178 protein-coding genes, 12 tRNA genes, 1 other RNA gene and 3 pseudogenes are annotated in these 210,882 nt (G+C 52.5%); 108 read left to right on the plus strand and 86 right to left on the minus strand.

All coding sequences use genetic code 11. From position 1 onward, the window contains the following. Positions 1–487: 487 nt before the first annotated feature. Together NXS13_RS09355 and NXS13_RS09360 are read left to right on the plus strand one after the other, a co-directional pair. Positions 488–1,052 (plus strand): annotated as a pseudogene (locus NXS13_RS09355) (NYN domain-containing protein); the annotation flags it as partial. A 362-nt stretch (positions 1,053–1,414) separates the two neighbouring features. Then, a pseudogene (locus NXS13_RS09360) lies at positions 1,415–1,774 on the plus strand (NYN domain-containing protein); the annotation flags it as partial. A gap of 26 nt (positions 1,775–1,800) precedes the next feature. Here NXS13_RS09360 and NXS13_RS06900 read toward each other — a convergent pair. Together NXS13_RS06900 and trxA (NXS13_RS06905) are read right to left on the minus strand one after the other, a co-directional pair. Continuing rightward, positions 1,801–2,490 (minus strand): hypothetical protein, encoded by a 690-nt coding sequence (locus NXS13_RS06900; protein WP_259289532.1) that lies wholly within the window; start codon positions 2,488–2,490, stop codon positions 1,801–1,803. 124 nt (positions 2,491–2,614) lie between these two features. Then, on the minus strand, positions 2,615–2,983 hold the full coding sequence (trxA, locus tag NXS13_RS06905) for a thioredoxin (protein ID WP_259079622.1): 369 nt from the start codon (positions 2,981–2,983) through the stop codon (positions 2,615–2,617). 157 nt (positions 2,984–3,140) lie between these two features. Here trxA (NXS13_RS06905) and NXS13_RS06910 point away from each other — a divergent pair, with 157 nt between their 5' ends. Together NXS13_RS06910 and NXS13_RS06915 are read left to right on the plus strand one after the other, a co-directional pair. Then, positions 3,141–3,344: a heavy-metal-associated domain-containing protein gene (locus NXS13_RS06910; RefSeq protein WP_259079616.1), complete on the plus strand. Its 204-nt coding sequence runs from the start codon at positions 3,141–3,143 to the stop codon at positions 3,342–3,344. Between the two features lie 157 nt (positions 3,345–3,501). After that, positions 3,502–5,715, plus strand: a complete 2,214-nt coding sequence (locus tag NXS13_RS06915; protein ID WP_259289582.1) for a cation-translocating P-type ATPase — start codon at positions 3,502–3,504, stop codon at positions 5,713–5,715. Here NXS13_RS06915 and dnaB read toward each other — a convergent pair whose 3' ends face one another. The 8 genes from dnaB to NXS13_RS06955 form a co-directional block, all read right to left on the minus strand. Beyond that, a complete protein-coding gene (gene dnaB, locus NXS13_RS06920) occupies positions 5,716–7,179 on the minus strand; it encodes a replicative DNA helicase (RefSeq protein WP_259079614.1) in 1,464 nt (487 codons plus the stop codon). 70 nt (positions 7,180–7,249) lie between these two features. Further along, complete coding sequence (locus NXS13_RS06925) at positions 7,250–8,998, minus strand: glycoside hydrolase family 15 protein (RefSeq protein ID WP_259289533.1); 1,749 nt, start codon at positions 8,996–8,998, stop codon at positions 7,250–7,252. Positions 8,999–9,523: 525 nt separating this feature from the next. Continuing rightward, positions 9,524–9,976, minus strand: a complete 453-nt coding sequence (gene rplI / locus NXS13_RS06930) for a 50S ribosomal protein L9 (protein WP_259079606.1) — start codon at positions 9,974–9,976, stop codon at positions 9,524–9,526. 107 nt (positions 9,977–10,083) lie between these two features. Then, the gene (locus tag NXS13_RS06935) at positions 10,084–10,653 is read right to left on the minus strand and encodes a single-stranded DNA-binding protein (protein ID WP_259079601.1); all 570 of its coding nucleotides are present in this window, start codon (positions 10,651–10,653) and stop codon (positions 10,084–10,086) included. Positions 10,654–10,820: 167 nt separating this feature from the next. Further along, a complete protein-coding gene (gene rpsF, locus NXS13_RS06940) occupies positions 10,821–11,108 on the minus strand; it encodes a 30S ribosomal protein S6 (RefSeq protein ID WP_259079599.1) in 288 nt (95 codons plus the stop codon). A 150-nt stretch (positions 11,109–11,258) separates the two neighbouring features. Next, positions 11,259–11,438, minus strand: a complete 180-nt coding sequence (locus NXS13_RS06945; RefSeq protein ID WP_259079668.1) for a hypothetical protein — start codon at positions 11,436–11,438, stop codon at positions 11,259–11,261. Positions 11,439–11,522: 84 nt separating this feature from the next. Further along, entirely contained in the window at positions 11,523–13,538 is a 2,016-nt protein-coding gene (locus NXS13_RS06950) for a transglycosylase domain-containing protein (RefSeq protein ID WP_259079664.1), read from the minus strand. Positions 13,539–13,769: 231 nt separating this feature from the next. Beyond that, positions 13,770–14,129, minus strand: coding sequence for a DUF5318 domain-containing protein (locus NXS13_RS06955; protein ID WP_259079592.1), 360 nt, complete (start codon positions 14,127–14,129; stop codon positions 13,770–13,772). Between the two features lie 218 nt (positions 14,130–14,347). Between NXS13_RS06955 and NXS13_RS06960 the strand changes: the two genes are divergently transcribed. From NXS13_RS06960 to NXS13_RS06970, 3 genes are all read left to right on the plus strand, one after another. Further along, positions 14,348–14,812: a MarR family winged helix-turn-helix transcriptional regulator gene (locus NXS13_RS06960; RefSeq protein WP_259079590.1), complete on the plus strand. Its 465-nt coding sequence runs from the start codon at positions 14,348–14,350 to the stop codon at positions 14,810–14,812. An 86-nt stretch (positions 14,813–14,898) separates the two neighbouring features. After that, positions 14,899–15,567: an SDR family oxidoreductase gene (locus NXS13_RS06965; protein WP_259079583.1), complete on the plus strand. Its 669-nt coding sequence runs from the start codon at positions 14,899–14,901 to the stop codon at positions 15,565–15,567. 3 nt (positions 15,568–15,570) lie between these two features. Then, complete coding sequence (locus tag NXS13_RS06970; protein WP_259079581.1) at positions 15,571–16,032, plus strand: hypothetical protein; 462 nt, start codon at positions 15,571–15,573, stop codon at positions 16,030–16,032. A gap of 71 nt (positions 16,033–16,103) precedes the next feature. On the opposite strand, the gene NXS13_RS06975 is transcribed toward NXS13_RS06970, so the two are convergent. After that, positions 16,104–17,036 carry a rhodanese-related sulfurtransferase gene (locus tag NXS13_RS06975; protein ID WP_259158622.1) on the minus strand — a complete coding sequence of 311 codons (933 nt, stop codon included), beginning with the start codon at positions 17,034–17,036 and terminating at the stop codon, positions 16,104–16,106. 77 nt (positions 17,037–17,113) lie between these two features. Here NXS13_RS06975 and NXS13_RS06980 point away from each other — a divergent pair, with 77 nt between their 5' ends. Next, on the plus strand, positions 17,114–18,571 hold the full coding sequence (locus tag NXS13_RS06980) for a bifunctional ADP-dependent NAD(P)H-hydrate dehydratase/NAD(P)H-hydrate epimerase (RefSeq protein ID WP_259289534.1): 1,458 nt from the start codon (positions 17,114–17,116) through the stop codon (positions 18,569–18,571). Beyond that, complete coding sequence (locus tag NXS13_RS06985; protein ID WP_259079576.1) at positions 18,568–18,768, plus strand: hypothetical protein; 201 nt, start codon at positions 18,568–18,570, stop codon at positions 18,766–18,768. The genes NXS13_RS06980 and NXS13_RS06985 overlap by 4 nt, the downstream gene beginning before the upstream one ends. 1 nt (position 18,769) lies before the next feature. Here the strand turns inward: NXS13_RS06985 and NXS13_RS06990 are convergent, their stop codons facing one another. From NXS13_RS06990 to NXS13_RS07000, 3 genes are all read right to left on the minus strand, one after another. Then, the gene (locus tag NXS13_RS06990; protein WP_259158618.1) at positions 18,770–19,165 is read right to left on the minus strand and encodes a DUF2752 domain-containing protein; all 396 of its coding nucleotides are present in this window, start codon (positions 19,163–19,165) and stop codon (positions 18,770–18,772) included. A 3-nt stretch (positions 19,166–19,168) separates the two neighbouring features. Further along, entirely contained in the window at positions 19,169–22,021 is a 2,853-nt protein-coding gene (gene leuS, locus NXS13_RS06995) for a leucine--tRNA ligase (RefSeq protein WP_259289535.1), read from the minus strand. 606 nt (positions 22,022–22,627) lie between these two features. Continuing rightward, complete coding sequence (locus NXS13_RS07000) at positions 22,628–23,647, minus strand: HtaA protein (protein ID WP_259079561.1); 1,020 nt, start codon at positions 23,645–23,647, stop codon at positions 22,628–22,630. Between the two features lie 447 nt (positions 23,648–24,094). Here NXS13_RS07000 and NXS13_RS07005 point away from each other — a divergent pair, with 447 nt between their 5' ends. The 6 genes from NXS13_RS07005 to trpA are packed head-to-tail and all read left to right on the plus strand — an operon-like array spanning position 24,095 to position 30,810. After that, positions 24,095–25,660, plus strand: coding sequence for an anthranilate synthase component 1 (locus tag NXS13_RS07005; RefSeq protein WP_259158614.1), 1,566 nt, complete (start codon positions 24,095–24,097; stop codon positions 25,658–25,660). Beyond that, positions 25,657–26,283, plus strand: coding sequence for a glutamine amidotransferase-related protein (locus NXS13_RS07010; protein ID WP_259289536.1), 627 nt, complete (start codon positions 25,657–25,659; stop codon positions 26,281–26,283). Before NXS13_RS07005 ends, NXS13_RS07010 begins: the two co-directional genes overlap by 4 nt. A gap of 16 nt (positions 26,284–26,299) precedes the next feature. Then, the gene (gene trpD / locus NXS13_RS07015) at positions 26,300–27,322 is read left to right on the plus strand and encodes an anthranilate phosphoribosyltransferase (RefSeq protein ID WP_259289537.1); all 1,023 of its coding nucleotides are present in this window, start codon (positions 26,300–26,302) and stop codon (positions 27,320–27,322) included. Next, on the plus strand, positions 27,312–28,739 hold the full coding sequence (gene trpCF / locus NXS13_RS07020; protein ID WP_259289538.1) for a bifunctional indole-3-glycerol-phosphate synthase TrpC/phosphoribosylanthranilate isomerase TrpF: 1,428 nt from the start codon (positions 27,312–27,314) through the stop codon (positions 28,737–28,739). Before trpD ends, trpCF begins: the two co-directional genes overlap by 11 nt. 29 nt (positions 28,740–28,768) lie before the next feature. Beyond that, a complete protein-coding gene (trpB, locus tag NXS13_RS07025) occupies positions 28,769–30,007 on the plus strand; it encodes a tryptophan synthase subunit beta (protein WP_259079533.1) in 1,239 nt (412 codons plus the stop codon). Beyond that, positions 30,004–30,810, plus strand: a complete 807-nt coding sequence (gene trpA, locus NXS13_RS07030; RefSeq protein ID WP_259289539.1) for a tryptophan synthase subunit alpha — start codon at positions 30,004–30,006, stop codon at positions 30,808–30,810. Before trpB ends, trpA begins: the two co-directional genes overlap by 4 nt. A 65-nt stretch (positions 30,811–30,875) precedes the next feature. On the opposite strand, the gene NXS13_RS07035 is transcribed toward trpA, so the two are convergent. Both NXS13_RS07035 and NXS13_RS07040 read right to left on the minus strand, forming a co-directional pair. Continuing rightward, a complete protein-coding gene (locus NXS13_RS07035) occupies positions 30,876–32,369 on the minus strand; it encodes a DUF1846 domain-containing protein (protein WP_259079518.1) in 1,494 nt (497 codons plus the stop codon). Positions 32,370–32,512: 143 nt separating this feature from the next. Further along, entirely contained in the window at positions 32,513–33,760 is a 1,248-nt protein-coding gene (locus NXS13_RS07040; protein ID WP_259158607.1) for a dicarboxylate/amino acid:cation symporter, read from the minus strand. 284 nt (positions 33,761–34,044) lie between these two features. Between NXS13_RS07040 and NXS13_RS07045 the strand changes: the two genes are divergently transcribed. The 4 genes from NXS13_RS07045 to NXS13_RS07060 all read left to right on the plus strand — a co-directional run bounded on the left by NXS13_RS07045 (position 34,045) and on the right by NXS13_RS07060 (position 36,467). Further along, entirely contained in the window at positions 34,045–34,482 is a 438-nt protein-coding gene (locus tag NXS13_RS07045; protein ID WP_259079508.1) for an SdpI family protein, read from the plus strand. Between the two features lie 304 nt (positions 34,483–34,786). Continuing rightward, on the plus strand, positions 34,787–35,131 hold the full coding sequence (locus tag NXS13_RS07050) for a Rieske (2Fe-2S) protein (protein ID WP_396124771.1): 345 nt from the start codon (positions 34,787–34,789) through the stop codon (positions 35,129–35,131). 5 nt (positions 35,132–35,136) lie between these two features. Then, entirely contained in the window at positions 35,137–36,099 is a 963-nt protein-coding gene (locus NXS13_RS07055) for a bile acid:sodium symporter family protein (protein WP_259079505.1), read from the plus strand. 47 nt (positions 36,100–36,146) lie between these two features. After that, a complete protein-coding gene (locus NXS13_RS07060; protein WP_259079504.1) occupies positions 36,147–36,467 on the plus strand; it encodes a hypothetical protein in 321 nt (106 codons plus the stop codon). Positions 36,468–36,518: 51 nt separating this feature from the next. Here NXS13_RS07060 and NXS13_RS07065 read toward each other — a convergent pair whose 3' ends face one another. Continuing rightward, positions 36,519–37,115 carry a YqgE/AlgH family protein gene (locus NXS13_RS07065; protein ID WP_259158640.1) on the minus strand — a complete coding sequence of 199 codons (597 nt, stop codon included), beginning with the start codon at positions 37,113–37,115 and terminating at the stop codon, positions 36,519–36,521. A gap of 79 nt (positions 37,116–37,194) precedes the next feature. Next, positions 37,195–38,607: a CCA tRNA nucleotidyltransferase gene (locus NXS13_RS07070; protein ID WP_259079660.1), complete on the minus strand. Its 1,413-nt coding sequence runs from the start codon at positions 38,605–38,607 to the stop codon at positions 37,195–37,197. Between the two features lie 234 nt (positions 38,608–38,841). Here NXS13_RS07070 and NXS13_RS07075 point away from each other — a divergent pair, with 234 nt between their 5' ends. The 7 genes from NXS13_RS07075 (at position 38,842) to NXS13_RS07105 (ending at position 49,257) form a co-directional block, all read left to right on the plus strand. Beyond that, positions 38,842–39,633 (plus strand): NUDIX hydrolase, encoded by a 792-nt coding sequence (locus tag NXS13_RS07075; RefSeq protein WP_259079502.1) that lies wholly within the window; start codon positions 38,842–38,844, stop codon positions 39,631–39,633. Beyond that, positions 39,630–42,116 (plus strand): DUF6049 family protein, encoded by a 2,487-nt coding sequence (locus NXS13_RS07080; protein ID WP_259079500.1) that lies wholly within the window; start codon positions 39,630–39,632, stop codon positions 42,114–42,116. The genes NXS13_RS07075 and NXS13_RS07080 overlap by 4 nt, the downstream gene beginning before the upstream one ends. Before the next feature lie 259 nt (positions 42,117–42,375). Then, positions 42,376–45,546: a murein biosynthesis integral membrane protein MurJ gene (locus NXS13_RS07085; protein ID WP_396125076.1), complete on the plus strand. Its 3,171-nt coding sequence runs from the start codon at positions 42,376–42,378 to the stop codon at positions 45,544–45,546. 414 nt (positions 45,547–45,960) lie between these two features. After that, positions 45,961–46,587 carry a sigma-70 family RNA polymerase sigma factor gene (locus NXS13_RS07090; protein ID WP_259079499.1) on the plus strand — a complete coding sequence of 209 codons (627 nt, stop codon included), beginning with the start codon at positions 45,961–45,963 and terminating at the stop codon, positions 46,585–46,587. A gap of 118 nt (positions 46,588–46,705) precedes the next feature. Beyond that, a complete protein-coding gene (trxB, locus tag NXS13_RS07095; RefSeq protein WP_259079493.1) occupies positions 46,706–47,635 on the plus strand; it encodes a thioredoxin-disulfide reductase in 930 nt (309 codons plus the stop codon). 36 nt (positions 47,636–47,671) lie between these two features. Beyond that, a complete protein-coding gene (trxA, locus tag NXS13_RS07100) occupies positions 47,672–47,995 on the plus strand; it encodes a thioredoxin (RefSeq protein WP_259079491.1) in 324 nt (107 codons plus the stop codon). Positions 47,996–48,075: 80 nt separating this feature from the next. Continuing rightward, the gene (locus NXS13_RS07105) at positions 48,076–49,257 is read left to right on the plus strand and encodes an N-acetylmuramoyl-L-alanine amidase (RefSeq protein ID WP_259079485.1); all 1,182 of its coding nucleotides are present in this window, start codon (positions 48,076–48,078) and stop codon (positions 49,255–49,257) included. Here NXS13_RS07105 and NXS13_RS07110 read toward each other — a convergent pair. The 8 genes from NXS13_RS07110 to rpmH all read right to left on the minus strand — a co-directional run bounded on the left by NXS13_RS07110 (position 49,254) and on the right by rpmH (position 54,917). After that, positions 49,254–49,898, minus strand: coding sequence for a hypothetical protein (locus tag NXS13_RS07110; protein ID WP_259079484.1), 645 nt, complete (start codon positions 49,896–49,898; stop codon positions 49,254–49,256). The two genes, NXS13_RS07105 and NXS13_RS07110, sit on opposite strands and share 4 nt — an antisense overlap. A 3-nt stretch (positions 49,899–49,901) precedes the next feature. After that, positions 49,902–50,930 carry a ParB/RepB/Spo0J family partition protein gene (locus tag NXS13_RS07115; protein WP_259289540.1) on the minus strand — a complete coding sequence of 343 codons (1,029 nt, stop codon included), beginning with the start codon at positions 50,928–50,930 and terminating at the stop codon, positions 49,902–49,904. Between the two features lie 61 nt (positions 50,931–50,991). Beyond that, a complete protein-coding gene (locus NXS13_RS07120; protein WP_259079475.1) occupies positions 50,992–51,915 on the minus strand; it encodes a ParA family protein in 924 nt (307 codons plus the stop codon). 121 nt (positions 51,916–52,036) lie between these two features. Beyond that, positions 52,037–52,627, minus strand: a complete 591-nt coding sequence (gene rsmG, locus NXS13_RS07125; RefSeq protein WP_259079651.1) for a 16S rRNA (guanine(527)-N(7))-methyltransferase RsmG — start codon at positions 52,625–52,627, stop codon at positions 52,037–52,039. 202 nt (positions 52,628–52,829) lie between these two features. Beyond that, on the minus strand, positions 52,830–53,789 hold the full coding sequence (yidC, locus tag NXS13_RS07130; protein ID WP_259079473.1) for a membrane protein insertase YidC: 960 nt from the start codon (positions 53,787–53,789) through the stop codon (positions 52,830–52,832). A gap of 309 nt (positions 53,790–54,098) precedes the next feature. Continuing rightward, the gene (yidD, locus tag NXS13_RS07135; protein WP_259289541.1) at positions 54,099–54,323 is read right to left on the minus strand and encodes a membrane protein insertion efficiency factor YidD; all 225 of its coding nucleotides are present in this window, start codon (positions 54,321–54,323) and stop codon (positions 54,099–54,101) included. A gap of 5 nt (positions 54,324–54,328) precedes the next feature. Next, a complete protein-coding gene (gene rnpA / locus NXS13_RS07140; protein ID WP_259289542.1) occupies positions 54,329–54,739 on the minus strand; it encodes a ribonuclease P protein component in 411 nt (136 codons plus the stop codon). 34 nt (positions 54,740–54,773) lie between these two features. Next, positions 54,774–54,917 (minus strand): 50S ribosomal protein L34, encoded by a 144-nt coding sequence (gene rpmH / locus NXS13_RS07145; RefSeq protein ID WP_083987655.1) that lies wholly within the window; start codon positions 54,915–54,917, stop codon positions 54,774–54,776. Positions 54,918–56,013: 1,096 nt separating this feature from the next. Between rpmH and dnaA the strand changes: the two genes are divergently transcribed. From dnaA to gyrB, 5 genes are all read left to right on the plus strand, one after another. Continuing rightward, positions 56,014–57,651: a chromosomal replication initiator protein DnaA gene (gene dnaA / locus NXS13_RS07150; RefSeq protein ID WP_259079446.1), complete on the plus strand. Its 1,638-nt coding sequence runs from the start codon at positions 56,014–56,016 to the stop codon at positions 57,649–57,651. A 688-nt stretch (positions 57,652–58,339) separates the two neighbouring features. Continuing rightward, a complete protein-coding gene (dnaN, locus tag NXS13_RS07155) occupies positions 58,340–59,527 on the plus strand; it encodes a DNA polymerase III subunit beta (protein WP_259079437.1) in 1,188 nt (395 codons plus the stop codon). A gap of 35 nt (positions 59,528–59,562) precedes the next feature. After that, positions 59,563–60,777 carry a DNA replication/repair protein RecF gene (recF, locus tag NXS13_RS07160; RefSeq protein WP_259289543.1) on the plus strand — a complete coding sequence of 405 codons (1,215 nt, stop codon included), beginning with the start codon at positions 59,563–59,565 and terminating at the stop codon, positions 60,775–60,777. Next, the gene (locus NXS13_RS07165) at positions 60,777–61,346 is read left to right on the plus strand and encodes a DciA family protein (RefSeq protein ID WP_259079422.1); all 570 of its coding nucleotides are present in this window, start codon (positions 60,777–60,779) and stop codon (positions 61,344–61,346) included. Before recF ends, NXS13_RS07165 begins: the two co-directional genes overlap by 1 nt. A 129-nt stretch (positions 61,347–61,475) precedes the next feature. After that, positions 61,476–63,512 (plus strand): DNA topoisomerase (ATP-hydrolyzing) subunit B, encoded by a 2,037-nt coding sequence (gyrB, locus tag NXS13_RS07170; RefSeq protein ID WP_259079415.1) that lies wholly within the window; start codon positions 61,476–61,478, stop codon positions 63,510–63,512. Between the two features lie 462 nt (positions 63,513–63,974). Here the strand turns inward: gyrB and NXS13_RS07175 are convergent, their stop codons facing one another. From NXS13_RS07175 to NXS13_RS07200, 6 genes are all read right to left on the minus strand, one after another. Further along, positions 63,975–64,991 (minus strand): hypothetical protein, encoded by a 1,017-nt coding sequence (locus NXS13_RS07175; RefSeq protein ID WP_259289544.1) that lies wholly within the window; start codon positions 64,989–64,991, stop codon positions 63,975–63,977. Between the two features lie 156 nt (positions 64,992–65,147). Next, positions 65,148–65,588 (minus strand): DUF6918 family protein, encoded by a 441-nt coding sequence (locus NXS13_RS07180; RefSeq protein ID WP_259158590.1) that lies wholly within the window; start codon positions 65,586–65,588, stop codon positions 65,148–65,150. Between the two features lie 901 nt (positions 65,589–66,489). After that, a complete protein-coding gene (locus NXS13_RS07185) occupies positions 66,490–68,115 on the minus strand; it encodes a hypothetical protein (protein WP_259289545.1) in 1,626 nt (541 codons plus the stop codon). Beyond that, positions 68,064–68,918 carry an ABC transporter ATP-binding protein gene (locus tag NXS13_RS07190; protein WP_259289546.1) on the minus strand — a complete coding sequence of 285 codons (855 nt, stop codon included), beginning with the start codon at positions 68,916–68,918 and terminating at the stop codon, positions 68,064–68,066. Before NXS13_RS07190 ends, NXS13_RS07185 begins: the two co-directional genes overlap by 52 nt. A 253-nt stretch (positions 68,919–69,171) precedes the next feature. Continuing rightward, on the minus strand, positions 69,172–69,498 hold the full coding sequence (locus NXS13_RS07195) for a TetR family transcriptional regulator (protein WP_259158585.1): 327 nt from the start codon (positions 69,496–69,498) through the stop codon (positions 69,172–69,174). Next, positions 69,485–69,703, minus strand: coding sequence for a CopG family transcriptional regulator (locus NXS13_RS07200; RefSeq protein WP_259079399.1), 219 nt, complete (start codon positions 69,701–69,703; stop codon positions 69,485–69,487). The genes NXS13_RS07195 and NXS13_RS07200 overlap by 14 nt, the downstream gene beginning before the upstream one ends. A gap of 132 nt (positions 69,704–69,835) precedes the next feature. Here NXS13_RS07200 and gyrA point away from each other — a divergent pair, with 132 nt between their 5' ends. From gyrA to NXS13_RS07265, 13 genes are all read left to right on the plus strand, one after another. Further along, on the plus strand, positions 69,836–72,403 hold the full coding sequence (gene gyrA / locus NXS13_RS07205; RefSeq protein ID WP_259079397.1) for a DNA gyrase subunit A: 2,568 nt from the start codon (positions 69,836–69,838) through the stop codon (positions 72,401–72,403). Continuing rightward, positions 72,403–72,744, plus strand: a complete 342-nt coding sequence (locus NXS13_RS07210) for a DUF3566 domain-containing protein (protein ID WP_259079390.1) — start codon at positions 72,403–72,405, stop codon at positions 72,742–72,744. The genes gyrA and NXS13_RS07210 overlap by 1 nt, the downstream gene beginning before the upstream one ends. A 217-nt stretch (positions 72,745–72,961) precedes the next feature. Then, positions 72,962–73,038, plus strand: a tRNA-Ile gene (locus NXS13_RS07215). Positions 73,039–73,046: 8 nt separating this feature from the next. Then, a tRNA-Ala gene (locus tag NXS13_RS07220) sits at positions 73,047–73,119 on the plus strand. Positions 73,120–73,508: 389 nt separating this feature from the next. Further along, positions 73,509–73,952 (plus strand): hypothetical protein, encoded by a 444-nt coding sequence (locus NXS13_RS07225; RefSeq protein ID WP_259158584.1) that lies wholly within the window; start codon positions 73,509–73,511, stop codon positions 73,950–73,952. Positions 73,953–74,367: 415 nt separating this feature from the next. After that, positions 74,368–75,912 (plus strand): type I restriction-modification system subunit M, encoded by a 1,545-nt coding sequence (locus tag NXS13_RS07230; RefSeq protein ID WP_259158583.1) that lies wholly within the window; start codon positions 74,368–74,370, stop codon positions 75,910–75,912. Then, positions 75,912–77,072, plus strand: a complete 1,161-nt coding sequence (locus NXS13_RS07235; protein WP_259079379.1) for a restriction endonuclease subunit S — start codon at positions 75,912–75,914, stop codon at positions 77,070–77,072. The genes NXS13_RS07230 and NXS13_RS07235 overlap by 1 nt, the downstream gene beginning before the upstream one ends. Continuing rightward, on the plus strand, positions 77,072–80,248 hold the full coding sequence (locus NXS13_RS07240) for a type I restriction endonuclease subunit R (RefSeq protein WP_259158636.1): 3,177 nt from the start codon (positions 77,072–77,074) through the stop codon (positions 80,246–80,248). The genes NXS13_RS07235 and NXS13_RS07240 overlap by 1 nt, the downstream gene beginning before the upstream one ends. A gap of 865 nt (positions 80,249–81,113) precedes the next feature. Further along, positions 81,114–82,328, plus strand: a complete 1,215-nt coding sequence (locus NXS13_RS07245) for a dicarboxylate/amino acid:cation symporter (RefSeq protein ID WP_259079371.1) — start codon at positions 81,114–81,116, stop codon at positions 82,326–82,328. A 383-nt stretch (positions 82,329–82,711) separates the two neighbouring features. After that, a complete protein-coding gene (locus NXS13_RS07250) occupies positions 82,712–84,385 on the plus strand; it encodes an ABC transporter ATP-binding protein/permease (protein WP_259289547.1) in 1,674 nt (557 codons plus the stop codon). Next, positions 84,382–86,073 (plus strand): amino acid ABC transporter ATP-binding/permease protein, encoded by a 1,692-nt coding sequence (locus NXS13_RS07255; RefSeq protein WP_259289548.1) that lies wholly within the window; start codon positions 84,382–84,384, stop codon positions 86,071–86,073. Before NXS13_RS07250 ends, NXS13_RS07255 begins: the two co-directional genes overlap by 4 nt. Positions 86,074–86,155: 82 nt before the next feature. After that, positions 86,156–86,232, plus strand: a tRNA-Ile gene (locus NXS13_RS07260). 8 nt (positions 86,233–86,240) lie between these two features. Next, a tRNA-Ala gene (locus tag NXS13_RS07265) sits at positions 86,241–86,313 on the plus strand. 71 nt (positions 86,314–86,384) lie between these two features. Here the strand turns inward: NXS13_RS07265 and NXS13_RS07270 are convergent. After that, on the minus strand, positions 86,385–86,819 hold the full coding sequence (locus tag NXS13_RS07270; RefSeq protein ID WP_259289549.1) for a hypothetical protein: 435 nt from the start codon (positions 86,817–86,819) through the stop codon (positions 86,385–86,387). Positions 86,820–87,149: 330 nt separating this feature from the next. Between NXS13_RS07270 and NXS13_RS07275 the strand changes: the two genes are divergently transcribed. The 6 genes from NXS13_RS07275 (at position 87,150) to NXS13_RS07295 (ending at position 93,227) form a co-directional block, all read left to right on the plus strand. Beyond that, a complete protein-coding gene (locus NXS13_RS07275; RefSeq protein WP_259289550.1) occupies positions 87,150–88,085 on the plus strand; it encodes an ABC-three component system protein in 936 nt (311 codons plus the stop codon). Between the two features lie 8 nt (positions 88,086–88,093). Further along, on the plus strand, positions 88,094–88,348 hold the full coding sequence (locus NXS13_RS09365; RefSeq protein WP_396125075.1) for an ABC-three component system middle component 6: 255 nt from the start codon (positions 88,094–88,096) through the stop codon (positions 88,346–88,348). Further along, positions 88,335–90,035 (plus strand): ABC-three component system protein, encoded by a 1,701-nt coding sequence (locus tag NXS13_RS07280; RefSeq protein ID WP_259289551.1) that lies wholly within the window; start codon positions 88,335–88,337, stop codon positions 90,033–90,035. The genes NXS13_RS09365 and NXS13_RS07280 overlap by 14 nt, the downstream gene beginning before the upstream one ends. A 413-nt stretch (positions 90,036–90,448) precedes the next feature. After that, positions 90,449–91,450: a substrate-binding domain-containing protein gene (locus NXS13_RS07285; protein ID WP_259289584.1), complete on the plus strand. Its 1,002-nt coding sequence runs from the start codon at positions 90,449–90,451 to the stop codon at positions 91,448–91,450. Positions 91,451–91,461: 11 nt separating this feature from the next. Continuing rightward, complete coding sequence (locus NXS13_RS07290; protein ID WP_259079357.1) at positions 91,462–92,463, plus strand: ABC transporter permease; 1,002 nt, start codon at positions 91,462–91,464, stop codon at positions 92,461–92,463. Positions 92,464–92,471: 8 nt separating this feature from the next. After that, positions 92,472–93,227 carry an ATP-binding cassette domain-containing protein gene (locus tag NXS13_RS07295; protein ID WP_259158577.1) on the plus strand — a complete coding sequence of 252 codons (756 nt, stop codon included), beginning with the start codon at positions 92,472–92,474 and terminating at the stop codon, positions 93,225–93,227. Between the two features lie 48 nt (positions 93,228–93,275). Here NXS13_RS07295 and NXS13_RS07300 read toward each other — a convergent pair whose 3' ends face one another. Beyond that, entirely contained in the window at positions 93,276–94,478 is a 1,203-nt protein-coding gene (locus NXS13_RS07300) for a hypothetical protein (protein ID WP_259289552.1), read from the minus strand. 79 nt (positions 94,479–94,557) lie between these two features. On the opposite strand from NXS13_RS07300, the gene NXS13_RS07305 reads away from it, so the two are divergent. From NXS13_RS07305 to NXS13_RS07315, 3 genes are all read left to right on the plus strand, one after another. Further along, positions 94,558–95,082: a peptidylprolyl isomerase gene (locus tag NXS13_RS07305; protein WP_259079344.1), complete on the plus strand. Its 525-nt coding sequence runs from the start codon at positions 94,558–94,560 to the stop codon at positions 95,080–95,082. 61 nt (positions 95,083–95,143) lie between these two features. Continuing rightward, positions 95,144–95,788 (plus strand): rhomboid family intramembrane serine protease, encoded by a 645-nt coding sequence (locus NXS13_RS07310; protein WP_259289553.1) that lies wholly within the window; start codon positions 95,144–95,146, stop codon positions 95,786–95,788. A 302-nt stretch (positions 95,789–96,090) separates the two neighbouring features. Further along, entirely contained in the window at positions 96,091–97,509 is a 1,419-nt protein-coding gene (locus tag NXS13_RS07315) for an NAD-dependent succinate-semialdehyde dehydrogenase (protein WP_396124959.1), read from the plus strand. A 53-nt stretch (positions 97,510–97,562) separates the two neighbouring features. Here NXS13_RS07315 and crgA read toward each other — a convergent pair whose 3' ends face one another. Genes crgA through NXS13_RS07355 form a run of 8 tightly spaced genes read right to left on the minus strand, consistent with a single transcriptional unit; the run spans position 97,563 to position 106,573 of the window. Next, positions 97,563–97,832: a cell division protein CrgA gene (gene crgA / locus NXS13_RS07320; RefSeq protein ID WP_259158573.1), complete on the minus strand. Its 270-nt coding sequence runs from the start codon at positions 97,830–97,832 to the stop codon at positions 97,563–97,565. Between the two features lie 39 nt (positions 97,833–97,871). Continuing rightward, on the minus strand, positions 97,872–99,806 hold the full coding sequence (gene pknB, locus NXS13_RS07325) for a Stk1 family PASTA domain-containing Ser/Thr kinase (protein ID WP_259158572.1): 1,935 nt from the start codon (positions 99,804–99,806) through the stop codon (positions 97,872–97,874). Continuing rightward, positions 99,803–101,143, minus strand: a complete 1,341-nt coding sequence (locus tag NXS13_RS09370) for a protein kinase domain-containing protein (RefSeq protein WP_259289554.1) — start codon at positions 101,141–101,143, stop codon at positions 99,803–99,805. Before NXS13_RS09370 ends, pknB begins: the two co-directional genes overlap by 4 nt. Further along, positions 101,143–102,582, minus strand: coding sequence for a penicillin-binding transpeptidase domain-containing protein (locus tag NXS13_RS07335; protein WP_259079322.1), 1,440 nt, complete (start codon positions 102,580–102,582; stop codon positions 101,143–101,145). Before NXS13_RS07335 ends, NXS13_RS09370 begins: the two co-directional genes overlap by 1 nt. After that, on the minus strand, positions 102,579–103,892 hold the full coding sequence (locus NXS13_RS07340) for an FtsW/RodA/SpoVE family cell cycle protein (RefSeq protein ID WP_259079320.1): 1,314 nt from the start codon (positions 103,890–103,892) through the stop codon (positions 102,579–102,581). The genes NXS13_RS07335 and NXS13_RS07340 overlap by 4 nt, the downstream gene beginning before the upstream one ends. Continuing rightward, positions 103,889–105,394, minus strand: coding sequence for a PP2C family serine/threonine-protein phosphatase (locus NXS13_RS07345; RefSeq protein ID WP_259289555.1), 1,506 nt, complete (start codon positions 105,392–105,394; stop codon positions 103,889–103,891). The genes NXS13_RS07340 and NXS13_RS07345 overlap by 4 nt, the downstream gene beginning before the upstream one ends. Next, entirely contained in the window at positions 105,395–105,829 is a 435-nt protein-coding gene (locus tag NXS13_RS07350; RefSeq protein ID WP_259289556.1) for an FHA domain-containing protein, read from the minus strand. It lies immediately after the preceding gene. Positions 105,830–105,844: 15 nt separating this feature from the next. Then, positions 105,845–106,573, minus strand: coding sequence for a DUF3662 and FHA domain-containing protein (locus NXS13_RS07355; RefSeq protein ID WP_259079306.1), 729 nt, complete (start codon positions 106,571–106,573; stop codon positions 105,845–105,847). Between the two features lie 203 nt (positions 106,574–106,776). Here NXS13_RS07355 and NXS13_RS07360 point away from each other — a divergent pair. From NXS13_RS07360 to NXS13_RS07370, 3 genes are all read left to right on the plus strand, one after another. After that, positions 106,777–106,859 (plus strand) — tRNA-Leu (locus NXS13_RS07360). A 276-nt stretch (positions 106,860–107,135) separates the two neighbouring features. Then, entirely contained in the window at positions 107,136–108,128 is a 993-nt protein-coding gene (gene bioB, locus NXS13_RS07365) for a biotin synthase BioB (RefSeq protein ID WP_259079299.1), read from the plus strand. Beyond that, on the plus strand, positions 108,128–108,385 hold the full coding sequence (locus NXS13_RS07370; RefSeq protein WP_259079293.1) for a hypothetical protein: 258 nt from the start codon (positions 108,128–108,130) through the stop codon (positions 108,383–108,385). The genes bioB and NXS13_RS07370 overlap by 1 nt, the downstream gene beginning before the upstream one ends. A gap of 176 nt (positions 108,386–108,561) precedes the next feature. On the opposite strand, the gene NXS13_RS07375 is transcribed toward NXS13_RS07370, so the two are convergent. Both NXS13_RS07375 and NXS13_RS07380 read right to left on the minus strand, forming a co-directional pair. Then, on the minus strand, positions 108,562–109,020 hold the full coding sequence (locus NXS13_RS07375; protein ID WP_259079291.1) for a hypothetical protein: 459 nt from the start codon (positions 109,018–109,020) through the stop codon (positions 108,562–108,564). Next, a complete protein-coding gene (locus NXS13_RS07380; RefSeq protein ID WP_259158567.1) occupies positions 109,017–109,694 on the minus strand; it encodes a hypothetical protein in 678 nt (225 codons plus the stop codon). The genes NXS13_RS07375 and NXS13_RS07380 overlap by 4 nt, the downstream gene beginning before the upstream one ends. A 171-nt stretch (positions 109,695–109,865) precedes the next feature. Between NXS13_RS07380 and NXS13_RS07385 the strand changes: the two genes are divergently transcribed. Both NXS13_RS07385 and amn read left to right on the plus strand, forming a co-directional pair. Beyond that, positions 109,866–110,240 carry a hypothetical protein gene (locus tag NXS13_RS07385; protein ID WP_259079288.1) on the plus strand — a complete coding sequence of 125 codons (375 nt, stop codon included), beginning with the start codon at positions 109,866–109,868 and terminating at the stop codon, positions 110,238–110,240. 457 nt (positions 110,241–110,697) lie between these two features. Continuing rightward, positions 110,698–112,098 carry an AMP nucleosidase gene (amn, locus tag NXS13_RS07390; protein WP_259289557.1) on the plus strand — a complete coding sequence of 467 codons (1,401 nt, stop codon included), beginning with the start codon at positions 110,698–110,700 and terminating at the stop codon, positions 112,096–112,098. Between the two features lie 771 nt (positions 112,099–112,869). Here the strand turns inward: amn and NXS13_RS07395 are convergent. The 3 genes from NXS13_RS07395 to NXS13_RS07405 are packed head-to-tail and all read right to left on the minus strand — an operon-like array spanning position 112,870 to position 116,513. Beyond that, on the minus strand, positions 112,870–114,213 hold the full coding sequence (locus NXS13_RS07395; protein ID WP_259079280.1) for a Y4yA family PLP-dependent enzyme: 1,344 nt from the start codon (positions 114,211–114,213) through the stop codon (positions 112,870–112,872). Further along, a complete protein-coding gene (locus NXS13_RS07400) occupies positions 114,210–115,502 on the minus strand; it encodes an FAD/NAD(P)-binding protein (RefSeq protein WP_259079278.1) in 1,293 nt (430 codons plus the stop codon). The genes NXS13_RS07395 and NXS13_RS07400 overlap by 4 nt, the downstream gene beginning before the upstream one ends. A gap of 3 nt (positions 115,503–115,505) precedes the next feature. Next, positions 115,506–116,513 (minus strand): pyridoxal-phosphate dependent enzyme, encoded by a 1,008-nt coding sequence (locus NXS13_RS07405; RefSeq protein WP_259079276.1) that lies wholly within the window; start codon positions 116,511–116,513, stop codon positions 115,506–115,508. A gap of 368 nt (positions 116,514–116,881) precedes the next feature. On the opposite strand from NXS13_RS07405, the gene NXS13_RS07410 reads away from it, so the two are divergent. Further along, a complete protein-coding gene (locus NXS13_RS07410) occupies positions 116,882–117,061 on the plus strand; it encodes a hypothetical protein (RefSeq protein WP_259158564.1) in 180 nt (59 codons plus the stop codon). A 356-nt stretch (positions 117,062–117,417) separates the two neighbouring features. Here NXS13_RS07410 and NXS13_RS07415 read toward each other — a convergent pair whose 3' ends face one another. Continuing rightward, positions 117,418–118,776 (minus strand): dicarboxylate/amino acid:cation symporter, encoded by a 1,359-nt coding sequence (locus NXS13_RS07415; RefSeq protein WP_259158562.1) that lies wholly within the window; start codon positions 118,774–118,776, stop codon positions 117,418–117,420. 192 nt (positions 118,777–118,968) lie between these two features. Next, the gene (locus NXS13_RS07420; RefSeq protein WP_259289558.1) at positions 118,969–119,835 is read right to left on the minus strand and encodes a triacylglycerol lipase; all 867 of its coding nucleotides are present in this window, start codon (positions 119,833–119,835) and stop codon (positions 118,969–118,971) included. Between the two features lie 95 nt (positions 119,836–119,930). On the opposite strand from NXS13_RS07420, the gene NXS13_RS07425 reads away from it, so the two are divergent. The 4 genes from NXS13_RS07425 (at position 119,931) to NXS13_RS07440 (ending at position 123,455) form a co-directional block, all read left to right on the plus strand. Beyond that, positions 119,931–120,515: a nitroreductase family protein gene (locus tag NXS13_RS07425; RefSeq protein ID WP_259289559.1), complete on the plus strand. Its 585-nt coding sequence runs from the start codon at positions 119,931–119,933 to the stop codon at positions 120,513–120,515. Between the two features lie 88 nt (positions 120,516–120,603). After that, complete coding sequence (locus NXS13_RS07430) at positions 120,604–121,203, plus strand: nitroreductase family protein (RefSeq protein ID WP_259289560.1); 600 nt, start codon at positions 120,604–120,606, stop codon at positions 121,201–121,203. A 227-nt stretch (positions 121,204–121,430) separates the two neighbouring features. Further along, the gene (gene uhpT, locus NXS13_RS07435; RefSeq protein ID WP_259079258.1) at positions 121,431–122,837 is read left to right on the plus strand and encodes a hexose-6-phosphate:phosphate antiporter; all 1,407 of its coding nucleotides are present in this window, start codon (positions 121,431–121,433) and stop codon (positions 122,835–122,837) included. A 60-nt stretch (positions 122,838–122,897) separates the two neighbouring features. Next, positions 122,898–123,455, plus strand: coding sequence for a gamma carbonic anhydrase family protein (locus tag NXS13_RS07440; protein ID WP_259158557.1), 558 nt, complete (start codon positions 122,898–122,900; stop codon positions 123,453–123,455). Here NXS13_RS07440 and NXS13_RS07445 read toward each other — a convergent pair. Together NXS13_RS07445 and NXS13_RS07450 are read right to left on the minus strand one after the other, a co-directional pair. Beyond that, on the minus strand, positions 123,452–124,462 hold the full coding sequence (locus tag NXS13_RS07445) for an ROK family protein (protein ID WP_259158556.1): 1,011 nt from the start codon (positions 124,460–124,462) through the stop codon (positions 123,452–123,454). The two genes, NXS13_RS07440 and NXS13_RS07445, sit on opposite strands and share 4 nt — an antisense overlap. 154 nt (positions 124,463–124,616) lie before the next feature. Then, positions 124,617–124,760 (minus strand): hypothetical protein, encoded by a 144-nt coding sequence (locus NXS13_RS07450; protein WP_259158555.1) that lies wholly within the window; start codon positions 124,758–124,760, stop codon positions 124,617–124,619. Between NXS13_RS07450 and NXS13_RS07455 the strand changes: the two genes are divergently transcribed. Together NXS13_RS07455 and NXS13_RS07460 are read left to right on the plus strand one after the other, a co-directional pair. After that, positions 124,759–125,856 (plus strand): TIGR00730 family Rossman fold protein, encoded by a 1,098-nt coding sequence (locus tag NXS13_RS07455; RefSeq protein ID WP_259158554.1) that lies wholly within the window; start codon positions 124,759–124,761, stop codon positions 125,854–125,856. The genes NXS13_RS07450 and NXS13_RS07455 overlap by 2 nt on opposite strands. Positions 125,857–125,889: 33 nt before the next feature. Then, the gene (locus NXS13_RS07460) at positions 125,890–126,306 is read left to right on the plus strand and encodes a MarR family winged helix-turn-helix transcriptional regulator (protein ID WP_259079241.1); all 417 of its coding nucleotides are present in this window, start codon (positions 125,890–125,892) and stop codon (positions 126,304–126,306) included. A gap of 45 nt (positions 126,307–126,351) precedes the next feature. Here the strand turns inward: NXS13_RS07460 and hrpB are convergent, their stop codons facing one another. Next, positions 126,352–128,718 (minus strand): ATP-dependent helicase HrpB, encoded by a 2,367-nt coding sequence (gene hrpB / locus NXS13_RS07465; protein ID WP_259289561.1) that lies wholly within the window; start codon positions 128,716–128,718, stop codon positions 126,352–126,354. Between the two features lie 56 nt (positions 128,719–128,774). On the opposite strand from hrpB, the gene NXS13_RS07470 reads away from it, so the two are divergent. The 5 genes from NXS13_RS07470 to NXS13_RS07490 all read left to right on the plus strand — a co-directional run bounded on the left by NXS13_RS07470 (position 128,775) and on the right by NXS13_RS07490 (position 133,022). Next, complete coding sequence (locus NXS13_RS07470; protein ID WP_310593319.1) at positions 128,775–129,389, plus strand: DNA-3-methyladenine glycosylase I; 615 nt, start codon at positions 128,775–128,777, stop codon at positions 129,387–129,389. 14 nt (positions 129,390–129,403) lie between these two features. Next, positions 129,404–130,117 (plus strand): SDR family oxidoreductase, encoded by a 714-nt coding sequence (locus NXS13_RS07475; RefSeq protein ID WP_259079237.1) that lies wholly within the window; start codon positions 129,404–129,406, stop codon positions 130,115–130,117. Between the two features lie 31 nt (positions 130,118–130,148). After that, positions 130,149–130,451: an RNA-binding S4 domain-containing protein gene (locus NXS13_RS07480; RefSeq protein WP_259079235.1), complete on the plus strand. Its 303-nt coding sequence runs from the start codon at positions 130,149–130,151 to the stop codon at positions 130,449–130,451. A gap of 59 nt (positions 130,452–130,510) precedes the next feature. Next, positions 130,511–131,320: a VOC family protein gene (locus NXS13_RS07485; protein ID WP_259158551.1), complete on the plus strand. Its 810-nt coding sequence runs from the start codon at positions 130,511–130,513 to the stop codon at positions 131,318–131,320. A gap of 799 nt (positions 131,321–132,119) precedes the next feature. Continuing rightward, complete coding sequence (locus NXS13_RS07490) at positions 132,120–133,022, plus strand: CAP domain-containing protein (protein ID WP_259158550.1); 903 nt, start codon at positions 132,120–132,122, stop codon at positions 133,020–133,022. A 771-nt stretch (positions 133,023–133,793) separates the two neighbouring features. Here NXS13_RS07490 and NXS13_RS09375 read toward each other — a convergent pair. From NXS13_RS09375 to NXS13_RS07505, 4 genes are all read right to left on the minus strand, one after another. Continuing rightward, entirely contained in the window at positions 133,794–134,321 is a 528-nt protein-coding gene (locus tag NXS13_RS09375) for a hypothetical protein (RefSeq protein ID WP_396124768.1), read from the minus strand. 1,104 nt (positions 134,322–135,425) lie between these two features. After that, positions 135,426–136,298, minus strand: a complete 873-nt coding sequence (locus NXS13_RS07495) for a GIY-YIG nuclease family protein (RefSeq protein ID WP_259079229.1) — start codon at positions 136,296–136,298, stop codon at positions 135,426–135,428. A 569-nt stretch (positions 136,299–136,867) separates the two neighbouring features. After that, entirely contained in the window at positions 136,868–137,767 is a 900-nt protein-coding gene (locus tag NXS13_RS07500; protein ID WP_259079223.1) for an alpha/beta hydrolase, read from the minus strand. Positions 137,768–138,152: 385 nt separating this feature from the next. Then, the gene (locus tag NXS13_RS07505) at positions 138,153–140,093 is read right to left on the minus strand and encodes a M13 family metallopeptidase (protein ID WP_259289562.1); all 1,941 of its coding nucleotides are present in this window, start codon (positions 140,091–140,093) and stop codon (positions 138,153–138,155) included. 90 nt (positions 140,094–140,183) lie between these two features. Here NXS13_RS07505 and NXS13_RS07510 point away from each other — a divergent pair, with 90 nt between their 5' ends. Together NXS13_RS07510 and NXS13_RS07515 are read left to right on the plus strand one after the other, a co-directional pair. Continuing rightward, positions 140,184–140,741: a hypothetical protein gene (locus NXS13_RS07510; RefSeq protein WP_259079219.1), complete on the plus strand. Its 558-nt coding sequence runs from the start codon at positions 140,184–140,186 to the stop codon at positions 140,739–140,741. Then, the gene (locus NXS13_RS07515) at positions 140,738–141,700 is read left to right on the plus strand and encodes a PrsW family intramembrane metalloprotease (RefSeq protein WP_259289563.1); all 963 of its coding nucleotides are present in this window, start codon (positions 140,738–140,740) and stop codon (positions 141,698–141,700) included. Before NXS13_RS07510 ends, NXS13_RS07515 begins: the two co-directional genes overlap by 4 nt. 64 nt (positions 141,701–141,764) lie before the next feature. Here NXS13_RS07515 and NXS13_RS07520 read toward each other — a convergent pair whose 3' ends face one another. From NXS13_RS07520 to NXS13_RS07540, 5 genes are all read right to left on the minus strand, one after another. Further along, positions 141,765–145,052, minus strand: coding sequence for an arabinosyltransferase domain-containing protein (locus tag NXS13_RS07520; protein ID WP_310593320.1), 3,288 nt, complete (start codon positions 145,050–145,052; stop codon positions 141,765–141,767). 113 nt (positions 145,053–145,165) lie between these two features. After that, positions 145,166–147,205, minus strand: coding sequence for a galactan 5-O-arabinofuranosyltransferase (locus NXS13_RS07525; RefSeq protein WP_259289565.1), 2,040 nt, complete (start codon positions 147,203–147,205; stop codon positions 145,166–145,168). Positions 147,206–147,355: 150 nt separating this feature from the next. After that, positions 147,356–148,117 carry a decaprenylphospho-beta-D-erythro-pentofuranosid-2-ulose 2-reductase gene (locus NXS13_RS07530; RefSeq protein ID WP_259158546.1) on the minus strand — a complete coding sequence of 254 codons (762 nt, stop codon included), beginning with the start codon at positions 148,115–148,117 and terminating at the stop codon, positions 147,356–147,358. A 45-nt stretch (positions 148,118–148,162) separates the two neighbouring features. Further along, positions 148,163–149,590 (minus strand): FAD-binding oxidoreductase, encoded by a 1,428-nt coding sequence (locus NXS13_RS07535; RefSeq protein ID WP_259079196.1) that lies wholly within the window; start codon positions 149,588–149,590, stop codon positions 148,163–148,165. Between the two features lie 170 nt (positions 149,591–149,760). Then, positions 149,761–149,988 carry a hypothetical protein gene (locus NXS13_RS07540; RefSeq protein ID WP_259289586.1) on the minus strand — a complete coding sequence of 76 codons (228 nt, stop codon included), beginning with the start codon at positions 149,986–149,988 and terminating at the stop codon, positions 149,761–149,763. 135 nt (positions 149,989–150,123) lie between these two features. Between NXS13_RS07540 and NXS13_RS07545 the strand changes: the two genes are divergently transcribed. Both NXS13_RS07545 and NXS13_RS07550 read left to right on the plus strand, forming a co-directional pair. Then, positions 150,124–151,017 carry a hypothetical protein gene (locus tag NXS13_RS07545; RefSeq protein WP_259289566.1) on the plus strand — a complete coding sequence of 298 codons (894 nt, stop codon included), beginning with the start codon at positions 150,124–150,126 and terminating at the stop codon, positions 151,015–151,017. A 47-nt stretch (positions 151,018–151,064) separates the two neighbouring features. Continuing rightward, the gene (locus NXS13_RS07550; protein WP_259079192.1) at positions 151,065–151,490 is read left to right on the plus strand and encodes a GtrA family protein; all 426 of its coding nucleotides are present in this window, start codon (positions 151,065–151,067) and stop codon (positions 151,488–151,490) included. Here the strand turns inward: NXS13_RS07550 and NXS13_RS07555 are convergent. After that, positions 151,471–152,403 (minus strand): glycosyltransferase, encoded by a 933-nt coding sequence (locus NXS13_RS07555; protein WP_259289567.1) that lies wholly within the window; start codon positions 152,401–152,403, stop codon positions 151,471–151,473. The genes NXS13_RS07550 and NXS13_RS07555 overlap by 20 nt on opposite strands. A gap of 148 nt (positions 152,404–152,551) precedes the next feature. Here NXS13_RS07555 and NXS13_RS07560 point away from each other — a divergent pair, with 148 nt between their 5' ends. Next, positions 152,552–152,791: a hypothetical protein gene (locus NXS13_RS07560; protein WP_259289568.1), complete on the plus strand. Its 240-nt coding sequence runs from the start codon at positions 152,552–152,554 to the stop codon at positions 152,789–152,791. Here NXS13_RS07560 and NXS13_RS07565 read toward each other — a convergent pair. The 3 genes from NXS13_RS07565 to NXS13_RS07575 are packed head-to-tail and all read right to left on the minus strand — an operon-like array spanning position 152,788 to position 155,239. Beyond that, positions 152,788–153,525: a cyclase family protein gene (locus NXS13_RS07565; RefSeq protein WP_259158542.1), complete on the minus strand. Its 738-nt coding sequence runs from the start codon at positions 153,523–153,525 to the stop codon at positions 152,788–152,790. The genes NXS13_RS07560 and NXS13_RS07565 overlap by 4 nt on opposite strands. 1 nt (position 153,526) lies before the next feature. Continuing rightward, positions 153,527–154,309 (minus strand): ABC transporter ATP-binding protein, encoded by a 783-nt coding sequence (locus NXS13_RS07570; protein WP_259079185.1) that lies wholly within the window; start codon positions 154,307–154,309, stop codon positions 153,527–153,529. Positions 154,310–154,366: 57 nt separating this feature from the next. Further along, positions 154,367–155,239, minus strand: coding sequence for an ABC transporter permease (locus tag NXS13_RS07575; RefSeq protein ID WP_396124767.1), 873 nt, complete (start codon positions 155,237–155,239; stop codon positions 154,367–154,369). 229 nt (positions 155,240–155,468) lie between these two features. Here NXS13_RS07575 and NXS13_RS07580 point away from each other — a divergent pair, with 229 nt between their 5' ends. Both NXS13_RS07580 and NXS13_RS07585 read left to right on the plus strand, forming a co-directional pair. Beyond that, positions 155,469–156,608, plus strand: a complete 1,140-nt coding sequence (locus tag NXS13_RS07580; RefSeq protein WP_259289569.1) for an aminotransferase class V-fold PLP-dependent enzyme — start codon at positions 155,469–155,471, stop codon at positions 156,606–156,608. A 141-nt stretch (positions 156,609–156,749) separates the two neighbouring features. Then, on the plus strand, positions 156,750–157,106 hold the full coding sequence (locus NXS13_RS07585; protein ID WP_259289570.1) for a hypothetical protein: 357 nt from the start codon (positions 156,750–156,752) through the stop codon (positions 157,104–157,106). 127 nt (positions 157,107–157,233) lie between these two features. Here the strand turns inward: NXS13_RS07585 and NXS13_RS07590 are convergent, their stop codons facing one another. Beyond that, positions 157,234–158,184: an NAD(P)H-quinone oxidoreductase gene (locus NXS13_RS07590; RefSeq protein WP_259289571.1), complete on the minus strand. Its 951-nt coding sequence runs from the start codon at positions 158,182–158,184 to the stop codon at positions 157,234–157,236. Positions 158,185–158,258: 74 nt separating this feature from the next. On the opposite strand from NXS13_RS07590, the gene NXS13_RS07595 reads away from it, so the two are divergent. After that, a tRNA-Ser gene (locus tag NXS13_RS07595) sits at positions 158,259–158,343 on the plus strand. 852 nt (positions 158,344–159,195) lie between these two features. Then, positions 159,196–159,693, plus strand: coding sequence for a DUF2127 domain-containing protein (locus tag NXS13_RS07600; protein WP_259289572.1), 498 nt, complete (start codon positions 159,196–159,198; stop codon positions 159,691–159,693). On the opposite strand, the gene hisC is transcribed toward NXS13_RS07600, so the two are convergent. Then, positions 159,690–160,718, minus strand: coding sequence for a histidinol-phosphate transaminase (gene hisC, locus NXS13_RS07605; RefSeq protein WP_259079171.1), 1,029 nt, complete (start codon positions 160,716–160,718; stop codon positions 159,690–159,692). The two genes, NXS13_RS07600 and hisC, sit on opposite strands and share 4 nt — an antisense overlap. A 140-nt stretch (positions 160,719–160,858) precedes the next feature. On the opposite strand from hisC, the gene NXS13_RS07610 reads away from it, so the two are divergent. From NXS13_RS07610 to NXS13_RS07625, 4 genes are all read left to right on the plus strand, one after another. Further along, positions 160,859–160,950: transfer RNA gene (locus NXS13_RS07610), tRNA-Ser, on the plus strand. Between the two features lies 1 nt (position 160,951). Beyond that, positions 160,952–161,027 (plus strand) — tRNA-Arg (locus tag NXS13_RS07615). A 453-nt stretch (positions 161,028–161,480) separates the two neighbouring features. Further along, on the plus strand, positions 161,481–163,058 hold the full coding sequence (locus NXS13_RS07620) for a DASS family sodium-coupled anion symporter (protein ID WP_259158536.1): 1,578 nt from the start codon (positions 161,481–161,483) through the stop codon (positions 163,056–163,058). Positions 163,059–163,149: 91 nt separating this feature from the next. Further along, positions 163,150–163,225: transfer RNA gene (locus NXS13_RS07625), tRNA-Arg, on the plus strand. A gap of 111 nt (positions 163,226–163,336) precedes the next feature. Here the strand turns inward: NXS13_RS07625 and NXS13_RS07630 are convergent. Next, on the minus strand, positions 163,337–164,356 hold the full coding sequence (locus NXS13_RS07630; protein WP_259079156.1) for a prephenate dehydrogenase: 1,020 nt from the start codon (positions 164,354–164,356) through the stop codon (positions 163,337–163,339). A gap of 38 nt (positions 164,357–164,394) precedes the next feature. On the opposite strand from NXS13_RS07630, the gene NXS13_RS07635 reads away from it, so the two are divergent. The 6 genes from NXS13_RS07635 (at position 164,395) to tgt (ending at position 169,874) form a co-directional block, all read left to right on the plus strand. Then, positions 164,395–164,883 (plus strand): tRNA adenosine deaminase-associated protein, encoded by a 489-nt coding sequence (locus tag NXS13_RS07635; protein WP_259079147.1) that lies wholly within the window; start codon positions 164,395–164,397, stop codon positions 164,881–164,883. Between the two features lie 104 nt (positions 164,884–164,987). After that, a complete protein-coding gene (locus NXS13_RS07640) occupies positions 164,988–165,419 on the plus strand; it encodes a nucleoside deaminase (RefSeq protein ID WP_259289587.1) in 432 nt (143 codons plus the stop codon). 179 nt (positions 165,420–165,598) lie between these two features. Beyond that, positions 165,599–165,808 carry a CsbD family protein gene (locus NXS13_RS07645; protein WP_259079146.1) on the plus strand — a complete coding sequence of 70 codons (210 nt, stop codon included), beginning with the start codon at positions 165,599–165,601 and terminating at the stop codon, positions 165,806–165,808. Positions 165,809–165,905: 97 nt separating this feature from the next. After that, positions 165,906–165,996: transfer RNA gene (locus tag NXS13_RS07650), tRNA-Ser, on the plus strand. A 195-nt stretch (positions 165,997–166,191) separates the two neighbouring features. Next, positions 166,192–168,585 (plus strand): MMPL family transporter, encoded by a 2,394-nt coding sequence (locus NXS13_RS07655; RefSeq protein ID WP_259158534.1) that lies wholly within the window; start codon positions 166,192–166,194, stop codon positions 168,583–168,585. A 26-nt stretch (positions 168,586–168,611) separates the two neighbouring features. Then, a complete protein-coding gene (gene tgt, locus NXS13_RS07660; protein WP_259158533.1) occupies positions 168,612–169,874 on the plus strand; it encodes a tRNA guanosine(34) transglycosylase Tgt in 1,263 nt (420 codons plus the stop codon). Here tgt and NXS13_RS07665 read toward each other — a convergent pair. Beyond that, complete coding sequence (locus tag NXS13_RS07665) at positions 169,846–170,829, minus strand: hypothetical protein (protein WP_259289573.1); 984 nt, start codon at positions 170,827–170,829, stop codon at positions 169,846–169,848. The genes tgt and NXS13_RS07665 overlap by 29 nt on opposite strands. 230 nt (positions 170,830–171,059) lie before the next feature. Between NXS13_RS07665 and NXS13_RS07670 the strand changes: the two genes are divergently transcribed. The 3 genes from NXS13_RS07670 to NXS13_RS07680 all read left to right on the plus strand — a co-directional run bounded on the left by NXS13_RS07670 (position 171,060) and on the right by NXS13_RS07680 (position 174,596). Continuing rightward, positions 171,060–172,346 (plus strand): threonine/serine exporter ThrE family protein, encoded by a 1,287-nt coding sequence (locus tag NXS13_RS07670; RefSeq protein ID WP_259079138.1) that lies wholly within the window; start codon positions 171,060–171,062, stop codon positions 172,344–172,346. Positions 172,347–172,484: 138 nt separating this feature from the next. Continuing rightward, entirely contained in the window at positions 172,485–173,201 is a 717-nt protein-coding gene (gene deoD / locus NXS13_RS07675; RefSeq protein WP_259289574.1) for a purine-nucleoside phosphorylase, read from the plus strand. A gap of 42 nt (positions 173,202–173,243) precedes the next feature. Next, positions 173,244–174,596 (plus strand): MFS transporter, encoded by a 1,353-nt coding sequence (locus NXS13_RS07680; protein WP_259079135.1) that lies wholly within the window; start codon positions 173,244–173,246, stop codon positions 174,594–174,596. Between the two features lie 32 nt (positions 174,597–174,628). Here the strand turns inward: NXS13_RS07680 and NXS13_RS07685 are convergent, their stop codons facing one another. After that, entirely contained in the window at positions 174,629–175,279 is a 651-nt protein-coding gene (locus tag NXS13_RS07685; protein ID WP_259289575.1) for a queuosine precursor transporter, read from the minus strand. Positions 175,280–175,302: 23 nt separating this feature from the next. Between NXS13_RS07685 and gluQRS the strand changes: the two genes are divergently transcribed. Further along, on the plus strand, positions 175,303–176,187 hold the full coding sequence (gene gluQRS / locus NXS13_RS07690) for a tRNA glutamyl-Q(34) synthetase GluQRS (protein ID WP_259289576.1): 885 nt from the start codon (positions 175,303–175,305) through the stop codon (positions 176,185–176,187). A gap of 115 nt (positions 176,188–176,302) precedes the next feature. Continuing rightward, complete coding sequence (locus NXS13_RS07695) at positions 176,303–176,848, plus strand: hypothetical protein (RefSeq protein WP_259289577.1); 546 nt, start codon at positions 176,303–176,305, stop codon at positions 176,846–176,848. 290 nt (positions 176,849–177,138) lie between these two features. On the opposite strand, the gene NXS13_RS07700 is transcribed toward NXS13_RS07695, so the two are convergent. Continuing rightward, a tRNA-Ser gene (locus NXS13_RS07700) sits at positions 177,139–177,227 on the minus strand. A 145-nt stretch (positions 177,228–177,372) separates the two neighbouring features. Between NXS13_RS07700 and ffs the strand changes: the two genes are divergently transcribed. From ffs to recR, 6 genes are all read left to right on the plus strand, one after another. After that, an RNA gene (gene ffs, locus NXS13_RS07705) (signal recognition particle sRNA small type) lies at positions 177,373–177,469 on the plus strand. 66 nt (positions 177,470–177,535) lie between these two features. Then, positions 177,536–178,819, plus strand: coding sequence for an aminotransferase (locus NXS13_RS07710; protein ID WP_259079116.1), 1,284 nt, complete (start codon positions 177,536–177,538; stop codon positions 178,817–178,819). Continuing rightward, positions 178,812–179,348, plus strand: a complete 537-nt coding sequence (locus NXS13_RS07715; protein ID WP_259079114.1) for a suppressor of fused domain protein — start codon at positions 178,812–178,814, stop codon at positions 179,346–179,348. The genes NXS13_RS07710 and NXS13_RS07715 overlap by 8 nt, the downstream gene beginning before the upstream one ends. Positions 179,349–179,366: 18 nt before the next feature. Continuing rightward, positions 179,367–181,478: a DNA polymerase III subunit gamma and tau gene (locus tag NXS13_RS07720; RefSeq protein WP_259289578.1), complete on the plus strand. Its 2,112-nt coding sequence runs from the start codon at positions 179,367–179,369 to the stop codon at positions 181,476–181,478. A 48-nt stretch (positions 181,479–181,526) separates the two neighbouring features. Then, positions 181,527–181,847, plus strand: a complete 321-nt coding sequence (locus tag NXS13_RS07725) for a YbaB/EbfC family nucleoid-associated protein (protein WP_259079102.1) — start codon at positions 181,527–181,529, stop codon at positions 181,845–181,847. 61 nt (positions 181,848–181,908) lie between these two features. Further along, positions 181,909–182,541, plus strand: a complete 633-nt coding sequence (recR, locus tag NXS13_RS07730; RefSeq protein WP_259079095.1) for a recombination mediator RecR — start codon at positions 181,909–181,911, stop codon at positions 182,539–182,541. Between the two features lie 3 nt (positions 182,542–182,544). On the opposite strand, the gene NXS13_RS07735 is transcribed toward recR, so the two are convergent. From NXS13_RS07735 to NXS13_RS07745, 3 genes are read right to left on the minus strand one after another with little or no spacing between them, the layout of a single operon-like run. Then, complete coding sequence (locus NXS13_RS07735; RefSeq protein WP_259079087.1) at positions 182,545–183,237, minus strand: type 1 glutamine amidotransferase; 693 nt, start codon at positions 183,235–183,237, stop codon at positions 182,545–182,547. Next, positions 183,230–184,489, minus strand: a complete 1,260-nt coding sequence (locus NXS13_RS07740; protein WP_259079085.1) for a MurT ligase domain-containing protein — start codon at positions 184,487–184,489, stop codon at positions 183,230–183,232. Before NXS13_RS07740 ends, NXS13_RS07735 begins: the two co-directional genes overlap by 8 nt. A gap of 11 nt (positions 184,490–184,500) precedes the next feature. Then, positions 184,501–185,481 carry an exonuclease domain-containing protein gene (locus tag NXS13_RS07745; RefSeq protein ID WP_396124766.1) on the minus strand — a complete coding sequence of 327 codons (981 nt, stop codon included), beginning with the start codon at positions 185,479–185,481 and terminating at the stop codon, positions 184,501–184,503. A 461-nt stretch (positions 185,482–185,942) separates the two neighbouring features. Here NXS13_RS07745 and NXS13_RS07750 point away from each other — a divergent pair, with 461 nt between their 5' ends. After that, the gene (locus NXS13_RS07750) at positions 185,943–187,109 is read left to right on the plus strand and encodes a hypothetical protein (RefSeq protein WP_259158526.1); all 1,167 of its coding nucleotides are present in this window, start codon (positions 185,943–185,945) and stop codon (positions 187,107–187,109) included. Between the two features lie 66 nt (positions 187,110–187,175). Here the strand turns inward: NXS13_RS07750 and NXS13_RS07755 are convergent, their stop codons facing one another. Then, on the minus strand, positions 187,176–188,027 hold the full coding sequence (locus NXS13_RS07755) for a DMT family transporter (RefSeq protein ID WP_259158525.1): 852 nt from the start codon (positions 188,025–188,027) through the stop codon (positions 187,176–187,178). A gap of 249 nt (positions 188,028–188,276) precedes the next feature. Here NXS13_RS07755 and NXS13_RS07760 point away from each other — a divergent pair, with 249 nt between their 5' ends. From NXS13_RS07760 to NXS13_RS07770, 3 genes are all read left to right on the plus strand, one after another. After that, a complete protein-coding gene (locus NXS13_RS07760) occupies positions 188,277–189,542 on the plus strand; it encodes an aspartate kinase (RefSeq protein ID WP_259079072.1) in 1,266 nt (421 codons plus the stop codon). Positions 189,543–189,639: 97 nt separating this feature from the next. Continuing rightward, positions 189,640–190,674, plus strand: a complete 1,035-nt coding sequence (locus NXS13_RS07765; protein ID WP_259158627.1) for an aspartate-semialdehyde dehydrogenase — start codon at positions 189,640–189,642, stop codon at positions 190,672–190,674. Between the two features lie 210 nt (positions 190,675–190,884). Further along, complete coding sequence (locus NXS13_RS07770; protein WP_259079062.1) at positions 190,885–192,417, plus strand: catalase; 1,533 nt, start codon at positions 190,885–190,887, stop codon at positions 192,415–192,417. A 75-nt stretch (positions 192,418–192,492) separates the two neighbouring features. Here the strand turns inward: NXS13_RS07770 and NXS13_RS07775 are convergent, their stop codons facing one another. The 7 genes from NXS13_RS07775 to NXS13_RS07805 all read right to left on the minus strand — a co-directional run bounded on the left by NXS13_RS07775 (position 192,493) and on the right by NXS13_RS07805 (position 199,932). After that, complete coding sequence (locus NXS13_RS07775; RefSeq protein WP_259079057.1) at positions 192,493–193,050, minus strand: RNA polymerase sigma factor; 558 nt, start codon at positions 193,048–193,050, stop codon at positions 192,493–192,495. Positions 193,051–193,944: 894 nt separating this feature from the next. Continuing rightward, positions 193,945–194,253, minus strand: coding sequence for a Na+/H+ antiporter subunit G (locus NXS13_RS07780; protein WP_259158523.1), 309 nt, complete (start codon positions 194,251–194,253; stop codon positions 193,945–193,947). 3 nt (positions 194,254–194,256) lie between these two features. Further along, positions 194,257–194,523 carry a cation:proton antiporter gene (locus tag NXS13_RS07785; RefSeq protein ID WP_259079053.1) on the minus strand — a complete coding sequence of 89 codons (267 nt, stop codon included), beginning with the start codon at positions 194,521–194,523 and terminating at the stop codon, positions 194,257–194,259. A 7-nt stretch (positions 194,524–194,530) separates the two neighbouring features. Next, positions 194,531–194,929, minus strand: coding sequence for a monovalent cation/H+ antiporter subunit E (locus tag NXS13_RS07790; protein ID WP_259079050.1), 399 nt, complete (start codon positions 194,927–194,929; stop codon positions 194,531–194,533). A gap of 4 nt (positions 194,930–194,933) precedes the next feature. Next, positions 194,934–196,478, minus strand: a complete 1,545-nt coding sequence (locus NXS13_RS07795) for a monovalent cation/H+ antiporter subunit D family protein (protein WP_259289579.1) — start codon at positions 196,476–196,478, stop codon at positions 194,934–194,936. Further along, on the minus strand, positions 196,478–196,924 hold the full coding sequence (locus NXS13_RS07800; protein ID WP_259079046.1) for a cation:proton antiporter subunit C: 447 nt from the start codon (positions 196,922–196,924) through the stop codon (positions 196,478–196,480). Before NXS13_RS07800 ends, NXS13_RS07795 begins: the two co-directional genes overlap by 1 nt. Beyond that, positions 196,924–199,932: a DUF4040 family protein gene (locus tag NXS13_RS07805; protein WP_259079044.1), complete on the minus strand. Its 3,009-nt coding sequence runs from the start codon at positions 199,930–199,932 to the stop codon at positions 196,924–196,926. The genes NXS13_RS07800 and NXS13_RS07805 overlap by 1 nt, the downstream gene beginning before the upstream one ends. Positions 199,933–200,384: 452 nt before the next feature. Here NXS13_RS07805 and NXS13_RS07810 point away from each other — a divergent pair, with 452 nt between their 5' ends. Beyond that, positions 200,385–201,791 (plus strand): hypothetical protein, encoded by a 1,407-nt coding sequence (locus tag NXS13_RS07810; protein WP_259289580.1) that lies wholly within the window; start codon positions 200,385–200,387, stop codon positions 201,789–201,791. 51 nt (positions 201,792–201,842) lie between these two features. Here NXS13_RS07810 and NXS13_RS07815 read toward each other — a convergent pair whose 3' ends face one another. Beyond that, positions 201,843–203,813 (minus strand): OPT family oligopeptide transporter, encoded by a 1,971-nt coding sequence (locus NXS13_RS07815; protein ID WP_259079040.1) that lies wholly within the window; start codon positions 203,811–203,813, stop codon positions 201,843–201,845. Between the two features lie 415 nt (positions 203,814–204,228). Continuing rightward, on the minus strand, positions 204,229–205,752 hold the full coding sequence (locus tag NXS13_RS07820) for an adenylate/guanylate cyclase domain-containing protein (protein ID WP_259079038.1): 1,524 nt from the start codon (positions 205,750–205,752) through the stop codon (positions 204,229–204,231). Positions 205,753–205,823: 71 nt separating this feature from the next. Here NXS13_RS07820 and NXS13_RS07825 point away from each other — a divergent pair, with 71 nt between their 5' ends. The 3 genes from NXS13_RS07825 to NXS13_RS07835 all read left to right on the plus strand — a co-directional run bounded on the left by NXS13_RS07825 (position 205,824) and on the right by NXS13_RS07835 (position 209,257). Further along, positions 205,824–207,020, plus strand: coding sequence for a DNA polymerase III subunit delta' (locus tag NXS13_RS07825; protein ID WP_259158519.1), 1,197 nt, complete (start codon positions 205,824–205,826; stop codon positions 207,018–207,020). A gap of 89 nt (positions 207,021–207,109) precedes the next feature. Further along, positions 207,110–207,185 (plus strand) — tRNA-Thr (locus NXS13_RS07830). A gap of 1,667 nt (positions 207,186–208,852) precedes the next feature. Further along, complete coding sequence (locus NXS13_RS07835) at positions 208,853–209,257, plus strand: hypothetical protein (protein ID WP_259289581.1); 405 nt, start codon at positions 208,853–208,855, stop codon at positions 209,255–209,257. A gap of 618 nt (positions 209,258–209,875) precedes the next feature. Here NXS13_RS07835 and NXS13_RS07840 read toward each other — a convergent pair. Next, a complete protein-coding gene (locus NXS13_RS07840; protein ID WP_259079006.1) occupies positions 209,876–210,130 on the minus strand; it encodes a hypothetical protein in 255 nt (84 codons plus the stop codon). A 504-nt stretch (positions 210,131–210,634) separates the two neighbouring features. After that, a pseudogene (locus NXS13_RS07845) lies at positions 210,635–210,882 on the minus strand (hypothetical protein); the annotation flags it as partial.

Raw genomic sequence — 210,882 nt, forward strand, 5'->3', positions numbered from 1 at the left:
GGTCAAAAACCAAGCAAGCCACACTCACCGGCCACCAAAAACACCACACCATTCACCAACACAACCCAACTGCAATCAAAAAAACAAAAAAACAATTGGCACACTATTGAGTTCTCAAACAACACACACCACACACAAACCACATGCGCAGCAACCACAAACCATACAACCTAACACCACACAGCGTCAAATCGCACCAAGCTCATGCACCACCACGACCAACCCTGGCCGCAACGACCCACATAAAACTACACACCCCACACCAAACACACAAATCCCCAGCACACAAGCTATAAATAAGAATTTTGAGCTCACTAGACGTGGGTTCAACAGAAAGCAGGGTTGAATAGGCCCGGTCCCACTGGCGTGGAGTAGGGTCGTAAAGGAGCAAATCTACGGCTCAGCTCGATACGCCTTATACTGTGAGATACGGGTCGAGTAAGGGCCTATATAAAAAGTTACTTAGAGAAAGAATATTAGAATTATCATGCTTGAACGCACTCAAATTTATGTAGATACCTCGTATCTACTAGCCAGTTTTTACAATGCTTGGGAAACGGGCGCCCGCTCACAATTAGAGATTGATCTTCCTGAGGTAGTTAGAGTCCTAAGCAGTATGGTCGAGCAAAGTTTAGGTCAACCCGTTCATCGCCAACTGTGGTACGACGGTATTCCCGATACCGGCCCTCACCGTTATCAACGATCGTTGCGGACCTGTGCAGGTGTGCAGCTACGTGCCGGATCGTTGATTGAGTGGGGTGAGCGCCGTACTCAGAAAGCAGTCGACACCCGTCTGGTTGCCGATATGGTGCTCGCCGGAGTACGTCGCGAAGTAACTGATATGGTGCTCGTCTCCGGGGATGCCGATATGATTCCAGGTGTACAGGAAGCTGTGGATAACGGCATCCGTGTACACCTTTATGGTTTCGGCTGGGAGTCGATGTCCTCTGCACTGCGCTTCTCCTGCGATACCACCACAATTTTAGATCCTCGCATGGACTTTGAGGACTGTATGCAATTGCAGGTTCTCGAGGGGCCTCTGCCTCCGCGTATCCAGCAGGAAGAATCAAAAGACAGTGCTGACCATCCTGAGTACAAAGAGAATTTCGATCCTGATGCAGCGGATAATTTCCAACAGCCTTATGAATATCAAAGCGCTGAGAACTCGGAAGAACTCCAAGAAGATCATCAGCCCGAGAAGCAGAACGAGGTTATAGTCGAGAATGAGGCGGAGATCGTCGCGCAAGTCCCCGATACCGAAGTTCCGCCGCCACATCACGTGGCTGTCGAATCGATCAAAGTAGAACGCAACTCCGTCGAGGAGATTAAAGACGGCGTACGATCGGTATCGATAGAAGAAAACGTAGAATACTCAGCTGCGGTCAATACTGGAGACTCCAGTCCTTCTCCCACCGATGCACCGGCGAAACGCCCTGTGCCGAGTCCCTCCATGATGGCTCCACGGCGCAAGCTCCGGTCGCGGTATGTGCCCCTCCCTAATGAGGTGTGGACATCAAGTGGCTCTTGTAGCCCCTTTGATGTGGGTCAACAGTACGCAATTTGGTGGTATGAGAAGGCCGCCAGCCCCGAGCAACTTGATGATGCCCATACCCTAACTGGAGGTGGGCTTCCGCCCGAGATCGATCGGCCGCTTTTGCAATTTGCCTGCGAAACCCTCCATGAGTACACTCTCACCGAATCTCAGCGGGTCAATCTCCGCGACGGATTTCACTCTGGAATGCGCGGAATACTATTGGGTAACCGCCCCGACTAGGCTAGGCCTTTAAATAGGTCAGGCTTTCAAGGGTTGAACCGCAGCTCTTTCTCAAGCGCCGCAATACGTTGAGCCACTCGACTTTCAGGGTGCGGTTCCTCAATAGTTTTCATCCGTTGGCGCGCGTCATCGTCAAGCAAGGTATGCATAGTAAGCGCTTGATCATGGCGCGCGTGCAATGAAGCTCTGATTTCACTGAACGCGGTATCAATGGGAATAATATCTAAGTCTGAGACGTCTGGACCTGACGATATGACCCCGTTCCCTGGTTCAGTCAGGTGTGCTAACTGATCTGATAGATCCGCGGCGACCCTTGCCAGCTGCTTAGCTGCTTGTTCTTTCTGTTGTTGCGCTTCGCTGGCGAGGGCGTCCATCTGTTCTATGGCATCGTCGAGGCCGATGAGCTGTTCAGCATAAATATAAACTTCTTGCATGGTCGCATGTGCATTTCTCGGGAGCTCATAGCGGCGGTAATGGTTTGCTAATATCAGCAATTCTCGAATTTTTGCAGCCAGTAATTCACTTCGTTGAGCGGCTCGAGCTCGACGTTCGCTCAGTTGCTTTAGCTGAGCCTCCGCAGCACTTGCTTGAGACCAAATGCGCTGATACTCATCCTCGGTGGCGGAGAATTTCTTCTTAAGGCGCTGCAGCTCTGGGTTAGAGCTCGATAAAGCAGCCCGAAGACGCTTGATACCCCTCGCCATAAAGTGAGCCATATATGCGCGCTGCCTTTCTCAATTTCCTTGTTTCAGACCATTATAAGACCGACGCGCGACCTCTTCAGCCCAAAAGAAGAAACCCAGTATTCACGCACGCGAATACTGGGATAAATGTAGGCGCCTAAGCGTTATCTTGCTGCTCAGCTACTTGCCGACGTACCTCATCCATATCAAGCGCACGCACCTGGCTAATGAGATCATCCAAAGCTGCCGCTGGCAGGGCTCCTGCTTCACGGTAGACCATGATGCCATCCCGGAAAGCCATCAACGTAGGGATGGACATGATTTGCAAAGCAGCAGCCAATCCCTGATTTTCCTCAGTATTGAGCTTAGCGAAAGTAATATCCTCGTGCTTATCGGCAGCCTTGGTATAAACCGGCAGGAACTGTCGACACGGTCCGCACCACTCGGCCCAGCAGTCAACGAGAACAATACCGTCTGCGGTGACCGTTGATTCAAAAGTGTCTTCAGTTACATTAACGAGTGCCATTGTCTATTTATCTCCTACTATTGAGAATGATTGTTTCTTAATTGAGGGCGGGGTACTCCCACCGCCCCAGTGTATTCATGGTCAAACAATCGTGCACGAAACGCTTTCAGCAGGCGTATTCAAGAGAAGAAAATACCTAGTGAAAGGGATATTTACCGTGGTGAAAAACTACTATGTTTCCGGCATGACGTGTTCGCATTGCGTCGCCTCAGTCACCGAGGAAATCGATGAGATTCCCGGCACCGAGGGTGTCGAGGTAGATCTCGAGACCGGACGCGTCTGCGTTACTGGCCAAGGATTTAGCGACGAGGAAGTCGCCGCTGCTATTACCGAGGCTGGCTACACCCTCAAAGAGTCATAGCAACCCCATCACCTGGTGGGGTGAGTTCTCATTAAACTAGGGCTCGTACCAGCATCCTACGACGGTGGTATGAGCCTTTAATATTTTCAACCCAAGGAGAAGTGTGAGTAGCGCCCCCGCTTTATCATCTAGCCATATCGAGCTCGGGATTACCGGCATGACCTGCACATCATGTTCGACTCGGGTGCAACGCAAACTAAATAAGGTCGATGGGGTTCAGGCCGCTGTTAATTACGCCACTGAGACCGCCTCTGTGGACTACGATCCCACGAGTACGAATCCAGAACATTTAGCCGAGGTTATCAGGGCTGCCGGTTACGACTCATTCATTCTCAATGATCCACCAAAGAGCCCGCAGGAACCGGGTTCAGAGGAAGAAACTGAGATCTCACCAATCGATAGAGCCCGCGACATGCATGCTCAGCAACTGCGCAACCGGTTGGCAATTTCAAGTATTTTGGCGCTACCCGTCTTTGTGCTCTCCATGTTTAGCGCCACCCAATTCGATAACTGGCAGTGGCTCTGTTTCGCTCTCACTGGTCCAGTATATTTTTATGGGGGCTGGCCTTTCCATCAGGCTACGGTTCGCAATCTTCGTCACGGTTCCTTCACTATGGACACCTTGATTTCTTTGGGCACAACCGCCGCCTTCGCGTGGAGTATCTATGCGCTCTTCCTCGGAGATGCCGGAGAGAACACAATGCGCATGGCCATGAGCTTCTCATCGCATAGTGACCACAGCGGAGATCATATTTACCTTGAATCCGTCGCGGTAGTGATCGTCTTTATTCTTCTCGGCCGATGGTTCGAAACCCGGGCAAAAGGGAGGAGTTCCCAAGCCCTGCAAGAAATTCTCAACCTCGGGGTAAAAACGGCAACCATTCTAGAAAACGGTTCGGAACATCGCCGCCGCACCGAATTAGTCGATGTGGGCTCGATCCTCGTCGTGCGGCCGGGGGAGAAGATTCCCACCGATGGGATCATCACCGCGGGGCACTCAGGGGTCGATGAATCCATGCTGACTGGCGAATCAGTACCCGTTGACAAAGCCGTGGGCGATAAGGTCTTCGGTGGAACTCTCAACACCTCCGGACGGCTTTTGGTCGAGGCCACCAAGGTAGGTAAAGATACCGCTTTAGCGCAACTTGCGGAATTGATGACCCAAGCCCAAGCAAAAAAAGCACCCGTGCAAAAGCTTGCGGACGCAATTTCCCAGGTATTCGTACCCATTGTGGTCGTCATTGCGGTTCTTACCGTCTTGGTGCACTTCTTCCTTTTGAATGCTAGCTCGTCAGACGCCTTTGCTACCGGAGTCGCCGTCCTTATCATCGCCTGTCCGTGCGCTCTCGGACTCGCTACTCCCACTGCGCTACTCGTGGGCGCGGGTCGTGGTGCACAACTCGGTCTTGTCATTAAAGGCCCAGAGATTTTGGAAAATACTCGTCGGATTACGGCGGTCGTGCTCGATAAGACAGGCACTATCACCAAGGGTGAAATGACAGTGGACACGGTATCACTGCTTCCGGAGAGCGAGCTAAACCGCGACGAAGCCCTCAGATATGCTGCTGCCGTGGAACAGGGCTCAGAGCACCCCCTTGCTCGCGCCTTGCTGCACACACAGGCTCGTCCTCTGCCAGAGATTACGGATTTTTATTCGACCCCAGGCCGCGGAGTCGCAGCAACGGTAGCAGGGAAAAAAGTCGTTGTAGAAAAGCCGCACACGTCTGTTGATGCCAAGGTGGCGTCAGACATTCGGGACCTTGAAGCCAGTGGTGCCACAGTGCTATTACTCGGCATCGATGGTGTTTATCACGCCCTCATTGCGGTGCGCGATCAACTCAAAGACGGGGCTCCTGGGGCAGTTGATGAACTACGTTCTTTAGGGCTTGTACCCTATATGCTCACCGGCGATAATCGAGGCGCTGCCCAGTTCATGGCGCGTCAAGTAGGCATTGATGATAGTCATATCTTTGCCTCCGTCATGCCGGAACAAAAGGTAGAACGCGTGCAGGAATTGCAGCGTCGTGGTGAAACGGTGGCGATGGTCGGCGATGGCATTAATGATGCAGCCGCCCTTGCTCAGGCCGATCTCGGCTTGGCAATGGGCGCGGGCACCGATATTGCAATCGAAGCAAGCGATATCACGATCATGAATAACGATCCACAACATATACCGCTAGCCATTAAGCTGTCGCGGGCAACGCTTAGAACGATCAAATTAAATCTGTTCTGGGCTTTCGCCTATAACGTCATCTTGATCCCGGTAGCAGCCGTCGGCCTGTTAAATCCCATGTTTGCGGGTGCCGCAATGGCCTTAAGTTCAGTATTTGTAGTGAGCAATTCACTGCGCTTGAAGGCTTTCGGACGCTAATTAATGCGGCATATTGGCAAAGCGAGAAAAGTGTAGCTGGTGGGCCACGCGTACCGTGTCAATAGGCCCACCGCGGTGCTTTGCCAAAATAATATCGGCCTCGCCCGCGCGGCTATCTTCTTTGTCCTGTGAATCGGGGCGGTAGAGCAACATCACCATATCGGCGTCCTGCTCCAGAGATCCAGATTCACGCAGATCAGCCAATTGCGGGCGCTTATCCGTGCGCGATTCAGGGCCACGGTTGAGCTGGGAGATGGCCACCACCGGCACTTCCAGCTCCTTTGCCAAAAGCTTTAAGGAACGGGAAAATTCGGAAACTTCCTGCTGGCGTGATTCGGTTTTCTTGCCACTGCTCATGAGCTGTAAATAGTCGACGACGATTAGTTGCAGATCGTGCTTCTGCTTTAATTTACGTGCTTTTGAGCGGATTTCCATCATAGTGAGGTTCGCGGAATCATCGATAAAGATGGGGGCATCCTTAAGCTCGTCGGTGCGGCTGACGATTACCCGCCAGTCCTGGTCCGTCATGGTACCGCTGCGCATATCGGTTAACTTGATTTCTGTTTCCGCCGAGAGCAAGCGCATGACGATCTCGGATTTGCTCATCTCGAGAGAGAAGATTGCGGCTGCTTTATTGTTTTTAATGGCACATGAGCGGACAAAGTCGAGCGCTATCGTTGACTTTCCAACGCCCGGACGCGCCGCCACAATGATCATCTGACCTGCGTGTAAACCATTGGTAAGCCGGTCAAGATCCACAAAACCAGTAGGGACCCCTTGAGCTAGGCCGCCGCCGTCGGAAATGCTATCGAGTTCAGCGAGGGTTTCTTCCAAAATATCGCCTATCACCATATAGTCCTCGGTGGCGTTAGTGCGGGTAATGGAAAAGACTTCCTGTTGAGCTCGGTCAATAACGGCATCAACCTCGGCACCCTCGGTGCCCTCGTAACCTAATTGCACTACCCGAGTTCCAGCCTCGACGAGGCGCCTCAGAAGCGCCTTCTCCGCCACGATTTCAGCGTAATACTTAGCGTTAGCGGAGGTAGGAACCGAAGAGATAAGTTGCACGAGATAGGGGGCGCCGCCGATACGCTCTAAATCATTCGAGCGATCGAGGCGTCCACCCACGATCACCGGATCGATTTCGCGCGACTCAGAGAACAGTTCGATCATCGCGTTAAAAATAAGTTGATGGGCAACGCGATAAAAATCCTCTGCTCTGAGGATATCGATCATATCGATCACGGCGGAGCCGCTCAGCAGCATCGCTCCCAACACGCCTTGCTCGGCCGCTAGGTCAAAGGGAGGTTGCCGGTAATCGTCCACCGATGGGGCGGTCTCGCGTTGCTGATAGGAGCGAAACTGTCGGGGTTCAGCTACTGGGATATCCTCTTTCGGCACTGCCTGCGAGTAAATTGGGGCCTGCGCGTCGTCATCGAAATTGGTATCTGGAAAATTTGTCATATCGAGCGCTTTTCTCCATCTAGTTATATCCAGCGGCTCTCTGCCACCGTGGTCTGTCTACCATTATCGCCTACGCCTGAGCGACGCTAAAAACGGTGCGCTTCTTAGATATCGGATCTAACAGTGCACCGGCTGCACCGATCGCTCCCACATGCGAGAATCCCTGCGGGAAATTCCCCCATAGTCTGTGGTTGTGCGCATCGTATTCCTCCGCTAGCAACCCCACATCATTGGCTGCCTGAAGAAGCGATGAGAACAATTTGTGTGCTTGCGACATCTCACCGGTACGCGCATAGTATTCCACCAGCCAAAAATTACAGATGAGAAAGGGAAATTCCCCTCCCTCCACGCCGTCGATCCCGGATTCGGTAGCGTAGCGGTAGATCAAGCCAGAGGGGCTGGCTAGCGTCTCCGTGATGCGCTCAACGGTGCGCGCCAATAACGGATCGGCCCAGGAGATTAATCCCGAGTAGGGGAGTTGCAGAAGGGCTGCGTCAACATGTGGGGAATCATAGGTTTGGCAAAAATATTGACCCTCAGGCTCGATTCCGTTCTGAAAAATCTCTTGTCGAATATCCATCGCGGTGTGGTGCCAGAGTGAGCGCGTCTGGGTATCTACTTTATGGCTGTGTGCTTGGTGGAGCATCGCTCGCAGGCCTCCGTAGATCATGGCCCTCGAATGCGTGAAATGGTGAAGATCTCCGCGCATTTCCCAGATTCCGCGATCTTTGTCCGCTATCCGCTCAATCATGGCATCCGTAATGATCAGCTGTGCCTGCCATGATTCGTAAGTATCGGGGTAGCCTCGATCCCGCAATTCCTGGCAAGCGATAAGCACTTCACCGGCCACGTCGGCCTGGAATTGCTCGCTAGCACCGTTGCCGATGCGCACCGGCAGAGAGGATCGATACCCCGGTAGATGGGGCAATTCCTGTTCCAGCAGATCAGTGCTACCATCAGCGCGGTACATGATTTTATAATCGTGTACAACTAATGCAACCCATTGTCTCCACCGATCAATATATGAGATCGGATTGGGGCTGACACCCAAACTATATGCTCGCGCTAGAGCTTGGATGCTAAAGGCGCTATCGCGCAACCAAGCATAGCGATAATCCCAGTTTCTGCTCCCGCCTGGCCTCTCAGGTAAAGAGGTTGTGGGTGCAGCAATAATGGCTCCTGATGGATGGCACAATTGTCGTAGTACTTGAGCACTGCGCGAGGCCGCTCGCAGTATTTCATTCGATTCTTCTAGCGAATGCGTTTGTAGGGCATAGGCTGGGTGGGCGAGGACGTAGGGCCACGTCAAACGCACCCGAAAGATATCACCCTGCCTAATAGTTGGTGGAATGTCCGGACTATCGATACTGAGATCAACTCCATGGCACTGGTGAGTACTGATGCTTGGAGAATTATATTCAACCGCTGAGCGTCCATATTCGACTCCGATAATTAGCTCGTGATTGATATCGGCTTGACCGCGTATCCCTCGAATTTCACGATCAAAGATAACAGTTCCGTGTTCAATATTAAGGGTATCTGTGCGGCTAAACTCCGCTACAGCGGTACTGTAGACGCTCGTGAGTTGTCTTCCGTCGTAATGATATTCGCGGTGACAGTGCCAATCCTTGGGATTGTGTGGCCCCAAAAACCACCGACCATGGCGCTCATCGCCAAGTACGGCGGCGAAAATTGATGGAGAATCAACCTGAGGTAAGCATAACCAGTCCACACTGCCATGGCGTGATATGAGAGCGAGTTGACCGTTAGCGCCGAGCAGAGCGTACTCAGAGATGGCGGGCGGGAGGTAATGAGGCATGAGACCCCTTCGGCATTCCGTGATTGTGTGATTCTGTGATTCCGTGAATCCCGGCTCGGAGGTAGTTGGTATATCCCTTAAAACAGTAGCTAAAAGGGGGTGGCAGGGAGATGGATTTAGCCAGCGAATATAGCGGACCTGCATACCGGAGATCAATAGTTATCCACAGGGGGTGTTGATAAGTTGACCGGAGTTGTGGATAGCGCCTCGAAGACGCAGGTGCGAGTGTGGATAAGCGTGTGCGGATGCCCGTTTTGCCTTCTCCATACAAGCAAAAGTCCAGTTCGGAGGCATTTTGAGGGTACCACTAGGCGCCCTACCCCTTTCAAGGGGAAGCATTTGACATCACGAACTTCTTGACAGCACCACAAGGCTTATGGGTTTGAGCTGGACGAAGTTATCCACACCTTGTACACAGGATAAAAATCATTCGAGGCATCCCCCGCTAAAGGGATGCCTCGAATGTGCTGTTGTCATTGGGAGAGCTTTTAAAAATTCAAGCCCACCGTCGCGGTTGCCTATTCTCTAGGCAGCTGCGACCTGAAAGTTCACGGTAGCTACAATCGTGGAGTGTAGCTTCACGTCTACCTGGTACGAACCAGTGGTCTTAACAAGACCTTTTGGCAGTACAATTGCACGCTTGTCCAGGTTAGGTCCGCCGGCTGCCTTCACAGCTGCGGCAATATCTTCAGCGCTAACAGAGCCGAAGATTTTACCCTTCTCAGAAGTGCGCACAGAAACGGTGACGCCTTCAAGCGCCTCCAGCTCAGCCTTCACTTCGCGAGCATGGTCGAAGTCGCGAATCTCGCGAGCTTGTTGGGCACGTTTGATGCCCTCAATCTGCTTCTCTGCGCCGCGGGTGGCAACAATGGCCAGGCCGCGGGGAAGCAGCAAATTACGTCCGTAGCCGTCTTTAACCTCGACGATGTCGCCTGCGACACCGAGGTTCTCGACAGCGGCGGTGAGGATCAGTCTCATGATCCCTGCCTTTCGTGGTTTTCATATCTTCCCAGTTGAAGGGGAAGAAAAGGGTGATATCTGTGATGTGCTTACGGGTTCTGCGTTCTCTGCTGATCCGGCTAGGATCAGAAGGGAGGCTCTTCGTCGCCACCAAATCCGCCAGCTGCGGGGGCCGAACCCCAGGGGTCATTGCTCGGGGCCTCAGAACGGCCGCCGAAACTGCCTGATCCGCTATCGCTATAGCCACCGGATCGTCCTTGCGGAGCCGATCCCGTCTGGGGGCGGGAACCGTAGTTACCGCCGCCACCATAATTGCCGCCACCTTCACGAGGGTTGCGGACAATATCGGCAGTAGCATAGCGCAAAGATGGGCCTACTTCATCTACTTCGAGCTCCATAACGGTGCGTTTCTCACCCTCGCGGGTTTCGTAGGAACGCTGCCTGAGCCGACCGGTTACGATAACCCGCATACCCTTCTTGAGGGATTCTGCGACGTTTTCAGCGGCTTGGCGCCAGATATTGCAAGACAAAAACAGTGCCTCGCCGTCTACCCACTGGCCCGATTGGGAATCGTACCGGCGCGGGGTGGAGGCAACCCTAAAGGTTGCTACCGCTGCGCCCTGCTGGGTAAAACGGAGTTCGGGGTCGGCGACAATATTGCCGACAATCGTCATAGTGACGTCACCTTGTGCCATGATCGTGCCTCTCTTATCTGCGTAATGTAGATCGAATAGATGCTGCTAGGGATAAATGAGTAGATGGGAGCGAGAAGAATCGCTGTCCTAGTATTCCACCATTGCGGGGCCTTGAGCGCGAGGGCTCGTATAAGGATTGCCCGAATACTGTGGATTTTAGTAGGGACTTATTTATCTCCGCGCAGGACCTTGGTACGCAGAATGCTATCGCTCAGATTCAGCCTACGGTCAAGCTCTTGGACGGTAGCAGATTCGCAGTGAAGATTGACGACGGCATAAATGCCTTCCTCATTCTTCTCAATTGGGTAGGCCAAGCGGCGCTTACCCCAGATGTCAACCTTTTCCACGGTGCCGTTTTCCTTGCGGACAACCTCAAGGAATTTGTCTAGGGACGGGGCAACGGTGCGTTCATCCTGGGATGGTTCCAGAATGATCATAATTTCGTAGTGACGCACGGACCTCATCACCTCCTATGGTCTTAATAGTATTTTGAGTCGGCCGCACCCTGGGTGGGTGTGGCAGGAGGGTCTTGTTGCGTCAGCAACCTTTCTAAAATATCGCATTCCGTGCCGAAAGTCGATTCTTTTCCTAGTTGGGCCTGCCGGTTAGAGCGAGACCGCCACTCCTATGATGACAGGAATTACTGTGATAAATACCAGTGCGATGCTAAAGAGACTCCAGGTGAGCTGAGGTTTTTTGTCATAGTAGTGAGAGAGAAAAGAGCCGGTGAAAAGTGCAAAGCCCACCATCACGCTTATAATCGCCACCAAAGTATGTGCTGCCACCGCGGTCCTTTCTGTTCGTGTCCCTAATGTACCTTGCAACATAAAGAAAATCACCACCGCTCGTATAGGCGGTGGTGATGGTTGCTACTGGCCAAATAATTCGGCCGGGAGGTTGATACCCGGGAAAACCTCAACATACTCAGGTTCCGCTGGAGCAGGAGCGGGAGCAGGAGGGGCTACGGGTGGTGCTTCCTCCACAGCCTCAGGGGTTTGAGCGGCAGGCGCCTGCGGACTCTGATAGTAGAACTGTCCACTACTATTGGTCCCCATATCTCCGACAAAGTCGGTACGTCTTATTTGCCCGAGCGGCTCAGCAGCGGGGAATTCTTCAACGGCGCGCCCGGCTAGTGCACCATCAAGAACTCCCTTCCAGATAGTCGTGGGCAGGTTGGCGCCATAGATGGAGCCGCCTCCGGCATTGAGGATAGCCGAGGAATCATCCGTGCCCACCCATACGGCAGTGGCCAGCTGTGGGGTGGCACCGACCATCCACGCGTCCTTATTGAGCCCGGTATCACCGAGCTGCTGGGTGCCAGTCTTGGCAGCAGACTGGCGGCCATCGTTGAGGACATTGTAGTTCGACCAAGCTGCGATCGGGAGCATAGCATCGATGGTATTGGAGGCTACGTTGCGTGCTACTCGGCGCTCTCCTTCACCTACTTCGTGCTGGTAGAGAACTTCACCGTCGCCCGTCTCCACGCGCTCGACGAAGTACACCTCGTGCCAAATGCCCATATTGGCCAAGGTTGCTACGGCGTGCGCCATATCGAGAGGTCGGGAGCTATATTGTCCCAAAATTACGCCCTCATAGGGCTGTCCACCATTTTCAGTTAGTGTTTCCTCTGTTCCGGTAAACGATCGCGCAACTCCAAGAGCGTGCGCCATATCCGCCACATCTTGGGTGTTATTATCGAGCGATTTTTGCACCCGAAGGAAGGGAGTGTTCAAAGACTGCTTCAACGCCTCTTTCATGGTGCAGGCGCCACCACACCCTCCGCCTTGAACTTGGGCGTTATTGCCCAGGGTGAAGGGGGCGGTGGAGTAGAGGCGGTTCGGGGAGACACCCTGTTGGAGGGCCGCGGCATAGCCGAAGATCTTAAAGGTCGAGCCGGTCTGATAGCCGGCATTGGCATAGTCCCAACCATTGGGATCCTCGCCGCCATAATAGGCTCGCACTGCACCGGTAGCTGGTTCCACCGATACGGCAGCGGTTCTTAAATTCTCTGGCTGGCCCTCCAGGTTAGAGCGCACAGTGTTGACGGTAGCCTGCTGAGCCTGGGTATCAATGGTGGTGATGATGCGCAGACCTCGGGTTTCCACATCCTCCTGGCTGATACCGTGGGCAGCTAATTCTGCCATGGCCTGGTTTTTGATGTGGCCGTTCGTGCCTTCCGCCTCGGTATAGGCCTGATTGAAGGCCGGATCGATGGTCTCTGGATAGACCGCCGCTGCACGCTCATCGGGGTTGAGCCATCCCTCGTCCACCATGCCATCGAGCACATAATTCCAGCGGGTTTCCGCCTCTGCGCGGTTCTTCCATGGGTCTAATTCGGATGGGCGCTGGATAGACGCGGCAAGAACCGCGGCCTGTTCCGCACTCAGATCCCCAGCAGTGGTACCAAAATAGGCATGGGCGGCCGCTTCGATTCCATAGGCATTACGGCCGAAATAAATGGTGTTGAGATACGCTTCGAGCACTTGATTCTTGTCCCACTCATTGGCCATCTTGACCGAGTACACCAATTCCCGCGCTTTGCGCTTATAGGAGTAGTCATTGCCTACCACCATATTTTTTACATATTGCTGGGTAATGGTGGAGCCGCCGCCGGCGGAGCTGTTTCCGGTGAGCTGGCCTATAGCGGCGCGCGCAAAACCAGTAAAGGAAAAACCGTTATTTTCGTAGAAATCACGATCCTCCGCCGCCAGGACGGCATCTCGCACTTGCGGAGGAATACGATCGAGACTTATCTCCTCGCGATTTCCTTCCGCTGGAACAATGCGGGCTAGTTCCGTCTTGCTATCGGCGGCATAAATGCGAGAGACCTGTTTGGTTACTAGTTCCCCAGGTTGCGGTACCTCGATGGAGATATAGGCCACCATAAAGATTAGAAAGGGCACCGCAATAAGCGTGGTGAGCGCAACCGCGAGGCCGGAGAAGATCCAATTCGATTTCTTTCCTGCATTTTTCTTCGGTTTCGCCGCATCAGCGCGACCTTTTTTCTTATCAACCACGTGAAAAGCTCTCTCTCAAGTTTTTCCGTCCCAGATCTTTTCTTTTATCTTGGTCTATCTTTGTCTATCTATGTCTGGGATGCCCAATCGGATGAGTTCTTAGGGCCCAATATGTGCCGCTGCGAGTAGATGATTCCACTGGCAGTTGGGACATACCTCTACTTTATGAATAGTAAACTCTCGTCCTTGCTGTGTAAATTGCTCAATCTCCGCTAACGATCTGGCACTTCCAGAGGCTCGGCCTAATTGTTCGCCGTAGACCCACAGCACTTCGCGGAGGTCATCCTCCGAACAGATTGGACACGGATAAGGAGCGGGGGTCCCGTGATAGCGGGCAGCTGCCACAAGAAGAAAATCAGCCTCACAGACCATCGCCCGACTTACCTGCCCGGCGCGCCACTTATTGAGGAGGCGGCGACGAGCCAACCGGTGCGTGACTTGTCCTACAAATTCCACCATGCTCCCAGTTTAGCTATTTATGTTCGCTCTTAGGATTTTCTTAAGACAGCGACTTCTAACGATTTACCTGCCCACAGAAAGGCTGGAACTAGACTTATTGAGTAATCCGTCTTCCAGCGCGAAAGGTCTTTTTACAGATATAAATGTGATCAATTAATCAACGTTCATGCAGCTTAAACTCGAACTCAGGATGGGAAAATAGCTACAATTAGAAGATTATGAATGCTGAAACCGCCAGAGAACTAGCAATCCGCGTGCGCCCTGCACTGACGAAACTTTATGTGCTCTATTTCCGTAAGGCGCAGTCCTCCGACCTCACTGGTCCGCAGCTGACTATCTTGGCGCGACTAGCCGAAGAAGGTGCCTGCCGTATTAGCCATATTGCGAAGGCCGAGGGTATTCGGATGCCGACCGCCTCTAATGCCCTGCACCAATTGGAGGACCGGGGAATGGTTGAGCGGCTCCGCGAGGAAGCAGACAGGCGCGGGGTCAGGGTTCAGCTCACCGATTTCGGCCGCCGTGAGCTGACGAGGGTGGGGGAGGAGCGTATCGGTCACCTCACGGATATGTTCACCTCTCTTCCGGAGGAAGATTATGACGACGCCGTGCGCCTCGCCTCTTTAATACAAGACCTCGCTGATTCCTACGGCGATATTGTAGAGAATGCCCGCGAGGTTGAGTGACCCTGTTCTGATACCCCCTATACCATCGACCACGTTGCCGGGTACGCTGGGATCTATATTCTGTCGATCCCAAGGAGCCTTGGTCTATGTCTCAGCAGTCCTTAGCAACCGCGCTTATAACGGGGGCGAGCCGCTCCGTAGGAAAGCGGCTTACTGAGCTATTGCTAGAGTCGGGCTACTATGTCTACGCCCAGCACCATCGCAGTATGATCCCCTTCGAGCATGAAAACCTCGAATGGTTCCAGTTAGATCTAGCCCACGGGGATATGGCAAAACTACCTGTCGTCGATCGACTTGACGCCCTTGTCCACTGCGCCGGCATCGCCACTCTCGGGCCCACAGCCACCCAGCCGCGCAGCGAATGGGAAGCCCATATGGACGTCAATCTTCTAGGCCCCTATGAATTAACTCAGCACTATCTACCGGCACTTGAACGCAGCAGTGGCCAGATGATCTATGTGAATTCTGGTGCGGGACTTAATACTCATGCACACTGGGGCGCTTATTCGGCTAGCAAATTCGCCGCCCGTGCATGGTGTGAGGCACTTAGACAAGAGCATAAGTCGATACGCATCAGTAGTGTTTACCCGGGCCGCATCGCCACCGATATGCAACGAGCTATCCGAGAGCAGGAGGGTGGACCGTATACTGAGAGTGAGTACTTATCGGTGGACACCGTTGCAGACACCCTGCTGAATATCCTCACCCTGCCTGCCGACGCCCACATTCCTGATCTCTCAATCCGTCCGAGGTAGGCCATGGACCATCCCGAAAATGACTTAAGTTCCGATGCCGATTACGCCAACCGCTTTAGACCCGGCGCGCACTCATTCGATGAATTAGCCGATGCCACTGATCCTTTAGCGGAAGCTCTACGTAACCGCACCTCAACCAGGCAGGCGATCTACTTTGCCCTACTCACTCCGCTTCTGACCGCACTCGTGGCATATATTTTGGCTTGGGTTGCGCGGTGGAGGGGCGGGCCGCTCTGTGATGGCGGCGAGGTTGTATGGATTTGTTCAAGGAACGCGGAGTTATGGTGGCCTGCACTGACGAGTGTCATACCAATAGTGGCGACTTTAGGGTGCGCGGTCATAATGTATCGGAAATATTTAGGGTATACCCGATGGCGCCCCTGGATGGGCACCTTCTGGTTTTTGGTACCGTTCTCAATGATCTGGATGGTCACCGTATTCCAGATGTCCATCGTGGGCCATTAGCTCCTTGACATCCATATACAGAAATCTCAAGCCCCCGCGCAGGTGAATGCTCGGGGGCTGGAGTGGTTTTTTTAGTGGGTACTCAGACTAGCGTGCCGAGCCACTTCAGCGCATTCGGGGCGCCCGCAGTGACGGGTTTCGAGGTTCTCGTAACAGTCTGGGCACATGAGAACGAGATCTCGACAATTGTCTTCGTTGATGCAGTGCTCAAATTTATTCGTGGGTGCACCGCACTTGCAGTGGCCAAGTTGGACAAAGCCGGGGTCTTTTACTCCGGCGCCAAATTCTAGGTGCATGCGCTGGTCAAAGACATAGAGAGAGCCTTCCCACAGTCCAGAGTTGCCGAACTGCTCTCCATAGCGCACGATACCGCCGTCAATTTGATAGACCTCCTTAAATCCTCGGTTCTTCATGAGCGAGGAGAGGATTTCGCAACGGATTCCGCCAGTGCAATACGACACTACAGGTTTATCTTTCATCCAGTCGTATTTGCCAGATTCAAGCTCGCGGATGAAATCATGAGTGGTACGCACATCGGGGACAACGGCGTTTTTAAATTTGCCAATCTCGGCTTCCATGGCATTGCGGCCATCAAAGAAGACGACCTCCTCACCGCGCTCTTCCACCAGCTTATTGACATCCTCGGGTTTCAAGTGAATTCCACCGCCGACGACACCACGCTCATCGACTTTAAGTTCACCCGGTGCACCGAAGGCGACGATCTCATCGCGAACTTTAACGCTTAGCTTAGGGAAGTCATCGGCCCCTCCGTCGGACCATTTAAATTCAGTGCCCTTAAAGCCTGGGTACTCACGGAATTTTCGGACGTACCGTTTGCAAGCGGCCATATCGCCGCCGACAGTACCGTTGATGCCGTGTTCGGAGATGAGAATTCGACCTTTAAGGCCGAGCAATTCACACAGTTCACGCTGCCATAACATAACCGCCTTAGGGTCTTTAATGGGAGTGAACTTGTAGTACAGGAGAATTTTGCCAACGCTCATAATATAGTCAAGCCTAGTCGGCGATCTTGGTTCACACCTAACCCAATGAGGGTGATATATCCCGTACGCTTGAGGGTATGTTCACCGCTTATGTGGCCACAACGATTCGCGAGGCTGAGAAGCCCCTTATTCATCCCGACGATCGGCTTATGCGTACTGCCGCTCACGCTGTGGCCGATCACATTGCTGCATGTGTTCGCGCCGACGCCACTATACTGATCTTGGCTGGCACAGGAGGCAACGGTGGTGATGGTCTCTATGCAGGGGTGGATCTCATTAAGCGTGGCTATGACAGAATTTGTGCATATATGCCAGATGAGGCCTACCCTCCGGCACTCACAGCCTTCACCGAGGCTGGGGGATCTATAATCGGCGATCTTGATAAGATCACTCCTGATCTTATTGTCGATGCCCTCGTGGGCCTCGGCTGCCATAGCGGAATTGATCCAAAGATAGACAATTTTATTGCGCACAATCAAAATGCGGTCATCGTGAGTGTGGATATTCCCAGTGGAATTGATGCCGATACGGGTGTCGCCTTCAGCCCACATATACGCGCAGATCATACGATCAGTTTTGGAGCGGCTCGGGGTGCCCATCTCATCAGTCCTCATTGTGGCACTATTTCCATTGCACCCATTGGAATTGAAGATCATCTCCACACTCCCTTGGGGTACCTGAGCCATAGCATCACCGCTGATGGGAAAATCGGAGTTCGAGGGGCAGACTTCGACGCCCACCGCGTCATCCCTGGACCACTCGATCACAAATACAGTGGGGGAGTAGTGGGGATTATTGCTGGTAGCCCCACCTATCCAGGTGCAGCGGTGCTGGCGACTACCGCCGGTGTGCAAGCCACCAGCTCCATGGTGCGCTATCTCGGACCATGCGCGAACGAAGTCATTGCTCTTAATCCTGAGGTAGTATGCCAAGACGGAGCGGTCGATGCCTGGGTGATCGGTCCAGGCGGAGCAGGAGCGGCCGATATCGAGAATATTCTTGGCTCTCCTTGCCCCGTCATCCTTGACGCTGGAGCATTGACCACGCTAGCGCAATCGGAGCTTTTGCGTAGTCAGCTGATCGCGCGCACAGATCCCACTGTTCTTACGCCACACCACGGAGAATTTGAGACTCTGGCGCGAAATTTCTGCACGGAATCACTAGCCACGGGCGGCTTAGGGGCCATTCAAGAGCTTGCGGATCATATGGGCCATACTCTTGTGGTGAAGGGGAGAAAAACAGTGATATGCACAGGCAGTAGGGACGCAGTGATAGCAATAGATTCGGGTCACTCGTGGCTAGCAACCCCGGGAACCGGTGACCTCTTGGCAGGGATGATGGGAGCGTGGGTAGCCCACCACCAGGCCCGTCAGCTCAATATCAATCTCGCTATACCACTCAGTGTCCATATCTTAAATATCGCAGGGTTCCTAGCGGCACAAACGACCTATGGGGCGGCACCAACGTCAGCGAGTGCGGTAGCACGAAAAATTCCTGAGGCTACAGCCGCGATCCTCTACACTAAAAAACTATGAGATTTGGAATGCGAAAACCCTCCCTCAAGAAATCCATCAAAGCGCGCACCACCGGCCGCGCTAAACGCGCTGTCAAGCGCACTCTTATCCCCGGTTATGGCCAACGCGGTATGGGCTTGGTCAAAGACCCCAAAAGGGCTGTGAAAAACGCTATCTATAAGCGCACCACATTCAGCCTCTGGGACCTTTTCCGCTGATTTATACCTGCAACTCAGGCACTACTAGGCGCAGTATAAACCACACCACAAAGCCACCGGCTAAAAGCCACCATACCCAGCGCTGTGAGGTCCATGTCGGTATTCTGAGCGCGAAGGTCTTCGCTAGCCAATAAAGCCAGGCCCACGCCGCGAGAACAAGCACCACAAGGCCATAAGCATTCATTGCTAGGGCCTTGGCGATATCGAGGTGGAGTACATAGTAGAGCATCCGGGTGCTACCGCAGATTGGACAATTAAATCCAAATAACGCCTTCGACGGGCACAGGGGGGCACGCGGTGCGGTGGGATCGATGAGTACGAGCGCGATACATCCCATCACGCCTGCCCCCAGAACGAGGAGCGGACCTAGGGGGCGCTCCTCGAGGGGTAGAGACATGAGTTATTTCACCACAAGATTGACCATGCGACCGGGCACGACGATTTCCTTGATAATGTCCTTTCCAGCTATATGCTGGGCGATCGTCTCGTGGTTACGTGCGGCTGTAATGACAGCGTCCTGATCGGCGTCAGCCGCGACCATGATGCGGGCGCGTACCTTGCCGTTAATTTGCACCGGCAGTTCCACCTCGTCATCGCTGAGCCATTTCTCGTCATAGGATGGGAATGGTTCGAAGGCGATCGTAGAGTCGTGGCCGAGTCGCTGCCACAATTCTTCAGCGATATGCGGGGCTAATGGGGCAATCATAATAATCAAGGGCTCCACGGCCTGGCGGGGCACCGCTCCCTTATAATTCTTGGTGAGGAAGTTGACGTACTCGATCGACTTCGCCACCACCGTATTCAGGTGCAGGGCCTGATAGTCCTCAGTAATACCTGCGATCGTACGATGCAGAGTTTTGGTGGCTTCATCGGAAAGCGCCTCGGCGGTCACCGCGAGCTCGCCGGTATCCTCATGAACAACCAGGCGCCACAGGCGCTGCAAGAACCGCTGCGACCCCACAACATCCTTTGTTGCCCACGGACGGGAGGTATCCAGGGGGCCCATCGCCATCTCATACACACGGAGAGTATCCGCGCCAAAATCATCGCAGATTTCATCAGGAGATACCGCATTCTTCAGCGATTTGCCCATTTTTCCGTATTCCTGATGAACCTTTTCTCCCTGGTAGAAGAATTCACCATCGCGCTCGATGACATCGGCAGCAGGCACGTAGACGCCGCGCGAATCGGTATAAGCAAATGCCTGAATATACCCTTGGTTGAAGAGACGACGATAGGGCTCAAAGGAACTGACATACCCTAAGTCAAAGAGAACTTTGTGCCAAAAGCGAGCATAAAGCAAATGGAGGACCGCGTGCTCCACGCCGCCTACATAAAGGTCAACGCCGCCACAATCGCCCTCCCACTGCGGGCCGGTCCAGTATTTCTCATTCTCAGGATCGCAGAATGCCTGATCATTCTTAGGATCGATATAGCGCAATTGGTACCACGAGGAACCTGCCCATTGCGGCATCACATTGGTATCACGGCGATAAGTTTGAAGGCCATCGCCTAGATCGAGCTCCACATTCACCCAGTCCTCTGCCTTCGCGAGCGGTGGCTGAGGGGCAGAATCGGCATCGCTCGGGTCAAAGGTCGCGGGCTTATAATCCTGAACCTCGGGCAAGACTACCGGTAGCTGGGATTCTTCTAAGCCGTGGGGGATACCGTCAGAGTCATAGACAATGGGAAAAGGCTCGCCCCAGTAGCGCTGCCTGGCAAAGAGCCAATCTCGCAGCTTATACTGCACCTTAACCTCGCCGATGCCCTCAGCCATCAACCAATCAGTGGCTTTTTTAATAGCCGCATCCTTGCCCAGGCCATTGAGATCCAAGCCGCGTTGATTAGCCGAATTGATATGTGGGGCATCGGAGGTAAAAGCCTCGGTGGAAATATCGCCGTCGAGCACAGGCACGATATCAAGACCGAAAGCGCGGGCGAATTCATAATCCCTTATATCGTGCGCAGGAACTGCCATAATCGCACCCGTACCGTAGCCGGTGAGTACATAGTCAGCGATGAAGACGGGGATATCGGCGCCGTTGACCGGGTTAGTGGCATAGACACCGAGGAAAACGCCCGTTTTCTCCTTATTTTCTTGGCGCTCTACATCCGATTTTGCGGCAATATCAGCGCGATACGCAGCGACGGCTGCAGCGGGATCATCAGTTCCATAGGTCCAGCGCTCATCAACGCCTTCATAGCTTGGGTTCCCAGTTGCGAGCAACGTGTCAACGAGCTCGTGCTCGGGAGCAAGAACCATATAGGTAGCACCAAAAAGGGTGTCGGGGCGGGTGGTGAATACGCGAATCTTATGATTATGGCTTGTAAAATCGAGCTCTGCCCCGCGAGAACGTCCGATCCAATTGCGCTGCATGCTCTTGACCTTCTCAGGCCAATCAAGCAGCTCTAAATCATCGATAAGGCGATCAGAATAGGCGGTGATACGCATCATCCACTGCACCAATTTCTTGCGGAAAACTGGGAAGTTACCGCGTTCGGATTTGCCCTCCGCGGTGACTTCCTCATTTGCCAAAACAGTGCCCAGCCCGGGGCACCAGTTGACCATCGAATGTGACTGATAAACGAGGCGGTATTCGTCGATGACGTCGGCCTGTTGGATTCGGTCGAGTGCTGTGTAATCGTGGGTGTGAAATTCCTCAGCCAAATGCGCTGGAATCTCTCGTTGGCCGGATTCTAGTAGGGGGATCAGTTCCGCTATGCGGCGAGCTTTATTTTCGTGGGGATCAAACCACGCATTGTAGATTTGGAGGAAGATCCACTGGGTCCACCGGTAGAAATCTTCATCGGTGGTGGCAATCGAGCGGCGCTTATCGTGACCTAATCCCAGTCGATCAAGCTGACGTTGCATATTTGCAATCGACTCTTGGGTTTTTATTGCTGGGTGAGTTCCCGTTTGGATTGCATACTGTTCTGCCGGTAGACCGAAGGCATCATAACCGAGAGTATGGAGAACATTTTTGCCTTGCATCCGGTTAAAGCGGGCATAGACATCTGTTGCGATATATCCGAGAGGGTGGCCTACATGTAGGCCCACACCTGAAGGGAAGGGGAACATATCTTGAACGAAAAGCTTATCGGCTTTAAGTTCGCCCTCACCAGCCAAGGCACCCACGGGGTTCGCTGCGTTGAAGGTTCCATTCTCGCGCCAGTATTCTTGCCACTTCTTTTCAATGAGGCCAGCTAGTGCGGGGGAGTAGCGGTGTGCGGGAATCTCACTCGGATTAGTCATGTGTCATAGTCTAATACGGCAAGAGAATTCGGTGTTAGTACGTGTTAGTACTAATTCTCAGGCTTTTTCACCCGAATGGCAGTGGAGAAAGGCAGCGACTACTTCCCCGCATCGCGGGGATATCAGCAAATTTGGAACCTCACCGAGAGCTCACGCCTGTAGAGAGTGATAACTCCGTTTTACGGCGATCGACGCTGTGCATCTCACTCATCCACTCTGGCGGCTGAGGCCTCGACCACCTCATTTCTCCATCTCATGCCCGAAATCTATGCGCATATCATGATCAATCTGGGGCCTTTAGTTCAAGACCCCAGATTCGACCGGCAGAAGGGTGAGGTAGTCATAATATCTCTGGTACGAGTGCAATAACGCGTCCTTTGTCTACCATAAAGTTGAGATTTGAATTGAGTACAATCTAAATGGAGCTGATGCCTCAAAGCAAACCATGTTCATTTTAGCTAGATTTATCCTCACTGAATGCCACTGATATAACAGATGAGACAGCGCGAGGTCCCATATCCGCGGGCTAATGCTACCTCCTGCACTGACTCTCCACCGCACACGTGAAAAAACCGCTCAGTATCACTGTAGTAGAGCCCAAGCTCGCTAGGAAGCAAAAGTGAGGGTAGCTAAATCAATGATGCCGTGATGCAGTGTTTGCGTTCCGCTAGCTGCGTCGACATGTCCGATAACCGTCCGCTGCATGCTATCAGTGCCCAGATTGAGACCACGCGAAATCTCAGCACTCACGCTATATCCACCCTCGCGACGAGGATGTAGCCACGGATTGGCCACGGCTACTTCTAAAGTTGAGAATTTAGCCTTCAAGAGCACCACGCCCTTATAGCGAATAACCCCATCGGGCTGATCGGCCTCCTTTGTGTAGCTAACCTCATCGTCGGTGCGATCAGCGCCCTCGCGCGTACCGATTCCACCCCGAAGTGCGGAGGTGACTGCTTCCATGCCAGAGGCATCAACGAGCAAATCACGGGTCGGAATAGACGTGCGCGGCCCAGGGCTTGGATCGAATGGGATGGGGATAAAAAGTTCTTCGTCTGGATTTATACTTGCAGCAGCAGCATAGGTATAGACTCCGTACTGATCGCCGGCGGTAGTCGCTGGTGGGTCGACGACAATACGGGCAACAAAGCTGCCGTCATCGTGCATAGGCTGTGCCACTCGAGCAAGTACCCTGCGCATATCTACAGGGAAGTCCGGCACGGCCGCGAGACTAGATTCGGTGAGCATCCACGCCATACGATCATGGGGGTGCTGGCGCGCCGAACTTGGGGCTTTCTCGGACGGTTTCCAGTCGTTGGCCAATCCCGAATAAAGAACATAGACACCGTTAGGAACCCCAGGAGGAATGGGGAAAATAAAACCGCCGCGGTTGGCACCAGGGTCAAACCCGCTCCCATGAACATAAAGGATATCGCCGCGATGTACTGGCTTAGTGATGGGATTACCGTTCTCATCGGTCACTGAGATCGAAGGATGGGCCTGAATATCTGAGTGCGGAAAGACGTTGAGATCATCTGGAACCACAGGAAGAGCTGTGGCCGGTGCAGCTGTGTTGAGTGCTACCGAGAGGACACCCACGAGGGCATAAGTAATTAAACGTCGCATGAGCTCGAGGATAATCTATTGAGCTGTTAAATCCTAGAGATTTCAGTCACCGCGTGAGATGTCACTAGCTGTCACGGATCAGGCTCGTTACGTCAGTGTGACGAAAAAGGTTAAGGGTAAACTATAGGTCGTGGCATTATTCGAGTGGCTTCTCGCCAAACTTTTCAACCAATAAAACCACCCCTATTAAGGAAAAAGAATTGCCAAGAGCCCGGGGAGACATGTAGATTACGTGTTAATGAATACGATGAAGAATTTCTGGTGGCGCCCGTAGTCCGCGGGCTCTTCGTTGATTCTTTATTAAAAATATCGGCCCTCGGAACCAGCCATAGTGTTGTTGGTGGGGGTCTTTTTTGTACTCACTGCTAGCAGCATTACAGCGATTCCTATGAGTTCAAGAAAGTACCCCATGCACACTTATCTCAATCCCAAAAGCAGGTGCTCTGAATGATCAGCACCCACGTAGAGAAAGTCGAATACCGAGACGATGCCGCTGGACTCTTTCAGTTTCTGGGAGCCACCGTACGCGATGATTCCGTCCTCCTTGAAGGCGCAGATATCGCCTCGAAGAAGAAAACGACGTGTCTGGCCATCATCAGAGGAGCTGCTCGCGTCACATGTTCTGGCCCTCGGGTGAGTATCGAGGCGTTATCCGATATAGGGTGCCATATTATTGACGATCTCGCTGTGCAATTATCAGACTATCGCTGTGAGCACTCATCGGATCTGCTAGTAGTAGAATTCCCCCCAAGCAATGAGATTGATGAGCGAGCTCGTCTTCTCGCCATCAATAATACCCACGTACTCAGACTGTTGGCCCTTCACGCCTCCTACTCGGGTCAGATCCTTCCATTTTTGGCTGGGGGATTTGCCTTCGATCTTTTAGAAACTTTTGAAGAGCTGCCACCGGTTGCTATGGGTCATAATAGCTACCCCGATTATCAATTCCTCGTAGCTGAAGAGATATTACGAATTAATCATCGCGAGCGCACCGCTGATATTGAGGTCCTTGGCTTAAGTGCGGAGGCCGCCACACAGCGTGCTTTGCAGCTGAAGGAACAGATTAGCCACGCACCGCAGCATTTTCCCTCGGATGTTCCCCCCGTCGGCGAAGAAGAACCGTTGCAAGCACGAGCTGATCTTAGTGACAGTGTCTTTTGTGCTCATATCGCACGGTTAAAGGAGGCAATTTATTCTGGGGATATTTATCAGGTTGTCCCGGCCCGCACATTTACTCTCGAATGCCCGGATGCTTTTGCAGCCTATAAAGTACTGCGGGAAACGAATCCGTCACCCTATATGTTTTATGTGCGCGGAAAAGAAAGTGCCGCGGGGGAGAGCTTTGAACTCTTTGGAGCGTCACCGGAATCTAATCTCACTTTCGATCACAGGAGCCGAGAGGTTCAGCTTTATCCCATCGCGGGCACGAGACCCCGAGGTCTCAATAGCGATGGCAGCATTAACGAGGAGCTAGATATACGCCAAGAATTAGTCATGCGCACCGACGCAAAAGAAATAGCTGAGCATATAATGCTCGTGGATCTCGCCCGCAATGACCTCGCCCGTGTGTCCATCCCCGCCACCCGCAGGGTAGACGAACTCTTGCACGTCGATCGGTATTCGCGAGTAATGCATTTGGTATCGCGAGTGACTGCAACGCTTCATCCTGAGGTCGATGCTTTAGATGCCTACCGAGCATGTATGAATATGGGAACACTCACAGGAGCGCCGAAACTGCGTGCGGTGTCCCTCTTGCGCGAAGTTGAGCAGCAGCGCCGTGGCTCCTATGGAGGTGCATTAGGGTATGTGCGCGGTGACGGCAGCTTGGATAGTTGTATTATTATTCGATCGGCTTTTGTCAAAGATGGCCAGGCGGCGGTACAGGCGGGTGCTGGGGTGGTTCGAGATTCCTCGCCTCAAGCCGAGGCTGACGAGACGGTGCACAAAGCATATGCGGTGCTGGATGCTATCGCACAAGCCGCAGGACGAAAGCTAGAGGTGGAACGTTCATGACCATCCGGATTGTTCTCATCGATAATCACGATTCTTTTGTCTATAACTTGGTCGACGCTCTCAGTGATTATGGATGCATCGTCTTTCGCAATACGGTGCCGATTGAACAGGTCCTGCAAGCCCAACCCGATCTCATCTGTCTATCTCCAGGGCCTGGTTACCCAGCGCAGGCAGGCAAAATGATGGAGCTCATTGACAACTGTATCGGTCGCATTCCGATTCTTGGTATCTGCTTAGGATTCCAAGCGCTCGTGGAGCACTGTGGTGGCCGAATAGAACCCTGCGGTCCCGTCCATGGCACCACAGATCTGATGGAATTAAGCCCAGCAGGTGAAAAGAGCCCCCTCTTTCACGGTCTGGGCCTCGAGAGGATACCGGGAGTTCGCGGCGACAAAGTCACGGTTCCGGTAGCGCGCTATCACTCTCTCGGAGCGGTAACCGTACCCACAGGAATGGTATCTCTTGCTACTGCACCCTCGGATATTGGCCCTGTGGTCATGGCCGCTATCACTGAGGATCAGCGAGCTATCGGGGTGCAATTCCATCCCGAATCTATTCTCACTCCGCAAGGGCCTGAGATCATTGATCGCATGATCTCGCTCTTATGCCGATCATCGTCTTAACGAAGGATCTCAACTCATGACAACTATGCACGAAAGATTTGTCGCTTTTTTAGATAACCCAACCCCCTCTGTCCAGGAAGTGGCCGAGGTATTCGCCCCGTTAACGGTCGGGGAGTACGACGATATCCATATCGCAGCACTTCTTGCTACTATTCGGACGCGGGGTGAAACCTATGCGGATATCGCTGGAGTAGCTCGGGCCTTTTTAAAGGCAGCTCGCCCGATTCCTATTTCTGGCGAGGGTGTGCTGGATACCGCTGGTACTGGAGGCGACGGTCTCCATACCATCAATATCTCAACTGGAGCCTCATTGATCGCCGCCGCGGGTGGTGCGAAAGTGATTAAATGTGGGAATCGCTCCGTCAGCTCACAATCTGGATCGGCGGATGTCCTCGAAGCATTAGGTATCCCCCTCGATCTCGATCCTGAACGGGCCATACGTCAATTCGAATCCTCGGGCTTCACCTTCCTTTTTGCTCCCGCCTATCATCCAGCGGTGGCCCACGTTGTACCTGTACGCACCTCATTAAAAATTCCCACTATTTTCAATACCATTGGTCCGATTCTTTCTCCGGTACAACCCGAGTTTCAGCTCATGGGGATCGCTAATCCGGCTCTAGGGGGTATGATCGCCCGAGTATTTCGAGATCTAGGTCGCAAGAGAGCTATGGTTGTCCACGGTGGGGGAATGGACGAAATTGCCCTACACGCGCCGACTACAATATGGGAGTTACTACCCGATGGCACAATCGACCATTATGAACTCTCACCAGAAGACCTGGGATTAACTCGCCGCCCCATTTCTGCGTTACGTGGGGGCGATGCCACTGCGAATGCTGCCTTCCTGCGCCAGGTATTCGCCGGACGCGGTAGCGCAGCACACCGAGATGCCCTGTGTGCATCAGCTGGTGCCATATTCTATCTCCACGGTCAGGCCCAAACTTTTAAGGAAGGCGTTCAGCGGGCTCAGGCGCTTCTCGATGATCAGGTCGTCGATCGCTGGTTGGACCTTCATGAGAGGGCAGATTATGGACGCTAAAATGCCCACTATCCTGGAAAATATTGTGCGTTCACGGCGCCATCAACTGGCTGATATTGCCTCCCGCATCCCAGGGATAGAAAATTCTTCACTGCCGCGTTCGCAGCGGAGTCTAGAGCTGAGTCTGAGCCAACCCGGCGCGCAGTTCATACTAGAGTGCAAGTCTTCTTCCCCTTCCTTGGGTCTTATTCGTTCTGAATATCGTCCGGGGGAGATCGCACGGGTTTACTCCCGGTATGCGGCTGCGATCTCGGTCTTATGCGAGCCGAGCTTCTTTGGCGGAGATTATGATCATCTCGCAACTGTCAGCGCGAGCACCCATCTTCCGGTCCTGTGTAAAGATTTTATTATCGACGAAATCCAGATAACAGCTGCGCGTTATTTCGGTGCGGATGCCGTCCTCTTAATGCTGAGCGTTCTAAGCGATGCCGAGTACCGCTTACTTGCTCGCCGAGCCACTGAGTTAGGAATGGATATTCTCACGGAGGTCGTCAACGCCGATGAGGCTAGGCGAGCCCTTCACCTAGGGGCTCGGATCATAGGGGTGAATCACCGCAACCTCCACGATCTTAGTATCGATCTCACCCGCTCAGCCCGCCTACGTGAAATCATTGGCGATCGCGCGGTGGTGGTTGCTGAGTCCGGAATTCGCGATCATCGAACAGTTCGCTCCCTCGCCGCCCACTCCGACGCTTTTCTCGTGGGCTCTCAGCTGACCTCCCAAGAAGATATTGACCGAGCCTGCCGCTCCTTGATCTACGGCGACCATAAGGTATGCGGTCTGCGTTCACCTCAGGTAGCTGAGGTCGCCCGCGCCGCCGGGGCGAGGTACGGAGGTCTCATTGTTGCCCCCTCGAGTCCACGCAATGTTTCACGTGAAACATCGCAAAAAGTCATAACAAATGAACCTGGCCTTGACTATATCGCGGTCACGACCGATACCGAGAACTGGCCAGCCTTTGATAATGAGGGGTTTTACGCAATCCAACTTCACGCTCCCTATCAGGGTTCGCTGGAAAAAGAGGAGTCACTCGTTCAACGGGCCCGAGATCGCTATGGGGACGGGCTCTTTGTTTGGCGCGCCGTCTCTATGACCTCACCACAGGGACCACAGCTAGCTCGCAATTTAGCGCCGCTCGTCGATCTTCTGGTCCTCGATGCGCATCACGGTGGCAGTGGCCTTAGCTTCGACTGGGCGCGAGTCCCCAACGATATAGCGCATCACTGTCTCTTGGCAGGCGGTATCTCTGCTGACCACCTCGATGATGCCCTCGCTGTGGGAACACGAGGTTTAGATTTCAATTCCGGACTCGAATACCCGCGCGGGAGCGCGTACCAGCACCATAAGAACGCTGCACTCATCAAGGATATCTTCACCTCTATCCGCCGCTATGCCAATCCCCTCAACCCTTTTTAAAAACCCAAAACCTACCCGAATGGACATCCATGACTATCCAAGCCTCACAGCTCCCAGCCTATTTCGGCGAATTTGGAGGACAGTTTGTCGCAGAATCCCTCATACCTGCCCTTGATCAGTTGGAGCAGGCTTTTATCCACGCCCAATCGGACCCCGATTTTCTCGCTGAATTTCAGCGCTATCTCAAAGACTATCTCGGTCGCCCCACTCCGTTGACCGAGTGCTCGAATCTTCCATTGACGGGGAAACAGTATGTCAGGATCTTCCTCAAAAGAGAGGATCTTCTCCATGGGGGAGCTCATAAAACAAATCAGGTAATCGGCCAGGCTCTCCTCGCAAAGCGCATGGGGAAAACGAGGATTATCGCCGAGACGGGTGCTGGCCAACACGGGACCGCAACGGCGCTCGCGTGTTCTCTGCTAGGTCTGGACTGCGTGATCTATATGGGTGCCCATGATATCGCCAGACAACAACCGAATGTTTACCGAATGGAGCTGATGGGGGCTCAAGTTATTCCGGTTCATTCTGGCTCTGGCACCCTCAAGGATGCCGTCAATGAAGCACTGCGAGATTGGACCGCTCACTTTTCCACTTCTCACTATCTTCTCGGTACAGCGGCCGGTCCACATCCTTTCCCGACTATTGTCAAGGAGTTCCACCGAGTGATTTCGCGCGAGGCCAAGGCTCAGATTATCGAGCGCATAGGAACGCTGCCAGATATGGTTGTTGCCTGCGTGGGTGGGGGATCGAATGCCATAGGCATCTTTGCTGATTTTATCGATGAGCCCTCCGTGGCTCTAGTCGGCGCCGAACCAGGGGGTAAAGGAATCGAGTCAGGACTTCATGGAGCCACCATCACCCACGGCTCTGAGGGAATTTTGCATGGAACGCATAGTTATTTGATGCGCGATGCTCATGGGCAGGTTTTAGAATCGTATTCCATCTCCGCTGGGCTTGATTACCCTGGTGTCGGTCCCGAACACGCCCATCTGGCCAAAACGGGGCGGGCCCAGTATATCCCTGTCACCGATGCTGAAGCTTTAGAAGCTTTCCAGTTACTCAGTCGCTATGAGGGGATCCTCCCGGCCTTGGAATCCAGCCATGCCATGGCTTATGCCCTGAAGGCTGCCGTGGAAGCGGAGAAGGAAAGGAAGTCGCTAACGATCGTGGTATGCCTATCTGGTCGCGGCGATAAAGATATTGATCATGTGCGCCGTATCCTCTCCGAGCATCCCGAATTATCGATCACAAAGGAGAAAATGTCATGAATCGCTACGAGGCCCTCTTTGAGCGATTGGGTTCCGAAGGTGCCTTCGTCCCTTTCTTTATGCTAGGCGACCCTGACCTTGAAACCTCACTCGATATTATCCGCACCGCTATTCGCCACGGTGCCGACGCTCTCGAACTCGGGGTACCTTTCTCTGATCCTGTCGCCGATGGTCCTACCATCGCCGCCGCACATCTGAGAGGCCTGAACGCCGGCGGCACCATTGAGGTATGTCTGAGCTTAATTCGCCGTATTCGCGAGGAGTTCCCCGATATCCCTATAGGAATGCTCGTCTATAGCAATGTGGCATTTAGCCGTGGTATTGACGCGTTCTATCAAGAATTTTCAGATGCTGGCGCTGATAGTATCCTTATGCCAGACCTTCCTGTTAGAGAATCTTTGCCCTTTGTGCGCGCAGCCCACGCAGCACATATCGCCCCCATCTTCATTGCTCCCGCTCAGGCCTCAGCGGCAACCCTTGCCGAGGTCGCTCAACTATCTCAAAGCTATATCTATGCCATCTCCCGTGATGGAGTCACGGGTACCGAGCGTACCGCCCAGATGACGGGCCTGAAGGAAGTTGTGGAAAATATCGCCCGTTTCAATGGCCCACCCGTACTCCTAGGATTTGGCATTTCAAAGCCGGAGCATGTGACGAATGCTCTGGCAGCTGGAGCTAGGGGAGCGATAACTGGTTCTGCCTTAAGTTCCATTATTGCTACCTATCAGGGTGATCAATCACGTGAGGATCTCCTTGCACAGTTAGGTAGCTATATCGCGAAGATGAAAGCTGCGACGATCTGACACTAAATGTTTCACGTGAAACATTGAAAACCCCATGGCCCTTCGGTGCGGGCCATGGGGTCCCATTAACGCTTTTGATATAAACTCTTGCGTTGAAATTGCGGATCGGAGGTTACCAAGATCCCTAAATTGCGGAAGATGCTCTCGTCAACGGAACCGAGAATCGTAGTGGTATGGACATCACATCCCTCTAAATGCTTGAGTTGATCGAGAGCGGCTTTCGCTTGCGTATCACTGCCAGCAGAAACAGATAGCGCGATCAGCACCTCATCTGTATGCAATCGAGGGTTGAGCGATCCTAAATGATCCGTTTTAAGAGACTGAATAGGCTCAATGGACTGCGGCGACAAAAGGTGCACCTCATCGTCGATCCCCGCCAAATACTTCAAGGCATTGAGAAGCATGGCAGCAGAGCAGCCCAACAGGGGAGACGTGGCCCCTGTAATAATGGTGCCATCGGCTAATTCGATCGCAGAACCTGGCTGACCGGTTGCGGCTGCTTTATCGCGCGCTGGTTGAACTACACGTCGATCCTCGACGCTGATACCCGCTTTAGCCATCACCACGGCGGCACGATCCGATTGGGTAGAATCCAGACCACCTCGGGCTTCGTCGACAAGCGTTTTGAAATAACGGCGGATAATCTCCTGATGAGAAGCCTCACGACACACCTCGTCGTCGGTAATACACAGACCGGCCATATTCACACCCATATCAGTTGGCGACTGATAAGGTTCGGCTCCTGTGAGACGTTTCAGGAGGGTTTTCAGCAATGGAAAAGCCTCGACATCGCGATTATAGTTCACGGTGTATTCCCCGTGGGCGGAAAGGTGGAAGTGATCGATGACATTCGCGTCATTGAGGTCTACCGTTGCAGCTTCATAGGCAAGGTTGACGGGGTGCTCGAGAGGGAGATTCCAGATAGGGAAGGTTTCAAATTTTGCGTAGCCGGCATTAATACCCAGGCGATGCTCGTGGTAAATCTGGGACAGGCAGGTAGCGAGCTTCCCGGAACCCGGTCCTGGCGCCGTCACAACAACGAGGTTTCTTGTCGTGGCGGCATATTCATTGCGGCCGAGCCCCTTCTCGGAGACGATAAGATCCATATCGGTGGGGTAGCCTGGAATGACACGGTGCTTGGCTACCTTGAGTCCCAAGCGCTCGAGGCGCTCTAAGAAAGAATGTGCAAGACGATTATCGTCTTCGAGTTGAGTCAGCACCACGTGCTCGACGAGGAAACCTCGATCCCGAAAGACATCCACGAGGCGGAGCACGTCGTCTTCATAAGTAATGCCAAGGTCGGCGCGAATCTTATGGCGCTCTAGATCCTTGGCATTGATACAAATAAGTATTTCGACGTCATCGCGAATCTCTTCAAGCATTGCGATCTTGTTATCGGGAGTGAATCCAGGGAGGACGCGTGAGGCGTGCATATCGTCGAAGAGCTTCCCGCCCATTTCGAGATAGAGTTTTCCGCCGATTTCTTCGCGACGAGCCTGAATATGTCGCGACTGCATTTCAATATATGCGCCACGGTCAAAACCAGTGTTTTTTGCCATGGACCTTTATTTAATCAGATTTACCCCATTTCTGTAAAGCAATAGAAAAATTGTTGAGGCCGCCTAACCCCACCTGAGAGTTGATGGCCAACAAAAAACACCCCAAGAGATCAGGGTGATCTCTTGGGGTGGGATGGTATCAGCTAGGACTTTGTATGCTCTTCGCCCGAAATAGCGAGCGCAAGGCCGAGATCGTCGCCCTCATCAAGCTCGCTGCGAACGATGGTGCCCTTGGCAAATTTATCAATCACCATGGCGATGGCACCGTCGCCGGTCACATTGCAGGCCGTACCGAAGGAGTCAATGGCAATATAGGCGGCAATCATTAGCGCCACCTGCTCATCGGTGAAGCCTAAATTGGACGATAGGAGCCCCACTGCCGCCATAATAGCTCCACCAGGAACACCCGGTGCGGCTACCATGGTCACACCCAGCATGAGGATGAAACCGAGGGCGAGCGGCAAAGGCAATGCCATACCATCGAGGAACATGATAGCGAAGGCGAAGAGCGAGATCTTCATCATGGAACCAGAGAGGTGAATGGTGGCGCAGAGCGGAACTACGAAGCCCGCAACAGAGCGGGAAACACCATTTTTCAGGGCTGATTCATAGGTAACCGGGATGGTAGCGGCGGAGGAGGAGGTGCCAAGCGCGGTGAAATAAGCCGGCATCATATTCTTCAGAGCGGTCAAAGGGTTGCGGCCGGTAATCGCACCCGCAAGCAGATACTGGATTGCCAGCAGTACAAAAGAGAAAACGATGGCCAAGAGCAGCACCTTGGTAAACGCCGAGAGAATATCTATTAAGTTGCCATTCATACCGAGGGAGAGGAAGAGGCCGAAAATATAGATAGGCAGTAGCGGGATAATAAAGCTAGCGATAACCTTCATCACAACACGCCGCAGATCAGCGACGGCCCCGTAAAGAGTATCCGACTTTACAGTGGTCATAGACACGCCGAGAACGAAAGCAAGGATGAGAGCAGTCATCACAGGCATAGGGGCGGGCATTTCGATCGAGATATACGCCGTGAGAGCGCCCTCATCGATATCAGAGACGCGAACTTCATCCTGATTGGCGAGCAGCCATGGGTAGATCAGCGTTGCGATACCCCAAGACATCAGACCCGAAATGACAGCCGAACCATAGGCTATACCGGTGGTGATTCCTAACCATTTACCGGCGCCGCGTCCCAGACCTGCGATAGAAGGGGTGATAAGGGCGAAGATAAGCACGGGAACAAAGAATCCGAGGAAACTACCGAAGAGCCCGTTGAAGGTGACGAAGACACGGGCTAGAGTCTCCGGGAAGAAGAGACTACAGATAATGCCCAATATGATGGCGACAATGATCTTGAAGAGCAGCGAGGATGAAATCCTGCGTAAGTCCATTGATATATTCCTATCTTTTATATACAAATGATTGTGGTACTGGAGGAGGATGGTGTTTTTCCATCCCGGAACCTGATCTAACTCAGCTTGGTGCCCGAGCGCACAAGTCCACCCTTAGGTTTTCAATCTAGCGCTCAATAGGTATTTTTCCTAGTCACGCTGGCTGCACACGTCAGCATAGGCTCCTCGCTTGCCCTAACTACCCCCAACGTACCCCCTTAATGCCTAGGTTGTGATCCGCCCCTCGCCGATTCTCCGACAGGTCTGAGTGATATAATTCCTCTATGTTTTTTCTCGGTCTTCTTGCGAGCGCCTGTGCTCTTATCGTGATCATGAGTGGCGTTCTGGCATGGACGAAAAATCTCCCCGGTAACCGATTTATTGGAATCAAGGTGCCAGAGGTACGTGCATCCAAAGACATCTGGGATCACGCTCACTCTCTGGCAGGTCCACTGTGGGTAGCTGCAGGAGTACTTATCGCAATTGGCTCCGCGCCGATCTATGGCGGACTGAGCTGGTTGCTCACCATCACCGCAGTTAGCTTTATTGGTGCTCTATATATGATTGGTTTGGGTAATTCTCTAGCAGCTCGTGCCGCTGGGATCCTCAGAAGCAATAAGGAGTCATCGTCTGGATGTTCGGGTGATTGTTGTGGGGGAGGAGCAAGTACCGCCATCGATCTCGAGGCTGTCCGCCAGGCGGCCAAAAGGTCTGATCAGTAACTGAAAAATATGTGAACCCACCGCGGGGTGGGTCTTTTTTTCTGTTCACAATTCAGCGACCTGGGGGTAGCGCACTGTGGCCTTATTTAGTCACTGTGACTAAATATAAAGGAGTCATAACCGCTGACCTTAGACCATCTTGATAATTGTGCGTCCAGATAACTGTCGCTTGACCATAGACGCGGCAGGGAAGGGAGTGGAGTATCGTGAGGACGCCCAAAAAAAGCATATAGGCGAAAAAAGTGAGATACTAGCAGTCATGACTACACCGAAATCTTCACCTGAATCAACCTGTTCGCGGCGCATCTTTCTCCTCGCCACCGCATCGACTTTTTCCGGTTTGGTCTTAACTGCCTGCGCTGGGAAGGCGCAAGAGATGGATATCAGCGACGTCCCTGTCGGCAGTGCGATCATACGAGATGGCATCATCCTCGCCCAACCTGAACCTGGGGTATACAAAGCCTATTCCGCCGACTGCCCACACCAGCACTCTCAGATCACCGAAGTAGACGGCGATCTTGTGCGGTGTCCAACTCACCATTCAGAATTCTCTATCGTCGATGGGGCAGTACTAACAGGGCCTGCTCGCGACCCCTTGAAGGATTTCGAGATCAGCACTGTGGGTACCACGGCCACTATTAGCGGTTAAAAGCTATGCCCAAAATTGATCCCCTTATCGTCTTAATTCTCCTAGCGGTGCTCGGCGCAGTGGTTTTCCCCATAAGCGGTACCGCCGCCGAGTACTTTTCCGCGGCCACTGCTCTGGCCATTGCACTTCTTTTCTTCCTCTACGGAGCTAGACTGTCCACTGCTGAAGCCCTCGAGGGGATCAAGCACTGGAGATTGCATCTGGTTATCGTTGTGTTTACCTTTGTCTTCTTTCCACTGATTGGCTTAGCTCTCAAACCCGTGGAAGCCATTATTGGAAGCCAGTTATATATCGGCCTCCTTTACCTCACGCTCGTTCCCTCCACGGTGCAGTCCTCGGTGGCATTTACCTCCATCGCGAAAGGTAATGTCGCTGGCGCCATCGTCAGCGCCTCTTTGAGCAATCTCTTGGGAGTGGTTCTAACTCCCGTCTTGGTGATGCTCACCATGACAACAACCACTACTCTGCGTATCGACGCCAGCGTTTTCTTCAATATCGCACTACAGCTACTCCTGCCCTTTATCCTAGGCCAGCTATCAAGGCCACTTGTAGCAGAGGTGGCAAAGAATAAGGCCACGAAGGTGGTTGACCGTCTTTCTATCGCGATGGTGGTTTACTCTGCCTTCTCAGCCGGCATGGTAACGGGATTGTGGGCGAGTATTAGTTATCGCGATATCATCCTTCTGATTGTCATCTCCATTGCAATAGTGAGTCTTACGCTTGCTCTCACGTACAAGGTGGGGCAAAGCTTAGGTTTTACCATGAGTGATACCCGCGCTATCCAATTTTGCGGTTCTAAGAAATCGCTCGCTACCGGCCTACCCATGGCGGCTATCATCTTCGGCGCCGCCAATATCGGAGTGCTCATCACCCCCCTGATGATCTTCCACCAGATTCAGCTCATGATGTGCTCGTGGTTGGCAGCACGATATGGCGCGCAGCTCGAACCCGATCACCACGTAAACTAGGGGTGTGGAACTTACCGCCATAAAGTCACAGAAGAAAAGGACCGTAGATGGATCAGCACTTGCTTTATATCCGACTGGACCTCACTATTGAGGGAGCTGGATCGGTTAGTCATATCGCCGAGTTAAAACCCTTAGACCCCACACAGTGTGAGCTGCAGCGGATCATCGAACTCGACCCCCAGGGTGTCATCCAGGGCGCTGGTTCTCCCGACTACGCTGCAGGGCTTGCTAGCACACCTAATAAACGTGTGCCTCATCCCGATACGTTTGACACATTTCCTGATATTGAGGCTTTTGACGTAACGGCCGACGAATTCTTAAGGTTATGGGAGGATGCCGTAACCAAATTCCCGGAACTCGAGAACTAACACACGTTTAAAGCCGCAATGTTTCACGTGAAACATTGCGGCTTTGTCATGTTAGTTCTCGTCTACGTCTAAACCTGGGTGCGTTGCAAGAAGGGGGAGCGGCATGGGTTGACGCCGCATAATATCACCCCACAAATCTACTGCACCTGGCGCGATGACATCGCTCGGCAAGCAGGGAGCAACATACCATTCTCCTTCAGCTATCTCAGCTTCGAGTTCACCTGGGGCGAAAAAATACGTACCTACAAAGATGCGCACCGCCTCGATATACTCAGCAATGCTTTCGGGCGCTAGGCCTAGATCCGCCAAGGCTATACGGTTAGTGATGCGCATCAGGCTAGAGATCTGAGAATTATCCACCTCGGGCTTTGTTACCGCCACTGCGATAGCCATCTCGGGATTCGTCGAACCCCCGTGGTACAGCGTCTGAGGCTTCGCTACCCACGGCTGCCAATCAGGACGCACCTCAGCAACGGCCATATCAGTGCGATGGTTCAGCAATACCCCGAGGGTCCCTTCAGTATCATGGCTAATAATTAGGATGACACCTCGATTCGCCTCATCGGAATCGGTATCGGGCGCTGCTACTAATACCTGCCCCGGATAAACCTCATTACGTTCAAGATTTGCAAAAATACGCTCTCGCATTGCTTCCGCCACAATCACACACCCTTAGTTATCAGTTGAGCCCCATATATGAGTCTCTTTTTCTTACCATTCTATGAGACTAGGAGGCAGACTGCCGTTCCTCCCACCACGCCAGCAAATACTTGCTAGCCAACTCTGGCTCCAGAGGGCCCAATTCCAACCGTAATTCCTTCAGATAGGCCCATGCTCGACCAACGTCGGGGCCCGGCTGTAAATCAAGCAAGTCCATAATGGCGTTGCCGTCAAGATCGGGGCGAACTCGGGCAAGATCTTCTTTTTCGGCAATCTCAGCGATACGCTCTTCTAGATGATCATAAATGCGTTGTAAACGCTGCGCCTTTTTCTTATTGCGCGTTGTGCAATCCGCTCGAACCAGTTTGTGCAGCCGGGGCAGGAGATCGCCAGCGTCATTGACATACCGACGCACTGCTGAATCAGTCCACTTACCTTCATTAAAGCCGTGGAAGCGCATATGCAGGAAGACCAATTGGCTGACCTGTTTGATCATCGCCTTCGAGTATTTCAGTGCCCGCATCCGGCGACGCACCAAGCGCGCACCCGCAACCTCATGTTGGTGAAAACTAACTCTCCCATTTTGGTCATAGGCCCTAGTCTCGGGTTTACCAATATCATGAACTAAAGCAGCCCAACGTAATACCAAGTCGGGGACTTCTTCTTGATCAATAGCTTGTCGTAACACCTGAAGCGAGTGCGCATAAACATCTTTATGCTGCTGGTGCTCATCTTGAGTCATGCGTAATTCTAATAACTCGGGATAGCAGTACTGGGCGAGACCAGTATCCACCATGACATCGACGCCTTCCCAAGGTATGCGACCGAGCATTAATTTATCTAGCTCCACCTGGATCCGCTCCGCGGTTATCCGCTCCAATTGGGAGGCCATCTGGGTTAAGGCATGACGCACTCGGGGAGCGAGTTCGAATTCCAACTGCGAGACAAAGCGAGCCGCACGCAACATCCGTAAGGGATCATCATGGAAGCTCTCCTCTGGGCTGGCTGGAGTATCGATCCTCCTTTGACTAAGGTCCTTAAGCCCACCCATGGGGTCATGAAAAATTAGAGAACCTTCCGCAGTAATTTCAACCGCCATCGCATTGCACCGAAAATCGCGGCGGATCAGATCCCCTTCCAGAGTCGATCCGAAGTGCACCACTGGATTTCGCGAGTGCCCATCGTAGAGATCAGCGCGAAAGGTGGTAATTTCAATTTGCTGTCCAGCCTTTTCGGCCGAGACGGTTCCGAAGTCAATACCGGTATCCCAAACCACATCAGCGTAGTCCTGTAAAATCTCAGAAACGATCTCGGGATGGGCATCAGTAGTGAAGTCCAAATCATTGCCCAACCGATTCATGAGCGCATCGCGCACCGATCCGCCCACGAGGTATAAGGTATATCCCCTTTGGTGAAATTTTTCGGCTAAGGGCACTATATCTGCAAAGAGCGGCTGCAGGGCTTTATTAAGTTGGCTAATTGCCGCCTCTGTGGTGAAGGGTAGTTCGAGGGTTTTCTGCTGATTAGGGGGGATAGTCACGCTGGGTAAGTCTACCGTGTTCGTGGTCTATGCTAAAGACAGATAAAATAATGCTCGACATTAAAAATACCAACGATGATATCTACAACCCTTGCACCGAAGGGCTGGAGGATCTGACATAAACCACATTGTCATTAATAGTGACCGCACCGTCAAGGAATGGAGTCTGAAGAGATGTCTTCTCTATCATCACCTCAGGGTTCTCCTTCACAGAGTGGACAATCCCAAATTCATGCGCGCACTGCGGATACTATCCTCCCAAGACTGAGTAGTGAAGAAATACTCACCCCCAACTCTCTAGCACACCGGGCGCGGTTGACTAAGAAGGATAAGCCCAAGGAGAAGCCAAAACCTAAGCGCACCCAAAAAGCGACAATACGGAAGCGAGGGGAGGGGCGCCGCCGCCAGGGTGGGCGCAGTACCAACCGTCGTGGGCCAAAGCGACCACCCGAAGCTCACCGGATGATGAAACGAATGGAGACCTCCGCTGGGGGGCTCGTCATCTCCGGGCTTGCAGAGGCTGTCGATCACCGTGGGCGAGTAGATCTGTCAAAGATCTATGTGGCTCTCATCGGGCGCAAGGATCGGCGCGGGCGCCTTTTATGGTCCATGCCTAAAGGCCATGTGGAAGAGCACGAAGATATCGAAGCAACAGCGGCACGGGAAGTGTGGGAAGAAACCGGCATTCTCGGCGAGGTCTTTGCCACTCTCGGACAAATTAGCTACTGGTTCGTTTCGGATAATACGCGTATTCATAAGACTGTTTACCACTACCTGCTGCGTTATCAAGATGGAGTTCTTAACGACGAAGATCCTGAGGTTACCGAGGTCGCGTGGATACCAGCCTCAGCACTCCTTGAGTATTTTGCGTATGCCGATGAGCGTAAGCTGGCCAAGATCGCGCTTCGGATGCTCCCCGATTTAGCCCGCACGGAGGCGCAGGAAGGACGGATGACGCCCCGATGAAACCATCCTCTCCTCACTCGTGTCGCCTGGCTCTCGGTATTGCGCTGACCCTTAGTATGCTCGCCCCCACAAGTGCGCTGGCCAACCCGCTGCCTCATTCTCCAAACAACCCGGCGGCACTAGGAACCTGGGTGGGCCAAAGCCCGCGGGTTGATAAGCGAGAGCCAGATCTAGCAATAAGTCTCGATCGAGCACCAGCTCAGATCTCCTTTGGGCAAGTCCTCCAGGTCTCTCTATCGGTGCGCAATAATACGGATAGCGAGATGGACAATATCATTATTGTTCCAAAACGGGCAGCGGAACCCAGAAGCGTTAACCAGGCTCTTGAACTTCCAGCTCTGAGCCAAGAAGCTTATCCATTCTTTGCTAATACTATTGATATTGACGGTCCGATTGTGCCGGGAGAGACGCGCCATATCGATATTGAAATCCCCACCGCAGCGCAGGCGATTGGTGGATTCGATATTATTCGCCCAGGTATCTATCCTTTATTATTTGGAGTACAAAATACTACCTCAGGGCAACGATATTCATCCCAGCGCTTTCTCCTCAACGTCGCGGCAGATCCGAGTACTCCTCGTACTCCTCAGGATGCAAAGGAAGAGGAAACTGACAATCCCGAGCGAGCACCCGGACTTACCCTGATCTATCCCATTACTGCCGTAGTTGATATTCTCGGCGGGGAAACTGGGGAAGCTGGGAAAGAACGCGCGCCGCTTATTATGCGCAGCGAAAATCTCGCTCGTCAGCTTGCCCCCGATGGGCGGCTGAGCACAATAGTCAAAGACTTCCGCACGGTCACAGACAGAGAGCCAGCTTTGAAAGAAGCTAGTTGTATCGCCCTTGATCCACAGCTTATAGATACCGTATCGAGGATGACTCAGGGCTATCGCATTGCCACAGAACGCCCGAGTTCAGTCTCACAGAATCTACGCCTGCGCGATTCATGGTTTTTTGCCGACCAAGATATCGATTCCATCCCTGGTAGCGCCTCAGACGACGCCGCACGCTGGCTTGCAGAACTCAAAGCACTTCTAAGTACCACCTCTTGTGTGGTGGCACTACCGTGGGCTAATACCGATATCAACGGACTAGCAAAGCTAGGGGATAGCTGGCTCATGCGCGAAGCGCTGGATCAGGGTGCTCTGATCCTCAGGCGCGAACTGGGCGTAAATCCGGCACCAGATATTGTTATTCCCGCAAGCGGTTATCTTGAACCCACAACCATTAGTTCCCTCGGCTGGGCTGATTATTCCACCCCTACCAATAACAATCAGATGCCTACTGATCTCGCAACGGCGTGGAATGCACGGGAACCGAAGGATACTGATACTACTACTGCACCCCTTCCACAGCGTCCCATCACAGTACTGCTAGCCGATAACTCTTTCCCGCAAACTAGTGGACGATTTGCCCCCTTAGCACCAGGAATTCGAGCCGCCGGATTCGATAGTTTAGTAGCCTCAAGTTTTGCACATAGCGCACCAGATCCACTCACCATGAGTTATACCCCTGATTCGCACCGCTATGATTTCCGCCAGGATTCACTAGTAGCTCGCAGTAATACAGCATCAAATATACTTCGTTTAAGTATCTCCCAGCGCACAGAAGAAGATTCCCAACCATTGGTGGTGCCGTTGCCGAGCAATATAGATAGTGGGCAACCGTGGTTGGATACTGCTGCTGAATTACTCAGAGATCGAGCTGCCCAACCGCGCAACTTACTGAACGTGATCACCCCGCTCCCTCAAGAGCAAGAAGCTTTGGATCAAGCGGAAGAGTTCGTAGCTGTTTCCTCTCCTTTTCCCGATCCCGCTCAAATAGCTGACACCGAGCTATTAGCGGCTAAAGGTTTAGTATCGTCTATAGATAACCTCACGCGCTTGATGATTAGCGATTCCGCTATCTCCTTGAGCCCTTATGAGTTTACTGAGCCCTTACGCCGAGATGTGATCCGCTCTTTTACCCTAGAGGGGCGCCAATCTATAGCGCGTTTCGATGAGCATAGTGAGGATATTAGGAACCTCATTGCCGCCACCCGGGAGACTCTGGCACAACTGAGGAATTCGGTGAGCCTTATTCCACCAGGAAATGTTTTCACAAGAACCTCGGATTCATCACCGCTTCTTGTTGTGGCTCAAAATGGTTTACCGCTACCTGTCGATGCCAGGCTTGCCTATAGTGGGCCCAACGAGGCGAAGATTGGAATTCCGCGGGAGATTCTTATCCCCGCAAAGGGCTCGATTACGATCTCGATGAATGCAAATCTGGAGGCTGTGGAGTCTCGACGAGCAGATCTTCGTATGTGGTTGACCACAAATACCAATGACGCCATATCTGAGTCCGTGACCATGGGTGTACAAACCCGATCGGGATTATCTGGTACTTCAGGCTTCGCCGGTTATGTGCTACTAGCTCTCGTTATCGTTCTTATCGGGCGAATTTTCCCCAGCCTTCTGGCGGAATTTAGACGTGACAAATGATCTAGTTCAAGGTTCTTCGGATTAGCTAGTGGGGGCAACGGTTAACCCCGCTACGATTTCCATTTTTCTAGAACTACGGAGGAAGATGGTCTCTTTGAGACTTTTCCCTAGTTTCTCCACGGTGAGGGGCGACGGGATCTTTCCACCTTCTTCAGCTAAGGAGAATGGCGTGAGCAATCACCTCAATAAGCTTGATGGGCACCAGGACGATCGGCCGCTAAGAAGCTTAACTGCCGCGAACGAGCCCGGCACCCCTCTAATGCCACCACGTGGAGGTGAGGAGAAGGCTCCTCATCACACACAGGAGCCGCGCTCAACCTCACTGCTCGAGGCCGAAAGAAAAGCTGAATATAAAGCCGATGACGCCGAGGTGGTACGCTCCTCAGGGTCGATGGCTATAGCCACGCTCTTTAGCCGGATTACTGGCTTTTTGCGCAATGTGATCATCACCGCCACCTTAGGTGGGGCGATCGCTTCGGCTTTTAATACCGCCAATACATTGCCCAATTTGATCACTGAGATCGTTCTGGGCGCGGTGCTGACCTCCCTTGTGGTCCCCGTATTGGTGCGCGCCGAAAAAGAAGATCCCGATCGGGGAGAGGCTTTTATCAGGCGCCTGTTTACTCTTGCGGTAACGTTATTAGGGTCGATTACCCTGATTGCCGTTATTGCCGCCCCCTATCTTGTGCAAATGGCATTGCGTAGCGACGGTAAGGTCAATATCGTCCAATCCACCGGCTTTGCCTACTGGCTCTTGCCACAGATTTTCTTCTACGGCATTTTTGCACTCTTAATGGCTATTCTCAATACCAAGGGGATCTTCAAGCCAGGCGCCTGGGCGCCGGTGGTGAATAATCTCATTGTGCTTGCCGTCATGGGCGCCTATTGGTTTGTTCCTGGGGAATTAACTCCCGAGCAACCAGCCGGAGCTCTTGACATACATGTGATGCTCTTGGGTATTGGCACCACAGTCGGTGTGGTTGTGCAGGCTCTCATACTATTTCCGTATATTCGCCGCACTAATATTTCCCTCAAACCGCTGTGGGGCATTGACGCTCGCTTGAAGCAATTCGGGGGCATGGCCGCGGCGATTATTTTCTATGTCGCCATCAGTCAGTTGGGCTATATCGTCACTACCCGTATCGCCTCTGTGGCGGATGCGGCGGCGCCAAATATTTACCAGCAGGCGTGGCTATTATTGCAAGTTCCCTATGGCATTATTGGTGTTACCCTGCTCACTGCCATTATGCCGCGGCTTTCGCGCAATGCTGCTGATGGAGACGATAAGGCGGTCACCCAAGATCTCATCATAGGTTCCAAGCTCACCTATATTGCGCTGATTCCGATCATTGTTTTCTTTACTATCTTTGGAACCTGGATTGCCCGTGGCCTTTTCGCCTATGGGCAATTCGCCGGCCCTGAGGCGACCATCTTGGGCTGGACTTTGAGCTTCTCGGCCTTCACTCTTTTACCCTATGCCACTGTTCTTCTGCACCTGCGGGTCTTTTATGCGCGCGAGGAAGCGTGGACCCCAACCTTTATTATCGCTGGTATAACGGGGACGAAAATTGCGCTTTCGCTGCTGGCTCCCATTGTTGCCACGTCACCGTCGCGGGTAGTGATCCTCCTCGGTGCTGCCAATGGTTTTGGCTTTGTTGCTGGCGCTGTGATTGGAGCCTTTTTACTCAGGCGGAAATTGGGCCATCTAGGCACCAGAGATATTATTCGCACCTGTGCGTGGGCGCTCGCAGCTAGTTCCTTAGGTGGGTTGATCGCTTTTGCCCTCAGCCAAGCTATCGATCTGGCGGCTGGTCAGCTCTTTGACGCCTTGGGGTCGGTTGGTTATCTTGTCCAATTAACCATTGCGGGGATTGTTTTCCTCGCAATGACGGGCTTAGTTCTCTCGCGTTCCCAGTTGCCCGAAGTAAAGAAATTGGCTCAGCTACTGGCCCGAATTCCGGGAGTGAACCGAATTATCCAGCCGAGCGAGCCGGCTAAGATTTCCCATCTGAGTGCCCAGGAGTTGAAAGTGGAACAACCGAATTATATTGACGATACTTTCAACGCCACCCCTGTACCGCCGCCAATGTCTGCGGGTATCGTTCGGGGTCCGCGACTGGTTCCAGGCGCTGAAGTCAGCGATGGCAGTTTCCGGCTCCTGGTCGATCACGGATCCGCCCCGGGAGTTCGCTTCTGGCGGGCTATGGAGAAGCGGACGGGACGCGAGGTATCCCTGACCTTCGTTGATACCTCTGGGCTCACCCCAATGGCGCCGCTGAGTCCTGCAGCGGCCGCTGATGCTGCCGATCGAGTCAAAGTGAGAACCCTCGCACTTGCCGGCTTAAAGAGCGACAGTATCGCAAAAAATATTGAGGTTCGCTCTTACCGTAATGGGTGTTTGATCATCGCCGATTGGGTGCACGGAACTCCGCTCGCTAAGCTCGCTAGCGATCCCGATCAGCAGGATCCCCAGGCGGTGGTATTCGCACTGGCGCCGTTGGTGGCTGCTGCTGGCAAGAAGACCTTGGGCCTGGATAATAGGGCTCGAATTCGGGTGAATACCGATGGGGTAGCGGTGCTCGCTTTCCCAGCCGTTCTGGCCGACGCTACCCACGAGCAAGATTTGAAATCTCTGCGCACCGCCTTAGGCATCTTGATCAACGACGAGGCCCCATCAGATATTAGAGAGCTCTTAGAGGGCGACCTCGAGGAGATGCCCGGAGCCTATGAGAAGTACCTAAAGAAGCTCTCTGAGCCAACTGAGCCAGGTGATACCCAAACCCTCCAGGTGACCGCTCAAAAGGCCCCCCGAGAGATTAAGTCGCCTGTGGGTGGATTCGGCCGTAAAGGGTATGGGCGCGGTGCTACCACAGCCGTCCTTGTCGGTGCTACCTCAATGGTGGTGCTGGCCGCGATCATTACCGCGTATATTACCTCCGTACTCAATAGTGGCAACGAGCAGGCCCCCATTAAGGCTGAGGAGCTTGCACCTATAAGCTCTGAGATAGCCAAACCTTCGCTGATCTTGGCCGTGGAGTCGGCCTATCCGTGGAGAGATAGCAATGCCACTGCATCCTTTGCTGCCGATGGTAATCCAGAGACTATATGGAAGGCCCAGGCAGATGAGGCGGTTATTATTAATCTGGCAGCAGCCAGTGAGATCAACCGACTCGTGGTCAATAGCCCTACTCCGGGCTTTAGGCTGCAGGTCTTTGGGGTGCGCGACAATAATCCCATCGGGGCTCAAACTAACCTCAACGATCTCTTGGCAAGAAATATCTTAGCTGAGCTCAGTGTGGATAAAACGCGGGCGAGTGTCGATATTGATTCCTCTACACACATCAAACAGCTACTCGTCCTGGTCAGCTCTATTAAAGGCGAAGCCGAGGGTGTAGAGATCAAAGAGCTCCAAGTAGTGGGAATGCCCTAAGAAGAAAAATATCAAAAAGAACCTCCATATTTTTACGGAGGTTCTTTTTGATTTTTTTGACCTACCCCGCCGATATCATCGTGGAGCTCCCATCTTGTTGTACTCATTGTTCTCTTGTGATGTACTCACCAGATTCTTCGCTGTATTCCCATTTATGGAGTTTGGTTGTGAGAAAAATTAGTGCCAATCCACCTGTATCCGATCTACAGACATCAGTAAATTTCTCAGTTGTTTTTAATAAATAGCTGAATATAAAGCATATGCGTGCACTGATACCCCCGTTGCTATACCTTTCATGAAGCGCTAGCAAAAAAGTGCACTGATACTTCCCAACATATAAGAAAACGGTGATGCTTTTACCATCCTCTCTCTGGTGCCGATGAGGGATGCCCGCCGTGAACCGAAAGTCCAGCTATGGCTCGTTCCCACCAGCATGATGAGGCAACTACCCGCAATTCTGTCGAGCGTGCCAGCGCTGCCTTGGAAGCTCAAGCCGATGAAGTCTTGGTTGCCGACTATCTTGCTGGATCTGATGCTGCTTTCGCCGAGATTGTAGGCAAACATGAACGTCATTTGCGCTATGTGGCTCGCAAATATGCTCGTACGGAAGCCGATGCCGAGGATATCTTGCAAGATGCACTCTTACGGGCCGCACGGAATCTTTCGGGTTTTCGGGGGGATTCCAAGTTATCCACATGGTTGCATCGCTTAGTTGCCAATGCCAGCTATGACCACAATCGGAAGCATACTCATAGCGTTATCAGCGCCGATCGCGCGGAATTTAATGCCGAGGTGGAAGCAGCGATGAGCTTCGACCCTTTCGCCGAACTGATCGATAGGATGAATCTAAGCGAGGAAATGCAACGCGCTCTTGACCTCCTTCCCCCGGAGCACCGTGCTGCCTTAGTGCTCATAGATTTCGCGGAGCATTCTGTTAGTGAGGCCGCCGAGATCCTGCAGGTGGCCCCTGGGACCATAAAATCCCGACGGGCTCGAGGTCGAAGGATGTTAAAGGAAATTCTACAATACCGGGTTCTCTAAGCTTGACAGCAGCTCACTTATGATTGGTATTGCCTATATAAAATCTTTCATCTATAGTCTGGGTTATAAACGCTAGAATAAGGTTGATTACTCACCACTTCGACGAAAGAACAGCACTATGGCAGATATCCACAACGTGATCATCATTGGCTCCGGTCCCGCAGGCTATACCGCAGCACTCTATGCAGCCCGCGCCGAACTTCATCCGCTCGTATTCGAAGGATATGAATACGGTGGTTCCCTGATGACCACAACCGAAGTCGAAAACTTCCCTGGCTTCCCCGCCGGAATCATGGGCCCAGAGCTCATGGAAAATATGCGCAGTCAAGCCGAGCGCTTCGGAGCTCAGCTCATCAGCGAAGAAGTAACCAAGGTCGAGCTAGACGGTGAGATCAAAAAGGTTTGGGTCGATGACACCCTGTACCAAGCCAAGAGCGTCATTCTCGCCACCGGCTCCGCCCCTCGCTATATCGGAGTGGAAGGGGAGAAAGAACTCCTAGGCCGCGGCGTCTCAGCGTGTGCTACCTGCGATGGCTTCTTCTTCCGCGACCACAATATCGCTGTGGTTGGTGGCGGTGATTCCGCAATGGAGGAGGCCCTTTTCCTCACTAAATTTGGTAAGAGTGTGACCATTATTCACCGCCGTGAAGAATTCCGCGCCTCCGCCATTATGCTCGAACGTGCCCGCAATAATGACAAGATCACCTTCTTAACCAATAAGGTTGTCAGCAAGGTCAACGGAGATCAGCAAGTCAGCAATGTGGAACTCACCGATACCATTACGGGCGAGGTATCACATCTCGATGTCACCGCCCTTTTCGTAGCCATCGGTTATGATCCCCGCTCCGCCCTCTTCAAAGATACCGTCACCTGCGACGAGTCAGGTTATGTAATCGTCGACGAGCCTTCGACCCGCACTAATATCCCTGGTGTTTTTGCGGTCGGCGATCTTGTTGATCGTCACTATCAGCAGGCCATTACTGCAGCGGGAACCGGCTGCCGCGCGGCTATTGATGCCGAACACTTCCTGGGTACACTCACCCAATAAAACCTATAAAACCTAGTTAGATAAGAAAGGTCTTTTATGTCCCAACCTATTGATGTCACCCAATCCACCTTCCGCTCCGTTGTCACCGAGTCTGACAAACTCGTCCTTGTCGACTTCTGGGCAGAATGGTGCGGCCCCTGTAAAAAGCTTAGCCCTGTGCTTAATGAGATTGCTGCCGAGATGGGTGACCACGTCACCGTAGCCAAGGTCAACGTGGATGCTGAGCGTAACTTAGGCGCAATGTTCCAGATTATGTCGATTCCTACGGTATTGATCTTCAAAAATGGCGAGAAGGTCGACGAATTCGTTGGAGGTCGCAAGAAGTCAGACATCGTGGCAATGCTTCAAAAGCATCTCTAAATGCTATCCTATGATGAGCCGTCGATACGCTAGATCTAGGGTATCGCTCACACGTAGATAGCACGATGGGAAGGATGAGAGTGTCCACAGTCATAAGGGTCGGGGATAAAAACCCGAAAGTGGCAGAGGTGCGAGCAGCACTAGCCCGACTCGGACACCTCACGTCCTTCCGTGATGATCTCAGCACTGACCATATCTTCGAAGAGTCCGATACATATTTCGATTCCGATCTCCAAGAGGCGCTGCGTGGCTTCCAGCAATCCCGTGGCTTAATCGCCTCGGGCGAAATTACCGAAACTACTCTGCGCGTGCTGCGAGAAGCCTCCTACCAGCTAGGAGTTCGCGTTCTCGCGTATCAAGAGCACAATCATATGATCGGCGATGATGTCTACCAACTTCAGCAACAGCTCCAGGAACTAGGCTTCTACACCGATCGCCTCGACGGTCATTTCGGTCCGATGACCCATGATGCGCTTGCAAATTATCAACTCAACTACGGGCTCAATATCGATGGAATTTGCGGCCCAGAAACCATCGACTCTCTTGGACTTCTTGGTCGCCGGATTACTGGGGGTTCCCCGAACCAGCTGCGCGAGCGCGAGCGTGTCCGCGATGCGGGGCCCCAACTTGCAGGCAAACGCGTCGTTATTGACCCCGGCCTCGGTGGGCCTAATAAAGGTGTGACTGTACGCGGTATTTACGGTGAGATCACCGAAGAAGAGCTCATTTGGGACCTTGCCACTCGCATTGAGGGACGCATGATCGAAGCCGGAATGGACGTTATCATTTCCCGACCGCGCAATAGCGATCTCACCCATGCTGAACGTGTGGCTATAGCCAATTCCTTCCAAGCCGATCTGATGATCTGTTTACAGGCAGATCACTATCCCAATGAGCAAGCTTCCGGCTGTGCCACCTTCTATTTTGGTTCCGAATCTGGAAATTACTCCATGATTGGCGAGAAGCTCTCTGGCTATATCCAGCGTGAAATTGCAGCTAGAACCAAGCTTGTCAATTGTGGTAATCACGCGCGCACATGGGATCTTTTACGCATGACACAGATGACGTGTGTGGAAATCTTTCCAGGGTATCTCAGTAATCCTGGTGATGTGCGCATTTTAAGTAATCCTAAAAAGCGTGATGATATCGCCGAGGCTATCGTTGTTTCCGTCAAAAGGCTCTATCTCATGGATCAAGACGACCAGCCAACGGGAACCTTCAAATTCTCTGAATTGCTCAAGCAAGAACTGCTCGAAGGCTAAACCCTAACAACAAGCTGCGAGACGCCGGAGAGTTCCCATTCTCTTTGCGGGGCGGGTAGTTTAAGGCGCAAACGCGGAAATATTGGATGCGGTTGATGGATTTTAAAACCGCAGCTTTGTGCGATATTGACCTCAACAAGCCCAAAATCTTCAATACGCGCCGTCACCTCCTTGTCTCCCCTATCTTCCTTATCCTTTGCTGCTAAGGCTCTTGGATGGTACCCATATATTTCGACCGCGGGAATCTTTTCCTGGCTAAGATAACTACACGCTGCTGCGATGAGAGTCGCTTCCAAGCCGGTATCTTTCAGCAACGGGTGTATATGAACTGAGCTAATCAGCCACGCCTCTGGGGAAACCGGAGCGGTAGGGAAAACCACCTGACCTGGAACCCGATCACCGGGAGTGAATAATAGTGTGGCCTGGGCTGAATATTCCAAGGTGTGCTCAAGCCGATAATTTAATCCGCACCGACCCAGTTGCAGAAGGGACTGCATCAGCCACGCTTCTTTTTCCAAAACTGGATCACCGCGAAATTCTCTGAGTGCATGCGGACTAAGCTCCCAGAACAAACCGGAAGCGGTGCGAGGATGGAGATGGGCAATTTCCTCCATATCAATGGCTCTGAGAATTTTAGCCATCGATCAGTGCCGCTCGTTGCCTCCGGCAATCAGGGCCATAATGCGATCAAAATCCTCGCGGCCGCCAAATTCCACCACGATCTTGCCCTTCCGCTTGCCTACCGTCACCGATACTTTGGTGTCGAGGTTATCGGCCAGGTGCTCGGCTGCTTGGTTGAAAAATTCCGGAGTCTGAGCCTTCTCTCTGGTCTTTTTCGGCTGCGGTTGTTCCCCTCGATTGAGCAAGACGACTGCTTCTTCAGTCGCTCGTACACTCATCCCTTCCGCCACAATGCGTTCAGCGAGGCGTTCTTGTTCCTGCCGCTTATCTTTTAGACCCAAAAGAGCTCGGGCATGGCCAGCAGATAAAACCCCGGCCGCAACTTTGGTTTGCACGGCGACTGGGAGCTTGAGTAGACGCAGCATATTGGTAATCATCGGGCGGGAGCGACCGAGGCGATCAGCCAGTTCATTCTGAGTCACCGAAAATTCCACCAGTAGTTGCTCATAGGCGGCTGCTTCTTCGAGAGGATTTAGCTGTACGCGGTGAATATTTTCCAAGAGCGCGTCGCGGAGCATATTTTGGTCGTCGGTATCGCGAATAATCGCGGGGATTTTCTTCAACCCCGCCTTACTAGCGGCACGCCAACGCCGCTCGCCCATAATAATTTCAAAGCGTCCCTGATGAGCGCGCACAATAATAGGTTGGAGCAGACCAAATTCTTTAATGGAATGAACTAGCTCCCCAAGATCTTCTTCATCGAAAGCCTGGCGCGGGTTTTTTGCGTTAGGGATCACTAAACCAATAGGAATCTCACGGTACTGCGCGCCGAAATCTACTTCCTCCTCCGCCACGGGCGATGCATCCTGAGCGGCAGCTTCGGCCAGAATCGGGTTAACCTTCGCGCCACTGGCGTCACGCTCGGCTGGTGCGGCGGATCGACCAAGAAGAATATCGGTGGCATCTGCCCCCAATCGGGAATCTGGGGTAGATGTAATTAAAGCGGCCAAACCGCGGCCAAGTCCGCCCTTACGTGATTCTTGCTGCGCCATCTCTATCTATTCCTTTCACAAACCCTAAAACAGTCTTCGTGGGTGGGGGAAGAGTCTCCATTTAAGCGGAGGGTTTCACTCCCACAGCACCGGAATCAGCGGAGGGAAGGTAATCGCCTCGCTCAGCTAATTCTTGGGCGGCATCAAGATAGGCGAGAGCACCCCGAGAGCCTGGATCATAGTGCAATACCGTCTGCGAATAACCAGGGGCCTCCGAGACCTTCACCGAACGCGGGATTTTCGTCCGCATAACCACCTCACCGAAGTGCGAACGTACTTCCTCTGTGACCTGTTCGGCGAGCTTGGTACGAGCATCATACATAGTTAATAAGATCGCTGAAATATGCAGGCGTGGGTTGAGGTGCTGCCTAATCATGGAAATATTATTGAGCAACTGACCTACACCCTCGAGCGCGTAGTACTCACATTGAATAGGAATTAGGACTTCGTTGACCGAGGTCATGGCATTAATAGTGAGCAAACCCAAGGAGGGTGGGCAGTCGATGAAAATATAATCAAAACCGCTATCTCGAATAAAGGGGGAATTGAGGGCATCGCTCAATCGATATTCCCGCCTGACCATAGAGACTAATTCGATTTCAGCACCAGCCAGATCAATAGTAGCTGGGATACACCACAGGTTTTCACTCGCTGTGGATTGCACCATCGCTTGCTCGGCGGTGCACTCACCGATGAGAAGTTCGTAGCTGGAATTGGTGCCCGCGCGGTGTTCGACCCCCAGTGCTGTCGACGCATTTCCCTGCGGATCGAGGTCAACAACGAGGACTTTAAGGCCGTTAAGAGCTAGCCCCGCGGCGAGGTTAACTGATGAGGTGGTTTTACCCACTCCGCCTTTTTGGTTGGCCACGGTGATATAACGGGGAGAAGCCGGTTTGGGGAGGGACAGCGAATGTGGGGTCAAGACTTGCGCTGCTCGTCTAGCGGCAGCGGCGACGGGGGTATCTTCCCATTTCATTTCATCCATGGTATCCGACTTTTTCCAGACCTTTCTGCCACAATTATGCTGATCTTAACCTTAGTGTCTCTCCCTCGGCTTAGCCAGATGATTCAGATAATCAATGCCACGTCCAAGCACCGCATCGTTACTAGCGAGACCGATTTTTCCTAATAGACACCACCGTTGTTGGTTCTGGGAGTATCTCTCCTACGGTAAAAACTTTGATATCAGCGCCCCCAGCTTTGGTAATCACCCGCTTATCTCGCTCTATTTCCTCGTGGACTGAGCTACCCTTAAGAGCCAACATCCGGCCGCCTTTGTCAACGAGCGGCAACGACCACCCAGCGAGCTTACCGAGAGGAGCTACCGCGCGCGACGTTACTATATCAACACCACCGACTTCTCTGCGGACCTCTTTTTCCTCTGCTCGACCGCGAAGTACCCAAATATTATTGAGATCGAGCTCCACGGCAACATATTTGAGAAATTCAGAGCGCTTAAGAAGCGGTTCTATCAGCACGATATCAAGATCGGGACGAGCTATTGCCAGAGGGATCCCTGGGAGACCGGCACCGGAACCGATATCAGCCACCCTCATATTTGGCTTAATGGCCTCTCCGATCACCGCGCAGTTAAGGATATGTCGATCCCACAGCCGAGGTAATTCACGCGGCCCCAAAAACCCGCGCTCCAATCCCATCGTGGCTAGGAGCTGGTGATAGCGCTGTGCCTTTTCCATGTGGTGGACGAAGACCTCACCGGCAATTGATGGGGGAGTGGGGTCGAAGTCTAATTGGTTATCCACGACGTAGGTCTCTCCTTGAGCTGGGGGATCTTAGCATTTTTTCACCTTACACGTTTACGAGCTAAACAATCTTCTTGCGAAAGTACAAGACCGCTGTGAACGGTATGTGTTCACAGCGGCCTCCAATGAAAAGCGATTATTTCTTGCCCTTACGCTTCTTCTGATTCGTCGGCTTCTGGCCTGGGCGAGGAGCGGTGGCGCGCTTGGCTTCTTGCTTTGCGGCAATCTCTGCATCCTCTTCGGCGTCTATCTTGGCAAAAACATAGCGCTGCTGGAAGAAGGTCCAAATATTATTCGACACCATGTAGAACAAGAGACCTATATGCCACACCACACCGGTAGCTAAGATAGTCAGGGGGAAGACCCACAACATCATGCGGTTCATCATATCCATCTGAGCTTGCATTTGGTTATTGCCTGAAGGCTTTTGCCGCCCCGAAGCAAGACGGGCTTTTTGTCGATCAATGCTCATACGCGCATTCATATGAATTGCGAAAGCAATAATCACAATCAACGGTGCCGCTACCAAAATAATATTGGTCCTGGTGAAGTCGACCGGCTGGAAGGCCTTATACATCTCCTGGGGCATGGAGATATACGCAGATAACGGAACCCCAAAAAGCCTCGCGTCGAGGAAAGACTGAACATCGCTGGCAGAGAAGATATAGTTCGGCGTTTGGCGGTTGGCCTCGAAGGACAAACCTACTTGTCCCACCCCTGAACCAGTGCGGTTAAAGGAGCGCAGGACGTGGAAGAGGCCAATAAATACCGGCATCTGTACCAAAATAGGCAAGCAACCCGCGATGGGATTAACACCCATCTCCTTCTGCATCTTGCGGGTTTCTTCCATCATTTTCTGCTGGTCGTTTTTATATTTAGTTCTAATTTCCTGCATGCGCGGTTGCATCTCTTGCATCTTGCGCATGGATCGCATTTGTTTCAGCGTCGGACGCACCAGAAGCATACGAATGGTGAAGGTGAGCAGCACGATCGCCAGCACCCACGACAGGCCGGAATCGGGGTTTAGCACAAAGCTGAGGGCCTTATGCCAAAACCAGAGGATGGCCGAAATTGGCCAATAGATGAAGTTGAGCACGGTGAGTCAAGACTCCTCAAGGTGTTGGTCATATAAGAACATGGTGAGGACCAGCCCCGCTTTAGAGAAAAAGCAGGACCTGCCCGTGGTCTCCGCGTTGCCACACGCGTGAGTTTTTTGGTTATCCCTCGGGATTCTACCGCGAAACAAGCCCAATGCCGAACGAGGAGATAAATAAATCTCTTCCCGAGCGCAGAATTAAGCAGGACATTTCCTTAAGCATTGTGCCTGCAGGGTTAGGCTTATCGTGTGGTTCTTGCAGGGTTAGGCTTATAGCGTTGGGCTGCACACTGCAATACTCCGGCCTCATTAGGGCACAGGGTCGTATCCACCAGGATGCCAGGGACCACATTTCGCTAGTCTAATCAAGCTCATCACAAGCGCCCTGGCGGGATGGTAGTGCTGAAAACTCCCGAGCGCATAAGCGCTGCAGCTAGGCTCAAATCGGCAGCTCGATCCACCCTTCAGCGGCGAAAGATAGCGCTGGTAGAAGCGAATAGCACCAAGAGCACCGGCGCGAAGAAACGAAACCATATGCTCTAGTTTAGCTGTGCGCCAGTAGAGGGATATATCTGTCCTAATTTTGACAATGCCTTGATAATATCGCGCTCGAGGCTGTGATAATCAGCGGTCGCAGAGGCTGGGAGGGCTCGGATAACGACTGCAGATCCGCGGGGGAGCGTAGGCATGATGGGTCGGAGAATATGACGTAGTTTGCGGCTGACGGCATGTCGAGTCACTGCATTGCCCACGGCTTTAGAGACGATGAGCCCGGCAACGGGACAGGCTAAGGATAACAAAGAAGTCGCTCGGGTATCAGCGTCATCCATATCTGGAATGCTAGGTTGGTGATAATACACCAAAACGGTGCGCCCACCTGCACGTTTACCTTTCCGAATAGTGTGACGAAACTGCTCAGAAGAGGTTATTTTATGCTGCTGTGGAAGCACCGTTCGAATGTTACGCTATGCGCTTATATAAAAATTAAGCGGTCAGCTTTGCGCGTCCCTTGCGACGACGTGCGGCCACAATTGCGCGGCCGGCACGAGTACGCATACGGATACGGAAGCCGTGCTTCTTAGCGCGTCGACGGTTGTTCGGTTGGAACGTCCGCTTGCCCTTGGTCACGGTGATACTCCTCAATACGTTAACGCAGGAAAAACTTTTCATAAGGGGGCAGGATTTTATAAGCCTATACGGACATCGCTATGAGCCCAGACTGCAGTGGCACAGCCCCTCTTTTTAAAAAGTTCATCCCAAAAAGTTGGATGATGGTTATTTAAGAAGCAGTCATTCCCCAAAGATATTCGCGGACGAATATTCGGAGAATTATGAGCATTCTGCTGACAACCAGCAGGTGTTCGCTTCTTAAGCACAAGGCCATCTAGACAAGGTTCTGGCTAGAAAGCGTTGTGTTAGACCAACTAAGGGTACGTGAATCGCGGGGATGAAACCAAATCGACACGCGGGTACCCCCTTAATACCCTCGGAATATCAAAGTTGTAATTAACCTTGGACTTTTATGCCACCAAAGGGTTTATCCACAGGTTGATTCATTATCTTCCATCCGCCATGGCGCCACGGTACCCAATAAATTAAGACGCAGCTGAGGAAATATATTGGATAGTGAAAGTACGAGTTAGACACCTCGGCTTGGAAGCGGTAACAATAGTATCCAGCGAATGCAATCCCACACCCTGTTATCCCCAGGACTGTGGATAACTTTAAACTTAAGGTTTATAGTTTCCACAAATTCCGAGGTTTATCGAGGTCACGGCGATTTCTTTCACCAAGAAAGTTATCAACACCCACGCATCTAGGTTGTGGATAACTTTTCGGGGAGATGACCCCAAGGTTTATCCACAGCTGTGGATAAACCTGTGGAAGACGTGGTCATGGGCTAGATAAATCTCAACGGTGATTGTGGATGGGGCTGTAGATGACAACCGTGTCATTGGGGAAATCTTCTCTGACGCGTCTGAAGTTTCCAGCCCTTTGTTGCAAGGGATAATTGTGACAACAACTCAATAGACGGGTACTCGTGCCCGACTAGTGAGCAGGCGGCAACTGGTACCGGGAGAAAATCTCGTGTCCCTTTAATAGCGCCACACCCATAGCCAAGGGGGCATCACCTTTGCTTGTGCCTGACTGAAATTCGTGATTTTAGTCTTGACGTCAAGGGCGAAGAACTGCTGCCTATCGAACACTGTAAGGACCTATAACCGTGACTGCCCATGCAGCGAATACAGAGGATAATGAGGAAACTTGGCATGCCATCATTGATGAGCTCACCAGTGGTGACTCTGACAGTGCACTCCATGTGGGACGGCGCGAGCGCGCTTATCTTGAATTATCGCGCATAGTTCTCATTCATAACGGTTTTACTCTCATTGCCACCTCCTCAGAGGGTGCTAAGACCTATATTGAGAAATATCTCGTATCCCCGATTCGCGAGATTATCGAACGCCGTACCGGCTTTTTGACCACTATAGGAGTGGTCGTCGACGAGGGCACCGCAACCCCCCAGCGCATATCCGAGGCTCCCCAAGCAGTGGTTGACCAAACTTCTCCTCGAGCTCAACCTGCTTATCAGCTTAGCTCCGAAGAAAAACCAGAGCACTCAACCCCCACTGCTGTAAGCGCCGCCGTTCAAGCCCCCCGCAAAGCAGAACGCGATGCGATTATCGGGCAGCAAACCATGCTCATGGGAGGTGACAACCTCGCTCCACTCGACGCGACCTCTGCTCGCCCCCGCTCGGAATCATCAGCCACGGATCACAACGCTGGCCTGCTCAATCGAGATTCTTCCACCCCGCGTATTGATGAGGCCTCAAATCTTAATGAGCGCTATACCTTTGACAATTATGTGGTCTCCGATTCCAATAAATTGCCAACCTCTGCAGCTATCGCCGTCGCCGAGAAGCCAGCACGAGCATATAATCCACTGTTTGTGTGGGGAGATTCCGGACTCGGGAAAACCCATCTCATGCACGCTATTGGAAATTATGCCAGGCAGCTCCATCCCGCGTTGAAGGTACGCTATGTCTCTAGCGAAGAATTCACCAATGATTATATTAACTCGGTGCGTGATGATCGCCAGGAATCTTTTAAAAGACGCTACCGCAGCTACGACATCTTAATGGTCGACGATATCCAGTTTTTGCAGGGTAAAGAAGGTACCCAGGAGGAGTTCTTCCACACCTTCAATGCGCTCCAGCAAAGTGGCAAGCAAATCGTTCTGAGCTCTGACCGGCCACCGAAGCAGCTCACTACCTTGGAAGATCGCTTGCGCACCCGATTCCAGGCCGGGCTTATTGCCGATATTTATCCACCCGATCTAGAAACGCGTATTGCGATTTTAGAAAAGAAGGCACAAGCTGAGGGTGTTCAGGCTAGTCGTGACGTACTCGAGCTTATAGCTTCGCGCTTTACCTCCTCTATTCGCGAATTGGAGGGAGCCTTTATTCGTGTTGCTGCTTTTGCCTCTCTAACGAGCAGTGGCATTGATATCCATAATGCTGAGGCGGCCTTGTGCAACCTGCTACCCGACGAGCAAAACGTACAGATTACCGCGCAGCATATCCAGGCGGCGGCTGCCGAATACTTTAACTTCGAGATCAGTGAACTACTCTCGGCTAAGAAATCCCGGCCTCTCGCGCATGCGCGGCAGCTAGCGATGTATCTGTGCCGCGAATTTACTGAGCTTTCCTTGCCACAAATTGGCCAGCAGTTCGGCGGTCGCGATCACAGCACCGTGGTCTATGCGGAGAAGAAGATCCGACAGGAGATCACCCAGAAGCGCCAAACCTATGATGAGATCGAAAAATTAACAGCGCTGATTAAAAAGAAGGCGCAGGGTTAAATATTCCAGATATCAAGCCCTCCGGGTCCACAGCAACAGTGTGGACCTGGAGGGCCTTTTTATCTCCGACTAAGGATCAATGCGATTTCAGTACGTTATCCACAGAGTCCACAGAGTTATCCACACCCGTGTAATTACATTGCTGTAATTAGGTGAACCTCATCACTATTCACCAAGAAAAGCCCAGGACAACAATCTGGGGATAACTCCTGCAATTCTGTGGACTACCACGGCGTTATATGTGAGTAGATTTGTGGACAACCGTCAGGCCTAAAGTTATCAACATTGAAGGTGACTTATCAACAGGTTATTAACACCCCTGCGCACAGGGAAGAATTACTCACTGAGCTGGCTAAAGGACCCCTTATCCACAGTTTCGCCAGGACTTACTGTAGTTACCACTTTTATTACTAGTAATTTATTAAGAGAAAGAAGAGCTGGGGATAACAAGAATGTACTGAGTTCAGCGACCGCCAACCGAATAACAAAAATTCTTTGTACGAACCTCAAGGGCAGGTAGGTTTGTTAGAGTGAAACCATCAACCATCGGCGTGAGTAATCACAGTGATGTGGTTTAGGATGTGGTTTAACATTATGCTCAGCCAAGCTCGACACGTGCTAACGAGCTGCAGCAAATGACAAACGGCCGACTAAATACTTTTCCAACCAAGGGAGCATCAGGGAGCACATGGACGACAATGTAGTGTCATTCGAAGTTGAAAAAAATGACTTGTCCAGCGCGGTCTCATGGGTAGCGCGTAATCTACCTTCACGCCCCACCCAACCAGTGCTTCGAGCCATGCTAATTACTGCCGACGACGAAGGCCTTGAAGTTGCCGGTTTCGACTACGAGGTATCTACTAAAGTTCGCATTCCAGCCCAGGTTGTGGATAAGGGGCGCATTGCTGTCGCAGGAAAACTCTTAGCGGATATCATCTCCACGTTGCCCACCAAGCCGGTGAACATTTATGTTAAAGGCTCAACGGTGCAATTAGAGTGCGGTTCTTCACGCTTTGAATTACCACTTATTCCCCTCGATGATTATCCCACCTTGCCTACCCTGCCACAGGCTACGGGGGCTATTGATCCCAGATTATTTGTTGATGCTGTAACCCAAGTAGCCGTAGCTGCAGGTCGCGATGACACCCTTCCCATGCTCACTGGAGTTGATATGGAGATCAGCGGTGAAGAAGTGACGCTCACCGCAACAGACCGATTTAGACTCGCCCTGCGTCGCTTTCAGTGGGCTCCGCAGAGTCCAGAAGCAACGGCTAAATTGCTGATTCCTGCGAAAAACTTGCAAGAAAATGCTCGCACCTTGGACTCTAACTCTTCCGAGCCGGTGGAAATCGCAGTTGGTACTGGTGATGCCATTGGAGCCGAAGGTCTTTTTGGTATTCACGTCGATAACCGCCAAACCACCACACGCCTCCTCGATGCAGTTTTTCCCAATGTGGGACCACTTCTGCCTAAGGAACACCGCTCGATGGCCAGTGTGAATATCTCAGACTTACAGGATGCTATCCGCCGTGTCTCTTTGGTTGCCGAACGTAGCGCCCAGATCCGGATGCAATTTAGCCGCGGTGAACTGATTCTTTCCGCCGGTGGAACGGATTCCGGACATGCGGAAGAATCATTGCCCTGCTCCTATAGCTCGGACGAAGAGCTCATTATTGCCTTTAATCCTGCATATCTGCGCGATGGCCTCAGTGTTATCCGCTCCGCACGGGTAGTCTTTGGATTCACCGAATCTTCACGTCCGGCGATCTTGATTCCAGAGCCGGAGAATATGCCTGAGGCCAACGAAGAGGGAATGTTCCCCACCCCTGAAACTGATTTCACCTATCTCTTGATGCCCGTACGGTTACCAGGCTAGATCTGGCACAGTCTGCCTAAGAGATCGAGGTTAATGTGTATATTCGGGAACTTTCTCTGCGTGATTATCGCTCATGGCCTGAGTTGTCGATCAGTCTTCATCCTGGAATTACACTATTTACCGGCCACAATGGCTTCGGCAAAACAAATATTGTGGAAGCCATTGGATATGCAGCTAGGTTGAGTTCCCATCGTGTCCCTAAGGATGCTCCGCTGGTGCGCCACGGGGCTCACAATGCCAGGATTTCGGCTACTGCGGTCAACGATGGCCGGGAATTAACTGTGCATTTACTCATCAACTCCAGCGGCAGCAACCGAGCACATCTCAACCGAACCCAGCTCAAAGCCCCACGGGAGGTATTGGGAGTTGTTCGCACCGTCCTTTTTTGTCCAGAGGATCTCGCTCTCGTTCGGGGAGAACCCCAAGAACGCCGGAATTATTTGGACAATATACTCAAAGCGCTGCGGCCCCGGCTATACGCCGTCAAAATGGACTACGAGAAGGTACTCAAACAACGTACTACCTTATTAAAAACCGCTGGCGCTCACCTTCGTCGCGGCTACGGGCACGATCAAGGCACCCTAGATACCCTCGATATTTGGGATAACCAGTTAGCACGTTTAGGAGCTGAATTAATAGCTGCTCGCCTGGATTTAGTTTCAGAGCTCAACCCACTAGTTGAACAATCATATGCCACCATTGCCCCCCAATCTCGACCTGCGCATATTCACTATCGCTCCAGCGTGCCAGGAATAGCTGAAACTGAGACCGATCCGGAACTAATTGAAGCTGCAATGCTCGTAGAACTCGCGGCAAAGCGCCACAAAGAAATCGATCGGGGTCTTAGTCTCGTCGGACCCCACCGCGACGATTTGGACCTTCTCCTTGGTGATGCCCCTACCAAGGGTTTTGCCAGTCACGGGGAAACGTGGTCAATGGTATTGTCCCTGCGTCTGGCAGAATTCCAATTACTTCGGGCCTCTGGTACCGACCCCATTTTGATTTTGGATGATGTGTTTTCCGAATTAGATCTGGCACGCCGCACCAGGTTGGTGGCCCTGACCGAATCGGTTGAGCAAGTCTTTATTACTGCAGCAGCCTTTGAAGATCTCCCTGAGAATCTTCTTGAAGCGATCACGCAGCGCTTTGAAGTCGGAGTCAAAGACACCGAATCTGGTCGTGTCTCCCAGCTAAAATATGCAGCGGAATCTGAGGCGGATGCCCAGGTCATCTCAGCGGAGTCACCGTAATGGCTGCTGAGCGCGACGACGATAAACCTACTGATGATTGTGTGCAGATGGCCTTTCTCAAAATGCGGGAAATGGCTCAGAAACGCTCAGCACACCTTCCCGATTTGCACGCCGCCCCGCAGCGTCCCCAACCTCGATCCCAGAATACTGCGGTGAATATGCGGCGCCGTGGACGCCCGACAGGTCGCGATGGGAGGGCGATCTCCTATGGCTCGTATAGCTTGGAGAGCCTCGGCACTATTCTTAACAAGGAAATTAGCAAGCGTGGCTGGCAGCCTGGTATGGCCAAGGGCTGGATTATGGGCAACTGGGATTTGCTCGTCGGCGATCAAGTGGCTCACCATACCCGGGTAGAAATGCTTAAGGACACCACATTGTTTATTAGTTGTGATTCCACAGCATGGACGACTAATTTGCGCCTGATGCAAAAAGAGATTCTGAAAGCTATCGCCCACAAAGTTGGTCCAGATATTGTGACCGAGTTGAAAATATTTGGACCTAAGACCCCTAGTTGGCGCCATGGCCCGCTGCATGTCAAAGGTCGTGGCCCTCGCGACACCTACGGATAATTTTTTATGGGGCGTGAAAATCGGCCCATATAGGTGGCATAGACCTAAGCGTAGTAGTACCACGTAGGGCTCTAGGCAGTGTAGAATAAAGCAGTCTAACTGTACATAATTGAAGGAGTGCTAGTTCACGTGGCAACCGCTGAACATGGGTACGACGCCTCATCCATCACCATCCTTGAGGGTCTTGAGGCAGTGCGCAAGCGACCGGGAATGTATATCGGCTCGACCAATGAGCGCGGTCTGCATCACTTGGTATGGGAAGTCGTTGATAACTCAGTCGATGAGGCAATGGCTGGCTATGCCGACAAGGTCGATGTGACAATTCTTGCCGACGGTGGAATCGAGGTCGTTGATAACGGTCGCGGTATCCCCGTGGAGATGCACCCCTCTGGAGCCCCCACCGTCCAGGTGGTCATGACCCAGCTGCACGCTGGCGGCAAATTCGATTCGGAATCCTACGCGGTCTCCGGTGGCCTCCATGGTGTGGGTATCTCCGTGGTCAATGCCCTCTCGACTCGCGTTGAAGCCGATATTAAGCGCGATGGGAAGCATTGGTATCAGAACTTCAACCAGGCTATTCCAGAAGATCTCATCGAGGGCACTAATGCTCGTGGGACGGGGACGAAAGTTCGCTTTTGGCCAGATCCTGAGATATTTGAAACAACGCAGTTCGACTTTGAGGTCATTTCTCGTCGGTTGCAGGAAATGGCTTTCCTCAATAAAGGCCTGACCATCACACTTACCGATAAGCGGGCGAGTGTTGAGGAGATCGAGCTCGACGAAATTGCCGAGGCAGAAGGCAATCTCTCCCTTGATGAGATCGATCAGGCAGCGGATGAAACCACCCCTGAAACCACTGCTGTGAAGAAAAAGGAAAAGCGTAAGGTCTTTCACTATCCGAATGGTTTGGAAGACTACGTGGCCCACCTTAATCGGTCGAAAACAGCTGTGCATCCATCCATTGTGGGCTTCGAAGCCAAGGGCGATGATCACGAGATTGAAATCGCTATGCAGTGGAACTCGGGCTATTCCCAATCGGTGCACACTTTTGCCAATACCATTAACACCATCGAAGGCGGCACCCACGAGGAAGGCTTCCGTGCGGCGCTCACATCTTTGATGAATAAGTACGCCCGCGAACATAAGCTCCTAAAAGAAAAGGAAGCTAATCTTACCGGCGATGATTGCCGCGAAGGCTTAGCAGCAGTGATCTCCGTTCGGGTGGGCGACCCCCAGTTTGAGGGTCAGACAAAGACCAAATTGGGCAACTCCGAGGTACGCTCATTTGTCCAGAAGGCAGTATACGAGCATGTATCCGACTGGCTAGATGCTAATCCGGCAGAAGCCAAGGTTATCATCAACAAGGCTGTCTCCTCGGCTCATGCTCGACTTGCTGCCCGTAAAGCACGTGAAATGGTGCGCCGGAAGTCTGCCACTGATCTAGGTGGCTTGCCCGGTAAGCTCGCCGATTGCCGCTCCAAAGACCCGAGTAAGACCGAGCTCTATATTGTCGAGGGCGACTCTGCTGGTGGTTCTACTAAGGGCGGACGTGACTCGATGTATCAGGCGATCTTGCCGCTGCGTGGCAAGATCCTCAATGTGGAAAAAGCACGCTTAGATAAGGTGCTCAAAAACAACGAGGTACAGGCTATTATTACTGCACTTGGGACTGGTATCCACGACGAATTCGATATCTCGAAATTGCGTTATCACAAGATCGTGCTCATGGCGGATGCTGATGTGGACGGTCAGCATATTGCGACCTTGCTGCTAACCTTGCTCTTCCGCTTTATGCCGCAGTTGATTTCCGAGGGACACGTCTACTTGGCTCAGCCACCTTTGTATAAGTTGAAGTGGGGCAAGGGCGAACCTGGATTTGCGTATTCGGATGCCGAGCGCGATAAATTGCTCGCTGAAGGTCTAGCTGCTGGGCGCAAGATTAATAAGGATGACGGCATCCAGCGCTATAAGGGTCTTGGTGAGATGAACCCGAGCGAGTTGTGGGAGACGACCCTTGACCCTTCGGTGCGCATTCTGCGCCGCGTGGATATGGAAGATGCACAGCGCGCAGATGAGCTCTTCTCCATTTTGATGGGTGATGATGTTGCGGCGCGCCGTTCCTTTATTACAAGAAATGCTAAGGACGTTCGCTTCCTCGACGTCTAGTCTAAATCCCCGTTGCCACGGTTATAGCTGGGACAACGGGGATTTTTATTGGCTATGATGGGCACGCATTCTCTAAAGTATAAAAAGAGAAGAGCAAGACGTCTGAGGCTGACACATTGTGGGCTTGAGGTTTATTTAAGGAGACTGATTAAGAAGATCGGGCCACCACAGCGTCGGTTGTAACAGCCAGAAAAATATCGCGCTCTCGTAGGTGCAGGGTGTTTTGTTGCTTCGAACAGAAATAAAAAGATTGTAGCCGTAGAGCCCATGATCCCAGCATGATTGTATGCTTATTAGTTGTTTGAGTAGCGAATATTTTGCACTTAGTAGTCCCTAAGACTTTATACCTTAAAAAGATAAAAGGAGCGGTGCAGTCACAACGTCACTGCACCGCTCCTTTAATGCCGGAATAGCTCTTGGTGAGGATTCCAGTCGGCGCTACTTGCTCCGATGAGGGAGTGGTTATAGGCGGAAGTCCATGGCAAATTTCGCCAGGGCGCCGATCAAACCAATGACGGCTACGATGACGCCAACAATGATTCCAACAGTATTATTCTCGCCGCCAAAATCAGCCGCGCTTCCAGAATTCGGATCATTATCTGGTTTTTTATCTGGTTGGGTATTGTTATTTCCTGGAACTTCAGGTTTCTTGCTTGGCCGAGGAGGATTCTGTGGCTTCGGTGCTGGGGTTTCCTTTGGCGTAGACCCACCTATAATACCGGTGGCTGATTCTCCCTTTTCTTTGGTGCGATAGATCCATTCGGTGCGTTCACCAGCGGGAATACGATCGGGCTTGGTTGCGGGAGAGCTGGAGATCGCTGCATAGCTAGGAGAAATCTTATTCTTAAGTCCGTGTACATGGACGCGGGCGAAACCGTAGGTAGAGTGCTCGGGGTTGAGCATATGCATGAGATGCCCGCTGTCTCCGGAAAATGTGCCACCTGTTTTCTTGAGTGCATCGAGCTCTTTCTCGCCCCATGCTTTCAGGATGGTTTCACGCAGGGTTGGTTGACCCAGAGCCAAACTCTCAAGTTGAGGCTTATGACCGTCTCGGGTGGCGGTTCGGTATGAGGAGCCGTCGATACGTGTGTGAGCAAATTTGTATCCAGCTTCTCCAGCTCGTTGAACAGCTATCCAGGTGAGATTTTCATCTGATTTTACATTGGTGTACTGCGCCTTGGAGGTGATTCCATAATGACGAGCAACATCCTGGAGGCGAGTCCCCTCCGGGAATTTGTCGAGGTAGTAGTGGCGGTAGATGGGGTTGAGATCCCACATCTTACTGCGCAGTTCTTTCAGAGCAGCAATGCCTTCGGTACGCCCAAGCGAGGGGTCAAAGGTGGCCGACATAGCAACGAATTCGCTGGTTTCGGCATTCATCTCCACATTAGTTGTGGGAGCAACTGCGGCCTGTGCGATGTGAGCTGGGAGTAGCATGCTCGCACTTAGAGTGAGCGCGATAAGGGCTTTATTTTTCACAGAGAAGGCTCCTAAAAAATCCAAGAATAAGAAGATGCTTAATCAAGCAAGTATGAATATCTTAACGGATTTAATTAATGACAGGACCTCGTTGAGAAAAAAATTAAAAAGGATGCCAGCTGATTTACTGCAATAAGCAGGTTGTTTCTTAGAAAATCATGGTCGCATATACTTCTCTATGATATCCCCCAGAAGAGGGAGACGGGGGCTAATCATATGTGCCAGATGCGATCGATAGTGACGGTAATATCTGTTTAATGGTGATTTCCCGAACCGCTGTACCCATGTGTCAGTAGTGCTGAGAATATCGCTAATAACATTCTCAGCTTCAGCATTGAGGTACGTTCCGAAATCGGCCGTCGTAGATTTTTGGTAGAGATCCCAATATGGCTGCAAAGCAGAGAGAATAAAGGGAGCTAATAAATTCACAGTGCGTGACACGATAGACTCGTTGACCTTTTTTCCCGCTTTAACAGCAGCTTTGAGAGCTAGTGAACTCAGTCCGGAACTCTGTTGAATGGAATCCTCGATCAGAGTGCTGAGATCTGCTACGAAAGATTCGCGGTGAGTTTTCAGCATGTTTTTTAGGGTGCTCATAATGTGAATCAGCCTTTCCCGAGCGGGTGTAGAGAAGAACTTTATACCAATAGGCGATAAAAAAGCGTTCGCAATGTGTGATATGACCAGCTTCAGGGATATACCAACTATTGCGAACGCTTATAAACCACAGTTGTAATTCTTCCGCCACAGACTCTACGTGGGTGTCTGCCTTTTATTCCACATCCCGATAAAAGATATAGAAGATCCAGCAATAAGGAGCGATCAGGACACCTCAGTAGTTAACTGCAATCACAACAGTCACAATTATTACAGATTTGTGGGTACTCCCGCAAAGAAAATACCTAAAAAATCTCGCACGGGCACGAATTCCCCTCCCAAGTCTCAATCTCGTTGCCGAGCTGGCCATCACGAAAACAAAAAGCACCGTCAACACACCGCATAGGAACCTGCGCAGCGTATGAGGAAAATTTTCGACGGTTTATTTAAGATGCACGATGCGAAAAAACTCTTTTCCGAGGTCGGGGAGTTTTCTTGAAGATCGCTGTTTGCATCTATACCCCGGAGTTGAGCCTAGATAGAAGCCGCATCGGTACGGAGTCTTTGGGAAAAACAGTGTATTTGCCCCGGTATTGAAAAAATATCGGCAAAAAGTAGCAGTGGCTCGGTACTATGCTGATAACGGATCTAACCCTGTTCGGGGGGAGAGGTAGTCTGAGGTCACACCTGATCTTTGGACGCGCACCCTCCGGTGCATGGGTTCAGATGATGTACGGAGTAAGGATGGACTCCTAGTTATTCCCGCAAACTCGAGGGTGTCGCGTGCTTCCCTAAGGCATAAGTGGTGCCATAGATAGCCGATTCTCTAGATATCCCTATATGTTCTCTCAAGGTGCTCTCATAGAGGGGGAGAGGCTATTTTTATTTAGACAAGTTTCATTTAGGCAAGAAGATCTCTCCGGATATAGCACCTGATCCCAATGATTGAGCAGACAAGCCCACCAAGAATGAGGACACCTACCCCCAGAGCGTGATCAACCATATGTGGTGCCCAGGAGTAGAGAGAGAATTTAATGATCGTCTTAGAGTGGGGAAAAAACTCTGCAAAGAAGCTGAGAAGCGCAGATAAAGCAACGGGGAGATAGGCCAGACCAACAAATCGGGGCGCTAGGCCCATGAGCAGAAAAGAAAACCCGAAAGCGAAAAATGTAGCGGGATAGAGATCAATTACTTTAAAGAAGAGAGGATAAAACTGATCAGCCTGTACCTCTGGACTCATAATCGCAGCTAAAGCAGCGAGGAGACCACTGATCATCGCGATACCCGCGGTCATAAGAGCAACGAGGAGCCAAGTTCTTAGAAGAATCTCCCATCTTGTTCGTCCGGTACTAAGAAGGAGGCTTAAAGTTCCTGATATCTCGGCCCTGTACAGGCTCTGGCTTAGCACAATAGCCATAATGGAGAGCACGACGGCATGAAGTAGGGCCAATGACTGGGCAGCGCCTGCGATGACGGAGCTACCAAACCCCAATTGTTCAAAGATCGCCGCCGCTTCTGGGGTAGTTGAGAAAATCTTGGACATCTCTCCCACAAGGGCAAAGAATGCGATGCTGAATATAATGATTCCACCGCTGAAGAAGGAAAGAGCGACGCGGTTATGAGAAATCCACAATCTACTAAGCCCATATCCAGAGCGGCTCTTAAGTGCATGTGAAATTACACGAACCTGGGAGCCAAGATCGCGTTTGATGAATAAAGTGGCACCTATCACGGCTAAGCAGCTCAGAGCCATATATAAGGCAGGGAAAAATTCTTCACCGTCGAAAGGCTTAAGTAAATCCCGCCAACCCAAAGGACTTAGCGCTCGAAGCCAGTTGATAGTGTAAAGATCCGCGAATACCCGCACCATGAAGCTGAATCCTATAAGGGTGAGGGACAGAGCCTTCGTCAATCTTTCAGATCCAGTGACCTGCCCGATAAGAATGGCTACAAGGCCAAAAATAGAGGTGCTAAAAAAGAGCGCCAGCCCATAAGATAGGGAACCTATTAGTGAAGCCCCTGTGGGTACAAGGCTCAGGCCTGAACCGAAAGCGAAGATTCCAGTGATAATAACGAGACTAAGAATCGAAGAGCCAAGAAGGGTACCTCTTGTCATTCCTTGGCTCAGTAGAATTTCGGCCCGGCCATTCTCTTCGTGACCAATGGAAGTATAGGTAGCTAAAAGAACGGCCATAATGGCGCCTAAGACCATAACAGTCATCCCGGTTTTCCATGCTGTGAGGGAATAGATATCGAGAATAGTGGGCAGGGGACCATAAAAGGCAATCACTCCAGCTGAGGAAGCTGAGGCAGCACCGATAGAAGCCAGATCATCAGGATTAGGAATGGAATTCTCGGTGGCTATGGGTGAGATATATGTCAGGAGAATAAGGGGAATGAGCCATGAGGCAAGAAAAAGCTTTTTAGAGCGCAGATCCTGTCCTACCAGGTGAATAAGAGAACTCAACATCATGATCACCGCTCGTAAAATTTCAAGAAGAGATCTTCTAAGTGGGCTGGTTCGCACCGTATAGAGTGTGCTCCTTGGTTAATGAGCCGAGTTAGAGTGGTGTTAACCAACTTTGGTGCGACAAATTCTTCGATGTGTTGCCCGCGGGAATCAACTGCTCGTATATGCATGCCACCAAGGTGGGTAAGGGTGTCCTTGGGGCCTGATTCCACAATATATCCTTGGCGGATAATGCTAATCTCATCGGCTAATTCTTGGATTTCACTAAAGATATGGCTAGACATAAGAATGGCGGCACCTTCATTGCGGCGTTTTATGAGCCAATCTTTAAAGACGTGTTGGATGAGAGGATCCAGCCCACTGGTGGGTTCGTCCAGAATAATGGCAGCAGTGGGAGCAGCTAGTGCCGAGATGAGGAGCACCTTTTGTTTATTGCCACGAGAATAGGTGCGCATCTTTTTACTGGGATCTACATCGAAATCATCAATGAGTTCGCTGATGCGCGCTCTTTCAGCTTGAAGTGGCTTGCTATTATGGCCGTGACGGATGCGAGCGAGGGTATCGATAATCTGCCCTCCCGTTAGCTGTGGCCAGAGGTGACTATCGCTAGGCACAAAGCTGGTGTTTTTCCGCGCTAACGAGGGGTTGATGGTGGGATCGTGACCGCTGAGGCTTATAGTGCCGGAATCGGGGCGAATAAATCCTAAAAGGCAGCGGATTGTGGTTGATTTTCCGGCACCATTGGGTCCGAGGAAGCCGTGGATGCTGCCGGGCGGGATCATAAGAGAGATATCTTTGAGAACCTGGGTGGTGCGGAAGCTCTTGACGAGGTTATTGATAGAAATAATAGGCTTGTTCATACTCTGTAGTGTCCCAGAGATCTTTTGCTTTTGCTAGGAAAAGTACAGAGGAATGCTGCAGAAATATCGCCAATGGCTAAAAAATAGCAAAGACTTTAAATACACGCGACAGATAGCACGATCGCGAGGGCCTATACCGTGTCGACGCTGCCATGCTCAGTCGTGGTATCTCTAGTCTCAGCCTTGTGAGATGGTGGCATCACGCTGGCAGTAGAGCGGTTAAAGCTCTAGCTATTCACCTCTTAAACCACCATTACGGGGTGGAGATATGCTCGGCAAAGGATAGATAGACGGTGGCCGCGAATCGGGCAAAGCTCTCATTGTGTGCGCTCAGTGGATGAGTGAGGTTAATTATTCGGGCGAGGGAGCGGGCACTTTCTTGAACGTCTCGATCGACCCTAACCCCATCGAACCGGGCGTTAGTACTGGTGGCGCAAGCATAGAGTGCAGCATAATCGGTGATGCAAGTGGCATAGGTGGCGCTGAAAATATCGGCGATGATGAGAAGCTGTTCGGGGCTGAGATTAACCCACGGTCTCGGGGAGGTAGGCGTGCGGGGCGAGGAATTAGTGGTGCTCACGCCGCGCTCGATTCAGTCGATCCTCCATGTAGTGGTTCTCGATGAGATCGGTGGCGAGGGATTCAATAAGAGAATCATTCACGCTGCGCCGGGCTTGGGCCATAATGGCGCGCAAAACGGCTTCGTGTTTACTCACCCCCTGAGCCTGTGCGAGGAGTTCAACAGCGCGGTTATATTCGGGTGTTAATCGAAGCGTCATTGCCATATTTCAATCCTACGCCACAAAGTGGTATCACTGTGGTATCACTTAAGGGAGGATCAGGCGCTGAGATGCGCTCAAAAGGCCGTTAAGGGGCTAGACTAGAAGAGATTTATTCTCATACTGAAAGGTCCCTATATGAGTGACGATCTCTTCTCGGGAGAAACATACGATCGCATTTTCCCGATCGACCTCAATGAGGAAATGCAGTCGTCGTATATCGACTACGCCATGTCGGTTATTGTCGGCCGCGCACTCCCAGAAGTTCGCGATGGCTTAAAGCCCGTGCACCGCCGTATTCTCTACGCCATGTTCGATTCCGGGTACCGCCCAGATCGCAGCTATGTAAAATCAGCACGCCCGGTCTCTGACACCATGGGACAATTCCACCCACACGGTGACTCAGCCATTTATGACACCCTCGTGCGTCTAGCGCAGAGCTGGAATATGCGCTACCCGCTCGTCGACGGCCAAGGAAACTTTGGTTCCCGCGGCAATGATGGCCCAGCCGCCATGCGTTATACCGAGTGCCGCCTCACCCCGCTAGCCATGGAGATGGTGCGCGATATCCGAGAAAATACCGTCAATTTCTCCCCGAACTACGATGGTAAAACTCAAGAGCCCGATATTCTGCCATCTAGGGTCCCCAACCTTTTAATGAACGGCTCCAACGGCATCGCCGTGGGTATGGCTACCAATATTCCACCCCATAACCTGCGCGAATTGGCCGACGCCATCTACTGGTTATTAGAGAATCCCGAGGCTGATGAAACCTCGACGCTCGATGCCTGCATGAGCTTTGTCAAGGGTCCCGATTTCCCCACGGCGGGCCTAATCGTTGGAACCCAAGGTATTAGGGATGCTTATACCACTGGCCGCGGCTCCATTCGGATGCGGGGTGTGACCTCCATTGAAGAAGAGGGTAGCCGCCAGACCATTGTGATTACGGAGCTTCCGTACCAGGTCAACCCCGATAATTTGATTTCAAATATCGCAGAACAGGTACGAGACGGCAAGCTGGCTGGAATCTCTAAGATCGAAGATGAATCCTCCGATCGTGTGGGTATGCGCATCGTGGTTACCCTAAAGCGAGATGCGGTACCGCGCGTCGTGCTCAATAACCTCTATAAGCACTCGCAGTTGCAGACGAACTTCGGCGCCAATATGCTCTCGATCGTTGACGGGGTGCCGCGTACCTTACGTCTCGATCAGATGCTGCGCAATTATGTCGCTCACCAGATCGAAGTGATCGTGCGCCGCACCCAGTACCGTCTCGATGAAGCGGAAAAACGTGCGCATATCTTGCGCGGTTTGGTCAAAGCCCTCGATATGTTAGATGAGGTCATTGCCCTCATCCGTCAGTCGGCCACGGTGGATGTAGCCCGCTCTGGACTGATGGATCTTCTTGAGATCGACGAGATTCAGGCCGACGCTATCCTGGCTATGCAATTGCGTCGCCTCGCTGCCCTGGAACGCCAGAAAATTATCGACGAATTGGCAACCATCGAAGCCGAAATCGCCGATTTGATGGATATCCTCTCCTCCCCAGAACGTCAGCGCTCCATTGTGCGCGCTGAGCTCAAAGAGATCGTCGATAAGCACGGCGATGATCGTCGTTCGCAGATTATCGCCGCTACGGGCGATGTTACCGAAGAGGATCTCATTGCCCGCGAGAATGTCGTGGTCACCATCACCTCAACGGGGTACGCAAAACGCACCAAGGTCGATGCCTATAAGTCGCAGCGCCGTGGTGGCAAGGGAGTTCGCGGGGCCGAACTCAAACAAGAAGATGTGGTCCGCCACTTCTTCGTATGTTCCACCCACGACTGGATTCTGTTCTTTACCAATTTCGGTCGCGTCTATCGCCTCAAGGCCTATGAGCTGCCGGAAACATCCCGCACCGCTCGTGGGCAACACGTAGCCAATCTGCTGGAATTCCAGCCAGAAGAGCGCATCACCCAGGTGATCCAGATCCAAAGCTACGAAGACGCACCGTATCTCGTTCTCGCCACCGCGCAAGGTCGAGTAAAGAAGTCACGCTTGAGCGATTATGAATCAAACCGTTCAGGAGGGCTCATCGCTATCAACCTCAATGAGGGCGACAAACTCATTGGAGCAGCCCTATGCTCTGGCGACGATGACTTGCTGCTGGTGTCCGAAGAAGGCCAGGCCATCCGCTTCCACGCCGATGATGAGCAATTACGACCCATGGGTCGATCCACCGCAGGTGTGAAGGGCATGCGCTTTAGAGGCGAGGATCAACTCCTGGCCATGACCGTAGTCCGCGAGGGCTCCTCCCTCTTGGTGGCCACCTCAGGGGGCTATGGCAAGCGAACCATCATGGAAGAATATGCCACCCGTGGCCGCGGTGGCATTGGTGTGATGACCTTTAAGTACAGCCCGAAGCGCGGCAAACTCATCGGTGCGATTGTAGTAGATGAAGACGATGAGATCTTCGCTATCACCTCAGCCGGTGGCGTGATTCGCACCGAGGTTAACCAGATCCGACCAAGCTCTCGTGCCACCATGGGCGTTCGCCTGGTGAACCTCCAAGACGGTGTTGACCTTCTAGCCATTGACCGAAATGTTGAAGGCGAAGGCGAAGAAGAAGCCGAAAAGGTAGCAACAGGGGAGAAGGAATTGCCGCACGGGCACCAAACTCCGCTCAGCGTGAGCCCCAATGACGCGGAACAAGGGGATAAATAATGGCTACTCGTATTAGCGCCATTACCCATATCGCGCCGCTCTCGGTCTTTCGGGTTACCTTCATTCTCTCCACGGTGCTCGCAGCGGCCGGACTTTTAAGTGTCACCCTGCTGTACTTTGGCATGGATGCCATGGGAGTGTGGGATCAGGTGAACCAGATTATTGGTGGTGTGGGTGGAACCCAGCTCATCACCTTTCCACTGGTGATGATGTTAGCCGGGCTGCTGGCTATCATCTTTGTGATCCTCACCAGTGTGCTGCTGCCGCTGATCGCGGTGTGCTACAACGCCACCACTGATTTCACCTCGGGGCTACGCATTCAAATTACCCACGATTTCTAAGCCCTAGCAACAGATCCCACCTCCCTCACCCGCGCAAGCGGCATAGAAGGGGAGGTGGAATTTGTTTTTCCTTTATACCCAGCCCTAAAATGAAAGGCGCAGCGTTGTAGTGATAACTACTGAGCACAAGGTTATCGTGTGACCATAAACATCATGGTCACGAGTCGATTTGTGAAATATTAACTTCTTAGATAACATTTCGACTGTTCCTTCTTAAGGGCCTATAGCTCAGTCGGTTAGAGCGCATCGCTGATAACGATGAGGTCGCAAGTTCGATTCTTGCTAGGCCCACCAAGGAATTTGGGGCATTAGCTCAATTGGTAGAGCATCTGCTTTGCAAGCAGAAGGTCAGGAGTTCGATTCTCCTATGCTCCACAACTAGTAAAGAACCGGTACCTACCTAAAAGGTGCCGGTTCTTTTTGTCTCCTCGCAGCAAGTCGCTGAGGTACTTTGATATCTCCCCAGCTTGGGTGGGAGGTAACGAGCATATTTTGGCGCAGCTCAACGGAGGTTTCAGCAAAACTGGATACGATCAGCGGATGGACTATTTCTTAAACTTTGCGAGCTGGTGGACAACTGAGCGAACCAGCACGTTGATTAATGCGTTCATCGCTCTTATTTCTCTCTTGGTTGCGTGTCGTTCCCTTCGCTTGAATAGGCAGATAAATATCAATGCCAATCGACCGATGATGATGGCTCACGTGCTAATGCCCGATTACCCCGAGAGCCTCTACGTTTTATTATCTCTAACAAAGGTAAATCAGTGGCAAAGAATGTGATGGTGAACTTCGAGCCGGAACTGCCCGACTCAGCAATACAGGCCGCGACCCCAAATAGAAAGACCGGTTACTCGCTTGTAGAAGGTGTCAAACTGATCTTTGATCGCAAAACTTTCTCGACATGGGTTCCAGGTTTTCAAATAGATGTCGCCTACTGGATGCAACCTAAAGGTAAGTACGTTGATGGCGAAGCAATTTCCGCTTCCAGAGAGGGCGTACCTGCGCTTCAATTTGTTCTCTTGGAATATGATGATGAGCTCGGCAATCACTACTCAGAGAGATTCGAACTTAATGTTCGCAGCGTTCTAGGTACACATTTTCACGCCAATAGTAATACAACGAATGGTCGACTTAATTTGGAAAAACAGATATCGAAAGATGTACAAGATCTTAACCGAGTACTTGGGAGGATCTCGCGACAACTATAAAAGAATTAACGTCTCTTATTTGGTGGGGCTTCTTAGCCCACCTTGGTCAAAAGTTTGGAAGATAAAGCTGAACACGTTTTATATAACGAGGTATATGGCGGAGATCGAATTTGTCACTACTTACTTCACTCAATCTGCTAGGAATGATGGGCGCGGGGAGTAGGGCATAGTTACGGTTGGCCGGATCTTCGCGTGAGCAATATTCGGCCGAATCTGAGGATCCTATGAGTCCTTTTAGCCTGGATAGGAGAACTTCTTTCGAACAAGCGTTCTCTGATTAGCGCGCTTTGTCTATTCCTAGTCTTATAGTCGTGGCGTTGGCACTTTTAACAAGATTATTCTTGCTAGAGTCCTACGTAGATTTATTCCCAACAGCCCTTGTTTTGAGGGCGGTGAAAGACCATAAGGATTACCGATGACTAAAGAGTCTCAGCGTGCTGAATTACACAAAACCATTTGGAAAATAGCCAACGAGCTACGTGGCAGCGTAGACGGCTGGGACTTCAAAAGCTACGTCCTCGGTATGCTGTTCTATCGCTTCATTTCCGAAAACATCACCAACCACCTCAAAAGCAACGAGGATGATGACTTTAACTACGCGGATCTCACCGATACCGAAGCCGAAATAGTCAGGGAAGAAACAGTTAAAGAAAAAGGCTATTTCATTCTCCCCTCACATCTATTTTCTAACGTACGTACGCGCGCGAAAAATGATGAGAACCTCAATGAGACTTTAGATCATATCTTCCGCAGCATCGAAGGCTCAGCAGTCGGTACTGCGAGTGAAGACGATATCAAAGGTCTCTTCGACGATCTCAACGTTAACTCACCTAAGCTTGGTAATACCGTTCAAGAACGCAATGAGAAACTCGTTAAACTTCTCAATGCTATTGGGGACCTACCCCTCGGAAACTTTGATGACAACACTATTGATGTCTTCGGTGATGCTTATGAGTATCTCATGACGATGTATGCCTCCTCGGCTGGGAAATCAGGTGGGGAATTCTTCACCCCACAGGAAGTATCAGAACTACTCGCACGTATCTCTATCGGGGATAAAACGCACCTGAGCCGGGTATATGATCCCGCCGTGGGTTCGGGCTCTTTGCTGTTGAAATTCGAGAAAATCCTAGGAAAAGGTAAAGTCGGGGGTTTCTATGGTCAAGAAATAAACCTCACTACCTATAACCTCGCGCGGATTAATATGTTCCTCCACGGAATCAACTACGAGCGCTTCAACTTAAGTCTTGGTGATACGTTGATTAATCCGCAGCACTGGGATGATCAACCTTTCGAAGCAATCGTCTCCAACCCGCCCTACTCAATTAAGTGGGACGGCAAAGACAACCCATTGTTGATCAACGATGAGCGTTTTTCCCCGGCAGGTGTCCTGCCGCCGAACTCAAAAGCTGATTTAGCGTTCACAATGCATATCTTGAGCTGGTTGGCGGAAAATGGCACTGCGGCCATCGTGTCATTCCCCGGGGTGCTCTACCGCGGCGGAGCGGAGCAAAAAATCCGCAAATATCTTCTTGACAATAACTATGTCGAGGCCATCATTCAGTTGCCTGCCAATCTCTTTTTCACGACAACCATTGCAACATGCATTATGGTGCTGAAGAAGTCCAAGAAAGACACCGATGTGTTGTTTATTGATGCCTCTAAGGAGTTTAAGAAGGTAGGAAAGAAGAATAAGCTCCTGGATGAGAATATCGCCCATATCCTCGAGTTATTTAACGATCGTAAGGACGTGGAGTATCTTGCGAAGCTGGCCTCGCACGAGGAGATTGCGGGTAATGACTATAACCTTGCGGTGTCGAGTTATGTTGAGCCAGAGGATACCAGGGAGGTTGTTGATATTGCTGAGCTTAACCAGCGTATAGCTGGGATTGTTGAGCGCCAGCAGGTTCTGCGCACCAAGATTGATGCGATTGTTGCGGATCTCGAGGGTGGTAAATAATGAATAGGATTGAGCGACTGATCCAGCAGCACTGCCCTAATGGGGTGCCTGTAGTTCCTATTAACCAAGTTGTGAAATATGAGCAGCCAACTCGGTATCTAGTGAACTCCAAAGAGTATCGCGATTTTTACGAAACTCCGGTTTTGACAGCTGGAAAAGCTTTCATTCTGGGTAAGACCAATGAGAAACACGGTATTAAAATGTCAAGCCCAGAAGATCCGGTGATCATATTTGATGACTTCACTACTAGCTCTAAGTGGGTAGATTTTCCCTTTAAGGTTAAATCATCTGCCTTGAAGATTCTTTCAGTTGACTCGGAAATCTTGGACATTCGATATTTGTTCCATACTATGCAGACTATTGGTTATCCTGTCACAGATCACTCGCGCCAGTGGATTTCCAAGTACTCTCAGTTGAACATTCCTATCCCTCCTTTGGAGATTCAGCGTGAGATTGTTGATATTTTGGACTCCTTCACCGAGCTGGAGGCTGAGCTGGAGGCTGAGCTGGAAGCTCGAACGATTCAGTTTCAATATGTTCTAAATTCAGTATTTAATTTTGATGAGAATGTTGAAGTCTATCGTCTAGGGGATGTGTGTACAAAAGTTAGTTCAGGGGGAACCCCGAGGACGACTAGAGCCGAATACTACGATGGCGATATTCCCTGGATCAGGACTCAAGACATCGACTTCAACTACATCCACGAAACCTCTAGAACTATTACCGATCTTGGACTGGACAATAGCTCGGCTCATTGGGTTCCCCCCAAGACCATTGTTGTTGCTATGTACGGAGCGACTGCAGCCAAAGTGGCCATCACAAGCATTGCTGCTACCACCAATCAGGCTTGTTGCAATCTTGAGATAAACCCCCATAAAGCCGAATACAAATATGTCTTCTACTATCTCCTTTGCCGTTATGAAAAACTAAAATCTCTCGGAGTCGGATCTCAATCGAATTTGAATGCCAGCAAGGTAAAAAATTTCCCTCTACCTCTACCCTCGTTGGAGGAGCAAAAAGAGATTATCAAGACCTTGGAAGCATTGAACTCATACACCAACGATTTGAAGAGTGGAATTCCTGCAGAGCTTAGCGCTCGTCGCCAACAGTACGAGTACTACCGGGACCAATTACTGACCTTCAAAGAACTAAAGGTGTGATGGGTGTGGGTGCTGTGAAGGCATTTGAACCTCTGGTGGTATCAGCTGATTCGACCGTTGTCGCGGAATATGAGGCCCCAGAATCTTCGGTGGTGGAGTATCAGTCCGAAGCGCAGTTGGAAAACGAGTTCATTCGGATTCTACAGTCACAAGCCTATGAGTATTTCCAGCCACGGTCCGAGGAAGAACTGGTAGCTAATCTGCGCAGGCAGCTGGAAAAGCTCAACAAGACTGAATTTAGTGATTCTGAGTGGAAACGCTTCTTCGATGGAGTCATCGCTAGTAAAAACGACGGCATTAAGGAAAAGACCAAGCGTATCCAGCAAGATAACGTGCAATTAATGGAATTAGACGATGGGCGAGTGAAGAATATTCGCCTGATCGATAAAGCTAATATCCACAACAATAGCCTTCAGGTGATCAACCAGTATGAAACCGTGGGGAGCTCTCGTAGTAACCAGGGGGAGCCTTTAGGGGAGAAGCGCCTGAATCGATATGATGTCACGGTCTTAGTCAATGGTTTTCCGATGGTGCATATAGAGCTTAAGCGTCGAGGGGTTGATATTCGGGAGGCGTTCAACCAGATTCAGCGTTATCAGCGAGAAAGCTTTTGGTCGGGATCTGGGCTTTTTGAGTATGTGCAGCTTTTTGTTATTTCCAACGGAACGTTAACAAAATACTATTCAAATACCACTCGTGTGCACCATATTGAGACTACCGCTAAAAAGTCGTCGAGGAAGACGTCCAACAGCTATGAATTCACCTCGTGGTGGGCTGATGGAAATAACAAGCCTATCCAAGAGTTAACAGATTTTGCCCGAACATTTTTTGCCAAGCACACTCTGCTCAATATTCTTACGCGCTATTGCGTGCTTACCGTTGATGATCTTTTGCTGGTTATGCGCCCGTACCAGATTGTGGCTACGGAACGGATCCTGAGCAAGATCCAGATCTCTACTAACTACAAAACTCTGGGGACTCTTGATGCTGGTGGATATATATGGCACACCACGGGATCAGGGAAGACCTTGACCTCATTCAAGGCGTCTATCCTAGCCTCGCAAATGGAGAGCGTGGATAAGGTTCTTTTCGTGGTTGATCGCAAAGATCTGGATTACCAGACTATGCGGGAATATGAGCGCTTCCAAAAAGGGGCGGCTGATTCTAATACGTCTACTGCGGTGTTAAAGCGCCAGCTCGAAGACAGTGATTCGCGGATTATCATTACCACGATCCAAAAACTGTCTACGTTTGTTAAAGCCAATAAGAAGCATCCGGTTTTTGCTAAGCATGTGGTGATGATTTTCGACGAGTGTCACCGTTCCCAATTCGGTGAGATGCATACCGAAATCACGAAATCCTTTAAGAAGTACAATCTTTTTGGGTTCACCGGCACCCCTATCTTTGCGGTGAATTCCTCTTCAGGTAGTAATCCGCATCTCAAGACTACGCAGCAGGCTTTTGGCGATAAACTGCATACCTACACCATCGTTGACGCAATCACGGATAGGAATGTTCTCCCCTTCCGCATTGACTATATCGACACTATCAAGGTGGGCGACGTTCGCGATAAGGACGTCAGCGCTGTAGATACGGAACGAGCACTCTTGGCCCCCCAGCGAATTTCTGAAATTGTTGCTTATACCTTGGAGCACTTTCCGCAAAAAACTAAGCGGTGGCAAAGCTATGAGCACACCGTGGTATCAAATGTGGTGGAGTCAACCCGCACCAGGCGGGCGCATATTGCCAAGAACGATAGACGGCATGTGAGAGGCTTCAATGCGCTCTTTGCTACCGCCTCTATCGATGCGGCTAAGCGCTATTACAATGAATTCCAGGCCCAACAGGACGGCCTTACACCCGATGAGCGGCTAAAAATCGGAATGATCTTTAGCTATGGTGCCAATGAGGCCACCGCCGATGGGATTATTGAAGATGAGTCCTTTGAGCCAGAAAACCTGGACAACTCTTCGCGGGATTTCCTTGAGGATGTGATCAATGACTATAACGATATGTTTAATACGTCCTATGACACCTCGGCGGATAAATTCCAGAACTACTACAAGGATCTATCCCAACGGTTAAAAAACCGGGAACTAGATCTAGTCATTGTGGTCAATATGTTCCTCACCGGTTTTGATGCCACCACCCTCAACACCTTATTTGTGGATAAGAACCTCAAGGCACACGGCCTGATCCAGGCCTATTCTCGGACCAATCGGATTCTTAACTCGGTAAAAACCTACGGCAATATTGTGTGCTTCCGCGATTTGGAGGAAGAGACCAATAAGGCACTGGAGCTATTTGGTAACAAAGACGCCCACGGAGTAGTGATCTTGAAGCCTTTTAGGGATTACTACGCTGAGTACGCCAATAAAACTTCAGAACTCCTACAGGCCTTTCCTGAGGGTGAGCGAATAATCGGGGAATCTCGGCAAAAGGAATTTATTGCCTTATTTGGGGCCATTTTGAGGTTGCAGAATATTCTCTCCTCTTTTGATGAGTTCACTGGTCAAGAGATTCTCACGCCGCGCCAAGAGCAAAATTATCGCAGTATTTACCTGGATATCTACGCTCATGTTCGTGGGGAGCAGGACGCAGACAAGGAAGTGATCAATGATGACCTCGTCTTCGAAATTGAATTGATCAAGCAGGTAGAAATTAATGTTGACTATATCTTGCTGCTGGTAGAGAAATACCGCGAGCAGCACGGTGATGGCCAAGATAAGGATATTCGAGCTGAAATTTCCCGCTCCCTGAGCGCCAGCCCAACGCTGCGAAGCAAGCGTGACCTCATCGAAGCTTTCGTTGATTCGATTTCTCCTAACTCAGACGTGGAAGAGGAGTGGGTTGAGTTTATCCGTTACCACCGGGGAGCGGAATTACAAGGCATCGTGGAAGAAGAGAAACTGCAGCCTATATCCACGAGAGAATTCATTATCAGATGCTTTGCCGATGGTTCATTTAAAGACACGGGAACGGATATTGCTGAGTTATTACCGAGGGTATCGAGGTTCAAACCCGACCCTGAGGGGCTTACATATGCCGAGCGGAAGAGGAGAGTTACAGAAAAGCTATCCGAGTATTACGATCGCTTCGAGGGTTTAGGGTACGAGGCAGACGCTGTCCTCAATGGTGCGGAATCCATCAGTGTGGGTGATATTCGTGATATTTAAAATCGTGGTGCTTGGTCAACACCCCAGACTCCAACAGGCTCCAGGGGTGCAGCCTTGGACCTTGAGAATACGGGATGGGATATCTCATGACACCAACCCGGCATAGATCCGTTGCTGAATCAGGGACGTGTGGGATATAAGCAGCAAGAATAATCTGTGGACCCTGGAATTACGCACTCACCATCACTACACCTGAGGTCAGCAGTGCTGTGCGTAGTACACGGTCGCTTTCGGTGGACGTTGCTTCGGCTTTATTGAAGGTATACATGAAGGAGCCCCGAGTGCTCCGTGCCTGTAAGCGATAGGCAGTGGTAAAAACACCCAGACACCAAAACCACAGGGTGGTGCTATTCCACAGTGAGATGCTCGTTGCTTTAGCAACATCGAGCGCTGCAATATGGGCTCTCGCGCCATAATTTCTTTAGAAGGCATTAGGGCCCTGCATCCTAATGGGCGAATCCGTCCTCAAAGGACTATCTACATTCCGGTGAAAGCCACCCCAACACACGGATCTGCGAGGTCTGAGGGCGCGGTTTTAAAGGAGTGAAGAATTACTGAACGAAATCATGAGCTCGTGCCCCCTCGGGGGTAAAAATAGCGGCGACGCGGCAAGTTATATTCAACTCCCAGGATGAAAAAACCCCATAAGCAGCACTTTCTCATTAGGATCCTTTAAACCGAAAGAGGTTGCGGTGTAGTGCGCGGAATTTCATGCGGGGGAGCAAATCAAATATAAAAATCGATTGTGTCATCTCTCGAAGTTCACTCACTAAAAGAAAATGCTTATAGGTGGCAAGAAAAGACTGTGGTAGCTTATGAGGCGCCATGAATGATGGCACAGAAGCCATAGGCACAGAATAAAAAATTGAAGAAAGCTGAAAATATGACCATTATGCGCAGTTTCCCTATGAAACTTTTGATCGGTTTAATTCTCGGCCTGATTGTGGGTTCGCTAGCTAATGAGCCAGTCATAGCTGTCATAGACGCCCTGCGATCAGTTCTTGGAGATCTGATCCTTTATGCGGTTCCCTTTATTATCTTAGGATTTATTACACCAGCAATTATCCGCCTTAAAGCACATGCGGGCAAGATCCTCGGGATTACACTGACAATCTGCTACCTCTCCTCGGTAGGTGCGTCGATGTTCTCCATTGCGGCCGGGCATGTACTCATCCCTTATCTCGATATTGGCAGCAAAGCGCCGGAATCCACCGCCTTACCAGAGAAGCTGTTTGCACTCAGCATCGCACCCGTCATGCCAGTGATGACAGCGCTGGTGACCGCCGTTTTGATGGGCTTGGCCATCTTGTGGACCCAATCGAAGCGTTTTGGTGAGCTTTTTGAGGAGTTCAATAAAATTGTATTGGCCATTGTGAACCAAGTGGTCATTCGCTTCTTGCCTTTCTATATCGGTGCCACCTTTGCCACCTTGGCCTACGAAGGGGCGATTATCCACGAACTTCCGGTATTCATTAAGGTGCTCGCTATCGTTATTGTTGGCCACTATCTCTGGTTGGCTCTGCTTTATGCTTTGGGCGGATTATTCTCCGGCACCAACCCATGGGAAGTGTTGCGTCATTATGGTCCGGCGTATATGACGGCCGTGGGCACAATGAGTTCAGCAGCAACGCTCTCTGTGGCCCTGAAATCGGCCTCTAAGTCTAAGACTCTTGACCCAGAGGTACGGAATTTCTGCATCCCGCTGTGCGCTAATACCCATTTGTGCGGTTCGGTGCTCACTGAGACCTTCTTTGTGATGGTGGTATCGCAGATTCTCTACGGATCCCTTCCCTCAGTATCTAACCTCGTCCTCTTCGGTTTCCTCCTGGGCATCTTCGCTATCGCCGCCCCAGGTGTGCCAGGCGGAACCGTGGTGGCTTCCATCGGTTTGATTACTGCGATCCTTGGTTTCGATGAGACCGGTGTGGCACTTATGTTGTCTATCTTCGCTTTGCAGGATTCCTTCGGTACCGCCTGCAACGTCACCGGTGATGGGGCAATCAGTCTCATGGTTACAGGTATTAAGAAGAGGCTGGGACTAAAGGAGCCACAGAAGGTTATGGCTGAGACGACTGCTTAAGACAGTTCATTTCTCACCTTATCTTTAGAAGCGGGGTATATCACGGGCCCATGGCGCCGTGATATACCCCGTTTTTGTATTCACAGTGCACCAGTCGATCGCAATTGTTAAAAAGCTTAGTCAAAGAATCGGACGCCGAAGGTTCGCCCTCAACAGCTGATGGTTGAGGTTGAATTAGGGGTTAAGGGGCGACCTAAGATGTGGCGTCGATAAGCGGGAGATTGCTCACACTAGCGTGTGCTTGTTACCCCTATGACCGATACGGCAGGGGCGCATTTCCAGGGTGAAATGGGATAAGAGTGATATTCGTCGGGGTTAATCTAAGGATGAATATCACGGCTGAGAGTTGGGCGGACAATCTCACTCTTCGCTACCATGAGCCTATGAAGCTAAGGCAAAGCAAAGCTAAGAAACCGCCAGCCCCGTATAAGCTTAGCCCTCAGGCGAAGACCTCCATTGGCCTCGGCGTGATCAGCTACTGGATCGCGGTCATCGGCATGTGCCTGACAATAGTGGGTGCCGGCGCTCTTATCGACGGCTATCCGCCCTCACCCACGCTCTTCCTCGGCCCAGCTATCGTGGTGCTGAGCCTCTGGCTCCGCGGTCTACTTATCGCGCGCGGTCAGATCCACGAAGAGGCCCTCATTCGCCACCGCCTCCTCGATGCCGTTTTTGATGCCGGCCCAGCTCGCTCGGCATCAACCAGTACGGGTGCAGTTGTATCCTTGGCCACCGAGTCGAGCGAGAAAATGATGGCCTTCCGTATCGGCTTTATTTCCCAAATTATTGCATCCCTCACCGCACCCGTGATCGTCATAGCCACCATAGGGGTGTCTGTATCGCTGAAAGCAGCGATGATCTTAGTGCTGATGTTGCCGATGGTGCCACTACTTTTAGGGGCTTTCCGCAAGATAGTGTCACGAGTATCCTCCGGCACCCAAGATTCCCGGAAACAATTAGCCGCGGCCTATATGGAATCCCTGCAATCCTTAAGTACCCTACAATTACTCGGTGCAGCTCAACGCAAGGCTGATGAACTCGATGCAGCAGGGGAGAAGAATCGCCGTGCAGTCATGCGCCTGCTTAAGAGTAATCAGCTCATCCTCTTTGCCATGGACGCCTCCTTTAGCCTGCTGTTGGTGGCGACAGCCGCGTGGTTTGCTCTCCACGGCACCCTCACAGGTCAGCTCAGCGCTGGTCAGGGCATCACATTATTGGCGCTGAGCATGCTCCTACTAGAGCCCATGGATCAAGTTGGCGCCTTCTTCTATATCGGTATGAGTGGCCTTGGCAGCCAACGCGGCATCTTCGGTTTCCTGCGTGCCCGCCCCGCACAACCCTCACGGCCTGCAGGAGCCCAGCCGAATAATACTCCCACCGCCGCTGCCGCCGTTTCGGCCACTACCGCCGCGGTATGTGTGCGCGATCTGCACTTCCACTTCGATCAACCACTATTTGAAGGTATCAATCTTGAAATCGCGCCTGGTGAACGTGTAGCTATTATGGGCCGATCAGGCGAAGGAAAATCAACTCTGCTCTCCCTCCTCAAAGGCGATCTCATCCCAGATTCTGGAGATATCACCATTAACGGGCTCAGCGGGGATACACTTCGCGATGCCTCCGCGAGCGTCAATCAAACCACGTGGCTCTTTAGCGGCACCATTGCTGATAACCTCCGTTTCGCACGCCCCGATGCCACTGATGAGCAATTATGGGCCGCTCTTCAAAGCGCACATATTGATACCGAGATCAAGGCCATGCCTCACGGGATCGACACCGAACTCGGCGAGCAGGGACTCGGACTCTCTGGCGGCCAGGCCCAGCGCATCGCCCTAGCGAGGGCTATTATTTCCGGGCGTAGCGTCATGCTTTTCGACGAACCGACCTCCCATGTGGATCTGCGCTCCGAACGCGAGATCCTCGAGGCCATTAATGAACTAGGACCAGATATCACCCTCATTATGGTCACGCACCGCCTAAGCTCCCTGGAACATATGGATCGAGTAATTCATATCGATAACGGCCAACTCCACGAAGACGTGAAGGAACAAGCATGAACGAGCCCACCTATAAACAACTAGTATCGTGGCTAATTTCCATCACTCGGCCAGTCCTGGCCCCACTGGGGTGGTCAACCATCTGCCGCATACTCAATCAGATCCTCGGGATCGTCATCTTTGTAGTCCCGGCCTATGCGATCGTAGGCGGCACGATGACAATCAAAACTGTCATGAGCATCCTGATCATAAGTGCTCTAGCCAAAGCCTTCTTGAGGTACCTCGAGCACTACTTTGGTCACCTTGTGGCCTTCAAGGCCCTCGAGCTCATTCGCATCCGGGTATTCCGTGATATCTATCCCCAAGCCCCCGCTATTACCGCGCGTACGGGCAAGGAAGCAGTAGGGACCGGGGATATGCTCAACCGGTTGACGAGGGATATCGGCCAAATTGAAGTCTTTTTCGCCCACACCACAGCTCCAATTATTTCCGCTCTCACTGTGCCTACTGTGGTGCTGATTGCCATCACCTTCATATCCCCGTGGCATGGACTAGCCACCGCCGCAATTTTCCTTTGTGTGGGGCTGATCGCCGCTGATACTCGAGCCTATCGTCATGCGGTGAAGGTAACCGCGGAACGTGGAATCATCGCTCAGCATATAGCCGATTCTGTAGGCGGTGTCGCCGAAGTAGTAGGCTACGGTGCGAGGAAGCGTCGCCATGAAAGTCTCACTGAGTTGGAGAAACCCCTTGCGGAAAAGATCGATCGGCGCGGCGCCGTCGTGGGTGCTCATGCAGGGCTTGTAGCTGCTGCGCGTATGGTCGTTTTTCTCCTGCTACTGATCCCAACCGATAATATGGCGCTGAGCGTGGCCATAGTCTTTGCGGTTCTGCGCTGTTGGGATATGGTCAACGAGGTTTCTGATCTGGGTAACTACCTCTCGCAATCACTCGCGGCGGCGCGCCGGGTCTATAGCCTCTCCCACGCCGGATTAGCCCACGACAACGGCCCACGCCACCTTGCTGCCAAGGGCCCAGGGATCGGCGTGGAATGGCGCGATATATCCTTTAGCTACGCTGGCAGCAGAGTAGGAGCCGTGCGGTCAATTAACCTTGCCATCGCACCGGGGAGCTGGTCGATGGTGGTCGGAAGCACCGGGTCGGGGAAATCTACCATCGCAAAACTTCTACTGCGCTACTGGGACCCGTCCCACGGTAGGGTTTTGGTAGATGGCCACGATCTGCGCGACTATCACGTCGATGACATTCGGGCTGCTATTAACTTTGTCACCCAAGACATCAAAGTACTGTCTGGAACAGTTGCCGATAATTTACGGCTTGCCCACCCGCAAGCTTTAGATACGGAGCTTAAGGAAGTAATGTCTATCGCCTGCTTGAGTGGGGAGATTTCCCTCGACCAAGAGGTTGGCCAAGGTGGGCTCGCGCTCTCAGGTGGCCAAAGGCAGCGCCTTTCTCTAGCTCAAGCATTGCTGCGGGGCGGTCGGGTGCTGGTTCTCGATGAATTCACCGCGCACCTTAATCCCAGTTTAGTGCAGCAAGTACGCGAAAATTTACGGCGGTATCGCCCCGATGCAACCATCATTGAGATCGCTCATGATCTTGATTCCGTTGATTCGGTAGACCTCGTTGCTGTGATGGACCAGGGGGAAATTATCGAACAAGGCGATCCACAGTCTCTGCAGGTGGCCGGTGGTGCTCTGAGCCACCTGATGAGTCGTAATGCTTAAGAGCGCTTAAGATACCTGTAATGAGCACTGGTTTTGTCCGTTAATAGAATCTGCTGTAAAGTTGGGTTTCGTTCCTTTTTAAGGGCCTATAGCTCAGTCGGTTAGAGCGCATCGCTGATAACGATGAGGTCGCAAGTTCGATTCTTGCTAGGCCCACCAAGGAATTTGGGGCATTAGCTCAATTGGTAGAGCATCTGCTTTGCAAGCAGAAGGTCAGGAGTTCGATTCTCCTATGCTCCACACAACGAGGTCATGTCGAACTCTCTCACGAGTTCGACATGACCTCTGCTTTTCTTAGCTTCAACAAGCACTTAATTCGTGACGCGCTCGCCGTGATCATAGAACAATGAAACGGCCGTTAGCGTGTTTTCTCCCACGTAGATTTTGTCCACAAAATACTCCGGCAACATCGCACGAGTATCTGTATCATCAAGCCTCGCCTTGGCAAACTGTTGGAAGAACGCTCCGATAGACGCTTCATCTTCATACAGAACCACTTTGACGTTCTCCTTCTGGAGAGCAGCAGGCAGTTTGTCTTGTCGTTCCTCAAGCTCCTGCATAGCAGTAACTATCGTCGACGAGAACAACCCTTGCGCCACAGCTTTCACATATTTAGCTAACTGGCGCTCAACGTCCTTGCGCTCAGCCTCGAGAGACTTCAGCATTTCATCGCCACGTCCGTGTTGTTTCTTGTAGTCAGTTGCTAGATCAACTGCGAGCGATGAATTTAGTTGCTTATTCCGCATAATCCTATTTGCGCTGTAGATTGCTTACGCGGATTATCTCGAGCGACATGGTTTTGTGCTGGTGCACGTACATGAGAAGGAGTGAGTGTCGAGTTGGGGCGCCTCACAAGAGTTGATAGAATTGAGCGTGCCTCGGCAAAGCCTGCCATGGTGATATATGACTGTAATGGCGCGTCTAGCCTTACCGCAAGTGTAGATCTTGGGTGGGCAGCTGATTCTACCACCCGCATACTCGGTTACTGGCTAACTATAAGGCTCCGCTCGCAACGGTTTTCCTGAAGGGAGCGATCGAGACGAATGTGAACATATGGTCTTGTCGGAAGGAAGAACATGATCATGATTGATTCGGCGTGGAAGAGTTGGTATCGAGCAATGCATTACCAGCGGTGCCTCGCTGATGGTGATGCATTCGAGGACTATGTCACGAAAGTCTTGACACGTCTTCATGACGATTATTTGAACCCCACCCCGATGGGTAAGCTTGGTGACGGTGGGTGCGATGGTATTGCTGATAACGGGTCAACCGTCTACGCATGCTACGGACAGCGGGCCAAGACCGGCGTCGACAAGAAGACTAGAGATAAATTGGCTTCCGACTTCGCTAGAGCTATAAGCAACTGGAGTAGTTGCACCATTTGGAGATTTGTTACCAATGCCACTCTCGGGCCTTTGCCAGTCAAGACTGTTATTGATCTTCAGGCGCAGCATGCCCCAGGATCTCAGCGCCCAATCAAGATAGAGGTCTGGGAATCCGAGGACCTTTGGTGGAATGCCGTCAATAAGCTAACCCTTGAAAAGCTGGACGAAGTGATACCTGGGATTCCGCACGCGCCCAACGTCGATCTCGACGACCTTGTGGCACTCATCCTTTCCCTAGAGGATGCCGGTAGTAATCACATCAGTGATATTCGTCCAATTCTTCCAGTCCCTGCTACCAAGATGGATTTCAACAATCTTCCCGAGACGACGAGAGCAGAATTTAATGAAGGGAGACTTCTCTCGGCGCGCATCGACAAATGGTTCTCGGAGCAGGCGGATCCCGAGTTGCGGGACGAAAAAGCCCGGCGCTTTCGTGTTGTCTACCAAGATGCATGTAAAGACACCCAGGATGTGCGGGAGATAGTTCGCCGAATATACGGTGCGCTAGGCGGGCAAGATTTCGACTTATCCACAAAGAGAGCTAACGCTGTCTATGCCGTTACAGCATATTTCTTTGATTCTTGCGACATATTCGAAGAACCACCAGCCCAAGAATTAGGGGGGTGATTTGTACGATGTTGCTACCTACCAAGGGTATCGATCCTCAGCGTGCGTTACTGACTATTGGGGCGACCATCATCTCCCTTTTAGAATCACCTGCTACAGTGTCGGGACTGTGGGAGCGCTTCTCAAAGAAGAAAGCAGGCACTCCCGCACACGCAAAAATCTCATTCGATTGGTTCGCCATGGCACTTTCGATGCTTTTTACAATAGGCGCAGTCTCTTGGAACGAATTCGGACAGTTGGAGAAGTGTCATGTTTCTGAATGAACTTGGTTCGTCTGATGCTCGGTTCAAGCGGCTGAAGTTTCACGAAGGATTGAATATTCTCCTTGCCGACAAGACGCTGGAGTCCACAACAGGAGATAGCCGGAACGGAGCAGGAAAGACCAGCTTTATTCGCGTCTTACGCTATGTACTAGGCGGGAATTTGGATGACAGTCTGATGGCTCCAGCGTTGACTGAACATGTTTTCTGGGCAAAACTTGATATGGGTCAAATTGGCAGTGCAAGGCACGTGAAGAGACCAGTATCGCCACGCACGAAAGTCTACGTTGACGGTTCCAAAACCCCGATTGACGAATGGAAAGATGAACTTTCAGGACTTTTCCAACTTCCGGAATCAGTCGGGAGACCAACTGTCGGGCAGCTTTTTGGCCAACTCGCTCGCAAGTATTTTGGAGATCCGCTCAAGATTCACTCAGCTGAATCCGACTGGGAATCAGGCGTAAGAATCGGTTATCTTCTCGGATTTTCGCCCGAAATACTGACCAAGGTCGGCGAAGTTTCAGCTCTTGAGAAGAATAGGAAGGCGCTGAACAAGGCTATTTCTGAGGGAGCTCTTAGTTCTATCGCTCTTAGCGAGCCAGAACTTCGCGCCCGTTTAGCGCGTACACGCGAGAAGCGATCTCGACTTGAGAGCAACCTTTCAGAATTTAGAGTAGATGAGCAGTACGCTGATCACCAAACTGAGGCAGATCATTTGACGCATGCTATCAGAGACCTCAACGACGAGGGCTTAGCATTGGAGCAGAGGAAACATGATCTAGAGTTAGCGATGGCGGATGAGCGACCTTCAATCGCAGGGACAGAACTTGGTAACCAGCTTAAGAACATGTATGCGGAGATCGGCATCGTGCTGCCAGAAGCTGTAATCCGCCGCTTTGGTGAAGTGGCTGAATTTCATACATCAGTTGTGAAAAACAGGCAGTTGTTCTTGCAAGCAGAATTAGCGTCTGTTGGACAGCGGCTCTCAGAGATCCAAATGAAACGACAAGAGCTTGACCGCCTACGCGCTGAACTAATGTTGTTACTCAACGACTCAATGGCATTAGAGACGTTTCGCAATGCCGAGAGAGAAATCTCTGATTTCGACGCGCGCATTGCCGATCTTGAGCGAAGGCTGAATTTGGTTCAGAACATTAGTGCCACAAGCCTCCAGTTGCGCGCAATGGAGTCTGAAGCAGAAGCTGGTGTCCGAACGGAAATAGCTGAACGTGAAGAAGCTATCGAAGCAGTTATCGTCCTTTTCCAACAGCTAGGTGAGGAGATCTATTCTGATCGTAGTGTGTCATTGCTTATCGATGTCACGCGCAAGGGTGTCCTCAAAGTGGTACCTAAAATTGATGGTGACGCGTCGTCCGGAATTTTGGGAGTAAAGACTTTCTTGCTCGATATGGTGTGTGTGGTGACGGCAATTCGAATTGGCAGGTGCCCTCGAATCCTTGTGCACGACAGTCAACTGTTCGACTCCATGGATGACCGTCAAATCGCATCATGTCTGAACATCGGTGCGCGACTTGCAGACGAGGTTGGCTTCCAATACATAGTCACTCTCAACTCTGACCGCCTGACAGCAGTGGAGGCTGAAGGCTTCGATCGGCGAGGCTATGTCGTTAATCCAATCCTGACCGACGCAGGTGAAGGAGGCGGGCTATTCGGGTTCCGCTTCGCGTGACCTTAGATTCGAATCAGGCGATTAGTTTATTGACCGTCTCAGTATGATTAGGTAGTAAAAAAATTTCGACACGTGCCCTTTGGTCTCCACATATGTACCTAGCTATCAAAGCGAGGTGCTTTTCTATTGCCTTGATCGTTGTGCCAGCAAAGATCACAGAGTGAGCACTGCGAGATTCTATAGAGCAGCGCCCCACACGCTAGTTGGCAGAACCATGAGCATCTTCGTGCGTATCAATAAAATACTGGAATTTGTAGGCCGATCTATGCAAAGAAATGACACAAGATCCTATAGCTTGGTTGAATCTCGCCGACCTCGTAAGAGATCTTTCTTTCTTAACACCCAGCTTAACACTACTTAATCGGTAAAGTTGCAGGTCAGGCTAATTGACCGCACTCACATCTTCAGGCACCATGGCAGAGGTGTACTTAACAAGGAAAATAAGCCTCGTTGCTAGTTTCGTGGCAGCGATCACCCTCATAACCGGGTGCTCAGCCACGGGAGGCTTGCAAGAAAAGCAACGCCTAGACGCAGCGAACGGTCACGCTGATACCCCTCGCCTTGTGGTAGCGATGGTGACCCACGGCGCCCCCGGAGATACCTTCTGGGACCTCGTGCGCAAGGGGGCTGAAGATGCAGCTCGCAAGGGCAATATCGAGCTCCGTTATTCCAGCGATCCTCAAGCTCCAAACCAAGCCAATCTGATTCAGGCAGCCATCGATTCTGACGTCGACGGACTCGCTCTCACCATGCCCAATGCCGATGCACTTGGCCCGGTAGCAGCTCGTGCAAGCGCCGCAGGAATTCCCACAGTTGCTCTCAATGCCGGGATGAATCGCTATCAAGAATTCAATATCAGTAGCTTTTTCGGCCAAGAGGAAAAACTTGCCGGACTCAAGGCAGGTGAGCGCCTTGCTGCCACGGGTGCCGAGCATGTTCTCTGCGTTATTCATGAACAAGGTAATTCCTCCCAGGAATCTCGCTGTCAGGGCGTAGCAGAAGGATTGGGTAAGGAGGTGGACTTGCTCTACGTTAATGGCCAAGAACTCACGAATGTGCAGGCGACCTTGGGAACGAAGCTAGCTCAGGATAAGAATATCGAGTGGATTATGAGCCTGCAGGCGCCCGTGGCTCTGCGCGCCGTGGAGGCGGTGAAGGAAACCCAATCCGCGGCCAAAATCGCTACCTTCGATACCAATGCCCAGCTGATGACGGCGATCAACAATGATCAGATCGCCTTCGCAGTCGATCAACAACCCTATCTCCAGGGCTATCTCGCTATCGATTCCCTATGGCTTGCCCACCGTAACGGGTCCGTTATGGGTGGCGAGCGCCCAGTATTAACAGGGCCCAGCTTTATCACACCTGACAATATTGACCAGATCTCCGATGCCGCCTCAGGTGGCTTTAGATAATAGTGAACCTCGTGAATAAGATCCCTTTACTGTCCTCTTTAAGCCGCCGACCCGAAGTGGCAAGCCTCATTGGTGTGGCCCTGGTGGCCATCCTCTTTCTCATTCTCGCCCCACCTTTCCGTAGCTTCGATGCGCTGGCCACGGTACTCTATGCCAGTTCCACCCTGGGTATTGTGGCCCTAGCCGTCGGTTTGCTCATGATCGGGGATGAATTTGATCTCTCCTCTGGCGTTGCCGTTACCACAGCGGCCTTGGCTGCAGCGATGCTCAGTTATAATCTCAATCTCAATGTGTGGGTAGGAGCCGGCCTATCTCTAGTGATTGCGCTAGCCATCGGTGCACTCAATGGATATTTGGTGACCCGCACTGGTATCGCAAGTTTCTTGATTACTTTGGCTGCTTTTTTGATCTTGCAGGGATTGAACCTAGCGCTGACTAAACTCATCACCGGTCAGGTAGCCACTCCATCTATTGCAGATATGGAAGGTTTTCCCCTCGCCCACGCGGTATTCGCAGGCAGCATCGATCTCTTCGGAATCAGCTTTAAGGTCACTATATTCTGGTGGTTATTCTTCGTCGCTATTGCCAGCTTCGTTCTCTTTCGAACAACCTTTGGTAACTGGATTTTTGCGGTGGGCGGTAATCAGGATGCTGCGCGCGCCGTGGGTGTTCCAGTACGCCGCGTGAAAATTCTACTCTTTATGATGGTGGCCTTTGCCGCGTGGTTTGTGGGTATGCACACTCTATTTGCCTTCGATTCCATCCAAGCAGGACAAGGCATCGGCAATGAGTTTCTTTATATCATTGCAGCTGTCATTGGAGGCTGTGCGCTTACAGGCGGCCGCGGTACCGCGATCGGTACAGCTTTCGGAGCCCTGATTTTTGGCATGACTAATCAAGGCATTGTTTATGCTGGCTGGAACCCAGATTGGTTCAAATTCTTCCTCGGTGCCACCCTCCTTTTTGCGGTGATGGCTAATAGTTCTTTCGCTACCATGCAAGAAAGACGATAGGTGCGCACGTGATTGAACTGAATGCTATTTCAAAAAACTACGGCTCTTTTGCAGCCCTCGATAATATCTCTTTCACCATTAAGGAGGGTGAGGTCACCTGCGTCCTTGGGGATAATGGGGCGGGAAAATCAACCCTCATCAAGATTCTCGCGGGGATACACCAGCCAGATACCGGCACCATGGTGGTCGATGGCGTCGAGACCACCTTCACCAATCCGCGCGCTGCCTTGGATCATGGCATTGCAACGGTGTACCAAGATTTGGCGGTGGTCGGACAGATGAGTGTTTGGCGCAATTTCTTCCTTGGCCAAGAACTGAGCAATCGCTGGGGAATTCTCAAACGCGCCGAGATGGCACATATTGCACACCAACAATTAAATGAGATGGGCGTCGATTTGCCCTCTGTGGACACGCCCATTAGTTCCCTGTCTGGCGGGCAGCGCCAAGTGGTCGCCATCGCGCGCGCCATTTATTTCGGTGCTCGCGTCCTTATTCTCGACGAACCCACTGCTGCGCTGGGAGTTAAGCAATCTGGAATGGTACTGAAGTTCATTGCCGCTGCCCGCTCCCGTGGGATCGGGGTGGTCTTTGTTACCCATAATCCGCACCACGCGTATTTAGTGGGGGATCATTTCACCATTTTAAATCTGGGCCGGCAGATCCTAGATTCAGCTCGATCTGATACCAGCGTCGCGGAATTAACACGGTATATGTCAGGTGGTAGTGAACTCGAAGCACTCAGCCACGAATTAGAAGGCAGATAAAAAACTGGCCAGAGGATATTCTCTGGCCAGTTCGTATTTACTTAAAAGTTATTTCTTCTTGCCGCGCTTGCGTACCTGAGTTTCAGCGACATCGGGGTCTTGAGGCATTGAGTTGAGTTGATCCTCAAGCGCCTCGAGTACGGCCTCGTCTGTTACATCGGTAGTCTTCTCAGCTTTATCCTCAACGTCTTTTTTGACGTCTTCGGCTTTATCTTGCGCTTCATCCTTAAGGTCTTCGGCATCGTCCTTGGCTTCTTCGACCTTATCTTCGGCTTCGTCTTTGAGATCTTCAGCCTTGTCCTTAGCCTCGTCAACCTTGCTCTCGGCCTCATCTTTGACGTCTTCAGCCTTGTCCTTCGCTTCGTCCTTGAGGGCTTCAGCGTCGTCTTTGGCTTCCCCAGCCTTGTCCTTAGCCTCATCCTTGAGGTCCTCAGCTTTGTCTTCGGCTTCGCCCACAACGGTCTTGGCCTTATCAACTACTTCTTCGGCCTTGTCTTTGACCAAATCAGCTACCTCTTGGGCCTTCTCGCGAGCCTCATCGGCCTTGGAGCTAAGATCGGATGTGAGATCGTCGAAACGCTCAGCAGCGGTTTCCTTTGCGAGTTCAGCTTCGAATTCAACCTTCTCGCGAGCCTCAGCAACAATTTCGGAAGCTTTAGCGAATTGCTCCTTGCTCGTCTCTACGGCACCATCTGCACGGGAGGAGAGATCCCCGATAAGAGCTTTGCCCTTTTCCACGGCTGTCTCTGCGAGGTTCTGTGCTTTGCGCGTATAGGCCTGCGCGGTGGTTTCACCCTCATAGTCATCGGTGCGAGGCGGGCGCTTAGAAGTATCTTCCTTCAGGAAGTAATAATAAGCAGCGACGAGTGCGCCAGTGATAATGGTGAACCAAGAGAAAGCGCGGAATTTCTTGCACTTCTTCTTCGGTTGTTTTTCCACACCTTTGATCTCTTCGGCCTTGGCACGTGCGTGGCGCTTGGCCTGCTCTGCACGCTTGTGGGCGGCGCGCTTGAACTCGTCGCCATCGTATTCGTCGCGCAGTTCCTCAAAACGACTGCGAGCCTTTTCGCTCAACGTGGAAAAACGCTGCTCAGCTTGGTCTTTTTTGGCTTCTACATCGTGTTTGACGTTATTGGCCACATCGACAAGATTGTCGTATGCATCCTCGGCCTTCTTTTCCGCGTAATTCGAATAAGCCTTATACGCACGTTTTAACACCGTATAGCCACCTTTCAGTGCCATGAGATTCATGTTCGCTCCTAGAGAACTGGTAGTACTATTACCTTTCAAGCCTAGCGATAAGTATCGTTTCGTGCTTAATATAGGCTGTATGAGTTTAAAGACTGCAACGGCAATTCTGCATACCAACCGTGGTGATATCGAGGTAGAACTCTTCGGTAACCACGCACCTAAGACCGTCGAGAATTTCACCACCCTCGCTAACGGTACCGCCGCCTATACCACGAATAATGCTGCTGGTACTGCTGAGGGCCCATTTTATGACGGCTCGGTATTCCACCGCGTCATCGATGGATTCATGATCCAAGGTGGTGACCCTACCGGCACCGGACGAGGTGGCCCAGGCTATACCTTTGCTGATGAATTCCACCCAGAACTCCGTTTCGATCGCCCATTCCTCTTGGCTATGGCCAATGCAGGCCCCGGCACCAATGGTTCGCAGTTCTTCATTACGGTCGCTCCGACCCCGCATTTGAATAACCACCACACCATCTTTGGTGAGGTTACCGACCCAGCTTCCCAAGAAGTGGTCAAGGCAATTGCCACCACCCCAACCGATCGTTCTGATCGCCCAACCGACGCCGTGGTTATCGAGTCTGTGGAAATCAAGGCTTAACTAAGAAGGGCTTGAATATTTCTGGCAGGGGCACTATCGCCCCTGCCTTTTTCTTATGAATATGGTGAATATAGTAAAAAATTATTACCGTCAGGCGCCCGTGAGCGCTGCTCTGGTGGCTCTGATGATTGTGTTGTGGGTTCTCACGGCCGTAGAGTCACTGTCCGTTACCAATAATCTAAAATTTTCATCCCTCGCAGATCACCTCGTTTTCTACGGGCCGAAACCTAATCTTTTCAGTGGGATTACTGCCTCGCTGATGCATACCAGCATCTCGCACTTAGCCCTCAATCTGGTGCTAGTGGTTCTGATGGGCCGCGAAATTGAGCGCGCTGTGGGACCGAGGAAATACCTAGGCGTCTTTATCGCGGCGGCGTTGAGCTCCGCAGCGTGCGTGGCCCTCTTCGACCCTTACTCGGCCGTGGCGGGGGCTTCCGGTTTCGTTTATGCGCTGATGGTACTCCTCGTAGGCCTGAACGCTTCCCGACGCCTTGATTTACGTGCCCCTTTGACGTTATTACTGGTCAATTTTGGTTTCAGCTTCCTCATTCCTGGCATCAGCCTGATGGGGCATATGGGCGGGGCACTAGCCGGCGTGGCCCTTCTGCCCTTAGTGCTCAAGCCAAAGAGGACGACTGACTGGATTGTTATTGGGGCAACGGGTCTGATTGCTGGCGCGGTTATTATCTACGCCTCGGGTATCTAGAAAAAGTTGTCCACATCTTATGCACCATGTGAGTTATCCACAGAAGTTATCAACACTGTTGATAATCACATGAATGTGATTATTTGGCCCAGAAGCTAATTATTGATCGAAAATACCAGCTAGAGGATGCTGCATTCGAAACTATGTGCCTGTTTGGGAAAGTGCAGAAAGTTATCAACAGCCTGTGAATAACAACCCGGCTGTGGTTGTACACACCTTTATCCACAGCCTGTGGATAACTATGTGGGCAATCTCTGTGGAAAACCCTAGACTGGGCACTACCCACCTATGCGAAAGGATTTATTACTGTGTCTCAGAATATTTTCATCGGCCACACTCAGCATGATTCCACTGATACGTTCACTGTTATCAACCCGGCAACCGAAGAACCCATAGCCGAGGTTGCCAACGCCACCTCCAAGCACTGGATGATGGCCTTAGATAAGGCCACCGAGATAGCACACAGCTGGGGCAGCAGTGCCCCGCGGGACCGTAGTGAGATCCTGGAAAAAATTCATCAGGCAGTAAGCGATCAAGCCGAGGAGCTCGCTCAGCTCATCACAATGGAGATGGGCAAAACCCTCACAGAGGCCAAGGCTGAAATCGCCTACGGACTCGACTATTTTCGGTGGTTTCACGCGGCTGCGGAGCGCATGAGTGGCTATACCCTCCAAGCCCCGCGGGGCAACGGCGATATTCTCGTGACTAAGGAGCCTGTGGGCCCCGTGCTGGCGATCACGCCGTGGAATTTCCCCTTCGCGATGGCCGCTCGTAAGCTTGCCCCCGCACTCGCCGCAGGGTGTCCTGTGATCTTAAAACCTGCTGATCTCACACCCCTTACGATGCTCAAGCTCGCTGAGATTATCAGTCCTATCCTCCCCGATGGAGTCCTCTCCGTCATCCCGACCACCAGGGCCAAGGAACTATCCCTCGAATTGATGGCCGATCCCCGGCTGAAGAAATTGAGTTTTACCGGTTCCACCGCTGTAGGAACCCTCCTCGCGAAGCAGGCGGCACCGCAGCTCATCCGGCTCTCCCTGGAATTAGGAGGCAATGCGCCGTTTATCGTCGCAGCAGATGCAGATATGGATAAAGCTATAGATGGCGCCATTGCAGCGAAAATGCGCAATGGTGGCCAAGCGTGTATCTGTGCCAACAGGTTCTTTATCCACAGCTCACGAATCGAAGAATTTACCACCCGCCTCACCGAGCGAATGAACGCCTACCATATGGGTCCAGGGACAGATCCCCAGACCACCTTAGGGCCTATGGTGTCTGCCCCACAGCGCGATCGGATCCACGCACTCGTGCAGGACGCCTTAGAATGCGGGGCTGAGATTATTAGCGGTGGTTATATCCCCGATAGCCCGGGTTATTTCTACCCACCCACGGTTATCAGCGGGGTGGATAACGATATGAAGATTGCGCGCGAGGAAATCTTTGGACCAGTGGCCGGCATTCAATCCTTCGACACCAACGAGGAGGTCGTGGTAGCTGCCAATAACACCCATTACGGTCTAGCTGCCTATGCCTATACTGAGTCGCTAGAGGGTGCCCGATATTTTTCCACGCACCTCAACACGGGGATGGTGGGAATCAATCGCGGTGCTATTTCTGATGTAGCAGCGCCCTTTGGAGGAGTGAAACTCTCTGGCCTAGGGCGTGAAGGCGGACTCGATGGTATCGAGGAATTCCTCAACACCAAATATATTGCGCTGTAGAAACGCTGAAGAAAAAAGCTCCCCTTTGTTAACAAAGGGGAGCTTTTTCTGTTCTATCGCCAGCCCATGGTGAGCAGCAGGCCCACGATGAAGAAGCCGAAGCCGATGCCGTAATTCCACGGCCCTAATTGAACCATGAGATCAATATGGGTGCCGGCGAGATAATTAACAATCAACCATGCGAGCCCAATGAGCATGCAGCCAAACATAATGACCTTGTACCACATGGGCGTACCGGAGGAATTAATCTTCACAGGGGTGCGGTTAGCGCCCGCACCGGAGGATAGCGGAATGCTACTGTGGGAAATCTTTGCCTTAGGCATAAGTCAAACCTCTGTTCTTATCAAGTAATGGTCACTATGTTATGGGGCGATAGCGGCGATGTCGAACTCCCACAGGGCAAGCGTAATAACGGAATCCTTGCGGATCTTAGTTCCCGCAGCTTGCTGCTGGTTTGCCACGCGTCCGCCGTCGATAAGCGATGTCGTCTTGACGGGGGGAGCGATCACGAGCTGGTCATCACCACCGCGCCATCCTGCGGCCTCCAAGGCGCGTTTCGCACTAGCAACCGATCCACCAGTCACATCGGGCATGGTAAATAGTTGCCCATTGGAAATCCGAATTTCGATACGCGAATTTGAATCCACCTTGGATCCTTCACCAGCCACAAAGACCACGGTTCCATCAGGTTCCACGCCATCAACAACTTGTACTATCGGTTCAAAGCCCAAAGAGGTGAGGTTGCCTTCAGCCTGCTCCCACTTCATGCCCGTAACCACGGGGACACGTTGTTGCTCAATACCCGTAGAAATTGTGATAGTAACCTTCGACCCCTTAGAAACTCGTGATCCAGCGGAAGGTGATTGTTCAATGATCTCGCCTTCGGGCACGGTCTCGGAGGTATCTTCACGCACCACGGAATCGAGCTCTAAGCCCGCTTTTTGCAAGATCCGATTTGCCTCAGCGGTCTTCTTGTTCTTGAGATCAGGAACCTCAGTGACTTCCTTACCAGAGGAGACGATCAAGGTCACCGTCGTGCCTTTTTGAATAGCAGAACCGGCAGCGGGATTGCTACGAATGACGAGGCCCTGTTTTACCGTGGGGCTGGCTTCTTCAGAAAGGGTGACCTCAAAGCCTTGGGCGATCAAGCTTTCCATAGCTTGGTCGCTAGGGACCAGGGCATAATCTTGGAGTTCGCTTAAACTGCTGCGCCCCCCAATGGGGCTCGTAGACCCACTGAGATAGGTATAAGTAAATGTTCCAACAATTCCCAGCGAAAGGATCAGCAGCAGACCAATGAGGATTTTCCACACGAGGTTACCGCCACGTTGAGGGGGTGTAGCCGCGATGACCTCACTGGGGTGACGGTGCTTACCTACCGATGCAACTGGCTGTACCGTGGTGTGCTCAGCGGACGCTGGTTCCACATAATTGCGCGCCGCCATGGTCACCGCATTGCTTTCGAGGCGCTTGAGATCAGCAGCCATTTCCGCAGCAGTTTGATACCGATCCCCAGGGTGTTTCGCCATCGCGGTGAGAACCACCGCATTCACATTCAGAGCCTCCGTGGGGGTGAGATCCGGAATGAAATCGCTAGGCGGTTGCGGTTCGTCTTGGACGTGTTGGACGGCCACCTCAAGCGCATTCTCGCCAGCAAAAGGCGGACGATCAGTGAGAATATTATAAAGAACGCAACCCAACGCATAAATATCCGCACGCCCATCAACCGCTTTACCGCGCGCCTGCTCAGGGGATAAATACTGGGCCGTACCGATCACAGCAGAGGTCTGCGTCATATCCGCGTTGACATCATCAAGCGCACGAGCGATACCGAAATCCATGATCTTCACCACGCCGGTATTCGTGATCATCACATTCGCAGGCTTGATATCTCGGTGGATAATTCCTGCGTCGTGGCTAGCTTGAAGGGCCTCACACACCGGAATCAACGTGGTGGCGGCTTCCTCTGGGCTCAGCGGACCCGTTTCTTTGATGATATCTCTGAGGTTTCGGCCGTTTACGAGCTCCATGACGATATAGGGCGTGGAAATATCATGACGCATAATCTCGCCCGTATCGTAGACGGCTACGATTGCAGGGTGATTCAGGCGGCCAGCATTTTGGGCCTCCTTGCGGAAACGTTCACGGGAGTTTTCATTGCGGGCTAAATCAGCGCGCAAAATCTTAATGGCCACCTCGCGGCCCAGAAGAGTATCCATGGCCTGGTACACCTCGGACATCCCGCCGGTGCCAATCACAGGGCCCAGTTCGTAGCGATGAGCGATCATACGGGTCACTGGGCTTCTCCTTGGGTCGATTGGTCAACGGGCGGGGCGGGTATCTCCACCGTGGGGGTATCCGCAGGAATCGGCTGAGCTGGTTCAGGCAGCACCATCGTTGGTGGAGTATCTGGAATAACAGGCGCCTCGGTGATGTCCTCGCGCTCAGGTTCCACCTCGGTGGGCGGAGCCGGAGTATCAATATCCTCAGGCGCCGGAACTGTTACAACCTCCTCGGGAACGACAGTCACAATACTCGGTTGAACTGGAGGAGAGGGCTGCATCAGCTCATCGATTATCCCAGATCTATAAAGGAAGAATCCTAGTGCCACCACACCGCCGAATACAACTACCAGTATCACACCTGTTATCCATCCACTGCGCTCAGGCGCTGGGGGAACTTCATAGGAAGTCCGAGCCATCTGGGTTGGCGGCATGATTGACGTCGATGCGGGCTGAGGCGGCGATATGATCCGAGTGGTTGGAGGCGCGCTTACAGGTGCCGGGCGCCGACCCAGCCGCGCCGCAGAAATAGCCTGTGCATATTCTCGCCCATCCCGGTAGCGATGCGAAGGCTCTTTGCGCAGCGCGGTAGCAATTACCTCGCGCGCCGGGGCGCTGATAGTGGTGGGGAGAGCAGGCGGTGCCTGATTGATATGCGCCAGCGCCACCGACACGGTGGAATCGCCCTCGAAGGGTCGACGGCCAGCCAGCATTTCATAGCCCACCACCCCGAGGGAATAAATATCGGAGGCAGTATCAACTACAAGACCTTGCGCCTGCTCGGGAGAGACGTACTGAGCGGTTCCTACCACCATGCCCGTGCGGGTTAATGGGGTGGAGGCGGCGGCCTTGGCGATACCAAAATCAGCAATCTTAACCCGCTTATTTTGGGTAATCAGCAAATTCCCAGGCTTAATATCGCGGTGCACGAGGCCCAGACCGTGGATCGTGGCAAGGCCCTGCGCTGCTTGCTCCAGAATATCGAGGGCTTCTCCTTCCTCGAGAGGGCCAGAGCGCCGCTGGAGGAGATCGCTTAAGGTTTCCCCACGCACATATTCCATAATGAGCACGCTGAGAATCTGCTGCGAGTGAGGTTCGCGTAGCTCCAGATAATCGTAGGTGCGCACCACATGATCGGAATTAATACGAGTGCTAGCCGCCGCTTCATTGCGAAAGCGGGAAAGAAATTCAGGGTTGGAGGCAAATTCGGGGCGGAGTACCTTAATGGCCACCTCGCGCTGGTGACGGAGATCGTCGGCTAAATAGACGGTGGACATTCCGCCGGTGCCGATCACCCACTGCAGCTGATAATGACCCGCGAGGAGTTCCTGGAGACGCTCCTGTTCATTCATTACTGTCCTCCCTTGGGTGCTTGAGCGATAATGGCTCGCCCAATTGGGGCGGCAACTGATCCACCTGTTGCTGCCTGGCCGAGATCGCCACCATTTTTGACAACTACGGCCACCGCAATATCTTCGCCCGGGGCAAAGGCGATATACCACGCGTGGGGGTTTGAATTTCGGGAGTCTTCGCCATGCTCCGCGGTGCCCGTTTTGGAGGCAATATTTTGACCTGCGTATCCTGCGGTGAAGCGCTCCGAGGCCTGCATCAGATTAGTCAGCGTTGTTGCCTGATCTTCTGTGATACCTGAGGAGAGAACGCGCGGGCTAGTCTTAGAAATCTCGGTAAGATCATCTGCCACTACGCGGTGGATCAGATGTGGCTCCATGCGCACGCCCTTATTGGCCACGGTCGCGGCAATAACAGCATTCTGTAGCACGGTTAATGCCACATCACGCTGCCCAATCGCAGATTGCCCCAGTGCTGGGTCATCGGGTAAATCACCGACGGTGCCGGGTACCACGGGAAGACCCAAGTCATATCTCTCGCCGATACCGAAATCTCTCGCTGCTTGGCGTAGCGCATCCGCGCCAGCCTGGATTCCCATCTCCACAAAAGCAGTATTGCAGGAGTACTGGAAAGCGGTCAGAAGATTAACCTCGGTAGCACCACCGCACAGTTGGCCCCCATAATTCTCCAGTGTTGCCTCAGTGCCAGGCAGCGTTATCTGCGGTTGCCCAGTCAGTGTGGAATCGGGAGTGAAGCCCTTGTTTAAGGCAGCTAATGTGGTCACCACCTTGAAGGTTGAGCCCGGTGGCAGCGTTTCCTGTGTAGCTTTATTGAGCAAGGGATCGCCTGGGTTGGCATTGAGTTCCTGCCAGGCTAATTCGGCCTGGTTTGCATCACTAATGGCGGCTGGGTCGAAGGATGGAGTCGAGGCTAAAGCCAGTACTTCTCCTGTCGATGGTCGGATAGCTACTGCCGCTCCTTCATAGCCGCGTGAGGCGAGTTCGTTGAAGGCGGTCTCTTGGGTAGCAGGATCGAGGGTTAGTTCCACGTTTCCTACTTGTTTATCCTGGCTAATAAGGCTTTTCCACCATAGTGTGGGTGATTGAGCGGTGCCGTTGAGCACATCATTGTAGCTGGACTCAATGCCACTGGCACCGTAAATATCGGAAATATAGCCCTCTACCGCGCCAAAGGCTTGGGGGTTATGTGGATAATTGCGGTAGTAGAAGCCGTCCTCACCTTTTAGTGATTCAGCCAGAATGATGCCACCTGTGGCAATATAGCCGCGGGGCTGAGATTTCAGCTCAATCAGACCGCGTCGGTTGGCGGGGTTTTGAGCGTATTCCTCCTCTTTGAAAACATGAATATAGCTGGCGTTGACTAAGAGGATAGCCATCATGACGAGGGTGAAATAAAAAGATTTCGCAATGGTTCGATTCATGAGTGCACCCCCTGCTGGGCGGATTGGCTAGCGGAGTGGGAGATCCGCAAGATGATACCGAGCAGAATATAATTAGCCATCAAAGATGATCCGCCTTGAGACATAAAGGGTGTTGTCAGACCCGTCATAGGCATCAGTGCTGAGATTCCGGCGGTGACCACGAAGACTTGGATGGCTAGGGTGAGGGAGAGCCCGGCGGCTACCAATTTGCCGTAGGAATCCTTAGTCATCACAGCGGCGCGCATTCCACGGGCGATCAAGATGGTAAACAAAATCAAAATGGCGGCAAGCCCATACAGCCCCAATTCCTCAGCTAGTGAAGACAAGATAAAGTCGCTCCACGCCACAGGCACTAAATACGGGTGCCCGAGGCCAAGTCCCGTCCCCGTGAGGCCGCCCGTGGACATACCGAACAGAGCCTGCGAAAGCTGGCGGCCCGTATCATAAGGATCAGCTAATGGGTCTAAGAAAATGGAGAAGCGGGTTTGGATCTTATCGGAGATTTGATAGATGGCGGTGCCACCTATGCCAACGAGAATGACTCCGATAAATAGCCATGAGACACGCCCCGTCGCCAGATACAGCATGCCCAAAACTGTGCTGAAGAGAAGCAGAGCGGGGCCGAAATCGTTTTCGCCAGCCATAATAAAGATAGCAATTGCCCACACCACAAGAATGGGTCCGAGATCGCGGAGGCGGGGGAATTCCATACCCATGAGTCGGTAGCCCGCAACATTAAAGAGGGCCCGCTTGGTCACCAGAAGTTGGGCGAAAAAGAGCAACAGAAAAATCTTGGAAAATTCTCCTGGTTGGACCGAAAAGGAGCCGATACTAATCCAGATACGGGCATCAGCGACAACCCCGGGGCGTGTGGGCCAGATGAGCGGGAGGGCCAAGAGGATTAATCCTACGAGACCTAAAATATAGGAAAAGCGTCGCAGCACGCGGTGGTCGGTGAGGAAGATGAGGACGGTGATCATAAGTCCCACTCCAACGAGCGTCCAGATCACCTGCCGCGAGGCCATTGTGGTTTCTTGTGCCACATCGATGCGATACACCATGGCAAGCCCTAAACCATTGAGGAGGGCCGCTACGGGGAGCATGATCTGGTCAGCCTGTGGGGCCAGAAAACTTAAGGCAATATGGGCGATGAGGAAAACTCCGATAAAGCCCCCGATGACCCAGGCGAGTTCGGCGTTGATATCTAACCCCAGCGCCATATTGAGGCTGAGCAAGGTTATGGCCATGATGATGGTGGCCGCTATGAGAAGGCTTAATTCCGTGGTGCGCCAGCGGGCGGTTGAAATCATGGGTTCTTCACCTCCCGGCAATTAACTCCAGGGGTTGAAAGATCTCCTGGGCGGCTTGGGGCAGCAGATGATTGCGATTGCGGTGTGGTGCGCACGGAGCTCGTAGTCGTGCGGGTTTGCGACCGTGGAGCGCTGGTCGAGGTCGGTGGCGTCGTGGTGCTGGAAGGAGTACGTGTAGCACGAGGAGTGCTGGTTGTGCGAGGGCTGGTGGTCTCCTTAACCTTTTGCCTGGTCACACACACAGGTAATGCTTCTTCAGAGAGGCGCTGCATCTGCTGGATTACTTCGTCATAACGCCCGCCAGAGAAATTACCGACGAGGGCGCGCGCCGGCTCGTTGAGATCGTTGAGGGAGAAAATAGCACAATCAGGCCGCTCGCTATTATCAACGAAAGTAAGATTCCCAGCGGCGTTAATGCACGCCGCTTGATAGGCCTTTACTCCCAAGGCGCTGAGGCCTGGGGTTTTAAGCCCCTGGGAAATAATGAATTCCTGCTGGTCATTAAGGCTAATGAAGTAGCGGTCGGCGGCGTAGCTCTGAGCTGCGAGGAAACCTCCGCCGCTCACTAAGAGGGCGAGCATAAACGCAATGACAGGGATGAAACGGCGTGAGCTCTGGGGCGCTTCTTTAGCCTGCTGCGGATGTGGAGGGATCACCTCCGGTTGCCGCGCTGTGGCTGTGGCAAGGGCTGCAGCAGCCCTGCCAGCAGCGGTATTAATCTGCGGGGGTTCCTCCTCGTTATTGAGTGCTCCCGCGGTCAAAGGTGTAGCGGGCAGTGTGGCTGGATCGATGTCATCAGCGACGATATCGGCCACCACCACGGTGACGTTATCGGGACCACCGGAGCGCAGCGCTAAATCTATGAGGCGCCGCACAGCTTCTTCTGGGGTGCCATATGCTAATTCATCGGCGATGGTATCAGTAGTTACTGGATCAGACAGCCCGTCGGAGCAGAGCATGAGCCGATCACCAATACGCGCATCGAGGTGCTCTAAGGTCGGTTCGACCGGCCTGCCCGTATAGGCCTTTAAGATCATGGAGCGCTGCGGGTGAGTGGAGATATCCGCAGGGTCTAGCTGGCCTTTATCTACCAGCGATTGCACATAGGTATCGTCGACCGTAATCCGCTCGAGGGTTCCAGCGCGCATGCGAAAACCGCGAGAATCACCCACATGGCATAGTCCCAGTTCGTCCCCGTTGAACATCAGCGCTGTGAGTGTGGTCCCCATGCCCTCAATTTCTGGTTTTTCACGCACTCCGCGCGCAAGCGCCCGATTGGCGTCATCGGCCACGGAGCCGAGCAGCGCTAACATATCATTCTCACCCGGGTCGGCGTCGATCTCCGCGAGATAATTAATCATCATCTGGGAAGCCACCTCGCCGGCAGCGTGTCCGCCCATTCCATCAGCGAGGGCGAGCAGATATGGGCCCGCATAGGCGGAATCCTCATTATTGCTGCGTACTAATCCCCGGTGGGATCCGAGAGCATAATGTAATTTCATCTAGCCCACAAGCCTTAGAGTGGTCCGTCCAATTTTCAGGTCTTGCCCGGCGACAACTCGCTCAGGGGCGTCAATACGTGCACCCTGGACGAAGGTTCCATTGCGAGAATCTAGATCTTCGATAAACCACTCATTGCCGCGACTAAATAGCCGCGCGTGATGTCCTGAGGTGAAATCGTCGTCGAGATTGAGACCGCAATCGTGCGAGCGTCCGATAGTGATATCTGACAGGCCTGATAGATCGACGCGGTAGCCGGTCAACGGACCGTCGAGAATAGCTAATTGCTGCGGGCGTCCTCCTAAAGGAGCCTGAGCAACGGCGGGGCTGGTATGGGATTTCATGGTGCGTCGCATTGCAATGAACGCGAAAAAAATAAAAAGCCATAAAAGGGCGAGGAGCCCAATGCGCAGCCCAAATAAAAACGCCGAATCCATGCTTCTCCTTGCCAGTTATTTAATGCGGACGACGATCTGTGAATGCCCAATTGTGATCACATCACCATCGGCGAGTAACCAATTGTCAATCGGGGTGCCATTGACTGTGGTGCCATTGGTGGACTGTAGATCCACAATATAGGCCTCGTGGCCATCCCACACGATCTCCGCATGGTGCCGGGAAACCCCAGTATCGTGCAGCCTATAGTCCACATCCGTACCGCGACCAATCATCGTCGACCCAGTCTTAAGTTGATAGCTGGGGGTGCCGTCGACAGTCAGGCTGATCATCTTCCCAGTGGGTGCGGAAGGAAGCGGAGCGGGGGGATTCATAGGAGCACTCTCTTTCTTAGGTGGGCTCACTTCCAGATCAAAATCGCTTGTGGCATGCAATTGCCCCGTGCGCAAGGATTGATCGGCGCTAATTCTGATGACGATCGGAGCAGGAGAAATCCAGGAGTTATTGCGGAAGTACCGCGATAAGCGATCGGTGAAATCATCTGCCAGAGTTGGGTGCTCAGCGGATATGAGATCAAAATCCTTTTCGCTAACAGAGACCTCATATATATTCGGAACTTCAACGGTGCCTTCATAGGTGTGCACCAAGTTATCCTCCGCCTCCTGCTTGAGAAGTTCTTCGATCTCTGCAGGTACCACGCGGCCGCCAAATATATAAGCGAAGCCGTTATCGAGCCCGCGCTGCATGGCGCTGTCGAGTTTGGCAATCTTGCCGATAATTGACACGCTGCTTCGCCTCCTAGGATGCTCTATCGATCAACGCTTTCCTACCTAGTATAAAGTCAAAGCTGCAATACTCCTAGAGTCACTCCTTGAGCAGTGCCGTAAAAACCAAATGTGTACTGCGGATTTGTTGCTCTATTGTGCGATCGTGTTAAGTTAATGGCAACGCTTTTTCTGTGTCATTGAAGTAGGAAGTGTTAGTTTGAGCCCAGGTGGCGGAATGGCAGACGCGCTGGCTTCAGGTGCCAGTGTCCGCAAGGGCGTGGGGGTTCAAGTCCCCCCCTGGGCACTATCCCATCACTCATCGTAGTGGTGGGATTTTTGCTGTTTTCTAGTCATAAGAGGTGGCAACAAGATAATAGTCACCCAAAAAGGAAAAAATTAGTGGGACCTAAGAGGTGCAGGCTATAGCGCGATTGGTGTTATAACCGAAAAAAACTTGAACGTTGTTTAAGTGTTTGAGGTGCGCATTGATTAGACTGAGATGACATCACGCAAGCGATCTTCTCACTCGCTCTACCGCAATACGCTACTCGATCGCTCATACAACCGTAGGAGATAAGCCATGGATATCCTCGCGCTGGCACAGGACAAAGTACTTGGGCAAGGCATCGGTCTCAATAAAGACGAAGTTCTTGAGATCCTCAATCTGGAAGAAGACCGCATTCCCGAGCTTCTCGACCTCGCCCACCAAGTCCGTCTGAAATGGTGCGGCGAAGAGGTTGAAGTCGAAGGAATTATCTCGCTCAAAACAGGCGGCTGCCCCGAAGACTGCCATTTCTGCTCCCAATCGGGTCTCTTTGAATCTCCCGTACGCTCCGCCTGGCTTGATATCCCAGGCCTTGTAGAAGCGGCTAAGCAAACTCAAAAATCTGGAGCTACCGAGTTCTGCATCGTTGCAGCCGTAAAGGGGCCCGATGAGCGGCTCATATCGCAGCTCGAACAGGCTGTCGCCGCTATCAAGGCCGAAGTTGATATCGAGGTTGCCGCATCCATCGGCATTCTGACTCAAGAGCAGGTCGATCGCTTGAAGGCAGCCGGGATCCACCGCTATAACCATAACCTGGAAACCGCGCGGTCCTATTTCCCCGAAGTAGTCACTACTCATAGTTGGGAATCGCGCCGGGCCACTCTTGAAATGGTCGCGGAAGCGGGCATGGAAGTGTGCTCTGGCGGCATCTTAGGTATGGGGGAGAGCCTCGAGCAGCGCGCCGAATTCGCTACCGAATTGGCCGATCTTAACCCCACCGAAGTGCCCATGAACTTCCTCGATCCCCGCCCAGGCACCCCTTTTGCCGATCGTGAGGTTATGGAGACGGCCGACGCCTTGCGCGCCATCGGGGCCTTCCGGTTGGCGCTGCCTAAGACTATCCTGCGCTTTGCTGGCGGCCGTGAACTTACTCTCGGAGACCTTGGTACCGAGCAGGGCCTTTTAGGTGGAATTAATGCCGTAATTGTAGGAAATTACCTCACAACATTGGGCCGGCCTATGGAGGATGACGTGGATCTGCTCGGCAAATTGCGGCTGCCTATCAAGGCTTTGAATACGACGATCTAATGAGAAAACCAGCATCAACGGAGCTGCTTGAGGCCGTCTTAGCCGGGGATGAACCCCATTTTCATCCCAATACTGGCCAGGAAGTTACCCCAGATCTCACGCTTGCTCTAAGTCCCTCGGCTCGTGCCGGCCTGGAGGCGCCGCGGTTTTGTCAACTCTGCGGCCGGCGCATGGTCGTCCAGGTGCGCCCTGATGGGTGGGAAGCTATATGTTCGCGCCACGGGGCTCTCGATTCTGTTTATTTAGGCAGGCGTTAACTTCGAATCCATTTGCACTACCTACAGATACGCTTTGGAGCAGAACTGCGGGCGCTAGGTATTGTAGCTCTGGGTCTGACGAGTGGCGTGGGGTCTTTCGGCGGGTAGCACCCTAACCAGCTTTAGCCAGGCTCAGTCAGCCCTCACCAGCCCTAACTAGCCCTAGCCAGGCTCAGCTAGCCCTCATATATCCAATCTGCCAAAGCCTGGGCGATAGTTTGGACGAGATGCACCACCATACCGAGTTTGATATCCCTACCGAAAACCCCCAGAACCAGATGCCCCACTGGGGGATGTTCAATACGGGCGAGCCCTAAAAGTTCAGAGCCAGGCAGCTGAACAGCAACAACCGTATCCTGAATCTCATCTTTTAATGGGTCCATGACCTGAGCTTGAGCAGTGGACACACCCAGCATCGAGGAGTTCAGGGCTGCCATGCGCGAAGCATTATCTTCGGAATCGAATCCTATGGAACACACATGAATACCATCGCCAGTTCCAATGATCATCGCATGGACATTCGGATTCTTGCTTCTGAGGTGAGAGAGAATAGGCAAAGCTGCATGAGCGATATCATTGGTGCCAAAATCGCGATCTCTAACCTTTCGGTGCTTAGCAATTAACTCATCGCTCATAGCTGATTCCTGAGGGCCAATTCTGCAACGTTGATGACATCTTCCTTTATACGGGGGTCTGCTATAACCACAGGGATGAAGGCAGTGTCTGTGCTAGGTGTCGTCTCATTAGATAGGAGGTCTCGGAGAAGACGATTGGCGATTATCTCGGCGCGTTGGACGATCGCTTTGTCGTCTCCGTGCACGAAGTTAAGCGCTATACACAGGCGTCCCGCAATAGCCGAGTCTTTGACTACTGGGAACCATGACTGTAGTTGCTCTTCAACCAAGTCCTCTTCACCATAGAGCCATAAGACAATTCCAGCCTCAGGATTTTTGAGGGCGGAACGGCTGGCTGAAAAGCGCTCCTGCCCGGGAATTCCAAAGAGACCCACTTCGCGGTTGTCCGCGCGCTTCCATATCCCGTAATCAATACTGACTGTGGTCGAAGACTTGCCGGGGGCAACGAATTCTTGAGCGGCTGCTTTCGCTTCGGTGGTGATAGTGAGAATGGAGGAAAGAGTCTCTATACTGGTGGTTTTTCCGATCCCGACCGGTCCGGCAAAGACGAGCTCGAGAGTGGTTGGGGATCCGACGATTGAATCTCGGGGTGCAGTGAAGGAGGGGTCGAGATCGACGACGTCGAGTTCGTCCACTTTGCCGTGACGCCTACGCCTAAAAGACTGTGCAATCATTTTTCCGATAGTTTCAATTTAAATAGAAGGTTTGTGTAGTTACCTGTTGTAAAGGAGTAGAAAATTTTCTATTCTTATCATAGCAGATTGGATACTTTGCTATTCTTGCACGATATCACCATTGTTCATCGTTAGCAGGCAGTTAAATCAAAAAGAAAGCAGAACCAAAATATGTCCGAACAACAGAAACTCATAGACTTTGTCGAGAGTCTCAGCAATAATCTCAATGGCTTCTTAGGGGCGTCGGTGGTCGATCTTGGAACCGGGATGTCTTTGGCTTCAACCTCTAAATTGTCCACTTTCGATCTGGATGTTGCCTCCGCTTATAACAGTGAAATGGTCAAGGCCAAATTCAAGGCGATTGAGGCGCTCGGGATCGACTCGCAGCTGAAAGATATGCTTCTTACCCTCTCCGACCAGCTCCATCTGATCCGCATGCTGGACGGGAATATGTTTGTCTATGTGGCAGTGTATTCCGCACAATCTAACCTCGCTATCCTCAGGACAATCGTTGATCGTAATATCGAAGCGTTTGGGCTAGCCTGAATTCAACATTCTCACTCAGTCAAGCCGGATCAGAGCGATCGGACGCCAACAAGCGCCCCAGATATTGGCGCGGATAAGGCAGACGATCTCACAGCCACAGGACTGCCGCTGAGACACGAGCAGCCCTTAGATCAGCCGCCGGCTGGCTCATCTACGTTATCTGAAGCTGAGGATGCGGGTGTCTACGATAATCTATCTAGGCATCGTGCCCACAGTGATGTGGTTATAGGGCGGGAGATGCCTGGCATGTCCTCCCTCGGCAGGTCTCCGGCACGACCAAGGAGAATTGTCTCCTGGTTGCGGAGGATCCTCCGGCGCTAGGCGAGAGCCATATATCGCCCCCATTGCATGCAAAATTGTGCGTTATAAACGAGTCAATTATCTAAGGCCATCGGGTAAGATCTTGGTGCTAAGAGACTCAAAATAGCGCTCAATTGGTCTGCGAGAGGCGTATGGTATGAATGCTGTGGAAGCTGTTGAAAAGCTTATCAATCACTATGACCGATCATGCGCTTTGGCTACACAGTGTTGTGAATCTGGGAATTTCGACAATTGGAAGAATATTACGTACCCCAAACTCATGGTGCGGGTGCTACGGTGGCATCCAATTGATCGAACCGAACCGTTCGGATACGTAGACGAGGCCGGTGTGTATTCGGCGGTAATCAGCCGCCCGCGGCTGCTGCGCTCCTATTTGATAGCCCAACTCGAGAGGCTGACGTCCAACTACCCGTGTGAACTACAGGTAGGGGACTCAGAAATCGCGATTGCCCCCGAATACCTACCGGATTTTAATGCCGAGGTTTTTCTACAAACGGAGCGCCCCGCTGGGGTGCCGCGACCATCATTAGATATGGTGGACGACGCCATTGTTGATGGTGAATGGGAGGTATTCCATCGATCCGAGAAACCGCTTTTTCACTTTAGTCCGCAGCGCTTCGATATGGCCTGCGCGCGTATTGAGCACTATACGGGCATAGGCGTACAGAGTGTTCAAAAATACTTACTCTTTACCAATTACGGCATGCATATGTCTGAATTTTTGCGCTTCGCCTTATTTGAACTTCATCGCCCTGGATCTCGATACCACGAACTGGTGACTGCTAGCGGTGCGGTCCTGCACTCAACCACCGCCGAATACCCCAGCGAAGAAATATTCGAACAGGCACTAAGATCTCTACACCAAATGCCTCGCCTAGATTTGGTGGCTGCGGACAATAGCGGGGTAACAATGGTGAATATTGGGGTTGGTCCCTCAAATGCCAAAACTATCACTGACTGCTTAGCCGTTTTAAGGCCTGAAGCCTGGATAATGATAGGGCATTGCGCCGGTCTTGATGGGCGCATGCGGATTGGCGATCTCATCTTGGGAAATGCCTACCAGCGGAGCGATAACCTGCTCAATGGGCATATTCCGCTCGATCTTCCGATCCCCGCCATCCCGGAGGTCCAACGTGCACTTGAGGCAAGTGTCAAAGAGATCTACGGCGAGGATCTTTCCCTGATGCGCACCGGTACTGTGATTTCTACTGATGATCGCAACTGGGAATGGCATACCCCGAGGGCTTTATGGGAGTGGCTACGCGGCTCCACAGCGGCTGCGTGCGATATGGAATCAGCTACCTTAGCGGCTAATGGATACCGCTACCGAGTACCCTATGGCACCTTATTGAGTGTGTCAGATCTGCCCCTGAATGCGGTGCCGAAACTACCCGCTGGTGCCCAAGCCTTTTATTCCAGCTCAAAGGAAGCGCACGTGATGTGCGCGGTGCGGGCAGTGGAGAAACTTGCGGCGCAACCGGAAAAGCTACACACCAGGAAATTACGGCGCACGGTGGCGGAACTGCCGCTGCGTTAAAAAGTGCCACGGTTATATAGTTATATTAAGGCGCGGTAGCAGAATGTCCATGGATACCTCCCAGACGCTAATCGCGCAGCACTACTAAAAACTATTAAAAAATCGCGAATATTCTTCAGATAATGCCACGTCTGCTTGCTTAAAAACAAGGAGTAGAAAGCACAGGATAGTCACGCTAGAGAAATGGATCATCACTAGGAGTATGGCCTTACCATGAGCGCCTTATCTACTCATAGGTAAATGGCCAAATTACTAGCGCTGGTCGTTCTCGCAGATATCTCTCCACTGCGTGTGGTGCGCACGAGGGTTTTCCATCAATGTCGCGCCGATCGCATAAGCCCTGCTCAAGTTACGGCCTTTTGCGTACTCCACCATAGTCTTTACCATAGTCTCTGTCGGTGAAACCCCTCACCTCTCACCGTTTAAGAAAATAGCCAGCATGGCTGTGTCGAACGTGTGGCAGAGATGGCCCGAGCGCCCAGATCCAGCACTAGGTCTTAGGCCATGCGATCGGTGACGATCTAGATTCACGAGACAATTCCGCGTTGACAGTTGTCTTACTTTCGAAATAAGGAGAGGTCATTTCCACCGCTATTAGAGGCACTCACTTAATCTAAGCACTTAGTCTAAGCAGGTCCCAGCAATTAGTACCGCGACTAACCTGCGCTCCCGCACATACAGGATTCACCAGCATCCTCCCGCTCAGAGCTACTTTCTTGATCCCCGGAGCCCCAGCAGCGTCTTCTAAGAGTCAAGAAAGTAGCACCAGCGTTAGGAGTGAGAATCAATGGCGTCCAACACCCACGTGTTATTAGCGTGACGCACGATATTCTTGGCCAGAGGAATTTGGTGCGAGGCTGATTCCAAGATGTGCATAAAATACCCTGCGGTATTGACAATGGCCACGGTATCGCCAGGTGCTACAGTAAGCTGCATCTCGCGGCGGATAATGACCTCATCCTCGATGCAATATGCGCCCACCAAATACCCCGTCATATCCCTACGGGGGCCATCACCTGTGGGAATGAGGATGGGGTCAAGCAGAATATCGTCCGCGGCGGTACGACATTGTGTGCGATTCATAGCCAAGCCCACCAGATCGAGTCCGTCGGAACGCTGCTTGGTAAATTCCACGCGGCTTAAAATCATGCCACATCCATCCAACAGGCTCCGCCCGGGTTCCAGGTGCAGCCTTAAGCCCCGCGCTCGTAGCGCCGCAGCGGCCGTGCCGAAGCCGTGGACCTCGCCGCTAAGCAGCTGGGTAAGCCACTCGCCGCGAACTGGGCGCTGCCAAAAGGGGTAAGTATTTATGAGCGGATCGCCCTTCCACGTAAAGGGTTCGCGCTTGCCAGCTCGTTGCAGAGCCAGTTGCTCGTTGAAATATTCCCATTGCTTAACATCCTTGAGATAGCTCATGGGTATACCACCGCCGATATCAATAAAAGAAACCGGGTGGTTATTTTCTTTGTAGTGATCCACAAGTACTAGCGCTTCTGCTAATGCTTGTCGACGATCTTTCTCACTGTACCCGTGGAGATGGATATGCGTTCCCACCACGTCAATGCCCGAGGGGACCTCAGTGCCAAGCCAGGTGGACAGCAATTCCCCAAAACGAGTTGGTGCTAAGAGAGCAGGATCAGGGGCTAAGCGCGGAGCGATATGGGCGGTGGTCTGACGTGCTTGAGCACTGCGCGAGATCCGGGTGAGTTCGGTGACATTATCGCAAGAAATGACTACCCCAGCCTGAACTGCGTAGTCGATCAGGGCGGCATCCTTAATAGCAGCACTTAAGATCACGCGCTGCGGATTAACTCCGCGTTCTAAAACTTGCTGCAGTTCACGCAGGCTCGCGACATCCACGCCCAAACCGGCATCGCGGGCGGCGTCGACAAAAGCGAGGGCTTTATTGGCTTTGCGAGCAAAGAATATTCCTACCTCAACTCCTGCCGCCTTACCTGCGGAAATGAGCTCGTTTGCATTATCGCGCAAGGGTGCTGGATTAAGGAGATTAACTGGTGATCCGTATTCGTCAATAAGGGTGCGAACCAGCTGAGGATCATTGATAACCTGATCCATCCAGGGCAGCGTCCTGGCCTCTAAAGGTACGGTGCTCATGATATATCCTCCGAACTAATGCGTGCAGCCCACCTGGGGATCTCATCCAAGAGGGTGCGATTTAGAGAGTCATGGCCTGGGACTATGTGCTCATTCATACGGCCAATAATGGTGATTCCAGGTATATCAGCAAAAACCGACGCCTGTCCTTGGGGTGGGAGCACAGCGTCGATGAGGACATCAACGGGCTGTGAACCTACCATCCATTCCGCGACAATGTCCGGGTGTCCGAGATACTGAGTATCTACCACCTGGGAATCGATAAGGTCGAGCAATACCTGCGCCGTATACGGTGGCGGGCCGAATGCAACGCGTTCCAGAGGACGCGATAAGTCCACATAGCCGGGGATCGGACCAGCATGCTGATGCCGTTTGATAATGGCGGGGTAGAGCTCTCGCAGTGCCGCCCCTACCGCGCCGGCTGGGCTCAGGGGCAGATCGCCACGGGCTACCGCCAGCGATTGCCGCAGCTCGGCGACGGCATCACCAGTAAAATCTTCACCCTTGATCACATCCTGCACCTGGTCTAGCGTACAGTCAGCGAGTGTGACCGCCGCTTCGGCTAAAATCTCGGCCAATTCCGTGGCGTTAGCGCAGCTTAGTACGCGCTGAGAGAATTTAGGATCGAGCTCGGGCACCACAACCGTGGGATCGAGTTTGACCTCCATAAAGCGCCCGGAACGATTAACCGGATAAATTTTTGTAGCCACCTGGCCGTACAACATACAGACGTCAATAAAGGTCAACGCCGCCCCGCGCACCCCAATCGTCGCGGGGTTATCGGGGAGGTTGGCATTCCAATACAGCGGCGTAACAGGCACCGCACTGTCGCTATTCCGCAGAGCTCCCGGGTGGTCATGTTCGTGGCCAGTGACAACGAGGACCTCATCGAAAACGTCGCCTGCAATTTCGTAGCCGGAATTTTCATCAGGGATAATTTCGGTGATGGTGTGCGCCTCATAGCGGATCTGAATATGTTCTGGGGCTCTCTCCAGGGCGGCTTGCCACGAGGCTGCTAGAAACTTACCAACGAGGGCGCGCGGTGGGAAAGGATCGGGGTCATAGCCCTGGTCCACGCGCCACTGGTCGAGGGAATTGAATGCAGTTTTAACCGCGGAGGAGCGCAAATTAAGACGAAAATTTGCGGGTTGATCCTCGCGGTACACTGCTCCTGCGCCGGGTGGGAAGGGATCAAAAACCACAATATCAAGGGCTTTCCGTGAGCGCGCGATGAGCTCCTCAATGGCCCAGAGGCCGCGTGGTCCGGCGCCTACAATAGCAATTTTCATTCTTTACTCCTTAAAGTAGGTCGTTGGATCATCGAGGACGTGCTGATCGATCGTAAAATTCTCATGAACCCACGTGTCGTTATAGACAGTGTCCACGTAGGCGTGGCCTCCGTCGTGAAGCACGAGCGCAACGGTGGAGGATGGGGGTAGCTGAGGAATAAGCCGTATCAAAGCAGCAATGACAGCACCGCCAGAGGCACCGGGGAGGATACCTTCGCTTAAGGCTAATAAGCGGGCGCCCATGATGGCGTCAAGATCTTTTATATATTCGACGCGGTCGGGGTGGAAGGCGCGGGAGAGCTCGGTGACCACTCCGGCGCCGTAGCCTGGCAAGAGCCGAGTGCCACGCTGCCCACCGTAGAGGACGGAACCGAGCGCATCAACCCCAATTTTCACGGTAGGCGCCGAGATTTCGCGCAGTTTTTTCGCGCAGCCCCCGAGGGTGCCAGTGGTGCTCATGGCGACTAAGAGATGCGAAGGTGGCTGACCTAGCTGCGCAATGATCTCCGTCATTGTCCCCTCAGCATGGGCGGTAAAGGCCGCTTGGTTGGCGTACTGATTGAGATTAAAAGAATCAGGTATTTCTGCTAGAAGTTCTTCTACGCGCTGGCGCCGAGCGGTCAACCAATCTCCAGTGGCCGGATCAGGACGCTCTAACATCTCCACGTGGGCGCCGAAAGCCTTCATGGTCAATACCGTGGACTTATTCACTCGCGGATCGACCACGCAGTGGAATCGCATGCCGGCACTTCTGGCGAGGCGGGCGAGGGAGATGCCAAGATTTCCTGAAGAGGATTCGATGAGTGTCGAGCCTTCGCTGATTTTTCCGCTGGCGATGGCATCGTTGATCAGAGCGTGCGCCGTTCGATCCTTCGCGGATCCACCTAAGTTGAATTGCTCCAACTTCGCATAAACGCCGATATCACTTCGGTTGTGAATACGGTCGAGGGACACTAAAGGGGTATGGCCCACCATCTGCGTGGCGGAGGTAGGCGAAGAATCTTGGCACATAAAACCCACGCTAGTCGGATTAGGCCTTATATGACGTGTGATCTTGCTTGTATGGTGTTGAGCTGGGAAAAGAAGGCTACCCAAAGACTTATGCGGGCTGAGAAACGAGAAAATACACAGGTCGATCTGTCCTCGGAGTTTCCGCAGTATGACCATCCTCCGTCACGGTTTTTGTAGTAGATATGAAGGTTTTTACCGCTCGCAACCCTCCGTTCGATCAAAAAGGTCCTGTGCCTTCGTTGAGATCTGTCGCACCCTGGCAAGCTTTAGACCTTAAGATTTAAGGCATCAACTGCATAGAGGTGGGCGTGTGCTTGTTATGGATTACCGCATTTGAGTGCGATATCGCTGAATATAAAACCCCATCGATGAGCAGGACTTATCAGCTACAAGCGCCCTATATGGCACAGGCGGGTTTATGGCTGGGACAGTTACCGATCTTCACCCTGATGAGCCTCTTCGCTGCTCGTGCGAATCGGGGTTGTGTGGAGGATTGTGCTGATAGTGACCTCATGGAGCTGGTGCGGTTCCAGGGATTTTACCAATAAGGCACAAAAGATTACGGCCACTGCAGCAGTGTGCACGCGTGCACACCCAGATTGCTGCGCACCTGTTGATGAAGGCCTGGGTCACTATGGTGTCAGCTAGTAATTCGGTGGCGGGATTAACTGAGACCAACCGAAACCAAGACGATGAGCCCCACGTGGCCACGCCGTTGTTGTTCTGCCATTTATGGCGTTTGGGGTGCAGCTTAGGTAGTACCTTGAGGTCGCAAAAGTGGCTGGCAACCACTGCCCTTGGGTGCAATGACCGAGACGGGGGAGGAAGGATCCACCTAGCACTGAAGAGTATTGAGGTATGAGAAAACCCCTTGGGCTTGCCAAGGGGTTAGACAAAGTGATCTCTAGGAGATCGCAACATTCTGGCGGGAGTGCGACTCGGCGCTAAGGTCCTCGTAGCTGGTGTCATCATCGAAGATATCGTCGTTCAAGATACCTTCACGTTTAGCCACCACGACGGTGGAAAGATTTTGGCCTGTTACGTTGACCGCGGTGCGGCCCATATCGATGATGGGTTCCACGGCGAGGAGAAGACCCACGCCTGCAAGAGGCAGTCCCAGGGTTGATAAGGTGAGGGTGAGCATCACGGTAGCGCCCGTGGTACCGGCTGTTGCTGCGGAGCCGATGACGGACACGAAGATGATGAGCAAGTAGTGAGTGAGACTGAGGTCAATGCCGTAGAACTGGGCAACGAAGATTGCGGCGATCGCTGGGTAGACCGCAGCGCAGCCATCCATCTTGGTGGTAGCACCGAGGGGGATCGCGAAGGAGGCATATTCTCGCGGAACACCCATGGATTTTACGGCCACCTGCTGGTTGACCGGCATGACTCCCATGGAGGAACGGGTAACAAATCCAAGGGAGGTAATAGGCCAAACTTTGCTGAAGAAGCGCAGGACGGGGATGCGGTTAGCCATCAATACCACCGGGTAGATCACAAACATCACGATGGCGAGACCAACATAAAGGGCAAGAACAAATTTTCCTAAGGAACCAATAGCATCCCAACCATAGGTGGCAACCGCATTACCGATTAGGGCGGCGGTGCCGATGGGGGCCAAGCGGATAATCCACCACAAGATCACTTGAATGATCTGGAGCAGAGATTCATTGAATTGGAGGAAGGGCTCTGCGGCCTTTCCAGCTTTGATCGCAGCGATACCGAGCGCGATCGAGATAAGGATGAGTTGGAGGGCACTAAATCCTAGTCCGATATTCTCGCCACTATTCCACGCCTGGAGGCCGAGGAAATTGGTGGGAATAACAGAGTTAATAAAGCCCAGCCACGAGCCAGTGGAATTAGGCTCAGCAGCCGCTGCAGGATCGATGCTGGAGTTCACGCCTGGCTTGAGTACCGTGGCCACGATAATGGCTGCGATCACTGAGAAGAAGGCCGTGATTGCGAACCAGATGATTGTCTGTCCGGCGAGGCGGGCAGCATTTTTTACCTGTCGTAGATTGGCAATGGAGGTAATAACGGCGGTAATGATGAGCGGTGCGATCATGACCTTGAGGAGCTTGACATAGGTCGAGCCGATCCAGCTCAGGGTGGCGCTTAACCATGAGGTTTCCTCAGCCCCAAGGGAATTGTCGAAATTTTTTGCTACTAATCCTAAAATGACGCCAATGATGAGGCCGATGGTGACCTGGGCGCCGAAGCTGCTGAGCCACGAAGGTGCCTTCGAGCGGGTGGTGGTTGTCATGGGAATCCTTGAAAATTATAAGTTTTGTACTGATCGGTCTATTTGTGAATGGGGAGAGAATCTCTCCTAAATACACTTTTTCATGGTGTCCGAACTGGTTTTATCGCTGATATTGGGTGATTGCGCACTCAGTTTAGTGGGGCACCTAGGAGAAAGCAAGACGAATCAGTTGATTTTTTCGTACCGCTCGGTCTACTCTTGGCCGCGAAGTATTCGCACGGCTTCGCTGAGGCGCTCGGTGAAGGGTGGACGATGAGGTGGGGTTTCCCGCTCCAACTCCGCAAAGGTAGGAGCATTGCGCAGGAGCGCTTCTAGAACGAGCTCACGAACATATTTATTAGTCGACATTTCTTCGTGGCGCACTATTGCCCATTTGTGACTATCCTGCACACAGATATTTTCCGCATCGGGACCTTTGAGATAGCCCGCTTCTAAAGGCGTAACAATGGCATCTTGACGGGTCACAATGGAGGTATAGCGAACTCCGGGCAGGGTATCTCCTGCGGCATTGAGTGCTGTAATGAGGGGGGAACCACTTAATAATTCCAACCCGGCTGGGCCAAACCAGCTTGCGATGATTTTATCTAAGCTGCGCTCCAGCGTTTCAGTGCGCGCCGCCGCGGGCAAGAAGGCGATGGGAGTGGTTCCCTGGTTTGGTACGGAAAGGCTGATGAGGTGGTGGGTTTTGTGCTCGCCGCCTAAATGATGCATCCAGTATCGCGCCAAGATCCCACCCTGGGAATGTCCAATGAGAATGACCTTGGGAGCCTTCGTCACTTCCAAAACTGCCTCTATATAGGCGCCTACTTGGCTGGCGGATTCCTTTACCGGCGCGGTAGAGCGATGGCCGAAGTCGGGGGCGAAGACAGCGAAGCCTGCAGCGCGCAGATCTTGGCCCAATTCTTGCCAATTACCCTTGGTTTGCCCAGTGCCATGAACGAGGACGACTGGAAAGGGGTGCGCGGAGGTGGGGCGGGCGCGCCAATCATCTTCGAAGATATTGGCGGTGGGAATACGCGCAAGCAGGGGGGTGCGGGTTTCTGCGGGTAGCTCTGCCATATTAACTAAGCTTAGACCCCTGGGGTCAGAAAGTCCTTGACCGGGTTTTTCCACCCATGTTATCGTTGACACTTCAACAAAATTAAGGAGAAATAATGCCTCTACATGATATGAGTGTTCGCGAGGCCATTGAGAGTCGTCGCGCAACTCGCCACTATACCGACCAGCCCGTGACCGACGAGGTTCTCGATCATATTGTCACTCTCGCCCTCGAGGCACCAAGTGCCTTTAACGGCCAGCGCCGTGACCTCGTGGTGGTCCGCGACCAGCAGATCAAGGATGGTATTTATAAAGCCTCGCAGCAGACCCAGCTGCGCGACGCACCGGTGGTATTAGTAGCTATCGCACGAACCGGCGAACCGGACGACCTAGCAGAGATCGTTGGCGAGGAACGCGCCGAAGGCATTAAAAAGTGGCTCATGGCTGAGCCGGGTAGGCTGCGTGAAAGTGCTATCAAGGACGCGATGATCATGGGATCTTTTGCAATGATCGCCGCTCAGAGTCAAGGGCTTGTAACCTCGCCCACGACTGGCTGGGATGAGCGCGGCATCTTAGAAGCAGTGGGGCTTGGCGATTCGGCCGATCACGGCGTGGGTATTGTGCTCGCGATGGGGTATCCAGCGGAATCCCCCGAGCACCCGGGGCGCAGAGACGACCGTCGCGTCGACAATCACTACTAAAATTATTTTATTGAGCGCGCCTTTTCCCAAAGGTGCGCTCAATTTAGATTAGGGTGGGTACAAAACTAGGCTTAGAATTGGGGCCTCGATGACCACCCAAAGCGTGACCAACCAAACCGTGACTGACGCTATCATGCAGCGCCGATCGGTGCGCTCTTTTACTGATGAGCCCGTAGCCAATGAGCTTATCGATCATATTATAGCTCTCGGATTAGAAGCACCCAGTGCTTTTAATGCGCAGCGACGTGATCTGGTGGTGGTGCGAGACAAGGCTGCAAAAGAGGCGATCTTTGCAGATTCTCAACAGGAATTTTTAAGTCAAGCTCCCATCCTGGTGGTGGGGGTCGCTCGGCTCTTCGAACCGGATGACCTCAGCGATTATATCGATCAGGACTTCGCCATTCAGGCTTTAGAGTGGTATCGCGAGGAACCTGGCCGACTACGCGAAAGTGCCATCATTGATGCGACCATTGCCAGCTCATTCCTCTTGCTTGCCGCGCAGAGTCGAGGATTGGCCACCTTAGCAACAACCGGATGGCACGAAGATCGTGTTCTCGAGGCTATAGGTCTTGCGGGACGAGGGGATTATGGGGTGGCTATAGTCACGGCTATGGGGTATTCGACTGAATGCCCGCCCCACCCTGGGCGCAAAGCCAATCGGCGCGTTGACGAACGTTATTTCCTGTGACTAAGTAGATACAAAGATCACTATTTAATATATACCACATAGAAGCCCTTTTTCTGGCTATTGAGCCTGCTCAGGCGCCCGTAGTGTTACTCAACGCTAGTAAGATATCTCACATAAAAATACTATGAATTCACTTTATGAAGTGATTTTAATCATGGTCTTACCGGGATTTATTGGCTGATAATTTTGTAGTTATAATGAGCGCGTTTTATGGAAATTATCGGTCCTTGAGCAGAAAGAAGCTAAGCGTGCTCGCATTCTTAGAGGAAAAGAGGAAGCCGACTCTCGACCTGCCCGTCGAAGAACGTCGGAAGATGTGGTTCAAGCCTTTTATGCAGTCCTATATGGTCGTTTTCGTGGGCTATATGGCAATGTATTTAATTCGCAAGAACTTTAACGTGGCCCAGAATGATTTGATCGAAACCTACGGATTGACCAAAACCCAGCTGGGTATGATCGGCCTGGGGTTTTCGGTGGCCTATGGCATCGGTAAAACCGTGGTGTCGTATTACGCCGACGGTAAGAATACGAAGCAATTCCTCCCGTTTATGCTTATTCTCTCCGGCCTGTGCATGTTAGGTTTCAGTGCCAGCCTGGGCGGTGGCAGTGTTAGCATCTTCTTAATGGTTGCCTTTTATGGTCTGTCTGGCTTCTTCCAGAGTGCTGGCGGTCCTGCAAGCTACTCCACGATTACCAAATGGACACCGAGGAAGCGCCGCGGCACCTACCTTGGTTTGTGGAATATATCGCATAATATCGGTGGCGCCGGTGCAGCAGCGGTGGCAGTATTCGGCGCTAATGTCTTCTTCGGCGGTCACGTCGTAGGTATGTTTGTCTTCCCCTCGGTAATCGCGCTCATCATTGGTTTCTTTGGTTTGCGATATGGTTCAGATTCTCCAGAGGCCTACGGTTTAGGCAAGGTAGAGGAACTCTTCGAGGAACCAGTCAGTGACGAGGACCTCGCAGCGGAGAGGGAGAACCTATCCAAGTGGCAGATCTTCTTGCGCTATGTATTAAAGAATAAGATCATCTGGATTTTATGCTTCGCCAATATTTTCCTGTATGTAGTTCGTATCGGTATTGATCAATGGTCGCCTGTCTATGCCTATGAGGTTCTAGGATTCTCCAAGGAAGCTGCTATCTCCGGCTTCGCCCTCTTCGAGGTGGGTGCGCTCACCGGTACTCTTCTGTGGGGCTACCTGTCCGATTTCTTCAATGGACGCCGAGCGCTGGTGGCCTGCGTCGCCTTAGCCCTTATCGTGGCCACCTTGGAGTTCTACCAGTTCGCCACCAATGAATTTATGTACCTGAGCGTACTCTTCGTGCTTGGCTTCCTTGTTTTCGGCCCGCAGCTTCTCATCGGTGTGGCAGCGGTGGGCTTTGTGCCCAAGCGCGCGATTAGTGTGGCCGACGGCATCAAAGGCACCTTCGCCTACTTAGTCGGCGATAGCTTCGCCAAGCTGGGTCTGGGCATGATCGCCGACGGGCGTCCTATCTTCGGACTCACTGGCTGGGCTGGTACCTTTGCTGCCTTAAATTTCGCCGCCATAGCCTGCATCGTGCTGCTCTCCTTCGTAGCTATTGCTGAAGAGAAGAAGATTCGTAAGGCAAAGAAGCAGCAGGCCACTGCCTAAGCCTCTGTGATCAGACGCCCACCCGAAAAAAATCAGCGGGTGGGCGTTTTTTGCACCATAATGGGCACTATGCCTCTTATTCTTCCCTGCGGCGGCAAAACCCCGCGTATCCATTCCTCTGCTTATATCGCCCCCAACGCCACCATTATCGGTGATGTGGAAATTGGGCCCGATTCCTCCATCTTCTATGGCTGCGTCCTGCGGGCAGATAGCAATTCCATTCGTATCGGAGCGCGAAGCAATATCCAAGATAACTCCGTCCTCCACGTCGATGCGGATGCTCCCGTGGTAATCGGGGATGATGTCACTGTTGGCCATATGGCTCTTGTCCACGGCTCTACCGTGGCAGACGGCGTTCTCGTGGGAATGAAATCCGCTTTGCTATCGCGCTCCACTATTGGTCGCGGTTCCCTGATCGCGGCGGGCGCAGTTGTGCTCGAAGGGATGGATATTCGGCCGCTGAGTTTAGCGGCGGGTGTACCTGCGAAAATACGCCGCACTCTCAGCGAGGAGGAGGCTCGGGGATTTATCGAGCACGCCGGGCGCTATATTATCACCGCCCATACACAGCCCCTGATCACCGAGGCTGTGGACATAGCCGATGTCCGCTATGACTAGATAGAATAATAATCGCGCCGGGTTTTAATCGCCTGCGTAAATCCCAGCGGGTCTGCGAGCAAGGGCGCGAGCGCTATTGCCCGAGCTGCAGCTCGAGCATTATCAAGGTGGGTAGGAATAACCCGAATTTCCACCTGTGCGTGCTTCGAGCCGCGAATCGACCGCGCCAGGCCATGCGCCTCCTCGCGACTTTCGAAGGCGGACCCTGCGAGCACAATGGTATGCGGATTGATCTGTTCCGTGAGCTGTAGAACAGTCTCGTGAAGTGGCAGTGCTGGGTCGACGGCGAGGCGCTGGACGGAATTAAAGGTATGCACGGCGGCGCCAATAGAATCGTCGGCATAGCAGATGAGCCCACGGTGGTCTTCGCGATGGTTGACACGACTATGAGAAATGCGTTGAGCTTGTTGCTCCGCGCCCGCGATTGCCTCGATAACATTGACGGCCCGAACCTGGGTGTCAAAGGCCTCCTCGAGGGGCGAGAGCAGATTAATATGATCCCAGCCGAGGTTGTCGGCGCTGATACGGCGGCGGGAATTGACTGCTCCCGGGGTGGAAATGCCGATATTAGCCAGCGGAATATCATAATCCGACAGCATTGTTCTCAATGTCGGGATGAGCGCTTCGATAAAGCTCTTAGGAGAATGACGGTGGTGATCGAAAGAGAGAAATTGCTCGCGAATCAGTTGCCCCCCGGAACCGAAGAGTCCTATATAGGTAGAAGAGGTGCCTATAGCGATACCTATATGCAGCCATGGGCTGGGGGCAATCTCGAGTGGGATTTTGGGTCGACCTGGACCTTGAGGCTTGATTTTATCGGGGCGTTCACGCACGAGATCGAGCTGCATCAAGGCTAAGGTGGCGCGTGTGATCGTGGGCTGCGAATGCGGCGAATGGTCGACTAAGAAGGTGCGCGTGACCGGTTGGGTGAGCCTAATCAGCTGCAGACATAGGGCCGCTGGCGTTTGGGGTCCTATAAATTCTGCGGAGGCTGGGTATGAGCTCACAAGGTGCATAGGACTATGATAAACAAAACAGACAACCTAGTCTAATTAAATAGACAGATCGTTCAGCTCGGGTGTACCCTCAACGATGCAATTAAGGCTGAGGCAAAAGGAAAGACTCAGACGTTGTTATCCCGCGTACTTTTGCAAACTATTATCAACCTAGCTCCATGATATAAACGGATTCACTAGATAAACTGCCGTAATCAACCGCAATACAGCTGGCCACAGGATAGACCTCATCGCTCACATCCCCATTTGCTTCGAAAGTATCGGGGAGTGGATTAGAATGACTAACCATGACTTTCGCTGTAGCTGCTTCGCCCCTTGATGACCTCACCGTTCGCATCATGACAAACGGTGTCGACCGAGATCGCGAAGACCGCACCACAGCGGTAATCAATAATCTCAACCGCCTCAGCCCAGGTGATAGTCGCCCGGATATATCCGACCCGACTATCACCCGCTACCTAGACTTTGATAGTCAGCGCGGCGATATCGGTGTAGTCCTCGAAACTCAAACCGGCGAACTGGCCGGCGTTATGTGGGCTTCCTTTATTAAGGCATGGGGTTTTGTTGCCGATAATGTTCCAGAAATGGTGCTCTTCGTAGACCCGAAGTGGCAAGGACATGGCATCGGCGGCTGGTTTATTGATCAAGCTATTACCCATGGCCGTACCCACGGATGGCAAGGAATAAGCGTACGCGTCAATCCACATTCGCCAGCTCGACGCCTCTACGCGCGCAAGGAGTTTATTGCCCAGGATATGCAGGGCATTATGTTGCGCACCCTTTCCCCACTCATTAAATCCGTAGCCGTCTATTGCGGCTCGGTCCCAGGTAACCGCAGTGAATATGCCGATGCGGCCCGCGATCTAGGGCGGGAACTCGCCGAGCGTGGCATCACTATGGTGTACGGGGGCGCCACAGTAGGGCTCATGGGCGAATGCGCCAATGCCTGCCTTGACGCGGGAGGTGAGGTAATCGGAGTGATCCCTAAAGGCTTGAAAGATCTCGAATTCGCCCACCCAGAATTAACGCGCTTGGAAATTACCGACGATATGGTGGACCGCAAATCGCGGATGGAGGAGTTAGCGGATGCATTCATTGCCCTCCCGGGTGGCATGGGAACCCTCGAAGAGCTCAGCGAAGTTCTCGTACGTCAACAACTAGGTCCCTATACCGGCCCTGTAGCCCTCTTTGATGTCGAAGATTACTGGCAGCCGCTTATCGACGCTCTTAGGATGATGGGCGAGGAGGGTTTTATTTGGCCCCGCTATTTAGACGCTATCGTGGTGGCAGATAATGTCAAGGAGCTTTTTGAGGGCTTCAATACCTGGGCCAATCCAGGCTTGAAGTGGCAAAGGGGTGCAGCGGGAGAGAGCGTGCAACACTAGCAGCTTTTCATTGCATGCAATAGAATTGGACATATGTCCGCCCAGGAAAAACTCCAGTCAGATATCTGCTTTCAGTTCTATACCGGCGCTCGCCTTCTCCAGCGCAGCTACCGACCCTACCTAGAAACGTGGGGAATCACCTATGTGCAGTACCTCGTCTTGCAGTGCCTGTGGGAAAAAGACGGGCAAACTATTGCCGCCATCGGTGCTCTCGTCGACCTCGACTCCGGCACCCTATCGCCGCTACTCAAACGCCTAGAAAAAGCTGGATGGGTACAGCGGGCAGTCGATGAAACCGACTACCGCCGCGTGATCTTCTCCCTCACACCGAAAGCCCAGAAGCTCGAGGGAGAGGCTGAAGATATGCGCAGCCAAGTGGAATCTATGATTGGACTTAACAACGAGGATATGGCGGCGATTCACAAGATCATGGACAAAATCCGTCCTTAACTACTCTTGGCGATACTTAGCAACACCTGGCGACTCTAGCGACACCTAGCGACTCAGTGCCCTTTTAGTCTTCGCCGTGGCATCGCTTCGTGATGGATGCTCGGGCCACGGATGCTTAGGATAGCGGCCTCGCATCTCGGAACGGATATGGACATAAGCACCAGACCAAAACCGACTGAAATCGTCGGTACGCGCCAGCACCCGTCCAGCAGGGGAGAGCAGCTCGAAAAGTACTGGCTGGCCCAGGATAGTGGGAGTGTCATCGAGACCGAAGCACTCCTGTAGTTTCACCGCGACCGTAGGGCGCTGACGATAATCCACCCTGATAAAATGGCCTGAGGGTACCTGCAGAGATTCAGGAGCGAGCTGATCCAGCTCGCCTGCTATCGGCCACGGAAGAATACGTCTTAAGGCGGGGTAGAGATCAATATCTTTTTTACCTGCTCCCTCAGCTAAAGCATCAAGCTCTGGGCCTAACCAGGTCAGGGGATCAAGGGCTGCGATATCCGGCCATGGCTCGCCTAGGCGCTCATATAGGAAGTGCAGCCGATCTAAAAGATGACGGGCCCGATCAGAGAGCTCGAAGAAATCTATCCCGTGGCTGCTAATAGCCTCCGCATAGGCCCGGCGCGCCATGAGACGATCGGGAGCAACCGGGCGTTCTGAGAGGGTAATAGCACCTAGCTTCTTTCGCTTTATAGCCCGGATCTTCCCCTCGGCACTTATACAGGTACTGCATTCTTCAGTGGGAGGGTAGATGCGTAGGGCTGCTGCGTGATCGAGCGGCGCAGCCAGGCTGATCTGGGCTCCGCGCGCCTGTAAGGTCATATCAGCAATGGCAATCCACTCAGGTTTATGATCAGCCCACAAGTTTCTAAGAGTGGCTCTGGTTCCACTGGCCAGCAGATAGTCCTCACCTTCATTGTGAGCAATACTTTCTGGCATAGCCAAGGCCACGATCTCTCCCACCGAATACGAACGTGCATCATCGGGGGCATAACGCTGCAAGCGTGAGACTTCCCGCCGAAAGCGTGGGGTGGGGGACAGGTCCCTGATCACTTGGTTTAGATCCCCGCGCGCATTCTCCATCATGGCCGCGATGACCTTCGCTGCTTGCTTGCCTGCTTTTAATAGTGCGTGGGCATAACGCGGCGGCGCTGGAATTTCAGCGAGTTTGCGCCCCCAGGCGTTCAACTGCCCCTTATCGTCGAGAGCAGCAAGGGTATCCAAGGTTGCCAGGGCGCTTTCCACAGCGGCCATTGGAGGGGGGTCGAGGAGTGGGAAATCACTGAGTCGACCGCCCCATCCTAGTAACAGGAGAAGAAAGTTGCTGAGATCAGCAGCAAGAATCTCGGGCTGTATATGAGGCTGAAATTTAGCGAAATCATGCTGTCCGTAGAGCCGGATCACCTCACCTGGGCCCTCACGCCCTGCTCGACCCGCACGCTGAATCGCAGAAGACTGACTACACGAGGTGGTCACTAGCCCACTAAGCGACCGACCTGCATCACGCTTCGGAGTGCGCACCAGACCTGAATCAATGACGATTCTTACCCCAGGGACCGTGAGCGACGATTCTGCAACCGGAGTGGCCACCACGATACGCTGACCAGGGGAATACAACGCCTCATCTTGGGCTTGTCTTGATAACTGTCCGTAGAGGGCAAAAACTTTAACAGAACTGAGAGCCTCGATGTCGCGGCATACAGTATTGACCTCCCGCACACCAGGCATAAATACCAAAACTGAATGCGGCGACGAGGTCGCCTTTTCCACCGCAAGGCGGGCGGCTTGATGCAGAAAATCCCGATGACAGTCCGCCCGTCCAGCCAGGGGGACATAGGAGATATCCAGTGGAAAAAGGACACTGTCGGTACGGATAACTGGCGCTGACAGAAGATCGGCACAACGGGCTGTATCCACGGTCGCTGAGAGCGCTCCTACGATAAGCTCAGGGCGCAACTGTCGTAATTCCACCAGCATGCCCATGAGAAGATCGGTATCTAATTGACGCTCGTGGACCTCGTCGATAAGAACGGCGCTCACCCCAGATAGCTCAGGATCAGCAATCAGACGCCGCACCAATACCCCGGGGGTAAGAAACTCCACGAGCGCACCTGGATGGCTCTCCCCGCGCACGGTATAGCCCACACGATCACCAAGGGAACTATGGTCGAGCTGCGCAAGCCGCCGCGCAGCCTGCCGCACCGCCACCCGGCGCGGCGCGGTGACTAAAACCTTGCCATTTAAGGCGCATGTATTAGCCACCAGCGGAGGAATAAACGTGGTCTTACCCGTGCCTGGTGGGGCCTGAACCACAACAGTGCGGTGATCATCTAACGCGGTGGTGATCTCGGAAGCGATAGCGCTCACAGATAAACCACGACCGATTGATTCCAACGCAAAAACCATTATTCAAGGATAGCCTTAAAGCAGGAAACCCTCCGATCGAAAGAGAGAACTTACGTGTGATACCTGATCTCGAAGCGCGTGGTCTTATCATGGGCGCAGACGGCCGCGCGCGACCACAATGGGCGCATGGCAGTAATCTCATGCGCGCCTACTATGACACCGAATGGGGTGCGGTCATCACAGACGAGCAATCGATCTTCGAACGCCTCGTCTTAGAAAGCTTTCAAGCTGGTTTAAGTTGGGAGATCGTGCTCAAAAAGCGCGCAGCTTTTCGACGTGCCTTTAAAGACTTCGACCCCGAAAAAGTTGCACACTTTGGTGCCAAAGATATTGAGCGGATGGCGGCAGATACGGACATTATCCGCAATACCCGAAAAATATCGGCCGCCATCACCAATGCCCGTGCCACCCTAGCGCTGCGCGCACACGATGAGGGCGACTTGGCGCACCTCGTCTGGTCCTATGCGCCACAACCACGACCGCGCCCCCAAAACGCCGCCGATATACCCACCAACAGCCCGGAATCGCGCGCTCTGAGTAGTGCATTGAAAAAACACGGCTTCGTTTTTATCGGCCCCACCACCATCTATTCCTTCATGCAAGCCATTGGGATGGTAGATGATCGCATTTCAGGCGCCGCCGATCTCATCCCCACAGAAAAATCAGACTAGGAGAATAAATTTTCATGACTTCACCAACACGTACTGCCGTTATTACCGGCGCCTCATCAGGAATCGGGGAAGCCAGCGCCAGAGCACTGGCGGCCGATGGCTGGCACGTCATTCTCATCGCACGCAGAAAAGACAGGCTCGAGAGAATTGCTCAGGACATTGGCGGGCAGGCAATCGTTGCCGATATCACCGATGATGAGGCGGTACGCCAGGCCGCTTCACTCATTCCAGCATGCGATCTCCTTGTTAATAATGCCGGAGGGGCAATCGGACTTGACCCGATAAATCACGCTAACCTCGACGAATGGCTAAGCATGTATGAACTCAACGTCCTTGGAACCGTACGGATGACTCAAGCTTTGATCGAAAAACTCACGCTATCCCACGGGCATATTATTACCATGAGTTCCACCGCAGCCCTGTACCCCTATGCCGGGGGAGCAGGATATAACGCCGCAAAATTTGCGGTAAGTGCCGTTAATAAAGTGATGCGCATTGAATATGCCACAGATGATATTCGAGTCACGGAAATCAATCCGGGGCGAGTACACACCGATTTCTCCCTCCACCGTTTCCGCGGCGATAGCGCCCAAGCCGAAGCGGTCTACGCCAACCACCTCAATCTGGAAGCAGCTGATATCGCCGAAGCGGTGCGCTGGGTGGCTTCCACCCCGAAGCACGTTAATATCGATCGCCTCGTGATCACCCCGCGCGATCAAATACTGTAGCCCTCTCATCAACCGACTAGACTCGTAGCCTATGCACCCTGAAGATATTGCGATCAAAGGCCAGGAGATTAAACTTGGCCAATTCATCAAACTCGCCAATCTGGTTGATACTGGCGGCGCCGCCAAACAAGTAATTGCCGACGGGTTGGTAACCGTTGATGGCACGGTAGATACGCGCCGGGGTAAGACCTTGCGCGGTGGCGAGATCGTATGCGTGGGTCCTAGCTGTGCCCGCGTAGTTATTGGAGGCGCAAACGACGATGACTATTTCGATGAGAAAACCGCCGATGATGATTTTGATCCCGAACAGTGGCGCTCTGTAACCTTCGACTAGTACCAGTATTACCCCTTCTAATCCGCCGAGCTTACTGAATTACCCGAGGACAACTGATTATGCCTGCTTTTCAATCCGAACCAGGAATGCCTTACTGGATCGATCTGACCACCTCCCAGATGGACGTATCCACCCAGTTTTATGAAAAAATTTTTGGCTGGGAGATTGAAAAGATCAGTTCCGATTATCGCCTTGCCCGCCTTCAAGGCCTCCCAGTGGCGGGTTTCGTTGAACGCCCTGAACAGTCCCAACAACCCGATACCTGGGTCACCTATTTCCAGGCGGGCGATATCGCCCGAAACGTGGCACACGTTGAGGAACTAAGTGGCCAAGTACTCACCAGTCCCCGCAGCGTCAAACTCGGTTCAGTAGCATTGCTAGTGGATCCAACCGGGGCACTCTTTGGGCTGGTAGAACCTGAAGGAGAGGATTCCTTTATCGCTGCCGGTGAACCAGGAACCCCCGTGTGGCACGAACTAACAGCCACCAAAGACTTCGATGCAGCCCTAGATTTTTATGCGGAGCTCTTTGGGTGGGCCCTTGCGACGAGCGAAGACCATAGCTACGCCACTGCGCTTATCGACGGTTCAGGGTTCGCTGGCATCTATAATGCCCGCGAAGAATTCCCACCCCATATTCCAAGTTTCTGGCAAACCTTCCTCGGGATCAAAGACGTAGATCTTATCCGCGAGACGGTCGTGGAATTAGGCGGTGAGATCTTGAGAGAACCCTTCGATTCTGGGTTCGGCCGCATGATGATTATTGCAGATCCGACGGGTGCGCTGGTCACCTTGTGTAATATCGACGAGCCTGTAGAAGAAGGCCGCGAATCAGATCCCCTTGAGGGTTTTGACCTGCCAGGGCTCTAAGGAAGAAGAGGGCTAGACTTATCGGACGATGAAGGTGGCACCTCAGCTACCCGAGGGTATCTTTGGTGGGATTTAGATAAGACTCAGATATCCAAGGGTGACAAGGACGCTAGTTAGCGAGATCGATCTTGGATTGGTCCCGCCTGTAACGAAGCAATCTAAAGTCGCCTCTCTTATGGGTCTGTCTTAGCACTTGCTGTGAGCTGCAAATCTGCTTGGCTAAGATCCGACTAGGTAGCGACCTTCTACGTTGGCCAGGGGAAGATTCCGTATCGTCGGTACTCTAAATTGTTACGTAGATATAGATATGCTAGCTGGTAGCGGTCAGTTTCACCGCGCTTCTCATATGAAATCTCTGACCTGAGATAATGCCTATCTATCTGAATTTTAAAAGATTCTTAGGAGGATGATTTAGCTAGTGTGAAAGAGGGGTGTAAATTGCCTGCTAGGAGCCCAAAAAATGGTCGGGGCCGCAATTCACCTATCGCTATGAAGCCAATTGAAACGCATCAAACCTTACGGTACTCGATGATAGTCAGGGCTCAAGCTCCCCCTTGATAGGAATAACCTACATTTGACAACATGAACCCAGCTGAATCATAAACTTCTTCGCATGATAGTGCTGAAAAGCCAGAGGACTATTCTGTGATCATTGTTATATTTTTCTAAGCCTTCGCTATCGATACTGGCTAACAGCTTTTGTGAAATCCGTAAGAGAAAGACGATTACACGAAACGGCTCTCCGAAAAGATAAGCTTGAATATGGGAGAACCTCCTAAAAGGAACTAAGGAAAATACTATGAAGAACATGACTAACGAGGTCAAGAGACGTATCGTTGCGGTAACGACGGCTCTAGCTGTTACCTCTGGGGTCGTAGCAGCCCCCCAGGCAATCGCAGCGCCATCCAATAACTCTGCTAATGGCCAAAACGTTTCCAAGGGGCAAGGGCCTGAGACTCAGGTTATCTCGATCATCGGGGCAATCCTGGGTGTATCGGTTCTGGCTGCCTTTCTCGCAGCCATCCTGAGCCAATCGAAGGACAACGCTGCTCTTTCATCTGAGATCATCAAGGACATCGGTGACAATATTCCTCAGGGGAATACTCCGGCACCGGCGCCGACACCGCAGCCACGACCAAACCCACGTCCAGCACCTACCCATGACCCAGCTCCAGCGCCAACTCCGACTCCTTGGGACAAACCCAATGACCCCTATATGAAGGAGTCTGAACTTAGAGAGGAGGCGTTGCGACAGTTCGACGAATGGAATAGGTACCGTCGGATGAACGGCCTTCCTGAGGTTATTTGGGACCATAGGATGGAACAGGACTGCTATCGTTGGGCCGATAAGCTTGGACGGTTCGCTACACCTGAGGGGCCTCATGGAAACAAGCTCATCAACCAGAACGTTAAGTTTGCTCACGAAAGTCCCTATATCGAGTCAGGCCTTGATCCTGAGTATGCCGAACTCGTAATGAAGGTAAGCCCTGATCGCTACTTCGCGGAGAATACACTCGCCACATTCTATGGAGACTTCCAGAAAGCCCTAGAAAAGTTCAAGGCTTCACCAGGACACAATCGGAATCTTCTGCGGGGCAAGGGAACCGGGCAACCTCGTGGAGCCGTCTCAATCGTGAGAAGTAGCTTCGATGGCATATATGGCATGAGACAGTATGTTGTGATCTACCGAATCAAAGAATAACCTATCTGTAAAATGCAGGCTCGTTTGTATCATTAACGATTCAAGTTCCCCTTAATTGGTTGTGAATGGGCTTGTCGGAGACGGCGGTGGAAACTAAGCTCTACCTCTATCGCCGTCTTTTCTATACCTTTCTTCGAGACATCCATAAAAAGTGCAACCCTGAATTCTGACGGTGGCAAGTTTCTGATACAAGCTTTTACCTGTGAGAACGACCACAGAAGGAACCGCATGTGGCCACGATACAACTGAATTGAAATAGGGATAGCCCCGCATAAACTTCAACAGTTGCAGTCCACCTATCGCTACGAAGAAATTGAAACTACGGAACCGTTCTCGCTGAATACATGAGTGAGCATCGCAACTACAGTACGCAATGTTTTAGGAGATTATACGAGACCGAATCGTGTGTGCTCAGGCACGTATTGGAATTATTCAAAATAGAACTCCACGGTGACGTCACTACCGTTCGGGTTCAGCGTGGTACTCTGCCAGCGGTTCGCAGCTAATGGGAATTAGTTCTTGAGCCTGCTGTCAGCGAGTGAGACCAGAAGGCCATATCAGGGGCAGGTGCTATTAGCAATTGTGCTCAGCTAGAAAACCAGCTATTACCTGGCGGCTAATGACAGTAGGCTTTCCATTGGCCGTTTTATTCCCGCCTAAGCTCATTTTCGCTCATATCAAAATGGGAAACAATTTCGGCTCTAGGATTGTGTCAACTGATCACTTTCGCCATGCCATAGCTATCCCATGAAAGGTCTTTCTCGCCAGCGATTATAAGGATATTGGCTCGGGTATCCTCAGCCGCGATCGAATATACGTATCCACCTCGACGGCACAGTTATAAGAACCTCTAGGAATGGAGGGCGACTCAGTTACCGAAGGGATGAGCATACTGGTAATAAAGATAAGGAAAGAGGACTTCTGAACATTTACAAAAAAGAATCTCTTCGCCCTTCCTATCCACGATGAACCGTGGTTTTTAAAATTAAGGCCGAAGAATGTGTACGCAGATGGTGCGATCAGAACTACGTTATCTATCACGTCATATTCAGTCGCGAAATGAAAAGCGTACTCCGCGCCCATCGATGTACCTAGGACGGTGATAGGTTCATCATTGCTGGTATTTTTCGGCACATAGGCGAGTAGGTCTTCGAACTGCTCCTGTGGAAATTTAATTAATATTGCAGGTTGATTAACCAAGCCGAGCGTAGAGGCCGCGAGAGTTTCGTAGCCAAGCTGCGCCAGCCGTCGGGCTTTCCTAGGATTAGGGCTGCCTTCAGAGCTGCCGTAACAGACTATGACCTCTTTGTGGGTTTTATGTCAGGGGTCAGGTGGACGTCTTGGAAGGCCCTGTCGCGAACCTCTTTGATATCCATACCGTTTACGCTCGTAGAATACGATCGCATATCTGTTGCATGAGCGAAAGAATTACTGGGAATATCGCTGTTTTTGTTATAAACCGCAGCGATACAACAAGGACGCAGAGTGCTACGGCGACAACGATAGCGGATACGGCCATCCATAACGGAATCTTCTGTGGCCTAGACACCGATGTTTCTCCTCACCGCTGATCGGTAATAAATTTAGATTCTCTAAACACGAAGAGTTGGTGCTCACCTTGACTGTACACCGCTTGCTCTTTTCTTGATCCCCTTAATCGGCCACACGAGGTGGTCAAAAATTTCCGGTCTGATAGTCCTTATCGAGGATATGGGCCCAGCAAACGGGCTGGGCAGAAGCCCGCCCCATGTGCTGTATAAGTACGCTGATCCGATCGTTGGGTATTGAAATATTGTTTGTAGGTAATCAGATGGTGGAAGTGATCCCTAGTTTCAAGAATGGTTGTGTGCGGCATATACGCTACTATTCTCTTGCAGAGTACAAGGACTATCTTCTGCACTACTGCACACCTTAATAGACTTGCTAAGAGTTGCTGATTTTGATCTAGGATTAACCTTTTGCATTGTGATTCTATGTCTCGAATTGACTCCATAGATTAGACCTAAAGTGGAAAAAATACCACTGGGCTGGTTGTCGAGAAGTGAAACAAATGCAGAAACAGAAAGCAAAATCACCTCGCGCGGAGGGAAACCAGTACTAAGTACCTATGACGTAAAAGGAACCCGTTGAAGTGTTCATACTGATGAATGACCTAATATGATCACAGAGTGATGCGGCGTCTAGGAGATGTGAAGATCTTCTACAGTACTTCCTGGAGCGCTCGATGATCCAAATTTACTCACTAAGCTCGGTGATCAAATGCAAATGGTAGAGCGATATCATTGATGCAAGCGTGCGGTTTTAAGGTACCGAAATTTTCAATTAGTGTTGCCGCACTTAGCAAAACAGAAACCGCTATGACCAGTCTCGGGGTGATGGGGATGTTTTGGTTACAGTTTGCGGTTATGAGGAGCTAGTAGATCCAAGTTCGGCTTGCTCTAGTGCACGCAAAGTTACGCCATCGCTGTTCTTCCAGGAAGTTTTTCCGGAAGTCGATGCCCCAATGAGAAAACTAGAGGCCGCTGAGGGTGAGGTGAATAGCGTATCTCGCAGCAGCTTGTGATCGGCGCTTACTCGATCTGCGAAGCGCTGTCTGTTTTTCTTAACAGATTCTGGTGCCGACTCTGTAAGTCCCTCTCGCAGAGTGGCCCCCGCGAGAATAACAAAGCCATCGTTAGTTTGGCGGCCAGTACCACATGCTCCAGCGGCCTTTAGATAGAGTAGAGGCTCTACTTTGGGAGACAACGCTGGTGATTCTGGCGCAATGACCTTTGCATCATCGACTGCATCGAATACTCGGTAGCCAAGCGAGCCGATAAGGATTTTGGCGTTGGCAATGAACTCATCGAGGGCGGCTTTCTTTTCTTCGGTGACATTACCGGGGGAGGGATCATTGCTATTGACCGCACGAACTCGATCGGCGACTAAGGCATGCTGGTAAAAAGCATTTTCCAGATAAGAAATCTCGGTTGGACCAAACGAGTTGTCCGAGTCGATGATCAAGATGGAATGAGTGAAATAGTCTAGTTTCTCCTCGCCAAGGTGCTCTGCCACGCGAGCGAGCACCCCGTTTCCGTTCTTGCGTTCACGGGCTTGTCCGACATAGAGAAGTTCTTCTCCGGATTCGGTGTCATTACCGAACAGCAGGTAGACGCCCGTCTGGTTGAGCTCGGAGCGGTTTTTAGAACGATGGATTTCTGTACGGGGGATGAGATAAACCTTGCCCACCCAGTTATCTAAAGAGCATTTGATCCGACCGTTGGGTGAGCCATCCATCAAGAACAATTGTACGGTCCTAGGAAATACCATGGTTCACCTTATATCTTTTCTGTCTCCCGACTATGATCATTGCTCCAGCCCACTTGCCGCAATGCTACACCTGCAATCGGTACGTATCAGTGCGCAGCGTCGCACTATCCTCGCTTCGGCTTTACTGTTTGGTAGCGATTGGCTATCTACGAATTAATTTTGGTAGAAAGCATCGTCCGAACCTATTTTAGCACCCTCATTTGGGTCTTATTCCCCATCCTCTAAGGGACGTATGACGTCTCGATAATCATACGGCTGAATGGTCCGACTGATTCCTTTGTGATTGTCTCGATAGAGACTGCCACGAAGCGAAAATTTATCCTTAACAGTTCGATTTGACGGTACCGTTAAGGATGTTTTGGTAAATGCCCATACAGCCTTGGCTGTTTGGGGCTCATTCGAGGTGGAGAACCACTAGCTATCGCTGCCGCTTCGGCCCGCGATCAGTGGTTAGCCTAATAGCAAAGTAGTTATGTTCTGGACTCGAATATAAGACTTGCGTCTCGCCGCACTTTAAAGAGGACCACAGATAATAATTAGCTCTCGTGGGCATAGTTGCTGCGGAAAAACTCAGCGATATCGCGAACCCGCTGCCTAGCCACCGTAGGCGTGGACACCCGATGCTCAGAGGTATAAACCTGAGTGCGCACCGCAGAAGCCTCTTCGAACCACGGATAATGGCCAGCAATAGAATCGTGGCTGGCAATCTGCATGAAAGTGGTGGGAAGTGTGTCAAGGGCCGGGAAATCAGTGCCACCGCGTATATCTTCGGGTAGTCCATCAAGCTCAAGATGGGGGAAGGTGAGTGCGAGGGCGTCAAAAAGCTCAGCGCAAAGAACGGCAAGCGCACCGCCAGAGGAATAACCCCAAGCGCCCACCCATGGAGCACCTTGACTACGAATCCACTCGGCTGCCTGGGTGACGGCAGCGATCACGGCGGGGAGATCGGACTCAGGTAGGAGGGGATAGTCGAGATCAACAATGGTAACCCCAGAAAGCTCCGCGAGACCCGCGACCTCAGGGCGCCAGGCATTCTCGAGCGCAACCCCAGAGCCTTTCCACCAACCACCAGGGTGGAGGGAGATGGCCCAAGCACCGCTGGGTTGAGAAGGCCTAAAGATTTTTGCATTCAGCTCAGGTAGATCCTCAACCGTGATGCCGTCGATAAAGGCCACCCCTGGCATAGCGTGATTTACGGCCGCACCCAACATCAACATGGAGGAGTGGGTGAGACGGTCCGGGAGCATGGCGTCGAAAGTATCGGCAGGGAGTGGATCGGAGGGGTTATCGGACCACGGCGGGTTCTTCTCTGGGGCCTCATAATGAGCATGAATATAGGAGGCGAGCTGCTCGAGCTGTTCTTCTTCGCTCATATCGCGGTCGATACCGCCAACTTGGAAGGCTTCACGTTCGGGGTCGGAATATGGATTAGTCATGGCATCATGGTAACCACACTCGTGTCTAAACTGCTAGGGCGTAGCCGCAAGATTGGAGAAGCAGAATCACCATGCATCGTCTATGCCACTCTGATTGGCGCTATCCTGGTGCTCATGCGGTGCATCTGCACTGCAACGTACTATCGTGTCTTTTCGACATCCACCGACCGCACAAATAAGGCACTCTGTTAAACGGAGTAGTGCAGATGAGAGCCCTTGAAAATTAAAAGGATAGAGGGTAATTCCGGCTCAGATCCTCATGGGGACCTTAAAAAACCGCTGCCCATATAACCCTAAGTTGTAGGCCCACCAGCTTTAGCGGACCTTGGGAATAAGCAAAAACCCTCGCCGTCAACATTTTTCGGCGAGGGTTGGTTTGTCTCTGCTACCAGATAGTGACGCGATCTTCTGGGGCGATATAGACCGGCGCATCGGTGGGAATATCGAAGGCCTCATAGAATTCAGCTATATTGCCCGCAATGATATTGCAGCGGAATTCCGCTGGTGAGTGCGGATCCACAGCGAGAAGTTGTGCCTGATACTCAGGGCGTTGCTTGGTGCGCCACACATGCGCCCAGGAGAGGAAAAGGCGCTGCAGACCGTTATAGCTGTGCTCGTATAGCTCCGGCGATCCTCCCTCCACTGCAAAAGGCTTGCTAGGGGTATCGTCGATGCTCATACCGTGATCGTCCAAGTAGAGGCGGTAGGCGACCACCGCGATCCCTAATCCACCTAAGTCGCCGATATTTTCTCCGAGGGTGAATTCGCCATTGACACCAGCGGTATCAATTCCGGCGTCGATAAGCGTGTGGGGAACCTTACCGTTAAATTGCTCCACCAAATTGCCGGTGAGCTGAGCAAAGGCGGCCCGATCCTCAGCAGACCACCACGAGTTGAGGTTGCCGTTCCCATCGTACTGGGACCCTTGATCGTCGAAACCGTGGCCGATTTCGTGGCCGATTACTGCTCCAATGGCCCCGAATTTCTCCGCCGCGTCGGCGTCTTTATCAAAGAATGGAGGACGCAAGATAGCCGCGGGGAAGGTGATATCGTTAACCACCGGATTATAGAAGGCGTTGACGACTTGTGGATTAGCAAACCATTCCTCGCGGTTAGCGGGCTTGCCAATCTTATTTATTTCATAATCATGGGCAAAAGCGCTTCCCAGGCGGTAGTTAGCAACCAGATCTGCCCCCGCGGAGGAGAATTCGAGGCCCGAATAATCTCGCCAAGTATCGGGGTAGCCAATCTTAGCTTGGAATTTACCGAGCTTTTCGAGGGCCTTCTCACGAGTTTCCGGGGTCATCCATGGCAGTGAGGAAATACGTTGACGGTAGGCGCGAATAAGATAGTCAACCAGTTCCAGCATCTCCTCTTTATAGGAGGCGGGGAAATGCTTGGCTACAAAGAGTTTTCCAATGTCTTGGCCCACAAAGCTTTCGGCTACCCCAAGGGCGCGCTTCCACCGATCGCGTTGCTCAAGGGAGCCCGATAGGGTGGTGCCGTAGAAATCGAAGTTGGCCTTCGAGATCTCAGCGGTGAGCAGGCCAGCGCGATCTTTGATGATATGCCAAGTAGCCCACAACTTCCACGCCTCAAGATGAGATTCATCTAGGAGAGTGCCCAGATGGTCGAAATAGTCAGGCATCATCACAATATAGCGACCCTCAGGGAATCCAGCCGCAGTTAGGATTGTGCGCAGATAGGCGGGGAGATCCTCGCTGTTAACAGGATTGAAGGTTTTTACTGCATCGCGGGTGCTCACCACATCCCAGTGCCCTTGAGCCAGCGTAGTTTCCAGCTCCAGAATGGTGCGTGCAGCTTCCTCCGGATCTGAGATCTGCGGGATAAAGCCCAGCATTCTGACAATATGCGCCTGATAGAGAGATCTAATTTCAGCGTGTTCGCTCTTGTGATAGTAGGCCTCATCGGGTAGCCCCAAACCTGCTTGGTACAAGTAGGCGCTAGCATTTTCGAGGGCAGAATCTTTTTCAATATAGGCACCGAAGGGAAGGGAGATACCCACCCGGCTCAACGCGCCCAAAGCGTGGAGGAACTCATCGATAGTGGAGATATCCACGAGTGCAAGGTCAGCGTCAATAGCGCTTATCCCTGCGCGTTCAACGCCATCAGTATCCATATACGAGGCATAGAGCGCGCCAGCTCGCGTATCAGGATTCTCCAGTAAAAGCGCGTGCGTATCAGCTTCTGCTTGATCGCGTAAAGCATAGAAGGTCCCGTCAGAGGGACGATCATTGGGGATCTCGTGGGAATCGAGCCACGAGCCATTGACGAACCGGTAAAGATCAGTGATATTTAAAGCCATTACTCCAGTGTAATGCTGAGTCTGGAATCGTGCGTCGGCAGTGTTCTCTGGTCCTGCACAAGGGCAGTGAATGCCCTAGAATTACCACTCATGAGTCGTTTTCAGTACAACCCCCCGACGAATGCGAAACAGTGGTGGGCCATTGTTGGCATCTTCGCCCTGCTGTTGCTCCTTCCTATAGGGCTCGCAGCCGTGGTACCCGAAAAAATCCGCGAATCCGAAGTTATTCTAGGCGACGAGGCCTATAACTGGACTGTTCCGGTGCGCAATGCCGAAGGCGAACCGCTCGTGTGTCGCATCGTTAGCGATACCCTCTATACCGGATCGTGGGATTGCGATGGCATCACTATTGATAGCTCGGTCGTCGAGGCGGGTAGCAACCAGCGCCGAACCGTTACCCGAGCTATGCGGGGGTATATACAGCCTCTGGGTCCTAGTAGCGAGGTGGAGTTTAGCGGTAATATCGCGCGCATGCGAACACTGGGCGACAATCCATATTTCGAGCTCGGATTCAACTTTGGCACCGGCGATAATTCCAATAATGCCCTCATGGTTGTGGTGGGTGGAAACGAATACGATCCGCGCATCGCGGAGGTTTTCACCGCACTAGATAATGCCCCGAAGAATCCCCAGGAGAGTGCAGCATGAGATATACCAAACCCCTCCGCATTACCTTATTAATTGTCACAATCCTCGCGGCCCTCGGGGTAGCAGGCGTGGTGGGACTATCTGCGGTGCTCTCACCGGCATCTATTGGCCTCGGCTTGGTGCTGGTATCGATCTATCTCATCGCTTTTTATTTTCTTATCAGTCGCTCCGGGTTCGCGCCGAACGCCGGTTTTGCGTGGGTATTTAGCTCATTCGCGTGGGGTTCGGCCGTGTGTTTTGGGCTAGCCACATTCGTTGGTACCGCGGTCTCTGAGGTCACCAGTAAATTAGGGTGGGATATTGTCGCCGCCTCCTTTGGAGGCGCTTACCCAGAAGAAATAGCTAAGACTTTGGGCGTTATTTTAGTAATGGCTGCTTTTACTCAGCTCAATCGCCCCTGGCACGGTTTCGCTACCGGAATTATTGTTGGCTTAGGTTTCGATACTATTGAAAATCTGCTGTATGGGCAGATGGGGGGACTGATCCACCCAGATAGTGATATTGAGGGCACGTTGATGATGTGGGGCCTGCGCTCGATTGCAGGTCCAGGCCTCCATATCCTTTTCACCGGAATCGCTGGCTACGGTATTGGCCTGGCCATGACGAGTATTGGCATTAGCTTCGCGCAGCGCCTGAAATATGGGGCAACCTGGTTTGCTATTGCCTTCGTACTGCACTTTGCGTGGAATCTCCAGATTCCCACTGAAGTGATCCTCATCGGTATTTATATCATTGTGGGCCTGATTGGTTATCCGCTCTTTATCTATCTGTGGCTACAGTGCCGCAAAGCCGCTCGGGCAGATCGTGATCAGCCTCAAACTCCCATCAGTTCGCTTAGTGAACTCAATGAATTAGTTCCCCTCGATCACAGTCGCGAGCAACCGCGATTATTTGGAGAAAAGCCTTTTGTTACTCCCATCGCTTATGTGGGACTGACCGCCGAAGAACCTCGCGATTAAGCCTCTATAAGAGTCAAGCCCGCACCGTGGATAGGGTGCGGGCTTATTATTTTTCTAAGTCTCTTTAGCTATCTCCTCGGCTACCATTTTCGATAGCTTGGTGCCCTGGATTCCACAACCCGGAGCGGGTAATAATTTCTTGATCGATGATAGCCGGGGTGGGTATTTCACCTACGGAATTTGCCCGCGGCTGATAGATCTCAACACTGCCCCAGTCGCGCTTCCAGTCATCCTTGGCGTAGCTGGGCAGCTCATAGGATTCATTGACCGCCTCCGCAGGTCCGAGTGCACCGCCGCCATAGTAGTCCATGAAATTCGAGCCCTGCATCTTGCCATCGGCATCTGCACTAATGCGATAGCCTGGAATTTCTGCCACACCCGCATAGTGGTTAAAGGGGCGCTGGCAAGGGAACTGGAAGCCAACGGCCCAATCGATCATGCCTGGTTGATCGTGGCCAATCACCTGATCGAGAGGAGCCAGGGTGGGAATACGCGGTGGGGTGAAAGCTATCCATTGCCGGTAATCGGGGGAATCATCGATAGCATGCAGGCGCACGACGGTCGCTTCAGCTGGGAGCGCATCGAGAGGTAAGCGCAGATTCCGCCACCGGTTCGTGGGCACCATAATTGCGTCATTGAGGTAGAGTTCACCGAGCTTTTCCAGTTCTCCCTGTTCATTCTCGGCGCCATATTCTACAAGCAGGCGGCGACCGTCTTTGCGCACCCCATCCTGATCAAAATAGGCGATCTTACCTGCAGCACTGACCACTAATAGTGGGGCATCCTCACGTTGGGGAGGCAATTGGTACCAGCTGGTAATAGCTTCGGCATAGGGTTGCTCAAAATTGGAATACGATCCCAACACTGGAACTGTGCGGTAGTCGAGGTTGAAGGGGAGACGAATGACTGAATCGTTGACGCCCTCTTCATTTTCTGGGCGTAACCCTTGGTTGGTATTGAGGGTCTCCGCATCTGAGACGAACCCCGTGGAGCGGCTACCTAGATAGGGTATGCGGTTGGGTTCGAATCCTTGGAATTTTGGCCCGGATTCTAGTGATTGCCCTAAGGTCGTCCCGATGGGCTTGAGGAAGGACTCGTTTGTGTCTGTCTCAACCAAGGTATCGCTTGCCAGAGCACAGCGATCGCCGGCGAGGGTACGAAGATTGCCTAAGCCAATTGAGTAGGCAGGGTATTGCGAGACGAAGCCTTTAGCCAGCGAGGCCATGCTAAAGAGCACCGTGAGTGCGCACAAAGCAGCGATCGGTGCGGTGAAGATATGGGTGAATAGGCGCTTTTTCTGTGGTGCGACGTCATCGCCGTGTTCCCCATCGAGACCTGCCTGATGGCGTACTGCCTGGATGGCTCCAATCAGCAAAATAACCAGGGCGATAGCCAGCATCACCGAAGAGGCTTCAATAGCCTTGATCTGGATTGATTTATCCCACCATGGCACTCCATAGGAGGCCACATACCAGTAACCGTTTGTGGTCGAGAGCGAGAATGCATAGACGAAGAGGAGACCACCAACAAAGAGGGTGCGCGCAGATTTCGACCGGGTGGAGAAATCACTAAGAGCCACGGCAGCAAGCGCGCCAAGAGCCGGGGCGATGCCGGCCCATACACCGAAGTGGTGTGACCACTTGGTGGGGGTGAAGCTCATGAAGAAAAGAGTGCCAATAAAAACCAGTACGAGCCGTAGCGAAGGCCCTTGAGCGGAGCCGGGTACCTTGCCGTGGCGCAAAATAGAGGCAAAAACGAGGCCTACCGCAATAAATGCGAACAGTACCGCAAATCGACGAGCGAAAGAGCCATCGACAGTCTGCTGGAAGAGCACCTCATAGCGTTGCCATTCCTGGAACCACTTCAAAGAAGGGCCGATCTCGCCACGCACATGGATGGATTCCAGCACTGTCGCGAGAGTTTGATCGCCGAAAACCGCCACGAGAACGGCCGTGCCAGCGGCAAAGAAGGGACCGAGGAAAACGATCCAGCTCAAGCCATGACGACGCCGTGTCCCTAAGGAGCTCAGTCGTATGCTCATGGTGCGTAATAATTGCGGAAGGCTGACTAGCAGCACCGATACCGCCATCAACCCCGTGGGGCCGCAGGCAAGCGTGAAGGCAGCAACTATGGTACCTACGGCAGCGGGGAAGAGACGCTGATGGGCAATTGAACGCTCGAAGAGTACCCACGTGACTAAGGTACCCAGGGCAATAATGGGCTCCGGGCGTAGACCGTTATTATAGGGAAGCCAGAAGCTTAGGAACATCAACGCGGCAGTCCACTGTGCGGCCCGGCGAGTTTTGAGAGCTGGCCCTAAGCGCGGCAAAATTTCGCGCGAGAGAATCAGCCAGATACTTATTCCCGCTATCAGAGAAGGCAGCCGCATCCACATCGAGGCCGTCGATACCTGCGAGAGCAGGGTGAGGAAATCATAGTAAGGGGCACCGAAAGGAGATTCTGGAACCCCGAACCACCGGTAATAGTTGGCCATATACCCGGCCCCGTCCTTAGCCCGGGCCATGGTGAGAATAAAGCCGTCATCGGATGTATTGGCACCAAAAACATACCAGTACCCTAAGACCGCTCCTACCAGTCCATCGAGGACACGTGGCTTGAGAAAATTCTTAGGCCAGTAGCGATGGCGGCCTAAACGATCCAGGCGATCGAGACGATACAGACTAAAGAGAGCTATACCGAGGAAGATAGCGCCCAGGATCATCGTAGAGTACTTCAGCACAGTCGGTGAAGAGGTATAGCGGGAATTAATCTCAACTCGAGCCATAAGACCGGCATCAATGAGTGCGTCAGCATCACCGGTGAGCTCGGTATAGATACCAGAAACTTGCGGGCGCAGATCCTTCTCGTCCTCGCTCTGCCCAGATAAATCTGTGCCGGGAATCTCGGCTGTGCTCAGTTCCTCGGTGGTGGAAATCTGCAGAGTCGCATCCTTAGGCAGCTCGGCCACCTCCGCGGCAGGAACCTGTAGGAGGATGGTACCTAAGGAGGACACCTCAATATTGCCTTCTATGCTCCGAACAAAAAGTCCGCGAGTGGCGGATTGCTCACTCGAGGGTGGGAGCGTGGAGAAGACGAGGGTTTCATCGTCACGCAACTGCTCTAATGCTTGCAGCGGGATGGTGGCATCTAGCCGCTGCGGGGCATAGGAAACCAGCGGGGCGCTGATCTGGTTGAGGGAGCGATTCTGGGGCCACTCGAAGGAGGACTGCACCTGATTCACCGGCATGAACGGGGTCAGAATGAAGAAGAAAAAACCCAAGACTCCAGAAAGGGCAGCGAGTTTCTTCAGCCATCCAGGAGCCTGGCCCAAGGTTAGGGATCCAGGTGCCATATCTTCGTGGATCGGGGGTCGAGTATCCGTAGCAAGAGAAGAGGAATTCATAAGACCGTTGGATGTGATGCTTTCAGAATGATCGGGGGATAAGGGGCGGGGGTGCGGATGAGTCACTGCCTAGTCACCACCACAAATGATCCTACTGGGGTGATCTCCCAAGGAGAATTATCGCCGAGAAAAACAGCAGGGTTAAAGCTACTACCCTTAAAACGCACATTGGGATTGTTGGGGTAGATATCCTCGGCTATATCGAAGATCCACCCGTCGGGTTTGTCTCCTGTGGCCAGCTGCTTCTGCAGAGCTTTGAGATCCCCGCGCAACACAATGGCATCAGGGATGCGCCACGGACTGTGTTCCATGAGAGTGATCAGGTCTTGGCCCGTCATCTGCTCTTTCCAGGAGGCTTCGGCCCAGGATTCGATGGCCGCATTGCGAGCCTCAAATTCACCTAGGGGATTGGCATAATGGCTGGTGAAGGCTTGGTAGCCGCGGAAGGGGTGGAAGGCTAAAAAATTGCGCTGATCAGTAAGGACGATGATCTCACGGGCGGGTTTTGCTATCTTCGCCATAATCGTGTCAGCGATCTCAGGGTAGTATTTCTCGGCATTGGGGGGATAAAGATCTGCCCGGTGGCCGCGGCCATCGGTATCGGTATAGGCCAAATCTATGGCGTGGGCTAAACGATTCGGAATATTTTGTACATAGGACACACCACCGATCGATAAGATAACCACCATAAAAGTGGTGAGTGCTCGGGAAAAGCCGGGGCTGAGGCCTCCAGGTTGGGCGGTGGTTGCGAGCCGGTGGACGCCCAATAGACGCAACTCAGCCAAACCTAGTACCCCGGCGGTAGCCATGATGAGTGCCACCACGGCATCCAGGCGGAAACCTAAAAGCGTGGTACCGGTGAGGGTTACAGCCATCGATAGCGTAATCCACCCGTAGAAAACCATGAGCGAGATCCCCATGGTGGCAATATCTGGGTGGGACCACCGTATTAGCAGATAAATTAGGCCGATCAGGCAGATGACTCCCAAAGCATCAGGGATCAGCATAGGAAGTGGGAACTGCGAACCAGCGAGCGGCAAATATTTTTGGGCGGCGGAACCGCTGGTGGGAGCTCCGGAGAAAACTTGATACAGATAGGGTGCCCACCAGATAGCGGCTAAGAGCATGGAACCAATACCCATGATGCCCAGCCGTAGTACAGGTGCGAAGGATTTAAGGACCAGGGCCGCAAAGCAAGCTGCCACAACTATGCAGCTCAAGGCCACCACCGCGGTATAGAGCGTATAAGAGGAGGCTGAGATCCCAAGGTACAAAATCATGCCCACAAGCGCTAGATTTCCGCCAACTAAGGCGCGGTGCACCATGATGGTTGCCGCCGGAACCCCGAGGGCAATGATAGCCGCATAGGGCTCTTCCGCACTCGTTACAATCGCAATACATACGCTTACCAACGCGATGGCGGTAGCTACGGGGAGGCTTCCAGTTAGACGCTGCCACACCGGGACGAGCACGCTTCCAGCCAGGGCAATCGATACCATTGCCCACGGTTGGAAGACTTCCCATCCAGGGAGATTAAGTAGATCGCCCAATCGGCCGCCAAACCAGAACCACATGCCGGGATAGTAAGAGGGCATATCGATATAGTTCATATCTGAGAGTTGCCATGAGTCCGTGAGCCTCGTCAGAAACTGGGTGCGGAAACCCTGATCAACTGTCACTCCTGATAGATATAGCGAGGTGGCAGAAAGGGGGATAGCTAGGGTGGTTACTACTAGTGCAGCTGGGGATAAATAGCAGATAAAGTAGCTGAAAATCTGTCGCCACCGAGGGGTGCGACGTGCGTGTGCTGCATCGCTCATAAGGAAGTAGACCACTAGTCCAGTTACCAACACAACCAGCATGGACCCGAGGGAGGAGAGAGCTCGGGTCACATTGGAGGGGCCAAACGCGGGCAGATTTGTGGTGTGAATAATAAGCCACGAAGCGAGGGTGAAAAGCCCACCGCCGAGACCCGCTAGGATTATTGCGAGCACAGTGACGGGGGTGGCCAAAACATCAGGGGCATAAGCCGACGGGTGCTGGAGGTGCTGTGTTTGGCAGCGCGAACCCGAAAGACTTGGTGATTGGTCCTGAACAGTCATTATTTTAGTTTCCCATACATAGAGCCAATTATGCGCATACGCCACTGTAACCACAGGGGTCTATGTGACAAAAAGCAGGTCTTGATCATCATGATCAAGACCTGCTCGGTGCCTAAAAGAGCCTGTAAAAAACCTCTAAAAACAGAAGAATTAGAAGGGGAGTTTACGGAAGATTGCCTGCGGAATCACCTTGAATACGAGCGAAACGTACTGGAAGAGAGGATGGACGAAGATCGCATCTTTCTTGGCCACCACAGCGTTGAAGGTTGCCTTTGCGACATCTTCGCGATTTACGGTCAGCGGTGCTTCACCAGCCTCTGCGCTCATCTTGGTACGAACCTGGCCAGGGCGAACGACGAGTACGCGCACACCAAATTCGCGCAGCGCAACGCCTAAATTGACGTAGAATCCGTCAAAGCCAGCCTTGGCAGCGCCGTAGACAAAATTAGAGCGTCGGACACGCTGCCCAGCTACGGAACTGAGAGCGATGAGGTTTCCGTGACCCTGTTTCTTCAGGTATTCACCCAGGAGTACGCCCACAGAGACGGCTGCGGTGAAGTTGGTCTGAGCGGAATCGACAGCCAACTTCTGGTCTTGCCAGAGGGCTTCTTGATCCCCGAGAGTACCAAAGGCCACAATGGCAACGTCGATATCGCCGCCAGCAAAAGCCTGGTCGATAACGGCTGGATGGGAGTCGAAGTCGGTGGCGTCAAAATTAATGACCTCCACCTCCTGGGCACCCCAGGCTTTGACGTCATTGACGGCGATGTCGAGGCGTGGGGATTTATCGCGGGCAGCCAGAATGACCTTGGCTGGACCCTTATCTAAGAATTCTTTGACAATGGCGAGTCCGATTTCGGAGGTGCCCCCGAGGAGCAAAATAGATTGGGCTTGGCCCACAGCATTAAGCATTGATTGATGCCTTCCTTTAAGAAAATGTGAGGAGAGGGAAATGAATTAGTGAAGCTCGAGGCGACGCGACATATCTGAGGCGAAAACACCGTGCGGGTCGATCGCATTGCGGGTTGTGAGCCAGTTTTCCATCTCTGGGTACATCTTGTGGAAATTCTCTGCCGAGGTCCGTGATTCCTTAGCCAAGTAGAGACGGCCACCGAATTCCATAACTCGGCGATCCAATTCATCAAGGAAGGTTCCGAGGCCGCGCTTGATGGGGAAGTCAACGCAGACATTCCAGCCCGGCATTGGGTAGCTGAGCGGGGCGCGGTTACCCGGTCCGAAGAGCTTAAATACATTCAGAGCCGAGTAGTGGCCAGAGCGCTGTATATCCCGGATGATCTCCTTGAAAGGCTCCACGGCATCCATGGGGACCACGAACTGGTACTGCAAGAAGCCACGCGAACCATAACCGCGGTTCCACTCTCCGATCAGGTCCAAGGGCTGATAGAACTGAGTGAGGTTTTGCACCTGATTGCGGTAAGTGCCGGACTTGAGCCACCACAATTCACCAATGGCCATCATGGATAGCTTGTTCATGGTGAATGAGGGGAAGATATCAGGAACGGTCACTAATTGGGGCGCATTGAATTTCAGCGGATCCTTAGCCAGCTTAGGATTCAATTCCTCGAGCTGAGCCAAGGTAGCCAGCGAGCCTCGCGAAATAGCGGAGCGGCCGAGTTTGGGTTCTGGGGAAATAGCATCGAACCATGCGGAGGAGTAGGTATAGTTCTTCTCCGAACCATCGGAGTGGAATTCGATGGTCTCGTCCAAGTTGGCAGTGAGATCGCCATCTGCGATGAAATAGGCGGTCTCGGTTCTGGTCATCTTGATGCGGGCGCGCACAATAATGCCGGTCAAACCCATGCCACCGACGGTGGCCCAGAAGAGGGAGCCATCGGGATCGTCCGCAGAGCCTTCTGGCTCAATATGGAGGATCCGGCCATCGGCAACAAGCAGTTCCATCGATAATACGTGATCGCCGAAAGAGCCGGCGGAGTGGTGGTTCTTGCCGTGAATATCGGGGCCGATGGCACCACCGATCGTGACCTGGCGGGTACCAGGTAGAACCGGAACCCAGAGCCCATATGGCAGAGCGGCTTTCATGAGTTGGTCTAGAGTGACACCACCATCTACATCAACAACTGCGGTTTCTGGATCGATGGAATGGATCTTATTGAGATCCTGCATATCGATGACCAAGCCGCCAGCGTTTTGAGTAGGGTCGCCGTAGGAACGCCCCATGCCACGGGCAATAACACCGCGCTTGAGATAGTCCGGCTTCGCGGCATTATCCTCGGCCACCAGGCGGACGGCTCGCACCATTTCCTCGAGATCGGGGGTGCGCAGCACCTGGGCGGTGGTGGGGGCGGTGCGTCCCCAACCGGTGAGTTCCTGAGCTTTGGTAGCAAGCAGAGAATGATCAGTCATGAAGGGTCTAGCCCACTTTCTTAGGTAAAAAGGACTGTTTTCTTGATACAGATAACGATTCCACCCTACCCATGTGCCGTGGCACTATCCCAATACCTTCGGTGTGAGATTGTACCGAGCACGGGATCGGGTGAGAGAAAGACGACGGGAGTATAACGCGATACTCCCGCTTAAAGATCGAGAAGGCGCCGAATCTCTTCAGGCAACTCCTCCTGGGAGGTGATTGTCGGTCCTTCGTAGGATTCCAAGATGGAATAGATCCGCCCGCGCGAATCTGAATCGAGGAGGGGAAGCTCTTCAGCAACCAGCCGCGTCATATGATCGCTCATGGGCAGATTCGTGCGCTCTGCCGCGACATGGGTCTGCGGTTGCTGCTTCTTTTTAAAAAGACCAAACATATCATCCATGGTACTTCCTCAAGTAGCACCAAGAGGGGAGCAAAACTGAGAATATACTGGCAATATTTCCAATATTTATCAGTGCCGCAGAGACCACACCACCCTGAATAAGAATCTGTGTCTAGGCTGGAGTCTATGCCCACCTCACCCCCTGCCACCCACGTGACCTCATTGACTGCGGTGCGGGCTGCAAAAATGAATAAGGCGGCAAGCGAATGGGGTACCCGAACGAGCATTGTGAGGATTCAAGCGGTATCAGCCACTGAGGAAATCGTACGCTTTATTGGGGTCAATCAGGCTCTCAGTATTGCCGAACTTAATGCGCTTTTACCTACCGTCTTCGGTATCGACGGCCATAAATCTGACTGCTGTACCACGGCTGCGAAACTCTACCCCGCCCTGGATCCTGCGCGTTTAGTGGGGGAGTATCTAGCCGAGCCAGGCGAGCATCTGCATCAAGAATGGGGACTGTGGTCCTTCGATACCGAAGTCCTCGATATTATCCCCCGCGATATAGCCACCCCCGATATTATCTGTATCGCAGGGGTTGGAAATTTCGGCCCAGGGGAGTGCGATCCGCAGGCGATTAATGCCACACTCACCGGCTCGAAGGTCATTCACGAGGTTTTAGCCCTAGCCCACGAAGAAGTGGTCGATATCATCCGCACCTCAGGTATTTATGATTTTGTGCCTCTACTAAAAGCCATAGATTTTTCGCGAACCCCAACAATAGATGCGACCATTAGCCAGGTACTCTCGCAATTACCGATCGAAAAAGAACCTCATAGTAGGCAGGCCTTCTGGATTTGCGTATTGGCCTTTAGTTGTATGAGCAGCAAAGAGCGCACCGATTATATAATTTCTTCCCTGATTGACGGACTTGATCTGGAAGGAGAAATCGATCCAGCGAGCGCTCGGCTGATGTGCCAACAATCCTTGGCGGCGCTTGCTTCCTTGGGAGCGGGGGGTCGAGAGACCATGAATCTTGCAGAGCGGATGGATATTTATCGCGAATTGCTTAGGCGCTAACGACCCCTGATTTTAGCCGACTGCGCGGTGCGGTATGCTCTATGCTCATGAGTGCCCAACCACCATCTTCCTCTTTAAAAACCCAGTTGAGTCGCTTTATTGCGGTGGGTATTGTGGCGGCCATTGTAGATTATGGCAGCACCTTAATCCTGAATTACCTCTTCGGCTTCCCGCGCTCAGGTGCTAAGGCCCTCGGGTGGTGTGCTGGCACTGTGACTGCGTATGTGATGAATTCTAAATGGACATTTAATGCCACGACGTCGAAGAAGTCAGGGCTTGCTGTTGCTGCTCTCTATCTGTCCACCTTCGCGGTACAGAATTTTGTTTACTATATCCTCAACGCTCCGCTGAGCTCCTTAGGCCTCGAGCAAGCAGCGGTAGATACCGTCTCCTTCGTCATAGCCCAAGGCCTGGCCACTATTACCAATTTCGTGGTGCAGCGTATGGTGATCTTTAAAGAACCTCGGGGCTAGGTCGGATAAATCGTTCCTTGCGCCCTAGACGGTGAAGTTTCAGCCACTTTTTAAAGCCCGTAAGATCGCGGCGTTGCACAAGGAAAAACCAGCCGAAGCGAGCATATTCCTGCGGCAAAAGCCGCCGCATCCCAGGCTGATTCATTAGATAGCCACGATTGCGGTAGGTGAAAAAGCGTTTATGTTCATTATCGGGATACTGCGTGTGCATCCGTCCGCCCAAAATGGGCTTAAATTCTGCCGCCCCGTCGGGGTGTAGATAGGCGGTTGTTAGGCAGGTACCAAAGCGTAGCCCAGAGCGCGCTAATCGACGGTGGTATTCTACCTCGTCGCCCCGAATGAACAGCCGCAAATCTGGAACCCCGATAATCTCCATGGCCTCGGCGGAAATAAGAGCGCCATTAAAGAGAGAGGCAATCCCGGCAAGCATATCTGCCTCCGGATGATCGGGATCGACCAATTCGTGCCGATGACGGCGCCAACTGAGCCCGCGCCTTAAAGGAAAAGCCAGCTGATCGGGATGATCTTTGGTGCATACCACGGGGGAGACCTCAGCGAGTTGATGCCGCTCGGCACAGTGAAGCAAGGTGGTGAGCACGTGTTCATCGGCGGGATGCCCGTCATCGTCGGCGCACCAAATAGCATCTGCGCCTAGCGATAAGGCGTATAAGAAGCCGTAGGCGAAGCCTCCGGCCCCTCCTAAGTTGCGTTGAGAGGGAAGGTAGATTCCGCGTTCGCCAGCGATATCCATAAGCAGATCGGCTACCTCATCTTCGGCACCATTGTCTACCACGATAATCCAGTTCACTGGGGTGGTTTGATTCGCCACAATCTCTAAGGATTGGCGTAATAAATCAGCACGGTGGTGGGTGACAATAACGGCGGCAATTTTATCCTGCAAGCTCAATACCATAAGGGATATTGTTGCATATCCATCCCTTATGTCTATTGATTGACGGTTCGTTTATAGCAATGACTGCACCCTTGAGTGGGGAGCATGGCTCGGTTGATAGACTAAGCAGACACAGCCCAAAAGAACGATCGGCAGAAAGCGAGACCACATGCGCGTACTCACAGGAGCAACCCTGATCAGCTGGATTTTAGTGGCCGTCGGGATGTATATCCGTTATAACTTTATGGAACCCGTCGGGGCCGGTGGAATGAGCCCTGCCATGACCGTGCTATTTTTTAGCATCCTAGGAATTAGTCTGGTATCCCTGGTTCTCACCGCCACTCTCATTGTCAGCCTATGGACTCTTTGGCGTCACCCCGAACGCTTTAAAGAAGAAAATAATTACTAAGAGATCAGCGCGATAGCTCGCGCTGGAAAACCGGTACCACCCAGAGGCTTAGGCCACGAGGCCCATAAAAGTCCACCGCGCGCCGGGAGCTTATCAAGGTTGGTGAGCAATTCTATCTGCCACCGATCATGCGCCAAGATCGCATACTGGGCCGGCATCTCACCGCGGTCGACGAGGAATCCTGGATCAGTGTCAAAGGTTTCATGTCCGATGGCTCTAATACCGCGATGTTGGACTAGGAAATTAATGGCATCGACAGTCCACCCTGGACTATGGCGATGACCGTGGTTATCGAGACCTAGTAGTGCGTGCTGATCCGGCCAGCGCTTCGACCAGTCAGAGCGGAAAGCCACAAAACTATTCTCGGGAATCGGCCCATAGGTGGCCTCCCAGGAGACGAGCGTCTTTTTATCGAGCTGAAAATCCGGGTTCGTTTGTACGTCACGGTGATAATCTAGGACCACCAGCGGGCTGATCATATCATCGGTATCAATACGATCAACCGTGCGTCCAGATTGCAGAAAGTGTGCTGGAGCATCAATATGGGTTCCCCATTGTCCGACGAGACGGTACTGGGTAACTGCGTAGCCATTATCTGCAATATTTGTGATCTCAGTGCGTTCTTCTACAGGATCGCCAGGGAAATGTGGCTGGGTGGGATAAAAGGTGTGGGTGAGATCCACCAAGTGGGCACAGCGCAGTTGGGCGTAGAGCTCCCACAGATCTTGGTTCACCTTAATCGCTTTGGCTCATGATGCGTCGCACATGATCGGCGGCTTCCTTGCCTTCATAGGCCTGGACAATCTCCGGGATGGGGCCTGCTTGGCGTAGTTGTCCGTGATCCACCCAGATGGCAGTATCACATAGCTGCGCTAGGAAATCATTGGAGTGAGAAGCGAAGACGAGGATTCCTGAGCGCTCTACTAGCTCTTGTAAGCGAGTGCGCGCTTTGGCCATAAAGGCGGCATCAACGGCACCGATGCCCTCGTCGAGAAGCAAAATTTCAGGCTCGATAGAGGTAACGACGCCTAAAGCCAGACGGATACGCATACCTGTGGAGTAGGTGCGTAGTGGCATAGCGAGATAATCGCCGAGTTCGGAAAACTCCGCAATATCGTCCATCTTCTTACGCATTTGTTTGCGTGTTTGGCCAAGGAAAAGCCCACGGATCACGATATTTTCATAGCCTGAGATTTCTGGATCCATGCCCACCCCGAGATCAAAAACCGGGGCTACTCGGCCACGTATATGCGCGGAACCGCGGGTAGGTTCGTAGATGCCCGAAAGGAGACGGAGCAAAGTAGATTTGCCGGCGCCGTTATGGCCCACCAGACCCACGCGGTCGCCTTCTCTTAGGTGAAGATTGATATCGCGCAGGGCCTCAACCACCACCGTATTATTTTTATTGCGCCCAATCGCGCCACCAGCGGCACCGAGGAAGGCCTTCTTCATGGAGCGAGATTTGGCGTCGAAAATAGGGAAATCAACGCACGCATTATAAGTATCGATGGAGACCATGATCGTTGTCCTTATTGTTGTTATCTGGGGCAGCGCGGAGGTTCTAGTTAAGGGAGCCTAGACCCAGTAATTCACCCTAAAACGCCAGTATTTCATGGCCAGCAGCGCCACGATAAGGCCTGTGGCGGTGCACGCGATGACAACCCACCAATGGTAGGCGGGTAGATCCGCACCAATTAAGGGGGCGCGCACCACTTCCATATAGTGATATAGCGGATTAAGCTGCGCTAATTTTGCGCGCTCTGAGATGGTGCCACCTTGATCCTTCAAGGTCTGAGTCATCCACACAATCGGGGTGATATAGAAGAGTAATTGCACTCCAGACTCCAAAAGGGGCGCTACATCGCGGTAGCGGGTTGCCACTATTCCGAAGAACATCGACACCCACACCCCATTAATAATGAGGAGCGCCATCGCAGGTAAGGCGAGCAGGAGGTCCCACCCCAAGGGGCGGGGAAATACCAGCATAAGGACGAGCCAGATCACCAGATTGTGGGCGAGAAAAAGCGTCTGCTTCCACACAAGTCGGTATACGTGGACGGAGAGAGCAGAAGGGAGCTGCTTGATAAGGCCCTCATTGGTGATAAAAACCTCGGCTCCATCCTTGATACAGCCCGAAATAAAAGTCCACATAATAAGGCCCACTGTCACGTGCGGGAGAAAAGTCGCTACCGGGATTTTAAAGAGCACAGAGTAGAGAAAACCGAGGGCAAGGGCCATCACACCGGTAGCAATCGTGATCCATAAGGGGCCTAAAACGGAGCGTCGATAACGCTGTTTAATATCCTGCCAGCCTAATTGCAGCCACAGCTCGTGCTGCTTAAAACCGCGCACCAGATCGTGCCACGCTGCACCGAATGTGCGCGAGTGCGACGGCTCTGGGTCGATACCGTCCGCTGCAGTTATTCGCTCAATCTTCGCAGCGATCAGGGGATCGGGGGTTGGTTGAGGGTGACTTGGGTTCGTGAAATTCTTGTCTTCGTGCTCCACGAAGTATAAGCCTAGCTGGGCTGGTGCATAAGTTGAAAGTGACAGGCATACTATAGAGAAGGGTTTTGGCTTCGGTATACCGGTAGACGGTGGGAGATACGGTACTGTGATGTTCGATAGCGCACGCATGAGGGGTTTATACCCATCTTTAGCGGATGGCTGGATCTATATGAATGCCGCCCAGCGCCCCCAAATTCCCGAATCAGTCGCTAGCGCTACTGCCCGTGGTTTCCGCATGTCCGCGGTGATGGACTACGAAGAAAGCGCCTCCGGTTCTCATGGTCGCGCCGGCACCAGCGTTCGCTTCGGCGCCGATGGTTTGGAAAACAGTGCGCGCATCGCGGTGGCTGACCTCACCGGCACGACAGCTGACGCCATCATCTTTGGACCTAGCCTGCCTGTTCTATACGAACGTCTATCGCGTGCGGTGGAACCGCTCTTTCGCCGAGGCGGGGAGGTAGTTACCTCGAGATTTAATACTCACGCTATCACCGGTAGACCCACTATTGTTGCCGAGTCCGATTTAGGCACGGGAGAGGTACCTCCATGGCAATTTGCCACCCTCATTACCGGCTCCACCCGCCTGGTCTCGCTCATGAGTGCTCATCCGCTAACTGGCTCTATGCATGACCTGGTGCGCATGAGCGAGATTATTCACGCTACCTCCCGCAGTTGGTTGCTTGTCGACGCTACACCTACCTTGGGTTTTAGCTCCGTCACTTTCGAAGCTCTCGGCGCAGATATCATTGCGCTCGATTTGAGTGTTCTCGGGGGTCCTGCCCTATCCTGTCTAGCTTTTCAGCGTGCGAGCATGGTGCCGCGCCTTGCGGGGGATGTATTCATTAATGATGTCTCTTCAGCTTTGATGGCGGGAGTTATTGCGGCTATCGAGCACCTAGCCGATATGGAGGAGCAGGATCGCGGCTCCAGGCGGCGCCGTCTAGAGAGAAGTGTGTATTCTGCGGGGGAATACCTCACCGAATTAGGTCACTACCTCGATGATTCCTTACAACATATAAGTAGCGTATACACCTTTGGGCTCAGTGGGGAGTTAGCTATGGGTTCGGTGGTGCCACGGCTTCCTCGTGCCACTTTTTGCATTCCAGGTTTAAGCGCGGAAACAATCCATCAGTACCTGGTTGATAATCGCGTTGTGAGCACTCTGACCACGCATGACCCGCTGCTTGTAGCGATGGGCCTCAATCAGGAAGAAGGTGCTATTACGTGCAGTTTGGCTCCCTATAACACCAGGCACGATATTGATAGATTGGTCCAGAGTCTAGCTGCCCTCGTCGAGGGCGCCTGTTAGAGGAACTACCCCTTAAAAGGGTTGATTTCTAGTATTGGATATTTTAATAAATAACTATCTCATTATGATACTGATAGCCCGTAGACAACGTCGAAAGTGTCTACGCGTCTTCAAATTTAACCTTCAAGCTTAGGAGCTCTCATGAAGCGATTCTCTGCTGCCCTCATGGCTGCCGTTACCGCCTTGTCATTGTCCACTGCGGTGGCTCAGGCCAAGGATCAAACCTCTTCGACCATTTCGGATTACGAGACTGGGCGGTGGTTGATTGACAATGCCTCCAACCCTGATAATGTGCATCCCGGCTTCGGGTCCGCCATTGATGCATACGAGGACACTCCAGCAAACGCATGGGCGCTTAAGAGCTCGCTTAAGAATGATGCTGCTAATAATTACCGGATCGGTACAACCTACACCATCCTCTGGGCTACCGGTCTGACGCTGAGTATTGCCTCCATTCTTGCGTACCTCGCCCGCGAAGCGGGATTACTGCCTAAATAGGAATTCGCAAAACTGACGAAGCCTTCGCTTAGCTCCTGGCAGCGTGTACTCTTTGAGAAAATCGCTACACGAAAAAAGCGAGGGCTTCTCGCGTGCCCCCATGCGGAAGGGAGCTCAAACGCGAGTTTTACGAAACTTCCAAAACAAGTTTGCCAGAAACTTCACCAGACTTAAGTAAGTCGTGTGCCCGTTGAGCCTCCTCGAGTGGGAATACTCGGTGAATATGATGAGTAATCACTTCTGACTCCAAAAGAGGCCAGATATGACGTGTGGTATCGGCGACAACCCGAGCCTTATCGGCGCGGTCGCGGGCCCGCAAAGCAGTAGCCGAGATACTGCCCCGCTTGGTTAAGAGCTTGCCAATATTGAGCTCACCTTTGACCCCACCCTGGAGCCCAATAATGACCATATGTCCATCAGGAGCAAGGGCGTCGAGATTAGCGTCAAGGTATTTTGCGCCCATGATATCAAGGATACGGTCGCAGGAATTCTTCAACTCGTGGGCGAAATCCTGCTCTTTATAATTGATGGTGATATCGGCTCCTAAAGAGCGACACAGTTGCAATTTCTCATCACTGCCAGCTGTCACCGCAATTCGAGCCCCAATATGTTTTGCCAGTTGGATAGCAAAGGTGCCGATTCCCCCTGCGCCACCATGAATCAGAATGGTCTGTCCTTTTTCTAAGCCTGTTAACATGCCGATATTCGACCACACGGTGGTTGCCACCTCTACTACTGCAGCCGCCTCAGCGAAACTATAACCCGCCGGAATTGGGAAGAGTTGACCTTCAGGTACTGCCACATATTCGGCGTAACCACCACCAGCAAGCAAACACGCAACCTTTTCGCCCTTCTTCCTATGAGTGGTCCCAGGATCGACGATTTCTCCTGCGCACTCCAATCCGAGGATCTCGGATTCCCCTGCAGGGGGTGGATAGTGGCCGGCAGCTTGCAAGATATCAGCGCGATTAACGCCTACCGCGCGCACCTTAACAAGTACTTCTCCATCAGCGATACGGGGAGTTGGTGTCTCGAGGAGTTCGAGTTTTTTGGATTCTGTAATTGCGATAGCTTTCATAACAGTCAAGGCTACCGTAGATTATGCGTGTCCTTCAGAAAAGATGTATGATCTGGGAAGCGAAAAATCGCACTGGAGATGTGGCAGAGCGGCCGAATGCACTGGTCTTGAAAACCAGCGTTGGGAAACCAACCGGGGGTTCAAATCCCTCCATCTCCGCAAGGAAAAAAACCCAGCTACCTCGTGTAGCTGGGTTTTCTGCTGTCTAGCAGGGGTTATCGTCTCCTGTGAGGTATCTGCTGTTGTTCTCGTTTGTCTCCTGTGAGGTATCTGCTGTTGTTCTCGTTTGTCTCGAGAATGGCCCTAAGGTGGCCCCAAAATGACCCTAGTGGCCCCAAAATGGCCCCAAAATTAAACTGTCAAGAATCCAGCAGGAGCCCACACTCCGATGGCGAAAATCGACGCCACCCCTATACAAAAAACTCATAGCCCGAAAACAGTGGGGTTGGTGGGAGTCTCCCTGCTACAGATTGTCTACTGCTTTCTGCTTTTCTTCTGATGTAGACCCCTCACCCAATCCACCCTCGCCTGCTGTGTCCTGAGAGGTTATGTGCCCGCAAAGATATGCTGTTTTTTTCGATGGAACCTGCCGTCTACGAATAATCACGGTCGAAAAGATTAACTAGCTAGTGGGAGACGTACGAGCGAGGCGACGAGTGATTGCTATGTCCTCCGTGGTGAAAGTGGTATCCCCTTGAGGTGACCAATAACTCCTCTCCCATTTAATATCTGGCAGTATTTCTCATAAAATCAGGCCAACTCTTAAAAGGAGGCGAGCAATTACGAGTGGGCTAACGCATAAGATCCCGAACCTTGATGTGGATTATAAATGCCTGGAAATCATCGCTCTGAAAGCCGCGAAATCAACGTAGTCATTTAGAATCTGAAGAAGCAGCCGCTGTCTGGTGTTTTTCCGTGGCAGGGTTACAATAGTCGCCAGTAGTTTACTTCGCGAAAGGGGTGTAATCCCAGCGGAGTGAAGAACTTCTGTGGCGCTGGAAAGGACAGTGTGTGAGTCTGAAAAACGCAGACCTAAGTACGCAAGATAAAGTCTTGATTCGCACCTTCAAAGCGACGCTGTGGTTCAAGCTAATCTTGGGATTCTTCGAGCTTATCCTTGCCGCCCTGATCAAGGTCATTCCTGTGGAACGCTGGCGCGATATGGCTGAATGGCTCACCCGCGATCAGCTCCTCGCCGACCCCTCCGCTCCATTCGCGCGCGCGGTTATCAATAGCGTCGACAGTATTGACATCAGCACTCAGAACTATATCGTCTTCTATCTAGTAGTTCATGCGGTGGTGAAAACCATCCTGATTGTGGCAGTTTTGCGCGGCAAATTATGGGCCTATCCTCTGATGATCGCCGTTTTAGTGGGCTTTGTAGTCTATCAAAGCTATGAGATGTATTTTGAGGTCACTATTGGGCTGCTCACCCTGACTATTATCGATATCATCCTCATTTGGTTGACTATCCATGAATGGCGAATTAAGACGCGTTTGAAGTTCTAGGCCAGTCCACAAGCCTCCCACGCTCCCATCAGCGCATCGCACTCTGTAGATGTGGTCACGGTTATGCGCAGGCCTTCTGGGAAAGCGCGTGTGATCACCCCTTGTTCGCGTAAGTTCGCAGCTATTATCGACGCCTGATCAGTGGGGTACCAGAGGAAATTTGCTTCAGAATTGCCGCACTCTAGAAAATCGGCGAGCCGTGCGCGTTGTGCCACGACTTCTTCGGTGCGTTCTAAAATTTCGTCATGAGCGTGCAGGCTGGCTATAGCTGCTGCTTGAGCGAGCGAATTTACCCCGAACGGGATCGCGACCTTATCCAGGGCCGTCATAATCGCGGGATTGCCGAAAGCGTAGCCGATACGCAAACCTGCAAGGCCATACGCTTTCGAGAAGGTTCTTAAGCCCACCAGATTGGGATAGCGCTGAAGGTAGCGGAGGGCAATGGGTGCACGCGGATCGCGGAGGTATTCAATATAGGCTTCGTCGAGCGCAACAATAACAGTAGACGGCACTTGATCCATAAATTCTTCAAATTCTGGTGCGCGCAGGGCTGTACCAGTGGGGTTATTGGGATTGCATAAGAAGATCAAACGCGTCTGCTCTGTAATAGCAGCCAGCATCGCTTCTAAATCGTGCTCAAAGTTTGAGGTGAGAGCCACTGGAACGGGACGGGCGCCGGCGACGCGCGCAAAAATGGGGTAGCCCTCAAAACTGCGCCACGGAAAGATGACCTCCTCGCCCGCCAGGCAGCTAATCTGCACAAGTTGTTGGCACAGCGCAGAGGATCCGCAACCTACAGTGACGCAGGCTTCATCTAATTCCAAGTGGTCAGCGAGCTCAGCTTTCAAGGCGCGGGCGGACATATCTGGATACCTATTCACCCCAGCTACCGCAGAATGCATGGCTTCCTGAACGCTTGGAAGTGGCGGGTGGCTGAGTTCGTTGCTGGAGAGCTTAAGGGCGTGAGGCAGGTTTTCACCTGGAATATAGGGAGGAATGTCGTTCAAGTCGCCGCGTATGTGCATGGGTTTATTCTAGACTGCAGGGTGCTGAATCATCGCGTTGAGCGTCGAGAATACAAGGTTTTACTTGGCAGTTTTGCGCCGCGGCTGGGGTTGTGCGTATTATTTAGCGAGATTCAATTATTTGGATCGCCTTGTGGTTTGGAGACGTGCCAGAGCGGCCGAATGGGGCTCACTGCTAATGAGTTGTCCTTTTAACGAAGGACCGGAGGTTCAAATCCTCTCGTCTCCGCCAGGCGCCCGTAGCTCAACGGATAGAGCATCTGACTACGGATCAGAAGGTTGGGGGTTCGAATCCCTCCGGGCGCACCAAATAAATCCCAGCCAGATTACCAACTGGCTGGGATTTCTCATGTGCCATCAGCGTTCTTTAGACGCGTTAATCGCGGTGCCCGCGTGAATCTTCGCGATTTCAGGTGATAATGCATGTGCACATCGTAAAGCTAACGATGCCGCCTGAAGAGGAACTTAAGAACACGTTTCCACCCCTATCTAGGGGCTTATGCATCAGTTTTTGCGGAGAAATATACGGATTTGGAAAATGGTATATCCTGCAAGTTTGACCCTTTTAGGGTGTCTGTGGCCGGGAAAATAACGTTTTTCTTAGGTGCAACCAAAGTCATTAAGGGTAATCTAATGAGCTACTACTGGTTTCGTAACCGCTGACTGATATCATGCGACGTTCGGCCGAGGATTGGAGGCTGCGAGACTCACTTAGTCGGTCTTGGCAATCCAAAGACCGCTGACGAAGGAGGTTGATATTCCATGAGTATTCCTATTATTCACGAGTCATCAGCGCACGCCCTCGCTGAAGATTCACAAGCTCTTGACCCCAAAGAGTGGCGCCGCGAAGCGATCGGCCTCATCGGTGGTCTCGTCGCCGCGATCATTATTTATCTAATCTTCCCGCAATCCTCAGTGGAGCTAGTGCGCGAGCTCAAACCCGATCAGGAATTTGATTATAATACGCTCCGTATCACCGCCGCGGTGGCGGTGCTCATGGGAGCGTGGTGGATGACAGAGGCGATCCCCTTGGCCGCTACAGCGCTCGTTCCACTTGTCGCTTTCCCGATGGCTCAGGTTATCGGGTTTGGAGATATTTCCGCCCCCTATGCCTCTCCCACAATCTTCCTCTTTATGGGTGGCTTCATCCTTGCTCTCGGGATGCAGCGGTGGAATTTACACCGTCGACTTGCCTTAAATGTTGTGCTCCTAGTGGGTACCAAACCCAAGCAGCTCATCGCTGGCTTTATGTTAGCCACCGGATTCTTGTCTATGTGGGTTTCTAATACCGCTACTGCTGTGGTCATGCTACCCATTGGCATATCGGTATTACAGCTCACTGCAGATACCGTCGGGGGAATGGCTCATCAAAAGAAATTTGCCACCGGTTTAATGCTCGCCATTGCTTATGCTGCTTCCATCGGTTCCTTGGGCACCATCATTGGTACCCCACCAAACGCGCTGCTCGTGGCTTATATGGCGGATAACCACAACGTTAAAATCGGATTCGGGCAGTGGATGCTGGTTGGCATTCCATTAGCGTTGGTATTTATGGTGATCGCCTGGGCGGTTTTAATCACGGTATTTAAACCTGAAGTCGATCATATTCCGGGGGGACGGGAGATGATCCGCCGGGAACTTGCTCTCATGGGACCCATCCGCTTCGGTGAAGGTGCCACCGCAGTGATCTTTATTGGAGCGGCCCTCGCGTGGGTTTTTCTCCCCTTGGCAATTTCTTGGACCGGATCCGATATTAAGGTAGCCGATGCTGCTATCGGGCTCAGTGCCGCGATGCTGATGTTTATTATCCCTGCTAATCCCAAGACCGGCGTTCGTTTGATGGATTGGAAAACAGCTAATGAGCTCCCCTGGGATGTGCTTCTTCTTTTCGGTGGTGGCCTAGCGTTGTCGAAAATGTTCGCCACGTCGGGGCTTTCTTTGTGGATTGGTGAATTAGCTAAAGGCTTCGGAGTGCTTCCCGTTATTCTGCTGATCTTCGCCATTGCTGCAGTGGTCTTATTGCTCACAGAATTCACGTCAAATACTGCCACCGCGGCTACCTTCCTGCCAATCATGGCCGGGGTAGCCATAGGTATTGGGCTTACGGCTTCGGGAGATCAGAATATTCTGCTGCTCACGATTCCAGTTGCGCTCTCCGCAACCTGCGCATTCATGCTGCCAGTGGCTACCCCACCTAATGCTATCGCCTATGGTTCTGGATACGTCAAAATTGGCGATATGATCAAGGGTGGTATCTGGTTGAATGTAATCGGAGTTGTACTCGTTACCCTTGTAACTTATTTCCTTGCAGTTCCTGCCTTTGGCCTCATTGTGCTGTAGGGATCTCATGAAATGGCCGTCTATTAGGCCATTTGCGAAAGTCTTTAGCTGCGGTGTAGTGTTTTACTTCGTTGCACCGCAGCGCAATTTTGCGCCCGTAGCTCAACGGATAGAGCATCTGACTACGGATCAGAAGGTTGGGGGTTCGAATCCCTCCGGGCGCACCATAAAAAGAAAACCCACTTCACACCAAGTCTGAAGTGGGTTTTCTTTTTGTTCTCGGGCCTCGCGGTAGAAGCTAGCTGGAGATGCCTTTATATGCTCCTGTCTGCCTGTTATTAGAGCACTTCGATGCGGGCACCAAGATTTTCGGCCTGAATAAGCTGATTGGCCCAATCGGTGCCGTCGTGGTGCAACCGGAAAACGGGGCGATTGGAGATCTTGGCGGGGCTGACAGACTGAGAGGCATTAAGACCTGAGCGCGCTTCAAAGCGCACGCGAGAGCGGTAACCACTATCGACTAAATCTTGAATTTCAGCCTGTGGTGGGCTCAGATGGGCACGAGCATCACGGAGAATGCTTAAACATTCATCGAGTGCCTCACCGAGGGCAAGATGGTTGGTCTCGCACATCGAACGAACCAAGGATGGTGATGTGCCGGCAACACGGGTGGCATCGCGAAAGGAACCAGCCGCGAGAGAGAGGGCGAGTGCCCCACCATTATCTCCCACGATCGCGAGGGCCTCAGCGAGAATATGAGGTAGATGGCTCACCCGTGCAACGGCCAGGTCATGGGCATGGACCCGAGCGGGTACCACCTCCGCCCCCACGAGAGTGGCCATATGCACCACATCAATCCAGAGACGTTTCCAGGTACGGCTAACCTCTGTTGAATCGACGAGGTGATCAAAGGTAACTACCCACACGGCGCGGCGAAAGAGCTCTGGGAAGGAAGCGTCCCACCCTGATTCGGCCGTGCCTGCCATGGGGTGCCCTCCCACGTAGCGGTCTTGCATATTCCGGCTTTTCACGAGGGCATATACTTCGCCTTTGACGCTGACGACATCGGTGAATCCGCAGTGCGGAGCATATTCATTCAAAGCGTCGAGTAGCGAGGCGACAGCGGGCATTGGAGTAGCGAGGACGATAAGAGCATTACTCTCCGCCGCGCGACTTAGAGCCTCGGTGAGATCCGTGGTCACATCAAAGCCTTCCGCGCGGGCCTTGCGGGTTGCAGACGGTGAACGGTTGTGGCCGAAGACGTCGACGCCGTGCTCGTGGAGGGCGCGCATGAGTGAGCCTCCGATCAGACCGAGGCCAAGAATGCAGACGGGACGGGAAATTTGGTTAATACTCACATGCTAAGTGTGGCACACAAGGACTAAGGTTGTTCGGTATGGAGCGTAATTTTGCCGTAACTGTCACCCGATCCGAATCGAACTGGCAGGTTCGACGGTTTTCTGAGGACTCTACCAATATCGAAACCGCCATTAAGGCTGTGCGCGGCTTGCGCGCGGAGTCTGCGGCCTTTGCCCTCTTATGTGTCGATGATGAGTACTTTGTCATCGTCCGTCCAACTCCGAGCCGCGTCCGACTCTTTCTTTCCGACGCCTCCATGGCAGCTGTCGATGACTTCGCCGCTTCGCTCCTCGAAGAGATGGATATTGATATACCCGATATTCCCGAGGAGGACTTTGCCGACACCGAAGGCTGGCCTGACGGCGATTTCGATATTCTAGCCGATCTTGGCATCAGCGAGCAGGTACTTTCTATCCTGTGCGATGAATCCGAGTGGTGGGCCTCTGAACAGCTGCAGAGCTTGTGTGAAGAATTAGGCTGCGAGGAGGAATTCAGTCGCGCCGTCGGTATGGATATCAGCGAATAGAGCGCCTGATGGATCCGCGCCCTCAGACCTCTCGCCCTGCAACGAGCAGTGTTGATCCACCAGTATTACCGCGCCCCGAGCACCAGCAGGGTGCAGAGACCTATATGCGCCGTGCTCTTGCTGAGGCCACGAGGTGCCCAGGTGTAGAGATCCCCGTGGGGGCGGTGGTGATTAATGCGGCCGGGGATGTTATTGGTATGGGGCATAATCGTCGGGAAACTGATCGGGACCCCTTCGGTCATGCCGAAATGATGGCATTAGCTCAAGCAGCGCAGCACCACGATGACGGGTGGCGCTTAACGGGATGTACCCTAGTAGTCACGCTTGAGCCTTGTGCCATGTGCGCGGGCGCGGCGGTTTCTGCTCGGATCGATCATATAATTTTTGGGGCCTTTGAGCCCAAGACCGGAGCGTGTGGCTCGTGGATTGATATCCCTCGGGCACCGCTAGCTGTCCACAGCCCGCAGGTTTCGGGTGGGGTGCTTGGCGATGAGTGCGCATCTCTCCTGCGCCAGTTTTTTCGTTCATTACGTTGATTCTGCAGGCTAGCGGTAGCTCATCCTGTGGATCTTCTTATAAAAGACGTAGCTCTTTTAGGAATTTAGGATTATAATGGGGCGTGCAGCTGTACCCAGCTGCTCTAGGATAAAAATCAGTATCGGCTCCCCTCGGCAATGACCGGTGTGGTAGCGGTACTGGAACTAAAGGAGCAATAATGTCTGATTTCGACAATACCGTTGACGACCTTAAAGGCAAGGCTAAGGAAGCCGCTGGTGACCTTACTGATAACGAGAGCCTCAAGGATGAGGGCAAGGCCGACCAGGTCGTTGCTGATGTTAAGGATGCCGTGCACAATGCCGGCGACAAGGTTAAAGAAGTAGCCGATAAGGTAATTGGTTCCTTCAAGAAGGACGACGAGAAGTAAATTCTCGCAAAGCTTATTTTGCCCTCCCACAGATTATGTGGGAGGGCGTTTTTATATAATTTGCCCCCGCGTTCCCCATCCCCTAAACTTTGCAAACGGTGGCGTGTCCGAGTGGCCGAAGGTGCTCGCCTCGAAAGCGAGTGTTGGGTAACCCCCAACCGCGGGTTCAAATCCCGCCGCCACCGCCAATAATGAGAGGGTCAGCTGTTTAATCGACAGCTGATCCTTTTCGTTTTAGAACCCCTAACCCGCAGGTCTGGTACCCATACTTACTCTAAACGCAGACCAGAAGCAGAAGAGAAGCAAAAGAGAAGCTCTGCCATCCAGGGTGAAGTAGTAGCATATGGGAGAAGGAATATACGCAGGGGAGAAAGGGAGCATTCGTGGCACGATTGCTGTACAGAATAGGCGTCTGGTCGTTTCGAGCGCGCTGGTTCGTTATTGTTGCGTGGTTGCTGATCCTAGGAGCACTCGGTGGATCAGCCTTTGCCTTCGAGAAGGGTTATAATGACGTCTTCGCCATCGAAGGAACCCAGGCTGAAAAAGCAACCGACCTGCTCGCGCGCAATTTCCCAGATCAAAAATCTCCCCTCGATTCCACCGGCGTCACCATTGCGTTCAAGGCTCCACCGGGGGAAAAGTTAACTGATCCTCAAAATTCCGCTGCCGTTGATGAGGTCGTGGAATATATCGAGAAGAACCTTGAAGGCCTCACGGATACGCAGCGCTTTGGTAATCCCGTCACCTTAAGCCCTCAACTGCAGAAATACGTGATCGAGGCGGCCACGGAACAGGGCTTTCCCGAGGAGAATGCGCGCCTAGACGCCCAGAATCTTGCACTGCTCAGTGCCGATGACACCATTGGTTATACGACATTTTCCTTTGATGTTCCCCTGCCCGCCGATGTCAGCGACGATCAGCGGGAAACGGTGGCGGTGGCTATGGATTTGGGTCGCGCCGCGGGCCTAGAAGTCGAGGCGGGTGGCCCGGGCTACGGCGACCCGATCGTGATCGAGGAAACCTCGGAGATCATCGGACTAGCCGTAGCGGCCATCATTCTCATCTTCACCTTCGGTTCCCTTGTCGCAGCCGGTATGCCCCTGTTGATCGCGGTGATGTCGGTCGCGTTGGGCTCACTCGCGGTCACCCTCGCAACGGCGTGGGTGCCCCTGAATAACATCACTCCCGTTCTTGCCGTCATGTTAGGTCTCGCTGTGGGTGTCGACTACGCCCTGTTTATCCTCTTTCGCTATCGAGAGGAACTCAAGCGCTATCCTCCCGAAGAAGCAGTCGGGATGGCGGTGGGCACCGCTGGGTCCGCGGTAGTCTTTGCAGGCCTGACTGTGATTGTTGCCCTTGTTGCACTGGCAGTGGCGAATATTCTCTTCCTCACCTATATGGGTCTAGCCGCAGCTTTAACTGTTCTTATTGCAGTGACGGTATCACTAACCATGCTGCCTGCAGTGCTCGGTGTGCTTGGCGATCGAGCCTTTAAGGGCCGGATTCCGTGGATTGAGAACCGCCGCAAACCAGCGGTCACCATGGGGCAACGCTGGGTTACTCTCGTGCATCGCTTCCCCGGAGTGGTCATCGCCGTGGTGATCTTCTTACTCGGCGCGCTCACTGCTCCAGGGCTCAATTTGCATCTCTCCCTGCCCTCTGATGGCCAATCGCCGTATGAGACGACGCAACGCAAACAAGCCGAATTACTCTACGAAGGTTTTGGTCCGGGTGCTGATGCTCAATTCCTCGTGGTCGCTGATGCCCATCAGGTCGATCCCGAAGCCGCTGTTCTCGCGCCCGTGGTGGCAGCCCAAGAAGCTGACCACAATCCCAGCACGGGTCCTTTTGACCGCAGCGCTGCGGCAGCCTTTGCCTCCTACCTCCATGTCATCCAAAAATTCTCGGTTAATCAAGATGTCAAGCATATCCAGATCGTCGAAGTATCCGATGATGGTAAAGCGGCTCAGATGCTACTCACCTCAGCGCGATCGAATATTGACCCCGCAACTAACGAGCTCATCAATGCGCTACGTGACCAAGAATCTGAGATAACAAAGAGCACAGGTATCACTACAGGAATCACCGGACTTGTGCCCGTGCAGCAGGATGTGGTTAACCGCCTAGCTGATGCGATGCCGTTATATCTCTTGATCGTAGTGGGTCTTGCCATCGTACTTTTACTCATAATCTTCCGCTCGGTGGTGGTGCCACTGATCGCTGGTCTTGGATTCTTGCTATCAGTAGGTGCCGCCTTCGGTGTCACTGTTCTCTTCTGGCAAGAGGGCCTATGGGGTCTGGTTGGGACGCCTGCACCCATTATCGCTTTTATGCCCATCTTCCTCATTGGCGTCTGTTTTGGGCTGGCGATGGATTATCAAGTATTCATTGTCTCGGCGATGCGGGAACATTATTCCCACAGTGCAGAGGGCGAAGATTCGCCCTATAACCGCAATGATGCCTCGGTCATTTTTGGCTTCACCCACAGTGCACGCGTGGTCACGGCTGCAGCGCTGATTATGATCGCCGTCTTTGCCGCTTTTATCGGACAACCGCTGCCCTTTATCAAGATCTTCGGTTTCGGACTCGGTGCCGGCGTACTTTTCGACGCTTTCTTAATTCGCATGGCATTTGTTCCCGCCGCTATGTTCATCTGCGGACGCGCAACCTGGTGGATGCCGGCATGGTTGGATAAGATCCTTCCGCATCTTGATGTTGAAGGCACGTCTCTAGAATCAGGACAGGACACCAAGAAGGCGGCGCGCGTCGATCTTTAAGGGTGCCATGCAGTAAACTGTCGACCATGGATTTGAGCTTTACTGTTGGCACTGAACTAGAACCTGCCCCGGGACGTCATGGTCGTACCGGGGTCATTCATACCCCGCATGGCGATATTGCTACCCCTGCTTTTATCCCAGTGGGAACAAAGGCCACGGTGAAGACTCTCACCCCAGAACAAGTGCGCGAAACTGGTGCCCAAGCGGTTTTGTCGAATGCTTATCACCTTTACCTCCAACCAGGTCCTGATATTGTCGACGAGGCTGGGGGAGTAGCTGCCTTCGAGAATTGGAACGGGCCAACCTATACAGATTCTGGTGGATTCCAAGTGATGAGCTTGGGAGTTGGTTTCAAGAAGGTTCTCGCCATGGATACTGCCCAGCTCACTGAGGGAGATATCCGGGCCAAGAAGAAAGACCGCTATGCGAATGTGGACGAAGATGGGGTAGATTTCCGCAGTGTTATCGATGGGTCGAGGCACCGCTTCACCCCAGAGAAATCAATGCAGATCCAACACCAGCTCGGTGCCGATATTATGTTCGCTTTCGATGAGCTGACTACTCTCGTTGACACCCGTCTTTACCAGGAGCAATCTGTAGAGCGTACCCACCGCTGGGCGCAACGTTGCTTAAGTGAACATGACCGACTGACGCGCGAGCGGGCGCACAAACCGAAGCAGTCCCTTTGGGGTGTGGTGCAGGGTGCGCAGTACGAAGACCTGCGGCGCAAGGCAACACGAGGTCTCATTGAATTATCTGCTGCGCACGAGGCGGAAGGAAAGCGCGGCTTTGGAGGGTTCGGTATTGGTGGCGCATTGGAAAAGGAGAATTTAGGGACCATTGTCGGCTGGGTCTGCGATGAATTACCGCGCGAAAAACCGCGCCATTTGCTGGGCATTTCCGAACCAGACGATCTTTTTACTGCCATCGAGGCCGGAGCCGATACCTTCGACTGTGTAGCCCCCACGAGGTTGGGGCGACGCGGAGGTGTGTACACCCTTGATGGGCGCGTTAATCTCACAGCCGCACCGTATAAACGCGATTTTAGGCCGGTCGATGAGGAATTCGGCGGATACCTTTCGGAAAATTATACGCGCGCCTATATCCATCACCTGTTCAAGGCCAAGGAATTCCTCGGAGGAACATTATGCACCATGCACAATGTGACTTTTATGGTGCGACTCGTTGACAATATTCGAGCCTCCATCGACGGTGGATATTACAACGAGTTCAAGGAAGAATTCCTCGGCCGCTATTATGCTAAGAAGTCCACGGCTTCAGGTTCTTAGGATACCGCGACGTATCAACTGTGCTGGATACCTCGGGGGTGAGGTCTGCGATGCCATCACCAAGGGTGACCAGATTATCGTGGGAGACAATACGTACCGTTTCGCCCCTGGTGTCAACGCTGATATCCCCGAGGGTGATCAGCGCATTATGGGGAAGATTCTCTTCGGCCTTGCCTAGGCGCGGGGCGAACCAGTCCACATCGAGTTCTGGCGGGAATTTTAGAGAGCCCTTAATATAATTCCCCCTCCCAGCTCCGGTGGTGGTTGGCCATGGGTCGAAGCCGCTATGATCCTCACAGATGAAGTTCTCCGCGTTCTCAAAATCACAGTAGATTTCGTGTTCGCCCATGGGTATGCCAAGGACCTTAGCCATATCCGCCTGGGCGCTGATCACTTTATGGTGTGCATTACCGCGCAAGGATGCAGGAGTGATATCTGCTGGTGGGGCCGTAGTGAAATCGAGGTGGAGGGGAGTGGATTGTAGGTCGCCTTCGAGATCAACGCCGCTGTTTAAAAGTCGGTACCTGATGGTGCTGCCGTCAACGGTTGCGCTGATGAGCCCAGTTTCGCTGTGAATATCGGAAAGGTTCTGCGCCAGGAAATAGGGTGCATCGGTAATAAGTTTATCGTGGCTAAAGAGCAGCATACTCTCGCGGCGTGACCCCGGTTGGCTCAGGTTCTCATTGTTGAGGTTGCCCTCGAGTACTACCCAACTGAGTGGTTGGCACGGGTCGAAGTGATTATCACGCACCCGAAATTCAAAAACCTGATTGTCTGTATCCGAGGTGCGGATGATTTTGTGGGGCAGCCAGACGCCGAGTGCGGTTTCGGCGAGATCGAGAGTGGAATAGGGGCAGCCTGGGGTGCTCTCGGCACTGTTCATTCCTTGATCGGGGGAGGAGCAAGCGGTGAGTATGAGGGCGAATCCGGTGATGACGAATGTCTTCGCGCGCATGAGGGTTCTTCTTTCTTTGTTTTCCTAAAAGCGTGCCAGAGATTATGCTAGCGCTAATGGAAATGCATATATTCGGATATATGGATATCACCTGCGCACATTCGCCCAATGGTGGCGAAGAGCATAGTGTGATAATGACAATAGAAAAAAGCGGTTGTGGCTTGTAGAATGCGTTAGTGAAAAACTCAGCCCTTCCCGCGCTATTTGATTATCGTTTACAATAAGCAACCGTGGATTATCTCAAGCGACAACTGGAAATGGGTGTCGAGGCGGATCAAATAATGCGCCTTGGCACCATGCTCCTCTGCTCTGGCACCGGCGGTTATCGCGTGGTGCGCGCCATGAAACGCGCCGCTCGCTCGATCGGCTTCGATGATCTCGCCGTCGTCGTCAATATTGACTCGCTTGTGTGCACCTTCTACAAAGGCAGCGAATTTCGCACCCTGGTATCCTCGAACGCCGTGCTCGCGATTAATTCCTCGCGCATCGAAGCGATTGAGGATTTTACCCATAACCGCCTGCATCACCCAATTACGCTCGGGGAATTGCAGGCCACCCTCGATTGGATCGAACAGGTTACCGGGCCTCGGTGGAGCTGGTGGGAGAAAGCTCTCGCGGCAGGGCTAGCCTGTGCTGGCTTCGCTTTGCTGAACCACTTTCTCCTGCTTACCTCGGCGATCGTGGCGGTGGCCGCGGGCATTGGTCAGATAGTGCGTGGGCTGCTAGCGCACCGGCATTTTAATCACCTTGGAACCACAGCCATTGCGGGCGTGATATCGAGCTTGGTGTTCTTTGGCTTAGGGTTACTCGCTTTTCACCAGGGAATTATCGGCCGCGATCAGCTTTCAGCTGGATATGTAGCGAGTGTGCTCTACCTGATTCCCGGGTTCCCACTCTTCGCAGCCCTGCTTGACTTGGCGCGCTTTGATATCACTGCTGGCTTCTCCCGATTGATTTATGCCATCCAGATCAGCCTCGCTGCCACCTTCGCCGTGACCATGACGGGTCTCGCTATCAGCCTCAATCCCTCACACCCTATCTATTATGAGACGGGATTAAAGTGGTTCGGGATCGCTACCGTTGCTAGCTTCTTTGGTATCGCCGGTTTCGCGGTGCTCTTTAATTCATCACGGCGGATGATTGTGCTGGCAGCAAGCCTAGGTACGGTGGTGAACTTAGTGCGCTTGGCACTCGTAGAACTAGGGTATCCACTTTTCCTCTGTGCCTTTATTGGAGGGCTCCTTATTGGGTTGATGGGGCCGGCATTAGTGGGGCGCTTTGATATACCGCGTATTACTATGACGGTGCCTGCCTCTGTCATTATGATCCCAGGTCCTATGATGTACCGTGCGGTGTATGGATTAGTGAGTCACGATATCTCCAGCGCCATTGCAAATGCCGTGGATGCGGGATTGGTTATCTTCTTTATCGCGGGCGGCTTGTCGGTAGCTCGAATGGCCACCGATAAGGATTGGGCCTTTGGGCATCCGATCGATTTTCGCAAAAAATTGGTTTAGGGCTATGCCCTTGCTCACAAAAGATAGCATCTGTGCTTTGGGGCATTGACATATGTTCGATCCGTGGCTTAACTGGTTGCTAAAGGGTCAATTATCCCAGACAACCCTCATATAATCCCATACAGCCAAGGAGGAACCATGGCCGAGAAGAGCACCCCACATATCAACCCTAAAGGCGTCGATATCGCCGAGACCATTCTTTTGCCCGGCGACCCACTACGCGCCAAATTCATTGCCGATACCTACCTCGACGATGTCGTGCAATTCAATGAAGTCCGCAATATGCTCGGCTTCACTGGCACCTACCAAGGAACCCCAGTCTCGGTCATGGGATCCGGCATGGGAATGCCATCAATTGGCATCTATGCCTACGAACTCATCAATTTCTTTGGCACGAAAAAAGTCATCCGGGTAGGCTCCATCGGCGCGATGCAGGAAAATATCAATCTCTACGATGTCATCGTTGGCGCATCTGCGTCCACCGACTCCAATTTCATGTCGCAGTACAATATCCCAGGTACCTACGCTCCTACCGCGTCCTGGAAGCTCCTCAAGGCAGTGACCGATCAGGCAGCAGAGCAGAATGTACCTGTACATGTGGGCAATATTCTTTCTTCCGATATCTTCTATAACGACGACGAAACCGCCAACGCCCGCTGGGCTCGGATGGGCGTGCTGGGTGTCGAAATGGAATCTGCAGCCCTCTATGCCATCGCTGCGCGCGCCGGGGTCGATGCCCTTGGTATTTTCACCACCTCCGACAACCTCGTTACCGGTGCCCGCGCCACCGCTGACGAGCGTCAAAATGCCTTCACTCAAATGATGGAATTAGCTTTGCCGTTGGCTAAGCTCTAAGCGTTCAACCCGTCCTATTGGCTCGTTATCTAAGGGTAGTTTATGAAAACCTCTACCGGCAGCGCTCCTGCCTCACCAGCGCTTAACCCCAAAGCCGCGGTACCCGTATTGCTCTTCTCCTTCGTTTTCTGCCTGGTGGTCGACAACGGATTCAAAACCATGACCGGCCCAATGGCTGAAGGCTTAGGCATCGCTCCCAATGTTGCCAGCCTACAAGCCTCCCTCGCGGGTGTGATTATTGGTATCGGCGCCGTTGTCTACGCTGCGCTCGCTGATTCTATCTCCATTCGCAAGCTCATGATCGTCGGCGTTATTCTTACTACCGTCGGCTCGCTCATGGCTTTCTTCTTCTCCACTATCTGGCCCATGGTGCTACTCGGCCGCATTGTACAAACCGCTGGTCTCGCCTCCGCAGAGACCTTATACGTGATCTACGTAACCAAGCACTTAGAAGAGAAAGATCAGAAGACCTACCTCGGCTTCTCCACTGCGGCCTTCCAATCAGGCTTACTCATTGGCGCCTTGACCTCAGGCTTCATCTCCACCTATATCTCATGGACCGCGATGTTCTTGGTACCACTGGTACTCATCCTCACCGTTCCCTTCCTGATAAAGAATGTTCCTGAGGAAGTCTCTACAGATGGTTCACTCGATCTCTACGGATTAATCCTCATCGCGGTCTTCGCTGCCTCGTTAACGATGTTCCTCCAAGCCTATAACCCGATCTGGCTTGTTATGGCCATTGCTGGTATTGCGCTTTTCGCCTTCCACGTGGTCAAAGGCAAGGCCCCGCTAGTAACGGTGGAATTTTTCAAAAACCAACGCTACGTCTGGGCAATCGCACTGGTCTTTATTATCTACTCCACCCAATTAGGCTATATCTTCCTCTTGCCCTTCGCCGGCAGTGATCTCTACGGATTAAGCCAGGATAGAAGCGCCATGCTGATGATTCCAGGCTATGTCTGCGCCATTATCGTCGGCGTGTTATCGGGAAAGATCGGACGGGTGCTCAATTCCCGGATCACCATTTTGATTGCGCTCGCCTCAATTATCGCGGCCTTGCTGTTGGGAGTCCTAGCTATTGAGGTCTCTATTTGGGTGATGGTATTCTCCATCGTGCTCTTTGCCTCTGGTTTTGCCCTGCTCTATGCCCCCTTGGTGAAGACCGCCTTGAGCAATATCCCCGCCGCTAAGTCGGGTATTGCGATCGGTTTCTACAACCTCACTATTAATATTGGCATCCCGCTTGGCATCGCCTATACTGCGCGCCTCCAGGCAACGGATCTAAGCTATAACTCGATTCTTTTAGTGCTGGCACTCATTGCCGCCTTCGGCACCGCAATGTATTTTATGGCGGATTATTTCATGAGCGTGAAGGAAAAACGCGCTGCATAGAAAAATTCCCTCTCAATACGAGAGGGAATTTTTTATTCGGTGATCAGCTCGCGCTGCTTGACCAGGGCGATCACTCGATAAGTAACTGGCATAACAAGAATCTCCACTCCGGTTTTCCATAGGAAGCCCACGAGAACATAATTAGCCGTATCCCCCACGGTGCTAATGCCAATAACAGGTGCTGCAATCAAGCAAAAAATTAAAGTATCACCGAATTCTCCCAGGACCGTTGACCCTAATAACCGCTTCCATAGTCCGTGCTCGCCAAGACGATCTTTCATCCAGGTCAACAACCAAGCATTCAATAATTGCCCCACCGCATATCCGGCGAGCGAAGCTACGACGATCTGAGGCACCAATCCTAAGGTAGTAGCGAAGGCCTCCTGGCCAACGTAGAAATCCGCGGCGGGCAATGCAATGGCGATATAAAAACTCACCACCGTCAGTAGCATCGCCGCAAAACCTGTCCAGATCGCTCGTCTCGCCGCTCTAAACCCATAACACTCGCTCAAGACATCGCCGATAATATACGCCGCGGGAAAGAGGAAAAAGGCCCCGTCCGTCACCAGTGGACCCATCATCACGCCTTTGGTCGACGTGATATTCGAAATGATGAAAATAGTGACAAAGAGTGCCAAGAGCACAGGATAAGCACTTGATGGGGTGGGGATATAACGTGACATGGAAAAGATTCTACGATAAGACTATGAGCACCCCCACTTCTGCAGCCGGCCGCTATGCCCCTAGCCCCAGTGGCGACCTCCACTTCGGTAATCTGCGCACTGCCACTCTTGCATGGTTGTTCGCCCGGCAATCGGGGCGGCGGTTTCTGCTTCGTGTTGAAGATATTGATACCCAACGATCATCCATGGATTCAGCTGTGCGCCAGATTGAGGATCTTAGTGCCCTCGGCCTCGATTTCGATGGAAGCGTCCTGTACCAGCACGATCGCTTCTCCGCCTATTCTCAGGCTTTGGAGAAATTGCCCTATTATGAGTGCTATTGTTCGCGCAAGGATATCGCTGAGGCTTCTTCTGCTCCCCACATTATCCCCGGCCACTACCCTGGTACCTGCCGCGATCTTAGCGCCGAGGTGCGTGAAAAGAAGCGGGCCGAATTAGCCACCTCAAATCGCGTTCCCGCACTGCGCCTGCGTGCGCAGGTGAGCCAGTGGGATATAACAGATTACTATGCGGGCACTGTTCGCGGACCGGTGGATGATATGATTCTGCGCCGCGGCGGTCAGAGTCCTGATTGGGCCTATAATTTGGCGGTCGTAGTTGATGATGCCTATCAAGGTGTTGATCAAATTGTGCGCGGCGATGACCTCTTAAGTTCCGCTCCCCGCCAAGCCTATCTTGCGCACCTTTTAGGGTTTGAGGTACCGGAATTCGTCCACGTCCCGCTGGTCCTTAATAGCAAAAGACAGCGTCTTGCAAAGAGAGACGGGGCAGTGACCTTCCGGGAGATGGAGGATGTTTTTCCCCGCATCGCACGTTCGATCGGAGTCGATGCTCGTACCCCTGAGGAATTGCTTAATGCCTTTGATCCTCAGACCTTATCGCGCGAGCCCTATATCTTTTCCGGTTAAGGAATATATGCAGGGTAGCTATGATAAAGGTACTTTTCCCTGTTCTTGGCACTGCTTAGATTGTTCCCAGGACGCACCGTGTCACGAATTTTTCTCTCTTATGAAGGAAATCCCTATGGTTGCTATTATCCAGGCCCTTGCCGGCATTATTCTTGCCATAATCATTGGACTTGTCGGTTTCTCCAGCTCAGGTGAGCTAAAAAGTTCGGAGAGATTTACCCCCAACGATGCTGTTGCGCCGAACTGGGAGGTGAATCTTCCTCATACGGCTCACCCAGTGACGCCTGAGCAATTAGATCAGGTGCGCCGCGGCACGTGGTATTTAGATATCACAGGAGATACATCAGAGTATTATTTACAATTCGGCGAATATTTTAAGGATCTTTCAGAGGATGCTAAGCCCTTCCCGACAGCTGATCTGCCAGGGGATACTCAGTTCATAGATTATCCCTACGATTGCAATGCCTCGACCCGCTGGGCTCATTTTCAGGAAGATCGTCTGATTGCCCTAGGGGCTTTTTCTACCCGCGTGGGTTGCCCTGCCTTTACATACGGTCAGCTTATTGCCCGGTATATGGAGCAGGGGCCGCGCGCGTACCTTGATGCGGAGGGGCGGCTGTATCTTGCGGTTGATGGCAAAGCCCTCGCGTATCGACGCTAAACCAGCACAAGGGATTCTCTTCGCTTGCTATGGCTGGGCACTCACAGTAGGTGTATACAACTGGTAGCAGGCGATAGTCACGATGACACCATAAGAGGCACCATTAGAGGCTGAGTGTGGATATGCCCCTAGTTCTTTTTGGCCCCTTGGGCAGCGTACTAGATCATTACGGTTAGAGCGCGAAGCTTCGGGCACGACTCATGCTTCGATGCTTAGTAGTGGTGGATTAACCATGAGGGTAGCGGTCTTTGGCTAAGCGAAAACCCCCTGATATTCCTATCAGGGGGTAATGGCGGAGGATGTGGGATTTGAACCCACGAGGGGCGTTAGCCCCGCACGCGTTCCAGGCGTGTGACATAGGCCGCTAGTCGAATCCTCCAGAACACTGAAAAACGTTGGAAAACGAAAACCAATGTACCGTGCAATACTCTACACAATGCCCAAGCGAGGGAACAAACTCAATGCTAGACGCCGTGATCTCGCCATGCAGTTGGTCAATTGGCAAGGGGTCGGTTAGAGTTAGTTCTAGGACTTCGTATGGCGTTTATCCCATGAACTCCCCCAGGGCAGGAATGCAGCAAGGGTCAGTGGGCTCTGGCGGGTGTACGGAGTCCCCTTTATTTTCCTCTTCAGAGGCATTACTGTTCGTAATTGGAAGTAAATGCCAATCTGTGGAAGGTGCTGCACATGCCCTTGATCAATGACAATGCTGATCGTCTCGTCTCTTCCTTGAAAGAATTCCAAGCGGAGTACGACAAACTCAAAGGGCGTCACCTGGCCCTCGACCTCACCCGCGGAAAACCATCTCAAGAACAATTAGATTTTTCCAACGAGCTGCTTTCACTTCCCGGTGCTAACTACCACGCCAATGATGGCACTGATTGCCGAAATTATGGTGGCTTATATGGCATCGATGATATCCGCGCACTCTGGGCCGAGGTCCTCGGGGTGGATCCACGCAATATTATCGCCGGCGACGCCTCGAGTCTCAATATCGAATTTGACCTCATCTCATGGGCCTATGCCTTCGGTACTCAGGATTCTCCCCGCCCGTGGTGTGAGGAAGATACTATCAAGTGGCTGTGCCCGGTACCTGGCTATGATCGTCACTTCACCATCACGGAGAAATTTGGCTTCGATATGATTCCAGTTCCCATGACGGAGCACGGCCCAGATATGGATATTGTCAAGGAACTCGTCAAAGATCCCGCCGTCAAGGGCATGTGGACAGTTCCGATTTTCGGTAATCCCACCGGCATTAGCTTTAGCAAAGAGGTCTGTGCCGAGTTAGCGGCAATGGATACCGCTGCTAAGGACTTTAGAATCATGTGGGATAACGCTTATGCGGTCCACACTCTCACTGATCAATTCCCAGAGAATCCAGATGTCCTAACCTTGGCAGCGCAGGCAGGAAACCCAAACCGCTTCTGGTATGTAAGCTCAACCTCGAAGATCACCCACGCGGGTTCTGGTGTCTCCTTCTTTGCCTCGTCTGAAGATAATCTGAAATGGTACGGCGAGATCGCCAATGTGCGCGGAATCGGCCCCAATAAAATCAACCAGCTGGCCCATACCTATTTCTTCCACGATGCCCATGGAGTGCGCGAGCATATGCACAAGCATGCAGCATCGCTCAGCCCGAAATTTGAGAAAGTTCTCGAAATTCTCTCCTCGCGTCTGGGTGATTACCACGTGGCTTCCTGGACGACCCCTCAAGGCGGCTACTTTATTTCCCTCGACGTCATTGACGGCACCGCAGCGCGCGTGGTGGAGCTCGCCAAAGAAGCCGGCATAGCGCTCACCGCGGCAGGTTCTTCCTTCCCCCTCAAGCACGACCCGGATGACCGCAATATACGTCTCGCCCCCTCACTGCCACCCGTAGCCGAACTCGAGGTAGCCATGGACGGCGTGGCTACCTGTGTATTGCTCGCCGCCGCGGAAAAGGCTCAAGCAGCGCTCGATCGTGTTTAATCTTGATGAATCGATAGCGTGGATCAGTCAGCTCTTTCCCACTCCGCTCAGTTATGTAACCTCCGATGTTACACACCTGAGTCTCGCGAGTGGATCCATGGGGGAGCAGCATATAGTGAGCACGCTCGACCTCCACGAGCATGATCAGTTTTTGCAGGCTGACGGCCGAGATATCCGCTGCGAGATTTTCAGTATAAGTGTGCATCAGCCCACCGATATGTTGCCTGTGGTCGATGCGGCAGCGAAATTACTTCTTGATTCTCGCGGCGCGATTCCCGCTCACCCAGGTACCATCGTGCCCGGTATTCTCAATCGCCCGGAGTTTAGTGTGCAGCACGGTCTTCTCATCTCCCCCTCGGTATGGGGTGAGAAGGTTCCCATGCTGCACACCGGAGAGGTTACAACCCTGATGCTGCAACTAATCCTGATCAACTCTGCGGAGTTAAAGATAGCCAAAGAAGAGGGTATTGCGGCCTTGCAGCAGCGCATGCTTCATGCTGGGGTGAATCTTCTTAGCTGGTCGAGGTAGTGCGGTAGGCTTAAAGCTGTGGCTTTATATCGTAAATACCGTCCGGGTTCTTTCGGTGAATTACTGGGCCAGGATCAAGTAACCATCCCGTTATCACGGGCGCTTGATAATGGTCGCATTAACCACGCCTATCTCTTCTCGGGGCCAAGGGGCTGCGGTAAGACGTCCTCGGCGCGCATTATGGCGCGCAGTCTTAACTGTGTAAAGGGTCCAACGTCTCATCCCTGCGGAGTATGCCCCTCATGTGTAGCACTGGCCCCCAATGGGTCCGGGACTCTCGATGTGACCGAGCTGGATGCCGCTAGTAATAACAGCGTCGACGATATGCGTGAGCTCAGAGATCGCGCCATGTATGCTCCTGCGGAGTCACGGTACCGTATTTTTATTATCGACGAAGCGCATATGGTTACCAGGCAGGGATCGAATGCCCTGCTTAAGATCGTGGAGGAACCACCCGAGCACCTCATTTTTATCTTCGCCACCACCGAACCGGAGAAGGTCATTTCCACAATCCGTTCGCGTACCCACCACTATCCATTCCGCCTCTTAAGCCCCCAGGCGATGCGCACTCTCTTAGAGCGCACCGCAGCGGCCGAGGGGATGACGGTGGAAGACTCCGTCTACCCGTTGGTGATACGACAGGGTGGCGGTTCGCCGCGCGATACTCTTTCGGTTCTCGATCAACTTTTCGCAGGCGCCGGCCCCGAGGGGCTGACCTATGAACAGGCACGCTTGGTGCTCGGCGCTACCGATGAAGCCTTAATCGATAGCTCCATCGAAGCCTTAGCCAATCATGATAGTGCCCAACTATTTCGCACCGTCGATACCATCATCGAAGCTGGTCTCTCACCGCGCCGCTTTGCCGAAGACTTACTTGATCGCCTGCGAGATCTGATCGTTATCCAGGCTGTGCCTCAAGCCGTGGAATCAGGGCTGGTCGATGCCCCTACCGATCGCGGTCAGACCCTTCTTGATCAAGCTGAAGCCTTTGATAAGCGCATACTGCCGCAGATAGCGGGTATCTTCAACGACGGTCTGAGTTCCATCAAAGGTGCCACCAGTCCGCGATTATTGCTGGAAATCCTGTGCGCCAAGATGTTAGTCAATATGCAGCCACCTGCGGAGATTAACGATGATATTCCGCGGTATCGACGCCGTGCTGGTGCTCCAGCAGCGCCCGTTGCGAAAAAAGATCCGGCCCCTATAGCGGCCAAGAATCCGGCGCTAAAACCAGAAGACTCTACGCCAGCGGCGACCCGCGAGGGCGCACATACTCCGCACGAATCCGCCCCAGCCGCACCGCCAGAAGTCATACCCGAACCCGCACAGCCAGCGCCATCGCCCGATTATGAGGCGCAGTATGAAAAAATCTCTGCGCAGTGGCAGACAATTCGCTCCCTCGCCGCAGCAGATAGCCAGGTGCTCGGAATCTTGCTCACGGAGGCCTATCCTATGGGGGTCCGAGATGGTCAGCTCATCCTCGGACACACCACCGGAGCATTAGCTAATCGCCTCAATGCTGGTGTTCACGCCACTGCTCTCAAGCAGGCTGTCAAAAAACAGACTGGACTGGAGCTCACAATCAAGTGCGAGGTGGCGATTGACCCAAAAGAACTAGGGTTTAGCCACCCAACTCGCAAGGCTGCGCCGGTGTGGACACCTACAGAAGAGTCCGCTGAGGAGGTTAAACCACCGGCTAAAGACACTCCGCTGCCGAACGAGGACACTCAACCACCAGCAAAAGATACCCGTCCATCGAGTGAGGATATCCACCCACCAGCGGAGGATGATATCCCCCTTCCCCCGGAACCAGAAGAAGATCCGTGGGGGGAACCAGCCGCACTCGGTGGCGAACCGGAGGACTATCTGGGTGAGAATGTAGATCCACTACAGCCTGAGAGCGTATCCCCAGACTCGCACACTCACGCGCACGCGGATACAGACACAGACACAGACACAGACACGGACGTGCTCGCAGACGCTCCCGAGGACATCGATGCCGAATCCGGTGACGAGGAATCGGCACTTATGGATGAAGCGGCGAGTGAACCAGGTAGCCATGACCATCGCAGCGCATTGGCGTATGCCATGGATCTTCTCGCCCAGGAACTCGGCGCTAAACCGGTATAACGGGTAGGATAAAATTTCTATAAGAGAACGTACGAAAGGTTAGTTATCATGGGTCAACCCGATATGTCACAACTGCTCGCCCACGCTCAGGCTATGCAATCCAAATTGCAGGCTGCGCAGGAGGAAATCCTCGCCTCGGTCGTTGAGGGTGATGCTGGCAATGGCCTGGTTAAGGCCACCATCGACGGCACCGGCAAGCTCAAGGCTCTGGAGATCAATCCCGAGGTCGTCGATGCCGACGATATTGATACACTGCAAGATCTGATCATCGGTGCTTTTAATAACGCGCATACCAAGCTCGCCACCATTGCTGAGGAGAAGATGGGCCCACTTAACCAGGGCCTTGATGGCATGGGTGGCCTCTTCTAAGACACCAGATCAACGCACCCGTTCCTTGCTCAAGGGGCGGGTGCGTTAGACTGACGTAGTTATGTTTGAAGGACCGGTTCAAGACCTCATCGACGAGCTCTCGCGGCTGCCTGGTATTGGCCCGAAGAGTGCCCAACGGATTGCCTTTTATCTTCTCCACGTCGAACCCGCTGATATCACGAGGCTCCAAAATGCCCTTGGTGCGGTACGCGACGGGGTGAGTTTTTGCCGTATTTGCTGCAATATCTCCGCTGATGAAGTCTGTCGAATCTGCGCAAGTGAGCGCCGCGACACCGGTCTGATTTGTGTGGTTGAGGAACCAAAAGATATTCAGGTGCTCGAGCGCACCGGTGAATTCAATGGCCGCTACCATGTCCTAGGGGGCTCGCTGGATCCCATCAATAGTATTGGGCCTAAGGACCTGACCGTCACCGAGCTCCTACAGCGCATCGGTGGGGTTTTGCCCGACAAAGATGAATCAGCGCAACCCCCAACAATTCACGAAGTTATCCTAGCCACCGACCCCAATACTGAAGGGGAAGCAACCGCAGCGTATCTGCTCAGACTGCTGAAGGATTTTCCCGATCTTATTATCTCCCGACTGGCCTCAGGTATGCCGCTGGGGGGAGATCTTGAATTTGTTGACGAGCTCACCCTCTCGAGGGCACTGACGGGCCGACTACGGTTGGGCTAGAGCTTAAACGCTGAGTCGTTCTTTACGGAGACGCTCAACCACAGGAATATCTAAAGGCTCGAGGTCAAATCCCACAGCTTTGCTCAGTAAGAGATCCGCGAGGCGTGGGTTTCGAGCGAGCACAGGTCCGTGCATATAGGTAGCGATCACAGAGCCTTGGATAGCTCCCTCAACCGTGCCATCATTTCCTACACCGCGCTTTATAGTAGCGAGCGGGCGGGCGTCGGGGCCGAGGACAGTCTTACCCATATGGTTTTCGAATCCAGTCAGTGGCTCATCAACGCCAGGAATAGTGGCCGTGGAGCGTATCTCGCCGATGGCGCGCTGGGGCAAGGCGGTGGTGCTGGCGTCGATTAGCGCAGCTCCGATTATTTCTTTATCGGCGGCTCGAAATTTTTCACCTAAAACTTGGAAGCCGGCACACACGGCGAGTACCTGGGCGCCAGAATCCACTGCGCGGTGGAGGCCGCGATCGTTATTGATATGCTCGGCGGCAAGAATCTGGGCGGTGTCTTCACCTCCTCCGAGGCAGTAAATATCGAGGCTTTCGGGGATTTTCTCCCCCAAGTGAATGCTGACGATTTCGGCGTCGATCCCGCGCATCCGGGCGCGTTGTTGCACAATCAGGGCATTACCGTTATCGCCGTAGGTGCCCAGGACGTCAGGCAAAATGAGACCGATGCTGAGTTTAGACATGGAGTAACGCTTTCTTCAGATCGCGGAAGGCAGTGTAATTAGCTAGGACCTCAACCCGGCCTGGGGGACATGATTGCACAGCGTGCAGCATATCGTGGATGAGCTCGTGATCAATCTCGGCATAGGTTAGCCGGACCGCGAGATCGGTGCCACGTTCACCAGAGGCCTTCACAACCACGTCTCCAAAGTCCTCGAAGCGCACATCCCAGAGCCAGGAAAGATCTTCTCCATCGGCGACCTGACCATTGACCGCTATCACCAACCCAGCGGCGCTGCGATCAACCATATTCATCGCCTCCTGCCATCCAGCAGGATTCTTAGCGAGAAGAAGATGGACTTTGTGGCTTCCAATATCAATGGTGGAGTAGCGCCCAGCAACATCGTCGACTGTCTCCACCGCAGCGATGGCCTCGTTGAGGGGTATATCAAAAATAGTGGTAGCGGCGGCGATGGCCTGGGCTGCATTTCCGCGGTTAGCCATGCCAGGCAGGCTGAGGTGCAAAGATTTATGGCCATCGGGGCAGATGAGTGCGTGCGGGTCTACCGACCACTCCGGTTCGTGGCGGCTAAAAGTGGAGCCGTCAGGAAGGGGTTTGGCAGCGTGCCAGTGTGTACCTTCGTGGACGATATGACCACCAGTGCGGGGGCAGGAGAGAGAATCGCCCTGCCAGCTACTACCCGCCGACACCCACACCACGCGCTGGGCTGCTAGGCCGATCGAAGAAACCAGAACATCATCGCAATTGGCTATCACCGTCATCTCAGGGTGGGCTGCCACGCTTTCGCGTAAGGCTCGCTCGACCTTATTGATCTCACCAACACGGTCAAGCTGATCTCGCGATAAATTAAGCACGATCAAACATTCGGGCTGGAGCCTGTCAACAACTTTTGGCACGTGGAGTTCATCCACCTCGAGGACTATATGGCTCGCAGCTGTGCCGGCGAGGAGCGCTGAGATAATACCAGCGTCCATATTATCGCCACCGTCATTAGTTGCCACCTGGTACCGGGTGCGCAAAGCGGTAGCCAACATCCTCGTGGTGGTGGATTTGCCGTTGGTGCCGGTGATAATAGCCACAGGTCGCTCGCCGGAGAGGTGGCGCATAATATCTGGGTCGATTTTCTCTGCAACAAGGCCACCAATCATGCCCCCGGAGCCGCGCCCTGTGGCCCGCGATAAATAGGTAGCCAGTCCTGCTATTTTCGTAGCCACCAGAGTCTGCGCCTGCACACACGCTTGAGGTAGTTTCATGGTGCTTTATCCTAGTCTCCGTTTTGCGCTCGGTGCACGTCGTGCGCCAGGTGCATAAATTCTTCATCACCAAGGAGCGGGATAGCTTTGCGGGTGGCGTGCATCGATTTTCCATTGAAGCCTTCACGAAGATTACACACGAGGAACGAGGCGGTGCGGGTAATCTTCTCGGAATATTTCATGCCTAGACCCAAACCAGTCTCGATAATGAGATCGGGATCGATCGTGGTCTCTGGGGCAACAGAGAACTCCATTCCAGCTTGGAGCCCACGATGGGGGGTATAAACACCCGGGTTCTCTATCTCAGCTGGTTGCTCAGCGGCGTCTACGCGAATGGTGGAGCGCTGCAATCCAAATTCGTCCGCACACAAGTGGGCAGGGTCGCGGAGAATAAAATAGCCGGCGTGGTAAAGCTTGACGACTAAGTGCGTTAATTCACGGCTCGTGGTCATCTCATTGAGATGGGCGCGTTCGGTGCTAGCAGCTGCGGGTGAACTCGCGATACCTGCAATATGAGCTACTGCGCGGAGCCGCGGATCAGGAATAACGAGTGCTTTCCGACGTGCCCCAGCAAGGGTATCGGCGATAGCGATGGGGCGGGGGATATGTCCCACGCGCTGCCGGCGCTTCCCGCGCTTCGATGTGCGGCTACGGTTGCGCCGAGCGGCATGAGCCATAGCGCGCCGAGCCTCTTCGTAGAGGAACCCCCAAACATAGGGAGCATTGTGCACAATTAAGGTGCGGCCATCGATGAGCTTATCGAGTGTCTTCAGAACCCCGGAAAAGGGCCTATTCCCTGCAATATCCGCTGCGGTTAGACCATGTAAATGGCGAGGACCTGGATCGCCACCGGGATTGACTACTGCATGGAATTCTTCGGCTATATGGCCAGAGGAATCTAGAACTAAGGCATCGATAGAGACGATATGAGCTGTTTTAGGGTGTATCCCTGTTGTCTGAATGCTCACCGCTATATAGGGTGTGCGAGCTATGAGTTCATTGCGCTCGCGTTCACGCTCTGCTTTTTTGCGCTCGCGTTCTGCTAACTCGGCCTCAGTGGGCTGCGGACGCGGCTGGGATTTCTTCTGAGAATACCGACGATGACGTCGCTTTTTCGGGCGCTCCACCTCGACGATCACCTCAGATTTATTCACAACTACTCATTCTAGCGGCTACCGCTTGACCACCGCTATACCAGCACGTCATTTCTTCCAGTGGTGGCCACATCAACCACAGACTATGTGGCCACGGTAGTGGCGGTGCCATGGTGGAGGAATCGGACGGCAGTCATTGGACAACCATGAGGGGGCTGAGGGTAATTCTCAGCTTGGTTAGTGAGATGGTTGAGGTCAGGCGCAACCGATGGCGTGGTGATATCAGATGGATAGGCTACAGTTCTTTACTGATGAGCCTTCCGAGCCTCTTGCTTATAGCCCGACCCCAAGGAAAGAATATGGTGCGCATCCCACCGCGGATAAAAACTTTGTGGCTTCCCGCCACTGTCCTGAGTGCGATGGCACTTGTCATACATCTCAGTAGCATGTGGATCTTTTCGTGGGCTCACAGCCTCAAACAGGGGTACTCGGCACTTTTCGCATTCCTGAAAGCCTTCGACTCCACTGCGATGCATCGCATTGATTGGGATGCTCGGCACTATATGGATATCGCTCGGTATGGCTATTTCGCCGCCACTCACATGGGGGAGGCTGACCCTCAGATCTATGAGACTCGTCTTGCTTTCTTCCCCGGCCTGCCCTTATTGATGCGCTGGGGAAGCGAGATAACGGGATTAGGCGTAGTGACCATTGGGTTGAGTATTACATTTATTGCCACCGTGATTCTCAGCGCTGGGCTCATCACACTTGCCACGGCTATGGGAGCAACATCGCGCAGCGCCAGGTGGGTGGCCATTTTCTTTCTTGGTGCCCCCATGTCCGTGACTTTCCATATGGTTTATACCGAAGCTCCTTTTCTCGCGGCGATTATCTGGGCCCTCATTTTTCTCAACCGCAGAGATTATCTTGCAGGTGGGCTTCTTATTGCCGTTGCGGGCTGCTTTAGGCTCACGAGCATTGATGCTGTGGCCGCTTTGATCATCGTAGTGCTTATCCAGGCTCGTAGCTCTGTGCGTGCCTGGATAGCGGTAGGTATATCGGCGCTGCCATTGGTGGGGTATATCAGCTGGGCCTCGTCGTATACCCACGATATAGGTGGCTATTTCGGCTTGCAGAAGAAGGGGTGGAATTCAGCCTTCGACTTCGGCCACGCCACGCTGACATGGGTAGGGAAGGTGATCATCAGTGACCATAATTTAGGCTATATTCTGTCCGTCATCAGTATTGTCGGTGCCCTGATTGCGGTGATCTATGGGTTCAGACGAGCCCCGTGGCCGGTGTGGCTTTTCTCCACTGCGTTGGTCTTTAATGTGGTTCTCTCAGATGGCATCATGCATTCTCGTCCCCGTTTGCTCCTACCCGCGCTGCTGCTTTTTATTCCGCTAGTTATTCGTGCAGAGCAGAAGCTTTCACCAGCGGTATCGCTCAGTCTACTGAGCCTATGGGTCCTCGCGGGTGTAGCTTTTTCTAGCTATATGCTGGAGGTTTTCCCCTGGGCTATTTAATGGTGGGCCAATTCATGCAAGCCATGCGTATCTAAGCCGTGTAGGTCTGGGCTGTGTGAGGGGTATTTAGGTATTGCCCCGCGCCGAGAGTGCGAAGGTGGAGGTGACCATCGCGATGAGGGCGAGCGCCATGATAATCCAATTGAATCCGTGGACGTGGAACTGCTCCCCCAGAATGACATAGCTTAAGATAAAGGCGATGATTGGTTCCACTGTGGTCATGGCGGGGAGCGAGAGTTTCAAAGCACCGGTATTGAAGGCATATTGCTGGACTATTGTGCCAATAATGCTGCCGAGAATTAAGAACCAGAAAACCCAGTGGGTTAGCAGTCCGCTCGATCCCTCGTGCTGGTAGACATCGACAGTAGCTTTAGAGAGAACGGCAATAAATCCGTAGATAATGCCTACAATCACTCCCAGAAAGAGCCCGCGAATATTGCGGGGGGCGTGCCGCGTGGCGCGGTCAATGGTGAGGGAAACAATGATGCCGAGGCTGAGCGCTAGTGCCCACACCCACGCTACGGGTCTGGGATCACCTGGTTCGGGGTTGCCCAAAATGACGAGTACAGCTACCGCAATAGTAAGGACAGCTGCCCATCCAATTTCGTCGGCGTATAAGGGGCGTTTGTGATAGTAGGCAGTCATGGGCATGGTGAACATGAGTGAGAGTGCCAGGATGGGTTGGACGATGAGCAAGGAGCCGTAACTGAGTGCGACAACTTGGAAGGAATATCCTGCGAAAGCGGTGCCACAGGCGAACCACCAGAGGGGGCGTTTAATAGCAGTTATCACCGGCGAGCCTTGCAGGGTACCGTCGGCCGGGGCGCGCTCGGCGATATTGTGCCGAACCACGGTGCCCCACGCAATGATGAGGGCTGCGAGTGCCGCGAAGAAGACCGCGAGGATATTATTATTCATCACCATTTAGATTAGCGCTGCGTTAAAAGAAAATAGCTATCGCAACGGCGGACACGCTAGTATGCTTAGAAACCGATAATCCGAAAGAAATGAGTCGAGGAAGCCCGCGAATTTTCTCTTCTTGGATATGATGACACCATCTCTCTTGAGAGGTTGTGGCAGTGGGAGACCCTCACGGCGCAGCTGACAAAGGAGATATCTACAAGAGGAGAGTATCTCTTCCACGGGCTTCAGGAAGGGCTTCAGCCCGTGGCGTTAATCGTACAAAAATATGGGGGATCGTCGCTGGAAACGGCGGAGCGGATCCGGCGAGTGGCCGAAAGGATCGTGGCCACGAAGAAACAGGGTCACGATGTGGTTGTCGTTTGCTCAGCGATGGGCGATACCACCGATGAATTACTCGATCTAGCCGCTCAAATTAACCCTGTCCCGCCGGCTCGCGAAATGGATATGTTACTCACGGCCGGGGAACGTATTTCCAATTCCCTTGTGGCTATGGCTATCGCTTCCTTTGGGGCCCAGGCACAATCTTTTACTGGCTCTCAAGCGGGAGTATTAACCACCGAACGCCACGGCAATGCCCGCATTGTTGACGTCACTCCAGGCCGAGTGCGCGATGCTTTGGATGCGGGACAGATCTGCCTCGTGGCGGGCTTCCAGGGGGTTAACCGCGAGACGCGCGATGTGACCACGCTTGGTCGCGGCGGTTCGGATACCACAGCGGTTGCGCTCGCGGCGGCGCTCAATGCTGATGTCTGCGAAATTTACTCCGATGTTGATGGGGTATATACCGCAGACCCCCGTATTGTTCCCGATGCGCAGAAGTTGGAAACTTTAAGTTTCGAAGAAATGCTGGAGCTGGCCGCCTCTGGTTCGAAGATCTTGGTCTTGCGTAGCGTGGAGTATGCGCGCGCTTTTAATGTTCCGATTCGTGTTCGTTCGTCGTATAGCAATGATCCTGGCACTTTAGTGACGGGCTCTATGGAGGATATTCCTGTGGAAGAAGCAGTGCTGGTGGGCGTTGCCACCGATAGTTCCGAAGCCAAGATCTCAGTTCTCGGCATCCCCGATAACCCTGGTGAGGCTGCCAAGATCTTCCGCGTGCTTGCCGACGCTGAAATTAATATCGATATGGTGATTCAGAATATCTCCTCCCTCGAGGATAATCGCACCGATATCACCTTCACCTGCCCGCGTGCCGATGGGCCTCGAGCCATGGAATTACTCTTTAAACTCCAAGGCAGTGGAACCTGCCAAAATGTGCTCTACGATGACCAAATTGGCAAAGTATCCCTGGTGGGTGCGGGAATGAAGTCCCACCCTGGGGTTACGGCCACATATTGCGAGGCGCTGCGCGATGCGGGCATTAACATCGAGCTGATCTCTACCTCCGAAATTCGTATTTCGGTATTGTTGCGTGAGCAGGATGTGCCTGCTGCAGTAAAGGCACTGCACGCAGCCTTCGAATTGGGCGGTGGAGAAGTTGCCACCGTTTATGCTGGTACCGGCCGTTAACCCCCACGACCAAACCGACCATGTCGAATACGATAATCCTCGTGAATAGACCACAAGCTGCAACGCTCAGGTAGATCGAGGGAGGAGAAAGATAATGATGACCACCATTGCAGTAGTTGGAGCGACCGGCCAAGTTGGGCGCGTTATGCGCGCTCTCTTAGAAGAGCGGAATTTCCCCGCCGAGAAGGTGCGGTTCTTCGCTTCAGAGCGATCCGCGGGAACGACCTTAAAATTTCGCGGAGAGGATATTGTGGTGGAGAACCTCGCTGAGGTCACTCCCGAGAAATTGAGCGATATCGATATCGCCCTCTTCTCGGCTGGTGGATCGACGTCGCTGAAATTTGCCCCTATGTTCGCCTCTGCAGGCGTCAAGGTAGTAGATAACTCCTCAGCATGGCGCAAAGATCCTGAGGTTCCCCTTATTGTGAGCGAGGCCAACCCGCAGGAAACGCAGAATCTGCCCAAGGGGATTATCGCCAATCCCAATTGCACCACTATGGCGATCATTCCCGTGCTCAAGGCACTCAGCGATGCTGCTCAGTTGCAGAAAATGCACGTTTCTTCCTATCAAGCGGTCTCTGGCTCTGGTCTGGCCGGGGTGGAAACTCTAGTACAGCAGGTGGAAAAAGTGGGGGAAAAGGCCCGCGATTTGGTTCATGATGGATCCGCCACCGATCTCGAGGAACTGGGCCCTTATATGGCCCCGATTGCTTATAATGTGGTTCCCCTTGCTGGCAATCTTGTCGACGATGGCTCTTTCGAAACTGATGAGGAACAGAAATTACGCAATGAGTCGCGCAAGATCTTAGGACTACCCGATCTCTTGGTGTCTGGTACCTGCGTGCGGGTTCCGGTATTCACCGGTCACACCATGACCGTTCATGCGGAATTTGAAAAGCCCATCACCCCGGGCGAGGCTAAGGCTCTCCTGGAGGACGCCCCTGGCGTGGCTGTGGTGGATGTGCCGACTCCTCTGGCGGCTGCTGGAAAGGATGATTCCTTAGTAGGCCGCATCCGCCAAGATCAGACGGTAGCGGATAATAGGGGTCTGATCTTTGTGGTCTCTGGTGATAATTTGCGTAAGGGTGCGGCTCTGAACACCGTCCAAATTGCAGAGCTGCTGGTTGGTTAGGATCCGCTAGAAACTGCCGAATAAGCCCCATTTCCTCGATGGAGGGAGTGGGGTTTTCGCTATTCTGGGCGTGAAGAAAGCCTAAGCTAACTGCGAAAATAGCGATTCTCTATTAAAAGAGATTTCCTTGCAAGGATTTTCTTTTTAATGTATCTTGGGGCTGAAGATTACACTTAGAAAAGGCTCACAGTTTCTTATAAAGGAGTTCATGTGACTACCGACGATATCCTCGGCAAGGGCAAGCGCCCAGAACCAACCGGACCTACTACCCAACTGGGTGGACGCCCCGTTGCTTCCGAAAACGCTTCCATTACCCAAGGCCCACAAGGGGCCAGCGTGCTCAACGACTATCACCTTATTGAAAAGCTCGCCCACTTCAACCGTGAGCGCGTTCCAGAGCGCAACCCCCACGCCAAAGGTCACGGAGCTTTCGGTGAACTCCATATCACCCACGACGTGTCTCAGTACACGAAAGCCAAGCTCTTCCAGCCTGGAACCGTCACTCCCATGGTGGGTCGTTTCTCCACCGTCGCCGGTGAACAAGGTTCTCCCGATACCTGGCGTGATGTCCACGGCTTCGCCTTGCGCTTCTATACCGAAGACGGCAACTACGATATCGTAGGCAATAACACCCCCGTTTTCTTTATCCGTGACGGCATTAAATTCCCTGATTTTATTCACTCCCAGAAGCGCATGACCGCAGATGGTCTGCGTTCCCCAGATGCACAGTGGGATTTCTGGACTCGCACCCCAGAATCGGCTCACCAAGTCACCTATCTTATGGGTGATCGCGGTACTCCAACCTCCACCCGCCACCAGGACGGTTTTGGTTCTCATACCTTCCAGTGGATCAACGATGAGGGCACCCCAGTGTGGGTGAAATACCACTTCAAAACTCGTCAAGGCTGGCAGACCTTCACCGATGCTGAGGCCACCGAGAAGGCGGGAACCGATCCCGATCTCCACCGCGAGGATCTCTTCCAAGCGATCGATCGCGGCGACTACCCGATCTGGGATGTCAAGGTGCAGATTATGCCCTTCGAAGATGCGGAGACCTACCGTTTCAACCCCTTCGATCTCACTAAGGTGTGGTCGCATAAGGATTATCCGCTGATCGATGTCGGCTATTTCGTGCTGAATAAGAATCCCCAGAACTACTTTGCCCAGATTGAGCAACTTGCTCTCGATCCAGGCAACCTCGTTCCAGGTATTGGCTTAAGCCCTGATCGGATGCTGATGGCCCGTGCTTTTGCTTATGCTGATGCCCAGCGCTATCGCATTGGACCAAATTACCGTCAACTTCCGGTGAACCAGCCCCTTAAGCCTGTTAATACCTACACCCACCAGGGTCCGATGGAATATCAGTTCAACCCTGCTGGAGCCCCAGTGTATAGTCCCAACCGTTTCGATAAGGGCGCAGGCTATCTCGATGATGGAAAAACCTCGGCAAGTGGTGAGAGCTTAGGCCAGGCAGAGGATCTCTTTATCAACCCTGATCCTCATGGCACAGATCTGGTTCGTGCCGCCTACGTGGCCCATAAAGACGACGATGATTTTATCCAGGCGCGCACGTTATACCGCGATGTCATGGACGATAACGCTAAGGAGCGGTTAGCAGATAATATCACCAATGCCATGGTGGGAGTCTCTGCTGAGACTGAAAAGCGCTGCTACTGGTACTGGGAGCAAGTAGATCCGCAATTAGGTAAGCGAGTACGCGAGCTCTTCGCTACCAAGAAATAATCGCTGAAGTAACCAGTGAAATAATCGCTCAAGATCACAACCGGTGCGTAGCTTGTGGTGCGCACCGGTTTTCGTCTATGTTCCCCACTCCTTTACGCACCCCCGACCAGCTGCTTGAATCATATCCGCGCGTGCTCGAGCCACCCGAGAACGGATGGTGCCAATGCGTACGCCGGTAATATGAGCTGCCTCTTCATAGGAATAGCCCAAGACTTGGGTAAGTATGAGCGCCTCCCTGCGCTCAGCTGGCAGTTGTTCTATAAGAAGACGGGTATCAACCCACTCTGACCAATCACTAGGAGGTCTAGGGTGGACATGCTCAGGGCTGGTATCTGCAGATATGGGCCGTGAAGTCTCATGCCGAATACTATCGATCCACACCCGCCTAGCCAGGGAAAGTAACCACGTCCGAGCTGAGGACCTAGCTGCAAAGCGGGGTAGCGCCCCCATTACTCGAAGATAGGTCTCTTGGGTGAGATCATCGGCGTTTTCTCGGCCTCCCAGATGCGCGAGGAGTTCCCAAATATCGCCTTGGGTGGCTTTGATAAAGGAATTTAGCGCTTCCCGATCTCCCCGGCCAGCTTGCAGAGCGAGATCGGTAATCTCCTCATCGGTGGGAGCTGGGGTGGTCATAATATTAATTCTAACACTGTGGCAGGTGGGCTATTAGATGCCGAGAGAGAGGACACTTAATAACAGTAGAAGCTGCTATTCTCACGAGATCGTAGAAAAGTAGAGGAGTCGTAGAACGCAGCTTGGCACGAAAAGCTCTGCACCCCTGGTATTCCACAAGTCTGATGAGGATACGTAAAGAATGAGTCTGCGTCGTGCTATACAGGAGGAGGGTAGACCTATTATTTAATTCTGGTAGGCGAAGAATATTTGAGGATTTCAGCCTGTTCCATAGAGAGAATTAGTGCCCTTCACTTTTACATGAAACAAGCAGAAGTGAAAGGCCGAAAGAGGGCGGACCCGTAGTGGACGTATTTGGTGAGCATCACTGAAAAGAAGGTTGTATGCAATACAAATAAAGGATAAGCGCCGCAGCCATAAAAGAACCCTGCTTTCAGATTTGTGAGTATTCTTGGATAGTCCCAGACGTTGAGGGTGTAGACGCGCTAGGCCGTGAGGGCACCGTGATGCTGGAGATAAAAGGAGCCGGTATATCAGACGCGCTGGATCGTCGGCCCTAAGCTCCACCATAAGGGAGAGGGTGTCAAAAGCCTCGAGAGGTTTTCTTCCGTCGCTTAAGCGGATAGGAACGGCAGCGACTCCCTAAGGTAACGGGGGGGGATCAGGGCCTCATGCGGAGATCGGTAGGCCAAATTGCTACGCAAGCTGCGTATAAACCTAGTGGTAATAACAGAAAAATGCCCGCATAATCAGAAGGTAGTCGCCAGGATGAGAGTCTCTCCATAGTTGCTTCCCCTTGCGATCCTGTGTGGCGGATTGTCAGCTCCCGTATGATTAAGGGATGACAAGAAAAACCCGCCCCATATAGCTGAGGCGGGTCATGGTGGACGATTACTATGAATCTTCGGTGGCAGTTTGATATAAGCTACGGCCCATAATGAAGGAGCCCACCGCCACCACAACTAGGATGGCAATAATAGCTAGGATCCCACGGACAAGATCGCCGAAAACAAAACCTTCACGGTAGAAATTCACCAACAGTTTCGCAATGATCAAGAGCGGGAGACCAATATTAATTCCAGTGGAAAAAAGGTTGGCAGCAGTCATGGGGTCGTAGCGCTTGCGCCAGAGAGCAACGGCAGTGATAAACATTAAGAGCCCTGAGATGAGCACCAAGATGCCGGCAATAGTTTCAATAATCATGGTTTAACGACGCCCCTTTGCGATAATACGAGCCACAGACATCGTGGGGAGAACACCGCCAGCAAGGGCGGCCAGCATTACTACTTCATAGGCGATCTGGGTGTCATGGAACATCGTCCACACCAAGTAAAGCCCGATCATTCCATAGAAGACCACATCGGAGATCACCGCGCGAGAGAACTCGTTGGCGGTGCTCAACATAGCCACCAGCGCAACCATGATGGAAAGAATCATAAGGACGGAGGAAGCAACAGCGAGATAGAAAAACATCGGTGAGTTACACCTGCTTTACGGGGACGGGGGCGGGATATTCCACCTCGGCGGATTCAAGATCGAGGGGAAGATTCTTCACCTTCGGTGACAGCTTCTCCTCCATATGAGCGAGATCGCGCAAAACGGCGCGAGGATCCGAGCCATAAACGGCGTGCACCATGAGGTGACGGGGGCCGGTTACTTGGTCGGGATCTTCGTCGATTAGCGTGATACTCATCGTTGCGGGAGTGATCGTGATGGAGCAGGCAAAGGCCGTAATTTCCCAGTCCTTCGTGACCCGCAACGGATAATAGACCACGCAGGGATCTACCTTTTTACTTCCAGTCAGGGTATCCCAAATCACCACCGAAGTGGCCAGCACCAGCTGCCATAATAGCCACGGAATATAAATAAAAGCATTCATATCTTTACCGTCCTGCCTGCATAAAGGAATCGGAGGCGACCGCAACCGGGGCACCCTTATCGCTGATCAGTACCGCCTGGGCATAAGCCTCAGTATCGAGAAGTTGCGCGGCCGCATCGTGGATCGCGCCCACGAGAGGGCCGGCGAAAATGAACATGGCCAAGGAGATCACCATCATCGACATCGCAGGAGCAATACGCCTAAAAGGTACGCGCAACGTTGAAGGAATACGGGATTTATTCATAACCCCACCCCAAAAGACCTTGCGCCACACGCGCAGCATGGCCAGGAAAGCAGCGAAGGAGGCGATCACCATCACCGCGAGAACGATCCATGCGGCAACCGAACCAGCTTGAGCCACAGCGATCATGATATAGAGTTTGCCCCACAAACCGGAGAAAGGAGGGAAGCCAACAACCGAAAACGCGCCTGCTGCGAAGACCGCGGCCACCAGTGGATCGCGGTGCATAATGCCAGAGAGCTTGCGCAAGGAGTTATTGCCATACGTTTCCTCAATAGCTCCTGCAGTCAAAATCAGCGAGCCCAAAGTGATCATATGGTGCACCATATACAGAATGCCCGCAGCAAGGGCTATGCGTGCTTGGCCAGCGCTAAAGGCGAGAGTGACCAAGATAAAAGGCATTCCATTAACCATCTGATAGGACAGCACTCGGCGCATGGTATTCTCCGCCAAACCAGAGAAGGAACCCACCACCATGCTGGCAACAGCGACCACAATGATGAGAGTGGCCCAACGCTGATCGAGATCGAAGATCACGGTATATATCCGGAAGAGGGCATAGACAGCCACCTTGGTATGCAGACCGGAGAAGAGGGCCATCACACCCGCAGAGGTAGCGGGATAGGTACGCGGCAACCATGTGTGAACAGGGAAGATACCAGCCTTGACCACCAAAGCGATGACAACGATACCCATGGCTACGGTGGCAGGACCATGACCGGCTGCCACACCACGGAGGGCGGCTATATTGACTGTGCCCACAACGCCATAAACCACTGCCACGCCGGCGAGCAGGATGGTAGAGGTTGCTAAGTTCACTAGGACGAATGTGCGCCCCGCTGACAGGCGCGCCCAGGTGCCAGTCATGGCGAGCAGACCATAGGAGGGCAGCAGCATGACTTCGATGAACACGAAGAAGTTGAAGAGATCTGCGGTCAAAAGGGCACCCATCACTCCTGTGAGCAGCATGAGAGACAGTGCATTAAAGAATCGAGCCCGAGTTTCACCAACCACAATCGAGAACCAGTTGGCTACAAACGCCACAATGGAGGTGGTGACAATCATCAGGGCAGAGAATTGATCACCCACAAATGGGATGGCTACGCCGCCAATATAAAGGCCCACAGAATGCGCGATCACGCCGTGGCTAGCGGTCAGCGCATAAAGCCACAATCCGGCTAGGCCGGTGCCCACAGGCACGATGAGCATAAGAGCATCGCGGACTAAGCGCCACGGGATAACCGCGGCCAGACCGACGAATAATAGGGGGATACCCACAAAGAGTGGGAGAGTATACGCGTATTCCATTAAAAATCTTCTCCCTTCGCGCTCTTGGGGCTGCGATAAGGGGCGCGGCGGCGAGTTGCCTGATGCGCCTCGTGGGCGGCCACCTCAGCGGTGGTCGTGGAACGACCGAGAGTTTGCAGCGGCGAATCCTCGTCGCTAATCATCTCGGCCTCGGTATCATCCGTGCGGCCCACGCCAGCAAGAGTGAGCATGAAGGTGGTGGTGGCCATGGCGATCACGATAGCCGTGAGCACAAAAGCCTGGGGGAGAGGGTCAGCGGCGGCGCTGAGATCGGTGATCGACGGGAATGGTTCCCCGCGCCACGCAGTCACGCCAGCCGAGACGATGAGCAGGTTAGTGGCATGGCTAAAAAGCGTCATGCCCAAAATGATGCGCAACATGCCGCGCTGCAGGACCAGGTAGACACCACCTGCGGCAAGGATGGCGATGGTAGCTGAGAGAATCACTACTGCTTCCCTTCTTCCGAGTTGATGGCGTCTTGGTTAATGGCATCCTGGTGCATATCCGTATCAGCTTGCAAGGCAGCCGCCTCCCGGCGCGCTGCTTCTTCGATACGGTGCTGTTCCGGAGCCTCTTCAGCGTGGCGATCTTCAGGATCGAAATCACGGAAGGAATCTGGAACCTTCATGGGCTGCCAGAGAGGGGATTTCTCACGCGTGAAATTCAATTCTTGGTATTCCATGCCCGGGCGCAAATAGCCTCCCAGGGCATTAATAGCCATAGACAGCATGCCGATCACCGCAAGGTACACTCCGACGTCGAAAATGAGCGCCGTGGTGAGGTGCTGATCGCCGATATGGCCGTGAATGGCGTAGAGGAAAGAACCATGGCTAAGGCCAATAAAGCCTGCCACAACCGCGGTAATCACACCCGATGCGGTGAGATACACAGGCATAGCTACAGGGAAAATACGGTGATCGTGGGCATAGCTGATATAGATGAGCATCATGGCACAGCCAGCCACTAAGGCAGCAATAAAGCCACCACCAGGTTGGTTGTGTCCGCGCCAGAAAATGAGCACACTCACGATCAAGAGCACCGGAACCAAAACCTTCAGTAGGGTGCGCAGTGGAATGGAGTTCACGGTTGCCTGGCGGAAAGGCGCAGGGTGGGTACCGGGGTAGAAGGGGTAGCGCGGCATCGACGTCACAACTGCGGCGATTACAACCGCAGCCATGCCTAATACCGATAGTTCTCCTAAGGTATCGAGAGCACGGAACTCCACCAAGATGGTATTGACAACATTATCGCCGCCGGTGATCCCGGGAGCTTCGTTGAGATACCAGAGGCCGATTTCGCTGCGCTCGTGCCGGCCCAAAAGCATATAGGAACCCAAGAAGGTCATGATGCCCATGGCGATAGCAATGGGGGCTCCGAATACTTGCCGACGCTTCTTCGTTGGATGGAATTTATCCGGCTGCTGCCGGATAACCAACATCATGATCACAATGGTCAGTGCCTCAACTAGGAACTGGGTAAGAGCCACATCTGGGGCACCAAGCATGAGCATCTGGAAGGTCACACCAATACCGGCGGTACCCACGAGGAGGACCGCAGTAAGACGCAGGCGGGTCCGCACCAATCCCAGTAAGCTGAGGGCAATAATGAACAAAGGTATGAGATCAATCAGCGAATCGGTGCCCTCAATACGAGGACGAAGAGCCACCGAATCGATACCGCCATTGATGAGTCCCTGAATCGTTACTGCCGAGCCCAAGAGAATGATGAGGCCAAAGACATAGGCCAAATGCCGCGCCGGGGAGAGACGATCAGCCATGGTGCCAAAGATTTTGCCCACGGTGCTGGCCCCTTGATTAAATCGTTGCAGCAGATCATTGCCGCTAAATGGCAGGCTTTCGCGGTGCGTCATAAGCGCCCAGATTGCGTGACGGTAGTACACGCCGATGAAGCTCGCCACTAGAACCACGATGGAGATGATCAGCGGGATATTAATCCCGTGCCACAGGCTTAAATGCAGGTCAGGGGCGGTGCTAATAGTACCTACCGCGGCGGCGATCGGACGATCGAGAGCTGCTACGACTACTACGAGAGGTAGAGAGAGCAGGCCGGGGAGAGCCGCTGGTAGCCATAGGGAAAGCTTTGCTTCTTTGACCGCGCTCATATCTCGCTCGCCATCGATGAAGCCATCGAAGACAATGCGTGCGGAATAAGTAAAGGTGAAGAATGCGCCGATGGCGGCAGCGATGAGAAGCAGTACGACTCCCCAGTTTGCAAAGGGTGCTTCTTCAAAGGCTGCCAACATGCCTTCTTTTGAGATAAAGCCGAAGGTCGGAGGAAGAGCAGCCATGGAGCTCGCAGCAATCACCACTGAGGTGAATGTAAAGGGCAGATTGCGCCAACAGGAGCCGAGACGCTGGGAATCGCGGGTTCCCGTCTGGTGGTCTACCACGCCAATGAGCATAAAGAGGGAAGACTTGAACAGCGCGTGCGCCAAGGTGTGCACCAAAGCCGCAGCCAAAGCAAAGGGTGTACCTACACCGATTGTGGCTACAATCCAGCCGAGGTGGGAGACCGTGGAATAGGCCGTAAGCTTCTTCAGGTCCGTCTTTTGAATAGCAAAGAACGAGGACACAACGGCCGTGGTCATACCGACGATAATGAGCAGATAATTCCACATAAGAACCTCATGGAATACCGCAGAAAAACGCATCAGAACGTAAATGCCGGCCTTAACCACAGCCGCCGCGTGAAGAAATGCCGAAACAGGAGTAGCTGCGGCCATAGCTTCCGGAAGCCAGAAGTGGAAGGGGAGCTGAGCGGATTTTGTAAAAGCAGAAATCGCAATAAGCACCGCCAATACCATGGTCATCGTCGGCTTTTCCGCCCAGAAGGGAGAAGCCAAAATACCTGAGATCGATGTGGTTCCGGCTTGAGTTGCGGCGATGGCCATGGCTACTAGCAGGGTGAGCCCACCGATAAAGGTAAGAATCAGGGTGCGCTGGGAGCCCTTCTCGCCACCGGCGCCGCCGGAGCGGGCGATCAGCATGAAGGAGGCTAGGGACACTAATTCCCAAGCGATAAATAACACAAACGCATCATTGGCGAATACCAGCAGCAAGATCGAGGTCATAAATGCTGTCATGATGGTGTAGAAGCTGGTGTTGCCTTCACCATTAGAAAGGTATCCAGATGAATAAATGAAGACGACTGCACCGATGCACAGCGCAAGCAGTGCGAAGAAAACGCTAAGGGAATCAGCTCGCAACGCTAGGTTAATATCAATGCCGGAACCCAAAAGATTGGGAATCCAAGTATAACTATATTCGAGGGCGTTACCGGAGAAGATGGCATCGAGGTGCGGTACCAAAAGCGCTGCTGCCGCAATAAAAAGGGCAGCGAGCGGCCAGCCGGCACGGCGGTCGAGTATCCTCACCAACACAGGTGCCGCGGCAACGCCTAACGCCGACAGTAGTGGAATAACAATTAAAGACACGAGGCTTAAATCTCACCCCCAAGGTACACCAAGGTACCAAGGAGTTGACACCCCCTTCTAAGATCTCGCGGCCGAGCGCACTGTCGCCGCAATTATTCATCCACCTAGAGAAACGATTGCGGTATAGCACATCATCTATCGGCCGTGCGGTGCTCTTATATCAGGGTGCCTGCTTTCATTAACTTGAAGGGACTATTTACCAACCGTGTAAACCTTACCAGAGTGCCCTAAAGGTCGTGCTAGTGCGCTATTTTTGTGAATCAAACTACTAGTGACCCACACGCCTTAATACTCTAAAGTGTAATGAACGTAACAGAGCTTGATAGATGGATCTTGCGGGAGTTACTCGGGGGTTCTCAGTGGATCGTAAATAATTCTTGAGTAGATCTTTCAGTAGGATGGACGGTGTGCCTTAGCCACCACCTGCGCTGCCCCCGATACCGTAGAGAACTATGAGCCAGCGTCGTATCTCACAAACCCTCCAGCGTATTATCGCTATCCTCCTCTTAAGCCTCCCCCTCGTGGTCGGAGCGATCTTTACCGTCCTCCAGGGCATTGACCCTGCTGATTCGTGGTCGCGGGGTGAGGAAAAATCAGGAGCCCCGCAAGCCGTCGACGATTCGGCTCTTATCCAAGCCCGACGAGCGGCAGGCGAAGCAAACTCCCAGGCCGGCTTCCTGATAGGCGGCACGAAAGAACTCGTCGATGCCACCGCAGCGATTGACGGCGCCACCGCGGATATAGAGGATCCAATTCGCCGAGCACGGGAAGGCTCCCAACAGCTGAGCCAAGGTTTGGTGGAATTGCAAAATGCCACCGGTAGCCTTGGCGCTGGGGCCACCGACGTTGCTAATGGTGTGGAACAGGCCGTGAACCAGGTGGTCGGCTTTGAAGTAGTGCGCGGGCAAATCATTAGCGCCCTCGATAACTATCTAGCCCAAATCGAGGACTCGAAGGATCCTGAAGTAATAGCTTTAAAAGGCAACCTCAAAGACCTTCGAGAGCGCGCCATGACTTTCCAGATTGACCCAGCTCTCAAAGGTCAGTTGGAAAAATTGCGCGACGGATCGCGAGAGGTAGCTAATCAGCTAGCTGCCCCAGGATTTGCCTATCATGACGGCGTCTATACCGCCACCAAGGGCTCCAAGGAATTAGCCGATGGGCTCGTCCAGTTAGAAAATGGGGCAGGTGAAGCCCTCCAAGCAGTCGAGCAGCTAAAGGGCGGGGCCGCTCGGATTAATGATATGGCCAATCTAACCAAAGATCGCATAGGAGCCGTACAACGCGCTATGCCTATTGCCCCAGTAGGAACTGAGCAGGCAGAGGAGCAGGGTATTACCAAAGCCCTAGCCCCCATGTATGGTTTTCTAATCGCAGCGCTCATCCTGCTCGGCTCCGCGCTTGCCAGCCGCAATCATAGGGTGATAATGGCCTTAACTACAGTTCTGATTTCTCTTGTCGGAGCCATTTCGTTCCATATTCTCACGACCGGAGCCTCCGTGGGAGATAGTGCGATGGTCGCGCTCATCCTCGGCCTCGTTTCCCTGGCATCAATGATGGCTGGGATGGTGCTATCCCGTCACTTTAGCGACGTTGTGGCCCAGATTCTGAGCCTGGTTATAGCAGTCGGGCAGATCGCTGTGGTGGGCTGGGCCTGGCATCTCGCCGCTATCAACGAAACTCACAGTACCTGGATGGCACTGAGTGCGCTATTCCCAGTACACTATCCCACGGCTGCGCTGGTAGCACTTGGAAACTCTGGATCGCAGGCTGCTGTTATTCTCGCGATTGATGTCTTGATCGGGTTTAACCTTGCTGCGCTGGGCAGCCTATGGATGACAAAGAAGACGCAGGCATAAAAAATCCCCCTCAAGGTACCCGCAGTGTTCTTGAGGGGGATTTTTATCGCTTTAAACTTTCGAACTGAGCATCTTTACATGGCGGTACAAGCCCGCTACAAGGCCAGCGAAGACGATAATACCGATGAGCTTGGTGGCCTCGCCGAAGTCGAAGAGGGCCAGAGGCTCCTCGGAGCCAGTGGCGCCAATGATGCCCGCATTAAGGACACCAAAGAGGGATTCGCCCACAATAAGTCCCGTGGCCAGAAGAGTACCCATGCGTTTGGAGAACTCAGGATTATTTTGTTTATCGGCCCAGTGGTTATAAGCACGACCCAAGAAGGCGCCAATTGGAATAATCAGCGTCAAGGCGATTGGGAGGTACATGCCCATACCCACAGCTAGTGGGGGGAGGGTATAGCGGGCCTGAGTAGTTTTCCGCAAAGTCTCGTCGATAATAATGACAACGACACCGATTAGGGCACCCAGACCGATCCGTGACCAGTCAAGGGAGCTACCTAAGATTCCGTTGGCAACCGACGATAAGAGGGAAGCTTGGGGTGCGGCGAGGGCATTCTCCCCCGCACCTTCCATACCCACAAAGCCGAAGCCAGAGAGCATAAGCTCGAGCACAAGGGGGATTACCAAAGAGCCGAACAGCACACCGATTACTAGGGCTACCTGCTGCTTCCAGGGGGTAGCGCCGACGAGTTGGCCGGTCTTGAGGTCTTGCAAATTGTCGTTGGCAATCGTAGCCATGCCAAAGACCACAGCGGATGTAAAGAGCGTATAGGCCACCAGCGCGAGCGCATTACTATCAGCCTCATCGCCGGTTACGGCCTTAATGAGCAGCGCAGCAGCCAAAACCACGATGATACCGACGCCCGAGATAGGGGAGTTGGAGGCACCGATCAGACCCGCCATATACCCGCAGACCGAAGCCACCAGCAATCCGATGAGCAGGACGAAGAGAATACTCAGCAGCACCAGGGTGGTGGTGTGATGGGCGATCTCGGTGACATTAACGAAGAGATATAAAAGAGCACCGATGGGCAGCATCGAAGCTAAAATAACGCCAACAACGATCTTAAAAGGAATATCGCGCTCAGTAATAGGCACCTCCTGGCCACTATGCCGCAGCTGAGAGGAGGAGATGGATTCCTTGATGCCTTTAATGATGGGGCCGATGATTTTAGCGAGTGTCCACACCGCGGCTACTGCCATGGTGCCAGCACCAATAAAGCGCACTTCGGTACCAAAGGTGGTGCTCACAGCGGTGGCAAGCTCTGTGCCGGAGGTTATACTTGCGGCCGAGAAATATGGCAAAAGGACGCCATAAGAAATCAGGAGCCCCGCAATCATGGCCACACCTACACCAACACCCACTAGGTGGCCCACGCCGATAAGGGCTAGCGAAAAGGAACCGCCGATCATGGTGCCGCCAGCAAAAACCCTAAAAGGATAGGAAACCCCACCAACAACTGCTTTCATGGCTGCTAAGAGAGCAAATCCTGCCGAGGCCAAACCGCCGGCGATGATTACTTTCAATCCCTGCTGGTTTTCAGCTGCAGCCGATCCATCGGCGCTGCTATCGCCAACCTTGAGCACCTCAGCGGCCGCCACTCCTTCGGGATACGGCAGGTCTGAGCCGGTAACGAGAGCGCGGCGCAAAGGAATGGAGTACATCACGCCTAACGTGCCGCCGAGGGCGCAGACAGCGGCGGTGGTGAAATAAGGGAATCCAGACCAGAAACCGATCATGACTAAACCAGGGAGGACGAAGATAATGGCCGAGAGCGTGCCTGCTGCGGAAGCGATAGTCTGGACAATATTATTTTCTACCACCGAGTGATCGGCGAATCGGCGCAGCACAGCCATGGAGATGACGGCAGCTGGGATAGAGGTAGCGAAAGTAATACCAACCTTGAGGCCTAAATAAACATTGGCCGCAGTAAAAATGAGAGTTATAAGACCACCGAGAATGATGGAGCGAATTGTTAATTCGCGGACATCACGAGAGGTCTGTGTATGAGTAAGAGACACGCGTCCGCCTTTCTGCTACCTGAAGTGAGGGTGTGGAAACTGTTGAGAAAACAATCTCCAATTTCGTAGCTGCAAAGGAAAGTGCTGACACCAAGACGCGAGCAAAAACGGTGCTAGTAAATCTCGGAGCGACCTCCATCTTCTTGCGAAAATAAGCCCCAAAATCGGCGATTGATATCGAAAATCCTAAGCTATACCTATCAGATTGTCTATTTGTGTATACATTCACAGATATAAGGACAACGGGTTAATCGGCAGCGACGAGATTGAGCCTTTGGCAGTGCTTGGAGGGTGTTTAGAAATATATCCGCGGCGAGAACACTGTAAACTCTTTGCTGAAAAATGTGACAAACCCTACTATCTCATGATTGTAAGAAGTAGGTATTGCGAGTCGGTATAACGAGGTCACCCGCAACTAGGATCGGTCAGCCAATGTCGGCCTAATTGGGCGCGCTAATTGCGTCATGGCATTGCGCCCGCGCAACTCCACCGATTTCATTAAGGTCCACCGCGCCTGCTCAGCTTCATTGGCTAATCTTAAAGTTGCCGCGTTGGTAATAACCGCTCCAGGGGTATCCTTGGCAATCTCCGTTAGGCGTGCCGCCGCGTTAACAGCATCGCCGATAACGGTGTATTCAAAACGGTTCTGACCTCCAATATGGCCGGCCACTACGGTTCCAGCCGTCACCCCAATACCAGCCTCGAGTCGCATCCCTTTTAAACCTTGACGCAGTTCTCGAGCCGCTTGTAAAGCGTGACCAGCATAATCCGATAAGGCCAAGGGCGCTCCAAAGACCGCGAGTGCAGCGTCGCCCTGAAATTTATTGATAAACCCCTTATTGCGGTGCACCACCTCCACCACATGTTCGAAGAATCGATTTAATTCCTCAACGACCTCTTGGGGATCATTATCTACCGCAAAGGTTGTCGAACCGATAACGTCGACAAAAAGCACCGCCACTTCGCGATTCTCTCCACCTAATTCCGGCCGCTCCTCCAAAGCGCGTCTGGCTACCTCAATACCAACATAGCGGCCAAAAATATCGCGGACTCGTTGACGTTCTTTGAGCCCCCGCATCATTTCGTTAAAGCCCGCCTGTAAGGAACCGATTTCGGAGCCATCATAAATATCTACTTGAACATCCGTATCTCCGTGGCGCACCTTATTAATAGCGGCTTTGAGTTCCACAATTGGATCCACCACGCTCATGATAACCAACGTGGTTCCCAAAAATCCGGCTGTTAACGCCGCAATAGCCAAAGCTGCAATCGCTGGAATAAGAGCATCCAAGCGCCCCAGGAAATACCCATAACGGTGGCCTACTAAAAGCAATAGAATTCCCAATATAGGGATCGCAGAAGTAAGTGCCCACGTCAATCGTAAACGGAATTTAATCGGCGGTTCCAGTGTGGAATCTTCAAAACGACGTGCCATGGCTGCTGCCGCAATCGGGCGCACGATCCGTTCCGATTCCAGGTAGGTAAACATCGCCGCCATGAGCGTGGTAAACAGCATGGAAACTACTAAGACGACAGCTAATTTGGGGGAGGTGCGGGCGGAGAAAAAGCCCATGATCGCCGTTCCTAGCGCCCAAAAAAGCACACAAATAGCAGTTTGATAAAAGGGTATGCGCATGACTAGATTGCGTACCATATTTGGATCGTGGCGATCCGGGTCACGCTGCCAGTCAAAGATGGGGCGGAAGAGGATAAAGGTCGCGATCGTTCCTGTGGTGACCGCCGTGATTAGCAGCAAAGACCCAATGGGTTCCATGTGTGGAGCCTGGGCTAAAATATCGAAACTATCCACCGGCAGCAGCACATTAACAAAAGCCATAATGCCTATAGCGGCTAACAGGTTCGAACTAATGATCGTGGCCGTATATAGGGGCCACGAAGTCTTGGCCAGCCAGGACACGAATCCCCACATTTTTTCCATGGCCCTAACTTTAACCGCCTTGAACCCGTGGCACCCAACGAAAAGTTGATAATGCTAATACGCTGGGAAGCGTGACCGACTCTTCAGTACCCGATATCTTTAATCAACTCGGCATTAAAGCACGCGTTGCTGAGGAACTACGCCGTGCTGCAGCAGCCGCACGTGCAGGTTCCGCCTCTAGTGCCATGACCCATGCGTGGCTATTTACCGGCCCACCGGGCTCGGGGCGTTCGGTTGCAGCCCTCGCTTTTGCCGCCGCTCTCGAATGCACCGGTCCCGTACCAGGTTGTGGCCGCTGCGAAGCGTGTACAAAAGTGGGGCGCGACGCCCACACCGATGTTGTCCATATTATCCCGCGCGAACTCTCCATTGGTGTGGAGATGATGCGCCGCGAGGTCATCGAACCAGCAGCAGGGCTTCCCACCGTGGGGCGGTGGCGTATTGTGATTCTTGACGACGCCGACCGGCTGACCGAACAATCCGCCAACGCGCTGCTCAAAACTGTCGAAGAACCACCCGCTCGTACCGTCATCATTTTATGCGCACCGTCGCCTGACGATATTATTCCCACCCTCTTCTCCCGCTCGCGGCATATCTACGTCCCCCAGCCCACCCGCGATGAAGTGGCTGCGATTCTCATACGAGACGGCATCCCTACCGAGGTCGCGCACCTCGCCGCGGCAGCCAGTGGCCACCATATTGGTCGCGCCAGACACTTAGCCCGGGACGAAAAAACCAGAGAACGCAGATACGCGATCCTCAACCTCGCCGAACTCATAGGCCACGGGGATCAAGCTTTCCAAGCAGTGACTGATATCGTAAAAAGCGCGAAAAAATTTGCCATAGATAACCTCGCGCCCGAAAACGAGCGCGAGATTGATAAACTGCGGCTCGCCCTTGGTATGGGAGCCAAAGGAAAAGGGGCGCACAAAGCACTCGGGGGCGCAGCCTCCCACATCAAGGAACTTGAAGCAAAACAAAAGAAGCGTGAAACGCGCGCCATTCGCGATGTGCTGGATATGCAACTAGTAGATCTCATGGGTCTCTACCGCGACGCTTTAATGATCGCCTCTCATTCCCCCATCGATCCCATCCACCCCGATATGGAAGGGCTTGCTAGAGAGCTTTCCGCCATTGGAGTTGAAGGGCTGATCGCTTCGCTCGATGGAATCCAGAAATGCCGTGAGGCTTTTAGCTTCAATGTGCGCCCCGAGGCTGCGCTGGATGCGATGGTGGGGCGACTGAGGATCGCTGCCAAGGTGAGCTAATAAGCGATTTGGAAAATCTGCACAGTTATCATGTAGAATCACCGCGTGGACTAAGAGCTACTTCCCGTTGTGGAAGAGAGCTCGTTTGCGCCGCCTTAGCTCAGTCGGTAGAGCGTTTCACTCGTAATGAAAAGGTCGTGGGTTCGATTCCCACAGGCGGCTCCACTAAATACGCATCCAGATACAAAATTCGGGCGGGAGATAGCCCCCTTGAGGGTCGTATTTTCTTTGGAAATACGCGGCGCTCAAAGGTTTTCTTGTGATGTAGATGTGGCATTGGTAGTTGTAGCTGATGGATGAGAAGCTGTGAATACTGAAATCAGGGGAGTTCTTGATCCGAACTCGCGAGATTTGTTGAAAAGTTTTAGATATAGATCTTCGGACGAAATAATAGACCTTTGAGTTCGATTTGACGTTTGTATCTATTCCTGGGGAAGGCAGTAGTTCGCACTCATCTTGTATGCTCAGCGTGTTGTCGTGGAGTATGTAGAGGAAGCTATCGCGTTTTCAGCCTGGTGAATAGTTCCATGAGGCACTAAGTGCCTTTATCCACGACCTCAGTTACGTCGTATTCAACTTGATCAGAGTAGCGCCTACGCCATGGAAGATATCGGTGAGGGGGTCGAGATTCGTAGTGACTGGGTCGAGTGATGCAGGAACTGAAATGGAGTAGTGGGTCAAAATGTCTAGGCTTATTTCAGAGTTACTCGTTAAGTGGATTTAGCCCCATACACTGATGCTATTTTCTATGGTGAAGTTCATATAGGTGAAGTTCATATAGCAGTAGAAATTTAGGAACGTGACACAGTTTTGCATCACGTTCGATACTAACGAGAAATACCAAAGCTACGCGCTACTGCAGAAAATCTTCACCACGGACCTCCTGCCCAAAACCATCAAGACTAACCAAGGTTAAATACCCCAGTGCTACGTCTTAAGTAACCACGAACCTATCATCGACCCTGCCACGTGGGAACTGGGCCGGCACGAGACCGCAAGGCGGGCCGCGCGGGAGTTGGTGTGGACGCAAAGATCTGGCACTCCACCAGCAGACACCGCCGATATATTTGGCGATATAACAATAAATAGGAACACTCCACAGGCTGTGCCACACCTCATCGAAGCGGTAAAAAAATTCAAGACACATTCACTGGTGTCATAACCAGGCTCGCGCCACCACGAAGCCAAGAATCCCCGAACCTGATCATTGCGCAAGCTTGTCACTCCGCGAAGCTAGAGGAATAACTAGCTTCGGAAGCCTTCGTCCGTGACGCGATCCTTACGCACCTAAACCAACTCATAACTATTAATGCCTCCCAACTTCTAGACCAAGACACCTACCAAACAAGATATTGAGAAGTTTTAAGCCGACTATGAACACCACAGTGAATGAAATAAACAGATTTAGTAGACATCCACCACATCTACCAACGCCAACACTGCACAAAACAAATTCACGTCTACCGCACCAAATACCCGGTCGTGGACTGCAGTGAGGAAGCCAAGAACACACTCATAGATCTCGCCACCGCCCGCGAAACCGGGAATATCGCCTTCACGCTCAAAGACAGCCGCACTTTGAAATTGTAAGACGATAGTAGTTGCCTTTCAAGAGTTCACTTCGTATAGTAAATATATTAGGCATATAAAACTATTGAGGTAGATAGGGGGAAATAATAATCAATACTTACCGAGAGCGATAGCATAAGTTATAAAGAGTGTATATCCAGTTATTAGGAGCAATGATGAGGGACAATTATGGAAACTACATAGGAAATATTGGTAATGGCAATCATATATCTATGGGGTGAAATATAACGAAAATTCAGGAATTGACTAATATTAATGACTTAGCTGAAGAATATGTATTTGCTAATACGCGCTTAAAAGAAGAACGGCGAGATCGACTCTTTGAGAATGGAGTTCTACTTCTTATCTGTTTATTGTTTGTTGTTGGGATAAGCGTTTATCTATGGTTGAACAGAATGCCTAACTTTAGCTTACTGAACTTCGAAAATTATCTATCTGACATGCTAAAACAGTTCTGGCCAGCTTTTCTGGCTGATTTAGCATCTTTCCTTATTGGAGCCCAAGCTGTTGGTAAATTAACGCATCCAACAAATGTAGAAAACAAACTTAAGAAAGTTCGGAATGCTGCTAAGGATCGGGCTAAAGTTATAACCCCAAAAAAAGAAATGGAAATCCTCTTGGAAAGGTGCCTGCCGCTCAGCACATGAGAAATACTCCAATGTAGAATATGATGAGAGATAATTTTGGGGGTTTATATAGCAACAATCATTCTATTTGATGCCAAAAGCACACTTTCCATAAGAGTTGTCTTTTTTATAAGATATCCTCAAAACTGCCACATAGTCTAATAAAAGCTAACCGTGTAGCCTTGCGCCCATCCTAGCCAGATTTGCACCAACCTCGAGTCGTGTATCCAGATGAGTCACTAAACAATTACTAGGACACGTATTCAGATATTGCCACATGTAGATAAGCGGCTATTTGGATGGGCGCTTTCGCTTACTGTGGACCAATTAATGTAGCCACGATGGCAGAGTAAAGCTGTATTGACAGGAGTAGGAAGGTCCCTTCAAAAGATGACTTATTCAGGGAGCGACTGTAAAACACTAGAGTGCGCCCAAGTTAAGCTTTCGGATTCTATTACGTAATATCACTGGGGCTAGTGAGGGGTCTTCCTTTGGAGTCGGTAGCCGAAAAACTTTCTCGCATTTGGGTATGTGTTCTTCTGAAGAGACTTTGAATCAGGCGTCCTGGCCTGCAACTATTATTAGATTCGCTGAAAAATGACTCTGCGAATATTGGGTAAACGCCATGCCCAGTGACGTCTATTTTGTTGAGCGACTCACCACAAGCGTAGAAATAGCAGTGAGGGTAATAAATAACGAAACTGTGGCCTCTGAGTTCTGTGACACTGGGCTCAAAAATGGAATATTAAAGGCTAGGAGTGCGTAAGCCAGGAGGAGGGGGAGATCACTATCTTTATCTCCTCCATCGGTGAGACTGGTGCAGATTCGGGCAAATTGCACTCCCGCAAAAATTGCCCCTACAAGATTTGCGGTGAGGCTGATGAAGAAATACATTCTCTTTAGTATATGAGCGTGGGGAAGGTTTCGGTTACTTTACTTTCTACGCTGGAAAGATGAATCACCCGCAAGTGGAAGGTTCCCTTCCTCGTTCGGTGCTGATCAAACTAATGAGTTCTCTCATGATGGGACGATGAAGGCTGGCTGTAGGTGCGCACCTGTAGGCACCAGAATAATCGGCAGTATCTACCATTCGTAAAAAGGGATTCTTCTGATCCATTTGATAACAGCCAAGGGATGGACAGGTTCCATCCAGTCATATGAGTTTTTGAAAAACTCGCTAGAGAGCTGGTTATGGCGAAACCTCATAGCCGAGCGAGAATCGTCGGTGACGAAGAGTTTTGTTGGTACTAGAACGCCTGGCCTCAAGGAGGTGTAAATTACGCGGTTTCACAACTCGTCGGCGCTAGTCGACTGAGCCCGTGTGTATGTTGCTGATACCAATTGGGGTGCGCGAATTTGGGTGATACTTAGGGATCGGAAAATATTGTCTGGTTGGTGTTAGTTGGTGTCCTCGTCTCTGATCCACCCACCGATTACCTTAGGGATCACAACCGGGGGATCACCAAGAAGATCCCGAAGGTTCCCCTCACGCTCAACCGGATTACTAATCCGACGCTTCTGCTTCCGCCCTTGATCCTCACCAGGCTGGGCCTGATTCATCATCGGAACAAACCCACGCCCTTGAGAACCCGACTGAGACGAACCCGCCCCACCGGAGGAATTCAATCCGCGGGAAGTCCCCGACG

Origin of the sequence: Corynebacterium sp. ES2730-CONJ (assembly GCF_024834055.1) — a bacterium.
Lineage (GTDB): Bacteria > Actinomycetota > Actinomycetes > Mycobacteriales > Mycobacteriaceae > Corynebacterium.

Coding starts and splice junctions, on each gene's coding strand:
- NXS13_RS07400 (WP_259079278.1), bottom strand. CDS start 115,502: ATGAAAATTGCTATTGTAGGCGCCGGACCACGCGGCCTCTGGGCCATT.
- NXS13_RS06965 (WP_259079583.1), top strand. CDS start 14,899: ATGTCTCAGCAGTCCTTAGCAACCGCGCTTATAACGGGGGCGAGCCGC.
- NXS13_RS07235 (WP_259079379.1), top strand. CDS start 75,912: ATGAATAGGATTGAGCGACTGATCCAGCAGCACTGCCCTAATGGGGTG.
- NXS13_RS07480 (WP_259079235.1), top strand. CDS start 130,149: ATGCACCCTGAAGATATTGCGATCAAAGGCCAGGAGATTAAACTTGGC.
- NXS13_RS07495 (WP_259079229.1), bottom strand. CDS start 136,298: ATGGATGGCTCACCCAACGGTCGGATCAAATGCTCTTTAGATAACTGG.
- NXS13_RS07755 (WP_259158525.1), bottom strand. CDS start 188,027: ATGAATAATAATATCCTCGCGGTCTTCTTCGCGGCACTCGCAGCCCTC.
- NXS13_RS07270 (WP_259289549.1), bottom strand. CDS start 86,819: ATGCGGAATAAGCAACTAAATTCATCGCTCGCAGTTGATCTAGCAACT.
- NXS13_RS07725 (WP_259079102.1), top strand. CDS start 181,527: ATGGGTCAACCCGATATGTCACAACTGCTCGCCCACGCTCAGGCTATG.
- NXS13_RS07440 (WP_259158557.1), top strand. CDS start 122,898: ATGGGCACTATGCCTCTTATTCTTCCCTGCGGCGGCAAAACCCCGCGT.
- NXS13_RS07645 (WP_259079146.1), top strand. CDS start 165,599: ATGTCTGATTTCGACAATACCGTTGACGACCTTAAAGGCAAGGCTAAG.
- crgA (WP_259158573.1), bottom strand. CDS start 97,832: ATGCCTAAGGCAAAGATTTCCCACAGTAGCATTCCGCTATCCTCCGGT.
- NXS13_RS07420 (WP_259289558.1), bottom strand. CDS start 119,835: ATGGCAGAGCTACCCGCAGAAACCCGCACCCCCCTGCTTGCGCGTATT.
- NXS13_RS06975 (WP_259158622.1), bottom strand. CDS start 17,036: ATGAGCGTTGGCAAAATTCTCCTGTACTACAAGTTCACTCCCATTAAA.
- NXS13_RS07475 (WP_259079237.1), top strand. CDS start 129,404: ATGACTTCACCAACACGTACTGCCGTTATTACCGGCGCCTCATCAGGA.
- NXS13_RS07035 (WP_259079518.1), bottom strand. CDS start 32,369: ATGGCAAAAAACACTGGTTTTGACCGTGGCGCATATATTGAAATGCAG.
- NXS13_RS07080 (WP_259079500.1), top strand. CDS start 39,630: ATGAAACCATCCTCTCCTCACTCGTGTCGCCTGGCTCTCGGTATTGCG.
- NXS13_RS07775 (WP_259079057.1), bottom strand. CDS start 193,050: ATGACCACCCCAGCTCCCACCGATGAGGAGATTACCGATCTCGCTCTG.
- NXS13_RS07520 (WP_310593320.1), bottom strand. CDS start 145,052: ATGGCACCTGGATCCCTAACCTTGGGCCAGGCTCCTGGATGGCTGAAG.
- NXS13_RS07055 (WP_259079505.1), top strand. CDS start 35,137: ATGCCCAAAATTGATCCCCTTATCGTCTTAATTCTCCTAGCGGTGCTC.
- NXS13_RS07165 (WP_259079422.1), top strand. CDS start 60,777: ATGGCTGCTGAGCGCGACGACGATAAACCTACTGATGATTGTGTGCAG.
- NXS13_RS07735 (WP_259079087.1), bottom strand. CDS start 183,237: ATGTCTAAACTCAGCATCGGTCTCATTTTGCCTGACGTCCTGGGCACC.
- NXS13_RS07385 (WP_259079288.1), top strand. CDS start 109,866: ATGTCCGAACAACAGAAACTCATAGACTTTGTCGAGAGTCTCAGCAAT.
- gyrA (WP_259079397.1), top strand. CDS start 69,836: ATGAGTGACGATCTCTTCTCGGGAGAAACATACGATCGCATTTTCCCG.
- NXS13_RS07045 (WP_259079508.1), top strand. CDS start 34,045: ATGTTTTTTCTCGGTCTTCTTGCGAGCGCCTGTGCTCTTATCGTGATC.
- hisC (WP_259079171.1), bottom strand. CDS start 160,718: ATGCACATACGCGGCGACTTGAACGACATTCCTCCCTATATTCCAGGT.
- NXS13_RS07750 (WP_259158526.1), top strand. CDS start 185,943: ATGGTGCGCATCCCACCGCGGATAAAAACTTTGTGGCTTCCCGCCACT.
- NXS13_RS07680 (WP_259079135.1), top strand. CDS start 173,244: ATGAAAACCTCTACCGGCAGCGCTCCTGCCTCACCAGCGCTTAACCCC.
- NXS13_RS07500 (WP_259079223.1), bottom strand. CDS start 137,767: ATGACTAATCCATATTCCGACCCCGAACGTGAAGCCTTCCAAGTTGGC.
- NXS13_RS07380 (WP_259158567.1), bottom strand. CDS start 109,694: ATGATTGCACAGTCTTTTAGGCGTAGGCGTCACGGCAAAGTGGACGAA.
- NXS13_RS07190 (WP_259289546.1), bottom strand. CDS start 68,918: ATGAACAAGCCTATTATTTCTATCAATAACCTCGTCAAGAGCTTCCGC.
- NXS13_RS07430 (WP_259289560.1), top strand. CDS start 120,604: ATGACCACCCAAAGCGTGACCAACCAAACCGTGACTGACGCTATCATG.
- NXS13_RS07000 (WP_259079561.1), bottom strand. CDS start 23,647: ATGCGACGTTTAATTACTTATGCCCTCGTGGGTGTCCTCTCGGTAGCA.
- NXS13_RS07375 (WP_259079291.1), bottom strand. CDS start 109,020: ATGAGCGATGAGTTAATTGCTAAGCACCGAAAGGTTAGAGATCGCGAT.
- NXS13_RS07040 (WP_259158607.1), bottom strand. CDS start 33,760: ATGGACTTACGCAGGATTTCATCCTCGCTGCTCTTCAAGATCATTGTC.
- NXS13_RS07545 (WP_259289566.1), top strand. CDS start 150,124: ATGCCCACCTCACCCCCTGCCACCCACGTGACCTCATTGACTGCGGTG.
- NXS13_RS07065 (WP_259158640.1), bottom strand. CDS start 37,115: ATGCGAGAGCGTATTTTTGCAAATCTTGAACGTAATGAGGTTTATCCG.
- NXS13_RS06990 (WP_259158618.1), bottom strand. CDS start 19,165: ATGTCTCTACCCCTCGAGGAGCGCCCCCTAGGTCCGCTCCTCGTTCTG.
- NXS13_RS07255 (WP_259289548.1), top strand. CDS start 84,382: ATGAACGAGCCCACCTATAAACAACTAGTATCGTGGCTAATTTCCATC.
- NXS13_RS07460 (WP_259079241.1), top strand. CDS start 125,890: ATGTCCGCCCAGGAAAAACTCCAGTCAGATATCTGCTTTCAGTTCTAT.
- NXS13_RS07765 (WP_259158627.1), top strand. CDS start 189,640: ATGACCACCATTGCAGTAGTTGGAGCGACCGGCCAAGTTGGGCGCGTT.
- NXS13_RS07820 (WP_259079038.1), bottom strand. CDS start 205,752: ATGGAAAAAATGTGGGGATTCGTGTCCTGGCTGGCCAAGACTTCGTGG.
- NXS13_RS07275 (WP_259289550.1), top strand. CDS start 87,150: ATGATCATGATTGATTCGGCGTGGAAGAGTTGGTATCGAGCAATGCAT.
- NXS13_RS07285 (WP_259289584.1), top strand. CDS start 90,449: ATGGCAGAGGTGTACTTAACAAGGAAAATAAGCCTCGTTGCTAGTTTC.
- NXS13_RS06925 (WP_259289533.1), bottom strand. CDS start 8,998: ATGCCTCATTACCTCCCGCCCGCCATCTCTGAGTACGCTCTGCTCGGC.
- NXS13_RS07335 (WP_259079322.1), bottom strand. CDS start 102,582: ATGAATCGAACCATTGCGAAATCTTTTTATTTCACCCTCGTCATGATG.
- NXS13_RS07300 (WP_259289552.1), bottom strand. CDS start 94,478: ATGAATCTCATGGCACTGAAAGGTGGCTATACGGTGTTAAAACGTGCG.
- NXS13_RS09365 (WP_396125075.1), top strand. CDS start 88,094: ATGTTGCTACCTACCAAGGGTATCGATCCTCAGCGTGCGTTACTGACT.
- NXS13_RS07510 (WP_259079219.1), top strand. CDS start 140,184: ATGAGTCGTTTTCAGTACAACCCCCCGACGAATGCGAAACAGTGGTGG.
- NXS13_RS07540 (WP_259289586.1), bottom strand. CDS start 149,988: ATGTTTGGTCTTTTTAAAAAGAAGCAGCAACCGCAGACCCATGTCGCG.
- NXS13_RS07685 (WP_259289575.1), bottom strand. CDS start 175,279: ATGTCACGTTATATCCCCACCCCATCAAGTGCTTATCCTGTGCTCTTG.
- NXS13_RS07450 (WP_259158555.1), bottom strand. CDS start 124,760: ATGGTTAGTCATTCTAATCCACTCCCCGATACTTTCGAAGCAAATGGG.
- NXS13_RS07240 (WP_259158636.1), top strand. CDS start 77,072: ATGGGTGTGGGTGCTGTGAAGGCATTTGAACCTCTGGTGGTATCAGCT.
- NXS13_RS07485 (WP_259158551.1), top strand. CDS start 130,511: ATGCCTGCTTTTCAATCCGAACCAGGAATGCCTTACTGGATCGATCTG.
- NXS13_RS07535 (WP_259079196.1), bottom strand. CDS start 149,590: ATGACTGATCATTCTCTGCTTGCTACCAAAGCTCAGGAACTCACCGGT.
- NXS13_RS07455 (WP_259158554.1), top strand. CDS start 124,759: ATGACTTTCGCTGTAGCTGCTTCGCCCCTTGATGACCTCACCGTTCGC.
- NXS13_RS07305 (WP_259079344.1), top strand. CDS start 94,558: ATGAGTTTAAAGACTGCAACGGCAATTCTGCATACCAACCGTGGTGAT.
- NXS13_RS07200 (WP_259079399.1), bottom strand. CDS start 69,703: ATGGCAATGACGCTTCGATTAACACCCGAATATAACCGCGCTGTTGAA.
- NXS13_RS06935 (WP_259079601.1), bottom strand. CDS start 10,653: ATGGCACAAGGTGACGTCACTATGACGATTGTCGGCAATATTGTCGCC.
- NXS13_RS07060 (WP_259079504.1), top strand. CDS start 36,147: ATGGATCAGCACTTGCTTTATATCCGACTGGACCTCACTATTGAGGGA.
- NXS13_RS07410 (WP_259158564.1), top strand. CDS start 116,882: ATGAGCAGGACTTATCAGCTACAAGCGCCCTATATGGCACAGGCGGGT.
- NXS13_RS07115 (WP_259289540.1), bottom strand. CDS start 50,930: ATGGCGCAGCAAGAATCACGTAAGGGCGGACTTGGCCGCGGTTTGGCC.
- NXS13_RS07010 (WP_259289536.1), top strand. CDS start 25,657: ATGACCATCCGGATTGTTCTCATCGATAATCACGATTCTTTTGTCTAT.
- NXS13_RS07425 (WP_259289559.1), top strand. CDS start 119,931: ATGCCTCTACATGATATGAGTGTTCGCGAGGCCATTGAGAGTCGTCGC.
- NXS13_RS07340 (WP_259079320.1), bottom strand. CDS start 103,892: ATGATTTCAACCGCCCGCTGGCGCACCACGGAATTAAGCCTTCTCATA.
- NXS13_RS07405 (WP_259079276.1), bottom strand. CDS start 116,513: ATGTGCCAAGATTCTTCGCCTACCTCCGCCACGCAGATGGTGGGCCAT.
- NXS13_RS07695 (WP_259289577.1), top strand. CDS start 176,303: ATGGTTGCTATTATCCAGGCCCTTGCCGGCATTATTCTTGCCATAATC.
- tgt (WP_259158533.1), top strand. CDS start 168,612: ATGGATTTGAGCTTTACTGTTGGCACTGAACTAGAACCTGCCCCGGGA.
- NXS13_RS07395 (WP_259079280.1), bottom strand. CDS start 114,213: ATGAGCACCGTACCTTTAGAGGCCAGGACGCTGCCCTGGATGGATCAG.
- NXS13_RS07090 (WP_259079499.1), top strand. CDS start 45,961: ATGGCTCGTTCCCACCAGCATGATGAGGCAACTACCCGCAATTCTGTC.
- trpA (WP_259289539.1), top strand. CDS start 30,004: ATGAATCGCTACGAGGCCCTCTTTGAGCGATTGGGTTCCGAAGGTGCC.
- bioB (WP_259079299.1), top strand. CDS start 107,136: ATGGATATCCTCGCGCTGGCACAGGACAAAGTACTTGGGCAAGGCATC.
- NXS13_RS07515 (WP_259289563.1), top strand. CDS start 140,738: ATGAGATATACCAAACCCCTCCGCATTACCTTATTAATTGTCACAATC.
- NXS13_RS07505 (WP_259289562.1), bottom strand. CDS start 140,093: ATGGCTTTAAATATCACTGATCTTTACCGGTTCGTCAATGGCTCGTGG.
- NXS13_RS07490 (WP_259158550.1), top strand. CDS start 132,120: ATGAAGAACATGACTAACGAGGTCAAGAGACGTATCGTTGCGGTAACG.
- NXS13_RS07210 (WP_259079390.1), top strand. CDS start 72,403: ATGGCTACTCGTATTAGCGCCATTACCCATATCGCGCCGCTCTCGGTC.
- NXS13_RS07620 (WP_259158536.1), top strand. CDS start 161,481: ATGAGTATTCCTATTATTCACGAGTCATCAGCGCACGCCCTCGCTGAA.
- NXS13_RS07550 (WP_259079192.1), top strand. CDS start 151,065: ATGAGTGCCCAACCACCATCTTCCTCTTTAAAAACCCAGTTGAGTCGC.
- trxA (WP_259079491.1), top strand. CDS start 47,672: ATGTCCCAACCTATTGATGTCACCCAATCCACCTTCCGCTCCGTTGTC.
- NXS13_RS07665 (WP_259289573.1), bottom strand. CDS start 170,829: ATGCGCGCGAAGACATTCGTCATCACCGGATTCGCCCTCATACTCACC.
- NXS13_RS07005 (WP_259158614.1), top strand. CDS start 24,095: ATGATCAGCACCCACGTAGAGAAAGTCGAATACCGAGACGATGCCGCT.
- NXS13_RS07110 (WP_259079484.1), bottom strand. CDS start 49,898: ATGGCTAAAATTCTCAGAGCCATTGATATGGAGGAAATTGCCCATCTC.
- NXS13_RS07560 (WP_259289568.1), top strand. CDS start 152,552: ATGCGCGTACTCACAGGAGCAACCCTGATCAGCTGGATTTTAGTGGCC.
- NXS13_RS07640 (WP_259289587.1), top strand. CDS start 164,988: ATGCGCCGTGCTCTTGCTGAGGCCACGAGGTGCCCAGGTGTAGAGATC.
- trpCF (WP_259289538.1), top strand. CDS start 27,312: ATGGACGCTAAAATGCCCACTATCCTGGAAAATATTGTGCGTTCACGG.
- trpB (WP_259079533.1), top strand. CDS start 28,769: ATGACTATCCAAGCCTCACAGCTCCCAGCCTATTTCGGCGAATTTGGA.
- trpD (WP_259289537.1), top strand. CDS start 26,300: ATGACAACTATGCACGAAAGATTTGTCGCTTTTTTAGATAACCCAACC.
- NXS13_RS06980 (WP_259289534.1), top strand. CDS start 17,114: ATGTTCACCGCTTATGTGGCCACAACGATTCGCGAGGCTGAGAAGCCC.
- NXS13_RS07585 (WP_259289570.1), top strand. CDS start 156,750: ATGAAGCGATTCTCTGCTGCCCTCATGGCTGCCGTTACCGCCTTGTCA.
- NXS13_RS07790 (WP_259079050.1), bottom strand. CDS start 194,929: ATGAATGCTTTTATTTATATTCCGTGGCTATTATGGCAGCTGGTGCTG.
- NXS13_RS07250 (WP_259289547.1), top strand. CDS start 82,712: ATGAAGCTAAGGCAAAGCAAAGCTAAGAAACCGCCAGCCCCGTATAAG.
- NXS13_RS07530 (WP_259158546.1), bottom strand. CDS start 148,117: ATGCTTAATGCTGTGGGCCAAGCCCAATCTATTTTGCTCCTCGGGGGC.
- NXS13_RS06900 (WP_259289532.1), bottom strand. CDS start 2,490: ATGGCTCACTTTATGGCGAGGGGTATCAAGCGTCTTCGGGCTGCTTTA.
- rplI (WP_259079606.1), bottom strand. CDS start 9,976: ATGAGACTGATCCTCACCGCCGCTGTCGAGAACCTCGGTGTCGCAGGC.
- deoD (WP_259289574.1), top strand. CDS start 172,485: ATGGCCGAGAAGAGCACCCCACATATCAACCCTAAAGGCGTCGATATC.
- NXS13_RS07120 (WP_259079475.1), bottom strand. CDS start 51,915: ATGGATGAAATGAAATGGGAAGATACCCCCGTCGCCGCTGCCGCTAGA.
- NXS13_RS06985 (WP_259079576.1), top strand. CDS start 18,568: ATGAGATTTGGAATGCGAAAACCCTCCCTCAAGAAATCCATCAAAGCG.
- NXS13_RS06950 (WP_259079664.1), bottom strand. CDS start 13,538: ATGGTGGCCTATATCTCCATCGAGGTACCGCAACCTGGGGAACTAGTA.
- NXS13_RS07075 (WP_259079502.1), top strand. CDS start 38,842: ATGTCTTCTCTATCATCACCTCAGGGTTCTCCTTCACAGAGTGGACAA.
- NXS13_RS07590 (WP_259289571.1), bottom strand. CDS start 158,184: ATGAAAGCTATCGCAATTACAGAATCCAAAAAACTCGAACTCCTCGAG.
- NXS13_RS06955 (WP_259079592.1), bottom strand. CDS start 14,129: ATGGTGGAATTTGTAGGACAAGTCACGCACCGGTTGGCTCGTCGCCGC.
- NXS13_RS07780 (WP_259158523.1), bottom strand. CDS start 194,253: ATGATTATTGAAACTATTGCCGGCATCTTGGTGCTCATCTCAGGGCTC.
- NXS13_RS07280 (WP_259289551.1), top strand. CDS start 88,335: ATGTTTCTGAATGAACTTGGTTCGTCTGATGCTCGGTTCAAGCGGCTG.
- recR (WP_259079095.1), top strand. CDS start 181,909: ATGTTTGAAGGACCGGTTCAAGACCTCATCGACGAGCTCTCGCGGCTG.
- trxA (WP_259079622.1), bottom strand. CDS start 2,983: ATGGCACTCGTTAATGTAACTGAAGACACTTTTGAATCAACGGTCACC.
- NXS13_RS07795 (WP_259289579.1), bottom strand. CDS start 196,478: ATGGAATACGCGTATACTCTCCCACTCTTTGTGGGTATCCCCCTATTA.
- NXS13_RS09370 (WP_259289554.1), bottom strand. CDS start 101,143: ATGAATGAACAGGAGCGTCTCCAGGAACTCCTCGCGGGTCATTATCAG.
- rsmG (WP_259079651.1), bottom strand. CDS start 52,627: ATGGAAAAGGCACAGCGCTATCACCAGCTCCTAGCCACGATGGGATTG.
- NXS13_RS07710 (WP_259079116.1), top strand. CDS start 177,536: ATGCCCTTGATCAATGACAATGCTGATCGTCTCGTCTCTTCCTTGAAA.
- NXS13_RS06960 (WP_259079590.1), top strand. CDS start 14,348: ATGAATGCTGAAACCGCCAGAGAACTAGCAATCCGCGTGCGCCCTGCA.
- amn (WP_259289557.1), top strand. CDS start 110,698: ATGAATGCTGTGGAAGCTGTTGAAAAGCTTATCAATCACTATGACCGA.
- leuS (WP_259289535.1), bottom strand. CDS start 22,021: ATGACTAATCCGAGTGAGATTCCCGCACACCGCTACTCCCCCGCACTA.
- NXS13_RS07085 (WP_396125076.1), top strand. CDS start 42,376: ATGCCACCACGTGGAGGTGAGGAGAAGGCTCCTCATCACACACAGGAG.
- NXS13_RS07345 (WP_259289555.1), bottom strand. CDS start 105,394: ATGAAATTACATTATGCTCTCGGATCCCACCGGGGATTAGTACGCAGC.
- NXS13_RS06970 (WP_259079581.1), top strand. CDS start 15,571: ATGGACCATCCCGAAAATGACTTAAGTTCCGATGCCGATTACGCCAAC.
- dnaN (WP_259079437.1), top strand. CDS start 58,340: ATGGACGACAATGTAGTGTCATTCGAAGTTGAAAAAAATGACTTGTCC.
- NXS13_RS07810 (WP_259289580.1), top strand. CDS start 200,385: ATGAGCCAGCGTCGTATCTCACAAACCCTCCAGCGTATTATCGCTATC.
- trxB (WP_259079493.1), top strand. CDS start 46,706: ATGGCAGATATCCACAACGTGATCATCATTGGCTCCGGTCCCGCAGGC.
- NXS13_RS07230 (WP_259158583.1), top strand. CDS start 74,368: ATGACTAAAGAGTCTCAGCGTGCTGAATTACACAAAACCATTTGGAAA.
- NXS13_RS06915 (WP_259289582.1), top strand. CDS start 3,502: ATGACCTGCACATCATGTTCGACTCGGGTGCAACGCAAACTAAATAAG.
- gluQRS (WP_259289576.1), top strand. CDS start 175,303: ATGAGCACCCCCACTTCTGCAGCCGGCCGCTATGCCCCTAGCCCCAGT.
- NXS13_RS07570 (WP_259079185.1), bottom strand. CDS start 154,309: ATGGTCTCCATCGATACTTATAATGCGTGCGTTGATTTCCCTATTTTC.
- yidD (WP_259289541.1), bottom strand. CDS start 54,323: ATGGTTTCGTTTCTTCGCGCCGGTGCTCTTGGTGCTATTCGCTTCTAC.
- NXS13_RS07350 (WP_259289556.1), bottom strand. CDS start 105,829: ATGGATTCGGCGTTTTTATTTGGGCTGCGCATTGGGCTCCTCGCCCTT.
- NXS13_RS07840 (WP_259079006.1), bottom strand. CDS start 210,130: ATGTATTTCTTCATCAGCCTCACCGCAAATCTTGTAGGGGCAATTTTT.
- NXS13_RS07555 (WP_259289567.1), bottom strand. CDS start 152,403: ATGGTATTGAGCTTGCAGGATAAAATTGCCGCCGTTATTGTCACCCAC.
- NXS13_RS07415 (WP_259158562.1), bottom strand. CDS start 118,776: ATGACAACCACCACCCGCTCGAAGGCACCTTCGTGGCTCAGCAGCTTC.
- NXS13_RS07370 (WP_259079293.1), top strand. CDS start 108,128: ATGAGAAAACCAGCATCAACGGAGCTGCTTGAGGCCGTCTTAGCCGGG.
- NXS13_RS07310 (WP_259289553.1), top strand. CDS start 95,144: ATGGTGAATATAGTAAAAAATTATTACCGTCAGGCGCCCGTGAGCGCT.
- hrpB (WP_259289561.1), bottom strand. CDS start 128,718: ATGGTTTTTGCGTTGGAATCAATCGGTCGTGGTTTATCTGTGAGCGCT.
- NXS13_RS07180 (WP_259158590.1), bottom strand. CDS start 65,588: ATGAGCACCCTAAAAAACATGCTGAAAACTCACCGCGAATCTTTCGTA.
- NXS13_RS07740 (WP_259079085.1), bottom strand. CDS start 184,489: ATGAAACTACCTCAAGCGTGTGTGCAGGCGCAGACTCTGGTGGCTACG.
- dnaB (WP_259079614.1), bottom strand. CDS start 7,179: ATGACAAATTTTCCAGATACCAATTTCGATGACGACGCGCAGGCCCCA.
- NXS13_RS07525 (WP_259289565.1), bottom strand. CDS start 147,205: ATGACTGTTCAGGACCAATCACCAAGTCTTTCGGGTTCGCGCTGCCAA.
- NXS13_RS07785 (WP_259079053.1), bottom strand. CDS start 194,523: ATGTTTTTCTATCTCGCTGTTGCTTCCTCCGTCCTTATGATTCTTTCC.
- NXS13_RS07580 (WP_259289569.1), top strand. CDS start 155,469: ATGAATGCCGCCCAGCGCCCCCAAATTCCCGAATCAGTCGCTAGCGCT.
- NXS13_RS07635 (WP_259079147.1), top strand. CDS start 164,395: ATGGAGCGTAATTTTGCCGTAACTGTCACCCGATCCGAATCGAACTGG.